Raw genomic sequence first — 220968 nt, forward strand, 5'->3', positions numbered from 1 at the left:
ACATCGGCCATGTGCCGCCGCAGTGGAGCCTGCTCAACGGCGCCTGGGCGACGCTGGAGGTGAAGGGGAGTGCAGGGGTGCTGGAACAGCGGCGGATGCGCTGAAGGGGCCTTGCCGGGGCTTACAGGGCCATCTTGTAGAACACCACCCGCTCGCTTTCGGCGAAACCCAGCGCCAGGTGGGCCGCCTGCGCCGGATGATTGTCCAATTGGGCGTCGGAAGCCAGCTCATCGCAGCCGTGCTGCCTGGCCCAGGCCTTGACGCGGGCCAGCAATAGCCTGGCCACGCCGCGGCGCCGTTCTGCGGGGACCACGTAAATGCCTTCCAGGAAAGCCACCGGGGAACGGGATGTGCCGTTGACGTAGTCGTGGCGCAGCGCGGCCTCGATCAGGCCTATGGGCTGGCCGGCGGCGTCATGGGCGAGGAAGGCGATGTGGCGGGAGGGTTTCGCCAGTTGGGCGGCGATGTCTTCCTGGTGGCGCGGCAAGGGGCAATGAGGCCACAGCTGGCCGCGCAATTGCAGCCAGTGTGCCGCGCTGTGTTCGCTGGCAGGCGCGATGTTCATCTAGATGGACTCGAATTCCGGCTGCGGCAGGTGGCGGCGCAGCACCAGTATCTTGTCCACCCGGGTCTTGTCCATATCCACCACTTCGAAGCTGAAGCCATTCCATTCGAAGCGGTCGGTGACGCTGGGAATGCGGCCCAACTGGTATAGCATCACGCCGGCCAGGGTGTGGATGTTGCCGCCGGCTTCGCCAGGCAGCGGATTGTCCAGCTCGAAGAATTCGCGGAACCGTTGTAGCGACACCATGCCGTCCACCAGCCAGCTGCCGTCTTCGCGCTGCACGATCTCGTCGTCTTCGACGCCGATGGCCGGCATATCGCCGACAATGGCTTCCATCACGTCGTTGATGGATACCAGGCCCTCCAGCTCGCCGTACTCGTCCACCACCAGCGCGCTGTGGCTGCGCGCCTGCTTGAACTGCTCCAGCAGCTGCATCAGCGAGCTGGTGGCCGGCACGTACAGCGGCTGGACCAGGTCGGCGGCGAAGTCGGCCGGCTGGCCGGTGAGCAGCCGGTCCAACAGCTGCTTGGCGTTGAGTATGCCTATCACCTGGTCGCTATCGCCGCGGCACACCGGAAAGTGGCTGAAGTTATGCTGCAGCAGCAGTTCGCGGTTGCGTTCAGGGCCGTCTTCCAGATCCAGCAGCACCACGTCCTTGCGCGGCGTCATCACCGACGCCACCTTGCGGTTGTCCAGCCGGAAGATGTTTTCCACTAGTTCCTGTTCGGCGCGGTCGAACACGCCTTCATCGGCTCCCTGTTCCATCAGCACGCGGATTTCGTCCTCGGTGATGGAAGGCTCGCTGCTTTTTTTGGCGCGCAGCAGCCTGAGCAGGCCATCGGTGGTGCGGCTGAAGATCTGTACCAGCGGGCCGCTGGCGCGCGACAGCAGCAGCATGGGCCGCGCCAGCGCCATCGCCACCCGCTCCGGATTCAGCAGCGCCAGCCGCTTGGGCACCAGCTCGCCCAGGATCAGCGACAGCGTGGTGATGAACATCACCATCAGCGCCACCGACAGCGGCTTGCTGTACGGCGCCAGCAGCGCGACGGCCTGCAGCTTCTGCCGCAGGTGCTCGGACAAGGCCGCTTCGCCGTAGACGCCGGACAGGATGCTGATCGAGGTGATGCCGATCTGGATGGTGGACAGGAAGCGGGTGGGTTCGGCCGCCAGCTTCAGCGCGGCGCGCGCGCCCTTGTGGCCGTCGTCGGCTTTTTGTTGCAGCCGGACTTTGCGCGAGGAGACGATGGCGATCTCGGCCATCGCGAATACGGCGTTCAACAGCACCAGGCCAAGCAGCAGCAGGATTTCCACGATGCAATCAGGGTAAGTTGCGGAGCTACTAGCTTAGGGCAAGCCGTCCGCCGCGCAAAGTGGCGCAGCGGACGGCAGTATCAGAACAGGCTGCTCTGCGGCGCGGCGCCGGCCCAGCGGATGGGATCGCGGCCATGGGCGATCAGCCAGGCGTTGACCTGCGAGAAGTGGCGGCAGCCGTGGAAGCCGCGGCTGGCCGACAGCGGCGACGGATGGGCTGCGGTCAGCGCCAGATGGCGGCTCTGGTCTATGCGCTCGGCCTTGGTCTGCGCCCAGTTGCCCCACAGCAGGAACACGCAGCCGGGGCTTTGCGCGTTGACGGCGTCGATCAGCGCGTCGCTCACCGCCTGCCAACCCAGCTTGCCGTGGCTGCCGGCCTGGTCCTGCTCCACGGTGAACACGCTGTTGAGCAGCAGCACGCCCTGTTGCGCCCAGTGGCTGAGGTCGCCGCTGGCGGGGATGCCCAGGCCCAGGTCGGCCGACAGTTCCTTGTAGATGTTGCGCAGGGACGGCGGCACCCGCACGCCGTCCGGTACCGAGAACGACAGGCCCATTGCTTCGCCGGCGCCGTGGTAGGGATCCTGGCCCAGAATCACCACCTTGACGTCGGCGGGGGCGGTGAAGGTCAGCGCGTTGAACACCTGCGGCGGCGGCGGAAACAGCGTCTTGCCGGCTTGCTGCTGCTGCGCCAGCTGGCGGTCGATGGCGGCCAGCTTGTCGGTGATGGACGGGCTGTTCAATACGGTTTCCCAGTCCGGATGGATGCGGGCCAGGGCGGGGGACAGATAGGACAGTTGTTGCATAGGTTTCTTGAAGTGACGGCGTCGGGGTTGGAGCGGTCGGCGCGGGTATTCGTTCCTGCGCCGCGCCAAGCAAAACACCGCCCGAGGGCGGTGTCGTCTCAGGGCTGGCCCGGGCTCAGTAGCGGGCGACTTTAGGGTCCACTTGGGCGGACCAGGCGTCGATGCCGCCCTTGAGGTTGATCACGTCGTCGAAGCCGGCGTTCTGCAGGAACAGCGCCACCTGGGCGCTGCGCATGCCGTGGTGGCAGATGGCGACGATGGTGGTGTCGTCCGGCAGCTCGCTCATCCGCAGCGGGATCAGGTTCATCGGGATATGGACGCTGCCTTCTATCCTGGCAAGCTGGTATTCCCATTCTTCGCGCACATCGAGCAACAGCGTGGCCGGCGCCTGGGCGTCGGCCAGCCGGGCGGCCAGCTCGGGGGCCTGGATTTCGCGCAGCATCAGAAGCTGAACCGGGCGGGTTCCACCGCCTCGAATTTTTTCAGCCGCTCGATACAGGTTTCGAACAGCGCGGTTTCGCGGAAGCTGGTTTCGGTTTCGCGCTGGATCAGCTTGCAGCTCATCACCGGCAGGTCGCCCACCACCATGATCAGGCGGCCGCCGACGGCCAGCTGGTCTTTCAGTTCCTGCGGCACTACCGGCAGCGAACCGCCGACCACGATCACGTCGAACGGCGCCTGCTCCGGCAGGCCCAGCACGCCGTCGCCTTCCACCAGGCTGACATTGCGGATGCCGGCTTTCTTCAGATTGGCGGCGGCCCGTTCTTTTTGCGCGGCATCGATTTCCACGCTCACCACCTGTTTGCCGAGTTTGGCCAGCAGCGCGGTCAGATAGCCGCTGCCGGTGCCGATTTCCAGGATCTTGTCGGAGGGCTGGATGGCGGCGTCTTGCGCCAGGCGGGCTTCCATCTTGGGCTGCAGCATCTTGCTGCCGTTGGGCAGCGGCAGTTCGGTATCGACAAAGGCCATCTGGCGCTGGTTGTCGGCCACGAAGTCTTCGCGTTTCACGTGAAACAGCAGATCCAGCACGGTCTGATCCAGAACTTCCCACGGCCGAATCTGCTGTTCGACCATGTTGAAACGGGTTTTTTCGAAATCCATCAACTTAAACTCCGGAGGGCTGGGAGTCCGCTCCGCCATTGGAGCCAGGGCTGCGGCGGCAAGGACTCGTGTCATGACGATAACTTGCGATTATCCCATATTTGCCTTACCTTCACAGCATCGCTAGGGGTCCTGCGCCTGGCGTTCGGCGTGATCGGCTACCACAGTGTAGGACATCGGGCTGAAAGATAGGGCGCGGGTGAGAAATACCCTTGGAACCTGACCCGGATAATACCGGCGTAGGGAAGCGTCACCTGTCCGGGATAGCCCACCATCCCGCTGCAGCCGGCACCCAGCCGAACCGCTCCTTGCGCCGCTTCATCGCCTTGGAGACCCGCCCGATGAACGCGCCCGTAAACAAGCAGATGGTGGTGGACGCCGCCGCCATCCAGCCGCTTCCCAATTCCCGCAAAATATATGTAGAGGGCAGCCGCTCCGACTTGCGCGTGCCGATGCGCGAGATCAGCCAGTCCGATACTCCCACCCAGTTCGGCGGCGAGAAAAATCCGCCGATCTACGTCTACGACTGCAGCGGTCCGTACAGCGACCCCCAGGCGGAAATCGACATCCAGAGCGGCCTGGCGCCGTTGCGCGCCGGCTGGATCGCCGAGCGCGGCGACTGCGAGCAGCTTGACGGCCTGTCCAGCGAATACGGCCGCGCCCGTGAAGCCGACCCCAAGCTGGCCGAGCTGCGCTTCAACCTCAAGCGCCAGCCGCGCCGCGCCAAGGCCGGCCGCAACGTCACCCAGATGCATTACGCCCGCCGCGGCGTCATTACGCCGGAGATGGAATTCGTCGCCATCCGCGAAAACCTCAACCGCAACGCTTATGTGGAATCGCTGAAGTCAGCCGGCAATTCCCGGCTGCTGGAACTGATGACGCGCCAGCATGCCGGCCACAGCTTCGGCGCCAATCTGCCGGAAGAGATCACCGCGGAATTCGTGCGCCAGGAAGTGGCCGCCGGCCGCGCCATCATTCCGGCCAACATCAATCACCCGGAATCCGAGCCCATGATCATTGGCCGCAATTTCCTGGTGAAGATAAACGGCAATATCGGCAATAGCGCGGTAACGTCGTCGATATCTGAAGAAGTGGACAAGATGACCTGGGGCATACGCTGGGGCGCCGACACCATCATGGACCTGTCCACCGGCAAGAACATCCACGAAACGCGCGAGTGGATTCTGCGCAACAGTCCGGTGCCTATCGGCACGGTGCCGATCTACCAGGCGCTGGAGAAGGTGAACGGCAAGGCCGAGGACCTGACCTGGGAGATCTTCAAGGACACGCTGATCGAGCAGGCCGAGCAGGGCGTCGACTACTTCACCATCCATGCCGGGGTGCGGCTGCAGTACGTGCCGCTGACCGCCGGCCGCATGACCGGCATCGTGTCCCGCGGCGGCTCCATCATGGCCAAGTGGTGCCTGGCGCATCACCGGGAAAATTTCCTGTACACCCATTTTGAAGAGATCTGCGAAATCATGAAGGCCTACGATGTGGCCTTCAGCCTGGGCGACGGCCTGCGTCCGGGCTCCGCCTGGGACGCCAACGACGCGGCGCAGCTGGGCGAACTGAAAACCCTGGGCGAACTGACCCAGATCGCCTGGCGGCATGATGTCCAGGTGATGATCGAAGGCCCGGGCCACGTGCCGATGCAACTGATCAAGGAAAACATGGACAAGGAGCTGGAGTGGTGCCACGAAGCGCCGTTCTATACCTTGGGGCCGCTGACCACCGACATCGCGCCCGGCTACGACCACATCACCTCCGCCATCGGCGCGGCGCAGATAGGGTGGTACGGCACCGCCATGCTCTGTTACGTCACCCAGAAGGAACATCTGGGCCTGCCCAACAAGAACGACGTCAAGGAAGGCATCATCACCTACAAGCTGGCGGCGCACGCGGCCGACCTGGCCAAGGGACATCCCGGCGCGCAGATCCGCGACAACGCCTTGAGCAAGGCGCGCTTCGAATTCCGCTGGGAAGACCAGTTCAACCTGGGACTGGACCCGGACAAGGCGCGCGACTTCCACGACGAAACGCTGCCGAAGGACAGCGCCAAGGTGGCGCATTTCTGCAGCATGTGCGGCCCGCACTTCTGTTCGATGAAAATCACCCAGGATGTGCGCGAATTCGCCGCCAAGCACGGCGTCAGCGATGAAGAGGCCTTGCGCAAGGGCATGGAAGTGAAGGCGGTGGAGTTTGTGAAGGGCGGCTCCAAGCTGTACGACAAGGTGTAAGGCCGCGTTGGCAGTCCGGCCGGCGGCAAGGCGCCGGCCGGGCGGATGGAAAGAATGCCGTTCACTGGATTTTGCGTGGGCGGCATTTTCTGTTTCGCCGCGGCGGCCGGAATGGAGGTCTGCCGCTCATCGCGGCTGCATTGCCGCGCCCGGGCGGCTAACATGGAGTGGTTGTCAAGCACGGGAGTGAGAGATGGATACCAGCAGCCATTTATTGCCCGGCCTGTTCCGCCAGCTGGGCCTGGCCGACGAGCCGGCCGCCATCCGCGCCTTCATCGCCAGCCATCCGCTGCCGCCGCGCGTTGCGCTCGCCGATGCGCCGTTCTGGAGCGCGTCACAGGCGGCGTTTCTGCGTCAGGCGCTGGAGAGCGACGCCGAGTGGAGCGAGGCGGTGGATGAATTGGCGGTATTGTTGCAGCAGGCGGAGGGCTGAGCGCGGGATTGTGGATAAACGCGCTCCCGGACGGCAGACTGTGGATAGATGGATTTCGCGTGATGGTTTGAGTACTTCGCACAGACAAATGGCAGCCTTGGCGGCTGCCGTTTTGCGTCTTCCCGCCGTAGCGGCGGCCGCCATTTTGCTGCGCTATCTTATCGAAATCTCCAATTTTTCAGTGGTTTATTTATCAAAATGGCATTGAATAGCCGGCAACGGCGATATAGCTTTAATAAGATTCATGACAATGGTAGAAGACGGTATGAAGCAGACCGATCAGACCCTGCTGGAGCAGTTGCGCATCACCGAGTTTGAAATCGACCAGCGCAAACAGCTGTTCGCTTTGGCAACGCGCGATGAGTTGCTGCTACGCGCCGCCGGCGTGCTGATAGAGGCGCAATTGGACGAACTGGTGGAGCGTTTCTACGAATTGCAGACCAGCACGCCGGAAATCGCGCTGCTGATTGGCGACGCCGACACCCTGCAGCGGTTGCGCAGCGCTCAGCGTCGCTACGTGATAGACCTGTTCAGCGGCGTCTACGATCTGGAATACGTCAACAACCGCCTGCGCATCGGCCTGGTGCACAAGCGCATTGGCGTGGAGCCCAAGCTGTACTTGGCCGCCATCCATACCTTGCGCTCGCTGCTGTCCGTCCAATTGAGCAAGCTGATCCCCGACGACGATGTGCGCGTGCAGACCCTGTTGTCTATGGACAAGCTAGTGATGTTCGACATCGCGCTGGTGTTCGAAACCTATATCCGCAGCCTGGTGGCGGAAATCGAAACCTCGCGCAACAAGTCGGAGCAGTATGCGCAGGTGTTGGAGGAAAAAGTGGTGATACGCACCCGCCAGTTGGAGGAGCTGTCGCGCACCGATCCGCTGACCAGCCTGCTCAACCGCCGCTATCTGGACGAAACCCTCACCCGGGTGCTGCGCAGTGCGCAGCGGCGGCATGAGAAGGTTACGATGGTGTACCTGGATGTGGACGACTTCAAGGCGATCAACGATACCGAGGGCCATCAGCACGGCGACGAGATCCTGCGCGTGCTGGGCGAAACCATCAACCGCATCTCGCGGGTGGAGGACGGCTGTTTCCGTTACGGCGGCGACGAGTTCTGCATCGTGCTGCCCAATTGCAGCCGCCGCCTGGCGGAGGAAAACTTTGTCCAGCGGCTGCGGGCCGAGCTGGATATCTCGCTGCCGGGCGTGAAGTTGAGCGTAGGCTGCGTCGAGACCGGGCCGGATGATTTCGTCAGCCCGGAAGCGCTGGTGGGGATGGCCGACCAGCACATGTACACGGTCAAGCAGCAGCACCGGCTGGAGAGTGAAACGGAAAAGTTCGGCAAATGACTATAGCCGGCATACCCGGTTGCGGCCGCTCTGCTTGGCCTGGTAGAGCGCCTGGTCGGCCTTCTGCTGCGCGCTGGCGAAGTCGTGCTGATGGCACTGCCATTCGTACACGCCGGCGGAAAAGCTGCAGCGCTGCTCCGGCTGTTCCGGCAACAGAGCCAGTTCGCTGAATTGCTGGCGCAGTCGGTCGGCCACCGCCATGCCGGCTTCGGCGCCGGTATCCGGCATCACCAGGCAGAACTCCTCGCCGCCATAGCGGATCAACAGATCGTTTTCCCTGACGCCGTTGTTGAGCACACCAGCCAGCGCCTGGATCACCAGGTCGCCCGCCGGGTGGCCGTAGCGGTCGTTGATGGACTTGAAATGGTCGATGTCCAGCATGACCACGCAGACTCGTTCGGTCGACGCTTCCAGCGTGCGTAGCCAGTACTGCAGCGCGCGGCGGTTGCCGGTGGAGGTGAGCGGATCGATGTTGGCGGCGTCCTGCAGCCGGCTGTTCTGCCGCTGCAGCACGATGTTGAGAAAGCCCACCGAGCCGCAGACCTGGGCGGCGGCGGCCACGGTCAGCGCCAACTGGTGGGCCAGCGTGTGTTCATGCGGCAGGTGTGGCAGGCCCTGGTACAGCCGGAGCAAGTCCGGCGCGTCGCGCCAGATGAATAGCAGCGCGCCCAGCAGGAACAGCAGCGCGGTAGGGCTGAAGCGGTTGTCGCAGATCCGCTGCTCCGCGCGCTGGTACAGCCAGCCGGCGCTCAGATAGAGCGCGGGGATTTCCAGGGCGTCCAGCGCGGTCGCGTACAGGGGCTGCGGCACCCATTTGTCCAGAATCGAGTAGGCACCCACCCACAGCCACAGCGTGTCGGGCAGGCGGATACTGCTCAGCCGGGCGATGATCATCAACTGCAGCGTGATGCCGGCATTGCTCATGCCGCTGCCCAGCGACAGCCAGCCAAGGTGGCGTCCCAGCACCTCGCCTTCCAGCAACATGCCGGCGGCCAGCAGCAGCGAAGCCTGCAGCCAGCGGCGGCGCGGCCGCAGCAGATCGGCGCGCACGCTGTGTTGCCAGGTGATCGCGCCTATGCTGGCGACGGAGAGGGAAACCATGACGAGCGGGAAATTGAACATTCAGGCCTTGTCGGGAAGATGGGCGGTAGCGATTTAATCCTAGCAAAGCCGGTTTTCCGCTGTCACCGCCCAATTTCCGCCGACCGGCTTCAGAAGCGGGCCACCACCTTGCGGCGTATGCTGTAGTCGGGGCGCAGGCTGGCTTCGGTATCGAGGAAATAACGGTTGCTGTCCAGCCAGAAGTGCGGGTCGTTGGTGGCTTGCGGATCGGCCCACAGCTGGAATAGCTGGTGCACTTGTTGGGCGTGGTCGCAGCGCGCCAGCGCTTCGCGGAATGGACGCTCGCTGAACATGCGGGCGATGGTGGCCAGCAGTTGCAAGTGCTGCGGATGCGCCTCCTGCGGCAGCAGCAGCAACAGCAGGTTGTGCACCGGCGCGCCGTCGGGCGCGTCGAAGGCCATGCCGCGTTTCAGGCGCAGAAACAGCGCATGGGCTTCAGTCAGGCCGGGAATGCGGGCATGCGGCAAGGCCAGGCCGTGGCCCAGCGCGGTGCTGCCGGTCTGCTCGCGCAGTTGCAGCGCGGTCTGCAGGGTCTGGCTGTTGAGCGCGTGGCGTTGGCCCAGTTGGCGGGCGGCGTGGTCGAACAGCTGGTTTTTGCAGTCTATGTCCACGTCCAGCAGGATGTCGCTGATGCGGCAGATGTCGGGCAAGCTTTCCATGACGGATGTCTCCAGGGGGAATGACAAGACCATGCTAGGTCGCCCAGCCTAAATTCAAGCTAAATAAACCGCAGCCGGACATCAAAATGCCATCAACGCGACTGGCCCCGCTATGGTTTCGGCTGGATGGCGCCCTTGATGTCGGATGCCTGCCGTTTGAGCTTGTCCACCTGCTCTTTCAACTCCGGATTCAGCAAGGTGGCGGCGGCGCCCATTTGTTTGGCCACGCCCAGCGCGGCGCTGGCCTGCTCCTTCAGTTGCCCCAGCGGCGCGCTGGCGGTGTCCACGCCCTGGTGCACGCTGCCGATGGCGGCTGAGGCGGCCTGTTGCAGCTGGGTGGTCTGTTGCGGGTTGCAGCCGGCCAGCGCCAGCGTGGCGCTCAGCAGGAAAATGGGGGTGCGCATGGTTGAGTCCGGTCTGATTATGGTGGTGTGATAGAGAGTTGGCATCGGTGCCGCAAGTTCCATCGCCGGCGGCACCGGGCTGGCATTGCCTATAGTTCAAGCCGGGTTGCCGGCTGCTTGCGGCACGACTTCGGGGAAAGGCAGGTCCGATGAAGCGCTTGCGCCACTTCCGCCGCCTGCTGCGGGCCGGATGGCTGCCGCTGCTGTTGGCTCCCGCGGACGGGATGGCCGCGGAAACGCTGCGGCTGGTCAATTTGTCGCCGCTGGACACGCCGAACATGCTGGCGATGCGCCGGACGCTCGACGCCGCGTTTGCGCATGCGGGGCTGGCGTACACCATAGAATACCAGCCGCCGGAGCGCGCGCTGGCGGCTTTCATGGCCGGAGAGTTCGACGGCGATCCCAATCGCGGGCCGCAGTTCCAGCAGTTCTATCCCGGTGCCATCCGGGTGGAGCCGCATCTGCGCACCTCCTGGTATTACGCGATCAGCGCCTCCACCCAGGTCAGGCCCAAGTCCTGGGCCGACCTGGGCCACTACCACATCGCCTATATGCGCGGACTGCACGGCATCGATCTGATGACCCGCCACGTCGCCAGGCGCGAAACGCCGTATACCCACGACGCCTGCATCAGGATGGCGCTGCTCAGGCGGGTGGATTTATGCATCGTATCCAGCGAAACCGCCGGCCATTGGCCCTTGCAGGAAAAATACGCCAGCCGGGTGCAGGCCACCGCCTTCGAGCATCTGGACATCTATCTATGGCTGGCCCCCGGCGAGCGCGCCGCCGCTGACAAATTGACCCGGGCGATGCAGGGCATGGCCGGCAGCGGCGAGTTGCAGAGGCTGATGGGGCCTTTCCGTTCCAATTGATGCGGACTGGCGACAGCGCATGTCGAAATGACATTGGCAATGTTGCGCCAGGCGGGTAAGTTGATTTCTCCGTCAAGCACAACAGGAGCTCGCCATGATCGCCGTCACCGTTGTCTATCCCAACCGCGCCGCCGCGCGTTTCGACTTTGACTACTATATGCAGCAGCACATGCCCATGGTGCAGCAACTGCTGGGCAGCGCGCTCAAGGGCGTGCAGGTGGAGCGCGGGCTGAGCGGACTGGAGCCGGGCAGCCCGCCGGACAGCCTGGCGCAGGCCCAGCTGGTGTTCGAATCGCCAGAGGCTTTCCAGCGCGCGTTCGCTCCGGTGGCGGCGCGCATCATGGACGACATCGCTAATTACACCGATATCCAGCCGACGATACAGTTCAGCGAGATTCTGCTGCATGAGGAGCGCAAACCCAGCGTCAGCGGCTGGTACGCCTCGGCGGGCTGATCCTTCAGGCCAATATGCGTTCGGCCAGGCCGTCCGGCGCCTGGCTGATGGCCAGTCGCGGCGTGCGGTGCCAGGCGGCCAGTTTGGCCAAGGCGCCGGACAGGTCGTCGGCCAGACGCTGGCTGACGCGCACGCCGGGTTCCAGATGCAGCGACTTCACCTCGAATAGTCCCTGCGCGCGGTGGGCCTTGGCGTCCAGCCGGCCCACCAGCTTGCCGCGGTTGAGGATGGGCAGGGTGAAGTAGCCGTATTTGCGCTTGGGCGCCGGGGTGTAGCACTCGATCTTGTAGTCGAAATCGAACAGCTCCAGCGCGCGCTTGCGGTCCCACACCAGCGGGTCGAACGGCGACAGGATGGCGGTGTTGCCGCTCTTGAGCCGCTCCGCCGCCGCCAGTTCCAGCTCGGCGGCGAGGCTGGCGTGAACGTAGGCCTCGTCGCTCCAGCCTTCCACTTTCACCGCGATCAGTTCGCCCTGATCGGCTAGTTGCGCCAACATCTCGCCGTACGGCGCCCGCTTCAGCCGATAGTAGTCGGCCACCCAGCCGGCCTTGACCAGCCCCAGCGCGCGGCAGCTGTTGCGCACCATCTGCAGCCTGGCTTCTTCCGGCGACGGCAGGTCGCGCGCGTCGTCCCAGCCGGGCAGCACCCGTTCCGCCAGGTCGTAGACGCGCTGGAAGCCGCGCCTTTCCTTCACCATCAGCCGGCCTAGCGTGAACAGTACTTCCAGGTGGCGTTTTTCCGGCTTCCAGTCCCACCAGCCGTTGCCCTTGCCGCCCTTGCGCTCGAAATCGGCGGAGCGCACCGGGCCGCTCTCGCGGATGTGTTCGACGATGTTGTCGATATCGGCGCGGTGTTGCTCCAGCCAGCGCTGCGAATATTTCCAGCCCATGCTTTCGGCGCTCAGCATGCGGTGGCGCAGCAGGCCGTAGTCCTCCACCGGCACGAAGCAGGCCTCGTGCGCCCAATATTCGAACAGCGCGCCTTCGGCCAGCAGCTGTTCCAGCCACTCCTGCGGATAGTCGCCGATGCGGCTGTACAGCACCATATAGGGGCTGCGCGCCACCACGCTGATGGTGTCGATCTGCAACAGCGCCATCCGGCGCACCGCCTCCAGCGCATCGGCCTTGCTTGCCTTGCGGCGTGGCGTGTTCAGCAGGCCCTGGGCAGCCAGTTGCAAGTGGCGGGCTTGTTGCCGCGAGAGGTGGGTGGAGGACATGTTGTGCGCATGAATGGTAGGAGGAAAGACTATAGCAGGGGCGAATGGGGAGTGTCTGCAGGGATGCAAATGGCCAATTCCATGCCATGCCATGGCCGATGGCGGCAGTGTGGACAATTCCAATTCATGCGCATGAAATGGAAAGGATGATCAGCCATCGACGCGGTGATCGCCAATCAGGCGGTGCATGAGCTCCGCCACCAGCGCCATGCGCCGACGCTGCATCGCCAGGTGCGCGAGGTGCTGAAACCGAGCGCGCTCTATCCGATGCGCGATCATTTCGCCGGCGACGGCGGCATGGCCAATGCCGAGCGATACCTGACGGTGGACGAGCAGCGCGCGGCCCGGTTTTGCCGCAGCGGAATTGCCGTTGCGCCAGGGCGGCTTGGCTTTGTTTCGCGCCCGATAACGCTTGTGATATGGCCGCGCCTGTCGTTTAATCCATTGTCATTGCCGCTTGACCGGCATATCAACCCGGACGCCGGATGGCCATCGGCTCCATTTTCTTAGGCGATCTCATGAATACCAGCAAAACCGTGATTCAGCGTTTCAATCGGGAAGTGATAGAAAACGGCGATATGGCGGCCTTTGCCGAACTAGTGGCGCCGGATTTCATCAACCACTCGGCCCCGCCGGGGGTACCCAACGGCCCTGACGGCTTTGCCGGATTCTTCACCGGCATGTTGCACTCGGCCTTGTCCGATATCCGCGTGCTGATACATGAGCAGATCGAAGAGAACGGCAAGGTAGTGACCCGCAAGACCATAGAGGCTACCCACACGGGCGTGTTCTTCGGTCAGGCCGCCAGCGGCAAGCGCATCGCCATTAATGCGATGGACATCGTCGTCGTGCGCGATGGGAAATACGCCGAGCATTGGAGCTGCGCCGATCTGTACGGCGCGATCGCCCAGATCCAGCGCGGCTGAACCCCGCCTGCATGGCGAAGGCCGGATAGCCTCAATTCCCGCTGCGGCGGCTGGCGAAAAACTTCCGTACCAGTTGCTGATAGCTGCCGTCCTGCCGCATTTTTTCCAGCGCCTGGTTGAAGCGCTGCAGCAGCGCCTGCTGGCCGGATTGCTTGTTGACGGCGATGAAGGTCGGTTTGGCCGCCAGGGCCGTCGCTGCGATTGCCAGGCCGGCGCGGCGCTTGGCGGGCAGGGTTTCCATCGCCTCCTGTATGCCCAGCACGGCGTCCAGATAGCCCCTTTCCAGCCGCTGCAGATTCTGCTGGTCGGAGTCTCCGTCGTAGGCGGTGAAGCGGCGTGCGGCGCGGGCATGGTCGAAGTCGTCGCCATAGCTCCATCCGGCCATCACGCCGATGCGCTTGTGGTCGAGGTCGGCCAGGCTGCGGAAGTCCAGCGGCCGCCGCCGCAGGTAAACCACCACGATGCGCTCGGTGAACAAGGGCAGGCTGAAGTCGTAGCGTTTTTCCCGCTCCGCGGTTTTATACAGGCCGCCGACCGCGCTGCTGCTGTTGTCGATCTCGTGCAGAGCCCTGCGCCAGCTCATCGCCTGCACGGTCAGCGGAATGGCGGCTCTGTCGCAAATCTGGCGGATCAGTTCGGGATAGAGCCCTTGCGCGCTGTCACCGCCGCCGGCGTACATGAACGGCGGGTCGCTGGCATCCAGCGCCACCGTCAGGCCATCGGCCGCCAGAATCGGGCTGGGCTGGCCCAGGCAGCCGCAGATCAGCATGGCTTTCAGCCACAGCCGGCATCTCCGGCTGGTCAGCGGGCGCACAGTCATTTCAGGTGGTCTCGCGAGGCCTTGGTCACCTGCTAAGAATAGTCGCAGGACTAGCCGCGAGCCCGGCGGCCGGCAATAAAAAACGGAACCGACGGGTTCCGTTTCGATATGGCGATTTCGGCGGCGCTTACGGATAGACGATGCGCAGCAGGTTGGTCGATCCCGGCGTACCGAAGGGCACGCCGGCGATGATCACCATCGGCTTGCCCTGCTGAGCCAGGCCCAGCTTGGTGGCGCAGAAGGTGGTCTTCACCACCATGTCCTCCAGGTTTTCCGCGTCCGGACCGTGGTAGGCCACCACGCCCCACACCAGCGTCAGGCGTCGGGCGGTGTCCAGGCTGGGCGAGATGCCCAGGATAGGGGTGGATGGGCGTTCGCGCGCCAAGTATAGGCAGCTGGCGCCGCTGGTGGTGAAGGCGACCGAGACGGTGACCGGCAGCAGCGTGGCCACCTTGCGCACACAGGCGGCGATGGCGTCGGTGCGGTCGGGTTCGTCGGCCACGCTGTAGTCCAGCGCCATCACTTTGCGGTAGTCCGGCGCGTTTTCCACCCGGCGGATGATGCGGTCCATGATCTGCACCGCCTGCAGCGGGAACTGGCCGGCGGCGGTTTCGGCCGACAGCATCACCGCGTCGGCGCCTTCGTACACCGCGGTGGCCACGTCGTTGGCTTCGGCGCGCGTCGGCGTCGGCGCGGTGATCATCGATTCCAGCATCTGGGTGGCGACGATCACCGGGCGGCCCAGGTGGCGGCACTGGTGGACGATGCGGCGCTGCACCACCGGCACGTCTTCCGGCGGCAGCTCAACGCCCAGGTCGCCGCGCGCCACCATCACGCCGTCGGCCAGCGTGGCGATGGCTTCCAGATCGTCCACCGCCGAAGGTTTTTCGATCTTGGCGACGATGCCGGCCTGCTTGCCGACGATCTGCCGCAGCTCGGCCACATCCTGCGCGGTCTGCACGAAGGACATCGCGATCCAGTCGGCGCCTTCCTGCAGCGCGAACTCGGCGTCCTTGCGGTCTTTATCGGTGATGGCGGACATCGGCAGCACGGTGTGCGGCAGGTTGAAGCCCTTGTTGCTGGACATTTCGCCGCCGACGGTGACGCGGGTGGCGATGCGGCGCGGTTCCACTTGTTCCACGTGGAACGCCATCTTGCCGTCGTTCACCAGAATGACGTGGCCGGGCTCCAGCGCGGCGAAGGCTTCCGGGTGCGGCAGGCTGGCGCGCTGGGCGTTGCCTTCGACCTCATCCAGCACGAATTCGTAGCGGGCGCCGGTCTGCACGGTCGTGGGCTGTGGAAATTTGCCGATCCGCAGCTTGGGGCCCTGCAGGTCAAACAGCGCGCCTATCGGCCGCTCCAGCGCCTTTTCCGCGGCGCGGATGGCGGCCAGGCGGGCGCGGTGGTCGTCATGGCTGCCGTGGCTCATGTTGAGGCGGAAAATGTTCACCCCGGCGCGGGCCAGTTCCAGGATCTGTTCCGGGGTGCTGGACGAGGGGCCCAGCGTGGCGAGAATTTTGGTGTTGCGAAGCATGACTGTCCTTTGCGGCCTCCGGCCGGTTAGGTTGGAGCTGAAAGCATATTGCCGGAGCCGCGGCCCGGGCTTGCCGCCCGGCATGGGCGGCTGCGCGGCGTTATCAAGGGGACGTTATCCCCGCTTGGCCGCCATGTATCCGATGGTGCCACGCTTGCGCCGCGGCTTCTTTGCGTTGGGTCGAATCCGCGCGTCTTGCGGGGCTGGCGGCGCGCATCGGCTGGGTGTTCGGCATTGTCGTCCATGCTGCCATAACTGCCATGTAGCGGCAGGATTACTTGAAAATCAGGATTTGTGCGTAAAACAACGGTTTATGGTGTTGTTTTTTCTGTATGTGTTATCTGAATGTTCGCTTATTTTCTTATTTTTTCTTTTGTAATAAGCGCCCTGTAATCGACGCAAAGCCTTGTTGCAGTGCGGGATTGCGCGCGGAGGGCGGGATCGGCGCGCAAGCCTTGCTGGGCGGGGAAGCCTGCGGCGACGGTCCGGCGTTTTGGCGCCTGGCGCTGGCGGAATGACAGGGTAAGTGCGCGAATGTAGCGCTGCGCTACATTTTTCAATGTATTGATTTTATTGAAAAATATCATGGATTATTTCATTGCCAGGCTTGGTTGCGCTGCGGAAAATGTATTTTTTTTTACCGGATGATTGACAAGCGTGTGTTCGGGAATAGAATTGTCCGAAAATAAAACGAACGTCATAAGCAAAAAAAGCAACATTAGCGCAACGTTGACACCCCCGCTGTTAACCATGCTGCCTTACCGGCAATCAGGAGAAGACACTCATGAGCGATCAGTACGTACTGGCCTTGGACCAAGGCACCACCAGTTCCCGCGCCATCCTGTTCAACCGCAGCGGCGACATCGTGTCGCTGGCGCAAAAGGAATTCCGCCAGATCTACCCGCAACCGGGCTGGGTGGAACACGATCCGCAGGAAATCTGGGGCGGACAGGTGGGCGTGGCGGCGGAAGCCGTGGCCAAGGCCGGCATCGACGGTCGCAGCATCGCCGCCATCGGCATCACCAACCAGCGCGAAACCACCATCGTCTGGGACCGTGAAACCGGCCAGCCGGTATACAACGCCATCGTCTGGCAGGACCGCCGCACCGCAGGCTTCTGCGACGAACTGAAGGCGCGCGGCCTGGGCGAGCTGATCCGCAGCAAGACCGGGCTGCTGGTGGACGCCTACTTCTCCGGCAGCAAGATCAAGTGGATTCTGGACAATGTGCCGGGAGCCCGCGAACGCGCGATGAGCGGCAAGCTGGCCTTCGGCACTGTCGACAGCTGGCTGATCTGGAACTTCACCCACGGCAAGGTGCACGTCACCGACGTGTCCAACGCCTCGCGCACCATGGTGTACAACATCCACACCCAGCAATGGGACGCCGAGTTGCTGGACATCATGGGCATTCCGGCCAGCATGTTGCCGGAAGTGAAGAGCTCGAGCGAAGTGTACGGCCACACCCACGCCGCCCACCTGGGGGTGGAAATCCCGATCGCCGGCGTGGCCGGCGACCAGCAGGCCGCGCTGTTCGGCCAGCAGTGCACCCAGCCTGGCATGGTGAAGAACACCTATGGCACCGGCTGCTTCATGATGCTGAACACCGGCGACACCCCTATCGAATCCTCCAACAATCTGCTGACCACCATCGCCTGGAAAGTGGACGGCAAGGTGCAGTACGCGCTGGAAGGCTCCATCTTCATCGGCGGCGCGGTGGTGAAATGGCTGCGCGACGGCCTGGGCATCATCCGCCACTCGGCCGACGTCGGCCCGCTGGCGCAGGAGGTGAAGGACAGCGACGGCGTCTACCTGGTGCCGGCCTTCGCCGGCCTGGGCGCGCCGCACTGGAACCCCAACGCCCGCGGCACCATCGTCGGCGCCACGCTGGGCACCAAGGCCGCGCACGTGGCCCGCGCCGCGCTGGACAGCATCGCCTACCAGACCATGGACGTGCTCAAGGCGATGGAGGCCGACGCCAAGATGGGCATCGCCGAACTGCGCGTCGACGGCGGCGCCACCGTCAACGAGCTCTTGATGCAGTTCCAGTCCGACATCCTCGGCGTGGACGTGGTGCGCCCGAAGATCACCGAAACCACCGCGCTGGGCGCCGCCTACCTGGCCGGCCTGGCCGTTGGCTACTGGAAGAACCTGGACGACGTGCAGGGCCAATGGCAACTGGACCGCCGCTTCCAGCCGCGGATGGCGGCCGAAGAGGTGGCCGGCAACGTCAAGGGCTGGCAGCGCGCCGTCAAGGCCGCCACCGTCTGGGCAGACGACCAGTCCTGATTTCCGGCTGAACATGCGATGACCCGCCGCGCAAACAGCGGCGGGCGGGCGACCCCTTTTCTGAAAGACAAAATCATGAATCCTCTGATTGGCGAATTCATCGGCACCGCCTTGCTGGTGCTGCTGGGCAATGGCGTGGTGGCCAATGTATTGCTGAAAAACACCAAAGGCCACAACAGCGGCCTGATCGTGGTGGCCTTCGGCTGGGCGATGGCGGTGTTCGTCGGCGTGTTCAGCGTGGCGGCGATCAGCGGCGCCCACCTGAACCCGGCGGTGTCGGTGGCGCTGGCGGTGGCCGGCAAGTTCGCGTGGAACAAGGTGCCGGGCTATGTGGCGGCGCAGATGCTGGGCGGCATGGCCGGCGCCGGCCTGATGTGGCTGATCTATCGCAAGCACTATGAAACCACCGACTGCGCCGACACCAAGCTGGCCACTTTCTGCACCGGTCCGGCCATCCGCAGCCTGCCGGGCAACCTGGTGTCCGAGATCGTGGCCACCTTCGTGCTGGTTTTCGCCATCCTGTCGATGGTGGCGCCCAAGGTGTCGCTGGGCGCGATCGACGCGTTGCCGGTGGCCCTGTTGGTGCTGGGCATCGGCGTGTCGCTGGGCGGCACCACCGGCTACGCGATGAGCCCGGCGCGCGATCTGGCGCCGCGCATCATGCACGCGATCCTGCCGATTCCGGGCAAGCGCGACAGTGACTGGGGCTATTCCTGGGTGCCGGTGATCGGTTCGCTGATCGGTGGCACGCTGGCGGCGCTGGCCTACACTTTCTAATGGCTGTCGACGGCGCGTTTCCCGGCGCGCCGTTTTCCTTTTTTGTTCGTTTTTCGCGTCGCGCGCATCGGCCTTGCCGCTATTCCCTTCATATCAAAAAGTCTTGTTATACAAGGCTTGCATGTCTGTTTTCCAGCTTGGTTCCGCCATGATTGCTTTGCCTAATTGCCGAACTTTGCGGCGGTAGTGTCGTAAAAGCGAAAAATAACGAAAGAAAAATGTATTATTTGTGTTCCATGTTAGCTATTGTGGATAGAATAAAGGCGGTAGATCAAGCAAGGACGGGGCAATGGACGTATACGATTTGATGGTGATTGGCGGCGGCATCAACGGCGCCGGAATTGCGCGCGACGCGGCCGGCCGCGGCCTGTCAGTGGCGCTGTGCGAGAAGGACGATCTGGCCTCGCACACCTCATCGGCCAGCACCAAGCTGATCCACGGCGGCCTGCGTTACCTGGAGTACTACGAGTTTGGCCTGGTGCGCAAGGCGCTGCAGGAGCGCGAAGTGCTGTTGAAGGCGGCGCCGCACATCATCTGGCCGCTGCGCTTCGTGATGCCGCATGCGCGCGACCAGCGGCCGGAGTGGATGATACGCGCTGGCCTGTTCCTGTACGACCATCTGGCCAAGCGCGAAGTGCTGCCCGGCTCGGAAACCGTCAGTTTCGCCAGGCATCCGTCGGGCGCGCCGCTGAAGGACGCCTTCAAGCGCGGCTTCGTCTATTCCGACGGCTGGGTGCAGGACGCGCGGCTGGTGGTGCTCAACGCGATGGACGCCGCCGAGCACGGCGCCAAGATCCACACCCGCACTGCCTGCGTGGCGGCGCGCCGCGACGACGGCCACTGGCTGTGCACGCTGGAGCGCGAGGACGGCAGCCGCTTCGAGGTGCGCGCCCGCGCGTTGGTCAACGCCGCCGGCCCCTGGGTGCAGAGCCTGATCGAAGACAAGCTGGCGATGCCGGCCAGCAAGTCCATCCGCCTGGTCAAGGGCAGCCACATCGTGGTGAAGAAACTGTTCGACCATCCGTTCGCCTATATTTTCCAGAACCCGGACCAGCGCATCATCTTCGCCATCCCGTACGAGAAGGATTTCACGCTGATCGGCACCACCGACGTCGAATATCACGGCGATCCGGCCCAGGTGGCGATAGACGCGCAGGAAATCGCCTACCTGTGCGAGATGAGCAACCGCTACTTCCACAGCCAGATCGGCCCGCAAGACGTGCTGTCCACCTATTCCGGCGTGCGCCCGCTGCTGGACGACGCCGCCGACAACGCCGCCAGCGTCACCCGCGACTACGCGCTGGAGACCGACCTGGCCGGCGCGCCGCTGCTGTCGGTGTTCGGCGGCAAGATCACCACCTTCCGCAAGCTGGCGGAAGAGGCGGTGGACAAGCTGGCGCCGCTGTTGGGCAACCGCAAAGCCAGTTGGACCGCCGACGCGCCGCTGCCGGGCGGCGACATGCCGGGGGCCGATTTCGGCCGTTTCCTGCAAGGCCTGCGCCAGCGCCATCCCTGGCTGCCGGCCCCGCTGGCCGAACGCTGGGCGCGCGCCTACGGCACCCGCGTCGGCAAGCTGATAGCCAAGGCCAGTTGCCTGGCGGAGCTGGGCGCGGAGATACTGCCTGGTTTGTACGAGGCGGAACTGGAGTATCTGGCGGAGCACGAATGGGCGACGCGCAGCGACGACATCCTGTGGCGCCGTTCCAAACTGAGGCTGCATCTGCCGGCTGACGCCGCCGAGGTGGTGGACCAGTGGCTGGCGCGGCGTCTGGCCGCCAGGCAAGAGGTTTTGAGCGCCTGATTGTTGCGCGTCGTCGATTCAAGCCCGGCTGAAGCCGGGCTTTTTTCTTGGCTTATTCGATGTCGGCCAGCTCCGCCATCCGCGTCGGCGTCGGCTGGGCCGTCGGATCGAGCTTCAGTTCGGTCAGCATGAACGGCGGCTTGTGGCCCTCGGCCAGCAGGAAGGCGGCGACGAAGTCGTCGAAGCGGTTCTTATCCTGAAAGCTGACCATGCCGTAGTTGGGCTCGAAGAAGCTGTACGTTCCGCCGCGACTGGACATGGCCATCGTGTGTTCGGCGGTGCGGAACACCAGCGCGCCGTCGCCGTGCGCGGGCAGGCGCGCGCATAGCTGGCGCTCGGCCGGCGTCGCGCCGGGTTTGAGGATGTCCACGCTGGCATCCATGCCGTTGCGCTTGCCCCAGCCATCGACCGCCTGCAGGTAGTTGCTCATGTCCTGCTTGGGGCTGCCGGTATTGGCGAACTGGCTGAATTGGAAGTCCTGCATCTTCTTCAGCTGGTTGAGCAGCGGGATGCGCGTCTGGCTGAGCGGAGAAGGCGCCCCGTTGCCACGTGGCCCGCGCGCCAAGCTGTCGCTGGCGGCCACCTGGGCTATCCATTCCAGCTTGTTTCCGCCGTTGCCGGTTTTCAGCTGTTCCTCGGCCCAGGCGTAGGAAAGGCCGTTGCACACGCCCTCCTTCATGTCGGTCAGTCCCAGCTTGGCCAAGTCGGCGCGGCAGGGTGTCAGTACCGCCTGCTTCTGGTCGAAAACCAGCTTCTGGTCTGCGCCGCCTTGGGCATTCAGCGTTTTTTCGAAAGGATTGGCTAGCAGCATGCGCATGCGGTCTAGCAGGCCGCCGCCGTGGCGGCTGACCACCGCGGGCTGGAAGCCAGGCACGTCGATCGGCGAGTTGCCCAGCGCGCGAATGCGGGCGGCCAGCGGGGATGCCGGTGCCTGGGCCGCATCCTGGCGCAGGGTTGAGAGGCCGGATGTCTGGACTATGGAGGAATGTACTTGCATGACAAAGCCCTTCGCGGATTGATAGCCGCAGTGTCTGCGCTTGGGTTCCGCCGGTCTTGCAGATTTCGCCGCCCGCTAATGCCCCATTAGCACAAGTCGTTTCCCTGGCGGCCGCGCCTTGTTTAGCATGGTCCCCCCCAGATTCGCCAGGAGCGCCGCATGCAGATATCCCTCACTCCCCGCCTATTGGGCCGCTTGCCGCAGATGCGGGTGGCCGGGCTGATCGCGCTTGATATCGACAGCGCCGCCTTGCCGCCCTTGCTGCCGGCGCTGGTCGACACCGAACGCGACGTCGACGCGCTGCTGCTGCGCTGGAAACAGCTGTATCTGGAGCTGCCGGGGGACAAGAAGGCGCGCTGCTCGCTGGAATACCTGGTGAAGGCGGTGCGGAAAGACAAGCTGCGCAGCATCCTGCCCTTGGTGGATTTGTACAACCAGGCGTCGCTGATTAGCTTGGCCCCGTTCGGCGGCGAGGACATCCGTGCGTTGGGCGGAGAATTGGCGCTGGACCTGGCCTTGGGCGACGAACCCTTCCTGCCGCTGGGCAGGGACGAGGCGGAAAACCCGCAGCCGGGCGAGGCGGTCTGGCTGGGCGGCGGGCGCCAGGTGGTGTGCCGCTGTCTGAACTGGCTGGAGTCCGACCGCTTCAAGCTGACGGAGCGAAGCCGCGACGCGGTGTTCGTCAGCGAACGGCCGGATGCGGACTTCCCGGACGGCGAGGCGGGCATGGACTGGCTGGAGGCGCGGCTGCGGCCGCACGCCGGCCGGCTGCAGCGCTTCCGCCTGGATGCGCGGCAGCCGCTGTTCCGGCTATAGCCGGAACTTGCCGACCATGGTTTGCATGCGCTCGGCCAGCGAGCTCAGGCTGACCACGGTGCCGCGCAGTTCGATGGCGGACTGCGAATTGTCCGCCACCATCTGCGCCACGGTTTCAAAGCGCTGGGCGATGCTGTTGCAGACGGCCTTCTGCTCGGCGATGGCGTCGCGGATCTGGACGACGCCGCCGTTGGCTTCATGCACGCTGTCGTTGGCGGCCTGCAGATTGCCCATCACCACTTCCATGGTGCCGCGGCTCTGCCGGGTGGCGGAAATGCCGTTCTGCACCGTGTTGCCGACCGATTGCGCGCCCTGGTTCAGCTGTTCGGTCACATTCTTGATCTCGCTGGCGGCCTTGGCCGAGTTTTCCGCCAGCTTGCGCACCTCGTCGGCCACCACCGCGAAGCCGCGGCCCTGTTCGCCGGCGCGCGCCGCTTCTATCGCCGCGTTCAGCGCCAGCAGATTGGTCTGTTCGGCGATGTCCTTGATCTGATTGGTCAGTTGGCCGATGGACTGGGTGCTGTGCTGGAAGGCCTGCGAAGCGTCGTCCACCTGGCCCATCACCTTGTCTATCACCTCGGCCTGCTGGTGCAGCCGGGTGACTTCGTCCAGGCCGTCGCGGGTCTTTTGCGCGCTGGTGTCCGAGTCCTGGCTGATGCGCGCGGTCTGGTCGGCGATGGTGTCTATGCTGGTGGCCATCTGCTCCAGCGAAGCCGCGTTGCTGGAGATGGCGTCGTTCTGCGTTTCCGCGCCATGGGCGAGCGTGTGCGCGGCGCGGCTCAGTTCCTGGCTGGTGTCGCTGACCTCCCTGGCGGCGTTGATCAGCTCGCGGATCAGCGCGCCCAGGTTGACGCGCACGGTTTCGCTGCAGGCGGCGATCTGGCCGATCTCATCCATCCGTCCGCTGACGCAGGGGCGGGTGAAATTGCCCTGCGCCAGCAAGGTCAGGTCCTCCACCAGCCGCTGCGCGCGCGCGATGATGGTGCGGTTGACGTAGTACAGGAAAAAGGCGATGCCCAGCACCGTGCCCAGCGCCATGGCGATGGCCACCCGCCACAGCGCGCCGTTCGCGCGCTCCACGGCGTTGGCCGCGGTGGCCTGGGCGCGTTTGCTCAGCAAGTCGCTGGCCTGGGTCAGCAGCTCGGTGGGCGGGCGGTCCATGCCGGCAACCTGCTTGTCGCCCACCTTGGCGTCGCCTGCCGCCTGTTTGAACGCGTCCAGGCCCTTGCGGTAGTCGTCGCCCATCTTCTGGTGGGCGGCGACGAATTGCTGCAGCAGCTGCTGCGCCTGCGGGTCGGAGACCGAGGCCGCCAGTCTGTTGCCTTCGTCGCGAACCTGCTGCTCGCGCTGCTGGAAATTGTTCCAGTATTTGGCCAGTTTGGCCGGGTCCTGGCCGCGCAGCAGCGTGTCTTTCCATTCCTGCACCTGCTTCTTGAAGTCCACCTGCATGGTCAGCACCTGCTGCATGCTGCGCTGGTCGGCGCCCACCTGGTCGCGGAACTCGCGGATGCCTCCCCATAATTGGAACAGGGAGAAAACCGAGGTGGCCAGCAGGATGCCGATCACCAGGGCAACGATCAGTGCCAGTTGCCGAGCTAGCGAGGTTTGGCGATTCATTGCGACGCTCCGTACAAAACATCCTGCTCTAGTTGTAGGGCAGTTGCCGGTCGGTTACGAAGAAATACTTAATCATTTCAATTATTTCCCGATGACGACCGTCCGGGCATGGACGCGGCGGAGGCGGTTTGATGAAGCGGAACTCGGCGGGCGCGGTGTGGACGGAGGCGGTGTGGATAAGTTCAGCGTTCGACGCCGGTTGTGGATAAGAGCGGGGCGCGGCCCCGCCCTGAGGTTTACAAGGCCAGGGCCGGTTCGGCCTGCTGGGTAAGGTCCAGCCGCGGCAGCGCCCGGCCCTTCTGGTCGAACACTTGGCAGTGGCGCGGATCCAGCGCCAGGTGGCGGCGGCTGCCCAGCGCCGGTTCGGCCTCGTGGCCGGGCAGCTTCACCGCGATCGGCTCGCCGACCCCTTCACACAGCGCGTAGACGATCTGCTGGTCGCCCAGGTGCTCTACCAACTGCACCGTCACCGGCAGGCCGGATTCGGCGAAGAACAGATGCTCGGCGCGCACGCCCAGCGTCGCCGCGCCGTCGCCGCCGTCGCCGTCGCCGTCGCCGAAGGGCAGCGCCAGCCGGTAGCCGCCGGGCAGTTCCAGCTCCAGGCCGGCGGCCTGTTGCTGCAGCGCGCGCGCCGGGATGAAGTTCATTCTGGGGGAGCCCAGGAAGCCGGCGACGAAGCGGTTGGCCGGGCGGTTGTACAGCTCCAGCGGCGTGCCCACCTGTTCGATGCGGCCGGCGTTGAATACCGCGATGCGGTCGCCCATGGTCATCGCTTCCACCTGGTCGTGGGTGACATAAATCATGGTGCTGCCCAGCTCCTTGTGCAGCCGCGCCAACTCTATCCGCATCTGCACCCTGAGCGCGGCGTCCAGATTGGACAGCGGCTCGTCGAACAGGAACACGCCGGGTTTCCTGACGATGGCGCGGCCGATGGCGACGCGCTGGCGCTGGCCGCCGGACAGCGCCTTGGGCTTGCGCTCCAGCAGGTGTTCGATCTGCAGCGTCCGCGCGGCGCGGCTCACCGCGGCGTCGATCTCGGCCTTGCTCTTGCCGGCCAGTTTCAGGCTGAAGGCCATATTGCCGCGCACCGTCATGTGCGGGTACAGCGCGTAGCTCTGGAACACCATCGCCACGCCGCGTTTGGCTGGCTCGATGTCGTTGGCCAGCTTGTCGTCTATCCGCAACTCGCCGGCGCTGATCTCCTCCAGCCCGGCGATCATGCGCATCATCGTCGATTTGCCGCAGCCGGATGGACCGACGAACACCATGAACTCGCCATCGCGGATGTCCAGGCTGACATCGTGGATCACCGCGTTGCCGTCGTCGTAGGCTTTGTGGATGTTTTTCAGTGACAGTCGGGACATCTTCATTGCTCCTGATAGGGGGCGCCAAGCTGCACCGGCAGCCGGCCGGCGGCGATGGCGTCGCCGGCCAGGCAGCGGCTGGCCGCGTCGAGCGCGGCGTCGGCGAAGCCGTAGCTGATCAGCGCCGGCGCGGCGATGTCGGCGGCGGCGTACGGGTTCCATAATGCCATATGCAAGTCCGGTTTCCAGCTTTGCCGCTCGCGCGCGCCGTAGCGCTCACGCGTGGTGGAGGCCAGCACGGTGTACAGGCCGTCCTGGGGCAGCGTGTCCCAGTGCAGCGCTTCGCGTCGCTCGAAGCGCACCACCTCCAGCGCGTGGCGCCGCGATAGCGCGGCGATCAGCCGGTCCGCCGCCAGGCCTTCTTCCGACACGCCGTCGGACGGCGCCTGGTCCTGCACCACCAGCCGCAGCCGCCGGCCTGCCGGCAACGTTGGCAGCGGGCCGTGGGCGGTGAGCGCGCGCTGCCAGGCTTCGGCGAACAGCGCTTCGTCGGCGGCGCGCTGTTCGGCGCGGTAGGGCGCGTCGGCGCGGCTGGGGAAGCGGCGGATCAGCGCGTCCACCCGCTCGCTGGCTTCGATCAGCCTAGCGGTTGCCAGCTCGCCGCTTGCCAGCGCCGCCGCCACCGCGTCGGCACTGTGTTGCATTTCGTCGGCGAATTGCAGCACCAGCGCCAGGTCGGCGCCGGCTTTCAGCGTTTGTACCGCACCGAAGGCCTGGCCCCAGCGCTCGCGTATCGCCTTCATGTTCAGCGCGTCGGTGATGGCGACGCCGCGGTAGCCCAGCTCGCGGCGCAGCAGGCCGGTGAGGATGGCCGGCGACAGCGTGGCCGGCCACTCGGTATCCAGGGCGGGGAAGCGGATGTGGGCGCTCATCAGCGCCGGCGCGTGGCCGGCCAGCGCCTTGAACGGCGCCAGTTCGTAGTCGCGCAGCTCGGCCTGCGGCTTGTCCACCACCGGCAGGTCGAGGTGGGAGTCGGTATGGGTGTCGCCGTGGCCGGGGAAGTGCTTGACGCAGCAGGCCACGCCCTCGGCCAGGTGGCCATCCATCCAGGCGCGCGCCAGCAGGGCGGCGCGCGCCGGATCGGCGCCGAAGGAGCGTTCGCCTATCACCGGATTGGCCGGGTTGTTGTTGAGATCCAGCACCGGCGCGAAGTTCCAGTTGACGCCCAGGCTCTTCAGCCCGCGCGCCACCGCCGCGCCGACCTCGCGGCTCAGCGCCGCATCGTCCGCCGCCGCCAGCGCCATCGCTGACGGCGCCTGTGGCAGGAACTGCGTGCGCATCACCGCGCCGCCTTCCTGATCCAGGCCGATCAGGATGTCGTCGCCCAGCGCGGATTTGAGGTCAGCCACCAATTGGCGGGCGCGGGCGGCGTCCGGCACGTTGCGGCGGAACAGGCAGACGGCGCGTACCTGCAGCTTTTGCAGCCGGGCGGCGTCCTCGCGGGACAATTCCGGGCCGGGCAGGTCCACCATCAGGCAGCGGCCGGTCAGTTGTTGCGGGGGCAGGCTCATTTGACGGCTCCATCGAAACCGCGCAGGAAATAGCGCTGGGTGAACAGGAAGACGATCAGGATGGGCAGCACGGTCAGCACCGCGCCGGCCGCCACCACCCGGGTCTTGAAGCTGAAGGCGCCGGCGAGGTAGAGCACGCCCACCGACAGCGGAAACTTGTCCGGGCTGGACATCACGATGGACGGCCAGATGTATTGGTTCCACGCCGACACCGTGGTGAGGATGGTCAGCGCCGCCAGCGCCGGGCGCGACAGCGGCAGCATGATCTTCCAGAAGATCTGCCATTCGCCGGCGCCGTCCACCCGCGCCGCGTCTATCAGGTCCTGCGGCACCGCTTCGAACGCCTGCTTCATCAGGAAGATGCCCACCGCGCCGGCCAGCGTCGGCAGTACCACCCCGCTGTAGCTGTCGGTGAGCTGCAGCTTGGACACGGTGATGAAGTTGACCAGGAAATTGACCTCGCTGGGCAGGATCATGGTGGCCAGGATGGCGCCGAACACCAGCTTGCGGCCGGGAAAGCGCATCCTGGCCAGCGGATAGGCGGCCAGCGCGCTCACCAGCAGCGTGCCGGCCACGCTCAGCGCGGTGATGGCGATAGAGTTGCGGTAGAAGGCCAGCAGATCGATGCTGTCCGCCGCTTCGCGGAAATTGGCCAGCGACGGCGCGGTGGGCAGTAGCGCCGGCGGAAAGCTGAACACGTCGCCGTCGCTGGACAGCGCGGTGATCAGCGTCCACCAGAACGGGTAGACAGTGATCAGGGCTATCGCGGCCAGCGCCAGGTAGTGCAGCGCGCGGTTGGCCAGCTGGTTCAGCCGCGGGACGGCGCGGCGGGCTGCGGGCAGGGTGATGGCGGTCATGGCGTCTCCTCAGCGCTCGCGCGGTTGCAGATAACGGAAGTTGAGCCAAGCCAGCAGAATGCAAAACAGCGACATCACCAGGCTGGCGGCGAGCGCGCGGCCGAAGTTCAGCGACTTGATGCCGAACTCGTAGGCATAGAACAGCGCGGTGTAGGTGGACTGCATCGGCCCGCCCTTGGTCAGGATCTGCACTTCTTCAAACGCCTTCACCGCCGCCAGCACCGACATCACCGAGCACAGCAGGATGGTGGGGGCCAGCAAGGGCACGGTGATGCGCCAGAAGCGCTGCCAGCGGCCTGCGCCGTCCAGTTGCGCGGCCTCGTGCAGATCGGCGGGAATGGCTTGCAGGCCGGCCAGGTACAGCACCATATACCAGCCTATGCCGCGCCAGACGGTGATGAACATCACCGCGAACAGCGCGATGTGGTCGTCGCTGAGCCAGCCCACCGGGCTGTTGATCAGATGCAGCCACCGCAGCGCGGCGTTGAGCACGCCGTCCTCGGTGTACATGAAGTTCCAGATGATGCCTATCGCCGACACCGAGGTGACCACCGGCAGGTAGTAGGCGGCGCGGAACAGCTTGATGCCGGGCAGCTTGTTGTTGACCAGCACCGCCAGCAGCATGGCCAGCACCTGGATCGCCGGCACCACCAGCAGGTACAGCGCCGAATTCTTCAAGGCAACTATGAATAGCTCGTCGGCGAACAGCTCGCGGAAATTGTCCCAGCCCACCCATTGCGGCGCGTCTATCAGGTTGTAGCGGGTGAAGGCCAGCACCGAGCCGAAGCCCACCGGCCAGAACGAGAACAGCAGCATCAGCGCGAGCGCCGGCGCCAGGAACAGATAGGCTTGCAGCGTGGTTTTGCGTGGTTTGCGCATGGCGGGCTCCATCGGGCGGATTGATGACTGCCCGCCGCCATTGCCGGCGGCGGGCGCGAGTCGCGCTTACAGCTTGCCGTTCCAGTAGGCGGCGGCCTCGTCCAGCGCCTGCTTGGCGTCCTGCCGTCCGGTCACCGCTTTTTCCACCGCCGCCGCGAGTCGGGCCGACAGCACGTCGGCGTTCTTCACCGACAGGAACAGGGTGCGGGTCTTGTCCAGGTTGGCGGCGGCGATGCCCACCGCGCGCTCGGCCGCGCCGGCGTTGCCGGCCACCTGCTGGAAGTGCGGGTCTTGCGCCGCCTTGCGGGCGGTGGGCAGGGTGCCGGCCAGCTTGGCGAAGGCCAGCTGGTTGTCGGCGTTGGTCAGGTAATTGCCGAACTTGCCGATTTCCGGCAGCAGCGCCTTGTCCACATTGCGCGCCACCGCGAAGTTGAACATCCAGCCGCCGGCGGCGATGCCGGTGGGGCCCAGCGGCGCGGCGGCGACGCGGGTGTCGCGGTACAGCTTGGGCGCTTCGTCGCGCACCCGGGTCAGCGTGGTCGGCGTCGATTCCAGCATCGCCAGCCGGCCGCCGTTGTAGGCGGCCATCGCCACCTGGAAGTTGTCCTGGGCGAACAGGTTGTCTTTCAACAGCGCGCCGGATTTGTAGGCGTCGGCCAGCTTCTTGACGAAGGCGACGTGGGCCGGGCTGGTGAAGGCCGGTTTGCCGTCCTTCACCACTTCCAGGCCATTCTGCATCAGCAGCGCCTCGATCTTGGTGGGGCCCAGCGTCGGCGCGAAGCCGGCGACGCCGGTCCTGGCCTTGATGGTTTTGGCGTAGGCCAGTTCTTCGTCGAAGGACTTGGGGGGCTTGTTGGGATCGAGCCCGGCTTTCTTGAACAGCGCGGCGTTGTAGGCGATGACGTTGGCGCCGTTGTAGTGCGGGAAGGCGTAGACCTTGCCGTTGAAGGTGATGTCCTTCAGCGCGCCGGCGACGTACTGGCCCTTGTCTATCAGGCCGTCCAGCGGCTGGATCAGGCCCTCCTGCTGGTAGTCGTAAGCCCAGGGCACATTGAGGTTGACCAGCGCCGGAGGCTTGCCGGCGCCCACCGCGGCGGTGAACTTGGCCTGGATCACATCCCACGGGTAGTCGGTCCACTTCACTTCCACATCGGGATGCTGGGCGTTGTATCTGGCGATCATGTTCTTGAAATAGCCGTCGAACTTGGGCGACAGGCTCATGGTCCAGACTTCCAGCACCGGCTTGTCGGCGGCGAGGGCGGCCAGCGGCGCGGACAGGCCGGCAAAGATCAGCAGGGACAGGCTCAGGGTCTTCAGTTTCATCGTGCGGTTTCTCCTTTTCGGCTTCGCTTATCGGAACCGATGGGTGAAGCGGCCGGCACTGGCAGACCGGCTACTTGGTGGATCAGAAGGTTTTGCTGTAAGAAGCGATCACTTTCACGTCGTTGCGGTCGCCTTTGCCGTAACCGGCCTGTAAGAATCCTCCGCTTCTGAACCATCCAGGGTAAACGCCAATGCTGAATCCCTTGAGCGCGCCGTTTTGGACGCTGTAGCCCACGCTGGCATCGATTTCCTTGACGGTATAGGTGCGGTTGGTGTTCGGATTGAATGCGCCGTTGGAGTAGTTGCCGCTGACGCCCATGGTCAGACCGGGAACTCCGGCTTTAGCGAAGTCATAGCTGACGCCCAATTTGATGACCTTCATGCCATCCCAGACGAAGTCGTCGTCCTGGCCCCAGGTCTGGATGAAGTTGCGGTTGTCGCTGTTGCCGTATGGCGTCATGCGGAAGTTGACTTCGCCGCCGTCCGGGTTGTGGCTCTTGCCTACGCCGCCCTGCAGCGTGAGGCCGCCAGTGGTGTAGGCCAGGCTGGCGCTGCCGTGCCAGGCGGTTTGCGAGTTGGGCAGGCCCAGCGGCGCCTCGTCCTTACCTTGGAAGTAGTAGGCTACGCCGGTCAGGCTGTCGCCGCCCTGCAGCTTCCAGGTGTAGGAGCCGGCAATCTGCGCGGTGCGGCGGTAGTCCTTGCCTTCGCCGAAGCCGATGTCGACGAAGGCGTTTTCCGGCGCATAGCGCAGGCCGACGCTGTTGACGTAGTCCACCTTGCCCGGGTTGCTGCCGCTGCTGCGGCCCTGCTCCCAGGAGTTGGTCATGTCGCGGAAGCGGTTGTCCCATTCGTTGCGGAACTGGTCGGCCCAGCCGTAGCCGATTTCGAAGTCGCCAAGCTTGTATTTGCCCTCAAAGCCGCGGTAGGAGTGGGATTGCAGACCGCCGGAGGTGCCCAGGGTGCCGATGCTGATCGGGGTGTAGCCAGCGCGGGCGGAGAAGCCCTGGCCGTCCGGCGACTGGCGGAATTTCACCGCCGCCTGGCTCAGAACCGCGTCGCTCTTGTCCTGGCCGCCGCCGCCTTCCGCCGAATTGCTCATGTCCTTGTAGTCGTGGTAGAGCACTTCGGAAAAACCGATGCCTTTGGTCAGGCGGATGGAGCTATGGGCGGCGGCGTCGAAGCCCAGCCTGTCCCAGGCGTAACCGGAGCGGAAGTTCAGTCCCAGGTTCAGCGCGTTGACGCGGATATCGCCGCCGTTGCTGTTGTTGGGCTGTTTTTCCTGCCTATCGCGTCCGTAATACAGCGCGCTGAAGGTGGTTTCCGATTTGGTCAACAGGTCGTAGACATCGCTCTCGGGAATGGCCTGGTTGGTGCCTTTCAGCGGCGGGCCATCGCTGGACGGCGGGACGGAAGGTTCTTCCTCCGCCAGGGCCAGGCCGGAAAGGGCGGCCAGGACGGCCAAGAGTAAGACGCGCTGCTTGTGCATTTTTTAGCTCCAGGTCCAGTTGCGGAATCCATGCGTGGAAGTCCTGGAGGCAAGTTAGCTGGTCTTATAGTGGTCTTCAAATGGTATGAGACTATTCGGGTTGAAATTGATTGTCATGGCGTTGTAATGTTGCCATGCAGGATAAATAATCAAAAAAAGTATAAAAATAACGCTGAATTGAACAGATTTATTTTAAATAAAACCAAAATTTGGAATTTAGTTTTTATTTTGTGCGCAAGATGCCACTGGTGTTGATCAGGAGCGAAACCAATTCCAATTAAAGACCATTTTTATTTTCATAAAGGAAAATAAATCGGCGCAAGGCAAATGCTGCGTTGCAATATCTGACGGGGAGCCGATCTGGCTGGAGGCGGGGAGGCAGGTGTCCGCGCGGACAGCCCTGCCGCCGGATGGGACGCCGGCGGCAGGGCAAGGTCAGGCGCGCAGCGCGGTGGCGGAGGGGATGGCCGGCAGCGATGTATCGACCGAATGCGCCTGCCCGCCCGCCGGCAGCTTGAAGTGGCTGATGGCCACTTGCAGCGCGCCGGCCATCTGTTCCACCTGGCTGGCGGCCTCGGCGGTCTGTACCGCGGCGGCGCTGGTTTCCTCCGACATCTGCGCCACCTGCTCGACATTGGCGGCGATGCCGGTGCCGGCCTGCTGCTGTTCATTCAGCGAGATCGAGATGGTGGACAGCGACTGTTTCACCCTCTCCACATTGCCGCTGATGCCGGCAATGGCTTCGCGGGCGCGGGTAGCCTGGTTCAGGCCCACTTCCATCTGGTCCACCGTGTTGTGGATGTTTTCCACCACGTGCTGGCTGCTGTCCAGCATGTCGCGGATGCTGCCGCTGATTTCGGTGGTGGACTGCGCGGTACGCTCCGACAGCTTGCGCACCTCGTCGGCCACCACGGCGAAACCGCGGCCCTGTTCTCCGGCGCGCGCCGCTTCTATCGCCGCGTTCAGCGCCAGCAGATTGGTTTGCTCCGCCACGTCGCGTATCACTTGGATCACGTTGGCGATGTCCTGCGAGCGGCTGCCCATCAGGTCGGCCTGCTGCTGCGAGGCGCGCGCCTGTTCCGCCACGTGGTTGATGGTGCTCAGCGTTTCGCCGATGATGGCCTCGCCGCGGTGCGCCAGCTCGCCGCTGGACACCGAATCCTTGGCGACGTCGCTGGTGTGGTCGTTGACCGAGCAGATGCTGACCGACAGCTGCTCCACCGAGGCGGACATCGACGACGCGGCGCGGGTCTGCTCCTCGGCGCTGGTGGCCACCTGCTCCGAGGCGGCGGCCAATTCCGTCGCGCTGTTGGACAGCCTGAGGGTGATGGCCTGCATATTGCGCACCAACTGGATCAGCGCGCTCTGCATCCGCGCCATCGAGGCGACGATGCTGTGCTGGTCGCCCGGCTTCACCAGCAGCTTCTGTCCCAGGTCGCCTTCGGCGATGCGTTCGGCCAGCGCCACCACGTCGCGCGGCTCGCCGCCCAGCTCGGAGAGCAGGCCGCGCACGATGGCCAGCGCCAGGAGAAAGCCTATCGCCACACCGGCGACGATCAGCCCGATATTGGCGGCATGGCTGAACGAGGCGCGCTGCTGCGACTGGGCGAATTCCTCCGCCGCCACCCGCAGTTGCAGGTCGACCAGCGCCGAGATGCGCTGCGCCACCGGGTCCAGCGCCGGGTACATTTCCTGGTCGACATAGGCTTGCAGGGCCGCCGCGTCGCCGGTCTGCACCAGCTGGCGCAGCTTGTCCACGCTGCGGTTGGCGGTGGCCATCGCCGCTTCCGCCTGGTCGGCCAGTTGTTTTTCCTCCGGCGTCAGATAGGTGGCGCGGTAGTCGCTCCACTGCTGCTTCACGTCGGCTTGCGCCTTTTGCAGATTGTTGAAGAAGCTGGCCGGCGTCTGGCTACGGTTGCGCAGCTTCTGCGCGTTGTCGACTATGCCGACCGCGTAGCCGTCGCCGACTATCTTCAGCTGTTTCAGGCACACCACCCGGTCGTTGTAGGTGGTGGCGAAGTCGCCGAGTATGCCCTCCTGGGTGCGCAGGCCGTACAGGCCCACCAGGATGGGGATGGTGAGCAGGGCGACGACCATGATGGCCAGACGCTGGCTGATGGTGAGTTGGCTGAACATGACAGGCTCAATGTGGTGGAGGGCGAGGCCTCCGATATTCTTTGGGTAGCAGCCGTCATAAAGCTAAGCAATTGGATTAAGCGGTTTTAGGTAGAGGCACCTAGGACTATTACGGACTCGAGCCGGCTATCTATAAGCCGATGATTCCGTTATACTTTCGCGCCCGCCATCGCCGGCGGCGATAACCCTTACTCCAGCCCGGAATTGCCATGAGCCTGTTGCCGCATCAAGTCGAACTGCTGTCACCCGCCAAAACCGCCGAAATCGGCCGCGAAGCCATCCTGCACGGCGCCGACGCGGTGTATATCGGCGGGCCGTCGTTCGGCGCGCGGCACAACGCCTGCAACAGCATCGAGGACATCGCCTCCCTGGTGAAGTTTGCCCACCGCTACCACGCGCGCATCTTCACCACGCTCAACACCATCCTGCACGACGCCGAGCTGGACGCCGCGCGCGCGCTGATCTGGCAGCTGTACGACGCCGGTGTGGACGCGCTGATCGTGCAGGACATGGGCATCCTGCAGATGGACCTGCCGCCGATCCAGCTGCACGCCTCCACCCAGTGCGATATCCGCGACGCCGACAAGGCGCGCTTCCTGTCCGACGCCGGCTTCTCGCAGGTGGTGCTGGCGCGCGAGCTGACCATCCCGCAGATCAAAAAGATCGCCGACCGGGTGGCCGATTCCGCCACCATCGAATACTTCATCCACGGCGCGCTGTGCGTGGCCTTCTCCGGCCAGTGCTTCATCAGCCACGCCGACACCGGCCGCAGCGCCAATCGCGGCGACTGCTCGCAGGCCTGTAGGCTGCCGTACACGCTGACCGACGAAAAGGGCGGGGTGGTGGCCTTCGACAAGCATCTGCTGTCGATGAAGGACAACAACCAGAGCGCCAACCTGGAAGCGCTGCTGGACGCCGGCGTGCGTTCGCTGAAGATCGAGGGCCGCTACAAGGACGTGCCCTATGTGAAGAACATCACCAGCCACTACCGCTTGCTGCTGGACGAAATCTTCGAGCGCCGCCCGGAACTGGCCCCGGCCGCCAGCGGCACCAGCGAGATCTTCTTCACTCCCAACCCGGACAAGACCTTCCACCGCGGCGCCACCGACTATTTCGCCACCGGCCGCAAGCAGGACATCGGGGCATTTGATTCGCCCAAGTTCGTCGGCCTCAGCCTGGGCGTCGTGCACAAGGTGGGGGATGTCTGGCTGGAAATCGCCACCACCGAGCAGATGTCCAACGGCGACGGCATCAACTTCATGAAGAAGCGCGAAGTGGTGGGCATGCAGCTGAACACCGTCAAGCAGGTGGGCAAGGCCGAGGGCGGCCTCTTGGTTTGGCGCTGCGAACCCAACGACCCGGCCGCGCTGGCCGGCCTGAAACCGGGCGCCGACATCAGCCGCAACCGCGACCACGCCTGGGAGCTGGCTTTGCTGAAGAAATCGGCGGAGCGCCGCGTCGGCGTATGGGCCACGCTGTCGGAAACCGCCGACGGCCTGGCGCTGACCTACACCGACGCCGACGGCTGTTCCGCCACCGCCTGCGCGCAACTGGCGCTTGAACCGGCCAAGGACGCGGCCCGCGCCGAGCAAAGCCTGCGCGACAGCCTGGCCAAGCTGGGCAACACCATGTTCCAGGCGCACGACGCGGCGCTCAATCTAAGCCAGCCGTGGTTCGTGCCGGCATCGGCGATCAACGGCCTGCGCCGCGAGGCGGTGGAAAAGCTGGAAGCCGCCCGCCTGGCCGCCTGGCCGCGCCAGCCGCGCAAGGCGGCGGTGGAGCCGCCGGTGCGGTTTCCGCAGACCGAGCTGAGCTACCTGGCCAACGTCTACAACGCGCTGGCCTGGGACTTCTACAAGAAGCACGGCGTCGAGGTGATCGAGCCGGCCTACGAGGCGCATCAGGAGGAGGGCGAGGTTTCGCTGATGATCACCAAGCACTGCCTGCGCTTCTCCTACAATCTGTGCCCCAAGCAGGCCAAGGGCGTGAAGGGGGTGATGGGCCAGGTGCGCGCCGACCCTATGGTGTTGAAGTCCGGCAGCGAAACCTACACGCTGAAATTCGAATGCCGTCCCTGCGAGATGCATGTGATGGGCAAGATGAAGAAGCACATCCTGAAGTCGCCGCCGCCGAGCGAAATCCCGGCCTCCGCGCCGATTACTTTCTTCAAGCAGCGGCCGCAGTGATTGGCTAGGGTGCGGTCCCCCATAGGAGCGACGCACCGATACGTGCGGCTGTTACGAAAAGGGCAAGCCTTCGAAGGCTTGCCCTTTTTGATTGTTTAGAGCATTGGACTGTTAATTCACTTGCCATTCGCTGAGTGTTTCGCTCAAGTGCAATGACATTTAAATTTCACTTTGTGTTGTGATTAATGTGTCGAGAGTTGGCGAGCGCATGGAAATCCGTTTGATCAAGGCAGGACTGGACGATGCCGTCGCGCTACACCGGATGCAGGTGGAGGCGTTTACGCCTTTGCTGCGGAAATATCAGGATCATGCTTTCAGTCCTGCGACCGAGTCCTTGGACAGGCTGATAGAGAAATTAAAACAACCGAATTCCGATTTCTATCTGATCCGGCGCGGCGATGAGTCTGTTGGCGCAATCCGTGTGGTGAGTCTGAATGGCGGCGAGCAAGGCCGGATCAGCCCCGTTTTCATCCTTCCCGCTTTCCAGAGCCAGGGCCTGGCCCAGCAAGCCATACGGTTGGTGGAGCAGTTATATCAACCCAGCCATGGCTGGTGCCTGGATACCATTCTGGAGGAGGAGGGCAATTGCCATCTGTATGAGAAACTGGGTTTTGTCCGTTTCGGCGCAGCCAAATTGGCGCGGCCGGGCATGCATCTGGTTTCCTACCGGAAAGCGGCGGTGGGTTAGCGCCAGCTATCCGGTAGCGACTGGTAAAGATTTATGCTGCCAGCTTAATTGGGTCCCGCCATTACGCCGCCATCCACATCCAGCACCGTGCCGGTGATCCAGCCTGCCTTGTCCGACAACAGAAATTCGATGGCGTTGGCCACGTCATCGGCGCTGCCGATGCGCCCCAGCGGGTGGAAGTTGTTGAAGCCGGCCAGGGCGGAGGGAATGTCTTCCGCCGCGATGAAGGACTGGTAGATGCTGGATAGCACCACCGCCGGGGCCACCGCGTTGACGCGGATGTCGTCGCCGGCCAGCTCCATCGCCAGGTGCTGGGTGAGGGCGTGCAGGGCGGCTTTTTGCATGGAGTAAGCCGACGATGGCGTGGCTTTCACCGCCTGATGCGCCCACATGGAGCCGATGTTGACGATGGCCCCGCCGCCATGGCGGCGCATATTGCGCGCCACCGCCTGGGTGATGAAGAAGAAGGCCTTGTTGATGTCCAGCTGGCGGTCGTAGTCCTGCTCGCTGTGTTCCAGGAAGCTGACCGGCTGAAAGAAGCCGGCGGCGTTGACCAATTGTCCGATGGGGCGGCTTTCCGCGTCCAGGCGGGCGATGAAGGCGCGCACCTGTTCCGGCTGGTACAGGTCGACCACGGCGGTTTCCACCTGGCCGCCGCTATCGGCTTCCAGCTCTTCCTTGGCGGCGGCCAGCTTGTCGGCGTCGCGCGCCACCAGCAGGGCGATCTGGCCTTGGCGCAGCAGGCGGCGCGCGCTTTCCTTGCCCATGCCGCTGGAGCCGCCAACAATCAGGGCGATAGAATGGGAATGTGTCACGCTTGTTCTCCGTATGGTGAGGGGATGGGCGCAGCTTAAAAGCGCGCCAAACCCTTGAACAGCAGGCACAAATCGGTAAGCCACTTACTTTTTGGTGCATCTTGATGAAGGCGCAGGAAAAAAAATTTCCCCGGAAGTCGCCGCCGGAACGCAGCGCGCGCATGGTGGAGAGCATTTACGGCTGCAAATGGTCGTTGACGGTTTACCAGTTGCTGGCCTGCGGCATCAATCGTCCCGGCGAAATGGTGCGCCAGGTGGAGGGTTTGAGCACCAAGGTGCTGAATGAGTGCCTGCGCCGCAATATGGAGTTCGGGATTTTGGAGCGGGTGGCCTACGACGAGTCGCCGCCCCGGGTGGAATACCGGGTCACGCCGTTTGGCGGCAAGTTTGTGCGAGTGCTGGATGAGCTGGAAAAACTGCAGCAGGAGCTGGAGCGAGGTGACGCGCCGCCGGGCTAGTCTTCCCCTAGGCCGTCCGGCCGCAGAATGCGCGCTTTCCGGCCAAGGGAAAACTTTTCGCAAGGCAGGAGCACGATATCAAGGCGCTATCGCTATGGGCCGATTCTTTTGCGGCGCCGGCTATTCGGTGATCCAATAGTCATATCCACAGAATAGGGGCCGACGATGATCTACCCGATGTTCGCGCTGGTGTTGCTGACTTTCTTTGTGGGCATCCGTCTGGGAAGCGCCCGTTTCGCCAATGCCCGCTCCGGGCGGGTGAAGCGCAGCTATTACCGGCTGATGCAGGGCGATGCGCCGCCCGAGGGCGAACTGAAGCTGGCGCGCAATTTCTCCAATCTGTTCGAAGCGCCGATGTTGTTCTACGTGGCCGGCGCCATCGTCATCGCCAGAAATCTGGCCACGCCGGCCATGCTGGCGCTGGCTTGGGGCTATGTCGCGCTGCGGGTGGTCCATACCGCCATCCACCTTGGCTACAATCACCCGCTCCACCGTTTTCTGGCTTTCCTGGCGTCCTGCGTGCTGTTGCTGGCGCTGTGGGGCCGGCTGGCATTCTCTTGGTGAACGCCGGCGCAAAGGGCGAACCGCGGCTTTATCCGGGCAATGAGGAGCGGCCCGGCAGCGTCAACGGGCAATTCCAGCCGCTGGCCAAGGCGCTGTTCCGAGCATGGCGGTATCATGGACGGGTTGTCCGGTTATGGGAGCGACGATGCAAGCCGCTGATCTGCAAGCTTATCTGTACCAGCATATTCCGCTGTCCCGCGCGATGGAGGTGGCCGTGGCCGCCGTCGCGCCGAACGGCGTGACGCTGACCGCGCCGCTGGCGCCCAATATCAACCACCGCGCCACGGTGTTCGGCGGCAGCGCGTCGGCGCTGGCCATCCTGGCCGCCTGGTCCTTGCTGCATACCCGCTTGCGGGCCGAAGGGTGGACCGCCACGCTGGTGATCCAGCGCAACAGCATGGAATACCAGCAAGCCATCGCCGGCGCGTTTTCCGCGCATGCGGTCCTGGCGGACGCCGATGGCTGGGAGCGCTTCATCAAAACCTTGTCGCGCCGCGGCAAGGCGCGCATCGAGGTGGCGGCGGTGTTGGAGTGCGATGGCGCGGAGGCGGGCCGGCTATGCGGCGAGTTCGTGGCCTTGGCCGGCCAGCGGGCCCCGGCAATGCGGCTTGCCCAACCGGGATAGCCGCCATGTCCAATCTGCCATCCCGCTACCCCGGCTCGGCCTGGCCCGACTACCGCGGCGGCAGCCTGCTCAACCTGATGCAGACGCTGAGCGTGGAGCTGGGCGGGCCGGATCTTGGCCACGCGCCGCTGCGTTCCGGCGCGCTGGCCGGCATAGGCCGCCACCGCCATGTCTGCCTGCTGCTGATAGACGGCCTGGGCGACGCGCAGCTGGCCAGGCTGGGGCCGGACAGCCGCTTGCGTGAGCTGCGGCGCGAGGCGCTCAGCAGCGTGTTCCCGCCCACCACCGCCGCCGCGGTCACCACGGTGCTCACCGGCCAGCCGCCGGCGGCGCATGGCCTGATAGGCTGGCATCTGCTGCTGGACGAGGAAATCATCGCGCCGCTGCCGCTGTATGTGCGCCATCCCGGCGCCAGCGCCAGCGCGCCGCAGGCATTGGCCGACGCGTTGTACCGCGCGCCGCCGCTGTTCGACCGCCTGGCGCGGCCGGCGGCCTGTCTGTTGCCGGACTTCATCGCCGATTCGCCGTGCAGCCGCTTTCACGCCGGCGGCGCGCAGCGGCTCGCCTACCATGGCCTGGAGGATGCGTTCGCCCGGCTGGCGGCGCGGCTGGCGTCGCCGGAACCGGCCTTCCATTACCTGTACCTGCCTCAGTTGGACACGCTGATGCATGAGCTGGGCCCGCACGCGGATGCGGCGCGCCTGTTGCTGGACCGGATCGATGCCGGCTTTGCCGGATTGTCGCAGGCGGCCGCGCGCAACGACGCGGCGCTGGTGGCGATAGCCGATCACGGCTTCGTCGCCGCGCCGGCGGCGCAATGGCTGGATCTGGACGCCGACGCCGAGCTGTACGGCATGCTGGCGCGGCCCTTGTCCGGCGAGACAAGGCTGGCCTATTGCCATCTCAGGCCAGGCTGCGCGGAGCGCTTCATCGAACTGGCCAGGCAGAGAATAGGCCATGCTTGTTGGGTGGCGCCCGGCGCCGAGCTGCTGGCCGCCGGCGTGTTCGGCCCCGGGCCGGCGCACCCGGAGCTAGAGCGCCGCTGCGGCGAGGCGGTGCTGATCGCCAGGCCCGGCTGGAATATCCGCGACACGCTGGCGCACGAGCAGCCGCTGCGGCTGGCTGGCGTGCATGCCGGCGTCCAGCCCGACGAGATGAGCATTCCGCTGATCGTGTTCCGGCCGTGAAGCCGGGCGGGCTTGCCACTGCTGCTATGCTGGCATGGTTTTCATCGCTTCAAGGCAGGGCTTTGCATGTACAACAATGACGACCTGGACGCCGCGGCGGCGGCCGGGATTTTCAGTCAGCAGGCGATAGACGACTTCCGCGCGCTGGCGGCGCGGCGGCGCCATACCCAGATGGCGGACGAGGAGCATTTCCGCTTGCTGTCCGGCTTCAACGACATTTTCGTGGTGATCGCCAGCGTGCTGCTGCTGGTTTCGGTCGGCTGGGTGGCCGGCGCGCTGTCCAAGCCGCTGGCGCCGTGGCTGGCGGCGGCGGTGTCCTGGCCGCTGGCGGAATATTTCGTCCGGCGCCGACGCATGGCCTTGCCGGCCATCCTGCTATTGGGCAGCTTCGTGCTGTGCAGCGGCGGCGGGATGCTGGCGCTGTGCCTGGAATGGTTTCCCGGCGATGGCGGGGCGGCCAGGCCGTTGGCGCTGCTGGCGTCCGGCCTGACGGCGGCGCTGGCCGCCTGGCTGCATTGGCGGCGCTTTAGGGTGTCGGTCACCGTCGCCATGGGCGTAGGCGCGTGGGTGGCGATGGCCGCGCTGGCCATCGAGGGGCTGCTGCCGCAGTGGCAGGGCCTGTCCAATGGGGTGTTGGCGGCGGGCGGCGTGTTGGCCTTTTTATTGGGCGTCCACTGGGACCGGCAGGACCCGGCGCGGCAGAAGCGGCAGTCCGACGTGGCGTTCTGGCTGCATCTGCTGGCGGCGCCGCTGCTGGTGCATCCGCTGTTCTCGATGCTGGGCATCATGGACGGCAACACCGGCATGGCGATGCTGCTGGCGGTGATCGCGCTGTACGCGGTGTTCGGCCTGGTGTCGCTGGTGATAGACCGCCGCGCGTTGATGGTGTCGGCGCTGGCCTATGTGCTGTACGCTTTCAACCAGTTGCTGCAGCATGCGGGTTTGCAGAGCGCCGGCTTTGGCGTGGCCGGCCTGTGCATCGCTTCCGGCCTGCTGCTGCTGTCGGCGTTCTGGCAGCCTTGCCGCAGCGCGGTGCTGCGGCGCCTGCCGTCCAAGCTGCGGGCGTGGCTGCCGCCGTTGAAATAGATGTGCCGTGATGGTCCGCAAGATGGCGCGGCGGCGTCTGGCGCGGGCTTCCCGGTACAGGCTGGTGCCCAATGCTGGCCTGCGGCGGATGGAGTTTTACTGACACAGGACGCGCCGACGGCGCGCCAAGAAGAGGGACGCAGATGGAAACCGCTTATGCTGGCAGCGAGTCCGACAAGCACGACATCGACCGCCTGATCGCGGATTTTTTTGCATTGTTCGATAATCGGGACGGCGCCCAGCCCGATCTGGAGCGTATTTTCGTCATGTTCACCGCCAATGGGCGGATCACCAAGGTCGAGGGGACGCAGGCGCAGGAATGGTCGGTGGAGGCGTTCCTCGCGCCGCGCCGCATTTTGTTGTCCGGCGGCGAGTTGCGCGATTTCTGCGAGCGGGAAACCAGCGAGCAGACCTGGATAGGCGGCGACATCGCCAGCCGGATCAGCCGCTACCGCAAGTCCGGTCGGCTGCGCGGCGAGCCGTATGCCGGCGGCGGCGTCAAGCTGTTCCAGCTGATCCGCGGCGCCGACGGCTGGCGCATCGCCGCGCTATGCTGGCAGGACCAGCCATGAGCGCTGCACGCCGTTTGGGGTCGCGGCGGCGCGGCTCTGATCGTACCATTCCCTACCCAGGCTTCGCCTCACCATGCAAGGATCGCCATGTTTCCGCTGATCGTCATCCTTGAAGTCACGCTGCCAGAAGAGGTGCCGCTGGTGGCCGACGCGCTGGAGCGGATGCGTCCGCTGTGCCTGGCCGAGCCGGGCTGCCTGCTGTGGCAGGCCTACCATTCCCAGGCGCATCCGCAGCGTTTCGTGCTGGTCGAGCACTGGGAAAGCCAGGCGGATTGGGAGGCGCACGGCAAGCTGGCCGCCATCCAGGACATCTACCTGCCGGAAGTGCTGCCGCGCGCCAGCCGGGCGGCGCACCCATCGCTGCTGCTGGGCGATGGCGGCTGAATGCCTGCCCGAGCATGCAGAATTGCCGCCAGCGTTCGCCGCGGCTTGCCGGGATGAGCGCTGGGCCGTAGAATGCGCGCTCTCCCGTGACGGGAAAATATCGCGTATTCAATGTGTTAAGGACGTCCCGTGGCCGATATCAACCGCCTGGAAACCTGGATCAAGTACAAGAACGGCCTGTGCGGCGACTGCATGGCGTCCTGTTGCACCATGCCGGTGGAGGTGAGGCTGCCGGATTTGATCCGCATCGGCGTGGTGGACCAATTCGAGCTGGAAGAGCCGATCAAGAACATCGCCAAACGGCTGGAAAAGCAGCGGGTGATCCAGCATTTCAACTTCAAGAACAGCTTGTTCACGCTGGCGCAGCGCGCCAACGGCGATTGCCTGTACCTGGACGCCAACACCCGGCGCTGCACCATCTACGAGCGGCGGCCCAATACCTGCCGCAACCATCCCAAGGTCGGCTCCAAGCCGGGCTTCTGCGCCTATACCCGCAAGCCGGACCAGCCCAGATAGATTCAATTATCATGCCGGCTCCTGGTTTTGATCGGGAGCGGTGATGTCGAAACAACTGATTGAACGGTATTGGCGCTGCTGCGACGCGCGCGACTGGGACGGCTTCGCGTCAACCCTGCATCCGGATGTCGAATACCGGGTGTCGCAAACGCGCGGGCGGGTGTGCGGCGTGGAGTGCTGCGTCGCCTTCGACGCCACTGACCCTGGCCTGGACGCTGGAAATCATCCGGCTGCTTGCCGACGCCAATACGGTGGCCAGCGAGATCGCGTTCCACGTGGAACAACCGGTCCAGACCGGCATCTGTTTTTCACGGTGCAAGACGGCCTGATCTGGCGCACAGACGACGGATGGTCGGAAGACTACGCGCCGCCGGCGCGCGCGGTGGCGATGGAGCGTTACTGAGGGGCTTTCGGCGACAGCGGCTTCGGTCGCCGAGCCGGCATTGCCCGGCCGGGGGACCGGCCGGGCGCTTGGACGCCTATTGCGCGGCGGGAGGCTGCGCCGGCGCGGTTTGAGCGGCGGGCGCGTCTATCATGGTCATGTCGTGCAGCGACAGCGGCACGCTGGGCTGCACCCGGGAGGTGTCGAACGGGCGGGAATTGGCATCCTGGGCGCTGGCAATGCCGGTTGCCAGGAACAGGCAGGCCATCAACGGCGCGTACAGTCTGGTCATGACGAAGTCCTTTGCTGGTGGATGAATGGATGGCCCGCGGTGTTGTCATTGCCGTCAGCGGCGGCGAAACGCCGGTGGGCGTGTTTCCAGTATTGTCAGCGTTTTGACGAAAGGCATTGCCGGAAATTCCCTTTTTGTTTCAATATGTTAATTGAGTTAAAAAAGACGGCGTAGCGACTGTTTGGCATGGCTTGCGCCGTGGCGAAAAGCCATGCCGGGCGGGTTTACAGCCGCGGCGGCGGCAGATAGGCCGGGGCCATGCGCTGGCCGGGCAACTGGTTGCCCTTGGCGTACATGCATTGCTGGTAGGCGATGTTGTAGCGGGTTTGCGCGTCGTAGCCGGCGTAAGCGGCGTTGGAGCCGCCTGCCGCGGTGCCGGCCAAGAGGCCGACCCCGGCGCCGACCCCCGCGCCCTGATGATTGCCGCCTATCAGCGCGCCGGCCGCGGCGCCCACCACCGTGCCCAGCGCCATATTGGTGGCCAGGTTGGTATTGGCCGCCTCGTTGTTGCTGACGCCGCTGCTGCCGGCGGCGTAGGCGCGGCATTGCTGCTCTTCCTGGGCGAAGATTTCAAACGGCTTGCCCGGCGCCGGCATCACCGCCACGGTGGGGCCGGTGGGCAAAGTGGTGCAAGCGGTCATCAGCGGCAGCAGCAGCGCGTAATAGCGTTTTCTCATGAGGGTTCTCCCTGGCTATTGCGGCTTGGCCGGAACGGTTTTCCAGCCTCCCGGGCATTCGCTGACATAGGGGTAGTACTGTTTCACCGCCTTGCAGTAATACCAGACCTGGGCCGGCGCCGGCGGGGCGGCGGCGATGGGCGGCGCAGGCGGCTCCATCGGCACGGCGGGCGCCATCGGCGCAACCACTACCGGCGGCGCGTACAGGCTGGGGTAGGGATAGATGGGCGCGGTGTAGAAGTACCAAGCGCCGCCGACCACCCACCACCAGCCGTTGCGGCCGTGATAGTAGCCGTGGTTCCAATATCCTCCGCGCCAGACGTCTATGCTGATGCGCGGCGGTCCGCCGTGGTGGTAGTACGCCTCGGCCGGTGCGACGGCGGCCACTGCCAGCGTGGCCGCCAGGATTACGCCGCTCAAGCGGATGTAGCCTTTCATGATGAGCCTCTTTCTGCCGGGTTCACCGGTCCCGCCAACCCGCCGTCAACGGGCTGGCCGCATATGTGAAGGTAACGCTCAGCCATTGGCCGGCGCGGAAGCGCCGTGCTTGTCGTGGTGCTGCCACTTGCCGTGCGGACGATGCAGATGGTCCATGATCTTCTGTTGTTCCGGCGTCAACTGGGCGTAGAAGGTTTTCAGCGCGTCCAGGTGTTTCTGCATTTCGGCCTGGCGGTGCTGCATCATGCGTTCCATTTTTTCCGGCGCGGTGGCGTTGTCGTCCATTGGCTTGGCCATTTTCTCGTGCTTCATCGACGCGGTGAAGGTTTGCCAGGCGGCTTCCTGCTGCGGCTGGATCTTCAGCTTGTCGTGCAGCATCTGCAGATGCTTGGCCATCATCGCCTCCCGCTTGGACGGGTCCATATGCCAGCCTTTGGCTGCGGAGTCGGCGCCGGCATCCTGGGCGTAGACGGCGCCGCTGCCGACGATCAGCAATCCGGCGAGCAGCAGGGGCTTGAGCAGCTTGGTCATGGTATTTTCCTTCCATTGTCGGGTCTAGGTGATTGCAGTATTGGATGCAATTGTCTGGCGAGTTTTTCGCTGAAAATCGCATGTGTTTAAGACTGTTAATCCGCAATACCTTGTTGATATCTATCTTGAGCGGAGGTGAAGCCCGGCAGGCTGGGCTAGAGTGAAGACTGATGACATCGGGGAGAGCGCAATGGCCAAGGCGGACAAGGCGGGGTGGTGGTCGTGGGGTCAGCACTGGACGGATTACTGGACCGACGCCGCCCAGCGCGGCCTGTTGTTCTGCGATGCGCTGCGCGAGCGGGGCGATACCTATCTGGAGCACGCGGCCTCCGGCAATCCGCCGGTGCTGGTGTTCGACTTCGACATCATCGTCGACGGGCGCGAGCTGCCGCAGCCGGTCAACTACGCGCTGGCGGCGATCCGCCCGCCGGACGGCTGCCCGGCCACCGATGCCGGTAAGCGGCCCTTCGTGGTGATAGATCCGCGCGCCGGCCACGGCCCGGGCATCGGCGGCTTCAAGATGGACAGCGAGATCGGCATCGCGATGCGCCAGGGCCATCCCTGCTATTTCGTGATGTTTTTTCCGGTGCCGGTGCCGGGCCAAACCATAGAATGCGTGTGGCGGGCGGAGAAGGTGTTCCTGCAGAGGGTCAACCAGCTGCATCCGTGCGGCAGCGCCGGCAAGCCTTTCGTCATCGGCAACTGCCAGGGCGGCTGGGCGCTGGCGATGTTGGCGGCGTCGGCGCCGGAACTGGTGGGGCCGATCCTGCTGGCGGGCTCGCCCTTGTCGTATTGGGCCGGGGTGGCTGGCAAGAATCCGATGCGCTATCAGGGCGGACTGATGGGCGGCACCTGGCTGGCCTCGCTGGCCGGCGACCTGGGCAACGGCCAGTTCGACGGCGCGCAGCTGGTGGGCAATTTCGAGCAATTGGACCCGGCCAACACCTATTGGAAGAAGGCCTATCACCTGTACGCCAATATCGACGGCGAGCGCGGCCGCTTCCTGGAGTTCGAGCGCTGGTGGGGCGGCCATTACCTGCTGAACAAGCAGGAGATGGAGTGGATCAGCCAGAACCTGTTCGTCGGCAACCGCCTCAGCCGCGGCGAGGTCTACCTGGAGGATGGCGAGCAGCGGATAGACCTGCGCCAGATCCGCTCGCCCATCATTGTGTTCGCCTCCTGGGGCGACAACATCACGCCGCCGCAGCAGGCGTTGTTCTGGATCGCCGACCTCTACCGCAATGTGGAGGACATCCGCAGCAACGAGCAGACCATAGTCTATTGCCTGCACGAGCAGGTGGGCCATCTTGGCATCTTCGTCTCCGCCGGCGTCGCCAACAAGGAGCACAGCGAACTAGCCAGCGCGCTGGACCTGATCGATGTGTTGCCGCCCGGCCTCTACGAGGCGGTGATCACCGACACCCACCCGGAAACCCCAGGCCTGCAATACCTGCAGGGCCGCTACATCATCCGCTTCGAGCCGCGCGAGGTGTCCGACATCCTGGCGCTGGGCGACGGCCGCGACGGCGAGCGCGCCTTCCAGGTGGTGAAGCGGGTGGCGGAGATCAACCAGCAGCTGTACGACTGCTTCGTCTCGCCCTGGCTGCAGGCCTTCAGCTCGCCGCAGTCGGCGCACTGGCTGCGCGAGACGCACTCGTCGCGGCTGGAGCGGCGCTGGTTCTCCAGCGGCAATCCGCTGTTGGGCAGCCTGCCGGACTGGGCCGCCAAGGTGCGGGAAGCGCGGCGGCCGCTGAGCAAGGACAACCCGTTCTGGCAATGGCAGGAGACCGTGTCCAACTGGAGCGCCAGCGTGCTGGACGGCTGGCGCGACCAGCGCGACACCTTCAAGGAAATGGCTTTCCGCATGGTTTACGACGCGCCGCTGACCGCCGCGCTGGTGGGGCTGGATCCCAAGCGCGAATACAGCGTGCGCCGCCAGCAGGGCGGCTGGGAACGCGGCGAAATGCTGCGGCTGAAACGGCGCGAGCTGGAGGAGTACTATTCGCAGGGCGGCGCGGTGGATGGCTTCCTGCGCTTGCTGATTTATGTCGCCATCGGCACCGGCGTGGTGGACGTGCGGCCGTTCAACGCCATCCGCCGCGTGATGCAGGACACCGGGCTGGGCGAGGAGCTGACGCTGGAGGAATTCAAGCAGGCGGTGCGGCGCCAGACCTGGCTGGTGCGCAACGACGAGAAGCGCGCGCTGGAAACCATAGGCGACCTGCTGCCGGACGAGCAGCAGCGGCAGATGGCGCTGGAGCTGGTGATGCTGCTGCTGGCCGCCGCCGGCCCGATCAGCGTGGAGAAGCAGCAAAGGCTGGGCCGGGTGGCGCTGGCGATGGGGGTGGATGGCGGCGGGGCCAGGATGGCCGATCCCGGCAACTTGTATCCGCCGGAGGATGCCGCGCCGGCTAAGGCGCGCGCCAAGCGTAGCCGGCGCAAGGCGGGGCCCGCCAACTAGCTTTGCCAGCGGGCGGGAGCGGCCTTACACTCGGCGCTTTCACACATTACGCAGGATATGCACCGGATGAGCGCACCGCAGGCCAACAACCCCACCCACGGCGTCACGCTGGAGAAGATGCTGACCGAGCTGTTGGCGCATTACGGCTGGGACGGACTGGGACAAAGGGTCAATATCCGCTGTTTCCAGCAGGACCCCAGCATCAAGTCCAGCCTCACCTTCCTGCGGCGCACGCCCTGGGCGCGCGCCGAAGTGGAATCTTTGTACCTGCAGTTCAAAAATCGTCCCGCCGCGCCGGCGGATGCCCGCCCCCGGCTGTTTGGCAAGAAGCCGGGCGGATAACACTTTTGTCCGCCAGCTGCGTTATGCAGGATGGAAGCCCGGACTGCCGTCGCCAGGCAGACATTCAAGCAGATATTTAAGGAGAAGCGGCATGGAAGTGGAAATCAGCGTGGAGGCGGAAAAGAAGCGCCTGAACAGCCTGGTGGCGCTGACGGTGGTCTTGCTGTCGGTGCTGATGGGGCTGGGCAAGCTGAAGGACGACAATATCGTCCAGGCGCGCCAGTTGCTGAAGGCCGACGCGCTGGATAGCTGGTCGGAATACCAGTCGAAGAAGATCAAGCTGCATCTGACCGAAGCCAGCCTGCGCCAGGCGCAGATGCTGGCGCTGGCCAATCCGGCCAGCGCGGCCGCTCTCGAACCGCAACAGCGGCAACTGCGGGGCGAGATCAAGCGCTACCAGGCCGAGGGGGGCGCGCTGCAGCGCAAGGCCGAGGGCCAGGAGACGGGTTTCGAGGCGCTGAACCAGCGCCACGATCTGTTCGACATCAGCGACGCCGCCTTGTCGATCGCGGTGGCCAGCGCGGCGGTGGCGGCGCTGTCGGCCAACCTGTTGCCGTTGTTCAGCTCCTGGGCTTTCGGCGCGCTGGGGTTGCTGTTCTGGCTGGCCGGATTCGGCGGCTGGAATCTGCGCATCGAGTGGCTGGTCAGCCTGCTGGGCTGAGCCGCACAACCCTGTCGGGCGGGGGGTTGCAATCGGCATGGTTTTGGATCAGTCTGAGACCCGATTGCGGTTTGTCCCCTTCCTTCAATGCACAGGAGAGTTGTGATGAAACTGTATTTTTCCCCCGGTGCCTGCTCGCTGGCTTCGCATATCGTCCTGTTCGCCAGCGGTTTGCCTTTCGGCAGCGAAAAAGTCGATCTGCGCGCGCAGCCGCATGTCACCGCCGAAGGCGTGAACTTCTCCACCATCAATCCAAAAGGCTATGTGCCGGCCTTGCAGCTGGACAACGGCGAGCTGTTGACCGAGGGCGTGGCCATCCTGCAATACATCGCCGACCAGGCGCCGGACAAGCAGCTGGCGCCGGCCAACGGCACGCTGCCGCGCTACCGGCTGCAGGAGTGGCTGAACTATATCTCCACCGAAGTGCATAAGAACTTCACTCCCATCTTCTTCGGCAAGACCGAAGAAGTGAAGGACGACGCCTGGGCGCGGCTGCAGCCCCGGCTGGCGCTGCTGCAGCGGCAGCTGGAGAAAACGCCGTATCTGCAAGGCGGACAGTTCAGCGTGGCCGATGCCTACCTGTTCACCTGCCTGTCCTGGGCGCAGTACGTGCAGCGCTCGCTGGCCGATTTCCCGGCCCTGCTCGATTACCTGAAGCGCGTGGCGGCGCTGCCGGCGACGCAGCAGGCGCTGCAGGCGGAAGGCCTGGGGCAGTAAGCGCCTGTCCGGCGTGTCCCTCGACAATGCCCGGCGCTGCCGGGCGTTGTCGTTTCCGGCCGGCGGCTTGGCGCCATCCGGCGAGCGTGATTGCCGCGGCCCCGGCGGTGGGCGGTACAATGCGGCAGGCACGTTTGCCCGATGTTTCACGTGGAACCGCAACGCTATGACTGAAAACAGTTTGATCGACGCCAGCCGCCTCACCGCCGCGCTGCAGCGCTTCGCCGACGAGCGCGACTGGAATCGCTACCATTCGCCGCGCAATCTGGTGCTGGCGCTGATGGGGGAGGTGGGCGAATTGGCGGAGATCTTCCAGTGGCTGGACGACGACGCCGCGGCGCGGCTGGGGGACGATCCGGCGCGCTTCACCCATCTGCAGGAGGAAATTGCCGACGTGCTGCTATACCTGACCCGGCTGGCGATGGTGACCGGGGTGGACCTGGACGCGGCGGTGCGCGACAAGCTGGCCAAGAACGCGATCAAATACCCGGCCATCTGACCCTTACGCTATAGTGGACCGAAGCAAGTCCGGCGGTAAGGAAGTCCAGATGAATGTTTCCCCCCAGCAGCAACTGCAGCAATTGATCGACGGCGCCCGCCGCATCGCGGTGCTGACCGGCGCCGGCATGAGTACCGAATCCGGCATTCCCGACTTCCGTTCCGCCAACGGCCTGTGGTCGCAGGACATGAGTCTGGCCGAGGCGGTGTCGGTGGAGTATTTCCGCCGTGCGCCCTCGGCGTTCTGGCAGGCCTTCCGCGACATCTTCCGCATCAAGCTGGTGGGCGATTACCAGCCCAACGACGGCCACCACTTCCTCGCCGCGCTGGAAGCGTCGGGCAGGGAAGTGACCATCCTCACCCAGAACATCGACGGCCTGCACGGCCGCGCCGGCAACCGCCGCGTGCTGGAGATGCACGGCACCCTGCTGTCCGCCAGCTGTCCCGATTGCCATATGCCGCACCCGCTGGACTATGTGCAGCAGCACGAGGTGCCGGCCTGCCGCCGCTGCCGGGCGGTGCTCAAGCCCGACGTGGTGCTGTACGGCGAGGCGGTGCCGCTGATAGACGTGGCCTTCGAGGCGGCGCTCAACGCCGATCTACTGCTGGTGATGGGCTCGTCGCTGGAGGTGTCGCCGGTCAATCTGATCCCGGTGGAAGCCGCGCGCGCCGGCATACCCTGCGCGCTGATCAATTACACGCCCACCCGTTTCGACACCCTGTTCGACCTGTGCGTCCACGCCGGCATCGGCGACACCTGCCGCCAGCTGAGCTGCTGATCCGTTTGGCATTGCCGCGGCCGCCGCCTATCTTGAGAAAGCCGTTATCCGGCTTTTCAGACAAGGGGTTGTCAGATGGAAAACATCAATTGGAATCACTGGCTGGACCTGGCGGTCGGTTTCGCCGGCAATATCGTCTCCGCCATCCTGCTGTGGCTGATCGGTCGCTGGCTGATCGCGCTGTCCGCCCGGCTGCTGGATGAACAACTAGCCACGCGCCACCTGGATCCCACCTTGCGCCGCTACGCGCATTCCTTCCTGTCGGTCACGCTGACCATCGTGCTGGTGATCGGCATCCTCGGCTTCTTCGGCGTGCAGACCGCTACCTTCGCCGCGGTGATCGCCACTGCCGGCATCGCCATCGGCATGGCCTGGAGCGGCCTGCTGGCCAATTTCGCCGCCGGCGTGTTCCTGGTGGTGCTCAGGCCGTTCAAGGTGGGCGACGTGGTGTCGGTGGCCGGCCTCACCGGCACGGTGCGCGAGATCGGCCTGTTCGCCACCACGCTGGACACGCCGGACGGGGTGCAGACGCTGGTGGGCAACAACAAGATCTTCTCCGACACCATTCAGAACTACAGCGCCAACGCGGTACGGCGAGTGGACCTGAAGGCGCAGTTGGCCAACAGCGCCGATCACGTCGAGGCGATCCGCCTGCTGAGCGCGGCGTTGACGCGCATTCCCAATGTGCTGGCCGCGCCGGCGCCGGACGTGGGCCTGCTGGAGTTCACCGCGCTGGGGCCGGTGTTGGCGCTGCGGCCCTATTGCGCGCCTGAGCATTACTGGCAGGTGTATTTCGACAGCAACCGCGCGATACGTGAAACGCTGGGCGCGGCCGGCTTCCCGGCGCCGGAGCAGGCGATGGTGGTGCGGCAGGGGTGAGAGGGGGAAAACGGGACGGTTCGCCCCGTTTCTCATTGGCGTATGAGCCATTTTTACAAGCCGGCCGCCACGGCCTGTTTTTCAATGAGGGCTCTGGGTGCCGCGCAACTGGCGCGGCGCGGGCAGCATGGAGAGCAGGATGAAGATAGACATGTTGGGCGGCGCCGGTGTGCGCCAATGGCTGGCCGGCGTCGGCGATCGCATGGCTGGCGTCGGGCGCGGTCTGGCCGGCCGCTTGCGCCAGGCGGGAAACGCGGCGCGTCCGCTTGCGCCGCGGCTGGAGACCGCGGCGCGGGCCGGCAGCTGGCAACGTTTTGCGGCGAAGTTTCAAGGCGGAGGGCTGGCCGCTCAGCGCCCGAGCACGCTTTCGCGTGGCGGCTTGCTGCGCGCGCCGGTCAGTCCCGGCGAGGTCAAGGCGATGATGCGCAGGCAGGCCGACGAGTTGGGCAAGACTATGGCCGGCGACGCGGTCTTTCGCCGGCAGGCGCTGGAGTCGACCTATGCGGCGATCTATAGCGAGGCGAAGAATGCCTTTCATCGCGCCAATGGCAACGTCATGCCGGATGGCTATCTGCGCGCGCTGGGCGAGGTGGCGCGCGAGGCCGGCCTGCCGGGCCAGGAAAAGCATGGCGCTTTTCTCCCGGCGGGAGACGGCGCCAGCCCTTTCGTCACCAGCCTGCTCAGCCCGGTGCAGAAGCAATTCAGCCAGCGCGTGCGCAATCCGGCGCAGCAGAGCCTGTATCGGGAATTCGCCAAGCAGTTGGCCATCCAGCTGGTGGCGCCGCATGCGCAGCCGCATGGCTGGGAGCCGCCGGCCGCTTTCCAGGCCAGGCTGGAGGCAGTGGGGCGGCCATGGCTGGAGCAGTCGTGACCGGGGCCGCTCCACTGCGGTGACAAAGCCTGTAGGCCGGGCAGGCATTGCTGAGCCCGGGCACGGTGCTGCGCGGCTGCCAGGCGCGGTTCAGCAGCGCCGCACCGTTTGCGTGTGGCGCCGCGTTGACTGGGCCCGGCAGTTTGGACTCCCGCCCGACGCGGGGATGCGGCTTGTATGTCCTGCCGCGGCGCGATGCGGCCGTTGCGCCCGCCGGCGGCCACCGCCACTGCATCCGGTCGCGGAGGCGGGTACGTCTTCGATGATGTCCTGCTCGTTCTCGATATCGACGCCACCGCCGCGGCTGAACGGCTTGCCTGTTGCGAGCCGCAGAGCAGGCAGCCGGGTAGGCTGGTTGGCCGGGCAAGGGGCGGTTGACGCTTACATCGCCGGCGGAAAGGCGCCTTCGTCCTGGCAGTTTTCCACCTGGATATCGTCCGGGCTGGTGTTGGGCACATACACCTGATTGACCGGGGACGGCGGAAAATCGGGATCGGGCGCGCAGTTGGCGCTCTGGCCGGTGCCCACCGCCACCTGGACGCCGGCTTTCAGCTGGCAGCGCACCATGCTATTGAGCCGGCTCCAGGCCGGGCAGATGGCGTTGTCAGCCTGGTACTTGGCCAGCGGGCCCTGCGGCTTGCTGAACGACCACCAGCGTCCCAGGCGGGAGTTGGGCTTGCCGCTGTCCCAGACGCGGTAGACGATGGTGCCGGGAGCCGCGGCGTTCTGCTGATAGACCACGCCCTCGCACAGGCCGCCATTGCCGGGGGCGCCGATGGCGTTGGCGAGCAGGGTGTCGTGCTGTACTGGGCCCATGCCGGTGGGGGCTTGCATTACCTGGCCGACGCAGCCGCCTGCGGTTTGGGAAATCTGGCTGGGCGGGGTGGCGCAGGCGATCAGGATCAGGCTGAGCGAGGCGACTAGGGTTCGGCGTAGCAATGCTGACATGAGCGGTCTCCGGGTGGGTGAATCCATCTGCATGAATGACAGGATAGTAAATTCATTCATCATTTTCAGTGTGAATTGGGGAAGAAAAAAGGGCGCCGACACAGGTCGACGCCCAAAGCTGCGGAAACAATCGTTGATCAGGCCACGTTGCGCGATGTCTTGCCGGCCGTCGCGCCGCCGCTGAGCAGTTGCTGCTGGCGGCTACGGGCCTGTTGGTAGTTCTTCAGCTTGATGTGGCCGAAGCCGCGCACGCCTTCCCAGCTCTTCACCGCTTCGGCCGCCTGCGGCAGCGTCTCCAGCGTCAGGCCGGCCAGGATGCCGGCCAGCTGCTGTTCGAACTCCGCTATCATGCGGCGCTCCAGCTTGCGGTCTTCCTGCCAGGCGAACGGGTCGAGCGCGCTGCCGCGCAGGAAGCGCAGTTTGGCCAGGACCTTCATCGCCGGCATCAGCCATGGGCCGATGGCGAGCTTGCGCGGCTGGCCGCGGGTCAGCCAGGCCACGCCGATGTGGAAGCGCAGCTTGTAGTCGCCGTCGAACTGGCTGGCCAGATCGCGCTGGAACTCGCCGTCGCTGTACAGCCGCGCCACTTCGTACTCGTCCTTGTAGGCCAGCAGATGGTGGTAGGCGCGCGCCACCGCCAGCGTCAACGCGGTGCTGGCCGGGTTCAGCGCCTCTTCCGCCTGTTTGGTCTTCAGCACCAGCGCCTTGTAGCGTTCCGCCAGCGCCTCGTTCTGGTAGGCGGCGAGCAGGTTGGCGCGATGGTGCAGCACCGCGTCGGGGGTTTCGCGCGGAACGAAAGCGACCACCGCGGTGGGGCTGACCAACGCTTCCACCCGCGCCGGATCGTGGGCGGCGTGGCGGCCCCAGCTGAAGGCGTCCTGGTTGAACTTCACCGCGGCGCCGTTCAGCCGCACCGCTTCCAAGATGGCCTCCAGCGATACCGGCACCAGGCCCTTTTGCCAGGCATAGCCCAGCATGAACATATTGGCGGCGATGGCGTCGCCCATCAGCGAGGTGGCGAGGCGGGTGGCGTTGACTTCGTTGTAGCGGCCCTGGCCCACCGATTCTATGATGGCTTCCTTCATCGCCTTGGCCGGGAAGCGCAGGTCGGGGTTTTTCAGGAAGCCGCTGGTCGGCGATTCGTAGTTGTTGACGATGGCGTGGCTGAAGCCTTCGCGCATCTTGGCCAGCGCCTCTTCCGCCGCCGTCACCACCAGATCGCAGCCCAGCACCAGGTTGGCGTCGCCGGCGGCGATGCGCACCGCGTGCAGCTGTTCCTGATGCTCGGCGATGCGCACGTGCGACCACACCGAGCCGCCTTTCTGCGCCAGGCCGGCCATGTCCAGCACCGTCACGCCTTTGTTGTCCAGGTAGGCCGCCATGCCCAGCACTTGGCCGATGGTGACCACGCCGGTGCCGCCGACGCCGGTGACCATGATGCCGAATGGCTCGTGCAGCGTCGGAATCTTGGGCTCCGGCAGCGCCGGCAGCTTGGCCAGATCGGCGCTGGCGCCGGCCGGCTTCTTCAGCTTGCCGCCTTCCACGGTGACGAAGCTGGGGCAGAAGCCCTCGACACAGGAGTAGTCCTTGTTGCAGCTGCTTTGGTCTATCTTGCGCTTGCGCCCCAGCGGCGTTTCCACCGGCAGCACCGACAGGCAGCCGGACTTCTGGCTGCAGTCGCCGCAACCTTCGCATACCTTCTCATTGATGAAGGCGCGCTTGGCCGGGTCCGGGTATTCGTTGCGCTTGCGGCGGCGGCGCTTCTCGGCGGCGCAGGTCTGGTCGTGGATCAGGATGGTGACGCCTTCGGTTTCGCGCAGCTCGCGCTGCACGCGGTCCAGCTCGCGGCGGTGGAACACGTCTATGCCGGGGGCCAGGCCCTGCGCGTTCTGGTACTTGTCCGGATCGTCGCTGGTGATGACGATGCGCGCCACGCCTTCGGCCGCCAACTGGCGGGTCATCATCGGCACGTCCAGATAGCCGTCCACATGCTGGCCGCCGGTCATCGCCACCGCGTCGTTGTAGAGGATCTTGTAGGTGATGTTGACCTTGCCGGCCACCGCGGCGCGGATCGCCAGGATGCCGGAGTGGAAGTAGGTGCCGTCGCCCAGATTGGTGAAGATGTGGCGGGTGGTGGTGAACGGCGCCTGGCCCAGCCAGGTGATGCCTTCGCCGCCCATCTGGGTGAAGGTCTTGGTGTTTTCCGGGCTGATCCAGTGCGCCATGTAGTGGCAGCCGATGCCGGCCACCGCGCGGCTGCCTTCCGGCAGCTTGGTCGAGGTGTTGTGCGGGCAGCCGGAGCAGTAGTGCGGCACGCGGGCGATGGATTCGCGCGGCTTGACCAGCTGGGCTTCTTTGTCGTCGTAGAACTTCAGGCGGTCGTGGATCACTGGGCTGTCGAAGATCAGCGCCAGCCGGCTGGCGATGGCGCGGGCTATCATCGCCGGGGTCAATTCGCCGGCGGCCGGCAAGAGCCAGTCGCCGTGCGGCAGCGCCCATTCGCCTTTTTCGGCGAACTTGCCCACCACGCGCGGGCGCACGTCGTCGCGCCAGTTGTACAGTTGTTCCTTCAGCTGGTATTCGATGATCTGGCGCTTCTCTTCCACCACCAGGATTTCTTCCAGCCCCTCGGCGAACTGGCGCACGCCTTCCGGCTCCAGCGGCCAGACCATGCCCACCTTGAAGATGCGCAGACCGATATCGGCCGCCTGCGCCTCGCTGATGCCCAGGTCGTCCAGCGCCTGCATCACGTCCAGATAGCTTTTGCCGCAGGTGATGATGCCCAGGCGCGCCTTGGGAGAATCCAGCGTGATGTGGTTGAGCTTGTTTTCGCGGGCATAGGCCAGCGCCGCGTACAGGCGGTGGTGCAGCACGCGCTTTTCCTGCGCCAGCGGGGTGTCCGGCCAGCGGATGTTGAGGCCGCCTTCGGGAATCGGGAAGTTTTCGGGGATCTTGAACTGCAGCCGCTCGGGGCTGATGTCGACGATGGCCGAGCTTTCTATGGTGTCGGTGATCGCCTTGATCGATACCCAGCAGCCGGAATAGCGGCTCATCGCCCAGCCGTGCAGGCCGAAGTCCAGCACTTCCTGCACGCCGGACGGGCTCAATACCGGGATCATGCTGGCGGCCAGGATGTGGTCGGACTGGTGCGGGAAGGTGGAGGACTTGGCGGCGTGGTCGTCGCCGCATACCAAGAGCACCCCGCCCAGCGGGCTGGTGCCGGCCACGTTGCCGTGCTTGAGCACGTCGCCGGAGCGGTCCACGCCCGGGCCCTTGCCGTACCACATCGCGTAGACGCCGTCGTATTTGGCGCCTTCGAAGATGTTCACCTGCTGGGTGCCCCATACCGCGGTGGCGGCCAGATCCTCGTTGAGGCCGGGGTGGAACACCACGTTGTGGGCGTCCAGGTGTTTCTTGGCCTTCATCATGGTCTGGTCGACGTTGCCCAGGGGCGAGCCGCGGTAGCCGGTGACATAGCCGGCGGTGTTGCGGCCGGCGGCGCGGTCCAGTTCTTGCTGCAGCATCGGCAGGCGCACCAGCGCCTGGATGCCAGTCATCAGTACCTGGCCGGTGGGGGCGGTGTATTTCTCTTCCAGGTCTGCATGGCGGATTGACATGGTTTCTCCTCCTGTCGTGCTCGCTTGTGGCGATCAGCCCGCGGCGGCCTTGTGGGCATCCTGTGTCGGGCGGCTGCTGCGATGGCGGCCATCTGTGTGTGACACCTTATTTATTTTTATACCGTGGCTCCGGCGCGTGTGCGGCTGTCGCAGCTTAGAGTGTTAACCCTAATGTCGCCAGACTATAGTTTACGTTTACGTCAACGTCAAAGGGATTGCAGCATCCGCCATCACGGTGCGGTTTATGTGCCAGTGCAGCAAAAACCTTAGCGGTTAAGTGTTTGTAAACGGACTGTATAGAAGACAATGGTTATTGTCGGCGGGCAAAGCGGTTAAGCTGTGCGCTGGAATATTCCGTCTTGCCGAGTTCTACATGTCCGCTCCCTCTTCCGCCGGCGATAGCCGCGGCGTGTTGTATACCCTGGGCGCCTTCATCTGCTGGGGCCTGTTTCCTTTGTATTGGAAACCGCTGCACTCGGTGCCTGCCTTGCAAATTCTGTGCCACCGCATCGTGTGGTCGGCCTTGTTCGTCGCCCTGGTGCTGACTTTCCTGCGCCAGTGGGGCGATCTGCGCGCCGCCTTGCGCCAGCCGCGCCAGTTAGCGATCTTCGGCCTGTCGTCGACGGTGCTGTCGCTGAACTGGCTGATCTACATCTGGGCGGTGAACGCCGGCCACGTGGTGGAGGCCAGTCTGGGCTACTTCATCAATCCGCTGGTCAATGTGTTGCTGGGACGGCTGTTCCTGGCCGAGCGGCTGAGCCGGCCGCAGACGCTGGCGGTGGCGCTGGCCGGAGCCGGCGTGGCCTGGCTGACCGTCAGCGCTGGTTCGCTGCCGTGGATCGCGCTGTCGCTGGCGGCCACTTTCGGCATCTATGGCCTGCTGCGCAAGAAAGCGCCGCTGGCGTCGCTGCCGGGTCTGGCGCTGGAGACTTTCCTGCTGTCGCCGCTTGCGCTGGCCGCATTGCTATGGTTTGGCTGGCAGGGACAGGGCGCCTTCGGCCAGGTGGGCGTCGGGCGCGACCTGCTGCTGATGGGGGCCGGCGTGGTGACGGCGGTGCCGCTGCTGATGTTCGCCGCCGGCGCGCGCCGGCTGAAGCTGGCCACGGTGGGGGTGATCCAGTACGTCGGCCCCAGCATCCAGCTGGCGCTGGGCGTGATCTTGTACGACGAACCGTTCGGCAGCGACCGCGCACTGGGCTTCGCCCTGATTTGGAGCGCGCTGTTGCTGTATTCCGCGGTCGGCCTGCGCGCCTTGTGGCGAGAAAGACGCATTGCCGGCGCCTGACGCCGATGCTTTTTTGATCGCGGCCCCGCTTCTGGCGGGGCTTTGTCATTTTTTAGGACTGACCGATTGGAACTGGCCAAATGGACAGTGAGGCTGGCTATAACGGTATTAGGAGCGGGCGGGCAAGGAGCCGGCTTCATTTTCCGATGATACGGGCGACCGCGAGCAGGCATTCCGGTTCGGTCGCCGACGTTTTTGTGGAGCCCTGCCATGGCCTTGTACCTGCTCAGTCTGGTGTTCTTCCTTACCGATATCGGCGCGCGCCTGGCGTTGCGCACCCAGTCGTGGCGCACGGTCGAGCTGACCTTGCTGACCGGCCTGCTGCTGGCCTGGCTGCTGTACCCGCACCTGAGCGGCTGGGCGGTGCCGTTGATGCCGGTGGGGCAGGGCATGCTGTTGTACGCGGTGCTGGTCGGCCTGCAACTGGGCCTGATGGATGCCGCGCTGCGCACCAGCCTGGAGCGTTGGTGGACGCAGCGGCAGCCGGTGCGCCAAACGCGCCGGCGCCATGATTGACGGGTTTCCCGATTTCCCGCGCATGAAAAATAGGCTTGACGGCTAATGACGGCGGTAGCAGACTGCGCGCTTCCGCCGCATCGCCATGCCGATTGGCCGGCGGGAACATAACCGGAGAGGCCGCCGCCTTGGCGCAACGCTCTCCCCTGATCTTTATCGTTCTTTACAGGTACCGCCGTCATGGCATCGATCTTTATCCTGTCGCGCCACTTGCTGCGCGATGTGCTCGGCGACGAGCGCGTTCATTTTTCATCCGACACCCCCACCATCCCGTATTGCCGACCGCAGGACGCGGCCGACGACATGCGCCGCCAGCGGCTGGAGTCGCGCCTGCAGCAGCTGCGGCTGGAGAAGGGCCATCTATGCTGATCCTGCCGCTGGTTTCGCCGCGCCTGCTGCTGCGCGATTTCAGCGCCGCCGACCTGCCGCGCTATCAGCAGCTGCGCGGCGGTTCGCGTTGCGGCCCGCATGATTCGGCGCTGGAAGCCAGTCCGGCGTTTTCCGCGCAATTGCTGGAACGTTTCGTCGACCAGCAGCGGCAGCAGCCGCGCCGCGCCTGGCAGTTGGCGCTGATCCGCCGCGACGACAATCAACTGATCGGCTCGGTCGGCCTGCGCTTGAGCTTGTCGCCCGGCATTGCCGGCTTCGGCGTCGAGCTTGCCGAAGCCGCCTGGGGCCAGGGCTATGCTGCGGAGGCGGGCCGGCTGCTGCTGGACGCCGGCTTCAACCAACTCGGCCTGAGCCGGGTGGAGGCGGATACCGCCGAAGGCAACCTGGCGGCGCGCAAGCTGGCCGCCAGGCTGGGCTTCGTTCCCGCGCCATCGCGCAATGGCCGGGTGAGCCTGGCGCTGAGTCTGGGCATGCTGGGCGCCGAAACCGAATGGCGGCTGCTGGGGGAAGCGGGGCGGCTGCAACGCCTGGACTATGGCTGGCGCCTGTCCGCCGATGCCGCAAGCTTCCCGGATGGGGATGCGTTGTGGCTAGACCATGCGCCGCAGGCGCAGCAGCGGCAACGCTGGGAGCAGCGGTTTGCCGACGCTTTCCCCGACCGGTTGCCGGGCCATTGCAGGCTGCGCTGGCAGGCGCGGGCTGAAGATGGGCCGGACGCGTATGCCGACTGGACCGCCGCCGGCTACCGCTACCGCCAGGCTGAAGCATGGCTGCTGGGCGAGGGCATGTTGCGGCCGGCGGCGCTCAGCCCGATGCTGACGATGCGGCCGTTGTCCAGCCAGGGCGACTGGCGGCAATGGCGGCAACTGTTGCGGGATGCCTGCCGCGAGGAGGGCCAGGGCGGGGCGCAGCTGGAGCGGCGCGCCGAGCGCTATCGCCGGCTGGAGGCGGCCGGCCATGGCCATGTCTGGGGCGTGTTCGACGGCCAGGCGCTGCTCGCTTGCGCCGGGCTGTTCGTCTGGCAGGGGCTGGGCCGTTTCCAGCAAGTGGCCACCGCGCCGCAGGTGCGGCGGCTGGGCATCGCCAGCCAGCTGCTCAGCCATCTGGCCGCATGGGGTTTGCGGCGTTCGCCGCGGCTGCTGGCGATGGTGGCGGCGCGGGAAGCGGCTGTCGGCCTATACCGGCAACTCGGCTTTACTCATGTTAGCGGTGAATGCTTCTTAAGCCGAAACTGCTGATTAGCTTGACCTTGTCCGGCATTGCGCATGAAACTCACTCATGCATGCTTTCGGGATACCGACCGATGGCGCCGGATGCCGCCGTTCGAGCGGCACCGCTACCCTGGAGAAATGGCAATGACCACACTGGCCGCGCTGCGCCAAGATTTCGACGCGCTCAACCACGACTACCTGGCGATACACAAGGCCAAGGAAGACCTGTTCTGGGACACTTATATGGCGGTGTCCGACGACCACGCCGGCTTCGCCCAGGCCGAGGCCGCGTTCAAGGACTTCATTTCCAGCCCCGAGCGCCTCTCGGCGGTGCAGCGGGCGCTGGCGCAACTGGACGCGCTGCCGGACAGCGAGGAGAAGCAGGGCTTGGCGCATGGCTACCGCGGCTGGCTGGCGCTGTTCCAGAGCAATATCATCGAAAGCGACGAGGCGCGCCGGCTGATGACCGGGCTGATCGAGCTGGAGGCGGAATTGTTCGCCAAGCGCCGCGACTACAAGATGCAGCACGTCAACGACAACGGAGTGCGCGAGGACGCCACCCTCAGCATGCTGTCGACCAATATGGGCACCAACCGCGACGAGGCGGCGCGCAAGAGTTCGCACGACGCGCTGCTGGGCCTGGAGCGCTGGGCGCTGGACAACGGCTTCATCGATATCGTCAGGCAGCGCAACGCGCTGGCGCGCAGCCTGGGCTACGCCGACTATTTCGAATACAAGGTGAAGAAGAACGAGCAGATGACGCCGGACGAGCTGTTCGCCATCCTCGATGATTTCGAAGCCCGCACCCGCGACGCCAACCAGCGCGCGCTGGACGATCTGAAAGCCAGGCACGGCGCGGATGCGTTGAAGGCGCACAATCTGCGCTTCCACATGAGCGGCGACGTCACCCGCCAGATCGACCCCTACCTGCCGTTCGCCAAGGCGGTGGAGCGTTGGGTGCTGAGCTTTCGCCGCCTGGGCGTCCAGTACCGCGGCGCCACCATGCAGCTGGACCTGGTGGAGCGCGAGGGCAAGTATCAGAACGGCTTCTGCCACGGTCCGATTCCCGCCTTCCAGGATGGCGCGAACTGGGTGGCCGGCCAGATCAATTTCACCGCCGACGCCAAACCGGACCAAGTGGGCAGCGGCGCGCGCGCGATCAACACCCTATTCCACGAAGGGGGCCATGCCGCCCACTTCGCCAATGTCGCGCAGAATTCGCCGTGCTTCTCGCAGGAGTTCGCGCCGACCTCGATGGCTTACGCCGAAACCCAGAGTATGTTCTGCGACAGCCTGCTGGACGATGCCGACTGGTTGAAGCGCTACGCCAAAAACAGCCGCGGCGAAGCGATTCCGGACGCGTTGATCCGCGCCCGCATCGAAACCAGCCAGCCGTTCGCCGCCTACGCCGAACGCTCGATCGCGGTGGTGGCGTATTTCGAGCGCGCGCTGTACGCGCTGCCGGAGGCCGAACTGACGGCCGGCCGCATTCTGGAGCTGGCGCGCGCCTGCGAGCAGCGCATATTGGGCATCGCGGTCAGCCCGCGCCCGCTGCTGGCGATCCCGCACCTGCTCAATCAGGAATCCGCCGCCGCCTATCACGGCTATCTGCTGGCTAATATGGCGGTGCACCAGACCCGCGCCTATTTCCTGCGCGAATACGGCTACCTCACCGACAATCCGGCCATCGGCCCCCTGCTTGCCCAGCATTACTGGGCGCCGGGCAACAGCATCAACCACAACGCCACTCTGGTCAGCCTGACCGGCGAGCCATTCAACGCCCGCTATCTGGCCGAATCCTGCACCCAGAGCGTGGCACAAGCCTGGGCCGACGCCGAGCAACTGATCGCGGAATCCGCTGCGCGCAGCTATCCGCGGCAGTACCCGGACCGGCTGGACGCCCATATCCGCCTGGTGCACGGCGCCGAGCTGATCGCCGACAACGCCGACGGCGAGGAGGCGATGTTCCAGCGTTTCGAAGCCTGGGTGGCGCAGCGCTATCCGGCCAGCGTGCACTGAGGCGGGTCCGCGCTGCGACAAAGAGAACGGCCGGGATGCCCCGGCCGTTTTGCATTGCCGGCTGGGCGCCTACAGCGCCAGCCCGGCGGTTGGTCGACGGCCCGGCTGCGGCGACAACGGCTTGGCTTCGGCGTGGGGGCCGGGCGCATCCGGCGCCTGGGCCAGCGCCAGCAGCGATTGCGCGGCGGGCTTGAGCGCGGCAGCGGCAAGCTCCAGCGTGGCCGGCTTGCCATCCGGATGCAGCAGGCTGACCCGGCTCTGGCCGTCGTGCAGCATCGCGAACCCGGCTTTGGCCAGCCCCTGCTTCCAGCCTGCCTGGCTCAGCGCCGCGCTGATGTTTTCGCGCTGATCGGCGTTGAACGGCAGTTTGTCGCGTTGGCACATCTGCTCCACCGCGCCGCGCGCCTGTTGCAGCAGCGCCTGCTTGGCGGGGCTGAGCGCGGCAGCGGCCGCCTGGGGAAAGGCCACCCGGCTGGTGGCGCCCGCGAAATAATCGTGGATCGTCATCACGCCTTGCGGGCCGCCGGGGCCTTGGCTTTGCTGCAGCTGCACCAGCTTGCCGGCGAAGTCGTTGAAGCGGGTGGTGGTGACGCCGTTGGCGCTGGTCACTTCGGCCTGGCGCGCCACTTGGTCGGTGCGGCGCGCCACCCGGTCCTGATCGTAGCTGCCGTAGGTGGTCCAGATGGTCTGGCCGTACTGGTTGACGCCCTCGTCGTGCACCAGCGCCGGCTGGCGCGGATCGAAGCCGCGCTGCGGCGGCACCGGGGCGATGGCGAGTCCGGCCTTTTGCAGGAAAGCGGTGCCGGCCTGCAGTGCCAGCGCGCCCAGGCCATTGTCGTAGCCGCCGCCGACGTCGCAATGGTTGCCGGGCAGGCTGAAATTGACTGCGCCTTTTTGCGCGGAAAAATCGGCGGCCTGGAATTCGCTGCGGTACTCATGCTCGGCGCGCAGGATCAGCAGGTTGCGGCTGTTGGGCGGGAAGGCCATGTTGCCGGACATGCCGGTCATCACCGGATCGTACAGCGCCGCGGCCGACAGGCCCAGCTGGCCGGGCGGCACCAGCATCCTGTTGCTGGCTGGGTCGGTCAGGCCGCGCTCGTACAGCAGCTGGGCGAATACCGAGGCGGCGTCGTTGCCGCGGCTGAAGGCGGCGGCGGCCACGGCGACGCTGCCGCCGGGGTGGGTTTTCAGCCAGGATGACGCCTGTTGCTGAAAGTCGTCGTAGGCGAGATTGGCGGTGCGCACCGCCTCGGCGGTGACCGCCGGCGGCAGGAAGGACGAGCCGGGCAGGGTGCCGGAGGTTCCGGGGCCGGCGAAGTAGCGCGCCGTCAGGTTGGAATTGTGGCTGGCCGTCTGGGCGGCCTGCTGGTAGAGCTGGGCGGCATTGGTGCTTTGCATGCCGCGCGGCAATTTGTCTTTATTGTTGCTGGTGCCATCAAAGGCGGCGAAATAGACGAATTGCCCGGCGGCGATGTCGGGCTTGGCGGCTTTGGCGATGGCGGCGGCCTGGTCCTGTGCCGCCTTCAGCTGCTCCGCGCTCAGTTGTCCGGCGATTCTGGTCATGTCGGTTCCAGTTCAGCCGTTCATTGCTGCCGCGACAGCGGATAGATCACGTAGCGCTGGAAGCCTTGCTGGCCGTCGGCTTGCAGGCTGCCGAACAGGTATAGCGGGGCGGCGCCGGCCGGAATGCCGGACAGCGAGCAGGCCAGCATGTAGCCGGCCTGCGGCGCGTTCAGGTCCCAGCATTGCCGGATGGCCGGCTTGGCGGCCAGCGCCGGCTTGAGCCTGGCCATCGCCTCCGCCAGGTCGGGCGGCAAGGCCGAGTCATCCTGATGCCGGATGGCGAATTGCAGCGCCGCGGTTGCTTCGCCGCTGTCCTGCAGCAACCGCACCTGATCCAGCTGCTGGCGGTAAGGCTGGGCCGGCGCGCCGGGGGCGGAGAAGACGGTGGTGAGCATGCAGTGGCTGTCGTCGCGGCAGGCCAGTTGCAATTGCAGCTGGTTGCCGGCCTGGCCGATGCTGGCAGTGAAGTCGCCAGCCAGACCGGCGGCGGGCGCGCTTTGGGCCGGCAGGCTGGCCAGCGCGCAGGGCAGGGACAATAGTAGGATCGTCAGGGGTTTGCGCATGTTTTTCCTTGGCTGTGCGTTTCCGGCCGGGCCGGCCTGGGGGCGTCGCCGCAAGGGCGGTGGAAAAAGCATACGCGGAGCGCCGCGGCACGCACAAATGACCGGACTCCTCCGGGATGGGCCGTCAGACCGGCGCCGAATCCGCCTCCGCCCGCAGCGCCTGGCGGACCGCGTCGCGGCCGTCCACCCGCGCGTGAAAAGCGCGCAAGCGCCGCCAGCCGGCCAGGTCGATGGCAAAGCGCGGCAGCCAGCCCAGCACCGTGTACAGATAGGCGTCGGCCACGGAAAAAGCGTCGCCCAGCAGGTAGTCGCGCTCCCGCAATACACGGTCCAGCCAGTCCAGGCGCTTGCCCAGCCTGGCCTGGAACATCGCGCGCGCCGCTTCCGGCAGGTCGGACTGGAACAAGGGGGCGCTGCCGGCGTGGAGCTCGGCGCTGATGAAGTTGAGCATTTCCTGCAGGCGCAGCCGCTGCCAGCTGCCGTTGGCCGGGGCGAGTCCCGCCTGCGGCCTGAGGTCGGCCAGGTATTGCAGGATCGCCGGGCCTTCGGTCAGCACCTCGCCGTTTTCCAGCCGCAGCGCGGCGACGTAGCCCTTGGGGTTGATGTCGCGGAAGTCGCCGCCCTCGGCGGTGCGTTTGCTGTGGTTGTCGACGCGGATCAGTTCGAACGGCAACCGCAGCTCGCGCAATACGATGTGGGGCGCCAGCGAGCAGGCGTGGGGAGCGAAATACAGTTTCATCGGGTTTTCCTGTGCGGGGCCGCTGCCGGAGCACAGCGGATCATGGTCATGCTGCCGGCTGCGGCAGGGGCAGTAAAACGGCTTTTTCAGCCGATTGCCATCAGCTGCGCTTATGGCAGAATGCCAGGGGTATTTTGGCGAATGCATGGACGGGAGACGGCGATGATGAATCTGATGCACTGGCGCTTGTTGCTGGCGGTGGCGGATTGCGGCACCGTGACGCAGGCGGCGAGCCGGCACGGCATCAGCCAGTCCGGCGCCAGCCAGGCGATACGCCAGTTGGAGCAGGCGCTGGGCATGGAGCTATTTGTCCGCGACCGCCGCGAGACCAGGCCGACCGCGCTGGGCGAGCAGGTGCTGCAACGGGCGCGCGCGATGCTGGCCGAACTGGACGGCATCCGCCGCCTGGCCGACGAGGCGCGCGGTCTGGCGGCGGGGCGGTTGACGGTGGCGGGCTTTCCCTCGCTGTTCGCGCGCGGCCTGGCGCGCAGCCTGGACCGCTTCCGCCTGCTGCATCCGGGGCTGGAGCTGTTGTGGCTGGAAGGCAGCGACGAGGAGATCGAGCAGTGGCTGGCGGAGGACAGGATAGATCTGGGCGTGGTGCTCAATCCGCAGGCCGACGGCGCGGCGCAGTTGCTGGGAGAGGACGCCTGGATGGCGGTGCTGCCTGGCAGTCACCCGTTGGCCGGACGCGCCAGCAGCCTGGGGCTGGCGCCGGAGACGCTGGCCGGGCAGCCCTTCATCGCCGCCACTGGCGGCTGCCGGTTGGATGGAGAGAGTGTGCTGGCCGGCCTGGGCGTGGCGCTGGCGGATGTTAGGATGAGGCTGCGCGACTGGGGCAGCGCGCTGGCGATGGTCCGTGGAGGCCTGGGCGTGGCGGTGGTGCCGGAGTCGGTATTGCCGGAAGGGCGGCGCGGCCTGCGGGCCTATCCGCTGCTGGGAGCGCCGCCGCGGCGTTTCGCGCTGGCGGCGTCGGCGCGCGGGGTGGCGTCGCCGCAGGCCCGGGCGCTGCTGGCCTGGCTCGCGAGCGAGCCAGTGTGAGCGCTTATTGCTGGCGGTAGATCAGCCGGCCTTCGAACAGCAGCTCGTTGGGCGTTAGCGACAGGCTGTTGCCGGGCGCGGCGCGGTCGAAGACGAAGCGTTGGCCCTGGTACTCGATCCAGGCGCTGATCGGCTCGCCCTGGAAGCGGCCCAGAATCTCTTCGGAGCGCACCACCTCGGCGTCGGCCGGCAGGGTCAGCCCCTGCGGCGTTTCCGGCTCCACCTCCCAGTTGTCGCGGTTTTCCGGTTGCGGGTCGTGGCGGGTGGCGGAGTTCAGCCAGATGCGGAACATCCACAAGGGCAGCAGCACGCGGTGCACGCGCTTGTCGTTGGTGATGACGCAGGCCACCGGGAAGCGCTGGTGGCATTGCGGACAGCAGGCTTCTGCGGACAGGAAGATCTTGCTTTGCTTGAGGCTGGCGATGCCTTCCATGTGTTCCGCGCCCACCATGGCGCGGCACTGCGGGCAGTGCTTGCCGAAACGGCGCACGCTGTTGCCGTTGGCGAAGGTGAGCGGGAGGAAGCGGGAGATCTTGTCGGGTCGTGCCATTGCTGCGTTATCCGGGTATGGGCGCCGCCGTTATTTGGCTGCGGCGGCAAGCCCTTGATTATAACGCCTAGTCGGCGCGAGAGAAATGCAGCCGGCAACTTAGCGTGTGGCCGGCGCCGGGCGCCAGCGTGCGGGCGTCATCGCCGGCGTTGGCGGTTTCGACGCAGATGAAGCATCGCCAGTCTTCGTCCGGCAGATCGGCGAAGCGCTGCGCCTTGGCCGGCGCCGGGTTCCACAGCACGGTGCTGGCGGAGCCGGCGCTGGCGATGACGAGGCGGCGGCACCAGCCGCTGTCGTCCAGCGTCACGGGGTGAGCGGAGTACGCCACTAGGTCCACTTCGCCGGCGAAGCGGAACGGCTCGGCCGGCAGCAGGGTGCGGGCGTCGCCCACCTTGTCGTGAGCCGGCGCGCCTTCCAGGCCGCTCAGCGAGACGTTCGCAATGTCGGACACCGCGAAATAGCTGTGCAGCGCGGCGCTGACGGTTTGCGGCTGCGCGCCGTGGTTGCGGCTGTGCAGGGCGATCTCTACGCCGTCGGGGCCGATGCGGTATTCCAGGTTGGCCGACAGCTCGCCATGGCGCGGTCCGGCCAGTTTCACGTGGAACACCTCGCCGTCGCGGCCTGCGTCGGCCAGCGTCCACAGCTGCTGGCGCGCCACGCCGTGCGCCGGCTGGCCGCTGCCCGCGGGATGCGGGCCGAACCACGGCCAGCACACCGGCACGCCGCCGCGTATCGCCTTGCCTGCTTGATAGGTGGCTTGCGGCGACAGGTAGAACAACGGCGCTTCGCCGTCGCGGCGGTAATCCAGCAACTGGCCGCCCAGCAGCGACAGCCGCGCGGAGAAGCCGTCGCCGGTCAGCTCGATCTGATTGACGCCGGGCGACAGTTCTCCGAGCGTGAGTCCTTGTGGATGAGACATGCTGCGCTCCATCGGATGCGGGGAAGCGCCGATGATAACGCGGACGGCGTGACAGGGCGACGACGCCGCTCAATCGTTGCGCAGCAGGCCCAGCCGCCGCCACAGCGCGCGCAGCGTCCATAGCGGGCCGATCAGCAGAAACTGCAGGTCCTGCGCGAACGACGGTTTCCGCCCTTCGCGCGCATGGCCGGCGAACTGGCCGGCCCAGGCCAGCGCGAACACCAGCAGCGAGGCGTAGCCCAGCGGCAGCCCCTGGCTCTGCGCGATGGTGAGCAGCAGCAGCGCCAGGCTGCACAGCACCGCCATCACCAGCGCCACCGGGCGCGACAGCCGCCAGTACCAGAGCACGGCGCCCAGCCACAGCAGCCAGGCCCAGGGCAGCGGGCCGGGCAGCGCGATCAGCATGCCCAGCAGCGACAGCACGATCAGCGGCACGCACAGCTTGTGGATGGCGATGTTGAACGGATGGCGGTGGCTTTCGTCGTAGGCGGCCAGCCATTGCGGCAATGTCATCATGGCGACGTCTCCTGCTGCGGTGGAAGGGTTCCGGCATTTTCTGCGCTGGATCAGGCGGCAAGGCGGCGGCCCGCGTTACAATCCGCCATCCCCGCTCACTCTGGAACCACGGTGTCAGACTCCCCGCTACCGCGTTATCAGCGCATCAAAGACTATATCCTGTCCGGCATACGCGACCGCCATTTTCTGCCCGGCTGCAAGATTCCGCCTGAACTGGAACTGGCGCGCCAGTTCGGCGTGTCGCGGATGACGGTCAACAAGGCGGTGCGCGATCTGGCCGAGGCCGGCATCCTGCTGCGCTTCGCCGGCGACGGCACCTATGTGGCCGAGCGCAAGGCGGAGTCGCCCTTGCTGGACATCAACAATATCGCCGCCGAGATCGAAGCGCGCGGCCACCGCCACACCGCCCAGGTGATCGTGCTGGAAGCGCTGCCGGCCAGCGAGGAGGTGGCGCTGCGGCTGGGGATGAAGGCCGGCGGCCGGGTGTTCCATTCTTTGATAGTCCATTGCGAGGACGATGTGGCGATCCAGCTGGAAGACCGCTACATCAACCCGGCCTTCGCGCCGGACTACCTGGCGCAGGACTTCAGCCAGCGCACCCCCAACGACTACCTGATGCACAGTTGCCCGCTGACCGACATCGAGCACAGCGTGGAGGCGGTGCTGCCCGGCGTGGGGGAGCAGGCGCTGCTGGGCATCGCCGCCGGCGAACCCTGCCTGTTGGTGCTGCGCCGCACCTGGTCGCACAAGAAGCTGGTCAGCTTCGCCCGGCTGACCCATCCCGGGCTGCGCTACAAGCTGCGCTCGCAGACCCGGGTGAAGAAGTGAACGGTATATACAATTAGGCCGCAGAGGCCATCCAGACAGGCCGCCCGCGGGGCGGCCTTTTTTATTGCCCCGCAACATCAAAAGCTTGCTCGGACCGGGATGGCGGCGCGCTTGCGCATCAGGCTTGACAGGGCGTGCCGTCTGGATAATTGTATATACAAATATAGACGGACATGACGCCATGACCCCATCTTCCGCTTCCCGTCCCAGCCTGTGGCTCAACGCCAGGCTGGCCAGCATGGACCCGGCCCATCCGGCGCCTTACGGCGTGCTGGAAAACCACGCGCTGCTGTTGCGCGGCGGCAACATCGAGGCGGTGCTGCCGCAGGCCGGCGTCGATCCCGCCGCTTTCGACGGCGACGTCCACGACCTGCAGGGCCGCTGGATCACGCCCGGCTTCATCGATTGCCACACCCACCTGGTCTATGGCGGCAGCCGCGCCGCCGAATGGGAAAAGCGCCTGAACGGCGTGCCCTACCAGCAGATCGCGGCGGAAGGCGGCGGTATCGTCTCCACCGTGCGCGCCACCCGCTGGCTGGACGAGGAGGAGCTGGCGCTGGAGAGCCTGCCCCGGCTGAAGGCGCTGATGGCCGAGGGCGTCACCACGGTGGAGATCAAGTCCGGCTACGGCCTGACCCAGGCGGATGAAATCAAGCAGCTGTCGGCCGCGCGCCGGCTGCAGGACTCGCTGCCGGTGGAAGTGGCCGCCACGCTGCTGGCCGCGCACGCGGTGCCGCCGGAATACGCCGGCGACGCCGACGGCTACATCGCCTACGTGGTGGACAGCATCCTGCCGCTGGCGGCCAGGGCCGGGCTCGCCGAAGCGGTGGACGTGTTCTGCGAGAGCGTCGGCTTCACCCCGGCGCAGACCCGGCGCGTGTTCGAAGCGGCGCGCGCCCACGGCCTGAAGGTGAAGGGCCATGTCGAGCAGCTGTCCAATCTGCACGGCGCCGAGCTGGTGGCGGAGTTCGGCGGCCTGTCGGCCGACCACATCGAATACCTGGACGCCGCCGGCGTGGCGGCGCTGAAGGCCGCCGGCACCGTGGCGGTGCTGCTGCCCGGCGCCTTCTATTTCCTGCGCGAAACGCAGAAGCCGCCGGTAGCGCTGCTGCGCGCCGCCGGCGTGCCGATGGCGGTATCCACCGACCTCAATCCCGGCACCAGCCCCTTCGCCTCCATCCGGCTGGCGATGAACCAGGCCTGCGTCTTGTTCGGCCTGAGCCCGGAAGAGGCGCTGGCCGGCGTCACCCGCCACGCCGCCCGGGCGCTGGGGCGCGGCGCCACCCATGGCCGTCTGGCCGCCGGCTGCGTGGCGGACCTGCTGGTGTGGGACATCGATCATCCCGCCGAGCTGGCCTACAGCGTCGGCGTGCCGCAGCTGAAGCAGCGAGTATTCCGCGGCGCTGCGCAAAACCTCGAATGAAGCGAGAGCGAACATGAGCATAGACATGAGCGGCTGGAGCGGCCGCATAGACAAGGGCGAGGGCGACGGCGCCAGGCGCTGGCACCAGCTGGTGCAGCCGCTGGCCGAAGGCTCGGCCCCCGGCATCGCCATCATCGGCTTCGCCTGCGACGAGGGCGTGCGCCGCAACCAGGGCCGTGTCGGCGCCGCCGGCGGCCCGCGCGCCTTGCGCAAGGCGCTGGCTAACCTGGCCTGGCATCCGACGCTGCCGCTGTACGACGCCGGCGACGTGGTGTGCGACGCCAGCAATCTGGACGCCGCGCAGCGCAAGCTGGCGCTGAAAGTGCAGCAGGTGGTGGAAGCCGGCCATCTGCCGCTGGTGCTGGGCGGCGGCCATGAAACCGCCTACGGCCACTGGCTGGGCCTGGCCGACTCCCACCCCGGCAAGCGCATCGGCATCGTCAATTTCGACGCCCACTTCGACCTGCGCCACGCCGATGAGGCCACCAGTGGCACGCCGTTCGCGCAGATCGCCGCCGACTGCGCCGCGCGCGGCCAGCATTTCCGCTACCTGTGCCTGGGCGTGGCCGAAACCGCCAACACCCAGGCGCTGTTCGACAACGCCCGCGCGCTGGGGGCCGAGTGGCGGCTGGACACCGAGATGACCGGCTGGCAACTGGCCGACATCCGCGGCCAGCTAGCCGAATTCCTGGACAGCGTGGACGCCGTCTACCTCACCATCGACCTGGACGTGCTGCCGGCGGCGCAGATGCCGGCGGTGTCGGCCCCGGCCGGCTACGGCGTCGACATCGCGGTGATCGAGACGCTGGTGGGCCGGCTGGCCAAGAGCGGCAAGCTGATCGGCGCCGACCTGGTGGAATTCAATCCCGAATACGACATCGACAGTCACGGCGCGAAAGCGGCGGCGCGGCTGGCATGGAGCCTGACCCGTCATTTACGCCGTTGATTGCGCAACATCCAGAGGAGAGACAGAGATGACCGACCCCCGCCACGATCCGTCGCGCGTGATCCGCGCTCCGCGCGGCAAGCAGCTAACGTGTAAAAGCTGGCTGACCGAAGCCGCCTACCGCATGATCCAGAACAATCTGGACGCCGAGGTGGCCGAGCACCCGCAAAGCCTGGTGGTCTACGGCGGCATCGGCCGCGCCGCCCGCAACTGGGAGTGCTACGACAAGATCCTGGAAACGCTCGCGCGCCTGGAAGACGACGAGACGCTGCTGGTGCAGTCCGGCAAGCCGGTGGGCGTGTTCAAGACCCACGAGAACGCGCCGCGGGTGTTGATCGCCAACTCCAACCTGGTGCCGCACTGGGCCAACTGGGAGCACTTCAACGAGCTGGATAAGAAGGGCCTGATGATGTACGGCCAGATGACCGCCGGCAGCTGGATCTACATCGGCAGCCAGGGCATCGTGCAGGGCACCTACGAGACTTTCTACGCGGTGGCCAACCAGCATTTCGGCGGCAAGCCGCAAGGCCGCTGGATTCTGACCGGCGGCCTGGGCGGCATGGGCGGCGCGCAGCCCTTGGCGGCGACGATGGCGGGATTTTCGATGATCGCCGTCGAATGTGACGAAACCCGCATCGATTTCCGGTTGAAAACCCGTTACGTGGACCGCAAGGCCACCACGCTGGACGAGGCGCTGGCGATTGTGCAGGACGCCAAGCAGAACGGCCGCGCGGTGTCGGTGGGCTTGCTCGGCAACGCCGCCGACGTGTTCGCCGAACTGGTGGCGCGCGGCATCACGCCGGACGTGGTCACCGACCAGACCTCCGCCCACGATCCGGTGCACGGCTATCTGCCGCAGGGCTGGAACGTGGCCGAATGGCGCGACAAGCAGAAGACCGACGCCGTCGCCGTCAGCGCCGCCGCCAAAAAGTCCATGGCCATCCAGGTGCGCGCGATGCTGGCGCTGCAGGAACGCGGCGCCGCCACGCTGGACTACGGCAACAATATCCGCCAGGTGGCGCTGGAGGAGGGCGTGGCCAACGCCTTCAACTTCCCCGGCTTCGTGCCCGCCTATGTGCGCCCGCTGTTCTGCGAGGGCATAGGCCCGTTCCGCTGGGTGGCGCTGTCCGGCGATCCGGAAGACATCTACAAGACCGACCAGAAGGTGAAGGAGCTGATCCCGGACGATCCGCACCTGCACAACTGGCTGGACATGGCGCGCGAGCGCATCGCCTTCCAGGGCCTGCCGGCGCGTATCTGCTGGGTGGGCCTGAAGGACCGCGTGCGCCTGGGCCTGGCTTTCAACGAGATGGTGAAGAACGGCGAACTGCAGGCGCCCATCGTCATCGGCCGCGACCATCTGGATTCCGGCTCGGTGGCCTCTCCCAACCGCGAAACCGAAGCCATGAAGGACGGCTCCGACGCGGTTTCCGACTGGCCGCTGCTCAACGCCCTGCTGAATACCGCGGGTGGCGCCACCTGGGTGTCGCTGCATCACGGCGGCGGCGTCGGCATGGGTTTTTCCCAGCATGCCGGCGTGGTGATCGTCTGCGACGGCACCGATGCGGCAACCGAGCGTCTCTCCCGCGTGCTGCGCAACGACCCGGGCACCGGCGTGATGCGCCATGCCGACGCCGGCTACGACATCGCGGTGAACTGCGCCAAGCAGCAGGGACTGGACCTGCCGATGCTGAAGTAAGCGCGGCAACGCGGAGGCTCCTGGCGGGGCCCCCGCCAAGCGGCGCGTTGCAGGATAAGCAAAGCGTAAACAGCAGAATAGAGAAGCAAGAGAGACCGAAGCCATGAGCATCCTCAACATCGTACCCGGCCAGCTCACCCTGGCCGACCTGCGCCGTGTTTCACGTGAAACCGGCCTGCAACTGCAACTGGACGCGTCCGCCCACGCTGGCATCGACGCCTCCGCCGCCACCGTGGCACGCGTGCTGGCCGAAGGCCGCACCGTCTACGGCATCAACACCGGCTTTGGCCTGCTGGCCAGCACCAAGATCGCCACCGACGAGCTGGAGCTGCTGCAGCGCTCCATCGTGCTGTCGCACGCCGCCGGCATCGGCGCGCCGATGGAAGACAGCACGGTGCGGCTGGTGATGGCGTTGAAGATCAACTCGCTGTCGCGCGGCTTTTCCGGCATCCGCCGGCTGGTCATCGACGCGCTGATCACGCTGTTCAACCGCGGCATCTACCCGGTGATTCCGCAAAAAGGCTCGGTCGGCGCGTCCGGCGACCTGGCGCCCTTGTCGCACATGAGCGCGGTGCTGATCGGCGAGGGCGAAGCCTTTGTCGACGGCGTGCGGGTGCCCGGCGCGGTGGCGATGCGCTCCGCCGGCCTCACGCCGATCACGCTGGCGCCGAAGGAAGGCCTGGCGCTGCTCAACGGCACTCAGGCGTCCACCGCCTTCGCGCTGGAAGGCCTGTTCGCGGCGGAAGACTTGTTCGCCGCCGCCACCGTGGCCGGCAGCCTGTCGGTGGAGGCCGCGCTGGGCAGCCGCACCCCGTTCGACGCGCGCATCCACGAAGTGCGCGGTCACCAGGGCCAGATCGACGCCGCACGCGCCTACCGCGAGCTGCTGGACCACAGCGAGATCGAGCGCTCGCATGAAAACTGCGGCAAGGTGCAGGACCCGTACAGCCTGCGCTGCCAGCCGCAGGTGATGGGCGCTTGCCTGACCCAGATCCGCAATGCCGCCGAAGTGCTGCGCGTGGAGGCCAACGCGGTGTCGGACAACCCGCTGGTGTTCGCAGGCGACAACGACATCCTGTCCGGCGGCAATTTCCATGCCGAGCCGGTGGCTTTCGCCGCCGACAACCTGGCGCTGGCCATCGCCGAGATCGGCTCGCTGTCGGAGCGCCGCATGGCGCTGCTGATAGACAGCAATCTGTCCAAGCTGCCGCCCTTCCTGGTCAACAACGGCGGAGTGAACTCCGGCTTCATGATCGCGCAGGTGACCTCCGCGGCGCTGGCCAGCGAAAACAAGTCGCTGGCGCACCCGGCCTCGGTGGACAGCCTGCCCACCAGCGCCAACCAGGAAGACCATGTGTCGATGGCCACTTTCGCCGGCCGCCGCCTGAGGGAGATGGCGTCCAACACCGCCGGCATTCTGGCGGTGGAGCTGCTGGCGGCGTGCCAGGGCATCGATTTCCGCGCGCCCAACAAGTCCAGCGAAAAATTGGAAGCCGCCAAGGCGATGTTGCGCGAGAAGGTGTCGTTTTACGACAAGGACCGTTATTTCGCGCCGGATATCGAGCAGGCGGCGGTATTGGTGGCGAGCGGTCGCTACAACGCGCTGTTGGCTGGCGGCTTGTTGCCGTCGGTGTAATCCGGTTTTTCCAGGCGGTCAGCGATGGACCGCGTGGGCTATAAAGAAAAGGGCAAGCCGTGGCGCTTGTCCTTTTTTCATTTCTTGGGCTGGTGAAATCATGGGTGCCAAGGCGGCATGCTTCGTTTTGATTCAAGTAGCGCGAAGTCGGTAATTTTTTCAGTGGGTCAGGCGCCTGGAGTCCTGAGTAGCGTTCCGATATCCGGGCGGTGCAGATGCTATTTTCGGGATTGAAAAGGAGATGGCGATGTCTTTTTTGAAAAAGCTGCAAATCAATATAAACAAGGTGGCGGAAGGGTATTTTGCCAACTGGACGCCTGAAATGCCTGTTTCTGTCGGAGACTATGGCGATATCAATGGATACCGGTTCACCCGAGATGGAAACATCTCTCGATACCGACTCAATCTAAAGATAGAGAGAATCCGCAAGGAAACCGCCAGCTTTGAGAAGAAGGATGGACTCATCGTCAAGACGCAGGCCTCTGCCGAGAGCGGCCTAGGCAGTGGGAATGTGAAGCTGGATTTGCAATTTGGCGAGGCGGGGTCGTTTTTATACCACCTCAGGGATATCACCAATATTCAGTTTCAGGAGCGGCGCGACGCATTCGAAAAGATCGGGCAATTGCTATTGTCGGGCAGGATAAAATGGAAAGACGATTACGTCTTGGTTGTTGAGGTCAAGCAGGCGGGAAAGGCTTTCATCCTGGTGGCCGAAGGCGATAATGTCAGCCTGCAGCTAGAATGCAACAGCGATATCGTCGGCAACCTTAACCTTGCCGATGTCGCCGGGCGAGTGGGCTATGTGAGGGACAGCGATAGCGTGATCAGGTATGAGGTAAGCGAGGCGATCTCTCCATTGTATCGGGTGGTCAGCTTTGCGGAAAGTCCGCCGGATGGCGGTGGAAAGCTTCCGCTGGGCGGGCTGGTGGAAAAGATACGCATGTGGTTTTCCGATAAAATGCCATTGCCTGAAACCATCTATCTGACCGAGTATTTCGATCGGGGTCATTCCGTGGCGGGAACTTTCACCCTGCCAAATGGCGAGACAGTCGGTTTGTGCCAAACCGTGGAAGACGCGGCTGGCTTTATATCAAAAAGCGAAAATGGCGACTTGGCCACATTGGGCATAGCGGAGTTGGAGGTGGTTTCCGTTTTGCTCAATGCGGGGCAAATGTATGATGAATGACAAGCGGCCCACTTGATCGGGCATATTGACTCTGTTCCTGCGGTGGCGATGTGCAATCGCATCCTACCCGCCCGCCGGGCTGCAAGTCCGCCAGCGCGATTGCCTGCGCTGGCGGATAGGATTTGCGGCCAGTCCGCTGTGCAGGTCTGATATTGCGGGAGTCGAACCCGCGGCCTTTCCGCACTTGCTCTGCCGCAGAACTTCCTCGCCATGGCCGCGGTCTATGCCGATCGACCCGGCGCGGCGTGATGATTTGGCCTGCTTGTCGCCGGCCTTCATCCCGTACAACCGCTTATTTGGCAGATCCCATGTCACATCCGATTCCGCGCCGCTTGTTCCTGCTTTCCGCCGCCATGCTGCCCCTGGCCAGCCTGGCCTACCCTCCCACCAACCGTCGCGACGCCGCCGCTGCCGGCGCGCGGCTGGCCCGCTTGGAAAAAGACTTCGGCGGCCGGCTGGGGGTGTTCGCCATCGACACCGCCGACGGCGCCACGCTGGGCCACCGCGCCGGCGAGCGCTTTCCGTTCTGCAGCACTTTCAAGGCGATGCTGGCCGGAGCGATCCTGGCGCGCAGCGAGCGCCAGCCGCAGCTGCTGGCGCAGCGCATTCATTATCAGAAGAGCGGACTGGTCGAGTATTCGCCTGTCACCGAGCGGCATCTGGAGGATGGCATGACGGTGGCGGAGCTGTGCGCAGCCACGGTGCAGTACAGCGACAACAGCGCCGCCAATTTATTGCTCCAGCTATTGGGCGGCCCGGCGGAGCTCACCGCCTATATGCGTTCCATCGGCGACGGCAGCTTCCGGCTGGAGCGCTGGGAACCCGAACTCAACGGCGCGATTCCGGGCGAGGAGCGCGACACCACCACGCCGCAGGCGATGGCGCAAAGCCTGCGGCAGCTGGCGCTGGGGGATGGCCTGGCGTCGCCGCAGCGCCGGCAGCTGGTCGACTGGCTGTGCGGCAACACCACCGGCGCGGAGAAGATCAAGGCTGGCGTGCCAGCCGATTGGTTGGTCGGCGACAAGACCGGCGCCGGCCGCTACGGCAGCAGCAACGACATTGCCGTGCTGTGGCCGCAGGGCCGTCCGCCCATCGTGCTGGCGGTGTACACCACCCAGCCGCGGCGGGACGCCAAGCCGCGCCACGACGTGGTGGCGTCGGCCGCGCGCATCGTGGCGGACTGGCTGGCCTGAGCGCCTGGCGACGCGTTGTCGGGCAAGGGCGGGAATGTCCCGCCTTTTTTCATCGGCATTGCCGTGGGCTATCGTCGCCATCTTGAAATCCAATTGGCATTGGATGCGTCGCGGGAGCAAAGTGAGGCGATATGGCGGTTCAATGGAGATGCGCAATGATGCAAGACCTTTTGTCCCCGCTGCTGGCTTATTCCGGCAGCTATCGAGGCGGTTTGTCCAATCACCTGCCGATGGAATTGCAGGCGCTGGCGGAGCTGGGCGCGGACGAGGGGCAATTGCGTCGGCACGCTGCGCGTCACGGCCATCTCGAGTTCTTGCAGGACGATGGCCGCGACATCGCCGACACCTGCGGCTGGCTTGGCGATGAGGCCAGCGAGGCGGCATGGAGGCGGCGCTTCGCCTGGGAGAGGCGGCAGGGGGAATGGCTGCGCCATTGGGCTGGCCGTTTGCGGCTGGTGCAGGCCGCGCCGGCCGGCGCGTCGTTCCATGGCCTGATCCGGCTGGCGTATGCGTTGCGGGGCGGCGTGGATGGCGAGATCGACGCCGCGCTGGCCTATGCCTTGTCACACTGGAAACTGCTGGATCTGCCGGGCCAGTCGCCGTCGGCGCAGACGCTGCCCGACCTGCTGGCTGATTGGCGACGCTCGCCGATCCTGCTGCCACCGCAGGGCGGCCTGATCCTGGACGACATCGAGCGGGCGCTGGCATTGGCGGAGTTGTCCGCCCGCCTGCCGCCCGGCTTGCTGGGCAGCGCGAGGGAGCAGCGCCGCTATTGCCGCCTGCTGTTTCTGGCCACGCGTGATCTGGATGCGCTGCATCTGATCACCGCCTGGGAGGCGGCGCTGAGCCTGGCGCGCGCCCAGGGGCTGGCCGAGGTGGCCGACAGCACGGCGTTGCAGATGCAAGCGGCGCTGATCGGGGTGTTCATCTATTGCGGCTGTCCGGCGCTGGATGTGGCGGTGCCGCAGATGCGGCGGGATGCCGCGGCCATCCGCCGCATGGTGCTGCGATTGCAGGACGCGCACAGCATCAAGCTGGCGCTCAGTTGCCTGTGGCTGGCCGGAATGGAGGGCGATGCAGCCTGGCTGGCGCTGGCAGAGCAAACGGCGCAACAAGGCTGGAAAGCCATTGCGCTTGCTTAGTGCGCCAGCGGACAGGAGCCGCGCGGGAAAAGTAAAACGGCAGCGTGACGGCTGCCGTTTTTCTATTTGGCCGGGCGGCTCAGACGGATGGCGCGGCGTTGCCGCCGCTGGAGAAAATGTCCAGCCAGGCCATGTACAGCGAGATGTAGATGACCGGAATCAGCACCAGCAGCGCCAGGCCCAGCGTGAAGATGCTGAGGATGGCCAGCAGCAGGATGGCCAGGAAGTAGACCAGCAGCGGGCCCCAGTTCTTTTGCACGGCGCTGATGCTCAGCCGCAGCGCCGGCCACAGCGTGGCCTGGTGGAGGCTGATCAGCGGCACGACGAACATGCAGGCGATGCTGAACAGCCACAGCAGCACTTCGCCGAAAATCAGCAGCTGGTGCCGCGCGCCGCTGGTTTCAACCACATGCTGGGCGATGTAGCCGTTCAAGATGGCAATCGGCAGCAGCAGCAGGCAGTAGCCGGCCATGGGTTTGAGGCGCAGCCGCCAGCCCAGGAACAGGTCCGTCATGCTGACCGTTTCGCCCTGGCGCTGTTTGCTGGCGGCCAGCAGGTAGCCGGCGGTGAACAGCGGGGCGGAGAGGCCGAGCAGCGCTTGGCCGAGCAAGGACAACCGCGACAGCAGCAGCGTGATGGCCAGATAGACAATGCCCATCAGCACCCATGTCATTTTTTGCTGGCGGAATAACTGGTAGCCGTCGACGATCCAGCGCCAGCCCTGTTTGGCTTCGACTGCGCGTGCCTGTATTGCGGATTCCATGCATTGCTCCCAACGGGTGTCGCGGGCCGGGAGGGGGAGTCCGGGCGCGTAAGTTTACGAGAGGGTATTCTATACGAATCAAGATGCGGGCAGCAGCCACGCCATGGTGATGGCGGGAGAGGAAGACGGGCCGCCGTCCGGAGAGGCGGCCCGTGGAAGCGGTGTTACTGCACCTTGGCGAAAGCCTCGGCGACGTAGGGCGCGTTGGCGGTGTTGAGGCCGGCCACGCACATGCGGCCGCTCCCCACCAGATAGACGCCGAACTGTTCGCGCAGCTTGTCCACCTGGCCCTGGCTGAAGCCAGTGTAGCTGAACATGCCGCGCTGGTTCACCAGATAGCCGAAGTCGCGGCCCGGTAGCGACTCCTTCAATACCTTCACCAGCACGCCGCGCATCGCCTGGATGCGTTCGCGCATCTCGTTGACTTCCGACACCCACAACGCCTTCAGTTCAGGATCGTTCAGCACGGTGGCGATCACCCGCGCGCCGTGCGTCGGCGGGCTGGAGTAGTTGCGGCGCACGGTGGCTTTCAGTTGGCCGGCCACCAGCGCCGCCTCGGCGGCGTCGTCGCACACCACCGACAGGCCGCCGCAGCGTTCGCCGTACAGCGAGAAAATCTTGGAGAAGGAATTGCTGACCAGGCAGGCCACGCTGGCGTCGGCCATCGCGCGGATGGCGTAGGCGTCCTGCTCCAGGCCGGCGCCGAAACCCTGGTAGGCGATGTCGAGGAAGGGAATCAGCTGGCGGGCCTTGGCCACCGCCACCACCTGGTCCCATTGCGCGTCGGTGAGGTCGGCTCCGGTGGGGTTGTGACAGCAGGGGTGCAGCAGCACGACGCTCTTGGCCGGCAGCGTTTGCAGCTTGGCCAGCATGGCGGCGAAATCGACGGCGCGGGTGGCGGGGTCAAAATACGGATAGCGCTCCACCGTGAAGCCGGCGCCTTCGAAGATGGCGACGTGGTTGTCCCAAGTGGGATCGCTGACCCACACGCCGGAGGCGGGGAAGTAGCGCTTGAGGAAGTCGGCGCCCACTTTCAGCGCGCCGGAACCGCCCAGCGTCTGCAGCGTGGCGATGCGGCCGCTTTGCACCGCCGGGTGGCCGGCGCCGAACAGCAGCGTCTGGATGGCGTTGCGGTAGGCGGCCAGGCCGTCCATCGGCAGGTAGGTGCAGGGTTGGGCCGGCTGCTTGGCCAGCAGCGCTTCGGCCTGTTCCACCGCCTTCAACCGCGGAATGCGGCCGGCTTGGTCGTAATACAGGCCGATGCTGAGATTGACCTTGTCGGCGCGCGGATCTTTGCCGAAGGCTTCCACCAGCGACAGGATGGGGTCGCCGGCATAGGCGTCTACATGTTGGAACACGAGTCTTCTCCTCTTGGTTGTTTGCGCCCGCGCTGTGGTCCGGCGGGTCGTCGGGTGGTGTCAGGCCAGGTCGTCGCGCTTCAGGGCCAGGCCCATCGCCACGATCCAGGGCAGGATCAGCCAGCCGCCCAGCAGGTTGAGCAGCACGATCCTCTTCAGCCGCGGACTCTTCACCAGCGCCGCGGTCACCGTCGGCAGCAGGTAGGCGCCGGCCATCACCAGCGCGTCGCCCAGATACAGGGCGATGTCCACCAGCTGCGGCTGCTGGCGCCAGTTGCCGTAGCACCATAGCGCAATTGCCAGCAACAGCAGCGCGAACAGCAGGTTTCTCAGCAAGGGCAGTGGTTTCATGGCGGCGGGGGCAAGAAATGGCAAACCGATATCCTGCGAGTTTTTGCTCTGGCTGGCAACGGCTAGTTGCAAACCAAGCAGCAATTAAATGCCATAAAATCAGGATGATTAAGCATCTTGAATCTGTTAGCATGCCAAATGCTTGTTTGGCTCCGGCCATTTGTTTAGGCTGTGACTTTACGCAAGAGAGTAAGGCGATGGCGCTTGAAGTGGATACCCGGCCCGAACGGCTGGACCGCGACATGGTTTACCGTTATCTGTCGCAGGAGTCCTATTGGGCGCGCGGCTTGCCGCGCGAGGTGTTCGAACGCTCGCTGGCCAATGCGCTGTGTTTCGGCGGCTATGCCGAAGATGGCAGCCAGATCGCCTTCGCCCGGGTGATCACCGACCGCGCCACCTTCGCCTACCTGGCCGATGTGTTCGTGTTGGCGGCCTGGCAGGGGCGGGGCATGGGCAAGCAGCTATTGCGGACCATTCTGGCGCATCCGGATTTGCAGGATTTGCGGCGGATGATGCTGGCCACCGCCGACGCGCACGGCCTGTACGCGCCATTCGGTTTCAACGAGTTGTCCAAACCGGAGCGGCTGATGGAGCGGCTGGACCAGGATGTCTATCAGCGGCTGGCGGTTGCGCGATGACCCGCAAGCAGTTCTGGAATGATCCCTACCAGACCGAGCTGACCACCCGAATCAATCGGGTGGACGGCGAGCGGATATGGTTGGAGGCGACTATCTTCTATGCTTTCTCCGGCGGCCAGGAGAGCGACAGCGGCAGCATAGGCGGCCATCCGGTGCGGCTGGCGGAGAAGCAGGGGGCTGACATCGTCTACACGCTGGACGCGGACCATGGGCTCAAGGCTGGCGACGCGGTGGAAGTGAAGATAGACTGGCCGCGCCGCTACCGGCTGATGCGGCTGCACTTCGCCGCCGAGCTGGTGCTGGAGGTGATCTGCCGCGACGTCGCCGGGGCGGAGAAAATAGGCGCGCACATCGCGGCGGACAAGGCGCGGATAGACTTCGCGCTGGACGCGCCGATCACACCCTTGCTGCCTGCCATCGCCGCCCGCGCGCAAGCCATCGTCGACTCCAACCTGCCGATAGCCAGCGAATATTCCGATGAAACCAGTCAGCGCCGCTATTGGCAGCTGCCCGGCTTCGCCCGGGTGCCCTGCGGCGGCACCCACTTGAAGCGCAGCGGCGAGGTGGGGCGGCTGCGGCTCAAGCGCCGCAACCTCGGCCAGGGCAAGGAGCGGGTGGAGATCTACCTGATGGATGAATGATGCTGTATGACCTCGCCGCGGTCGGCGCCGCCGGCTGCTGGGCCTTGGGCAGCCTCTTGGGCGCCGCGCCTTCGCGCCATTTCGGCCCGTTCGCCTTCACCCGTTTGCGCCTGACCCTGCTCACCGTGCTGTTGGGCCGCTACAGCTTGCTGTCCGGCGGCTGGCACAGCGTCAGCGCCGCCAGTCTCTGGCCGGCGCTGCTGTCCGGGCTGACCGGGATATTCCTCGGCGACACCGTGATGTTCGCTTCGATGAACCGGCTGGGGCCGCGCCGCACTGGATTGTTGTTCGCCACCCATTCGGTGTTTTCGGTGCTGCTGGGCGTGTTGTTTCTGTCAGAACGCTTGAGCGCGGGCGCGTTGCTGGGCTGCCTGCTGGTGTTCGGCGGCGTGCTGCTGGCGGTGGCCTTTGGCCGGCGCGAGGTGGACGCCCACGTTTGGGAGCGCAACGACAAGCTGATGGCCGGGGTTGCGCTGGGCCTGGCCGCCGCCTTGTGCCAGGCTTTGGGCACCTTTTTCGCCAAGCCGGCGATGGCGGCCGGGCTGGAACCGGTGACCGCCTCGGCGCTGCGGATGGGCATCAGCTGCGGCGCGCACTATCTGTTGTGGCTCAGCGGCTGGAAACTGGCGCAAAGCCGCGGCGGCTATACCCCGCGGATGCTGGGCCAGACCGCGCTGAACGGCATCGTCGCGCTCGGCTTGGGCATGACGCTGATCATGCTGGCCTTGCAGCGCGCCGATGTCGCCACGGTGGGGATCTTGTCGGCGCTGAGCCCGGTGCTGATCCTGCCGATGCTGTGGGTGGCGCTGAAACGGCCGCCGCCGCCGCTGGCCTGGCTGGGCGCGGCGGTCAGCTGCGCCGGCACCGCGCTGGTGGTGCTGCGCTGAGCAATGAAAAACCGCGCCAGGCGGCGCGGTTTCACGTGGAACATCGCGGGGGGGACTTCAGCACTTGATGCAGGCGAGCAGGGCGACGTTGCGGGGGCGGGTGGTGAACGCGCCATTATCCCCGGAACCGCTGGTGGCCGCGGCATTGGCCACATAAAAGATGGAGTTGTTCAGATCGGTAGGTGTTTTATTGCCTTCTACTGCCATAGCAACGTTGTTCCAGTCAGCATCTATATTCCATGCGCCGATGGCTGATGTCCCATTGGTATAGGTAGGGCCGCTGAGCTTGTCGATCAGTACGCGGATGGCCGTGGCATTTTGTTGAGAACCGATGCTGCGTCCACTATCCACTCCGCGACCGCAATCCCAACCCCGAATAAATTCGCCGCAGAGGTTGGGCAGTCCGAAGGTCGTCGAACCATCGCCATTTCCATAGAGGCTGCCGATGGCAGCGAATAGTGCGGGATAGTCCTTGCGCGCAACCACCCCCCCATTGGCAACCAACCAGCCGGCAGGCGCGTCTTTCATCGCGAAGTAAGCCACCATGCCGGCAGGCGCCGCTGCGTTGACCTGGGTCGATGTGGCGCCATCGGCGATGCCATAGCCGGCCAGCGTGGCGGCCTTGTCGGCCTTGCCGGCAAGCAGCTTGGCGATGCTGGCGGCGAAATTCTGGTCGTTGCCCAAAGCCGCCGCCAGTTCCTGCAGGGTATTGAGCGCGCCAGGCGCGCCGGCTACCACGTCATCGATCGCGGTTTTAAGATCGGTCTTGCTGGCGCCGTCGGAGATGCCGTAGCCGGCCAGCGTGGTGGGTTTTTGCGCGCCGCCCCAGGCGATGTTCTGCACCGCCTGCAAGAGCTGGTTGCTGCGGCTGGGGTCGGCGCTTTGGCCGCTGTTCTTGATGACGGCGAGCAATTCCTGCTGGGTGGACTGGATGGCGGATTGGGCGCTGTTCAGCCAGTCGGCGCTGACCACGGTGCCGAGGGCGCCTGTGGCGGGGTTGCCGTCGTGGAACAGATTGTCGTCGTTGCTTATCGGCTTGAGAATGTCTTGCAAGGCATGGTCTCCTGCTGGGCAAAAAAGGAAATCGGCCGAGGCCGATGACAGATGTCGTGGAATTGGCGACGATTGTGCAGGAGGCGCGAAAGAAGGATCAGCGGACGCACGTCAGTACTGACGTCCATCCGCGCAATGAAAAACCGCGCCGGCAGGCGCGGTGGCTGGTGGGGCGGCCCGGCATGGCCTGGGGGAGCGCGAGACCGGGCTTGCGCAGATGTTCAAGCCCGGTTCGTGTCACGGCTTGCGCAAGGCGGCGAGGATGCTGGGCATCAGCGCCTGGTACTCGGTCAGGCCTTTTACTTGATAACCTTGCGCCGTGGGATGCACGCCATCGGATAGCAGCGCTTTCCAGTTCGGCAAGGCGGTCCATATCTTGTAGTGCTGGATGATCTGGATTTTGCGCTGCTCGGCTACCAGATTCATGGCATCAACGTAGGCGGCCAAGTCTTTCCGGTCGGGGCTGGTCGAGGGCGTGGGCTCGATCAATATCGGCACTTTCCCCGCGGCAATGGTGATATCCACCAAGCTGCGAAGATCATCTGCAAATTGAATTGTGGATCGATGGCAGACGAAATGGTCATTCAAGCCAAAACCAAAAGTGATGATGTCCGCTTTTGTACGCTTTACCCTGTCGCGCCAGGCCGGCGTCTTACCTTCTCCATGCAATAGCTGGATGGCGCAGGAGTTGGAAACTCCCTTGTTGGCGATGGATGCGGCCGGACCAAACCGCTTGTTTATGTTGAGGTAGATGATATCAACGCTAGATCGTTTAGCCTGTTGCAGTCGCCCACTGTAAAAAGAAAGTCCGGTTGTGGTCGAGTCGCCATATTGTTCAATGCTGATTCCCGCATAGGCCTGCATGGCAAACAGGAGCAGGGCTGGAATAGTTGGTAAAAGCTTCATTTCCCCATTCCTTTGATAAATTTCTTGCCGGGTTTTTCAATGTAATTGAATGACAGTCTGGATATGGTCAATACCATGCCAGTCATGATAAGAAATTGGATTGGGCTTTTAAGGTTCACATTCAATCCCCACGCATATTTCATGAAATATTCTACAAAGATCAACATAATCCAGTGCGTCATGCATATGGCGTAGGAGCACTCCCTAGCCATTCCAGCGCGCCGCTCATGGAAGCATTTTTGTAGACGCCCTCGAGCAAGGCCAATGAGATGACGGCAGCAGCACTTATGGGAACGATCAGAAATTCTGCATGCTCAAAGTGTGGCCACCCAGCGATAAGGCAGAACTGAAATACGATAGATAGCAAGGCTAGGAGGATGATTGAAATTCTGGATCGCTTCCCAATGGCAGGGAGGATTTTCTGATATGCAGCATAGCAGAGCACCCCTGCAGTCATGCCTGCTATCCCACGGAGCATTCCGGTATTGATAAAACCGATATTTTTATAAAAATCGCCAAGGCTGCCAATGCTGAAGAAGAGAGTGGAGTATGCAAGCATAAAGGCAGTAATGCAAAATGCGAGTAAGTATTTGCGCATTTTCAGCGCGATGCCGGCAAGCAGAATGTTAATCCAGAACTCGACTGAGATGGACCATGCAGGGGCATTCCAGGAGGGGCCACCAGGAGTCAGTCCAATATTATTCAGCAATAGTAAATGTAAAGATAATGTATATGTTCTTCCATCTTGATACGACCAGCCTTGTTCCAGCCATTGTCCCTTGGTGATTTCCACAAACCAGATATTCAGGAACATCAGGATAAAGAGTGTGGCAAGGTGTAATGGATAGAGGCGGGCTACCCGGTCGCGGATGAAGCTGCGAAGGAAGTTGGAGTTGGATAGTTTATCTTTGTAAGCATGGGTTAAAACAAATCCGGAGAGTATGAAGAAATAATCTACAGCGAGCTGGAATTTCTCCATGGCGAAAAGCGTCTTGGCATGACCAAAAAAACTATCATGGCAAATGCAAAGCGCAAAAAATCTAAATAAACAAAACGAACAGGTGATTGGGGTATGATTTCAACTTGTTTTTGATGAATATTGGCTTGCTTTTATGTTAACTCAAATTGCCATTCGGCAGCTCAGTATTCTCAGGGAAATCAATGCAGGTTGTCCAGAGCGCGACATCATATTTTTGGTTAGGCGTCAGTATGTTACAAGCTTGATCACTATTCAATAGCAGGCAACGGCGGGCCATGAAAAACCGGCACAGAGCAAGGCGTCTGCGCCGGTATGGGTTATGTTTTTTTAAGGTGTAATTTTCTGGTAAACATATGCGCCACTGTTGCCTGGCGTATTGGGCGCCGGGTCGTACAGTTGTGTGCAACCATAAGACCCGGCTTGGGTTCCGGATGCATCCAGCCATGCCAAACCATCAGCGCAGTAGCCAACTTTTTTGCTGTTTCGGCTCCAACCGTTGGCGGCATATATGGCCCCACTGTATACGGCATAGAAACCGCAGTTGCAATTATCAGCGGTTGCCATATACGCGTAGATAGTGCCGCCCCGACCGGCGAGATAACCGATGTCAGCGTTGCTGGCTTTGCCGCGGCGGCCATTCGGCACGGCGGGGCTAGGATTGGCGCCACTATTCCAAATCAGGCCCCCCCATTCCGCCTGGAAGGCATTGGTGGCCTGGTCGACGGCGGTGCCATCCGCCCAGAGATAGGAGTTGCTTGCGCTTACGCAGCCTTGGAAGACATTGGAAATGCTGCTGACGCTCAACCAGGCCTTGCTGCCCTCTACGCATTGCAGGCCGGAGGACATGAGGCTGGGCATATCGGGGTTGACAAATGCGGGCGTGGTGGTGGAGACATTTATTCCCAGGCCGGTGATCGCGCAATTGTGCAGGATGGCATGGGCGCCGCCGATGATGGATGCCGCCCAGCCCTTGATTCCGGAAATGCGGATTTTTACGAAATTGCCGCTGGCATTCTGATCCACTTCCAAACCGGCGGCTGCGCCTTCCAGCACGATGGTGCCGGGGTCGGAGTAGACCACCGCGGCTTCCTCCACCCGCAGGCAACGGTAGCTCCAGTGATTGGCGCTGGCTTCGCCGACGATGTGGAAGCCGGAGAAGTTGACGCCGGACACCCGGCTGAATACGACGCCGTTGCTGAGTTTGTTGGCGTCCGGGGTCAGCACGATCTTGCAGGCTGACGGATTGGCGGTGTTGCCCTGGATCCGGATGCGGCTGGCGAAGGGCTGATTATTGAGCCAGATGCCGGAGGTGGCGTACTGGCCGTCGGCCACCTGGATCAGCACGTCGGCCTGCAGCACCTTGCCGATCAGGCTGTTCCAGGCATCCTGGATGCTGGCGAAGGCTTTGCCGGGGCCGACTTGCAGCGTGGTGTAGCCTTGCACGCCCCAGTCGCTGGCTTTCATTGCGTCGACAATGCCGTAGCCGGCCAGGGTGGAGGCTTTGTCGGCTTTGCCGGATAACAACTTTGTGACCGATGCCGCGTAGTTGGAGTCATTACCCAAGGCCGCCGCCAGCTCCTGCAGGGTATTGAGCGCGCCGGGCGCGCCGGCCACCACGCCGTCGATGGCGGTTTTCAGGTCGGTCTTGCTGGCGCCGTCGGCGATGCCGTAGCCGGCCAGCGTGGATGGCCGTTGCGCACTGCCCCAGGCGATGTTCTGCACCGCTTGCAGCAACTGGTCTTTGCGTGTCGGGTCGGCGTTCTGCCCGTTGTTCTTGATGACGGTCAGCACCTCTTGCTGGGTGGACTGGATGGCGGCCTGGGCATTGTTGAGCCAGTCGGCGCTTACCACGGTGCCAGGAGTGCCGCTGGCGGGATTGCCGTCATGGAACAGGCTGTCGTCGGTGAGTACGGGCTTGAGGGTATCTTGCATGCGGGATCTCCGGGAGGGAAGGCGAGGGAGGCGTTGGCGGCTGCCAGCGCCGGGGATGGAGCGGGGGATTACGGCTGGTAGGCGAAGTAGACGAAGGTGTGCGCGGGCTTGAGGTCGTTGAACAGCTCTTCCAGCCTGGGGTCGCCGAAAGTGGTGAGGCGTTCGCCGGCCAGCGATTGCCCGGCGCGGAACTGGTAGGGGCGGACCTTGCTGCCGTATGCGGTGACCTGCCACACCCAGGGGATGTCGGCGCTCCACAGCGGCTGGCCGGCGCGGTTGACGCCGGCGCGGAACGGCTGCGGCTCGTCGATCCGGATCTGGTAGCCCATGCCGGCGGCCAGCCGGGTGAAGTAAGAGATGGACAGGCCGCCGGTTTCCGCCAGCTTGGCCAGCACCGCCTGCTGGCGTTGCTGGTAGGGCGCGTCGGCGGCCGGCATCAGCCCGCATACCCGTTCCCAGTCCGGCAGCAGCGCCTCGGCGGCCAGCGGGGTGACCGCGCCGGCTAGCTGGCGGGCGCTGTTCTGCGCCCGGTCCAGCGCCGCGCCCTCGCTGGCCAGCTCGGCCTGCAGCCGCGGGCCATCGGGGCTGTAGCTGGCCGGCGGCAACAGCCGGGTCAGCAAGTCCTGGTAGGGAGGCTGCGGCATCATGGCATGGCCCTCAGCGTCAGTTTGCCCAGCCGCAGCCATTCCACCTTGCCGGCGTCGGAAACCGGCGCGACATTGCCGGCGGGGGCGTTGAGTTGGCGGTCCTGCACGCCGGGCAGGTCGGAGATCAGCGCCTCGATCCGGCTCCTGACCAGGCGCTCGCCCGGGGCGAGGCCGGCGAAGTAGGCCTGCAGCGTTTGCTGCAGCTGCGGCGTGAAAACGTCCAGACTGATGCCGCCCAGATTGAGCGCGAGGTCGATGTCGACCGCGCGCGGGGTCGGCGCCAGCACCAGGCAGCTCTTGGCGGTGACCGGCCGCAGATCTTCAATATGGTCTTGGACCTTGGCTAGCGTGGCGGTGGAGGGCAGGCCGCCGTTGGCGGTGATGACCACGTCCACGGTGCCCAAGCCGCGGCGCAACGGGTAGACATAGGCAGCGCTTACGCCGTCTATTTCCATCGCCCAGCGCCGGTAGTCGTGCTGGTTGCCGCCGGCGGGGGGGCGGCGGATCAGTTCCAGCAGCCGGCCCAGCAGCGCCTGGTCGTCTTCCGTGTCGGTTGCGCCCTTCATTGTCATCAGCACGGCCTTGCTGGCCACGCCAGGCGGCGCCTGCATCAGCTCCACCTGCAGATTGTCAGGCTGGTTGCCGCTGCTGCCTGGCAGATTGGCCAGGATGGGCAGATTGGCCTGGCCGTTCGCATCCAGCCGGTCCGGCGCGGGGTTGCCTTGCGTATCGAAGGCCTGCGAGGCGTATAACTGATCGCCTATCCGCAATTGCAGCCCACCTGCTGCCAGGGCGCCGGGCGTGCCGCTGATCTGCAACCAGCCTGCGGCCGCGGTGGCCGCCTTGCGCACGATGCCGCGCAGGCGGGCGTGCTGTTCCAGGTATTCGCGGTCGGCGGTGTCGGGGAAGATCTGGCGGGCGACCCAGCTTTGGTGCTGGTACAGTCCCTCCACCGCGCTGGCCACCGAGCTGGCGCGGACGAAGTAGTCGCTGTCCGGGCCGGTGTCGGCGTCGGCGCGCAGATTTTGCAGGTCGCGCAGCAGCGTATCGCGGATGCTGGCGAAATCGGGGGTGGACAGGGGCATCAGGCTATCCTCACTTGGTGTTGGAAATGTCGGGTGTGGCCGCCAGTCTCGGCGGCTTCTATCTGCAGCAGCAGCCGGCCAGGGCCCTGCCGTTGCGAAGACACCTGGATCCGGCTGGCGCGGCCGTCTTGCTGCAAGGGCTGCAGCGCTTGTTCTGCGTATTGGCAGGCCAACAGGTCGATGCGGCTGCTGTCCTTGCTGCGGGTGAGCTCATGCAGGCGCGAACCCAGCGCGGGGTCTGCCCACCAGCCGCCCAGCGGCGTCATCAGGCGCAGATAGACGGCGTTGGCGAGGGTGTCGGTGGCGGGGCCGGCGTAGTCGCCGGTGGCGGGGTCCAAGAGTGGGTCCATGGCTATTGTCCTGGGATGGGGGATGGGGCGGCAGGGGACGCCGGTCAGTGGCGCGGCTTATTTCGGCGGGCTGGTGGGGCCGTTCGGCGCGTCGTGGGTGTGGGAAACCAGGCTTTTGCCGCCGGCCTTCACGTCGCCGCTGGCGGTCATCGCGCCGTTCAGCTTGATGTCTCCGGTGACGCTGGCACCGCCGCCGCCCTGGATGGCCAGGCCGCCGTTGCCGCTGATCTGGCCTTGGGCCACCAACTGTTGGCTGGTCTGCAGCGTGGGGGTGGTGAAGCCGGCCTGTTGGCTGGCGTCCACCTGCATGCTCTGGCATTTCAGCGCGACGCTGTCGCTGGCGTTGACCTGCATGGTCTTGCAGTTCAGCACGAAGCTGTCGCAGGTGGCTTCGATGATTTTGCCGCGTTTGAGCACGACCTTGCTGCCTTCGTCGCTGTACAGCGCCACTTCTCCCGGTTGCAGCGATTGCAGCCGGTAGCTGCCGTGCTCGGTGGCCAGCACCACGCTGTGGCTGGTGCGGCCGCCCAGCGGCAGCACCATTGCCATGCTGCCCGGCGGCGGGTTGGAGGTGTAGCCATAGTGCTGGAACAGTTCGGCGTCTTGCAGCTGTTCGCCGGCCAGGCCTTCGGCCTGCACCGTCTGCACGCCGCCGCCGCTGTCCACATGGGTGAGCGCGGCGCGGAAGCCCTGGCGCACATTGCTGAAGGCGCGGCGGATGCGGTGGTCTACTTCATGCCACATGGCGTGTGTCCTTTCATTTGTTGCCGGCGCGCATCGCCGGAATCCAGCACTTGTCTTCCTTCAGCGTCAGCCGGGTGGTGCTGCCCTGGCCGCGGCCGCCCTCGAAGGTGCGCGCCATCAGGAAATAACTGCCATTGACGCCGTGCGGCTCGCTTTCCACTTCGATGCGCTGGCCCGGCGTCCACAGCTGGCCGCGGCTGTCGCGGTGTCCGGCCACGGTGGCGGACAGGGTGTAGCCGGCCAGGCGGGCGTCGGCCAGCATCTTGTCGGCGCGCGCGGCCAGCTCAGCCTGGCTGGCGGCGTCCGGCTCCACCTGGATGCGCGGCTTGTGGTAGCAAACGTCGGAGTCGTAGGACTGGTGCTGCAGGCGGTGGCGGCCCGGCGTCAGCGCCTGGCCGTGGCCTTGGCCCAGTAGGGTCAGCTCGGAGTAGCGCTGCGCGTGGGAGCGGGTTTCGGACAGGCTGATCACGTTATTGCCCTTGCCGTCGCGGCGCAGTATCAGCCGCGCGCTGGCCGGTTGGCTGTAGTCCGGGCCGCCCACCACCAGGGTGCCGTCCGGGTCGAACCAGGCGGTGAGGCCGTTGGCCTGGGCGGCGCGGCTGAGCACGTCCCAGGCGCTGTTGCCGGGGTCCACGCTGATTTTCTCGATCTGGCCCCGGCCCTTGGCGTCCACCCGGACTTTGCTGATGCCCAGCGGCCTCACCACATTGTCCAGCACGTCCTGCAGCGTCATGTTCTTGGCGGTGAGCAGCGGCGCGCTGCAATCGAGCAGCATGCCGGCCAGGTCGCGGCCGGACAGCGACAGCTGATGGCTGTCGGAAGCCACGCTGTGACTGATGTCGTCCACCCGGCCCATCAGTACGGTTTCCTCTCCCACCATCACCTTGATCATCGCGCCCGGCTCCACCTCGGGCGGGAAGACGCCGCCGGGCAGGCCCAGCGCCACTTGCCAGCCGTCTGCGGGGACGGTCAGGTCGGAATCGATGGAGTAGTGGGTCCAGTCGCTGTGCTGGCGGCTGGCGATCTGCAGGCTGAGGGTGTTGTCTGGCGCGGCGGGTTTAGTGGGCGTAGCCATGGATCACGGTTCCCGGGGTCAGGTGGTTGGGATAGGCCAGCTGCGGGTTCAGCCGCAACAGCTCGGCGGCGCGCTCGCTGTCGCCGTACCACAGGTGGGCCAGCTGGCGCAGGTTGGCGCTGGCTTCCACCTTGCGCGTGATCAGCGGCGGCTTGGCGGCGATCAGGCTGGCCGCGCCCTGCTGCACCTGCAGGCCCAGTTCGCGCAGGCTGTCCACCACCTGGTAGGCGGCGTCGGACGGCATGCTGGCGCGCCATTGGTCTATGGTGGTCTGCAAGGCGCCGCGCACGTCGCCGGCGATCTGCTCCAGCGCCGGCGGCGTCAGCGTGGCCTGGCGGGCCTCGCTGCCGAAGATGCCGGCGGCGGCGCTGGCCAGCTTGGTGGAGACGTTCAACTGCAGCAGCGCGTCTATCCGTTGCTGGTCGCTGCTCCACACGGTGAGGGCGGCGCCGGCGCTAAGCGGCGCGGTGCCCTGGCGTATCTTGTCCGGCAGGCCGTCCAACCGGCGGCGCAGCGCGTTCCAGTCGGTCAGGGTGGCGGCGGGCAGGCTGGCGGCGGTTTTCAGCGCCGGCAGCGGGCCAAGGTCCACCGCGATGTCGAATTTCCAGTCGGCCACCTGGTCCACCAGCGCGCTCACCTGGCTGACGAAGGCCTGCGGATAGGCCAGCAAATCGTTGACCTGGGCCACCGCCTGGTTGGCCATCCCGGCCAGCGCCTTGACGGTGCTGGTCAGCTGCTGGCGCAACGCGCCCAGCCGCGCTAGCGCGCCCTTGGCGGTGGCGACCAGCGCTTGCGCCTTGGCGTAAGCCTCGCCTGCCATGCCGCGCAGCTTGTCCACCTGGGCGTTGATGGCCTCGCTTTGCTGCCGCGGCTTGTTCTGCGTGAAGAAGGGATTGCCCGGTGTGGCTTCCAGCCAGTTGACGTCCACGGTGCAGGAGTCCGGCGTGTCGGCGTCGTGGCTGATCTGGTAATCCACCACCTGCGCCTGCGGCATGCTGCCGAATACCGGGTGCACCAGCTCGCCGGGGCCGGCGGCGTCCAGCGCGGCGATGAATTGCCGCAGCCGGTGCTGGTAGTCCTTGCCCCAGAACATCACGCTGAGCGATACCTTGCGCGCCTTGCGGCCCAGGTCCTCGACGTCGGCGCCGTCCAGGTAAGGGTATTCGTGCACCGCCTGGTCGCGCTGCGCGCTGTCCTGGCTTCTCAGGCAATCGAAGCGTACGCCGCGGAAGCTGGCGTCCACCAGAGGGCCGGCGGACAGGCCGGCGAACACATTGAGGCTGAACATCAGCTCCTCCTTTGTTGTTGGCTGTTGGCGGCGTTGACGGCGGCGACGATGTTGCCGTGCTGGACGTCGACGACTACGCGGAGGGGTTGGTGGAGCTGGGCGACGGCGGCAGCGAACTGGTTGACCAGGACCTGGAGCTGGGGCAGCAAGGATGCTGCGGCGCTGTCGCCCTTGCCCTTCGGCTGCGGCTGGGGAGGCTTGGCCGCAGTGGTCTGCGGCGCGCCTGGTCTCGCAGTCGCTGGCGCGTTCGCGCCGGCAGGAATGCTTGGCCGGGTTCCGGCTTTCTGAGCCGAGGCCGCCGGAGACGACGCCGGTGTGCCGGGAGCCTGACGATGGTCTATCTTATTGCCCAGCATCGCCCCTGCCTTGTCTCCCAGCGTTTCTCCCAGCCAGCCCCCCACGGCGCGTCCGGCCATGGCGCCCAACGCCGCGCCGGCGGGGCCGCCCAGCATGCCGATCGCTCCGCCCACCACGCCGCCGATCGCGGAGCCGCCGAAACCGCCCAGCTGTCCGCCGACGGCGCGTATCTTGTTGCCGACGGTTGAGTTGGGGTTGGACAGCACCTGGTAGGCGCCAATGGCCCCGGTGGCGAGCCCCACGATACCGGAAGCCTTGCCGGCAATGCGCAGGCCGCCTTTCAGGAACCCGCCCAGTATGCCGCCGCTCTGCCTCAGTGAGTGGCCGCCGGATCCGGCCATGCTGCGCAGCTTGGCGGGAAGCCCTGTGCCGGATTGGGCGGTTTTTTGCAGCATGCCCTTGGTTTTTGTGGCCAGTTGGCTGAATATGCCGGTACTTTTCTCCGATGCGCCGGCACGGGTGGGCCCGGAGGAGCGGGACGAGGAGGGAGTGGCTTGGGGCCCTTGGAGCTTTTTAGAGGCCGAACCGGATTTTTGCGGAGCGGTTTTACTCTTGGATGATCGATTTCCGCTTGCGTTCTTGCCCTGTTTGCCTCCGGGTTTGGAGGGCAGGGACGGCGTGGATCCATCGGCGCCTTTGGCGATCTTGCCGACGATGGCGACCACCCCGGCCAGCGCCGAGCCGAACGTCAGCAGGGCTGCGGCGCAGTCCAGCAATGGCGAGACGATTTCGCTGTAGTTGGCTTTTTGGTCTCCGAGAATCTGACTGGCTCGCTTGTTCTGTTCGCTGTTCGCCAGCGCGCTTTGCTGGCTTTGATCCTTGAATTGGGCGCTTTCCCGCATCATTTGGACATTGTTGTCGTAACGGGTCAGGTTTTCTTGGCTGACGCCATTCTTCCCGACTTTTTTCAGTAGATCCGGCAGCCATTTGTCGGCTTCGTCCGGATGGTAGTCGGCCGGTTTTGCGGCGGCTTCGGCCAAGGCAAAACGCAGGTTTTGGTTGATCTTGTCGGCGTCGGGCGGCGATTTCGCTTGATCCTTGACATCCTTTTTGTCCTCCCCTTGTCCGACGGCGGCCTCGGCAAGCTTCTGCGCGCTGACCCCCAGAGCCTGTCCGCCGTTGACCAACTGCGGCAATAGTTTTTCGGCATCATTGAGTTTCACACCGTTCTGCAACAGCGTGGTCAGCGCCGCCGCCGCGTCATCTCTGCCGCCGCCGGCGGCAACGACGATCTTGTCCAACTGGGCCATGCCCTGTTTTCGTCCCGACATATCGCGTTCGGGAAAAGCAAGATTGGCGAGCTGGCGCAGCTGGTGATCGGCGGCATCGGCTTTGCGCGCCATGTTGACCATGCTGTCGCCGGCTTTCTTAACATTTTCCGGCAGCTTGCCGAGCTGCTCCGCCGCGTCTTTGCTTGTTTCCCAGGCGCTTCCCTGTTCTTTTCCTGGCATCTCGTCTTCCTTTCAATCATGAAAAACAGGCGTCCCCGTCACCCCATCGAGGAGACGAGGGACGCCTGCAACCGGCTGGCGGCCTGCAGATAACCATCCAGTTCAGACTCGGTCAGCTGTCTGATCCGGGGTTCGCTCAGTCCGTAGCGGCCGAGGAGGAGGACGGCTTCACGGTAGTCAGCGAGGCGCTTTTCGCGTTGATCCGCTTTTTTTTAAGCGCGTTGCGCATGTCGATCAGCAGTTCGAAGTCATCGTCCACCAGATTGGCCGACAGGAAATCGGTGGTGATGGCTTCCGCCGGCATGCCGCCCAGCTTGGTCAGGCAGCGCGCGGTGAGCGCCAGGTTAAATAGCAGGTTGGAGTCGGCGCCGACTTCGTCGATGGCCGCGATGCTGTCGGCGACCATGGGCAGGCGCAAGTCGACGTCGTAATGCATTTCGCCTTGGTATTCCACGCCGTAGCGCAGTCGTGCTTGTATGATGGCCATCACTCCACCACCTTCCGCAACGACATCAGCTTGATATCGCGGCGCGCCTCGTTTTCCACGCCGTACTTCTCGCCCACCTCCAGCGTGAAGCAGTCCAGATAGCTGGTGCGCTTGCCGCCGGCGAGCGGGAACTCGGTCAGCTTGGCGCCTTCCACCGCCTCCCAGTCCAGGTCGCCGGTCAGCGGGATGGATACGGTGACGGACAGGTCGTACTCGGTGATGCCGCGGGCGAAGCCGCGGGCTCTGCCGCTGGAGTTCATTGTCTTCACCAGTTTGCGGCCGGTCTTGCTGCTGACGTTGAGGTCGATCACGTCGATTTCCTGGCCGTTCACTTCCAGGACGATCGAGCCTGCGTATTCTTTCAAAGCCATGGGATGTTCCTTTTCGATTCAGGGAGGGGCCAGCCGGGAGCGCCGGCCGGCGTCAAGCAGGGTTAGGGAGGGTTTACAGCAAGAGGTCGATGCGGCCGGCGAACACGTGCAGGCCGTTGACCACGTCCACCGGAATTTTGGCGTCCAGGCGGTTGGCGTCCTGTAGGTCGCGCTCGACGATCAGGCCGTCCTTGTTGGCGTCGACCTGTTCGATGATTTCCAGCTCCTCCAGCTTGTACAGCACGTCAAGCAGCTCGGAGCGCACCTTGGACGGCGTGCGGTCGGACAGCTTCTCGCGCGGGAAGCGCAGCGCGATGCGCTCGCGGCAGGCCTGGCGCACGTAGTCCAGCGTGCGGATGGTGGTGATGTCCAGCAGCGACACGTCGTCCACGCCTTGCGCGTCCTTGGTGTAGGTGCTGATGGCGCGCACGATCTGCACGCGGTTGCCGGCGGCCACTTCCAGCGGGGTGACGCCGCTGTACAGCGCGCTTTCCTGCTCGGTGCGGCTGGTGCGGGAAGCTAGCTCCACCACGTCCAGGCCGTTCAGTGCCAGAGTGTTGAGCGGACGGGCCGGATCTTCCTCGCTGGCGATTACCGCGGCGTAGGCGGCGGCCACGTCGCCCGGCAGCTTGGCCGAGCCGCGGTACCAGGCGGCGGTGATGCGGCCGCTGTCCAGCTTGGCCGACAGGGCGGCAGCGTCGGCCAGCGCGCCGGTGGTGGCGATCACGCCGATGGCGCCGCGCTGTTCCATCGGACCGGAGACGAAGTCCAGGTGCGCGCGCAGCGCGGTCAGGGCGGCGTCGGTGTTGAACGGGTTGACCACGATCTGGTGGCCGCCGCTGACCACCGCCGCCAGCGCCGGGGCGATGTCCGGGTCGCCGGCGCCGCCCTTCATCGGGGCGACGGCGACGCCGAGGCCGGCGATCTGTTCCTGCGCTTTCAGCGCGATGCCGTTGCCGATGCTGCCCTTGTGGCGGGCGGTGATGGTCAGCACTTCCTTGGCGGCGCTCGCGACTACCGGTAGGTCGGTGAGTTTGGCGATGGCGGCCAGGGCGTTGGCCGAGATCTTGGGCGCGTCGTCGCCGGCGGCGACGGGGACGTCGACGCGCACGCTGCCGATGTAGAGGCTCATCACGCCGGAGGCGGCGGCCGGGCCGCTGAAGGTGAAGGTGCCGGAAGCCGGGGTGCCGGCGGCGGCGTCGTCCACCGCGATCATGGTCAGCTGCAGGTAGGGATTGGCGTTGATGGCGGCGCGCGCCATCAGGTGGGCGTAGGAGCCGCGGCCGAAGGCCAGGGCGGCCTGCTCGTCGCTGAACACGTCCAGCGCGGCCAGCGCCGGCTGGGCGGCGTTCTTGCCGGGATTGGCCGGATCGTCGGCCATGCGCTGGCCTATCATCAGCACGCGCTGCGGGTTGCCCGGCAAGGTGCGGACCGCCAGCTTGGTGTTGAACTCAAAGTACTTGCCCGGTTTGCGGATGGATGCCGGGATCTGGTCGAAGCTGATGTTGGGGCTGGCCATAAGAGATGGACTCCTGATGCTGCGGTTGGGTGAGAGTGCCGCGCCGACTGGCGCGGCGACGGGAAAACAAGGAAGGCTTGCGGGGGCTTATTTGGGCGCCGGCTGGCTGACCACGTCCTGCGCCTTGACGTCGGGTTTGCCAGCCAGGCTGAAGTTGAGCTGGGTGCTTTGCCAGTTCTTGGACGGATCGTCCAGGCGGCCGCCGAAGCGGGAGAACAGCGCGTCGGCGTCGCTATCCTTCAACGGCGCCGGCCAGTGGCCGTTGTCCAGCGCCTCGTCCAGCCAGTAGGTGCTGAAGTCGCAGGCCACCAGGCTCCACGGCTGGCCGTCGCGCGGCGACTGGCCCAGCGGGCGGACTTTTTCCGGCACCAGCGGGTTGACCGCCAGGCCGAAATCCTGCGAGGCCAGCAGGCGGCGCACCGCGTAGACCAGTTGCCAGACGCCGGCGCCGCTGTAGCTGGCGTCGGCCTGCAAACGGTCGCCGACGATGACGGTGAACAGCGCGTTGGCCTTGTAGCGCTGGCGCTGGCTGGCGGACGGCTGGCTGGCGGTGATGCCGCCGGCCACGGTCCACACCGCCGGCAGCCGGGCCAGCGCCTGGGGATTGATGGCGGGGCTGGACTGGCCGGGGGTGAGCCGGCTGGCGTAGTCGCCGTGGGCCAGCTGCAGGCCGCACAGGGCGGTTTCGTCTAGGTCCGCCGCCACTTCGCGCACCATGTGCCCCAGGCCCTGGTGCAGGCGGTCGGCGATGGCGGTTTGCAGTGAAATCAGCATGGACATGGGGCATTCCTTGAGGAGCGTCGGAGGATGAGGCGGATTGTGGCGCGGGACGGCGCCGGGACTTAGTTGAGCGGTGTCAGTGCAGCACGCGCTTGAGGAGTTCGCCGGCCAGGGTGACCAGCAGCGCGGACAATGCGCCGGACAGCGCGCCGCTCTTGGCGGCCTGCACTTCCACATCGCGCAGGCGGGTGTCCAGTTCTTCCAGTTTCTTGTCTTGTTTGGCGAGGTGGGCGACGATCATGTCAAGCTTGCCCTCTATGCGGCCCAAGGCCAGCAGATTGTCGTGTTCCACGTGAAACCTCCTCAGCGCTCAGCCAGTTGCTGGCAGATCACGCAGCGGGTGCAACTGGGCAGCGCGGCGCGGCGCGGTTGCGGAATCGGGTCGCCGCAATCCTCGCAGTGGCTGTAGCCGCTTTGCTGCAGTTGCTGGAAGTGGCGCGCCAGCGCCTGTTCGCGGAATTCGGTCTCCAGTTCGCTGGCGCGGTCGAAGAAGTCGGTCATGGCTGAGGGTCCTGTTGATTGAAGAGTTGTTTCAGGGCGACGAGGCGTTGTTCCAGTTGCTGGCACCAGGCGCCGTAATCGGCGGCGTGGGCGAGGAGGTCTGGCGCCGGTAGCCCGCCGTCGGCGCCGGCGGCCGCGCCGGCAGCGTCAGCAGATAGGGGCTGGGCGCCGGGCAGCTCGGCGGGATAGCCGAGGAGCTGGCGGTAGAGGCGCAGGCTGTCAGGACCAAGGCCGGTAAAGTTGGAACCATCTTTGCGAGTGACATCGTCAATCCTTTGCGCTTGCTGGCGTTGCTGGTTCTGCAAGGCCAGCTGTTGTCGCAGCAGCCGGCCTTCCAATTGATCTATGCGTTGCCGCCACTGCTGCTGCAGCGCCAGCGCGGCGGCCTCTTGCTGTTGCAGCGCGAGGCTCCGGCTGGCGTCCATCTCGGCCACGCGTACCTGCAGCTGGGCTTGCCAGTAATGGCTGCTGCGCGAGCTGCCCATGGCGTAGCCGCCAATGCCCGCGGCCGCCGGTAACAGCAGACAGGCGCTCAGGCGCAGGGTGGCCAGGCTGATCATGCAGCGCTCCGGTCGCGATAGGCGGCGATCATCCGCAACGAGGCGGAATAGCCGCCCACCACGCCCAGGTAGATCAGCCACAGATCCGGGGTGAGGGTGCCGCGCCAACCGCCGACGATGAACATGGCGGTGGCGGCGGCGCAGGCGATGTTGGCCCATAGCCGGCTGTGGCTCAGGCGGCGGCTGTGCGGACTGCAGAACAGATCGGCGATGCGCATGGTCAGAACTCCTGGGAGAGTTGAAAGTGGGGGTATTCCTGAAAGGGGGCATCGGGCTGGCCGTACCAGTTCAAACCCAGCGCCTGGCCGATTTGCCCCATCAGGTGCCAGTGCGGGTGTTCGGCATCCCATACCGGTTTGCCGGCCACCAGCGGCACCACGTCGAAGGCGCGGGCGGCTGGGCTGCCGTACAGCATGGCGTTGTGGGCGGATTGGCCGGCGCGTGCCTGGGTGACGATGGCGCCGGGCTTGCTGCGGCCCTGCTGATACAGCGCGTCCTGCTCGGCGGCGGAGCGCCAGGTGCAGGTGAGCAGAGGATCCAGGCCCTGGTCGCGGCAGCGGCGCAGGAAGATTTCGGCCAGAGGTTGCAGTTGCGGGTGCAGATCGGAAATGGCGCGGCTGGCCATGCGGGGTCTCCTTGCTGGTGAATCAGTGCACCTCGTGTGGCGCCGGCGGGGTTTTCAGCACGCGCCAGATCATGCGGTCGCTGAGGTGGTAGCGCATCGCCAGCACGCCGACGGCTTCGTTGGCGCCCAGGCCTTCTATCAGCAATGCGTCGAAGTCGCGGATCAGCTGCTGGTTGCGCGCTTGGCGCAAGGCTTGGCTGCAGCGCGGGATATAAAGAATGTCGCCGCCGAAGTGGTGGGTGAGTTGTTCAGCCGCATTCTGGCCGATCACCTCGACCAGCGCGGCGAAGCGCAGTTGCCCGGCGCGACTCTGGTTTTTGGAAAAAGGCAGGGTGGTGCCGCCCAGCGCCTGTACCAACTGCAAGGTGCGCGGCATGCCAATCAGCTTTGCGACCAGTTGCATGGTGGCGGGAAGGGCGGGAAATTGCGCAGTGGTGTTCATCACGGATACTCCTGGGGTCGCCAAATAGCCTTGGCAGACGTGAAGTTCTAAATGAGTTATAATTTTCATCGTGTACTGATGTGTGCAGGCGGTCTGTTTTTGCCGCGCTCTATTTAGAACCACATCAATTCGGCGATGAATTTTATTGCTAAATTACGTATATTCACTAGGCAGTAGAACTACTTATGCAGTTCGATTGCCATTCTAAACTGGTGTTTTGAACTGAGCAAGCTGTTGAATGTCACTACTCATGTCAGTCACATGTGATGGAATGACAATAAAATAGTACTCTGGAGGGGAGTTCCAGTCGTACTTGATTACTGATGGAGTTCTAAATGGAAAATTCCCTGCAGCAGTCCGACTTTCGGCAGCGTCTGGAGCTGCTGATCGGCGCAGAAAAACCCTATGCTTGGGCAGCCCGCATGGGCATCAACAAAGGGTCCTTCACCAATATGTGGTACAAGGGCGGCGTGCCGCGGACGGCGACGGCGGAAAAGATAGCCTGCAGCAGCGGCTGCCGGCTGGAATGGCTGTTGTACGGCGAAGGCCTCATGCAGGAGGAGGGGGGCGTCGCGGCCGAGATGGCCGAGCCGCCTGCGCGCGAAGCGGCCGAACATCCGCCCGAGCCCTTGCGCTTGGCGGGCGACGAGCATTTCGTACCCGAGGGCGTGCACGAGGAGTTCTGTTTCATTCCGCGGTATAACCTGAGAGCGTCGGCGGGATTTGGAACCAGTGCCGCGGGCGAGCAGCCGATGTTCTATATGGCCTTCCGTCGCTACTGGGTGAAGAACTATTTGAACGCGTCGCCCAGGGACTTGGCGGTGATCAGCGTCAAGGGCGACAGCATGAGCGGCGTGTTGGAGGATAGGGACACCATCCTGATCAATACTGTCGAACGCAATCCCGGCGAAGGCCTGTTCGTGATCCGCATCGGCGACGACATCTTCGTCAAGCAGCTGCAGCGGCTGCCCGGGGGCGCGCTGCAAGTGAAGAGCGCCAATCCCCTATATGAGACTTTTACTGTGGATCTGGCGCGGACATCGGGCGAGTTCGAGGTGATAGGCCGGGTGGTGTGGTTTGGCCGGCAGATCGCCTGAGCGCCGCCGCGCCAGCCGATGAAGTAAACTGACATGCTGACAATGGAGACTGCACCCGAGATGAAATCACATATCCACGCCAGCCTGAGCGAGGCCAAGACGGCGCTCGACAACCTGCTGGCCAATCCCGATGCCCTGGGCAGCATAGAAGCCGCGGGCGCAACCATCATCGCCGCGCTTGAGGCCGGCGGACGGGTGTTTTCCTGCGGCAACGGCGGTTCGATGTGCGACGCGATGCACTTCGCCGAGGAATTGACCGGCCGCTACCGCAATAACCGCCGCGGCATGGCCGCCATCGCCATCAGCGACCCCAGTCACATCAGCTGCGTCGGCAACGACTACGGCTACGACGAGATCTTCGCCCGCTATCTGGAAAGCCATGCCCGCGCCGGCGATGTGCTGCTGGGCCTGAGCACCAGCGGCAATAGCCGCAATATCATCCGCGCCGCGGAAACCGCGCGCGAACTGGGCGTGAAAGTGATCATTCTCACCGGTCGCGCCGGCAGCAAGCTGGAGCCGCTGGCGGATGTCTACGTCAACACCCCGGGCGGGCAATACGCCGACCGCGTGCAGGAGCTGCACATCAAGGTGTTGCACATCCTGATCGAACTGACCGAGCGCCACTTCTTCCCTGAGAACTATTGAGGCGATGATGCCCGGCCCCGCGCGGCGGCATGAAGCTGACGCGCGTCACAGCCGCCGGCTCAGCCGGCGTTGAGGAAGTCGGCGATGCGGCGGTAGGCCAGCGCGCAGACTTCCGGCACCAGCGCTTCCATGTTCAGGAAGGCGTGCGTCTGATCGTCCAGTTGCAGCTGCTCCACCGCCACGCCGGCGGCCGACAGGCGCTCGGCGTACAGGCGGCCTTCGTCGCGCAAGGGGTCCAGGCCGGCGGTGATCACCAGCGTCGGCGGCAGCCGCGCGCTGAATCCCCAATACAGCGGCGACGCCTGGCGGCGGTCTTCCGCGTGCTGGAAATACTGGTCGAAATACCAGGCCGCCCGGCTTCTGGTCAGGAAATAGCCATCGCCGTTTTGCGCCACCGACGGTTGGGTCAGCGTGTAATCGACGCAGGGGTAGATCAACACCTGGCGCTCTATCGACAGCGAAGCGTCGGATTGCGCCCAACCGCTGAGGCTGGCGCATAGCGCCCCGCCGGCGGAGTCGCCGGCCAGCGCCAGGCGCCTGGCATAGGGCAGCCGGCGCGCATCCAGCACTTCCCATATTCTTTTGGCCGCGTTCGCGGCATCGTTCAGGCCGGCCGGATAGGGATTTTCCGGCGCCAGCCGGTATTCCACCGCCACCACGATGTGCCGGCTGGCGGCGGCCAGCCGGCGGCTGATCGGATCGTAGACGCTTACGCTGCCGGCCATATGGCCGCCGCCGTGCAGGAACAGCAGCACCGGCAGCGCTTGCTGCGGTTCGGGGTGATAGATGCGCACCGGCACGGCGTAGTCGCCGCCGGGGACCAGATCGTCGTTGACCCAGGCGATGTCAGGGGCGGTCGGCAACATCTGGCGGGTGAACTCGGCCAGCGCCTCGCGCGCGCCGATGGCAGTGGCCTTGTAGCCGGCGTCGAGCTTCTGCTGGGCGATGCGGTTGAAATCGGCCAACCAGGGCCGCAGGCTGGGATGGAGTCGGTTCATGGTCTGCCTCTGCTGATGCAGCCGCGTAGCGGGATACTTTCAATCTATACCATCGACATCGTTACGGCAAATATCATGACCTGAATCGGGAGGCCGCTCAGCCGAACAACAGGTCCAGCAAGCCGGGCTTGCTGCGGCCGCGCAACTGCCGGCTGTCTTGCAGCAGATGATCGATCAGGCCGCTGTCGGCGTGCGGTTGTTTGGCTTTGACCGGATCGCTGCGGCCGGTGGGCGTCAGCGACAGCTGGCCGCCGGCGCGGCGCAGCCGGTAGCCGCCGGCGCAGCTGGGGCAGAAGATCTCGTCGCCGTCCGCCGCGCTGCCCGGCACCGCGATGATGGGGCCGCAGGCGGCGCAGCTCTGCATCGGGACGCCGGGCTCGCTGTGGCCCAGCACGTGATCCAGCCGGCCGCTGCGGCCAAGCTGGACGAAGCGGCTGCCCAGCTCCTGGTCGAACTGGCTGCCCAGCCTGTCCTGCAGTATCGCCAGCGCCTGCTCCGCCGGCATGCCCTTGCGGTAGGGGCGGCTGCTGGTCATCGCGTCGAAGGCGTCGGTGATGCCGACGATGCGCGCCGCCAGCGGGATGGCCTTGCCGGCCAGCCGCTGCGGATAGCCGGTGCCGTCCGGAGTTTCATGGTGGCTGAGCACGGCGTCGATCACCAGTTCCGCCAGCGGATGGCCTTGCAGCAGCTCGGCGCCCACCCGGGGGTGGGTCTTGATCACTGCGTACTCTTCGTCGCTGAGCTTGTCCGGCTTGTTCAGCACCGCGTCAGGCACGCCTATCTTGCCCAGGTCGTGCAGGAAACCGCCCAGCGCGATGCGTTCCACTTCCGGCCGCGGCAGCTGCAGGTCTTCGGCCAGCAGATAGCTGTAGCGCGAGACGCGCCACAGGTGGCCGCCGGTGTAAGCGTCGCGGGCCTCGACCAGCATGGCCATGGTGTAAAGGGTTTTCAGCAGTTCGCGGCTGGGTTGCATGGCGTCCTCGCAGGCGGGTGGCGGGTGGGCTGCCTTTTCAATATGGCATATGCAAGACAAAGCGCGCGCCGGGCGGAGCCGGCGTGCTGCGCTGGCGACAACGCGACAATAAATCGAGCGTTTAATCTAATTTTTACCGCAAAGTCATGATTTGCCATATACAAATTTCATATTCTTTTCCTAATGTTGGCCTTGCGTGTCATTAGTCGGACGCGCGGCGGTTCCATTACACACATCAGGAGGAGAACACATGAAATCATGGTTGCTGCTGGGATTGACCCTGTCCTCGCTGGCCCTGGCCGGCACTGAAACCGATCAGCCGGACCCGCGCTACGGCCATATCCTGTCGCCGGCCGGCCCCTTGAGCCGGGCGCAATTGCTGAAGCAGGGCCTGCCCAAGACCGCGAACAGCGCCGCCCGCCTCAGCGCCGCCGCCACGCCGGGACCTGCCACCTACACTTATCTGCGCTGCTATTACCGCACCGGCAGTGGCAATACCCAGCCGACCACCGACTACGCCTGGGCGCTGGATCCGTCCAGCGGCGACTACTACCGCCTGAACGGCCACTGGTGGTCCAGCAGCATTCTGGACTGGAAGAACATGTTCTACAGCGACGTCAGCCAGGACGCGCTGCGCGCCATCTGCCAGAGCACGCTGACCGGCAAGGGCATCAACCAGGCGCCGGCGATGGTGTTCGCCGCCGACAACGCCATGTCGTTCAACTACACGGTGTGGAGCAACGACGCCGCCGGGCAGGGCAGCGGCATCAACAAGATCATCGCCTTCGGCGACAGCCTGTCCGACAACCAGAACGTCTACAACGCCTCGCAGTGGACGCTGCCCAACCGCAACAGCTGGTATATCGGCCATTTCAGCAATGGTCCGGTGTGGGTGGAATACCTGGCGTCGCGGCTGCAGCTGCCCTTGTACAACTGGGCGATAGGCGGCGCCGGCGTCAGCACGCAGAAGCTGGTGATTCCGGGCGTGGTGCAGCAGGTGCAGTCCTGGCAGCAGTACATGCAGCAGGCGCCCAACTACAATCCGGCCACCACGCTGTTCACGGTGCTGATAGGCGGCAACGACCTGGTCAACTACGGCAGCACCCCGAACCAGGTGATCGCAGGCGAGCAGCAGGCGCTGACCAGCCTGATCAACGCCGGCGCCCGCAACATCCTGCTGCTGAAGCTGCCTGACGTGTCGCACGCGCCGGTGTACCAGATCAAGGGAGGGGCGGCGACGGTGGCGGCCCAGGTGGTGGATTACAACCAGCAGCTGGATGCGCTGGCGGCCTCGCTGCAGCAACAGTACGGGGTGAACATCCGCGTGTTCGACAGCTACGCGCTGTTCAACGATCTGCTGACCAATCCGGCCAAGTACCAGGTGAGCAATACCACCCAGTCCTGCCTCAACATCAACACCGATTCTGCGCTCAACTACATGCAGAGCCAGTCGCCGCGCAGCAATTGCGGCAACGCCGACAGCTTCGTGTTCTGGGACACGCTGCACCCGACCACCCATACCCATCAGCTGCTGGGCAATGCGGTGGCCGACTTCCTGAACGCGTCCGGCAGCGCGCTGCCGGCCTTGAAGAAGCGGCGCTGAGGCAGTGACGCGGGGCGGCGCGCTTGGTGCGCCGCCCCGCAGGGCTTACAATCCGGTTTTTACCGGCCGCGCGCGTGTCCCGCGGCCCGGCCTGGAACCGAACCGAAAGTCCCCATGTCCACCCTGACCGAACTCCTCAGCCGCGCCAGCGCGGCGCGCACCGAATTGCTAGAGCGCCTGGCCGCCGAAGACACCAACTGCTACCGGCTGTTTCACGGCAGCGTGGAAGGCGTGTCCGGCCTCACCATAGACCGTTACGGCGAACAGATCCTGGTGCAGAGCTTCCACAAGCCGCTGAGCGAGGAAGAGCTGGCGGAAGTCCGCGCCTACTATCGGGAGACGCTGCCGGAGCTGGCGTTGATCTACAACGACCGCAGCGAAGCCAATTCGCGCGTGCGCAACGCGCTGCCGCTGGCCGAGCAGGCGCTGGCCGAGCAGGATGTCACCATCCGCGAAAACGGCGTGGCCTTCCTCTACCAGGCGCGCCACAAGGGGCAGGACCCCTGGCTGTTCCTCGACCTGCGCGCCGCGCGCCGCCGCGTGATGCAGCTGGCCGCCGGCAAGAGCGTGCTCAATCTGTTTTCCTATACCTGCGGCGTCGGCGTGGCGGCGGCCAAGGCCGGCGCCAGCTTCGTGCTGAACGTCGACTTCGCCGAGTCCAGCCTCAGCGTGGGCCGCGCCAACGCCAAGCTTAATCTGGTGACCACCCGCCCGCGCTGCCTGCACAGCGATGTGTTCGCCGCGGTGCGCCAGCTGTCCGGCATCGGCCAGGCGGAGCGGGTGCGCGGCAAGAAGATGCCGCCCTTCCCCAAGCTGGAGGCGCGCCAGTTCGATCTGGTGTTCCTCGACCCGCCGCGCTACTCCAAGAGCCCGTTCGGCGTGGTGGACCTGGTCAACGACTACCAGGCGCTGTTCAAGCCGGCCTTGCTGACCACCGCGGTCGGCGGTATGCTGGTTTGTTGCAATAATGTTGCAGAAGTGGATGCCGAAGCCTGGCTGGATTCGCTGAAGCGCAGCGCCGCCAAAGCCGGCCGCGAAGTGAGGTCCGCAGAGTGGATCGTGCCCGATGCCGACTTCCCCAGCGCCGACGGCAAACACCCGCTGAAGATAGCGCTGCTGCACGTTTGAGTCTCATTCTCATTAGCAAAAACCGCTGCCGCCGCAGCGGTTTTTTTTATGGGGCGGGCGCGGGCGGCTACAGGAGGGGCGGGGAGGTTTGTTTAAAATTTACAATTCATTTTAAATATATTTGCTTGGTATGCTGATTGGCAAGCACTCCGAGCCATGCGCGGCGTTTGTCATTGCATGGCGATAGAGAGTGTCGGACGAATAACAATCAAGGTATCGGGTGAACGCATGAAAACGACCATAGTTTTGTCCCTGCTGGCCGGGCTGCTGGCCGCAGGCCAGGCTCAGGCGCAGACCGAACAAGCTCCCAGCGACGAGCTGGACGGGGTGCTGTCGGCCGGCAAACCGCTTTCCGACAGCGAGGCGCGCGCCGCCGCCGGCCAGGCCAAGCCGCAGCCGGGCAGCGCCACCTACACCTACCTGCGCTGCTACTACCGGCAGAGTCCGGCGGCCAACCAGCCGCAGACCAGCTATGTCTGGGCTACCGACTCCGGCAGCGGCGACTACTACCGCGTCAACGGCTACTGGTGGTCGGGCAGCTTCGTCGCGTTGAAGAACATGTTCTACAGCGATGTCAGCCAGGATGCGCTGCGCGCGGCGTGCCAGCAGACGCTGGCCAAGCAGGGCGTCAACCGGCCGCTGGCGCTGTTCGCCGCCGCCAACAACGCCATGTCGTACAACCACACTATCTGGACGCTGGACGGCGCCAGCCAGGGCAATGGCATCAATAGGCTGATCGTGTTCGGCGACAGCCTGTCCGACACCCAGAACATGTACGGCGCCACGCAATGGAAGCTGCCCACCGCCAAGAGCTGGTATCTCGGCCGCTTCAGCAACGGTCCGGTATGGGTGGAGTATCTGGCCCAGCAGCTCAGGCTGCCGCTCTATAACTGGGCGATAGGCGGCTCTGCCGCCGATCAGCATCTGGTGGTGCCGGGCCTGTTGCAGCAGGTGGAGTCGTGGCGGCAGTACATGCAGAAGGCGTCAGGCTACCGGCCGGAGAACACGCTGTTCACCATGCTGATCGGCGGCAACGACCTGCTGAACTACGGCCGCAGCGTGGAGCAGGTGATCGCCGATCAGGGCAAGGCGCTGGAGCAGGTGATAGCCAACGGCGGGCGCAATATCGTGGTGCTGAACCTGCCCGACTTGTCGCGCACGCCGTCCGGCGGCGCCGGCGGCAAGACGGCGCAACTGGCGCAGCAGGTGAAGGCTTACAACGCCAAGCTGGCGCTGCTGGTGTCGTCCCTGCAGCAGAAGCACGGCGCCAGCCTCAAGCTCAAGCTGTTCGACGCCTACTCGATGTTCAACGACCTGCTGGGCAATCCGGCCAAGTACCAGGTGGGCAATGCCACGCTGCCATGCCTGAACGTGGCGGCCAACGCCAGCCTGCCTTACATCTCGGTGCAGACGCCGCGGGCGGAGTGCGCCAACGCCGACGCTTTCGTGTTCTGGGACAATCTGCACCCGACCAGCCACACTCATCTGCTGCTGGGACAGTTCGTCGCCGATTTCGTCCGCGGCCAGGGCTACGCCCTGCCGGCGATGGCGCGCAAACGCTAAGTGCCGGGTGGGCGGCATGGCCGCAGTCGGTCAATGGAATGGGGCCAGAATGGGCCCCGTTCCTTTTTGCCAAGCCGCCATGGCCGGGTTTATTGGTTGGCGCGCACCCAGCGGTGCCACTGGCCGAACAGCTCCGGGGTGATGGCCGCGATCACCGAGCGCTTCCACACCACGTCGCTCCAGTAGTCGTCGCTGTTCAGGCTGGCGATGCGGCCGCCGGCCTCTTCCAGGATCACCGCGCCGGCGGCGTAGTCCCACAGGCGCTGGCCGCCGTGCAGGTAGAGGTCGTAGCGGCCGGCGGCGAGGAAGCACCAGTCCAGGGTGCTGGAGCCCATATTGCGCTGGCTGCCGCACGGCGCCAGGCTGCCCAGGCGGGCGGCCAGCTTGCCGGAGCGCAGGTATTTCACCTCGACGCTGGCGATGGCGTCGCCTATGCAGTTGTGTATGGTCTTCAGTGGCAGGCGGCGGCCGTTCATCCAGGCGCCCAGTCCGCGGCGGGCGTAGAACATTTCGTCCGACACCGGGTTGTAGATCACGCCCAGCTCGCTCTTGCCATCCACCATCAATCCCACCGAAATGGCGAAATACGGCAGGCCGTTGACGAAGTTGGTGGTGCCGTCTATCGGGTCCACCACCCACAGGCCGCCGGCGTTGGCCGACCACAGCGCGTCCTGCTCTTCGCGGTCCATTTCCTCGCCTAGCACCGGGTGCGGCAGGATTTCCGGCAGGCTGCGCTGCAGCGCCTGCTGGCAGGCGAGGTCGGCCTCGGTGAACAGGGTGCCGTCTTCCTTGCGGCTTTTGCCGACGTGCAAAAAGCGCGGCATCACCTCGCGGGCGGCCACTTCGCGCACCAGCTGCATAACCTGTTCGAGCACCTGCATCCTGTTTCTCCTGCGGGTTTGCGTCGTCGCGACGCAAAAGCGGTTTGCCGAATGGAGCAAACCTAGCAAAATACCGGTATCAACAGCGACTTTCAATATCCGATGCCAAGGTTTTATTTAGATGCCGATCTCCAGGTCGGCCAGCAACTGTCCCTACCCGATGCTGTGGTGCGTCATGTCCAAGTATTGCGGCTGAATGCCGGCGACGCCATCACCTTGTTCAACGGCAAGGGCGGCGAGTACCAGGCCACCCTCAACTCGGTGCAGAAGCGCGACGCCCAGTGTCTGATCGAGCACTGCGACCAGGTTTCACGTGAAACGCCGTTGTGGCTGGGGCTGGCCCAGGGGATTTCCAGCGGCGACAAGATGGAGTTCACGCTGCAGAAAGGCGTGGAGATGGGCGTCAGCCAATTCCAGCCGCTGGCCGCCGGCCGTTCGGTGGTGAAGCTGTCCGGCGAGCGCGCCGACAAGCGGGTGGCGCGCTGGCAGGAGATCGTCATCTCCGCCTGCGAGCAGAGCGGGCGCAACACCATTCCGCAGGTGTTGCCCATTCTGACGCTGAATGAGTGGCTGGCGCAGCCGCAGCAGGTCGACATCCGGCTGATCCTGTCGCCGCGCGGCGACCGGAGTCTGGCCGAATTGTCGGCGAAGCCGGTCCGCAGCTGGCTGATGGTGGGCCCGGAGGGCGGTTTTTCCGGCCTGGAGGAGGATGCTGCGTTGGCTGCCGGCTGGACGCCGCTGAGGTTGGGGCCGCGCATCCTGCGCACCGAAACCGCCGCGCTGGCGGCGGTGGCGGCGATGCAGGCGGTATGGGGGGACTACCGGTAGGGCGTCGCACCACGTCTTACAGAAAGCGCAGCGGGTCGATCTTCCATTTCTCCGGCACCTCGTGTTTGACGATCTTGTCGCCGCCGCCATGCCCCATCCGCCGCGACAGATCGACCACCTCGGGCGGAATGTAGCTATTGCTCTTGATGCTGAAGAACACCTTCACCTTGGGCGCGATCAGATTGTTCTCGTTCTGCTCGATCACCACGCCCAGCCGGCCGCTTTCCAGCCGCACCAGGGTGCCGATCGGATAGATGCCGATGGCGCGCATGAAGGCCTGCACCAGTTCGGGGTTGAAGTGGAATTTCGACCACTCGTAGATCTTGCGCAGCGCGTCGGTGGGAGGCATGCCTTTGTGATAGCAGCGGTTGGAGGTGAGGGCGTCGTAGACGTCGACGATGGCGGCCATCTGTCCCAGTTGCGAGATTTCCTCGCCCTTCAGGCCGGCGGGGTAGCCGCTGCCGTCGTGGCGCTCGTGGTGCTGCGCCGCCACCAGCACCGCGGTTTCCGAGATGCCCTGGGTGGCCAGTAATATCTGCTTGCTTTCCACCACATGGCATTTCATCACCGCGAATTCCTGCTCGGTCAGCTTGCCCGGCTTGTTGAGGATGGTGTCCGGCACCTTCATCTTGCCGATGTCGTGCAGCATGCCGCCGATGCCGGCATGGTGTATCACTTCCTTGCTCATGCCCATCGCGTTGCAGAAGCTGACCATCAGCGCGCCGACGCTGACCGAGTGCTGGAAGGTGTAGTTGTCCTTGTCCTTGATCCGGCACAGCGACAGCAGCGCGCCGCCGTTGCGCAGGATCGAGCCGGTGAGCTTTTCCACCTGCGGCTCCACCTGATCCAGCACCATCTGCTTGCCCAGTCGCACATCCTGCAGGATGTCGCGCACGATCTGGTTGGCCTCGCTGTGGATCAGCTGGGCGCGGCCGAATTCCTCGCCGGCTTCCACCTGGCGCGGGGCGATGGTTTTCCGGCTGGCGATTTCGCGCAGTTCGTTTTCAAGCTGCTTGCGCACCTCGCCTTCGGTGGGGGCCGATGGCAGGTCCAGCCCCTTGCGGGTATCGATGTAGACTTCGTGGATGCCGGCGTCGACTATCTTCTCTATTTCGCCTTCGTTGCCGACCAGAAACCGGTTCACCAGAAAAGGATGGGACATCCAGTCGCAATTGAGGTCGTGGATGTACATGCCGACCTTGAGGTCGCTGACGTCTATGCACTTGATCATTACGCTAATTCAGGAAAGCCCGGCAGTGAAACCAGCCAGCCGGCGGATAGGCAGCTTGGCGGCATTCAGGCCGAAGAGGATTGCGGTGGAACAACGCCTGGTTTTCTACAAGCATCAGCCGCAGCCGGGGGATTTTCAAGGAACGATCGCCGGGGGCGGCCAATCCGCCGCGCCGGTCCGGCCGATCCGGACAGGCGGATATTTTCGCAAAGCATGCGCCGGCCATCTTGCCCTGCAGGGGCGGATCGGGATATATTCCCGCAGTTTTGTTCGGAACACGGTAATGAACCAGGCAGCACGACAGCGCGACGGCAACAGCGGCACCCGCAGGGGTGGCGTGGCGGCGTTGCCGTTCGGAGCCGCCGTTCCCGAAGATCCCGTATTCCAGAAAAAAAGCCCCTGACGCCAGGGGCTTTTTTTTCGTCCGTCACCAGCCTGCCAATATGAGGAAAGCGACCATGGCCAATCCACTGTACCGGAAACACATCATCTCCATCCCTGACTTCAGCCGCGAAGAACTGGAACTGGTGGTGGATACCGCCAGTCGCCTGAAACAGAACCCGCGCAACGACCTGCTGCAGGGCCGGCTGGTGGCCAGCTGCTTCTTCGAGCCCTCCACCCGCACCCGGCTGTCGTTCGAGACCGCGGTGCAGCGCCTGGGCGGCAATATCATCGGCTTCGCCGACGGCGGCAATACCAGCGCCAAGAAGGGCGAGACGCTGGCCGATTCGATCAAGATCATCAGCTCTTACACCGACGCGGTGGTGATGCGCCATCCCAAGGAGGGCGCGGCGCGGCTGGCCAGCGAATTCTCGGCGGTGCCGGTGATCAACGGCGGCGACGGCTCCAACCAGCATCCCACCCAGACCCTGCTCGACCTGTTCACCATTCGCGAGACCCAAGGCCGGCTGCAGGGCCTGTCGGTGGCCTTCGCCGGCGACCTCAAGTACGGGCGCACCGTGCACTCGCTGGCGCAGGCCTTGTCGCTGTTCGGCGCGCGCTTCTACTTCGTGGCGCCGGAGGCGCTGGCGATGCCGGACTACATCTGCGAGGAGCTGGACGAAAAGGGCGTCGAATACACGGTGGTGGACAGCCTGGAGGCGGTGATCCCGGAAGTGGACATCCTGTACATGACCCGCGTGCAGCGCGAGCGCTTCGACGAGGCCGAGTTCAAGAAGATCCAGGGCAAGTTCGCGTTGCGCGCCGAGATGCTGAAGAATGCCCGCCCCGGCATGAAAGTGTTGCACCCGCTGCCGCGGGTGGACGAGATCGCGGTGGACGTCGACGCCACGCGGCACGCCTATTATTTCGAGCAGGCCAAGAACGGCGTGTTCGCGCGCCAGGCGCTGTTGTCGCTGGTACTGAACGAAACCGTCTAATCAGGCAAGGAAGGACAAGATCATGCAATACACCCGCACCGTAGAAGCGCTGAAGCAAGGCACCGTGATCGACCACATTCCGGCCGGGCAGGGCGTGAAGATTCTGCGCCTGTTCAAGCTCACCGAAACCGGCGAGCGCGTCACTGTCGGCCTCAACCTGGTCAGCCGCCACATGGGCAGCAAGGACATCATCAAGGTGGAGAACGTGGCGCTGACCGAGGAGCAGGCCAACGAGCTGGCGCTATTCGCACCAAAGGCGACAGTGAACGTCATCGACAACTTCGAAGTGGTAAAAAAGCATAAATTGACACTGCCGGACGCAGTGGAAGGCATTTTCTCCTGCCCTAATTCCAATTGCATTTCGCATAATGAGCCAGTGACGAGCTTTTTCTACGTCAAAACCCTGGCGCATGACACAAAAATGAAGTGCAAGTATTGCGAAAAGGTGTTCAGTAGGGATATTGTTGCAGAGGTGCGCTGAGTCGTACAAAGGGTGAGAATAGAGATATATCAAGAAAAACACTGCGTTCGACAGTGGCAGTAAAACGGAGAGGCGCCGCAGGCAACTGCGGCGCTTTTCATTTGCTGCGACGCCCGGCTCTGCTAGGCTTGTTTACCTAGGCTGCCGCGACAGCGCAGAAGACCATCCACACCATGCACTCCTTGCCCAAGCGCCATCCCCATGTCCTCAATCTACTGCTGGCCGCCGCCTGCGGCATGCTGGGCGCATTGCTGGTGCTGTGCTTCCAGAGCGCGCTGCACGGCATCGAGCATCTGCTGACCGGACACAGCGGCAGCCTGGTCGGCATCGCACGCCAGTTGCCGCCCTGGCAGCGGGCGCTGGCGCCGGTGGTGGGTGGCCTGCTGGCCGGCGCGGGGTTGGAGCAGGGGCGGCATCTGCTGCGCGGCTCGGCCAGCGGCGACTACCTGGAGGCAGTGCGGGTGGGCGACGGTCATCTGGCCTTGCGCCGCACGCTGGTCAACAGCCTGTCTTCGCTGGCCACCGTGGCCTCCGGCGGCTCCATCGGTCGCGAAGGCGCGATGGTGGCGCTGTCGGCCCAGGGCGGCTCGCTGCTGAGCCGTTTCGTGCCGATGACGCTCCCCGCCCGGCGCTTGCTGGTGGCCTGCGGCATCGCCGCCGGCTGGGCGGCGGCCTACCATGCGCCGTTGTCGGCGGTGGTGTTCGTCTGCGAGGTGGTGTGGCGGCGGCTGGACTGGCGCGCGTTGCCGGCGCTGCTGCTGGCAGCGTTGACCGCCAGTCTCACGGTAGACCACCTGTTCGGCCTGCAACCCCTGTACCGCCCCGCGTCCTTGCCGGCGGCGGATCATCTGGCGCTGGCCGGTTACTGCCTGCTGGCGCTGGCCCTGGGCGCCTGCTCGCCCTTGTTCCTGAAATGGATGGAGTTGGGCCGCGCGGCCTTCGCCCGGCTGCCGCTGCGCCTGCCGCTCAGGATGGCGCTGGGCGGCGCGGTGGTGGGAGGCCTGGCCTGGTTCTGGCCGCAGATGTGGGGCAACGGCTACAGCACGGTGTCCTGGCTGCTGCAGGCCGAGCCGGCCTGGCAACTGGTGCTGATCCTGCTGCTGTGCAAGCTGTGCGCCACCGCTGCCACCAGCGGTTCCGGCGCGGTTGGCGGCATTTTCACGCCGATGCTGTTCGCCGGCGCGGCCGGCGGCGCGCTGGCCGGGCAACTGCTGAACTTGCTGCTGCCCGGCTGGCTGCCGCTGGGCGGGGCGGTAATGGTGGGGATGGCGGCTTTTCTGGCTGCGACCGCGCAGGCGCCCCTGCTGGCCATCCTGATGCTGATGGAACTGACCGCTGCCTGGCATATGCTGCCGCCGGTGGCTTTGGCGGCGTTGTTGGCGGCGCGCATCGGCCGCCGTCTGGGCGGCCGCGCGCTATACCAGGACGAGGCTGCGCTCAGGCGCCGCTAGCGGGGCCGCTGCTGGCGTCGCCGTCGATGAAGCGCTGCAGGTAGACCAGATCCAGCCAGCGACCGAACTTGAATCCCACCTGGGGCAGCCTGCCCACCTGCGCGAAGCCCAGTTTCTCATGAAAGCGGATAGAGCCCTCATTGTCCGCATCCACCGCGCCCAGCATGGTGTGCTTGCCCAGCGCTTGGGCGCGCGGAAACAGCGCCTGCACCAGCGCGGTGCCTATGCCCTTGCCGCGGGCATCGGCCGCCAGGTGCACGCTGTGCTCCACGGTGAAGCGGTAGCCGGGACGCGGGCGGAAGTCGCTGAAACTGGAAAAGCCCAGCACGCGGCCGTTTTCCTCGGCCAGCAGCACCGGGCAGCCGGCGGCGGTGCGGTCCTGGAACCATACCGCGAACTCGCCGGCCGACAGCGGATCGTCGTTGTAGACGGCAGTGGTGGTGGCGATCACTTCGTTGTAAATATCGAGGATCGCGGCCAGGTCTTCCAAATTGGCATCACGAATCTGCATGATCTGTCCTTGCATCGGGTCGTTGGGCCTAGGGTCAAGGCCGAAGCAAATACCGTACCAGCTTCAGCCGGCGGGCGTCGCCTTCTTGCGCGGGCTGCGCTTCTTGCGCAGCGGCGCGGGCGGCGGCTCTTCTGCCGGCGGCGCCGCTTCCGGCGCGGGCGCGGCGATCTCCTGTTGGGCGTGGTCCGCCTCGTGTTTCAGGCGGATCTCGCTGTGCAGCTTGGAGCCGTTGCGGTTTTCCTGCACCGACAGGAAATCCAGCTTCTTCACCATTTGCGACAGCCGGCTGTGGCCCCAGTTGCGCGGGTCGAACGAGGGATCGTTCTTGGCCAGGTAGGAGCCCACCGCCGACAGCTCGGCCCAGCCGCTGTCGCGCGACACGGCCTCTATCGCCGAGGTGAACATGTCCTGCAGCGGATGGCGCTCGCGCTGCGGCGGAACCTTGGCGCGGGAGCGGCTGGCGCGGGCCTTGGGCCGGTCGGACGGCGCTTCCGGCTTGGCCTTGGCGGGCTGGGCCGGACGCAGGATCTCGGTGAAGACGAATTTGTCGCAGGCGGCGATGAAGGGGCGCGGAGTCTTGGACTGCTCGCCCAGGCCGATCACCATCAGGCCGGCCTCGCGCAGCCGGGTGGCCAGGCGGGTGAAGTCGCTGTCGGAGGACACCAGGCAGAAACCGTCGAAATTGCCGGTGTACAGCAGGTCCATCGCGTCGATGATCAGCGCCGAGTCGGTGGAATTCTTGCCCTTGGTGTAGGCGAACTGCTGGATCGGCGAGATGGCGTACTGGTGCAGCACTTCCTTCCAGCCCTTGAGCTGGGTGGTGGTCCAGTCGCCGTAGGCGCGCTTGACGACCGCGGTGCCGTATTTGGCTACTTCGGCCAACAACTCGGCGATCAGCGCCGACTGGGCATTGTCGGCATCTATCAATACCGCCAGTTTGCGGTTTTCCATTGCGTCTTTCGTGGTAGGCGACAGCACATGCTAAGCCGGGCTTTCCAGCGCTGTCAAAAAGAGGGCGGCACCGCTTGCGTGCGGGCGGCGTCCAGCGCGCGGTTGAGGATGCGGTCTATCTGGCCGTTGCGCTTCATTTCGCCCAGCACCTGGTTGAGCTGCCTGACGAAATCCTGCTTGTAGGGAAAGCGGCCCTGGTCGCGGTCGGTGAAGCCGACATAGCCCTGCTCCTCCGACACGCCGACCGCCTCCTGCAGGGCGCCTGGGATGTAGAGGCGCTGCTGCTGCAGCCGCGCCAGCTCCAGCTGGATTGCCAGCTTGTCGTTGAGGTAGCAGTCCAGATGGCCGCGGATGAGCTTGAGCAGGTTGGTGCGGGCGTCGGCGGCCTCCTCCAGGTTGATTTGTCCCTGGCCGATCAGGGCCCAGAACGCGTCGCCGCCGGGGCGGAAGCCGGAGTTGTTGCCGAAGCGCAGGCCGCGGTAGTCGTCCGGCCAGCGTTTCCGCGGCGTTTGCAGGACTTCCGCCCGGCAGTAGACCACCACCTGCTCGTTCAGCATCGGCACAGAATACGGCTGCATATAGGGCCGTTCGCGTGGACGGTAGTAGGGCGGCGACAGCGCCAGCGCGCGGCCATTCTCCACTTCGGCTAGACCGCGCTTCCACGGCACCGGCTTCAGTTCGATCTGGTAGCCGCGCAGCCGGCTGGCCGCGGCGCGCAGGATGTCGTTGTAAATGCCTTGCGCCTGGCCGCCGGCCTCGTAGGAATAAGGCGGGTAGCCGTTGTCGGTCAGGATGGTGACGGTCTGGACATCGGCCGCCGCCCAGGCCGGCAGCAGGAGGAAGAGGATGTGGCAAGCATCGGACAACCGCATGGCATCAGGCTGGTGAGGAGACGATATACCCGTTATAGCCGCTGGCTGATCCGGCGGATGGCACGGCTTTTGCGTAATGGGGGATAAATCGACCGGCCAGGGGAAAGTCATGAAAACGCAAGCGATGGCGCCAGCGAAAACCAGCGAGATGGTGGTATTCAATTATCGTCGGCCGGTGCGGGCGCGGCGGGTCGAGCTGCAGGGCGGCAGCGGCTTGTGGCTGGTGGAGATGCTGGACCGGCAGTGCCAGGTCTGGGTGTGGCAGGACGAGTGGGCCGGGGCCGACGCCGCGCTGGAGCGCGCGCGCCGGCTCAGCCTGATGCTGGATTAGCTTATTTCTTGGCGATGGTCTTGCCGTAGGTTTCGGCCGCGGCCTCCATCTTGGGCAACAGGGTCTTTTCGGCGTTCTTCAGCGTCTCGCCGGCAATGGCGTCGCCGATTTGCGGCTGCTGTTTCAGCAGCTTCTGGCCGGCCGGGGTCTTGTAGAAGGCGTTGATCTGCTTCAGCTCGTCGGCGCTGAACTGGGCGCTGATATTTTTCGTCACGGTTTGCTCGAACTGCTGCTTGACGGCGGCCGAGCCGAAGTAGTCGGCAGCCAGCTTGTGGATACCGTCCATATAGCCCTTCAGGCCGGCCTGGGCTTTTTTCTGCTGGGCGGCATTGAGCTGGATCTTGTTCTTGCCGATGTAGTTCTGCAGCAGCAGCGGGCCGCTGGCGGTAGTCCGTTCGACCAGCGCGGGCAGCATGTTGTTGATGTTGAGCGTGGCGGCCAGTTCCTTGGCTCCGGCATCCTGGGCGGCGTCGGCATGCGCCAGCAGCGGCAGGGTGAGCAGCAGGGCGGCGAGGCTGGCCTTGAGCGGGCGGGAAGCAAACATGGCAAATCCTTTGATCTGGTGAAAGATATCGGATCGGCAGTGTGACACCCCATACCGCTCAGGTCAAAGCGGAAACTTCGGTTTTTCAGCGTTTTCCGGGTGAAATCTGACGGCTTTGCCAGCCTTGGTAGCTGGACAGGTTGGCGCGGGAGACCAGGACGACCGGCACCGTCACCAGGCGTTTGCCGATGTCGCCCTGCCGCAGCCGCTGGCCCAGCAGCACGGCTTCGCGGCCGATCAGATAGGGCGACTGGCTGGCCGAGGCGACGATCTGGCCCGGTTGCCGCAACGCGTGCTCGATATCGGGCGAGCCGTCCACCGCGCCGATGATGGTCCGGCGGCGCCCGCCGGCGCGCAGCGCCTTTTCGGCGCCCAGCGCTTGGCGGTCGTTGGTGGCGAACACCGCGTCGATGCGCGGGTAGCGTTTTAGATCCTGCTGCATCACGCGTTGGCCGCCCAGGCTGGAGCCCATGGCATTGGATTGGTCGTTCAGCACGCGGATGCCGGGATAGGCGGCCAGGGCGGCCAGGCAGCCGGCGATGCGGTCGCTGACCGAGGTGACCGGCGGCCCGCCCTGAATCAGCAGCGCGCCTTTGCCCCCCAGTTGCTGAGCCAGGTAGCGGCAGGCGATCTCGCCGGCCTGGCGGTTGTCCGATTTCACCGTGCCGTCCACCTCCGGCGCGTCCACATCCACAGCGACCACCGTGATGCCGGCGGCGCGCGCTTGCCGCACCTGCGGGGCGATGGCCCGGCTGTCCACCGCGCCCAGCAGGATCAGGTCGACTTTCTGCGCGATCAGCTGGCGCATCTGCTGTTGCTGCCGCGACAGCGTGAAGTTGGCGGACAGCGAGCTGACCTGCACGGTGGGATTCAGGCTGTGGGCGGCCTGTATCGCGCCGCGCGCCAGCGCCTGGTAGAAGGGATTGTCCAGCGCGCCGACCAAGATGCCCATGCTGGCGGGGCCGGCCGCCAGACCGGATGGGCTGCATAGCAGCAGGGAGCCGTAGAGAAGCGTGTTGAGGGCGGCGCGCATGGCATACCGGTAGCGGCGGAAATGCTTCAGTCTAGACCATCGTCGGCGCGGCGGCGGCCGACTCCAGCCGGCTGAGCGCCCGGCCGGCCAGTTGGCGCAGCAGTGGCCAGCCTTCCTCCCACTGGCTGTGGCCGGAGTCGACATTGATATGGCCGGCGTGCTGCAGCCAGGTGATGGGCGTTTGCCAGTAGCCGGCCAGCCGCGCCGCGCGCGGGGTTTTGCAGAAGGGGTCGTTGCTGCTGGCGATGATTCTGGCCGGGAAGGACAGCGGCCGGCGCGGCACCGGCGCGAAGTTCATCAGTTCGGCCGGCGCGAATGGCCGTTCGACATCGGCGGGCGCCACCAGCAGCGCTCCAGCGATGCGCTCGGGATGACGCTGGGCATAGTGCGCCACCGTGACGCAACCCAGGCTGTGGGCGATCACCAGCGCTGGCCGGCGGCAGCGCGACAGGGCGTCATCCAGGCCGTCCAGCCAGTCTTCCAGCTGCGGTTGCGTCCAATCGGCGTTGTCCACCCGGCGCGCGCCCAGCCGTCGCTGCCAGTGGCTTTGCCAATGTCCGGGGCCGGAATTGTTCCAGCCGGGCTGGATGATGAGGTCGAAGGGCTGCAGCGAGGCGAACATGTCGGGCTTCCGCTAGGGGGATGGCCTGAACTGTAGCGCGGGGATAATAGTATTAAAAATAATATGGAATTGTTTTGTTATTCTTTTGGATAATAAAAGCGCGGGGATTCAAGCTGTTTCCAGCTCGCGCCAGCTCAGCCACAGCCGCAGGTCGAATTCCAGCTGGTGGTAGTCGGGCAGCATGTGGCAGCACAGTTGGTAGAAGGCCTTGTCGTGGTCGCGCTCCTTCAGGTGCGCCAGTTCGTGCACCACGATCATCTGCAGGAAGGGCAGCGGCAGCTCGCGGAACAGCGCGGCGATGCGGATTTCGCTTTTGCTCTTGAGCTTGCCGCCCTGCACCCGCGAGACCAGGGTGTTGGTGCCCAGCGTGCCTTTCAGCGGATGTTGCTGGTTGTCGTACAGCACCTTGGCCGGCAGCGGGGCGTTCTTCAGGTAGCGTTGCTTGATGGCCGCGACAAACTGGTACAGCGCCTTGTCGGTCTGCACTTCGTTGGCGTCGGGATACTTGCGCCGCAGCCACGGGCCCAACTGGCCGGCGTCCAGCAGCGCCTGGGCCTGTTGCACCAGGGCCGGCGGGTAGTGCAGCAGGTATTTGAGTGTGGACATGGGTGTATTGTAATGCGGCGGCGCGGATCAGAGTTGTCGCCGAGCAAGCAGGTTTCAGAGCAGGCGGGCCGGGTCGCGCCATGCCATGCGTTGTGCACCGTCATGGCCCAGGAGCAGGCCGGCGTGTCGGTTTCCATGTTTTCAATCTGCACGCCGCCCAGCGCTTGGTAGAGGCGGCAGGCGGCAGTGTTCTGTTGATACACTCACGATAAAGCGGCCTGCCCGGCGCGGCGCGCTTCGGCGGCGGCTGCCGCCATCAAGCAGACGAAGCCGACCGGATGGTCCTGCCAGCAGGCCAGCCACACCCAGCACGTTTGCGGCGCGGCGAAGCGCCGCCGCCACAGCGCCAGTCTTTCCGCCGGAGCCAGGCGGTCCTGTTAGTCGTCCGGAAAAATGCCGCGGTAGCTGCTCTGCCAACTGGCGGCATGGATGGCGGCCAGGCATCGCCGGCCTGCGCGATTCTCAAGCTCAATGGCTGCTGCATGGTCCGTTTGCATCCTGCTGCCAGGGTGGCGGCGCTTACTTCAGCCGCTGCGGTTCGAGCAGCACGGTGTGCTGCTCGTCGGCCAGCCACATCTGGCCGTCCTGGATGGTGATGTTCAGCTGCATGCTGCGCTGGGCCAGGCCGGTCAGCTGCTGCAGCGCTTCGCTGTCGATGCGGAACACTTCCAGCTTGTCCAGCCGCGACAGCTTGTTCTCGATCTGGCTCCACCACACTTCGCTGGCGCGGCCGCCATAGCTGTACAGGATCACCTTGTCGGAACGGCTGCAGGCCTTCTTCAGCCGCTTCTCGTCCGGCTCGCCCAGCTCCAGCCATAGTTCGATCTCGTCGGAATAGTTCTTTTGCCACAGCTCCGGTTCGTCGTCGGCGCTGAGGCCGCGGGTGAAGCTCAGCGTTTCGCTGGCGTTGAGCGCGAAAGCGGCGACGCGCAGCATCATCCGCTCCAGCGTCTCCGAGGGATGCTGCGCCAGGGTCAGCTGATGGCTGGCGTAATAGCCGCGGTCCATGTCGGACAGCGTCAGGGAGGCTTTGTAAATGGTGGCGGTCAGGGCCATGGCAGGATCTTCGTGAAGTCGGTCGGCCCGGCGCGGGGATGCGGCGCGGGCGACCGATTCTAACCGCAGGCGCGCTCAGGCGCCATGTTTCACGGCGTGGGCTGGCTGGTGCACTCCAGCGATTCGCCGCGCCAGTTGACGCTGGCGTCGCGGCCCTTGATCCAGAACTCCACGCCCTGGCCGACATAGCGCGCGCCGCTGCCGCTCAGGCCCTGGTGCACGATGACCAGGGTGTTGCCGCGCTCCAGTTTGGCGGTGGCCGGATGAGTGCGGTAGAAGGTGGCCAGGATGGTGGACGAGGGCTGGCCGCGGCATAGGTAGCGCAGCGGCGTCAGCGAAGGCGCCAGGCTCCAGGCCGCCTGCAGTTGCGAAATGCGCAGGATGTAGGCGTCGCCCAGGCACATGTGCGGGTCTTCGTTCTTCAGGCAGTCCTTCAGACTTTTTACCCAGCGTTTCTGTTCGCCGACCAGCTTGGCCTGGGCGCCGTTGCGGTTTTGTTCCGCCTGGCCCATCGCCTGGGTGTAGACTTTCTCCAGGCGGTTGTCGAGCCGGGTCAGGCCGTCGTCCTGGCAAACCATGCTTTCCACCATATTGGCGGGTTTGTCGCAATGGAAGTCGGTGGCCACCGGCGGCGGCGCGTCGCCATTTTCATCAACGGGTTTGCCTGTATCCGTCTGGACGCGGCCTGAGCCGGCCGCGTGCGACCGGTCGTTCCTGCCGGCCAGCGCCAGCGCGGGAAGCAGCAGCAGCAAGCCTATCAGCCTGAATGAGGCTATGGGCATATTCAATCCTCAAAAACGACAACATGGAGCGCGCCGGTGGGTGCGCCGGCTCTTTGGCGCGGGGCGGGGCGATGAGTTCCCATCCCCGGCGAATGCCTGTACACTGCGACGCTTCGTGCGAGTACCAGTCCCGCACGCCTTTCTCATCATCGAGTCCAACTTCTTTTTCCCGTCAGCCTGGATTGGTCGCAGTTCTGCGATAGGCCGTCGCAGGAGCATATTATGTCCGATCTTACCTTTGCCGACCTAGGCCTGGCAGACCCTTTGTTGCGCGCGGTCGCCGATACCGGTTATACCACGCCCACGCCCATCCAGGCTCAGGCCATTCCGCAAGTGCTGCAAGGCGGCGATCTGCTGGCCGCGGCCCAGACCGGCACCGGCAAGACCGCCGGTTTCACCCTGCCGCTGTTGCAGCTCTTGATGCGCTCGCCCAGCCACAAGGCCGGCCGTCCGCGCGCGCTGGTGCTGACCCCCACCCGCGAGCTGGCCGCCCAGGTGGAAGAGTCGGTACGTACTTATAGCAAATACCTGCCGCTGAAGTCGTTGGTGATGTTCGGCGGCGTCAACATCAATCCGCAGATCAAGGCGTTGCGCTCGTCGGTGGACATCTTGGTGGCGACGCCGGGCCGCCTGCTGGACCACGCCGGCCAGAAGACCATCGATTTGTCCGGCGTGGAAATCCTGGTGCTGGACGAAGCCGACCGCATGCTGGACATGGGCTTCATCCACGATATCAAGAAGGTGCTGGCGATGCTACCGGCCAAGCGGCAGAATCTGCTGTTCTCCGCCACTTTCTCCGACGAGATCAAGTCGCTGGCCGACCGCTTGCTGGACAACCCCAAGCTGGTGGAAGTGGCGCGCCGCAACACCACCAACGAGCTGGTGACCCAGAAGGTGCACCTGGTCGACCGCGATAAGAAGACCGACCTGTTGATCCATCTCATCCGCGAGCACAATTGGTTCCAGGTGCTGGTGTTCACCCGCACCAAACACGGCGCCAACCGCCTGGCGGAAAAGCTGGACAAGATCGGCATCTCGGCCGCCGCCATCCACGGCAACAAGAGCCAGAACGCCCGCACTCGCGCGCTGGCCGACTTCAAGAGCGGCGAGTTGCAGGTGCTGGTGGCCACCGACATCGCCGCGCGCGGCCTGGACATCGACCAGCTGCCGCACGTGGTCAACTTCGAATTGCCCAATGTGGCGGAAGACTATGTGCACCGCATCGGCCGCACCGGCCGCGCCGGCACGCCGGGCGAAGCGTTGTCGCTGGTGTGCGTGGACGAGTTCAGCTTCCTGCGCGACATCGAGAAGATGATCAAGATGTCGATCGAGCGTTTCACCGTGCCCGGCTTCGAGGCCGACCTCAACGTCAAGCCGGAGCCGATCCCGATGGGCGGCGGCGCCCGTGGCCGCGGCCAGGGGCAAGGCCAGGGCCGTGGTGGCCAGGGTCGCAGCCAGCAGCCGCGCAACCCGGCTTCCAAGCCGCGCCACCAGACCGAAAGCAAGCCGGCCGGCCACGGCCACCGCGGCGCCGCCCAGGGCCAAGGCCAGGCGCGCCAGGAAGGCGCGCGTTCGCCCAAATCCTCGGCGCCGCGCGCCGCGCTGTTCAGCCCGCCTAAAAGCCGTTAAGCCAACGGTTTAAACGCAATGGGCCCGGTGTGAATTCCACCGGGCCCATTCGCATTGAAGCCTATCGCATTGCCGGTTATGCTCAGCGGAAAGACTGTCTGCAGCATATAAAACAACGGACGGCTTGCTGACTTTTGCAAGAATCGGGAAAACAATGCGATACCACGGCTATCTGCTGGGTATCCTGAGCTGGGCCGTGCTGCAGGCGGCTCCGGTTGAGGCTGCCCCGCGCCTCAAGATCACCCTGTCCAATCAGGAATGGCCGCCGTACATGGGCCAGGAGTTGCCGTACGACGGCATTCTGTCGCGGCTGGTGAAGGAAGCCTTCGCCCGCGGCGGCGTCGACGTCACCTACCGCTATTATCCCAACAACCGCACGCTGCAGTCGGCGCGCAACGGCCAGGTGGACGGCAGCTTCGGCTGGGCGCCCACCGCCGAGCGCAAGCGCGACCTCCTGTATACGCTGCCGGTGTTGTCGGCGCGTATGGTGTTTTTCCAGCGCAAGGAGCACCGGCTGGACTGGAGCCGCTGGGCCGACCTCAAGGGGGTCAGGGTGGGTGTCACGGTGGGCAATTTCTATTCCGACGACTTCGATGCCCAGGTCAAGAACGGGATGCTGACGGTGGACAGCGCGCCGGACGACCTGATCAACCTGCGCAAGTTGTTGGCCGGCCGCATCGATCTGTTCCCCATCGATCTGGAAGTGGGCAAATACCTGATCGCCCATCATTTCCCGCCGGCGCAGGCCAGCCTGCTGGACGCGCAGAACAAATCGTTCTGGTCAGCGCCGCTGCACGTGGTGATCTGGCGCAAGCACGCGCGCGGCAAGGAACTGGTGGAGCGCTTCAATCATGGGTTGAAGGCCTTGCAGGACAGCGGCGATTTCGAGCGCCTGCTGCAGGAAACCCGCGAAGCCTGTCTGATGCCCAGAAGCTTCTCGCCGTGACGGCGCGGGCCTAGCCGTCCAGCAGCGCCGCGCGCGCCTCGTCAAGTATCCGCTGCGACAGTCCGCTGTCGCTGACCGTCCGCGCCAGCAACAGCGCTCCCACCATCAATGCCAGGCCGACCAGCGGCGCCGGGCCGGTGCCGTCGCGCCGCCTGGCCTCATCCAAGGTGTCCAGCATCGGCTGCAAGCCGTCGGTGAAGCGCTGCCGCACTTCGGGACCCTGGCGCGCCAGTTCGCCGGCCAGCGCCGCCGTCAGGCAGCCGGAGTCGCAGAAGTCGCGGTGGGCGGGGCTCAGGTATTGGCCGGCCAGCGCCGCCAGGCAGCCGCCGTCGCGGCTGTCCGCCAGTTGCTGGCGCCAGTGGCGGTTCATTTGCTCCAGCGCCTCGCCGCAGGCGGCGGCGATCAGCGCCTCCTTGCTGGCGAAATGGGCGTAGAAGCCGCCATGGGTCAGGCCGAGATCCGCCATCAGATTGGCGATGCCGACCTGGGCCAGTCCTTCGGCGCGGAAGCGCAGCGAGGCCATGGCGACGATGCGGCGTCGGGTCTGGAGCTTGTGCGAAGCGGGATAACGCATGCGTCCTCCTGATCGGGCCATTTTGCATGATCACTATAATATAAACATTGTCTAAATGAATCATCGGGATAGCGCCTGGGGCGGCATCCCGCCGCCTCCATCCGGAAATAATCGTTCACATCATGCCATGGCGATTACATGGATTTGCCCGCCGGCGCCAGCTAATCTGAAATGCATAATAAATGGGTGGAGTCGGCCCGCCCTTTCAGGATGGAACCGAGATGTCGCCAAGCGATGCTTCATTGCGCAATCTGGGAGACGCCGTGCTTCGCCAGGGCGGGACGGGTTTGGCCTATGCGGCGTTCGCGATGCTGCTGGCGCGGCTGCTGCCGCCGCCGCTGGCCGGCTTGCTGCAGCCGGAACTGCCGTTGGCGGTGGTGTTGCTGCTGCGGCTGGGCAAGCGAGTCTGGCCGGCGCTGGCGCTGGCCGCGCTGTGGCTGGCATGGCGGGAGCCAGGGGCGCAGGCGGGCGACGCGCTGCTGCGGGCCGCCAGCAGCATGGGGGCGGCGCTGCTGGGCGCCGGTCTGCTGCGGCAGCGGCGCTTGCCGTTTTTCCAGTTGGCGGATGTGCTGGTGTTCCTGTTCGGCGTCGCCGCGTTGGGCGGCTTGCTGGCCGCGCTGGGCCAGGTGTTCGCGTTGCTGCCCGGCCATGCGCACCGCCTGCCGGCACTGGGGCTGGCCGGTCTGCAGGCCTGGCTGGGCGACATGGTGCTGAGCCTGACCCTGGTGCCCATCCTGCTGCTGCTCAGCCAGCCGGACGTCGGCCGGCCGAGCGCCGCAGCGGCGCGCTGGCGCGAGAGCGCGATGGTGGCGCTGCCCACGCTGGCGCTGGCGCTGCTGGTGTGCTGCGGGCTGGATGGCCGTGGCGGCTACTACGCCATGCTTCCTTATCTGTTCATCATGCCGCTGTTGTGGTTGGCGTTTCGCGGCCAGCCGCTGCTGGCGCATCTGCTGGCGCTGGCGGTGGCCGCGGCGGCGCTGGCCGGCGTGCGGCTGGGCCATGGCGCGCTGGCGATAGACGGCGGCGGCCATTCGCTGCTGAACGTGGCCTTGCTGGCGCTGGCGCAGTCGGTAACCCTGTTGGTGTTCGGCGCGCTGCTGGAGGAGAGGCGGCTGGTGGAAAGCCGCCTGCTGCAAGCCAACCAGTCGCTGGAGGCCAAGGTGGGGGAACGCACCAGCCAGCTGGCGGAGAGCGAGGCCAGGCTCAGGCTGATGGCCGACGCGGCGCCGTTTCCACTGGCGATGAACCGCCTGTCCGGCGGCGAGTTGATCTACGCCAACACCCGCGCCGAGGAGTTGTTCGGCGCCCGGCTGCGACCCGAGCTGGCGCTGCGGGTGCAGGATTTCTACGTCGATCCGGCGGAGCGCGAGCAGGTGTCCCAGGCGCTGCGCGTCGGCGGCAAGGTGCTGGACCGCGAGGTGAAGCTCAAGGACGCGCAGGGGCGGGAATTCTGGGCGCTGATCTCCTGTTCGATGGTGAGGAGCGACAAGGTCTGGTATGTGATCAACGGCATCAACGACATCAGCGAACGCAAGCGGCTGGAGCAGAGCCTGCAAGACGCCAACGCCGCGCTGCGCCGCCATGTCGGCGAAATCGAAGTGCTGCAGCAGGGGCTGCGCGAACAGGCGCTGCGCGACCCGCTGACCGGCCTGTTCAACCGCCGCCATCTGGACGAGATCCTGCCGCGGGTGCTGGCCCACATGCTGGCGCTGCACCGCGACGTGGCGGTGCTGATGGTGGACGCGGACCACTTCAAGCGGGTCAACGACACCTACGGCCACCGCTGCGGCGACCTGGTGCTGACCGCGCTGGGCGCCTACCTGAGCGACCATTTCCGCTGCGGCGACATCGTCTGCCGCTACGGCGGCGAGGAGTTTTTCGTGTTGCTGCCCGGCGCGTCGCTGGAGGCCGCGCACGCCAAGGCGCAGCAGCTGTGCGAGACGGTGCGGCGCATGCCGATCGAAGCGCTGGGCCACACGCTGTCGCTGACCTTGTCGATCGGCCTGGCGCTCAGCCCGCTGCATGGCGAGGACGCCGAGAGTGTGGTGCTCGCCGCCGACGAGGCGCTGTACCAGGCCAAGCAGCAGGGCCGCGACCGGGTATGCATCGCGTCGCCGCTTCAGTCGCTGCTGTCCTGAGCGCGCGGCAGCGGCCGGCGCTGGCGCAGGAACCAGGCCAGCGCGCCGAGCAGCATCGCGGCGATCAGGGTGTCGGCGACTCTTTCCAGCATGCCGTGCGCCAATTGAGTCGGCGGCAGCAGCGACAGCACTAGCGCGGTGAGCATGGCGATGAAGACGCGGAAGCTGTGGCGGATGGTGATCAGCAGCAGCATCTGCAGCAGGCACAGCGCCAGCACATGCCATACCGGCGCCAGGCTCAGCCACAGCAGCGTCCAGTACAGCAGGCCGCTGAGCAGCGTGCCGGCCAGGGTGCCGATGGCCCTCTCCCGCGCCAGCCACAGCATCCGCTCCGGCGACGGATCGGGGATGGCCACCACCGCGAGCGGCAGCCACCAGGCGTGGGCGCCGTGCATCCAGTTGCCGGCCAGCCAGGCCAGCATGCCCCACGGCAGCAGATGCCAGGCGTAACGCCGCGCATCGGCCGCCGCCGCGCCGGGCAGCGCCTGGAACCAGTCCGCCAGGCCGATCCGCGCCAGCGCGCCGCCATAGCTGGCGCCCAGCAGCATCCAGCCGGCCTCCTGCCATGGCGCGATCGCCGCCGTCGGGGTCATATTGCCCAGCAGCAACGCAAACACCCAAAACTGCATGCCCTTGTGCAGCCCGCGGCGCGCGCTGGCGGCCAGCAGCGCCAGGCAGGCACTCAGCAGCAGCGCCATCGCCAGCGGCTGGCCGACGCACAGCCGGCCCGCCAGGTATAGCGCCGGAATGGCTGGCACCGACCAGGGCTGCAGCCGGCGCGCCAGGATCATGCACAGCACGCTATAGTTGGCGGCCAGCGCGAACAGGAAGACCGCGGCGGCGTGGCCGGCCAGAGCCAATCCCACCGCCGGAGCGAACAGCAGCGCGCTGATCTGGCCGGCGCGCAGGATGCGGCGGCGCTGGTAGCGCAACCAGCCCAGGCTGTGCAGGGCGAGCTTGCGATGCGGCATGCGGGTTTCCCATTGCGGCGGTTGCCGGTGAATTGACTATGGCTGCGGGAGTCGGGCCAGGCAAGCCGCGCGCCGGGCCAGGGCGCGTGCTAACATCGCGGGATGGAACTCTATCGACTGTTGCAACAACAAGGCTTCGGCGGCCGCAAGGAATGCCGCCAGCTGATCGAATACGGCCTGGTGGAAGTGAATGGCGAGGTGGTGGACAACTACCGCGCCCAGTTCGAGCCGACGGACATCTCCAGCCTGGTGGTGGACGACGAGCCGTGGCCGCTGGTGATCGGCCCGCTATACCTCTTGCTACACAAGCCGGCCAATTACGAAACTTCGCACAAGCCGCAGTGCCATCCCAGCATCTACCGGCTGCTGCCGGACCAGTTCTCCAACCTGGACCTGTCGGCGGTCGGCCGGCTGGACGTGGACACCACCGGACTGATCCTGCTGTCCAACAACGGCCAGTTCATCCACGCGCTCAGTTCGCCGAAGAAGCTGGTGGCCAAGGTCTACCGCGTTACCCTCAAGCACGAGGCCACGCCGGAGCTGATCTCCCAGCTGCAGAGCGGCGTCTACCTCAACGACGAGGCGCGCGAATTCGCCGCCGACAGCGTGGAGCAGCTGGACGCGCACACCATCCGGTTGACCATCACCGAAGGCAAGTATCATCAGGTGAAGCGCATGGTGGCGGCTGCCAGCAACCGCGTCGAGGCGTTGCACCGCGAAAGCCTGGGCTCCATTGCGCTGGGAGATTTACCGGCAGGCAAGTGGCGCCATCTTTCCGCGGAGGAGTTGGCGGCGTTCGGGTTCTGAGCCGGCTGCTCGGTAAGCAACGCGCCGCGGTCTTGCGACCCGGCGTTTTTCTTGGCGTATCGCGGCGGCCGCATTGGGCTGGGGACAAAATGAAACGGCGGGGAGGCGGCCTCCCCGCCGTTTTTCACTGCGCTGGCGCTTCTGCCTGGATCTGGCGCGGCGCGTAGCCGCGGGGAGCGTCGACGTGCGCCCGCAGGCCGGTTTGCCCGGGGGCGACCTGCAGCGCCAGTTGATGACCGTCGGGATAGTCTCCGCCGTTCTGGCGCCGGAACGGTATCGGCGTTTCGTCGAACAGGCCGGCCAGCCTGCGCCGCCAGATGCCCAACTGCTGTTTCACCGCTTCGCGGCTCAGATGGTTGACGCCGTACACCGCATGCGTGGGCAGCACGTCCATACCGGGATAGAACAGGCAGCCATGAGTCACCGGGAACAGCAGCTCCGGCAAGGCCCATTGATGCCGCGCGGCCCGTAATCCCGCTCGCCGCCGCCCACCATGGTCGCCAGCATCGCCCGCTTGCCTTTGAGCATGCCGTCGCCGAAGCGCAGCCGGTTGCCTGCGCCGCGGTAGCCATAGCCGAAGCCATAAGCGTAAACCCGCTCGAACCAGCCCTTGAGGATGGCGGGGATGCCATACCACCACAAGGGAAACAGCAGAATCACCGCGTCGGCGGCCAGCAGCTTGCGCTGTTCCTCCGCGACGTCGGCCGCTTGCGCGCCGCTGGTGTAGGCATGGCCGGACTCCGTTATGAAGCACAAGCGTTCAGGATCGGCGCGGTCCGGGAAGTCATCGGCATCCAGCACCGCTTTCCAGCGCATGCCATACAGGTCGGATTGCAGAACTCGATGGCCCTGCCGCGCCCGGCATCCAGGTGGCGGTGCGGCATCTGGAGCCGGCCCGTCTGCAGGGGCAGGCCGAGCGTGGCGAAGTCGATCTGGCCTTGATCAGTCCCGATTGCGTGCCGCCCAGCCTTCATTCCAGGCCGCTGTTCGATGACCGCTATGTGCTGATCGGACGCCGGAATCATCCGGCTATGCAAGGCGAAATCACGCCGCAGCGGTACCTGGCGCTGGAGCATGTGGTGGTTTCGCTCGCCGGCGGCGATTTTTCCACTGCCGTGGACACGGTGTTGGCCGAGCAAGGATGGTCGCGGCATGTCGCCTTGTCGGCCGCGTCATTTTTATTTGTGCCGGATATGGTGGCGCAGACCGATTTCGTTTCCTTGATGCCGGAGAAGCTGATGTCGGCATGGCGCGGCCGATTGACGGTGCGGGAATGCCCGTTTCCGCTGCGCGCATTTGGCGTGGCACGAGCGCAATCATGGCCATCCCGGCCAGCGCTGGATACGCCGGACCTTGGCCGGGCTGATGGGCGAGGCGGTTTAGGCTTGCGGCTTGGGCGTGCGGGCCCGCGCAAGCTCAGTCTTTGGCCTTGCCCAGCCGCCGGTACAGCGTGGAGCGGCTGATCCCCAGCGCGCGCGCCGCGGCGCTGGCGTTGCCGCCGCAGCGGCGCAGCAGTTCCGCGATGGCGTCGCTGGCCACCGCGTGGCCCTGGCGGCGCATGTCTTCGCGCAAGGTCTGCGGCATCTGCTCCGGCGTCAGCGCCGCGCCGTCGTCGGCCAGCGCCAGCAAGGTGGCCAGCAGATTGGACAACTCCCTGAGATTGCCGGGCCAGCGGTAGCCGCGCAACGCCCGAGCCAGTTGCGGCGAGATCGATATGCCGCGGCGGCCGGCGCCCATCTGGTCGAGCAGGCGCTGCGCCAGCGCGGCGACGTCGCCGCGTTCGCGCAACGGCGGCAGCGTCAGCGGGTAATGGCACAGCCGATAGTAGAGGTCGGCGCGGAAGGTGCCGTCGTCCACCCGCGCGCGCAGCTCATGGTGGGTGGCGCAGATCAGGCGGAAATCCAGCTTCTGCGCCGCGCCGCCGCCCAGCGGCGTCACCTCCCGCTCCTGCAGCACCCTGAGCAGCCGCGCCTGCAGCGACAGCGGCATGTCGCCTATCTCGTCCAGGAACAGTACGCCGCCTTCGGCCTCGCGCAGCCTGCCCTTGCTGCCCTGGCGGCTGGCGCCGGTATAGGCGCCCGGCTGGTAGCCGAATAGCTCCGCTTCTATCAAGCCTTCCGGTATCGCCGCGCAGTTCACCGCCACGAACGGCGCGGCGCGGCGGCTGCCGGCCAGATGCAGCGCGCGCGCCAGCCTGTCCTTGCCGGTGCCGGTTTCGCCCAGGATCAGCACCGGAATGTCGGCCTCCAGCAGCTTGAGCGCGGTGGCGAACAGGTTTGGCGGCAGGCCGTCCAGTACGGGGGGCGGACATGGCGCGGATGCCGGAGCGCCGGCCGCCGGCTTGGCCATGCCGACGGCGCTGGCAGCAAGGCGCGGGGCGGGCGGCCGCAGCCGGGCGGAGAAGCGCTGCGCGCCGGCTTCCAGCGCGCCTATCGCCTGGCCATGCCTGTGCAGCCAGTGTTCCAGGCTCTGGCCGAACAAGGCGGCGAAGTGGCGCGGCCGCCAGTTGCCCGGTTCCAGGCCGCACAAGGTTAGGCCGGCGCGGTTGGCGGCCAGTAGGCGGCCGTCCTCGTCGAAGGCCAGCTGGCAGGCGGCCGGGCTGTCCAACAGGCGCGGATCGTGGTGCAGGCTCAGCCGCCAGCCATGGCGGGCGGCGTCGGCGAACAACTGGGCCTCGATCTGGCAGCGCGCCGCCCGCACCGCCAGCTGCTGCGCCTGGCCCAGCTTGCGGCTGGCGCCGCTGACGTCCAGCGCGCCCAGCATGCGGCCTTGCGGGTCCAGCAGCGGACTGGCGGCGCAGGCCAGGCCGCGGTTGCGTTCCAGATAGTGTTCGGCGCCGCGCACCAGCACGCTGTCCGCCGCTGCCAGCGCGGTGCCGATGGCGTTGGTGCCGCGCGCGGCCTCGCTCCAGTCCATGCCCGGCAGCAGCGCCAGCCGCTGCGCCTTGTCGAGAAAACCGGCTTCGCCGCTTTCGTCCAGGATCATGCCGTCGCGGTCGGCCACCACCAGCACCAGGCCGTTGGGGCCAACCTGTTCGAACAGCCCCGCCAGCGCCGGCCGCGCCGGCTCCAGCCAGCCGGCATTCGCCTCGCGCCGCTCGCGCAGCTGCGCTTCCTCCAGCCGTTCGCCTCCGCCGCCGCCGCCGGCCGGCAGCCCCAGGCCGCGGCAGCGTTGCCAGGAATGCAGGATGGGCGCCGGCAAGGCCTGGCCGGGCAACGGCTGATCGGCGAAGAAGCGGCGGCGGATTTCGTTCAGCGGCAGGCGGGAAGCTTGGCTCATGCGCGACTCCGGCAGGCTGCGCCGGCGTAGCGCGACAGCTGTGTCAGCCTGCGACAGTTGGGGTGGAATATCGGGTCGATTATCGGCGGATTCGGCCGTCTGGCAAGCCGTTGGTCTGGCGCGATCCTGCTGCGCTGCGGCAGGAAAAAAACATGCGCCTTGCCGCAGCGGGGCGGGCACCGTGCTGCCATGCAATATGACACGAGGCTGGCATGCCGCTTGCAGTGTTGCGCTATCCACAACATGGATAGCCAACCAGCAGAGGAGACTGCGATGCAATTGCTGCCCGGATTCGAACTGAAAGCGCGCTACGCCAACTATATCGGCGGGCGCTGGGTGCCGCCGGTGAACGGCCGCTATTTCGAGAATGTCACCCCGATTACCGGCAAGACGCTATGCGAGATCGCGCGCTCCGACGAGCAGGACGTGGAGCAGGCGCTGGACGCCGCCCATGCCGCCCGCCGCGCCTGGGGCCACACCCCGATGACCGAGCGCGCCCTGGCGCTCAACCGCATCGCCGACCGGATGGAGCAGAATCTGGAACTGCTGGCCACGGTGGAAACCTGGGACAACGGCAAGCCCATCCGCGAAACCCGCGCCGCCGACATCCCGCTGGCGATAGACCATTTCCGCTATTTCGCCGCCTGCGTGCGCGCGCAGGAAGGCAGTCTGGGCGAGATCGACGCCAATACCGTGTCCTACCATTTCCACGAGCCGCTGGGCGTGGTGGGCCAGATCATCCCGTGGAACTTCCCCATCCTAATGGCGGCCTGGAAGCTGGCGCCGGCGTTGGCCGCCGGCAACTGCGTGGTGCTCAAGCCGGCCGAGCAGACGCCGTTGTCCATCCTGGTGCTGATGGAGCTGGTGGGCGATCTATTGCCGCCTGGCGTGCTCAATGTGGTGAACGGCTTCGGTGTCGAGGCAGGCAAGCCGTTGGCGAGCTCCAAGCGCATCGCCAAGATCGCCTTCACCGGCGAAACCGGCACCGGCCGGCTGATCATGCAGTACGCCAGCCAGAACCTGATTCCAGTGACGCTGGAACTGGGAGGCAAGTCGCCCAACATCTTCTTCGACGATGTTGCCGCCAAGGACGACGCTTTCTTCGACAAGGCGATAGAAGGCTTCGTGATGTTCGCGCTCAACCAGGGCGAAGTCTGCACCTGCCCCAGCCGCGCGCTGATCCAGGAGTCTATCTACCCGCGTTTCATGGAAAAGGCCCTCAAGCGCGTGGCCGCCATCCGGCAGGGCAATCCGCTGGATCCGGCCACTATGATAGGCGCGCAGGCGTCGCAGGAGCAGATGGACAAGATCCAGAGCTATCTCGCCATCGGCCGCGACGAAGGCGCCAAGGTGCTGGCCGGTGGCGCGCGCGCGCAACTGGCCGGCGATCTGGCCGGCGGCTTCTACATTCAGCCGACGGTGTTCGAAGGCAACAACAAGATGCGCATTTTCCAGGAGGAGATTTTCGGGCCAGTGGTGTCAGTCACTACCTTCAAGGACCGCGACGAGGCGCTGGCCATCGCCAACGACACCCTGTACGGCCTGGGCGCCGGGGTGTGGTCGCGTAATATCAACACCGCCTTCTTCATGGGCCGCCATATCGAGGCCGGCCGGGTCTGGACCAACTGCTACCACGCTTATCCGGCGCATGCGGCGTTTGGCGGCTACAAGCAGTCCGGCATTGGCCGCGAAACCCACAAGATGATGCTGGACCATTATCAGCAGACCAAGAACCTGCTGGTCAGCTACGGTGAGGACAAGCTGGGCTTCTTCTAGGCGGCAGCGGCATCCGCATGGCGGTGCGCGGAGCACCGCTTGGCCGCGCATCTGGACAGCCGCCCTTTGCCGGGCGGTTTTTTTATGGTTACGGGGGCGAGGCCTGCGAAAAGACAGAACAGTTGACTGATTTTATCAGCGCCTTTTGGCGAGGAGTTTATGATTTTTGCCTAGAGCAAATATCTAATTATTATTTTTGTAATGAAATACATTATTTATTTACGTAATTTTTTCAAATTGCAGCGTGTTTGCATGATGTTATGCTATTGAGGTTGCAAATCGCGAGAAGCTCCATGGAGAACACAATGCAGTCGGATGGGGAAATGAAGACCTACTACGCCGAGCGCGCCGAGTATTACGACGCGGTGTACGATATGCCGGAGCGCGCGCTGGATCTGGCCTGGCTGCGGCGCTATTTGCCGCAGCGGCTTGCCGGCCGCAAGGTATTGGAAGTGGCGTGCGGCACTGGTTACTGGACGCAATACCTGGCGCCGCAGGCGCAGCGTTATCTGGCGATAGACGCGGTTGCGGAGCCGCTGGCGCTGGCGCGGCAACGCCAGGGGGTGGACAAGGTGGAGTTTCGTCAGGCGGACGCGTACGCGCTGCCGGCCGAGGCCGCGGGCTTCGACGCCGCATTCGCCGGCTTGTGGTTCTCGCATGTGCCCAAGCAGCGGCGTGACGACTTCCTGGCTGGCCTGCATGGCTGCCTGCAGACGGGCGCCGAGGTGGTGTTCATCGACAACAGCGAGATGCAGTGCCGCGAGCACTCGGTGGTGGAGTACGACGAGGCTGGAAATGGCTACCAGATGCGGCCGCTGCGAGACGGCAGCCGGCATCGGGTATTAAAGAACTTTCCCAGCGAAACCGAATTGCGCATCCTGCTGGGGCGGCACGGCGTCAGCGACATGGTTTTCCTGCGGCGCGAGCATTTCTGGCTGCTGCAATACCGGCTGCCGGATCGCCACTGATCCCGGCCTTTCCCGTCGTCCGGGCGTGAAAAAGCCGGGCATAGGCCCGGCTTGGGGAGTGCCTGCGGCGATCAGACGGCGGACAACTGGTCCAGCCCCTGCTGCAGTTTCTGGCTGGCCTGTTCCATCGCCTGCATCCGCGCGACGATGCCGGCCTCATCCAGCTGGCCGCTCTGGCTGGCGGCGGCCAGCGCCGCGCCGACCTGCTGCTGCAGCTGCGACAGCGGCTGGCGCAAGGCCTGGGTGGAGTCGGTGCCGAACAGGCTGGCGCCGCCGCCGTCTATCCATTGTTCCAGCTCTACCGCCGGCGCCTGCGCTTCGGCTTCCTCTATCGCATGGTAGGCGCTCTGCTTGTAGATCACATGCGCCACTTTCTGCAATGAGGTCTGCGACTTCTGCTGCACCTCGCTCACCTGCTTGAGCACCAGGTCGGATTGCTCCGCCAGGCTGGCGAAGCGCTGGCGAAACGACTCCACCGAGGTTTGCACATTGCCGGCCACGCTGCCGGCGTCGCTGGCCTGGGCTTGCATGTCGGCAATGCGGGTGGACAGCGATTCCAGCACGTTCTGCACCTGGTGGGCGGTGCTCTTGCTGCGCTCGGCCAATTTGCGCACCTCGTCCGCCACCACCGCGAAGCCGCGGCCGGTTTCGCCGGCGCGGGCGGCCTCGATGGCGGCGTTCAGCGCCAGCAGATTGGTCTGGTCGGCGATGGCCGAGATGTCGGCCAGCGAGCTTTCTATGCCTTGCCACTCCTGCGCCAGCAACTGGCTGGCCTGATCCATGCTGTTGACGCTGCCGGCGATGGTGTCCAGATGGCCGGACAATTCCGCCGCGCTGTCCAAGCTTTCGCGGGCGCCGGCGGCGTTGTCGCGGGTGATGTCGGCCACCGCGTCCATCGCCTGGCTGATGGCGGTGAGATCATGCTGGCTGCCGGACAGGTCGTGGCGCAGGTTGGGGTTGTTCAGCGCCGCCAGTTGCGACGACAGCCGGTTGCGGCGCACGAAGCCGTCGTTGTCGGCCATGGTCTGGATGGTCTTGTTGACGTTCTCCAGCGAGCTGGCCAGGATGCCGGGCAGGCCCTGGTTGAGCGGCCGGCGCGAGAAGTTGCCTTGGCTGATCTCCTGGAAGCAGGTGTTGATTTCCTTGAAATAGGTTTCCACCAGGTCGAGGAAGTCGTTCAGCTGCCAGGCCACCAGGCCGACTTCGCCCATCTCGCGGGTGCCGGTGCTGCGGTGGTGCAGCTCGCCGCTGCAGGCCAGACCCAACTGGCGGGTGAGGGCGTTGAGCAGCAGAAAGATGCGGCTGCCTTTTTGCCACAGCCACCAGGACAGCGCGAGGGTGGCGATCAGCAGCAGGGCGCTGACCGCCAGTTGGGCGCCCGCCGGCAGCAGATAGTCGTCGACGATGGACAACAGCACCAGCAGGTTGAAGCCCGCCAGCACCCAGACCAGATGCGAGCGCAGGAAGGGGGTGGCTTTGCGGGGTGAACTCATCCGGCGACTCCTTTGGCTTTCAGTACGTCGGCGTTCAGCCCCAGGATGAAGTCCTGGTAGCTGCAGCCTTTTTCCGCCAGCAGCGCCAGCAGCCAGTCGCGCGAGGCGTCCGGCGCGCTGGCCTTGCCCTGGCCGGCTTCTATCTTGCGCATTTCCGCGTAGATCGGTTCGATGGCGGCGATGGCGCCGCGGCTGGGCGGGCGGCGCACCGAGTAATAGCCTTGCAGCCGGCCCTGCGGGTCGTAGTCCGGTGTGACGTTGGCCAGCACCCAGTAGTAGTTGCCATCCACGGTGGCGTTTTTCACCAGCGCGAAGAATTCATGGCCGGCCTGCAGCGTCTGCCACATCAGCCGGTAGGCGCCGCGCGGCATGTCGGGGTGGCGGATCAGATTGTGCGGCTTGCCCAGCAGCTGATGTTCGGCATAGCCCGCCACGCGCATGAACACGCGGTTGGCGTAGGTGATGTGGCCGCTGGGATCGGTCTTGGTGACGATCAATTCGTGCGGGGCCAGTTGCACTTCGCGGCCGGCGCCCCTGCCCATTGCTGTCTGTTCCATTGTCTGCGTCTCTTTGACCTGTTCTTTGTAGTATTGCCGGCAAATTGGCATTGTCATGTTCTGCGCATGACAGGGCAAGGATTTATTGCAATGTTGTTTAAATTGATATTGTTCTATTTAAATCATATTCTTGGCGCCGGCAAAAAGGGGATGCCTTTGGACATCCCCTTGTGCGCGGCGCAGGTCTGCGGCGATTACAGCTTCAGTATCTGCCGAACCTCGGTCGAGCAGGCGCGCGCCTGGCGGTTGAGCGCGGCGAATTCCGGGCTGACGATGTCGTTGTGGCTCAACCAGCGCACCTTGCGTGTCAGCCGATACTGGTAGCGGATGCCGGCGGCGGTGGCGCTCTGCCGCAGATCCAGGTCGAACCAGGGGGAGCGCGCCTGGCAGCTGAAGGCGGGTTGGATGGCCTGGGCGCCTTGCAATTCCACCGTGCGTTCGATGATTTCCGGATCGCCAAGATAGACGTCGGCCTGATTGCCGTTGTCGCGGTAGTTGTCGAAATCGTTCCAGCGGCTTTCCAGGCGCGGGTCGTACAGGTAGAGGCCGGAAATCTTCTCCAGCGCGCGCACATCGTCGCCGCCGACGCGAATGGCGTAGCGCTCCGGAATCAGGAAACCGGTTGGCGCGCGTTCCACCTTGCAGTTTTGCGCCTGGTTGCCCAGGCCGTGGCAGACGCTCTGCTCAGTGCTGCTGCTGCCTTGATAGCGGTCCTGCATCGTCATTTCAATCAGCGGCCAGCCGGACAACTGGCTCTGGCTGACGATGCGCGCGCTGCTGTCTCGCTTCAGCGTCTCAGTGCGGTTGACGGTGCTGCTCAAGGTTGGCGCCTGCAGCGGAATGAAGTCCTGCCGCACTTTGCCGTCGCGGCCCATCAGGTAGCTGACGCGCTCCTGCAGGTCCGGCATGATGCGGCTGGCGGCGAAGAAGGGATTGGTGGCGTCTAGCCATTCGGTTTTGCCGTCGATTTCCGCGCGCACGATCATGTGGTTGACGGTGCCCAGGCCCGGGAGCAGCGGCGGCTGCGCGTAGTTGCCGCGGAAGACCAGCGCCGGTTCGGCCTCGATGCCGGCGCGGCGCAGCATCGCCGTCAGCAGCGTGGCCAGGTCCTTGCAGTCGCCGTAGCCGTGCTGTTCGATCTCGGCCAGCGTGAACGGCACCAGGCCGCGCTCTGCCAGCCGCTGGTCGTTGAGGTAGCGGTAATGGCTGTTGATGTGCTGCATGAAGGCGGCCACCTGCTGCGCGGCCGGCTTGCCTTGCTGTTCTGCCACCACCGCGGCGGCGCCCGGCGGCAGCGCCGCGGCCAGGATACTGTTGTAGCGCTCGGCGTAGACGCCGAAGTGCTGCTGCGGCGCGTCGCTGGTGGCGATGCTCAGCCGCGGCCAGCCGCGCAGCGCGCTGTTGTTCCATTCATTGGTGAAGTTCAGGTAGCGGCTGCCTTGCTGATCGACGGTGATCCGCTTGTTGTCGGCGCTGACGGCGGTCTTGAAACCGTCCATCAGCTCGCTGCGCGATAGCAGCGGCCGCGGCGAGCTCAGCTCGAAGTGGTAGCTGTCGTAGCGCACCGGCTCTGGATCGAAGTCCAGCCGGTACAGCATTTCGCGGCTGAGCGGCGGCGCGGCGATATGGTGTTTCACCTGGTAGGAGACCACGCTGCCCACCGCCAGCTCGGGGAAGGCGAGCCAGGTCTGCTTGTCGCGGCTGACGCCGGCGTACGGGTTCGGCGCGGCGCGGGTTTCCACCTGCGATTTTTCCAGTTTCACCACTTTGCCGCCTTGCTGGCGCACCTCGCCGTCCACCACTTCCAGCGTGTCGGTGTCGGGATAGGTGAAGTCTATGCGCGACAGAAAGTCCTTGCCGGCCGGCTTCAGGATGGTGAACTGGTTGCGGGTGGTGCAGTCCAGGCTGTTGTCGGCGTTGTGCCGGCAGTTGATGCTGGTGTTCAGCGCCAGCGGCGCTTCTGCCGCCGGCTGGCGCGCCGCCAGGATGGCGGGGCTGGCCAGGACCAGCGTGGTGGTCAACAGGGAAGCGGGAAAACGCATCGAAGGAACCATTCTCTATGGCGCGCCATGGCGGCGCGCGGGGTGGATCGATAGGCAAGTGGCAATGATCTTGCCATGAGCGGGCGGCGCGGGCTAGGGCGGGTTTTCAAATGCCATGCGGCTCGCGAAGCTGAAGCGGCGGATAGGACTTAGTGCGCGCGCCGCGGCGACAGTTCAATGTGCGCGGAGCGCCCGGCCTCCTGGTGGAGGGCGGGCTGGGGCTGATGGAAGGGAGTCAGGGCGCGGTGGTGACGAAGCCGATCTTGCCGACGCCGTTGCTCTGGGCGGCGGCCAGGGTCTTGGCCACGGTTTCGTAGCGCACGGCCTTGTCGGCCGACAGGTGCAGCTCCACCTCGGGATTGACGTTGGCGGCGGCGGCGAAGCGCGCCGGCAGCTCGGCCTCCGCCACCGGCTGGTCGTTCCAGAACAGCTTGCCCACCGCGTCCACCGCCAGGCGGATCTGCTCCGGCTTGTCCTGGTTCTGGGCGGCCTGCGCGCGCGGCAGATCCACCTTGACCGCGTTGGTCAGCAGCGGAGTGGTGATGATGAATACCACCAACAGCACCAGCATCACGTCCACCAGCGGGGTGGTGTTGGGTTCGGCCATCGGCGCGGCCGGACCCTGGTTGAAACTACCGAACGCCATCTTGCTCTCCGGATTGGGTTAGCAGTTGGGCGTGCAGGTCATGGGCGAAATAGTCCAGTTCCTGCGCCATCACGCGCTGGGCGCGAGTCAGGGCGTTGTAGGCCAGCACCGCCGGGATGGCGGCGGCCAGGCCGGCCGCAGTGGCGATCAGCGCTTCGCCTATCGGCCCCGCCACCGCGCCTATGCTCATCTGGCCAGCCTGGCCGATATTGACCAGCGCGTGGTAGATGCCCCACACGGTGCCGAACAGGCCGATGAAGGGGGCGGTGGAGCCTATTGAGGCCAGCACGGTTAGGCCGGCTTCCTGGCGGGCGTTTTCCTGCGCCAGCACCTTGCGGATGGCGCGGGTGACGAACTCGTCCACGCCGCAGGCCTGGCCCAGCGCGCGGCTTGCCTGGCTCTGATGCAGGCGCAGCGCGGCGAGGCCGGCGCGCGCCAGGTTGGCGACCTGCCCCTGGCTGTGCGCCAGGCCGTTTTCCGCCTGCTGCCAGTCGGGCGCGCTCCATAGCGCGCTCTCCGTGCTGCGGTTGGCGCGGCGGGCTTGCAAGGTTTGCGCGCCGCGGACGATGATCAGGTACCAGGTGAGCACCGACATCAGGATCAAAATCATGAACACCGAAATCAGTACGGCGTCCCCTTGCTGGAATACGGTCAGAACATTCATGTTGTTTGGGCAGACTTGAGTGAGAATTCAACGGGAACGATATAGGTGTAAGCGATCGGTTCGGCGCCGCGTTTGGCCGGGATGAAGCGCCAGCGCTTGACCGAGGCCAACGCGGCGCGGTCCAGCCGGGTGAAGCCGCTACTGCTTTGCACCGACACTTCGAGCGGCAGACCCTGGGCGCTGACATGCACGCGCAGCTTCACGGTGCCGGTTTCGCCTTCCTCTTTGGAGATCGCCGGGTAGGCCGGCTGTGGATTGTTCAGATAGCCGCCGTACGCCAGCGGCTCGGAAATCGGCTGCTGGCGGCTGTCGCCGTCGGGCTTGCCGCCGGTCTCGGCTTTGGCGGGCGCCGGAGCGGGGGGCGGCGCGGCAGGCGCCGCCGTCGCCACATTGATCGCCTTGGCGGGAGCCGGCGGCGGCGTATTGGTTTGCGGCTTTACCACCGGCAACTGCGGCGTCTTCGGCGCCGGCTTGTTGGGAGCGGCCTTGGCCTGGACCTGCGGTTTCTGCGGCTTGGCGACCGACGGCGCGGCGGCCTTGGGCGGGGCCGGCTGCGACGGCGCCAGCATCGTCATCGTCATCGTTGTCTGCAGTCGCGGCGGCGCTACCGGCAGCTCCCGACTAGCCGGGTGACTCAGCAACAGCAGCGCCAGCGCGTGCACGCCCAGGACGGCGGCAATGGCAGAAAATTGCAGGGTCGGCAGGGGTTTCATGGGTTAAATGATAATACAAATAATTCTCATTATACAACATGGACCACCCCGCCCGCTGCAAAAGCGGCTTGTAATCGCTGCGATTGCCTGCATATTCTGAGCTAGGCCGGCGCCGCGCCGGCATTCTTGATATCTATTGGAATACCGAACATGCAGCAGTTTGACGGAACCACCATTGTTTCCGTCCGTCGTGGCGAGCGCGTGGCGCTGGGCGGCGACGGTCAGGTGACGCTGGGCAATATCGTGATCAAATCCACCGCGCGCAAGATTCGCAAGCTGCACGACGGCAAGGTGCTGGCGGGCTTCGCCGGCGGCACAGCCGACGCCTTCACCCTGATCGAGCGTTTCGAGGCCAAGCTGCAGAAGCACCAAGGCAATCTGCTGGTGTCGGCGGTGGAGCTGGCCAAGGATTGGCGCACCGACCGCATGCTGCGCCGGCTGGAGGCGATGCTGATCGTCGCCGACAAGAGCAGCACGCTGATCATCACCGGCAACGGCGACGTGCTGGAGCCGGAGCAGGGCATCGCCGCCATCGGCTCAGGCGGCGCCTATGCGCAGTCGGCGGCGCGCGCGCTGTTCGAAAACACCGACCTGGCGCCGGAGGTGGTGGTGAAAAAATCGCTGGAGATCGCCGGCGACATCTGCATCTACACCAATCAAAACCATCTGATCGAAACCCTGGGTCCGGAAGAGGCCTGAGGCTGCCCCGAATGAATGGCCCGGCGCTGTCCGCCGGGCGGAGAACGTCATGACGCAAATGACCCCGCAGGAAATCGTCCACGAACTGGATCAGCACATCATCGGCCAGCACGCCGCCAAGCGCGCGGTGGCCATCGCCTTGCGCAACCGCTGGCGCCGCCAGCAGGTGGCCGAGCCGCTGCGCAGCGAGATCACTCCAAAGAACATCCTGATGATAGGCCCCACCGGCGTCGGCAAGACCGAAATCGCCCGCCGGCTGGCCAAGCTGTCCGGCGCGCCCTTCATCAAGGTGGAGGCCACCAAGTTCACCGAGGTGGGCTATGTCGGCCGCGACGTCGACACCATTATCCGCGACCTGGTGGAGGTGGCGATCAAGGACACCCGCGACGCCGCCATCAAGCGCAACCGCACCCGCGCCGAGGACGCCGCCGAGGAACGCGTCCTCGACGTGCTGCTGCCGCCGGCGCGCAAGCCGTCCGGTTTTTTCAGCGAAGAGCCGGTGCAGGAGGAAAAGCACGAAGACGGCGCCACCCGGCAGAAATTCCGCAAGATGCTGCGCGAAGGCAAGTTCGACGATAAAGAGATTGAAATCGAAATCGCCGCGCCCATCGCCCAGATGAACGTGATGGCGCCGCCAGGCATGGAAGACTTCGCCAGCCAGCTGCAGGGCATGTTCCAGGGCCTGGGCGCCGGCAAGAAGCAGGCCGCCAAGATGAAGGTGGCCGATGCCTTCAAGCAGCTGGTGGACGAAGAGGCCGCCAAGCTGGTCAACGACGAGGAGTTGAAGGCGGAGGCGCTGAAGAGCGTCGAGCAGAACGGCATCGTGTTCCTCGACGAGATCGACAAGGTCACCAGCCGCGGCGAAGGCCAGGGCGCCGATGTGTCGCGCGCCGGGGTGCAGCGCGACCTGCTGCCGCTGGTGGAGGGCACCACCGTGTCCACCAAGTACGGCATGGTCAAGACCGATCACATCCTGTTCATCGCCTCCGGCGCCTTCCAGCTGTCCAAGCCGTCCGACCTGATTCCGGAGCTGCAGGGCCGGCTGCCTATCCGGGTGGAGTTGTCGTCGTTGTCGGTTGACGACTTCAAGGCCATTCTGACCAGCACCAACGCCTGCCTGACTCGCCAGTATCAGGCATTGCTGGCTACCGAGGGAGTGGAGCTGGAATTCGTCGAATCCGGCATCCAGCGCTTGGCCGAGATCGCCTGGCAGGTCAACGAGAAGACCGAGAATATCGGCGCTCGCCGCCTGTACACGGTGATGGAGAAGTTGCTGGAGGAGGTGGCGTTCGACGCCAAGTCCGGTCCGTGCCGGATCGATGGCGTCTACGTCGACGGCAAGCTGGAGAAGGTGGCCGAGCGCGAGGATCTGGCGCGCTACGTGCTTTGATCGGCCTCTATACCTTATATATGTAAAAAACGGCGACTGCCACAGTCGCCGTTTTCTTTTGCCGCTTGCGGCCGATGGCTCACACCGGCTGTTTCAGTTTGGCGTCCGCCACCACGATGGGTTCGAACGCTTCCGGGTACTGATGCCGATACCAATCCTTCACTTCTTGATGATTGAGGTTGAGGAAGGCGTTCACCCCGGGCAGACGCAGCATGGGCGGCACGCTCAGCAGATGAAAGACGGCGAAGAACAGATACACGGCGTCCAGCGACCAGCTGTGCAGCAAGATGCCGGCCAGCGCCGGTCCCAGCATGCTGCCCAGTTTGGCCACCAGCACATTGATGGCGGAGACGCGGGCGCGGTAGGGCTCCGGCACCGCCAGCGTGCGGTGGGTTTGGCCGATCAGCATGGTGATGGATAGCAGCACGCCTTCTATGCCGAACATCGTGAGCATCAGATACGGGTTGTCGGTCAAGGCCACCACTACGAATACGGCGGCCAGCGACCACATCGCCAGCGCGCGGGCGCGCGGCCGGCTGCAACGTCGCAGCAGACGGTGGGCCAGCCATAGCGAGCCGATCAGCAAGCCGCCGCTGGCGGCCGCTTCGCAGATGCCCAGCCAGAAGGCGGGCAGGCCCAACTGGTGCAGCTTGATCGGCAGCAGCGTCACCACCATAGGAAAGTAGGCGGTCATCGCCAGCAGCCCCCAACATGCCCAGCTGCGCTCCAGCGGAATGCGCCAGCGAATGCGCAAGCCGCTGCGGATCTGGGCGACGAAGCTTTCCGCTTGCAACTGCTCGCGGTCGCGCGGCGGAATGCGGATGCGCAGCGCGCCGCCGGCGGCGATCAGCAGCAGCAGGCCGTAGCTGCCCAGCGCCAGCCAGGCCGGCGCGAACGCCATCAGGCTGCCGCCCAGCACCGGGCCGAACAGATTGCCGACGGCCTGCGAGCTTTTCTGCAGCGACAGCGCGTCGGTTAGCCGCTCGGCCGGCACCAGTTCAGAGGCGATGCTGAGCATGGACGGGATGACCAGCGCCCAGGCCAGCATCGCCAGCGACTCGCTGGCGATCACCCAGCGCAGTCGATAGCAGTCGAACCAGGCCATTGTCGCCAAGGCGAAGCCGGACAGCATCGCCAGCAGGATGCCGGCAGCGATGATGCGGTTCTTGGGAAAGCGGTCGCCCAAGGGAGCGGTCAGCGGCAGCGCTGCCAGCATCACCAGCGCGGTACAGGAGCTGAACCAGGCCATGTCGTTGGCGCCGCCTTTGCTGACCACCCACCAGCTGATGCTGACGTAGCCGGCGCCCATCGCCAAGCCGCTGAGCACATCGCTGAGCATCAATAGATGGAAACCGGGAGGCAGGCCGCGTAATCGTTGTCGTAGAGAGGTATGCACGGTGCGCTCCTTGGCGATGAGGCATTTCATCCTATCACGAAATGACATTGTCACGAGATGGCGGCGAGAAAGTAGGCGGTTTTGCCATGGAAGACAAAAACCAGAGGTTTTTTGCGCGTTTTTCAAAGTTATCTAGTGAGGTAACCGGCGGGAAATGAGCTTTTCTACTGTGTTTCCGGCATTTTCAATAAATATGTAAAGTCATTGATTTTAATAAAATCAATTAGTTATGGATTTCATCGTGAAAAACGTGCGTTTTTCTCAAAAAAGCAGTTGACCGAGGGTGAGGGCGCAGGTATAGTTCGTCTCCTCAGCTGACGCAGCGAACGAAACAAGCCGAACGAAACAGGTTCCGGCGGTGTTCGAAGCGGCCGGCACTGCTCTTTAACAGAACGAATAACCGATAGGTGTAAGTGCTTGGCGAAAGCCAAAAACTTGCACTGCAAGAGACAAGAAATACTTGTTTTATTTCTTTGAACTTGCGTGCCAGAAAATTTGCTATGAGATTGAACTGAAGAGTTTGATCCTGGCTCAGATTGAACGCTGGCGGCATGCTTTACACATGCAAGTCGAACGGTAACAGGGAGCTTGCTCCGCTGACGAGTGGCGAACGGGTGAGTAACGCATCGGAATGTACCGTGTAATGGGGGATAGCTCGGCGAAAGCCGGATTAATACCGCATACGCCCTGAGGGGGAAAGTGGGGGACCGTAAGGCCTCACGTTATACGAGCAGCCGATGTCTGATTAGCTAGTTGGTGAGGTAAGAGCTCACCAAGGCGACGATCAGTAGCGGGTCTGAGAGGATGATCCGCCACACTGGGACTGAGACACGGCCCAGACTCCTACGGGAGGCAGCAGTGGGGAATTTTGGACAATGGGCGCAAGCCTGATCCAGCCATGCCGCGTGTCTGAAGAAGGCCTTCGGGTTGTAAAGGACTTTTGTTCGGGAGGAAATCCCGCTGGTTAATACCTGGCGGGGATGACAGTACCGGAAGAATAAGCACCGGCTAACTACGTGCCAGCAGCCGCGGTAATACGTAGGGTGCAAGCGTTAATCGGAATTACTGGGCGTAAAGCGTGCGCAGGCGGTTTTGCAAGTCTGATGTGAAAGCCCCGGGCTCAACCTGGGAACGGCATTGGAGACTGCAAGACTAGAGTGCGTCAGAGGGGGGTAGAATTCCGCGTGTAGCAGTGAAATGCGTAGAGATGCGGAGGAATACCGATGGCGAAGGCAGCCCCCTGGGATGACACTGACGCTCATGCACGAAAGCGTGGGGAGCAAACAGGATTAGATACCCTGGTAGTCCACGCCCTAAACGATGTCAATTAGCTGTTGGGGGTTTGAATCCTTGGTAGCGTAGCTAACGCGTGAAATTGACCGCCTGGGGAGTACGGCCGCAAGGTTAAAACTCAAAGGAATTGACGGGGACCCGCACAAGCGGTGGATGATGTGGATTAATTCGATGCAACGCGAAAAACCTTACCTGCTCTTGACATGTACGGAACTTGCCAGAGATGGCTTGGTGCCCGAAAGGGAGCCGTAACACAGGTGCTGCATGGCTGTCGTCAGCTCGTGTCGTGAGATGTTGGGTTAAGTCCCGCAACGAGCGCAACCCTTGTCATTAGTTGCCATCATTAAGTTGGGCACTCTAATGAGACTGCCGGTGACAAACCGGAGGAAGGTGGGGATGACGTCAAGTCCTCATGGCCCTTATGAGCAGGGCTTCACACGTCATACAATGGTCGGTACAGAGGGTCGCTAAGCCGCGAGGTGGTGCCAATCTCATAAAACCGATCGTAGTCCGGATCGCACTCTGCAACTCGAGTGCGTGAAGTCGGAATCGCTAGTAATCGCAGATCAGCATGCTGCGGTGAATACGTTCCCGGGTCTTGTACACACCGCCCGTCACACCATGGGAGTGAGTTTCACCAGAAGTGGGTAGGCTAACCGTAAGGAGGCCGCTTACCACGGTGGGATTCATGACTGGGGTGAAGTCGTAACAAGGTAGCCGTAGGGGAACCTGCGGCTGGATCACCTCCTTTCTAGAGAAGGCGATCGTCAAGTACTTACAGCCTATCGGTTATTCTGTTAAGGGCAGCCAGCTCCTTGTGGGGCTGGCGTAGAAGTTTACTGGGTTTGTAGCTCAGCTGGTTAGAGCACTGTGTTGATAACGCAGGGGTCGTAGGTTCGAGTCCTACCAGACCCACCAGTTGGGGGATTAGCTCAGTTGGGAGAGCACCTGCTTTGCAAGCAGGGGGTCGTCGGTTCGATCCCGTCATCCTCCACCACAACTCAAACACAAGCGAACTCGGAAGAGTTTGGTTCTGTTTGCGTTGTAATTTTAACGCCCGATCTTTAACAAACTGAAGAAGCCGAATATATAAGACGGCGAAATGAAAGCGTAGAGTTAATTCTGTACGCGGACAAATCGTCATCTTGGGTATTTGATTGTATCTAAGGCTGCGTCGCCATATCAAAAGGGGCGGTGCAGTCGTCGCACAAACACGCTCTGTCATGAAGTGACGTAGGTTACTGAAATGATAGGGTCAAGCGACTAAGTGCATCTGGTGGATGCCTTGGCGATCACAGGCGATGAAGGACGTGTAAGCCTGCGAAAAGCGTGGGGGAGCTGGCAATAGAGCTTTGATCCCACGATATCCGAATGGGGAAACCCGGCCCTTAGGGGTCATCCCGTGCTGAATACATAGGCACGAGGAAGCGAACTCAGCGAACTGAAACATCTAAGTAGCTGAAGGAAAAGAAATCAACCGAGATTCCGTAAGTAGTGGCGAGCGAACGCGGAACAGCCTGTATGTGATAGAGATTGCGTTAGTGGAAGGTTCATGGAAAGGACCGCCATAGTGGGTGATAGCCCCGTACACGAAAACGCATTCTTGGTACTAAGCATACGAAAAGTAGGGCGGGACACGCGAAATCCTGTTTGAAGATGGGGGGACCATCCTCCAAGGCTAAATACTCGTGATCGACCGATAGTGAACCAGTACCGTGAGGGAAAGGCGAAAAGAACCCCGGGAGGGGAGTGAAATAGAACCTGAAACCGGATGCATACAAACAGTGGGAGCGGACTTGTTCCGTGACTGCGTACCTTTTGTATAATGGGTCAGCGACTTACATTCAGTGGCAAGCTTAACCGAATAGGGGAGGCGTAGGGAAACCGAGTCCGAATAGGGCGAATCAGTCGCTGGGTGTAGACCCGAAACCGAGTGATCTATCCATGGCCAGGATGAAGGTGCGGTAACACGCACTGGAGGTCCGAACCCACTAGTGTTGCAAAACTAGGGGATGAGCTGTGGATAGGGGTGAAAGGCTAAACAAACTCGGAGATAGCTGGTTCTCCCCGAAAACTATTTAGGTAGTGCCTCATGTATCACTTCCGGGGGTAAAGCACTGTTATGGCTAGGGGGTCATTGCGATTTACCAAACCATGGCAAACTCTGAATACCGGAAAGTGCCAGCATGGGAGACAGACAGTGGGTGCTAACGTCCATTGTCAAGAGGGAAACAACCCAGACCGCCAGCTAAGGTCCCAAATGATCAGTTAAGTGGTAAACGAAGTGGGAAGGCATAGACAGCCAGGATGTTGGCTTAGAAGCAGCCATCATTTAAAGAAAGCGTAATAGCTCACTGGTCGAGTCGTCCTGCGCGGAAGATGTAACGGGGCTCAAACTGATAACCGAAGCTGCGGATGGGCACAGTCAAATGTGTCCGTGGTAGGGGAGCGTTCTGTAGGTCTGTGAAGGTGTGTCGAGAGGCATGCTGGAGATATCAGAAGTGCGAATGCTGACATGAGTAGCGATAAAGCGGGTGAAAAGCCCGCTCGCCGAAAGCCCAAGGTTTCCTACGCAACGTTCATCGGCGTAGGGTGAGTCGGCCCCTAAGGCGAGGCTGAAAAGCGTAGTCGATGGGAAACGGGTTAAAATTCCCGTACTTTTGTGTAGTGCGATGTGGGGACGGAGAAGGTTAGGTCAGCAGACTGTTGGAATAGTCTGTTCAAGCCGGTAGGTGTGAAGAGTAGGCAAATCCGCTCTTCTTTAACACCGAGACGTGATAACGAGGGTCTACGGACCTGAAGTGACTGATACCACGCTTCCAGGAAAAGCCACTAAGCTTCAGCTACACAAGAACCGTACCGCAAACCGACACAGGTGGGCAGGATGAGAATTCTAAGGCGCTTGAGAGAACTCAGGAGAAGGAACTCGGCAAATTGATACCGTAACTTCGGGAGAAGGTATGCCTGTTGTGGTGTAAGACTTCGCGTCTGAAGCTATGACAGGTCGCAGAGAATCGGTGGCTGCGACTGTTTAACAAAAACACAGCACTGTGCCAACACGAAAGTGGACGTATACGGTGTGACGCCTGCCCGGTGCCGGAAGGTTAAGTGATGGGGTGCAAGCTCTTGATCGAAGCCCCGGTAAACGGCGGCCGTAACTATAACGGTCCTAAGGTAGCGAAATTCCTTGTCGGGTAAGTTCCGACCCGCACGAATGGCGTAACGATGGCCACACTGTCTCCTCCTGAGACTCAGCGAAGTTGAAGTGTTTGTGAAGATGCAATCTACCCGCTGCTAGACGGAAAGACCCCGTGAACCTTTACTGTAGCTTTGCATTGGACTTTGAAGTGGTTTGTGTAGGATAGGTGGGAGGCTATGAAGCCTGGACGCTAGTTCAGGTGGAGCCAACCTTGAAATACCACCCTGACCCCTTTGAGGTTCTAACCTTGGTCCGTGATCCGGATTGGGGACAGTGCATGGTAGGCAGTTTGACTGGGGCGGTCTCCTCCCAAAGTGTAACGGAGGAGTTCGAAGGTTACCTAGGTACGGTCGGAAATCGTGCTGATAGTGCAATGGCAAAAGGTAGCTTAACTGCGAGACCGACAAGTCGAGCAGGTGCGAAAGCAGGACATAGTGATCCGGTGGTTCTGTATGGAAGGGCCATCGCTCAACGGATAAAAGGTACTCCGGGGATAACAGGCTGATACCGCCCAAGAGTTCACATCGACGGCGGTGTTTGGCACCTCGATGTCGGCTCATCACATCCTGGGGCTGTAGCCGGTCCCAAGGGTATGGCTGTTCGCCATTTAAAGTGGTACGTGAGCTGGGTTCAAAACGTCGTGAGACAGTTTGGTCCCTATCTGCAGTGGGCGTTGGAAGTTTGACGGGGGCTGCTCCTAGTACGAGAGGACCGGAGTGGACGAACCTCTGGTGTACCGGTTGTCACGCCAGTGGCATCGCCGGGTAGCTAAGTTCGGAAGAGATAACCGCTGAAAGCATCTAAGCGGGAAACTCGCCTGAAGATGAGACTTCCCTGGAGGCTAGACCTCCCTGAAGAGTCGTTCGAGACCAGGACGTTGATAGGTCGGGTGTGGAAGCGCTGTGAGGCGTGAAGCTAACCGATACTAATTGCTCGTGAGGCTTGATCCTATCATTTGAGTGGCTTGGGAAACTGAGTGACGAAGATGGAGTGTGAGTGCGACACAATTGAGTACCCGAAAAAATATTCAGAACGCGTTGAGAGACGAGTTCAGGCTTCTTGAGTTTGTACCAGTTTATGTCTGGTGGCCATAGCGAGGTGGTCCCACGCCTTCCCATCCCGAACAGGACCGTGAAACGCCTTAGCGCCGATGATAGTGTGGCATTCGCCATGTGAAAGTAGGACACCGCCAGACGCCCGATAGCGGAACCCCAGCTCAATGAGCTGGGGTTTTTGCGTTTGGCGCACGCCAGACCGATGTCCTGATACCTGACCAAAACCCCCGCCAGGCAAACTGGCGGGGGTTTTATTTGCCGCGGGCCGGGCGCGCTTACAAGCCTATCCACTTTCCTTGTTTCAGCTGGTACAGCGACACCGTCGCTTGCTGAATATCGCCCTTGCCGTCGAACTTCACCGGTCCGGTGACGCCCTGATAGTCGGTTTTGGCGACTTCGGGCAGATACTTGGCCGGGTCGGCCGAGCCGGCGCGTTTCATCGCCGCGATCAGCACCTTGGCGGCATCGTAGTTGTACGGCGCATAAGCCTGGATTTCGGCCTGGAACTGCTGCTTGAATTTCTGGTTGAAGTCGGCGTAGCCGGGCAGCTTTTCCTTGGGCTGGCCGGCGCTGGAGGCATAAGTGCCTTCGGCGCTGCCGCCGCCCAGCTTGGCGAACTCCGGCGTATTGACGCCGTCGGCACCCATGAAGGCCGCCTTGAGGCCGAGCTTGCCCATCTGCTTGACCATCGGACCGGCTTGGGCGTCCATGCCGCCGTAGAACAGCAGGTCGGGCTTTTCGCCCTTGATCGAGGTGAGCACCGCCATGAAGTCGGTGGCGCTGTTGGTGGTGAACTCGCGCTTCACCACTTTGCCGCCGGCCTGCTCCACCGCCTTGGCGAAGTCGTCCGCTAGTCCCTGGCCGTAGGTGGTGCGGTCGTCTATCACCGCCACGCGCTTGGCGCCCAGCTTGCCCACTGCGTATTTGGCCAGCGCCTCGCCTTGCTGCTGGTCATTGGCGATCAGGCGGAAGGTGTTGCGGTAGCCTTGTTGAGTGAAGGAGGGGCTGGTGACCGAGCCGGAAATCATCGGAATGCCGGCGTCGGCATAGATGCGCGAGGCGGGAATGGCGGCGCCTGATGTCAGGTGGCCGACGATGCCGGCGACCTTGGCGTCTACCATGCGTTGCGCGACCTGGGTGGCGACCTTGGGATCAGCCTGGTCGTCTTCCGACACCACTTCGAAGTTGACCGGCTTGCCATCCAGCACCAGCTTTTCCGCATTGGCTTCCTCTACCGCCAGCTTGACGCCGTTGTCGGCGTCGCGGCCCCAGTGGGCGAACGGACCGGTGAGCGGGTTGGCGGTGCCGATCTTGACCACGGTTTTGTCCGCGGCGGTCTTGTCGTTGGATTGGGTCTGGCCGGCTGGCTTGTTGCAGGCGGCGACGCCTGCCATCAGCGCGCACAGCAGCAGGCTGTGTCGGGTTTGCATGATGAATCTCTCCTGATGCTCTTTGTTTATTTTGATAGTGTCGCCAATGCTATGGCGTGAGCTTACTGTGTCGATTGGCCATGCGTTTGTCAATCGGCGCGGCGGCAGGTTCTGCCGCGCAAACGGGCGCAGTCGTTGCGGAATGCGCGTTTTGGCGCGATTTTGACGATTTTGTAAATCCGCAGCCATGAAAAAAAGCCCGCCTTGGATCAGGCGGGCTTTTACCGTGCGGGATGGGCGAGGCTTATTGCGGCTTGGGCGCTTCCCAGCCGCCGCCGAGCGCCTTGTACACGCTGATGGTGGTGTTGAGGCGGTCCAGCTTGGCGCTCACCAGGTTCAGCTCGGCCTGGAAGCTGTTGCGCTGCGCGTCCAGCACGTCCAGATAGCTGGAGTAGCCGTTGTCGTAGCGCAGGCCGGCCAGTTTCAGCGTACGGTTGAGCGCGGTGAGCTGGGTGGTCTGCGCCTGCACGATGTCGCGCGCGGCGCTGTTGGCGGCCAGCGAGTCCAGCGCGTCCTTGAACGCCGACTGCACCGACTTCTGGTACAGCGCCAGCGCCTGCTTCTGGCCGGCGCTGGCGGCATCCACGCCGTAGCCGGTGGCGCCGAAGTTGAAGATGGGCGCGGCCAGGTTGGCGGCGAAGCCCCAGGTGCGGGCCGGGCTGGTGAACAGGCTGTCCAGCGACAGGCTTTGCGAACCCAGCGCGCCGGTGAGGTTGATGCTGGGGAAGTAGGCGGCGCGCGCCACGCCGATATTGGCGTTGGCGGCGATCAGTTGCTGTTCGCTGGAGGCCACGTCGGGGCGGCGCTCCAGCAGGCTGGCCGGCAGGTTGGCCGGCACGTCCGGCGGGCTGGCCAGGCTGTTGATGTCCTTGCCGCGGTTGAGGTTGCCGGCCACCAGCTGTTTCGGGCTGTGGCCCAGCAGCACGCCCAGCGCGGTTTCGGTCTGTTCCAGCGAGCGGGCGATCTGCGGCACCGCGGCGCGGGCGGCGGCGGCCTCGGCTTCGGCCTGGCGCTGGTCCAGCTCCGAGATCAGGCCGCCGTGGAAGCGCTTGGTCTGCAGCTGCAGCGACTCTTCCCGGCTTTGCAGCGTGCGCTTGGCTATATCCAGCTGGGCGTCGAAGGCGCGCAGCTGGAAGTAGGTTTGCGCCACCTGGGCCGATAGCGCCAGCTGGGCGGCGTCGCGGTCGTAGCGGCTGGCCTGGTAGCTGGCGCGCGCAGCCTCGTTGCCGCGGCGCAGCTTGCCCCACAGGTCCAGCTCCCAGGCGGCGGTCAGGTTGGCGGTGCGCAGGTCGGCCACCAGCGGGGTGCCGGGGGCGGTGGTCAGCGCCGAGGTGCGGCCGCTCTGGTAGCTGCCGCTGGCGCCCAAGGACGGCAGCAGCGCCGCGCGGGCGATGCCGGCCTGGGCGGCCGCCTGCTCGACGCGGGCGGCGGAAGCCTGCAGGTCCAGGTTGCTTTTCACCGCCTCTTCTATCAGCTGGTTGAGCACCGGGTCGTCAAACTGTTTCCACCAGTCGGCGCTCACCGTCGGCTGCGCTTGGCCGGCCTGCGCCTCGGGCAGCTCGACCTTGGGGCGGCTGTAGTCGGGGCCCACCGCGCACGCGGATACGGCCAGCGCGACGGCGACGGGGATCAGGGCACGCTTAAGCATCTGCGTTTTCTCCTGCCTCAACGCTCGGTTGAGGTTTTTTCTTGCCTATCTTCATGATCATGATGAAGAACAGCGGGATGAAGAAGGTGGCGATGAAGGTGGCGGCCAGCATGCCGCCTATCACGCCGGTACCGATGGAGTGGCGGCTGGCGGAGCCGGCGCCGCTGGAAATGGCCAGCGGCACGCAACCCAGCACGAAGGCGAGAGACGTCATCACGATGGGGCGGAAGCGCAGGCGGGCGGCCTGCAGCGCGGCGGTCACCGCGTCCATGCCCTCGTCCAACTGCTGCACCGCGAATTCCACGATCAGGATGGCGTTCTTGGCCGACAGGCCGATCAGCGTCACCAGCGCCACCTGGAAGTAGACGTCGTTGGCCAGGCCGCGCAGCCAGTTGGCCATCAGCGCGCCGAACACCGCGAACGGCACCGCCATCAGCACCGAGATCGGCAGGCTCCAGCGTTCGTACTGCGCCGCCAGGATCAGGAACACCATGATGATGGCGAAGCCGAATACCAGGGTGGAGGAGCCGCTGGTGGACTTCTCCTGGAAGGCGGAGCCGGTCCAGGCCAGCGCGTAGCCTTCCGGCAGCGTTTCCTGGGCTACCTGTTCCATCGCCGCCAGCGCCTCGCCGGAGCTGTAGCCCGGCGCCGGGCCGCCCACCACCTTGGCCGCCGGGAACACGTTGAAGCGTTCCAGCGTTTCCGGGCCGGTGGTCTGCTGGATGGTCACCAGCGCGGTCAGCGGGATCATCTGGCCGGTTTGCGAACGCACGTAGACGTTGCGCAGGTCGTCCACCTTGGTGCGGAACGGCGCTTCGGACTGCAGTTGCACGCGGAAGGTGCGGCCGAACTTGTTGAAGTCGTTGACGTACAGCGCGCCGAAGGTGCTCTGCATGGTGTCGAACACGCTGTTCACCGGCACCCCCAGCGCCTTGGCCTTGTCGCGGTCCAGCTTGACGAAGACTTGCGGCACGCTGGCGGAGAAGGTGGTCTGCACGCCCTTCAGCTCCGGGTGCTTGGCGGCGGCCGCCACCAATTTCTTGGTGACCTCGCCCAGCGCCAGCGAAGTGCCGCCTGCGCGGTCCTGCACATAGGCTTCGAAGCCGCCGGTGTTGGACATGCCGGAGATCGGCGGCGGGTTGAAGGCCAGGATGATGCCGTCGGTGACGCCCATCATGCCCTTGCCGAAGATGTCCTTCACCACCGCCATCGACGACAGCTCGGGCGACTTGCGCTCGCTCCACGGCTTGAGGGTGATGAAGGATACGCCGGCGTTGGTCTTGTTGCCGCCGGACAGGATGTCGAAGCCGGCGAAGCTCATGCGGTCCTTCACCGCCGGATTGCTGGCCATCATCGCGTCCAGCTTGTCCATGCTGGCGGCGGTGCGTTGCAGCGACGCGCCGTCCGGCAGGAAGGCCGCGGCCAGTACATAGCCCTGGTCCTCGTCCGGCGCCAGGCTGGACGGGATGATGCGGAACAGGCCGGCAGAAACCGCGATCAGGGCGCCGAACAGCACCACCGCCAGCAGGCTGCGCTTGATGATGAAGGCCACGCCGCTGGTGTAGCGCTCGGTCAGGCGGTCGAACCAGCCGTTGAACCATTCAAAGAAGCGGTTCTGGTGCTGGTGTTCCGACTTGAGCAGCAGCGCGCACAAGGCCGGGGTCAGCGTCAGCGCCACGATGCCGGAAATCACCACCGACACCGCGATGGTCATCGCGAACTGCTTGTACATCTGGCCGGCAATGCCGCCGAGGAAGGCCACAGGGATGAACACCGAGCACAGCACCAGCACGATGGCCACCAGCGCGCCGGACACTTCCTTCATCGCCTTCAGGCTGGCCTCGGTCGGCGACAGCCCTTCCTGGGTCATCAGCCGTTCGACGTTTTCCAGCACCACGATGGCGTCGTCCACCACGATGCCGATGGCCAGCACCAGGCCGAACAGCGTCAGCGTGTTGATGGTGAAGCCGAAGGCGTACATGCCGGCGAAGGCCCCGACGATGGACACCGGCACCGCCAGGCACGGTATCAGCGTGGCGCGCCAGTTCTGCAGGAACAGGAACACCACCAGGAATACCAGCACCATGGCCTCGGCCAGCGTGTGGTACACCTCCTCGATCGACACTTCGACGAACTTGGTGGTGTCGTACGGAATGCCGTAGGACATGCCGTTGGGGAAGGCCTTGGACAGCCGCTGCATTTCCACTTCCACCGCCTGGGCGGTGGCCAGCTGGTTGGCGCCCGGCGCCAGGAAGATGCCGATCGGGATGGTGGCCTTGCCGTTGTGCTTGCCGTGGAAGTCGTAGGACAGCGCGCCCAGCTCGACGCGGGCCACGTCCTTCAGCTTCACCGCCGAGCCGTCCGGATTGGCGCGCAGGATGATGTTCTCGAACTCCTCCGGCTCGGACAGGCGGCCCTGGGTGGTGACGGTGTAGGTGAAGTCCAGCTTCTGCGGCGTCGGCTCGGCGCCCAGCTTGCCGGCGGCGAACTGCGAGTTCTGCTCGCGGATGGCGGCGGCCACGTCGCTGGGGGTCAGCTTCAGCTGCGCCAGCTTGTCCGGCTTCAGCCAGATCCGCATCGAGTAGTCCTGGCCGGCGAAGTTGATCACGTCGCCCACGCCCGGCACCCGCTTGAGCTCATCGACTACGTTGAGCAGCGCGTAGTTGCTGATGAACAGCGTGTCTCGGCTGTTGTCCGGGGAGAACAGCGAGATCACCTGCAGAATGGTGGCGGACTTCTTGCGCACGTTGACGCCCTGGCGCCGCACCTCTTCCGGCAGCTGCGACAGCACCGACTGCACGCGGTTGTTGACGTTGATGGTGGCCTGGTCCGGGTTGGTGCCGATCTTGAACGACACGCTCATCGACAGCGTGCCGTTGCTGGCGCTGCCGGATTGCACGTAAAGCATGTCGTCGACGCCGTTGATCGCCTGTTCCAGCGGCGCGGCCACGGTGTTGGCGATCACTTCGGCGGAAGCGCCCGGATAGCTGGCGGTGACGTTCACCACCGGCGGCACGATTTCAGGGTACTGCTCGATCGGCAGCGCCTTGATGGCGGCCAGGCCCGCCAGCATGATCACGATGGAGATCACACTGGCGAAGATAGGCCGCCGGATGAAGAAAGCGGAAAACATAAATCAGATTCCCCCTGGGATTACGGCTTGGCTGCGGCGGCGGGCGCGCTGGCGTCGGCCTGGAACGGATGCGGCTTGAGGTCGGCGCCCGGACGCAGCTTGATGATGTTGTCGACCACCACCTGGTCGCCGGCTTTCAGGCCCTGCTCGACCAGCACGTCCAGGCCAACTTCCTGCGACACGGAGATCGGACGCGGCTGCGCCTTGCCGTCCGGGCCCACCACCCACACCATCTTGCCCTGCTGCGAGGTGAGCACCGCGCGCTGCGGCACGGTGATGGCGTGGGTGCGCACCGCGCCGTTCAGCTGCACGCGGACGAACTGGCCGGGCAGGATGCCGCCTTGCGGATTGGCGAAGCTGGCGCGCGAACGGATGGTGCCGGTATTGGTGTCCACCAGGCTGTCGGTGAAGTTGAGGTGGCCGGTCTTGCCGTAGATGCTGCCGTCGGGCAGCTTCAGCTGCACTTCGAAGCCGCCGCCGTTGGCCAGCTTCAGCTTGCCGGTGTGCTGCATCTTGCGCAGCGACAACATGTCGCCGTCGGACATGCTGAAGTTGACGTAGATCGGGTCCAGCTGCGAGATCTTGGTCAGCAGGCTGGCGTCGGCGCTGGTGGCCACCAGGCTGCCTTCGGAGCGCGCTTCCTGGCTGGTGATGCCGGAAATCGGCGCGGTGACGCGGGTGTAGCCTAGGTTGATCTGCGCCTGCTCCAGCTGCGCCTGGGCCGAGGCCACCTGCGCCTTGGCGGCATTGTAGGCGGCCACCGCGTCGTCGCGGTCTTTCTGGCTGACGGCGTTTTCCTTGAACAGCGGCAGCACGCGTTCGTAGTCCTGCTTGGTGCGCAGCAACTGCGCCTGCTGCACTTGCAGGTTGCCGCGGGCCTGGTCCAGCGCCGCCTTGAACGGCTCTGGGTCGATCTGGAACAGCAGGTCGCCCGCCTTCACCGGCTTGCCTTCGGCGTAGGCGCGCTTTTGCAGGATGCCGCCGACGCGGGCGCGCACTTCCACTTCGCGCGAGCCGGCCGCCTGGCCGACGAACTCATACGACACCGGCACGTCGGCCGGCTCAACCTTGATCACGGCCACCGGCACCGGCGGCATCGCGCCGGCCTTGGCGTCGGGTTTTTGGCCGCAGGCCGCCAGGCTGGCCGCCAGTATGCCCAGCAGCAGGCCGCGCGCGGCGCGCGGGAGGGGTGCAGTTCCTTGCATGGTATCGAATCCTCGAAAGCAAAATCGGGAAGGGTGTAAGTAATGACTAGGGCTTCAGAGGATGGTTGTCTGGATTGTCATAACCTGAAGCTTCGGCATTTTACATACATACGCGTCTGTATGTAAAATGCTATAATGTCGTGGATATGTAAAAAAGCAGCGGTTTGCGCAACAAAGAACCGTTAAAATTCATACTAGTACTAAGTGCGAAGAATGATGGATGGTACGGAAAACACGTGAAGAAGCGGAGCAGACCCGCCAGCAGCTGCTGGACGCTGCCGAGCAGTTGTTCAGCGAGCACGGCGTATCGCGCACCTCGCTGGCGGAAATCGCCACCGCGGCCGGGCTGACGCGCGGCGCGGTGTATTGGCATTTCCAGAACAAGCTGGATCTGTACCGGGCGATGATGGATAGAGTGTCGGCGCCCTTCGACGAGTTGCGCGAGCAGTTGCTGCAGTCCGCCGGCGCCGACCCGGCGCGGGCCTTGTGGGACCACAGCCATAAACTGCTGGTGCTGGTGGCGGAAAACGCCCAGGTGAGGCGCATTCTGCTGATCCTGTTCATGCGCAGCGAGCACGTCGGCGAACTGGCGCCCATCCACGATGAGTGCGTGGCGCACATGCACGAGGCGCGCGGCCTGCTGGGCCAGGTGGTGATGGCGGCGATGGATCGGGGACAGGCGCTGCCCGGCATCGATCCGGACGATGTCGCGGTGGTGCTGCAATCGCTGCACGAAGGCCTGATGAGCCGCCTGCTGGTGGAGAGTCCCTGTCCGGAAGCCACCGATGCGGTCAGTCGACTGTTGCAATATCTGTACCGCGGTATTTTTCTGCCGCAAGTGATGGAACAACTTACCACTTGCCGTTGAGCCGGCGCTATAATTGCGCTTTTTTCTCAAGCCACTAGCGCAGCCCTATTGATTCGGCATCGCTTTGGTGGCGTCATGGTTTTCATGTCCCACGCAATCGAAATTGAGGCCGTCAGCAAACGCTACGGCCAGCTGCAGGCGCTGGATAAGGTCAGCTTCAATGTGGAGCCGGGCGAGTTCTTCGCGCTGCTGGGCCCCAACGGCGCCGGCAAGACCACGCTGATCTCCGCGTTGGCGGGCCTGGCGCGCCCGGACAGCGGCAGCATCCGGGTGATGGGCCACGATGTGGTGCGCGATTTCAAGCAGGCCCGGCGCGCGCTGGGCGTGGTGCCGCAGGAGCTGGTGTTCGATCCCTTCCTGTCGGTGCGCGAAACGCTGCGCTTCCAGTCGGGCTACTTCGGCCTGGCCCGCAACGATGCCTGGATCGACGAGCTGCTGTTCAAGCTGGGCCTGGCCGACAAGGCTGACAGCAATATGCGCGCCCTGTCCGGCGGCATGAAGCGGCGGGTGATGGTGGCGCAGGCGCTGGTGCACCGTCCGCCGGTGATCGTGCTGGACGAGCCCACCGCCGGCGTGGATGTGGAGCTGCGCCAGAGCCTGTGGCTGTTCGTGCAGGAGCTGAACCGCGCCGGCCACGCCATCGTGCTGACCACCCACTATCTGGAAGAAGCCGAAACCCTGTGCTCGCGCATCGCCATGCTGAAAAAAGGCAGGCTGCTGGCGCTGGAGAACAAGGACAAGCTGCTGGCGCATAGCGCGCGCCGCGAAGTGGCGGTGAAGCTGTCCGCCGCGCTGCCCGACAGCCTGCTGCCGCGCAAGCTGCGCGATGAGGACGGCCGGGTGGTGCTGCAGCTGGCGGAACTGGCTGAACTGGAAACGGTGCTGGCCACGCTGCGCGAAGCCGGCGTGGAGGTGCGCGAACTGAATGTGGTGGAGGCGGATCTGGAAAGCGTGTTCGTCAAGATGATGAACGGGGGGGCGGCATGATAGGTTTCCTCACCCTGTTCAAGAAGGAGCTGGTGCGCTTCTGGAAAGTGGCCTTCCAGACCGTGGCGGCGCCGGTGCTCACCGCGCTGATGTACCAGTTGATCTTCGCCCACGTGCTGTCCAAGCATGTCGAGGCCTATCCCGGCGTCGGCTACACCGCCTTCCTGATTCCGGGCCTGGCGATGATGTCGATGGCGCAGAACGCCTTCGCCAACAGTTCAAGCAGCCTGATCCAGTCCAAGATCACCGGCAACATCGTGTTCCTGATGCTGCCGCCCTTGACCGCGCTGGAATTCTTTTCCGCCTATCTGCTGGCGTCGGTGGTGCGCGGGCTGGCGGTGGGGGCCGGCGTGCTGCTGGTCACCGCCTGGTTCGGCCTGCCGCTGCCGGCGCAGCCGCTATGGGCGGTCCTGTTCGCGGTGCTGGGGTGCGGCGTGCTGGGCACGCTGGGCGTGATCGCCGGCATCTGGGCGGAGAAATTCGACCAGCTGGCCGCCTTCCAGAATTTCCTGATCATGCCGCTGACCTTCCTGTCCGGCGTGTTTTACTCCATCAACAGCCTGCCATCGTTCTGGTACGCCGTGTCGCACGCCAACCCGGTGTTCTACATGATAGACGGCTTCCGCTACGGCTTTTTCGGCCAGGCCGACGTCAGCCCCTGGCTGTCGGCCGGCGTGGTGGCGGGCAGCTTCGCTGCGCTGGTGTCTTTGGCCCTGTGGTTGATCCACTCCGGCTACAAGATGCGCCACTGAATATTATTCGCTCTGGATGTCCCCAATGATGACCGAACAGCAAGTCAAGCAATACATCGAGGCCGGCCTCGAATGCACCTATCTGAACGTGGAAGGCGACGGCCACCACTTCTACGCCACCGTGGTCTCGGCCGCCTTCGAGGGCAAGCGCCTGATCGACCGCCACCGCCTGGTGAAGGAAGTGATCGCCGCCCGCCTGGCCAGCAATGAAATCCACGCGCTGTCCATCGTCAAGGCGGCCACGCCGGACGAGTGGGCCAAACTGCAAGCTTGAAAGCCACACCATGGATAAACTGAAAATCATCGGCAACGGCCCGCTCAACGGCGAGATCCGCGTCTCCGGCGCCAAGAACGCCGCGCTGCCCATTTTGTGCGCCAGCCTGTTGACCGGCGACACCATGCGTTTCACCAACGTGCCGATGCTGCGCGACATCGCCACCACTCAGAAGCTGCTGCAGGGCATGGGCGTGCGGGTGATGACCGACAATGTGCACGAGATGGAGATCACTGCCGGGCAACTGGACAGTCTGGTGGCGCCATACGATCTGGTGAAGACCATGCGCGCCTCCATTCTGGTGTTGGGCCCGACGCTGGCGCGCTTCGGCGAAGCCACCGTGTCGCTGCCCGGCGGCTGCGCTATCGGCAGCCGGCCGGTGGACCAGCACATCAAGGGCCTGGTGGCGATGGGCGCCGAAGTCAGCATCGAGCACGGCTACGTCAAGGCGCGCGCCAAGCGCCTGCGCGGCGCCCGCGTGGTGATGGACATGGTCACCGTCGGCGGCACCGAGAACCTGCTGATGGCCGCCACCCTGGCCGAAGGCACCACCGTGCTGGAAAACGCCGCGCGCGAGCCGGAAGTGACCGATCTGGCCAACTGCCTGGTGGCGATGGGCGCCAAGATCTCCGGCATCGGCAGCGACCGCCTGGTGATCGAGGGCGTGGACCGGCTGCATGGCGCCGACTACGCGGTGATGCCGGACCGCATCGAGGCCGGCACCTTCCTGGTGGCCGGCGCGATGACCCGCGGCCACGTGGTGCTGAAGAACGCCGCGCCCAAGAGCATGGAGGCGGTGCTGGACAAACTGGCCGAAACCGGCGCGCTGATCGAATGCGGCGACGACTGGATCTCGCTGGACATGAAGCAGCGCCCCAAGGCGGTCAATTTCCGCACCCTGCCGTATCCGGCTTTCCCCACCGACATGCAGGCGCAGCTGATGACGCTGAACTGTGTGGCCGAGGGCGCCGGCGTGGTGACCGAGACCATCTTCGAAAACCGTTTCATGCACGTGCCCGAGCTCAACCGCATGGGCGCCAACATCGAAGTGGAAGGCAACACCGCCATCATCAAGGGCGTGGACAAGCTGTCCGGCGCCACGGTGATGGCCACCGATCTGCGCGCTTCCGCCAGCCTGGTGATCGCCGGCCTGGTGGCCGAGGGCGAGACCATTGTCGACCGCATCTACCACCTGGACCGCGGCTACGAGCATATCGAGAGGAAGCTGGGCGCCGTCGGCGCCTTGATCGAACGCGTCAGCTGATCCGCTCCGCTCCGCGCCTGCCGCGCAGCCACGCCACGCCCCTTTGGGGACGTGGCGTTTTTGTTTCCTGGGCGGCGATTAAAGATATCGCCGCCGTTGCCGCTGGCATTGCGATGCTTTTATCATGTCAATCCAGCCAAGGACGACATCATGGACGAAGCAACATCTTGCTACCGCATCCTGTCGATAGACGGAGGCGGCTTGCGCGGCATCATTCCGCTGGTGATTCTCGACCGGCTGGATCAGGCCGTGCCGGGATGGCGGGCCGGCGTCAATATGTACGCCGGCACCTCCACCGGCGGGATGATCGCGCTGGGCCTGGCCAAGGGTATGGCGCCGCGCGAAATCCTGCAGGTTTATCTACAGCAGGGTGCGAAGATTTTCTCCCGCAGTTGGTGGTGGCGGCTGAAAACGCTGAATGGACTGACCGGCCCCAAGTACGATAGCCAGGTCAAGGAGCGGATTTGCCGCGGCCTGCTGGGGGACGGCAAGCTGAGCTCGCTGTTGAGCGATGACGGCCGGCGCGGCCATGTGCTGGTGCCGGCTTTCAATCTGGATGGCTATGCCAGGTTGCCGGAAGGGCTGCGGTATTGGCGGCCCAAGGTGTACCACAATCTGCCCACCGTCGATGGCAGCGACGACGGGACTCAACAGCTGTACCGGGTGGCGATGGAGACCTCGGCCGCGCCGGCCTATTTCGCTTCGTATGCCGGCTTTGCCGATGGCGGAGTGTTCGCCAACAATCCGGCGATGTGCGCGCTGGCGCAAACCCGCGATGCGCGGCTGAGTCTGGCGATCGCGCCGGACGCGGTGGCGATGTTGTCGTTGGGCACCGGCTACAGTCCCTTCCATCTGAACGGGGGCGAGAGCTGGGGACTGGCGCAGTGGGGTCCCAAGATGGCGGATCTGTTGATGGACGGCATCAACGAGGTGGCGGATTTTCAGGTGCGGCAGATGCTGGGCGGCGGGCGTTATCTGCGCGTTTCGCCACTGTTGCCGCGGCAGGTGGCGCTGGACGATGCCGCCAGCCTGACATTGTTGCAAGGCCTCGGCCGCCAGGCGGATCTGCAGCCTGCGGAGGCGTTCATCCGCTCGCGGTTTCAGACTGCCGGCGCCTAGCGCGGCGGTGGGCTTGCGCCCGCCGGATCGGGCTCGATCGTTTCTTGAGCGCCGAGCCATGCTCGGCCAGATAGCCATCAAGGCCCTGGCCTAAGCGCAGCAAACCCGGATGCGCGGCGGGCGGTGCCAGGCGCTGTACGCACAGCCCGCCGCGTCGGATGGGCGAAGGCCGGTCAGGCCTTCTTGACGAATTCCGACTTCAGGCCCATTGCGCCGATGCCGTCTATCTTGCAGTCGATGTCGTGGTCGCCGTCGACCAGGCGGATGTTCTTCACCTTGGTGCCGACCTTGACCACCAGCGACGATCCTTTCACCTTCAGATCTTTGATCACGGTGACGCTGTCGCCGTCCTGCAGCAGGTTGCCGACGGCGTCGCGCACCACGCGGGTCTCCTCCTCGACGGCGGCGGCCGAGCCGGACCATTCGTGCGCGCATTCCGGGCAGACCAGCATTTCGCCGTCTTGATAGGTGTATTCCGATCCGCATTGCGGACAGGGGGGAAACTGGCTCATGGCGATTCCTGATAGATAAAAAAGAAAGGCTGCCGTCCATCCGGACGGCAGCGATTGGGTTCCGCCCGCGCCGCAGGCTTTACTGCGGGGTGGAGGCCGGCTTGTCCGCCTGGGCGGCGGCGGGCGCCGAACTGTCGCGGCTGCGGGCCGCCGGCGCGGAGCTGTCGCTCTTGCCGCCTGGTCCCGGCGAATCCATCAGTTCGTCCAGATTGAGGCTGTCGGCCGGCTGGGTCGGGTCTGGCTGGCCCAGCTGCTTGGCGCGCAGCTGCATGTAGACATCGCGGGTGTAGCTGTAGCGATCCACCGCGGCGGTGTCCAGCAGGTTGTCCACGCCAAGGTACTTGGCGCGGGTGTTGACGCCGTACAGGGTGTAGAAGGCGATGGCTTCGTTGCCGTTGTGGTAGATCAGCCGCTCGGGACCGGGGCCAGCCAGCGAGGCGGCCAGACCGGTGCTGTCGCGCACGGTGGACGGGCCGAAGAAGGGCAGCACGAAATAGTTGCTGCTATTCCAACCCCAGGTGGCCAGGGTGTCGCCCAGCGTGGTCTTGTTGTTCTTCAGGCCCGCCTGGTCGGCGATGTCGATCAGGCCGAACAGGCCGAAACCGGTGTTGATCGCCACGCGCATGAAGTCGTTGGCGGCTTTTTCCGGCTCGGCGCGCAGCAGGTTGAAGGCAAAGCTGTAGACGTCCTTCAGGTTGTCGAAGAAGTTGCCGACGCCGGTGCGCACCGGCGAGGGCACTACTTTCTGGTAGCCCTTGGCCAACGGCTGCAGCACCCATTGGTCGGCGGTGTCGTTGACTTTGAACACCGTGCGGTTGTAAGGCTCGTACGGATCGTACGGGGCGGCCGGGTTGCTGGCGCAGCCAGCCAGCAGCAGGATGGCGACTAGAGGCAGGATGCGGCGCATTTCACTCTCCGGCGGATAGCAGGGGGGCCAGATTGTACAGGCCGGCCAGGGTGGCGAGGTCCGCCGGCATGCCGGCGAAGGTCAGCGGATGGCCGGCCGCGGCCGCGGCGCGGCGCGCCTGCAGCAGCAGCGCCAGCGCCGAGGAGTCGGCCGACGCGATGCCGGACAGTTCCAGCCGCAGCGGCCCGCGCGCGGCCAGCTCGGCGAGCGGCCGCGCCAGCGCGGCGCTGCTGGCCATGTCGATGCGCCCGCTGAGGCTGGCCTCGCCGGGGGCGGTGGTTTTCAGCATCAGCCCTTGCCCTTGCCGGCCGGCGCTGCGGCGACCGGCGCCGCGTTCTTGTCCTGCAGCAGCTTGATCAGGCCGTCCACGCCGGTTTTCTGGATTTCTTCGTTGAAGCTGTTGCGGTAGACGGTGACCAAGCTGGCGCCTTCGACGCTGACGTTGTAAATCTTCCAGCCCTTGTCGCCCTTGTACATCACGTAGTCGACCGATACCGGATTGGTGTTGCCCGGCAGGGTGACGCTGGACTTGACGGTGGCGTCGCGGCCATTGGCGGCGACCACCGGGTTGGGCTTCACGTCGACCTGGGCGGTTTTGAAGCGGGTCATGGTGGTGGAGTAGGTGCGCACCAGCAAGGTTTGGAATTGCTGGGTCAGCTGACTGCGCTGCTCCGGGGTGGCCTGGCGCCAGCCCAGGCCGACCGCCAGCGCGGTCATGCGCGGGAAGTCGAACAGCGGCACCGCCGCGGCTTCCGCCTGCTGGCGGACCTGCCGGGTATTCTTGCCGTTGTCCTGCTTCAGGATGTCCAGCACCTGGCGCGAACCGTCCTTGACGATTTCAACCGGGGAATCGCCGGCGGCGATGGCCTGGGCGGACGACAGGCCGACAATGAGACAGAACAGGGTAAACAGTTTTTTCATTTTCGATATTCCATGTTTCACAGTTCATGCGGCACCCAGCGGCGGCAGGCGCCTGCCGTTGAGTATCCGCGTTGAGGGTTGCCCTTTTGCGACGCTATTTGCTTGCGTCTTTGCCGGAAAATCCGGTCATGAATTTGCCGATCAATTGTTCCAGCACCATGGCCGACGAGGTGATGGTGATGGTGCCGCCGGCCGCCAGCGTGGTTTCCGAACCGCCCTGCTGCAGGCCGATGTATTGCTCGCCCAAGAGGCCGGAGGTCAGGATCGAGGCGCTGGTGTCGTCGGACAGCTGGTAGGCCTTGTCGACGCTCAGCGTCACACGGGCGCGGAAGGTCTTGGGGTCCAGCCGGATGTCGGTGACGCGGCCGACCAGCACGCCGGCCTCTTTCACCGGCGCTTTCACCTTCAGGCCGCCGACGTTGTCGAAATCGGCGTACAGCACATAGCTTTGCGCGGCGCTTTGCGGCGTCAGGTTGGCCACCTTCAGCGACAGGAAGGTGACGGCGGCGATGCCCAGCGCGACAAAAATGCCGACCCACAAATCAATGGTAGAGCGTTTCATTCGGTTTTTTTCCTAGAACATTAAGGCGGTCAACACGAAGTCCAGCGCCAGGATCACCAGCGCCGAGGTAACCACGGTGCGGGTGGTGGCCGCGGACACGCCGGCGGCAGTCGGCGTGGCGTCGTAGCCTTCGAATACGGCGATCAGGGTGACGGCCACGCCGAAGCACAGGCTCTTGATCAGGCCGTTGACCACGTCGTAATGTAGATCGACGTTGCCCTGCATCTGCGACCAGAAGGTGCCGGCGTCCAGGCCTATCATCACCACTCCCACCAGATAGCCGCCGAAAATGCCGACGACGTTGAATAGCGCGGCCAGGATGGGCATGGAGATCACGCCGGCCCAGAAGCGCGGCGCGATCACGCGGGCCATCGGATTGACCGCCATCACGCTCATCGCGTCCAGCTGCTCGGTGGTTTTCATCAGGCCGATCTCGGCGGTCATCGCGCTGCCGGCGCGGCTGGCGAACAATAGCGCCGCCAGCACCGGGCCCAGCTCGCGCAGCAGCGACAGCGCCACCATCGCGCCCAGCGCGTCGGCCGAGCCGAACTTGGCCAGCGTGGTGTAGCCCTGCAGGCCCAGCACCATGCCGACGAACAGGCCGGACACCACGATGATGATCAGCGACATCACGCCGGCGAAGTAGATCTCGCGTATGGTCAGCTGCAGCCTGAGCAGGCTCTGGCCGCTATTGAGCAGGATGGCCACCAGGAAGCGGCTGGCGAAACCCAGCCGCCACACCGCGTTGATGGTGACGTGGCCCAGGCGGCGCAGCGGCGAAGTGAGGAAATCAAGCATGCGCGCCTCCTTGCAGCCCCAGGTCGGCGGCCAGCGTGCTGGCGGCCGGGAAATTGAAATGCACCGGGCCGTCGGCCTCGCCGTTGACGAACTGCCGCACCCACGGCGAATCCGAGCCGCGCACCTCGTCCGGGGTGCCCTGGGCGATGATCTGGCCGCCGGCGACAAATAGCACGTGGTCGACGATCTCCAGCGACTTGTGCACGTCGTGGGTCACCATCACCGCGGTGGTGCCCAGCGCGTCGTTGAGCTTCTTGATCAGCAGCGCGATCACGCCCAGCGAGATCGGGTCCAGGCCGGTGAAGGGCTCGTCGTACAGCATCAGCTGCGGGTCGAGCGCGATGGCGCGCGCCAGCGCCACCCGCCGCGCCATGCCGCCGGACAGCTCGGCCGGCATCAGCTTCTGGGTGCCGCGCAGTCCCACCGCCTCCAGTTTCATGGTGACGAGGTCCTTTACCATGCTGTCGGGCAGCTTGGTGTGTTCGCGCAGCGGGAAGGCGACGTTGTCCTCGACGTTGAGGTCGGTGAACAGCGCGCCGAACTGGAACAGCATGCCCATGCGGCGGCGGTGCTGGTACAGCTCGGCATGGCTCATCCTGGCGATGTCGCGGCCGTCTATCAGCACCGCGCCCGACTGCGGGCGGATCTGGCCGGAAATCAGCCGCAGCAGCGTGGTCTTGCCGCTGCCGCTGCCGCCCATGATGGCCACCAGCTTGCCGCGCGGCACGCTGAGGCTGAGGTCTTTCAGAATAGGCCGGTCGCCGTAGGCGAAGCTGACGTTCCTGAATTCTATGAAATGGTCTGAGGACACGAAAGTTCCAAACTGCTTGCAAGAGGAGTTCTGTTGAGACTCCGGTGAGACGGCGAAATTCACGCGAGCTTCACTGCCGCGGCAGAGCGGGGCCGCCGCATGGGTGAGGAAGGGCCGCCACTCTGCGGTGCCGGGCAGGCAGCTTGCCGGTGGCGTGCTATCCAGTCTCGAATAGCTGGATTTTATAGCGTTGCGGCCGCGCCGCCAAATCTGGCTATGTTACTGAGTGCAAATTTGCCGCATTGAAATGCTTTTGTCTTGACTTGTGAAGTCAAGAGGCTTGTCGCAAAAGCTGCGCCGGCGGGGCCCGGCGCAGCCCGCCGGGTGCTTACACGCCGCGCAGCAACTCGTTGATGCTGGTCTTGCTGCGGGTTTGCGCGTCGACTTTCTTGACGATCACCGCGCAGTACAGGCTGTGGCTGCCGTCCTTGGACGGCAGATTGCCGGACACCACCACCGAGCCCGGCGGGATGCGGCCGTAGCTGACTTCGCCGGTTTCGCGGTCGTAGATCTTGGTGGACTGGCCGATGTAGACGCCCATCGAGATCACCGAGCCTTCGCCGACGATCACGCCTTCCACCACTTCCGAGCGCGCGCCGATGAAGCAGTTGTCCTCGATGATGGTCGGGTTGGCTTGCAGCGGCTCCAGCACGCCGCCGATGCCGACGCCGCCGGACAGATGCACGTTCTTGCCGATCTGGGCGCAGGAGCCGACAGTGGCCCAGGTGTCCACCATGGTGCCTTCGTCGACATAGGCGCCGATGTTGACGTAGGACGGCATCAGCACGGTGTTCTTGGCGATGAAGCTGCCCTTGCGCGCCACCGCGCCCGGCACCACGCGGAAGCCCGCTTCCTGGAAGCGAGCCTGGTTCCAGTCGGCGAACTTGGTGTCCACCTTGTCGAAGTAGCGGTTGACGCCGTCGTCCTGCACCGCGTTGTCGCGGATGCGGAAGGACAGCAGCACCGCCTTCTTCACCCACTGGTTCACCACCCAGTCGGCGCCCTGCTTCTCGGCGACGCGCAGGTGGCCGTTGTCCAGCTCGGCGACGACCTGGTCGATGGCGGCCTTCAGCTCCGGCGATACGGTGGCGGGAGTGATTTCGGCGCGGTTTTCGAATGCCTGTTCGATCAGGCTTTGGATCGGATGCATCTGGTTCAGTCCTTTGGCAAGGTGTATCGGGGTATTCATTTATCTCTGTCTGCGGATGTTAAGCGTTTATGCCAGCGTGGCGGCAGGATGGGTCTGGCAGAATTCTACAATCCTTTGCGTGGCGGCCGCGCATTCCTCTTGTCCGGCCACCAGCGCGATGCGCACATAGCCCCGGCCCGGATTGCCGCCGTGGGCATCGCGGGCCAGGAAGCTGCCCGGCAGCACCGTTACGTGCTGCTGGGCGAACAGCGCTCGGGCGAAGGCGACGTCGTCGCCGCCAGGCACTTGCGTCCACAGGTAGAAGCCGGCGTCGGGCCGCGCCACCTTCAGCGCCGGCGACAGCAGCGGCAGCGCTGCGTCGAACTTGGCGGCATAGGCTGCCCGGTTGGATTCGACATGGGCCTCGTCGTTCCAGGCGGCGATGCTGGCGGCCTGCACCGTCAAACTCATCGCGCTGCCGTGGTAGGTGCGGTAGAGCAGGAATTTTTCCAGGATGGCGGCGTCGCCGGCGACGAAGCCGGAACGCATGCCTGGCACGTTGGAGCGCTTGGACAGGCTGGTCAGCATCACCAGCCGCGCGAGGCTCCGGCCCAGCTGGCGCGCGGCGGACAAGCCGCCCAGCGGGGGCTCGCCGAAATGGATTTCCGAATAGCACTCGTCGCTGGCGATGACGAAGCCGTATTGATCGGACAGCGCGAACAGCTTTTTCCAGTCGGCCAGGTTCATCACCGCGCCGGTGGGATTGCCGGGGCTGCAGACGATCACCAGTTGGGTTCGGCGCCAGACGGACTCCGGCACGCTGTCCCAGTCGGGCTGGAAGCGGCGCGCCGCGTCGCAGTTCAGGTAGTAGGGCTCGGCGCCGGCCAGCAGTGCCGCGCCCTCGTAAATCTGGTAAAACGGATTGGGGGAGATCACTACCGGCGGCTCGATGCCGCTGGCGTCCACCAGGCACTGTGTCAGCGCAAACAGCGCCTCGCGGCTGCCGTTGACCGGCAGCACCTCGCGCGCCGGATCGAGCTTCACGCCGTAGCGGCGCTCGGCCCAGCCGGCGCAGGCCTGGCGCAGCGCCGGCGAGCCCTGCGTCGCCGGGTAGCCGGACAGGCCGTCCAGGCTGGCGCACAGCGCGTCCTTTACCAGCTGCGGCGCCGGATGTTTGGGCTCTCCCATCGCCAGGCTGATGTGGGGCAGGCCGGCGGGCGGCGCGGCGTCGGCCAGCAAGGCGGCTAGGCGTTGGAACGGGTAGGGGTGCAACTGGGCCAGGCGTGGGTTCACCGGACATCTCCAAAAATCGGCACGGGCAATCGACCATCTTAAGAACAGCCATGACACCTGTAAAACAAAAATTTGTCGCCACTTCCGGCATCCTCACCACCGCGCTGGTGTGGGGGCTGATGTGGTATCCATTCCGCAGCCTCAACAACCAGGGCGTCAGCGTGGCGATGGCCTCGCTGGCCAGCTATCTGGTCACAATCGCGCTGGGCCTGACAGTGTTCTTCAAGCTCTATCGCCGCCAGTTCCGTTTCGAGCCGGTGCTGGTGCTGCTGACGCTGGTGTTCGGCTGGTGCAATTTCAGCTATACGTTGGCGGTGGCGGAGGGGCAGGTGATGCGGGTGTTGCTGCTGTTCTACCTGTCGCCGCTGTGGACGGTGCTGCTGTCGCGGCTGATGCTGAACGAGCGGCTGACCCGCAGCGGCTGGCTGGTGGTGGGGCTGTCGCTGCTGGGCTGCTTCATCTTCATATACCATCCGGGGCTGTTCGCCGGCGAACTGCCGTTGAGCCACCGCTACGAATGGCTGGCCTTGTCCGGCGGCATGGCCTTCGCCTTCGGCAATGTGGTCAGCCGCAAGGCGCACGCGATACCGGTGCCGGTGAAGTCGGCGTCGATCTGGTTCGGCGTGGCGCTGATCGGCGCGGTCAGCCTGCTGCACAGCGGCGAGATGGGCAAGATGCTGACCATTCCGCTGGACAGCTGGCTGGTGCTGGCCATCCTGGGGGTGGTGCTGATGTGCACCAGCGTGGTATCGCAGCATGGCCTGTCCATCCTGCCGGCCACCCAGGCGATGACGCTGATGCTGATGGAGCTGGTGTTCGCCGCTGTGTCCGCCTACCTGTTGGCCGGCGAGGCAATGACGCTGCGCGAATGGCTGGGCGGGGCGCTGATCGCCAGCGCCAGTCTGCTGTCCGGCCAGATGACGCAGCCGGCGAGCAAGCCGCAGCCGACGCCGTAACCATCGTTTTCTCGAGGCGCGCTCGCCGCGCCGCCAAACCATCAGGAAGCAAGATGCAGATCAGAGCGATGCAGCCGCAGGATTTCGCGGCGTTCTGGCCGGTGTTCCACGCGATTGTCGCCGCGCGGGAAACCTATGCCTACGAGCCGGACCTCAGCCTGGAGCAGGCGCGGCGGCTGTGGTGCGAGGTGCCGCTGGAAACCTGGGTGGCGGAGGAGCAGGGACAGTTGCTGGGCAGCTATTTCCTGAAAGCCAACGCCGCCGGCCCCGGCGGCCATGTCGGCAACTGCGGCTATATGGTGGCGCCGGCGGCGCGCGGCAAGGGCGTGGCGCGGCTGATGTGCGAGCACTCGCAACAGCGGGCGCGGGCGCGCGGCTTTCTGGCGCTGCAGTTCAACAGCGTGGTGGCGAGCAACGCGGCGGCGGTGGCCTTGTGGCAGAAGCTGGGCTTCGACATCGTCGGCCGCCTGCCGCGCGCCTACCTCCACGCGTCGCTAGGCCTAGTGGACTGCCTGGTGATGTACAAATGGCTGGGAGAGTCGGCCAGGCCTGAGAGGGCGTAGTGGATGCGGCGGGATGGCGCGCAAGAATATTGAGGCGCAGGTGTCGCGGTGCAAGCCGTGGACCAGTCGAGTGAAGAGGCCGACATGGTTGTAACCCTTGGCCAGACCGGTAGCCGGAGTACGTCGGTCAAACTTAAGGCCGGTATCAAGGCGCTGGCCTATCGGGAAAACAGTGTCGCATCATGGCAGGGCGTGGCGTTATCCCCAAGGCTTGTCGGGCAAAGGCAAGGCGTGGTGCTGTGGGGCCGGGTTCGTCCGGCGCAATGGCATTGGCAGCGGGCTTTTGCCTATGATGGCGATTTCGAGATCCGGATAGGTTGACGCTTGATAACGGTGTCAGCTTGCATCTGACGCGTGTGCGATAGGTGTTTCGCTTGCGCTGCTCATCGGGGGAGCGGGCTGAGAGGTCGCTCAGCCGCGGTCGCCAAGTTGCGGCCGGATGACGCGGGCGAAGCCCCGCGGCGGGGTGGCGGCCATCCTCAGTAGTGCGGCGGAATCTCGTCGCGCAGTCCGGCGCCGTCGTCCGGCTGGTTGCTGCGCAATTGCTGGTACAGCAGCCGCATCTGCTGCTGCAACAGCTCCATTTCCTTTTGCTGCCGCGCCACGGTGGCGTTCAGCGCGTCCAGCAGCTCGTCCTGGAAGGCCAGCTTCACTTCCAGTTCGGCCAGGCGGGTGTCGATTTCGGTATTCATGCGCCTATTCTACAACACCATCGCCGCAATCCAGCCGGCGGCCATCAAGGGCAGGTTGAAATGCAGGAAGGTGGGAATCACCGTGTCGCGGATATGGTCGTGCTGGCCGTCCAGGTTCAACCCGGAAGTCGGCCCCATGGTGGAGTCGGACGCCGGCGAGCCGGCGTCGCCCAAGGCGCCCGCGGTGCCGATGATGGACACCGTCGCCAGCGGCGAGAAGCCCAGGTGCGCGCATAGCGGCACGTAGATGGCGGTGAGGATGGGCACGGTGGAGAACGACGAGCCTATGCCCAACGTCACCGTCATGCCTATCGCCAGCATCGCCAGCGCGGCCAGCGGCCGCTGGCCTTCGAACAGCGCCGCGCCGGTCTGGACCAAGGGCGCGATCTGGCCGGTGGCGCGCAGCACTTCGGCAAAGCCTTGCGAAGTGATCATGGTGAAGCCCACCATCGCCATCATCTTCATGCCCTCGTTGAACACGCCGTCGGCGTCCCTCCATTTCACCACGCCGGTGGCGAGGAACAGCAGGAAGCCGGCCAGCGCGCCCATGATCATCGATCCGGTGTACAACTGCACCGAGAACGCCGCGACGATGGCGGCCAGCGCGGTGGCCAGCGACTTGGGGCTGACGCGGGCGCGGGTGCGTTCGGCGTTTTCTATCTTGCCCAGCGAATACTGGCGCGGCTTGCGGTAGCTCGCCAGCACCGCGCACAGCAGCCCCGCCAGCATGCCCAGCGCCGGAATCGCCATCGCATGCATCACGTTGACGCCGCGAATGTCCATGCCGGCCTTAGCGGCATTGCCCAGCAGGATCTGTTTCAGGTAGATGTCGCCAAAACCCACCGGGAACACCATATACGGCGTCACCAGGCCGAAGGTGATCACGCAGGCCACCAGCCGGCGGTCCAGCTTCAGCCGCGCCATCACATACAACAGCGGCGGAATCAGCATCGGGATGAAGGCGATGTGGATCGGCACCAGGTTCTGGCTGGCGACGCTTACGCCGCCCAGCAGCAGGATCAGCGTCCACTTCAGCCGGCCGTGGCCGCTGCTGTGCTCCAGCCGCTTGACGGCGATGTCGGCCATCGCGTGCGGCAGGCCGGATTTGGCTATGGCGACGGCGAAGGCGCCCAATAGCGCGTAGGACAGCGCCACCGCGGCGCCGCCGGTGATGCCGTTGTTGAAGGCGGCCAGGGTGGCGGACAGCGATAGGCCGCCGGCGAGGCCGCCGATCAGGGCGCCCAGCAGCAGGCTGATGACGACGTGGGTGCGCAACAGCGCCAGGGTGAGCATGGCGCCCACGGCAAGGACAACGGCATTCATTTGTATAGACAAATCAGTAACTTATGCGCGGCGGCGCGGGGCGGCAGGGTAACGGGTTTTGTCCGCGCTGTCGAGTTCGGCGGGAAAGAGGCGGTCTTTATATATCAAAAAGAGATAGTATTAAAATTTCATATTACTAGAGGAAATTAGAAGCCGGCTTTACAGTCAAGTCATCACCTGAATCCGTGTGACACGGCAAGGAGGCAAGATGGAGGCGCTGCTGGTAGGAGCTGACAGTCTGGGCAATATTCCGCAAGTGCTGCAACAGTACAACATCCGCATCGGCCGCCATATCTGCGGCCGCAACGTCGCGCACCAACGCAAGACGCCGCTGCCGGGGAGGCCGGACGTGCTGATCCTCTTGACCGACTTTCTCGGCCACAACGTGATGCGGCATTACCGCGACAGCGCCGCGGCGCTCGGGATTCCGGTGTTGGCCTGCCGCCGCTCCGCCACCGCGGTGGAGCAGCGGCTGCGGCACCATGGCTGGAGCCGAAACGCATGATCTTTTCCGGCAATGAAAACTGGCTGGCCTGGCAGCTGAAGCAGACGCCGCAGCAGGCGCTGCCGCGGGTGGAGTGGCTGAAGGTCAATCATAGTCCCGAGCCGGCCAAACCGCCGGCGCCTCCGGCCCGCTGATTCACGCTTGCCGCGCGCGCGTCTTCCCGGCGCGCCAGCTGGCCCATCGCCCGCCATTCTGCGAAAATCCCCGCCGCTTTACTCGTCCAAATAACCGCCGTCCGCCGTGGACGGCGGTTTCTTTCCCTCACCAGCACAGGATGCGTCAGATGTCGGTTTTTTCCGTTGAATTCAAGGTGCGCGATTACGAATGCGATATGCAGGGCATCGTCAACAACGGCGTGTACTTCAATTATCTGGAGCATGCCCGCCACGAGTTTTTGCTGGCAAAGGGCGTCGATTTCGCCCAGTTGGCGCGCGATGGCGTCAATCTGGTGGTGGTGCGCTCGGAGATGGACTACAAGGCTTCGCTGACCAGCGGCGACCGCTTCGTCGTCACCGTGGCGTTCGAGGCGGTATCGCGGGTGCGCTTCGGCTTCCGCCAGCGGGTGGTCCGCCTGGCGGACGACAAGGTGGTGCTGGAGGGGCTGGTGATCGGCACCGCCATCAACGAACGCGGGCGGCCGGCGATTCCGGACACCTTCGTCGAGCGGCTGGCCGGCTGAGTCAGCCGGCGATATCCTGCGGCCGCAAGCCCCATTGCCGCCGCAAAAAATCATAGCCGGCCGGGCTGACGCGCAGCGCGCGGCCATTCTGGCGCCGCTCCACCCAGCCGCGCTGCAGGAAGGCGCGGCATAGCGCGGCGCCCAGCTGCCCGGCCAGGTGGGGCCGGCGCTCGCTCCAGTCCAGGCAGGCGCGCACCAGCGGTCGCCGCGATCCGCCGGACTCCGCCGCCTCCACGCCAAGTTCCCCGGCGAACCATTGCCGCCCGCGCGCGGTCAGCTCGAATTCCCTTTGTTCATTCAGCAGCAGCAGCGCGTCCGCCTGCATCGCGTCGGCCATGGCGATCCCCAGCCGGCCCGCCAGGTGGTCATAGCAGGTGCGCGCCAGCCGCAATTCCGGCGCCACCCGGCTGGCGATCGCCGGCCGCGCCAGGTCGTGGCCATGGGCGGCGGCGCTCAGCGCCTCTATCGCCTGGGCGATGGCGGAGTCCGCCAGCAGGTAGTAGCGGTGGCGGCCATGCTGCTCCACCTTGACCATGCCGCCGTGCAACAGCTTGGCCAGATGGTTGCTGGCGGCCTGCGGCGACAGGCCGGCGTGTTGCGCCAGCTCGGAGGCCGGGAAGCTTCTGCCGTCCAGCATCAGCAGCAGCATGCGGGCGCGGCCGGGATCGGCCAGCAGGCTGGCCAGGCGGCTGATGTCGGGCAGGGCGGAATGGTCGGCGGTCATGATTCACTCCAGCGTGAAACATCGAGGAGGATGGCTGGCTACGATAACGGCATCTTCAGGACAAGCCAAGGAGTTTTGCCATGCGGACCTATCTGCACACCGATTTGCTGAGCGAGTCTCAGCTGCCGTTCCGCCGCGGTCTGGCGCCGGAGCGGCGCCAGTCTTGGGGAGGCGCGGCATGAGCGCCTGGCCCCAACACGCGCTGGCCGCCGCCAGCCATCCCGATCCTTATCCTTATTATCGCGATCTGGCGCGGCGGGGCTGGTGTTACGACGCGGAGCGGCGGATGTGGCTGGCGGCATCGTCCGACGCCGCCCAGGCGGTGCTGTCCAGTCCGGCCTGCCGGGTGCGGCCGCCTGAGGCGCCGGTGCCGCCGGCATTGGCAGATAGCGGGCTGGGAGAGGTATTCGGCCGCTGGCTGAGAATGTGCGAGGCGCCGGCCCATCCGTCCTTGCGCGCCGCTGTGCAGGCGAGCCTGACGGGTTTGCCGCTGAATGGCGTGCGCGACCGCGCCTTTTCCTTGGCCGGCCGCTATCAGGCGGGGAGGCCGGTCGACGGCGCGGCGCTGGATGGCCTGACGGCGTATCTGCCGGTGGCGACGTTGGCGGCGCTGCTTGGCTGGCCTGGCGGGCAGCTGCAAGCGCTTGCGGCGCGGATCGGTATGCTGGCGCGGGCGCTGGCCGCCGATGCCGGCGGCGACGCCTTGCGGAACGGCGAGGCGGCTTGCGCAGATGTGCTGGACGGGCTGCGGGCTTTGCCCGCGCCGGACGGCAGCTGGCTGCGGCAATGGCGGCGGCAGTTCGCCGAATTGGACGAGGCGGCGTTGCAAGCCAATCTGCTGGGCGTGCTGTTCCAGAGCCTGGATGCGACCGCCGGCTTGTTGTCCGCCGGCATTGCCTGGCGTTGTCAGGAACGGTGGGATTGGCGCGACGACGCGCAATGGCGGCGGCGCTTGCAGCGCGATCCGGTGCTGCACAATACCCGTCGTTTCGTCGAGGCGGATGTGGTGCTGGCCGGCCAGGAACTGCGGGCCGGCGATCAGGTGCTGGTTTTGCTGGCCGCCGCCGCGCAGGACCCGGCGGGGCCGGGCGAGGCGATGGACTTCGGCTGCGGCCGGCATGCCTGTCCCGGCGAGGCGCTGGCTTTGGCCATCGCCAGGGGCGCGCTGGACGCGTTGGAGGAGAGTCGTCCGGATTGGCGTAGCCTGGGCGGCGGCATCACGTTTCGCAGCCTGCCCAATGTCAGAGTGCGCCGCTTCGGCGCGGGAGAGAGAACATGATCGCAGTGATTTTCGAGGCTACGCCGGCGGCAGACGGCCGCGATGGCTATCTGCAATGGGCGGCGCGCCTGGGGGAACAGCTGGCGCAGATGGATGGTTTTGTCTCCATTGAGCGTTTCCAGAGCCTGGCCCGGCCCGATACGTTGCTGTCCTTGTCGTTCTGGCGCGATGAGGAGGCGGTGGCGGCCTGGCGCAATCTGGAATCGCACCGCATGGCGCAGGCCGCGGGACGGGAGAGGCTGTTCGCCGGCTACCGGCTGCGGGTGGCGGCGGTGTTGCGCGACTATGGCATGAACGAGCGGGAGCAAGCGCCGGCCGACAGTGGCGCCGCGCACTCAGCCTGAGGCCAGCGCCTTGATCACGTAGAGGTCGAAGCGGGTGGACTTGCCGTCCAGCACCGCCGACGGCTTGACGCCGGCGATGGCCGCGCCCAGGCGCGGCCGCTTCACCACCACCCTTACCTTGGCGGCGGCGATGGCCGCCGTCAGCAGTTCGGAACTGTCCATATCGTCGCCGATGACATGCTGGAAAGCCTGCATGTCCTTCTTGGCCGCTGCGGATTTCTTGTCGGTGTCCGGGAACATCGGGTCGACAAACACCACGTCCGGCCGCTCGGCTTCCGCCAGCGAGCCCAGCCAGGCGATGGAGCTGGCATGCACCAGCGTCATCCGCGCGGCGATGTCGCGGGTGGCGTCGTCGCGCAGGGCGCGTTCCAGCGCGTCGGCCAGCAGTGCCGCCGCCGCTGGCGAGCGCTCCACCATCGTCACCCGGCAGCCCAGCGTGGCTAGCACGAAGCTATCGCGGCCGAGTCCGGCGGTGGCGTCGACCACCGAGGGCAGGTCCTTGGCGCCCTTCAGGCCCACCGCCTTGGCCACTGGTTGGCCGCGGCCGCCGCCCTGTTCGCGGCGGTGGCGCGCCGCGCCCTCGACGAATTCCGCATATACCGCGCCGTGCTTGCCGGTGGTGACCAGCTCCAGCCGCTCCGGCCCCAGTTCCAGCCAGTAGCCAGTGGCCGGACGCTGGCGGATCAGGAGGAGGTCGAAGCGCTCGGCCAGACGGCGGGCGGCATCGATGCGGGCGGGTTCGGCGCAGTACAGCGGGGTGGCGGTCATCGGCATTCCTTGAAAACTGTTGCGCACGATACGGGATGAGCCTGTTTGCCGCAAGCCGGCGCCGATTTTGCCGCGGTCCTTGCAGACTAAGTAGATTTATCTAAAACCTATTTACTCAATCAACATTTTTTATATGGGCAACTAGTCTATCTATTTAAGTAGGTGTTCTTTATTTATGCCTTTGGCGGTATCGCCGGGGGTGGTCAGGAGAATCAGCATGGCATGGTGGAAATCGGCAGGCCGGCAGCAGGCGGCCAAACAGGCGGACCGTCCGGCCAATCGCTTGCTGTTGCAGGCGCTGGAGCCCCGGATGATGTTTGACGGCGCAGTGGCTGCCACCGCCAACCATGTCGCGCAGCATGTCGGCGTGATGCACGACCCGCAGGACGCCGGCGCGCAGCAGCATCACGGCGAGGCTAGGCCGGCCGCCGCCGCGGCGCCGTCGGCCGCAGAAGCGCCGCGCGCGGTCGGAGCGCGGGACGGCGCGGCCAACGTGCCGCAAGTGGTGTTCGTCGAAAACGACGTCGCCAACCTGCAAAGCCTGGTGTCGCAGTTGCCGTCCAATTACCAGGTGGTGATTCTGGACAGCAGCAAGGACGGCCTGGCGCAGATCGCGCAGTGGGCGCAAACCCACAGCGGCTACGGCGCCATCCACATCATTTCGCACGGCCAGGAAAACGATCTGCAGCTGGGCACGACGCAGCTGACGACGGCCAATGTCGCCAGCTATCAGGCGGAATTGGCCACGATAGGACAGGCCTTGCGCCCCGGCGGCGACATCCTGCTGTACGGCTGCGATGTGGCCGAAGGCAGCGACGGCGCGGCGCTGGTCAATGCGATCGCGCAGGAAAGCGGCCGCGTGACAGCTGGCTCTACCGACCTTACCGGCGCCGCCAGCCTGGGCGGCGACTGGACGCTGGAATACGCCACCGGCAAGCTGCACGTGGCGACGCTGGACCTGTCGGGCTATGACGGCCTGCTGACGCAACCCACTTCCGGCACCACCAGTTTCGATTCGCTGGATGGTTCCACCACCGTGGTGCCCACCGGCAACGCCACGCTGACGGTAAGCAATTACCTTGGCTGGAATTTCACCATGAACATGAACTCGAACAGCGACGGCCAGAACGAGATGATCATCGTCGAGAAAGATGGTTCGAGCACCACGGAAACGGTGGACGCGCTGAGCGACGGTGTCAAGCAGATCAACTACTTATCGGTCAAGCCCAACGACAGCAGCCTGTTCACGCTGAACTCCATCACCGTGGTGATCAACGGCTACGACTCCACCTTCAACGGCGGCACCATGCAGCTGGTGGGCTATCTGAACGGTTCCGCCGTCGCCGGCGCCACCTTGAGCCAGAGCGTCAGCGACATCGACAACAGCGGCTCGCCGGTCACCTTCAATGTGTCCAGCAACAGCAATTTCGTCGGCATCGACTCCTTCCGCGTGATCGCGGCCAATGGCCACAACGTCACCGGCCTGGTGGGCATCGGCGCCATCAACGCCACCACCTTCCATTTCCCGGGGCCGACGCTGACCGCCAGCGGCGGCAGCAGCGCCTACAGCTCCGGTAGCGGCAACGCGGTGACGGTGGACAGCGGCATCACGCTCAGCGATACCGCGGCCTCGACCCAAACCAGCGCCACGGTATCGATTACCGGCAACTTCCACAGCGGCGAGGACGTGCTGGCATTCACCAATAACGGCAGCACCATGGGTAATATCAGCGGCAGCTACAACAGCGGCACCGGTGTGCTGACGCTGACCTCCAGCGGTTCCACCGCCACCAATGCGCAGTGGCAGGCGGCGCTGGAGGCGGTGACTTACCGGGACAGCTCGCTGTCGCCGAATACCAGCACCCGCACCCTCAGCTTCGCCATCACCGACGCCAGCAGCAACACCAGTTCCACGGTGACCAAGACCGTCACCGTGGCGGCGGACAGCGCGCCGGTGATCAGCAACCTGAACGGCGACAGCAATACCTACTACGCCGGCAGCGGCGCGGTGAGCCTGGACACCGGCACCGCGGCCACGGTCAGCGATAGCGATACTTCGAATTTCAACGGCGGCAATCTGACGGTGCACATCTCCGCCAACGGCCACAGCGGCGAGGACGTGCTGGGCATCAGCACCGCCGGCACGGTCACGCTCAGCAACGGCACCAACTCCGGCAGCACGGTGTCGGTAGGCGGCGTAGCGGTCGGCACCATAGACAGCAGCGGGGTGGGCAGCGGCGGGCAGGATTTGATCGTCGACTTCAACAGCAACGCCACTGCCTCCAGGGTGGGCACGCTGGTCAACGCGCTGACCTTCAACGACACCGCCGGCACGCCCAATACCTCCACCCGCACCGTGCAGGTGACGGTCAACGACGGCCGCGGCGGCACCAGCTCGGCGTCTAGCGTGACGATGGCGATCAGCGACGCGCCGCTGCTGAGCACTAGCGGCGGCAGTTCGGCCTTCACCGCCGGCGACAACGCCACCTCCACGCCGGTGGCGGTGGACGGCAGCGTCAGCGTCACCGACAACGCCAGCAGCACGCTGGCCAGCGGCACCGTGTCGATCACCGGCAACTTCCACAGCGGGGAGGACGTGCTGGCGTTCACCAATGACGGCAGCACCATGGGCAACATCAGCGCCAGCTACAACAGCGGCACCGGTGTGCTGACGCTGACCTCCAGCGGCGCCACCGCCACCATCGCGCAATGGCAGGCCGCATTGCGGGCGGTGACGTATACCGACAGCGCGGTGACGCCGAACAGCGCCACCCGCACCATCAGCTTCCAGGTCCAGGACGGCGGCAGCAATACCAGCACGGCGGTGACCAAGACGGTGACGGTGGCGGATACCGACCAGACGCCTATCGCCTCCGCCAGCGGCGGCAGCACGGCCTTCACCGCCGGCGACAACGCCACCTCCACGCCGGTGGCGGTGGACAGCGGCATCACGGTGTCCGACCTCGACAACACCACGCTGGCCAGCGGCACGGTGTCGATCACCGGCAACTTCCATAGCGGCGAAGACTCGCTCAGCTTCACCAATACCAGCGCCGTCACTTACGGCAACATCGTCGGCAGCTACAACAGCGGCACCGGGGTGCTGACGCTGACTTCCAGCGGCCCGACGGCGACGGTGGCGCAATGGCAGGCGGCCATGCGCGCGGTCAAATACACCGACAGCGCGGTGACGCCCAACAACGCCACGCGCACCATCAGCTTCGTGGTCAACGACGGTTCCAAGAACAGCGCCGCTACCACCAAAACGGTGACGGTGACGGATACCGACCAGACGCCGCTGCTCACCGCCAGCGGCGGCAGCGCCGCGTTCACCGCCGGCAACAACGTCACCTCCACTCCGGTGGCGGTGGATAGCGGCGTCACGGTGTCCGACCTGGACAACACCACGCTGGCCAGCGCGACGGTGTCGATCACCGGCAACTTCCATAGCGGCGAGGATGTGCTGGCCTTCAGCAATACCAGCTCCGCCACCTTCGGCAATATCAGCGCCAGCTACAGCAGCGGCAGCGGCGTGCTGACGCTGACGTCCAGCGGCGCCACCGCCACGGTGGCGCAATGGCAGGCGGCATTGCGCGCGGTGACGTACACCGATAGCGCCATCACGCCGAACAACAGCACCCGCACCATCAGCTTCACGGTGAACGACGGAACCAACAACAGCACCGCGGCCACCCGTAGCGTGACGGTGGCGGACACCGACCAGACGCCGGTCACCACCGCCAGCAGCGGCAACAACTCCTATATCATCAGCGCCACGCCCACCCCGGTGGTGGTGGACTCCGGCGTCACGGTGTCCGACCGCGACAACGCCACGCTGTCCAGCGCCACGGTGTCCATCACCGGCAACTTCCAGAGCGGCGAGGATGTGCTGGCTTTCAGCAATACCAGCTCTGCCACCTTCGGCAATATCAGCGCCAGCTACAACAGCGGCACCGGTGTGCTGACGCTGACGTCCAGCGGCGCCACCGCCACCGTGGCGCAATGGCAAGCGGCGCTGCAGGCGGTTACCTACAACGACACCTCGGGCACGCCCAATACCGCCACCCGCACCATCAGCTTCGTGGTGAACGACGGTCAAGTGAACAGCGCCGCCGTCACCCGCAGCATCGCCATCCAGCTGCCGACGCCGACGGTGAGCGGGCTGACCGCCGGCACCGACACCGGTAGCAGCAGTTCCGACGGCATCACCAGCGACACCACGCCGACAGTGACCGGCAGCGCCGAAGCTAACAGCACCGTCACCGTTTATCTTGATGGCGTCAGTGTTGGCACCACCACCGCCAATGGTTCCGGTGCCTGGAGCTATGCCTTCGGCACGGCGATCAGCAGCGGCTCGCACACCATCACCGCGATGGCGACCAGCGGCAGCGTAAACAGCAGCGTATCCAGCGGCTATGCGGTGACGATCGATACCACCGCGCCGGCCGCCCCCAGCGGCCTGGCCTTGAGCGCGGCGACGGACACCGGCAGCAGCCACACGGATGGCATCACTGACAACAACCAGCCAACCATTACCGGCAACGCGGCAGCGAATAGCACGGTGACGGTATACGTGGACGGCACGGCGGTGGGCAGCGCCACCGCCAATGGCAGCGGGGCGTGGAGCTACAACCTCGCCAGCAGCCTGGCCGACGGCAACCACGCGATCCGCGCCACGGCGACCGACGCCGCCGGCAATGTCAGCGCGCAATCGACGGCGGATACCATCACCATCGACACCGCGACGCCGGCAGCGCCGAGCGGCATTGCCTTGAGCGCCGCCACCGACACCGGCAGCAGCCATAGCGACGGCATCACCGACAACAACCAGCCCACCATCACCGGCAGCGCGGAAGCCAACAGCACGGTGACGGTGTACGTGGACGGCACGGCGGTGGGCAGCGCCACCGCCAATGGCAGCGGGGCGTGGAGCTACAACCTCGCCAGCAGCCTGGCCGACGGCAACCACGCGATCCGCGCCACGGCGACCGACGCCGCCGGCAATGTCAGCGCGCAATCGACGGCCTACAACATCACGGTGGACACCGCGACGCCGGCAGCGCCGAGCGGCATTGCCTTGAGCGCCGCCACCGACACCGGCAGCAGCCATAGCGACGGCATCACCGACAACAACCAGCCCACCATCACCGGCAGCGCGGAAGCCAACAGCACGGTGACGGTGTACGTGGACGGCACGGCGGTGGGCAGCGCCACCGCCAATGGCAGCGGGGCGTGGAGCTACAACCTCGCCAGCAGCCTGGCCGACGGCAACCACGCGATCCGCGCCACGGCGACCGACGCCGCCGGCAATGTCAGCGCGCAATCGACGGCCTACAACATCACGGTGGACACCGCGACGCCGGCAGCGCCAAGCGGCATTGCCTTGAGCGCCGCCACCGACACCGGCAGCAGCCATAGCGACGGCATCACCGACAACAACCAGCCCACCATCACCGGCAGCGCGACGGCGGGCAGCACGGTGACGGTGTATGTGGACGGCACGGCGGTGGGCAGCGCCACCGCCAATGGCGGCGGGGCGTGGAGCTACAACCTCGCCAGCAGCCTGGCCGACGGCAACCACGCGATCCGCGCCACGGCGACCGACGCCGCCGGCAATGTCAGCGCGCAATCAACGGCCTACAACATCACGGTGGACACCGCGACGCCGGCAGCGCCAAGCGGCATTGCCTTGAGCGCCGCCACCGACACCGGCAGCAGCCATAGCGACGGCATCACCGACAACAACCAGCCCACCATCACCGGCAGCGCGACGGCGGGCAGCACGGTGACGGTGTATGTGGACGGCACGGCGGTGGGCAGCGCCACCGCCAATGGCGGCGGGGCGTGGAGCTACAACCTCGCCAGCAGCCTGGCCGACGGCAACCACGCGATCCGCGCCACGGCGACCGACGCCGCCGGCAATGTCAGCGCGCAATCAACGGCCTACAACATCACGGTGGACACCGCGACGCCGGCAGCGCCAAGCGGCATTGCCTTGAGCGCCGCCACCGACACCGGCAGCAGCCATAGCGACGGCATCACCGACAACAACCAGCCCACCATCACCGGCAGCGCGACGGCGGGCAGCACGGTGACGGTGTATGTGGACGGCACGGCGGTGGGCAGCGCCACCGCCAATGGCGGCGGGGCGTGGAGCTACAACCTCGCCAGCAGCCTGGCCGACGGCAACCACGCGATCCGCGCCACGGCGACCGACGCCGCCGGCAATGTCAGCGCGCAATCAACGGCCTACAACATCACGGTGGACACCGCGCCACCGCAGGTGCAAAGCTTCACCACGGTCGGCGCTGTCGACACCTTGGACAGCACGCTGTCCTACCAGGTGGTTTTCTCCAAGCCGGTGACCGGCTTCACCGCCGACGATCTGACGGTGGTCAGCAGCGGCAGCGCGCATGGCACGGTCGGCAGCGTGACTCAGATCAGCGCCACCACCTATGTGATCGGGCTGACCGGCGTGGGAGGCAGCGGCTCGCTGTCGGTGGCGATCAAGGCCGGCACGGTCAGCGATGCCGCAGGCAATCCGCTGTCCGGCAATGCCACTGCGCCGGCTTATCAGGTTTCGGCGCAGATGGTGGTCGTGAATCCGGTCGCGCCGACGTCCATTCTGCCGTCTGAGGTGGTCTCGACAAATATCCAGTTGCCGGCGATCACACCGAATATCGTGCTGACTGCGGTCAGCAATGCGGCGGCCAATGCGCCCCTGGTCCAGGGGGATGCCACGGTTGCCACCACTACGACTACCGAGCGTTCCGCCTTGTCTCCTGCGTCTTTCGGCACCACCAGCGTCGATAACGTCAACGGCAATGCGGCCACCTACATCAGCAATACCAACAGCAATCTGACTACGTCGCTGCAGGTGAATCCAGATCTGGGCGCGCGGCCGTTGATCGCCGGGCAGTCGTTCAGCATCGTGTTGCCGCCGGCTACCATCATCACCCGCGACGCGACCGCCAGCCTGAGCATCCAGGTGCGGCAGAGCAATGGCCAGCCCTTGCCCTCCTGGCTCAAGTTCGACCCGGTGACCGGGCGCTTCTCCGGCCAGGCGCCGGCGGGCTGGAACAAGCCCATCTCGATAGAAATGCGGGTGCAGGACAGGTCCGGCCATCATGGCAACAGCCATCTGCAGCTGAATTTCGGTCAGAAGCAGCCGGCCACGCAGTCGACGCGCAACGCCGCGCCGCAAGGCAAGCAGGCGTTGAACGAGCAGTTCGCACGACATGGGCACCAGGCACTCGCGCAGCAGTTGCAGGCTCTGCTGGGAGACGATGCGCAAGCGTAGTGGCAGGCGAGGCCGGGCGCAGAGCAATGTAGGGAACAACCCTGACAACCTTCAAAGCTTAAGGGGCAGCAGCATGCAATCGAGCAATCAGGCAGCACCAGCGGACCTTGTTCATGCACCGGCTAGCCGGCTCCGTTTGTTGCCGCTGGTTCTGGTCATGGCGATGGCGGGCTGCGCGGTGACGCCGCAGCCGCTCAGCCTGTCCGATCGGCGGGCGACGCTGGCTGCCGACCGGCAAGCGATGTTCGGCAGCCAGGAGGCGCTTTCCGGGCCGGTCACCTTGCAGGAGGCGATGGCGCGCGCGCTGAAGTACAACTTGGACTACCGGGTGAAGCTGATGGAGGAGGCGATGGCGCAACGCCAGCTGGACCTGTCCAGCCTGGACATGCTGCCCAAGCTGGCGCTGGCGGCGGGTTATACCTCGCGCAGCAAGGACAATGCGTCGTCCTCGCAGAATATCGCCACCGGCGAGCAGTCGCTGGTGCCGTCCATCTCCACCGAAAAGCGCGATCACACCGGCGATCTGAACCTGAGCTGGAACGTGCTGGATTTCGGCGTCAGCTATTATTCGGCCCAGCAGCAGGCCGACCGGGTGCTGATCCTGCAGCAGCGCAAGCGCAAGGTGGCGCAGCAGCTGATGCAGCAGGTGCGCGAGGCCTGGTGGCAGGCGGCCGGGGCGCAGCAGCTGCAGGGACGGATAGACGCTTTGCTCAAGGAGGCGGAATCCGCGCTGGAGGACGCCCGCCAAGTGGAGCGGCAGAAGCTGCGCGCGCCGCTGGACGCGCTCAACTACCGGCGCCAGCTGCTTGACGTGGAGCGGCAGATGTCAGCGGTGCGCAATGCGTTGTCGCAGGCCAAGCCCAGGCTGGCAGCCATTATGAACGTGACGCCTGGCCAGGACTTCCAGATCGCGGTGCCTGCCGACATGCCGGTGCCGGGGTTGGGCATGGAGCTGGACAAGATGGAGGAAATGGCCCTGCTCAACCGGCCCGAGGTGGTGGAGGCGCACTACAACCAGCGCATAGGCGCGCTGGAAACCCGCAAGGCGATCGCCAAGCTGCTGCCGGGGCTGGAATTCAGCGTCGGCCAGCATTACGACAGCAACAAATTCCTGGTCAACAACGCCTGGAGCGACGCCGGCCTGCGCATCAGCTGGAACCTGCTCAACCTGTTCAGCGCCGGGCCCATCACCCGCGCGGCGGATGCCCAGGTGGCGGTGGACCAGGCGCAGCGGCTGGCGCTGAACATGGCGGTGCTGACCCAGGTGCACGTCGCCTATCTCGACTATCGGGGCCGCGCGCGTCAGTTCGAGCTGGAGCATGAGCTCAACGGCGTGGATCAGGCCATCTACGAGCAAACCCGCAACGCGGTGGACAGCGGCGCCACCGCGCGGCTGCAGGGCATTCTGGCCGACGCCAACGCGGTGTTCTCATCGCTGCGGCTGTTCCAAACTTACGGCGACTTGCAGAATGCCTACGGCCAGATGGGCGCCAGCCTGGGGCTGGACCCGCTGCCCGCGACAACCAGCGGCTACGATCTGGCTTCGCTCAGCGCCGCGTTCCGCGGCTCCGAAACCAAATGGCAGGGCACGGTGGCGGGAGGCGCGGCCAAATGAGAACGCGCTGGCTCACTCTCGCCGCCATCGGGCTGGCCGGCGTCGCCGGCGCGGCCACGCCGCCGGCCTCGACGCTCAACGCCGCCGACGGCCGCATCCGCGTGCAGCTGATGTCGCGCCACGCGGTGACCCTGTCCAGCGAAATCCCCGCCAAGATCTCCGCGCTGCCGGTGGTGGAAGGCGGAAGCTTCCATCGCGGCCAGCTGCTGGTGGAGTTCGATTGCAGCAGCTACCGGGCGCAGCTGCGCAAGGCGCAGGCCTCGCTTGAGGCGGCCAGCCAGCTGTTGAAGGTCAACAATCAGCTGGCCAAATACAACTCGGTCGGCACGCTGGAGCTGACCCAGGCGCAGGGCAAGGCCAAGGAGGCCGCCGCCGATGCCAGCTACGCGCAGACGCTGGTGTCGAAGTGCAGCATCGCGGCGCCGTTCGACGGCCGGGTGGCCAAGCGCAGCGCGGCGGTGCACCAGTATGTCAGCCCGGGCAACCCCATTCTGGACATCGTCGATTCCGATTCGCTGGAATTGCGCATGTTGGTGCCGTCGAAGTGGCTGGCCACGCTGAAGCCTGGCAGCCGTTTCACGATCTCGGTCGACGAGCTGGGCGCCAGCTTCCCGGCCCGGATAGAGCGGCTGGGCGCGCAGATCGACCCGGTGAGCCAGTCCATCCTGGCGATAGGCGTGATAGACGGCAAGGCTGGCAACCTGCTGCCCGGCATGAGCGGCTGGGCCAGTTTCAAATAAGGCCATGGGACACGCCGACAAAAGCCTGGAACTGGCCACCCTGCTGCAGCTGCAGCGCCATGCCCGGGAGGCCGACAGCGCGGCGCAGCTGGGCTTCGTGATGGTCAACGAAAGCCTGCAGCTGCTGCCCTACCGCCAGGCCGCCTTCTGGCGGGAGGGGCTGCACCGCCATGTGGCCTCCCTGTCCGGCCTGGCCGAACCCGATCCCACCGCGCCTTACCTGCAATGGCTGAGCGCCGTGTTCCGCCATCTGCGACGCGAATCCGGAGAGGCGGCCAGCCGTTGTTGCACCGCCGCCGATCTGCCCGAGGCCCTAGCCGAGGAGTGGCGGCAATGGCTGCCGGAGCATGGCCTGTGGCTACCGCTGGGCGAGCATGGCGCCTTGCTGTTGGCGCGCGATCAACTTTGGAGCGACTACGAGCTCAAGCTGGCGGAAGAGCTGGCGCACGCCTACGCCCATGCCTTGCGGCATTTCGCGCCGCGCCGCAACTGGCGGGCGCTGTTGCGGGAGGGCCTGAGCGCCGGGCCGCGGCGGCGGCGCGCGTTGTTGGCAGCCCTGCTGGTGGCCTGTTTTCCCATTCGCCAAAGCGTGCTGGCGCGCGCCGAAGTGGTGCCCAGCGACCCGATGCTGTTGCGGGCGCCGGTGGCGGGGGTGATAGACCGCGTCGAAGTGTTGCCCAACCAGCCGGTGAAGCGTGGCGCGCCCTTGTTCGATCTGGACGCCACCTTGTTGTCCGGCCAGTTTGAGCTGGCCAAGGAAGAAAGGCGGGCGGCTGAGGAAAGCTTCCGCGCTAGCGCGCAATTGGCGGTCACCGACGACAAGGGCAAGCTGGCGATGGCGCAGGACAAGGCCAGGCTGGAGGAGAAGGACATCAGCGCCGATTTCGCCGGCCGCGAGCTCAAGCGCCTGCATGTCACCGCTCCGGCCGACGGCGTGGTGGTGTTTTCCGACCGCAACGACTGGCAGGGCAAGGCGGTGGCCCAGGGCGAAAAGGTGATGACGCTGGCGGACCCGGCCAAAGTGGAGCTGACCGCCTGGCTGCCGGCGGCCGAAGCGATCGCCATCCAGCCCGGCAGCCAGGTCACGCTGTATCCCAACGCCTCGCCATTCCGCTCCTACGATGCCACTTTGCTGCGCGTGGCCTACAAGGCCGAAGTCAGCGAGGGCAATCTGCTGGCCTACCGTCTGCAGGCGAGCTTCGTCGCCGGCCAGCGTCTGCCGCAATTGGGCCAGATGGGCACCGCGCGGGTGTATGGCGACTGGGTGCCTTTGTCCTATTACGCGCTGCGGCGGCCGTTGACGGCGGCGCGGCAATGGCTGGGCTGGTGATGGGCTCCGCGGCGCTGCCGCCGCTGCGGCAGGAGTTGACGCTGCACGCCGGCCCGGCGCAGGCGGACGGCTCGCCCAGCTGGATGCTGCACGATCCGGGAGCCAACCGTTTCTACCAGCTGGGTTGGGCCAGTTTCGAGATGCTGTCGCGCTGGCCGCTTGGCGACGCCGCGGCGGTATTGGCGGCGGTGAATGCCGAAACCACGCTCGAACTGGGCGAAGACGATCTGCTGCAGCTGCTGCTGTTTTTACGGCAGCACCAATTGCTGCAACCGCTTGCCCCCGCCGATTGCGAACGGGTCTGGCGCCAGTACCAGGCCGGCAAGCCCGGGCATGCGATGTGGCTGTTGAAGAACTACCTGTTCTTCCGCATTCCGCTGGTGCGGCCGGAGCCGGTGTTGAACCGGCTGCTGCCCTGGCTGACGGCGGTGTTTCGGCCGGCGTTCTGGTGGCTGATGGCGGCGTTGGCTGCGCTGGCGCTGGCGCTGGCGTCCCGGCGCTGGGATGAGTTCACTCATACCTTCTCCGGTTACGGCGGCTGGAGCGCCGCATTGGGCATCGCGGCGTCGCTTAGCTTGGCCAAGATATTGCACGAGCTGGGCCATGCGTTGACGGCCCGGCATTTCGGCTGCCGGGTGCCGGCGATGGGAGTGGCCTTCCTGGTGATGGTGCCGGTGCTGTACACCGATACCAGCGACGCCTGGAAACTGCCGTCGCGGCGGCAGCGGATGCTGATCGGCGCCTCCGGCATGCTGGCGGAGCTGACGCTGGCGGCCTGGGCCACGCTGGCCTGGTGCTTCCTGCCGGACGGTCCGCTGCGGGCGGGGGTGTTTCTGCTGGCCACCACCACCTGGCTGGCGACGCTGGCGATCAACTCCAGCCCCTTCATGCGCTTCGACGGCTATTTTCTGCTGGCCGACTGGCTGGGCATTCCCAATCTGCACGCCCGCGCCTTCGCGCTGGCGCGCTGGAAGATGCGGCAGTGGCTGTTGGGGCTGGACGACCCGGTTCCGGAATTCTTCCTGCCCGCCCGGCGCCGCGCGCTGATCCTGTTCTCCTGGGCCACCTGGCTGTACCGGCTGGTGCTGTTCCTCTCCATCGCCTTCCTGGTTTACCACCTGTTTTTCAAGACTTTGGGCCTGCTGTTGCTGGGCGTCGAACTGGGCTGGTTCATCGCGCGGCCCATCGTCGCCGAGCTGCGTTGCTGGTGGGCGCGGCGGGCGGATTTGCGCTGGCAGCTGGAAACCGCGCGCAGCGCCGCTTTGTTGGCGTTGATCACCCTGTTTCTGTTGCTGCCGTGGCAGCGCGATGTCTCCAGCCCGGCGGTGCTGGCCGCCGCGCAATCGCAAGGCTTGTACGCGCCGGATGCGGCGGAGGTGGTCGAGGTCAAGGCGCGGGATGGCCAGCAGGTGCGGGCGGGCCAGGTGCTGGCCAGGTTGTACTCGCCGGAATTGGCCCGGCAAATGGCGCAGGCCCAGGTGGTGGAGCGCCACCTGGCCTGGCAGGCGTCGCAGCAGCCGTTCAACAGCGAGTTGCAGCAGCAGGGGCCGGCCTTGCAGAAACAATGGCTGGCCGCGCAGCAGCAGGTAGCCAGCCTATCCCGGCAATTGGCCAGACTGGTGCTGACGGCGCCGTTCGCCGGCCGGGTGGCGGACAGCAGCGAGGCGTTGCGGCCGGGCACCGTGGTGGCGGAGGGCGAGCATCTGCTGGATCTGGTTGGGCCGGACGGGTCGCGGGGGGAGGCGTTCGTCGACGAGGACAGCCTGATCGGGCTGCGGCGCGGCGGCCGGGCCAGCTTTGTGCCAGACAGCGGCGAGGGCTGGGCGGTGTCTTGCCGGCTGGGACCGATAGACAGCCTGAATCTGGCCACGCTGGACCAGCCGCTGCTGGCTTCCACTTTCGGCGGGCCGATCGCCACCGAAGCGCGCGACCATGGCCTGGTGCCATTGAGCGCGGTGTTCCGGGTCCGGCTGGAGGACTGCGACCGCCAGGTCGCGCCGCTGCGCGAAACCGCGGGTTGGGCGAAGTTGCGCGGCGAGCGCTACAGCCTGTTGCAGCTGGGTTGGCGGCATCTTCTGGCCGTTGTCGAGCGCGAGGCCGGGTTGTAGCCGTTACGCGCCGTCCGATCGAGACGGCGCTGGTTTTCCCATCATTCACCGTGTCAATTCCAAGGAGAGAGCATGGCCGCCGAACTCAATTTCGCCTCACTGGCCCAGGGCCTGACCCTGAGGCCGGCGCAGTCCGCCGACGCGCCTTTCATCGACAGGGTCTACCGCAGCGCGCGGCCGGACCTGCAATGGATACAAGGGGAGCGCGAACTGATCGACACGGTGCAGCGCCAGCAGTTGCAGGCGCTGTTGCAGGGCGCTGGGCAGAATCATCCGAACGCGATGCATTTCGTGGTGGAGCAGACCGGCGCCGCCATCGGCGTGGTGATGGTGGATTTCGGCCATAACGAGGTGCGGGTCATTTTCCTGGCCATGCTGCCGGAGACGCGCGGGCGCGGCTATGGCAAGCAGGTGCTGCAGGGCTTGCAGCAGGCGGCGCGCCAGGTGCGTTGCCCGCTGGCGGTGGTGGTGTGGCATGGCAACGAGCAGGCGAGGCGTCTGTATCAGTCGCTGGGTTTCGTGCTGGAAGAGGCGGGCGCGGTGGCCGACAAGCTGGTGTGGTATCCGGACGGCCGTTCCATCATGGTCGGCGCGGTTTGAAGTCGCCAGCCGCTGGCGGCTGGCGTTGGCTGCGTTAATTGAACGGCAACTGGAAATAGCAGTACTGGCGGTCGCGGCCCATGGCGCCGGTGCGGCTGATCCAGACGTTTTCCAGCCGCCGCTCGGGCAGGCCGTCTGCCGCCGGCAGGCTCAGGGTGCCGACGGCGTCCACCAGTTCGGTGGCGTGGGCGGCGACCAACTCGACCACGAAAGGCGTGCGCTGCGTGTCCTCCCGGCCAGGCACTTGAGCCAGCGGCTTCTGGCGGACGGTCTGGATTCGCAATTCCAGTTCGGGCTGCTGCTCCACGCTGAACAGACAGCTCTGCCCCAGCAAGGGAGCGAAATCTTCGCTACGGAGTTCGGCCAGCATCGGGTTCTCCTCGGCGGCGCGGCCGGGCCGCCGCCGCCTGCAGTGGCGTTATTGTCTGGTGGGGAAGATGCCTTGCACGGCGATGCAGAAATTCAGCGCCAGGTAGGGGTTGAGCACGCTGACCGGGGCGGTGCCGCCGGCGGTGTCGGTATTGCCGCTCAGTCCCAGCCCTTTGACGGTGACCGGGCTCTCCAGTTGCTGGCTCCAGATGGTGGCGAGGCCGGTGCCGCCGCCAGAGGCGCCCAGATAGGGGTTGCTGGTGCTGGGCGCGCTGGCCGGCGTCGTCGGGTTCGGGACGGTGGAGGCCTGGAAGCTGACGTTGACAGCCGAAGTGCCGTGGTTGTGTAGCGGCATGTTGGAGGTCAGCAGGTTGACGGTCTGTTGGCCGCCGAAGTTGCCTATCGCGTAGGACGGCAGGTTGTAGGTGGGTTGCGCCGGCCCGATGCTGATGGGCATCCGGCCACACAAATTGGGCAACTGGAATACGGTGCTGCCATTGCCGCCGTAAAAACTGCCGATGGTGGCGAAAAGCGCCTGGTTCTGGGAGACCTGCAGGGTTTGGCCCTGGCATTGCGCCCAGTCTATCGGGGGAAAGTCGAAGCCAAAGGCGAGAATGGTGCCGATATATGCGTCCACGTTTGCTCCTTCGTCAGTGATCCCGCTGGCGGGATGCCGGCAGGGCTGTAACTTCCGCGATTGCCATAGGTTCAGCTTATACAGAATTGCATTTAATCCACATTGTCATTTGCCATGATGGTATTTCCACTTAATCGGCGGCCGGGCAGAGGCGAAATGCCGGATGGCCGCGAACGGCGCGCCAGGGCCGCCCCCGGCATGGCGGCGTTGATTGCCTGGGTCGTCGGGGTGGGGTGCTGCGCCTTCCTGCCGGCTTTGCCGGACCTGCGCGGGTATGCGCTGCTGCCGGCGGCGCTGGCCGCTTGCGCCTGGCGCTCGGGCTTGCCGCTCCGCCGATGGCTGCTGGTATTGCTGGCGCTGTCCCTGGGTCTTGGCTATGCCACGGCGCGCGCGCAGTGGCGGCTGCAGCATGAGCTGCCGGTGGCCTGGCAGCAGAAGCCGATTGCGTTCGTCGCGGTGGTGCGCGGCCTGCCAGATCCCGGCGAGTACGGCGTCCGGCTGGTGCTGGAGGTGGAGCGGGCGCTGACGCCGGGCGCGGCGCTGCCGGAGAGGGTACAGCTGCACGACTATCTGAAGCGGGACTGGCCGCCGGGCAGCCGCTGGCAATTGAGCGCGCGATTCAAGCCCATGCGCGGCAGCGCCAACGCGTTCGGCTTCGACGCCGAGCAGTGGCTGTGGTCGGAGGGGCTGCTGGCCAGCGGCTCGGCCGGCAAGGAGCGGCGGAGGCTGGCCGATGGCCAGGGCCTGATGGCCTGGGTGGACGGCTGGCGCGCGCGCCAAGTGGCGCGCATCGAACGGGCGCTGGGCGCCGGCAGGGAGTCGGCGTTGGTGGCCGCGCTGACGGTGGGCGCGCAGCAACGGGTGGCGAGGGAGGATTGGCAATTGTTCGCCGCCACCGGCCTGACCCACATCGTGTCCATCTCTGGTTTGCATATCACGATGTTGGCGGGATTGGCGGGCTGGGCATGCGCCAGCCTGCTGCGCCGCTGGCCGGTGGCGCGCGCGCCGCGCTTGCTGGTCGCCGGCGCCGCCCTGTCGGCGGCCACCGTCTATGCGCTGTTGGCCGGCTTCACGGTGCCGACCCAGCGCACCCTGTTCATGTTGGTGGCCGGCTGGGGCTGTTTGCAGCTGCGCCGCCAACTGTCGCCGTTCCAGGTGTGGTGGCTGGCGCTGTCGCTGACCTTGCTGCTGGACCCGTTCGCGGTGCTGGCGCCTGGCCTGTGGCTGTCGTTCGGCCTGGTGGCGACGCTGATGTTTTGTTCGCTGGCGCGACGGCGACCGCCGCCGCACTGGCGCGCCGCGCTGGATGGGCAATGGGCTGCCGGCGTGGCCAGCCTGGTGCCGCTGGCGGCGCTGTTCGGCGGTTTTCCGCTGTTGTCGCCGTTGGCCAACGCTCTGGCCATACCCTTCGTCTCAATGCTGCTGACGCCGTTGTCGCTGCTGGCGGTGGCGCTGCCGTGGGACGGCCTGTTGCCCATGGTCGGGTGGCTGGCTCGAGTGTTCTATTCCGGCGTGGCGTGGTTGGCGCAGGGGCCGGCCTGGCATGTGGCCGGCTCTCCCTGGCCGCTGCTGGCATTGGCGAGCCTGGGCACGCTGTGGCTGATTGCGCCGCGCGGCGTGCCGGGCAAGCCGTTGGCGGGTCTGTTGCTGTTGCCTGTGCTGGTGTATCGGCCGCCGGGACCCGCGCCGGGAGAGTTCCGCGCCACGGTGCTGGACGTGGGCCAGGGCTTGTCCATGCTGGTGCAGACGGCGGAGCATGCCTTGCTGTTCGACACCGGCGCCGGCGAGGCCGGCCGGGTGGTGTTGCCGCAGCTGCGCGGCCTGGGCGTGGAGCGGCTGGATATGCTGATATTGTCGCATCACGACAGCGATCACGATGGCGCGGCCGCCGGCGTATTGGCAGCGCTGCCGGTGGCCCGCGTGCTGGCCGGCCAGCCGCAGGCCCTGCCGCAAGCGCGGGCCCGGCCGTGCCGCCAGGGACAGAGCTGGGAGTGGGATGGCATACGTTTCGATGTGCTGGCGCCGGGACCAAGCCCGGCGGCCGGCGAGGACAACGCCTACAGCTGCATCCTGCGGATCGCGGCCAGCCGGCATGCGTTGCTGGTCAGCGGCGACGCCCCGCAGCAGGTGGAGGAGGCGCTGGTGGCGCAGCCGGGCGTCCGGCTGGCCAGCAGCGTGCTGATCGCCGGCCATCATGGCAGCCGCACTGCCAGCGGCGAGGCGTGGCTGGCGGCGGCGCGGCCGCAACTGGCGGTGATCAGCGCCGGCTTCCTCAACCGCTACCGCCATCCCCATCCGCAGGTGCTGCAGCGCCTGCGGCAGCATGAGGTCGGCGTATTGCGCACCGATCTGGACGGCGCCATCACGCTGGACTTTGCCGCCGAGGTGCGATGGCAATGCCTGCGACAGCAGCAGCCGCGCTACTGGCGCGCCCGCGGCGCGTGCGCCGCACCCGGCCTCAGTCCAGGTTGACGCAGGCGATCACCCGGTTGCCTGGGCCTTCGTAGTGCAGGCTGTCGAAGGACAGCTTGCGGGCGATCAGGATGCCGCGGCCGTGGCTGGTCATCAGCGAGGCGGGTTCGGCGTTCTGGTAGTACTCCCAGTCGAATCCCGAACCCATGTCCTCTACGATGAACTGCAACTGGCGGCCGTTCAGACTGAACTCCACCGAGACTTCGCGTTCGCGGTACTCCGGCGCCTGCAGCCGGCTTTCCAGCTCCTTTTCCCAATCGCCGCTGGCGAGCAGCTGGCTTTTCTGCTCGTAGCTGATGTCCAGGTTGCCGTGTTCGATGGCGTTGACCAGCAGTTCGAACAAGCCAGTGGCCACCCGTTCCGGCTGGGAGCTGGTCTTGGCCAGCAGCGCGGTGACGGCCTGGGCTTCGCGGTGGGTACGGCAGCGGAAGCAGGCGCTTTGCAGGTGGCGCAGCGCGTCGACATGCAGGTTGGCCAGCTCGCGGAAATGGACGTAGCGGTCCCAGTGGCCGACGGCGGCGCCGACAATGGCCAGCAGCATGTCGCGCGAGAACGGTTTGGTAAGATAGTAGAAGGCGCCGGCCGCCAAGCCCTCCTGCACGCTGGATGCGGCGCCCATCGCGGTCTGCATGATGACCGGCAGAAACTCCAGCCGCGGTTCGGCCTTGATGCGCTTGAGCACGTCGAAGCCGCTGATGCCCGGCATCATCTTGTCCAGCAGGATGGTGGAGAAGTGTTCGCCCTCGCGTTCCAGTATCTGCCAGGCGGCTTCGCCGTTTTCGGCCAGCTGGGTTTCGTAGCCGGCGTCCTCCAGCAGTTCGGACATCAATTCCAGATTGAACGGCTCGTCGTCAACGAGCAAGAGTTTGTGAGGCATCCGGCGTTCCCTCCTCTAGGTTACGCTGAAAATGGCGGGGAATCGAAAAGGCGAAGATGGCGCCGCCCGCCGGCAGGTTGTCGGCGCTGATCCGGCCATGATGGGCGTGGATGATTTCGCGGCTGATGGCCAGGCCCAGGCCGGTACCGCCAGCGCCGGTCTTGGTCGTGCTGCTCTGGATGAACTTGTCGAAGATGGTTTCCAGCTCTTTCTCGGGGATGCCCGGGCCGGCGTCGGCGACGCTGACGTGCACCCACTCCTGGCCGTCCTGTTCCGCCAGTTGCGCCTGCACCCGGATTTCCGCGCCGTTGGGGCTGAACTTGACGGCGTTGGACAGCAGGTTGCGGATCACCTGGCCGATGCGGAAGGGGTCGATGTCGGCCGCCAGCATCTCCGGCGAGCATTCCAGATCGATGCGGATCTGGTTGAGCGAGGCCAGCGGCGTCATTTCGTCGCAGGCTTCGCGCAGGCACTGGGTGAGGTTGCCGCGGCTGATGGTGTAGTCCATCCGGCCGACTTCCATCTTGGCCATGTCCAGCAGGTCGTTGAGCAGGGTCAACAGGCGGCTACCGCTGGTGTTGATGCGGGTGAAGTACTGCTCCAGCTTGACTTCGCCCAGGCTGTGCGCGCGCAGCTGACCCATTTCGGTAAAGCCGAGGATGGCGTGCAGCGGCGTGCGCAACTCATGCGACATATTGGCCAGGAATTCGGTCTTGGCGCGGCTGGTTTCCTCGGCCAGGATCTTGGCGTGGCGCAAGGTCTCCTCCACCGAGCGTTGCGCCGAGATGTCCTGATACACCCAGATGGTGCCCAGCTTGGGCACCGAGGGATTGACCGCCTTGCCGTGCAGCCGGCACCAGAACAGCTTGTTCTTGCCGGTGCGCAATTGCAGTTCGGTCTGCACCACCTTGCCGTCGTTGAGCAGACTGTACAGGGCCCTGCCGGTGCGCTCCCATTGTTCGCGGCTTTCGAAATAAGGCATGGTGGAGTGGCCGATCACGTTGCGGCCCTGTTGCTGGAACAGCTCGAGGAAGGCGTGGTTCACCTGTCGCAGGTTGCGGTCGACGATGTAGGCCATCGCCAGCGGGCTGGCATCCAGCAGCGCCGCCAGCTGCCGGCTTTGCACTTCCACCTGCTCGGCCAGACTGTTCTTCAGCCGGATCAGCGCCTCTTCCTGTTCTTTGCGCAAGGAGATGTCGCGGCAGACGGTGACGTAGAACCAGTCGTCCGGCATCACCACCCGGCTCAGCGACAGCTCAACCGGCAACTGCAGTTCGTCGCTGCGCAGCAGGCTGGTTTCGAATGGGCGGCCTTCGTGCTGGCGCGCGATCTGTTCGAACACGCTGTTGGGGTCAGGGTTGTACAGCTCGGGGAACAGCACGCCGACCGGCAGGTTTTCCAGCGATTGCGCGCTTTGCTCCACCAGCCTGGCGGCGGCGGGGTTGGCCTGCATGATGTGGCCGCTGCGGGCGATCAGGATGATGGCGTCGGAGCTGGCCTGCAGGATGGCGCGCTGGCGAGCCTCGCTTTGCGCCAGCGCCTGTTCCGACATTTCCCGGTCGCCGATCTGTTCGCGCAGCGTGCGGTTGTTCTGCTCCAATTGCTGCTGTTGCAGCTGGAGTTGCTTGCGCAGCCGGCGATTGGCCTGCAACTGGCGCTGCTGCAGCAACAGCAGCAGCGCCAGCGTCCAGGTCGAGGCGATCAGCAGCGTCCAGGCCATGCTGCTGAGCAGCGGCCGCACCGGTTGCAGCGAATAGGCGCCCAGCAGCAGCTCATTGCCGCCGACCTTGCTGCGGCGCGAGAACATCGGCGGCTCGGTGGGGATGGGACGGCCCGGCGACGAATCCAGCAGTGGGATGTCCGGCTGGCTCTTGCTCCAGATCAGCAGCCGGACATGGTGCAGCGGATTGTCGGTGATCAGTTCGTTGCCTATCGGCTGCATCAGCTTGTCCTGGCGCAGATTGAGCAATAGCAGCGTATGGTCGTCTCCCAGCCGGGTGATGATGTCGAGCCGGGTACTGCCCGGGCCGGACGGCTGGCTGGGCAGCAGCATCGGCTGGTCGCTGCGGCGCGCCAGGTCCAGCAGCCATTTGGAATCGCCCTGGTGGCTGAGGTCCAGCCCCTGCGGCAGGGCATTGGCGTCGTCTGGCAGGTAGCTGGCCACCGGGTAGTATTGCAGCTGCGCCGGGCTGAGTTGCAGGTGCTGGTTTTTCAGGAAACGTATGCTGGTGGCGATGCGGTTTTCGAAGGCGTCGCGCTGGTTCTGCTCGACCAGCGCCACGGTGCCGATGCCGGCGAACAGGCTGTCGTCGCGAACCACGCGGCGGGCCAGCTCCGACAGGCCGTGCGCCTGGCTGTTGCCGGCCAGCTGTTGCGCCATGATCCGGGTATGCTCCAGAGCGTCTTCCAGTTGCAGCACCACCAGGCCGGTGCCCAGCGCGCCCCAGTGCTGCTGTTCCTGCAGCCGTTCGGCGCGATCATGCTCCAGCAGCAGCCAATATTCGGTGAGCAGCAAGCCGGCGCCCAGCAGGCAGCCCAGCAATAGCGAGGTGAGTCGGTTCAACCTCGGCATCTGTTTCCTCGTCAGCGCTCGCTCAATTCTTGATACAGGGCCTCGAATTCACGGGACAGCTTGTGGCGCGGGTCCAGGTACACCATCGGGCAGGCGGCCTGATGCGATTCGCGTATCTTGACCGACGCCGATAGCGGCGAGGCCAGCACTGGCAGCCCCTCGGCCTTCAGTTCCTCCACCAGCCGCACCGGCAGGCTGGCGCGCGGTTGGAACTGGTTGACCACGATGCCTTCTATGTACAAGCCGGGGTTGTGGTCGGAGCGGATCTCGTCGGCGCTTTCTTTCAGGTTATAGAGGGCGTGCCGGGAGAATGCATCGCAATCGAAGGGGATCAGGCAGCGGTCGGCGGCGATCAGCGCCGAGCGGGTGTAGAAGTTCAGAGCCGGCGGGGTATCGATCCAAATTTCATCGTAGTGCGGCGCCAGCTGGTCCAGCGCCTCCTTCAGCTTGAACATCTTGTAGCGCGATTCCAGCTTGGCCATCAGCTCGGCCAGTTCCGGCTGCGAGGCCAGCAGCGACAGGCCGTCTATGCCGGTGGCGCGGACGAAGTCGCGCGGCTCCTTGCCGAACAGCGAGATGTTGAGCATCTGCTGGAACAGGTCGGCCACGCTGGGGCCGGCCTGTTTCCATGCCTCGCCCAGCAGGTAGTGGCTGGCATTGCCTTGCGGGTCCAGGTCGATCACCAGCACGCGCCTGCCGCGGCTGGCCGCCACGGCCGCCAGGTTGACGGTGATTGTGGATTTGCCCACCCCGCCTTTCTGATTGAATACCACGCGTCGGATAGTCATGGGGGATCCCTGTTGATTGGCGGTGCGGTGGGCGATTTCAGAAGCCGGGCTGTCCTTTGCAGACCAGCAGCATCTGCTGGTAGCTGGCCGAGTTCTGCACGACGGGCATGGCTTTTATTTGACTGTCATTATAGGAGAAGCTGGCGATCTGGCGGCCGTTTTCATCGAACAGCACCATGTCCAGCAAGCGGAACGTATGCTGGGAACAGTCGATCCGCCAGCTATTGAGCGACACCTTGTGGCGCGGCGTGGAGAGGAAGTTTTCCTGCTTCAGGTTGAAGATGGTCTTGCGGTCGCGGAATGTGACCAGCGGGCCCTGGCGCTTGATAGACAACTGGTCCAGTTCATTGAGGATGTTGCCATTGGGCGAGACGCCCAGATTCTGCCAGTCGGCGCTTGCCGGGGCGGCGGAGGGTTCCGCCGGTTTGACGGTGGCCGGGGTGGTGGCTGGCTGCGGCGTGGTGGCACAGCCGGCAAGCAGTAGCAGGACGAGCAGGGGGGCGGAACGAATGCGCATGATGATCTCCAGAATATCCCGCCAGTGTCGCATAGCCGTCCGCAAGGGGAAACCGGCCGGAAGGTTGCGGCACGAATTTGCGAAAAGCGCGGAACTTTATCGCGGCGAGGCCGGTCTGTCACAGTGCGAGAGCATTTTTCCTCTTCGTTTCACATTGTCTCCATCCAACTTGTGGCCGCCATGACCTGGCGGCTTCTTTTTTGTCCCGTCGCATCCACCGCTGCCGCTTGCCGTACAATGGCGTTTTTTCCCGCAGATCGCTTCCGGCATGCACGACGCAGTCTCCATCCTCAATCATATTTTCGGCTATCCCGAATTCCGCGGACAGCAGCAGGAGATCGTCGAGCAGGTGGCGCACGGCGGCCACGCGCTGGTGCTGATGCCTACCGGTGGCGGCAAGAGCCTGTGCTTCCAGATTCCGGCGCTGCTGCGCGACGGCGTGGCCATTGTGGTGTCGCCGCTGATCGCGCTGATGCAGGACCAGGTGGCTACCTTGCAGGAACTGGGCGTGGCGGCGGCCTGCCTCAACTCCGCCACCTCGCCAGATGATGCGCGCGACATCGCCCGCCAGGCGCGCGCCGGCACGCTGGATCTGTTGTACGTGGCGCCGGAGCGCTTGCTGACGCCGCGCTTCCTGGAGTTTCTTTCCAGCCTGAACATCGCGCTGTTCGCCATCGACGAGGCGCATTGCGTCAGTCACTGGGGCCACGACTTCCGGCCGGAATACCAGCAGCTGGGACTGCTGGCCGAACGCTTCCCGCAGGTGCCGCGTATCGCGCTCACCGCCACCGCCGACGAACAGACCCGGCTCGACATCATCCACTATCTGCAACTGGCCGAGGCGCGGGTATTCCTGTCCAGCTTCGACCGCCCCAACCTGTTCTACCAGGTGGTGGAAAAGCACAACGCCAAGAAGCAGCTGCTGGACTTCATCCGCCAGGAGCACGCCGGCGCCACCGGCATCGTCTACTGCCTGTCGCGCAAGCGGGTGGAGGACACCGCGCAGTGGCTATGCGACAACGGCATCGAAGCCTTGCCCTATCACGCCGGTCTTAGCCACGCCCAGCGCGAGGCGCATCAGCGCAGCTTCCTGCGCGAGGACGGCATTGTGATGGTGGCCACCGTCGCCTTCGGTATGGGGATCGACAAGCCGGACGTGCGCTTCGTCGCCCATATCGACATGCCCAAGAGCCCGGAAAACTTCTATCAGGAATCCGGCCGCGCCGGCCGCGACGGCCTGCCCGCTGCCAGCTGGCTGTGTTACGGCCTCAACGACGTGGTGCAGCTGCGGCAGATGATAGAAGGCGGCGAGATGGCTGAACTGCAGAAGCAGGTTGAGCTGTCCAAGCTGGATGCGATGCTGGCTTTCTGCGAGGCCGCCAGCTGCCGCCGTCAGCACATTTTGGCCCATTTCGGCGAAGACAGCCGGCCCTGCGGCCATTGCGACAACTGCCTGCATCCGCCCATCACCTTCGACGCCACCGTGCCGGTGCGCAAGCTTTTGTCCTGCATCTATAGGGTCGGGCAGCGCTTTCCCACCGGGCATGTGATAGACGTGCTGCTGGGCCGGCAGAACCAGAGCGTCAGCCATCACGGCCACGACCAGCTCACCACCTATGGCATCGGCAAGGAGCTCAACCAGCGCGGCTGGCGTTCCATCGTGCGCCAGCTGGTGGCCCGCCAACTGGTACAGGTGGACATCGCCCGCGGCCAGTCGCTGGTACTGACCGACGCCTGCCGCTCGCTGCTCAAGGGCGAGGAGAGCATCCATCTGCGGCCGCTGGCCGACGAGAAGAAACCGCGCGGCAGCGCCGCGACCGAGCGCTGGCTGCGCACCGAGCGCGAAGAGCGGCTGTGGCAGGCTTTGCGCCGCTGGCGCCGCCAGGTGGCCGACGAGCACAATGTGCCGGCCTACGCGGTGTTCTCCGACCGCACCTTGCGGGATTTGGTGGAAAAGCGCCCGGACAGCCAGGCTGGCCTGCGGCATATCTACGGTCTGGGCGAGCTCAAGCTTGCCCGCTATGGTGATGCGTTGTTGCAATGCCTGCGCCAGGCGCAGGAATAAGCCATCTCACGCCATGGCTGACCAAATTCTTATATAATTAGTCGCATATTTGTAAGTTATGGAGAGTTGCATGGCTGTGAATCTGAATCCGCCGCAGGCTGATCTGCTGCCGCCGCTTGCCGGCGTTGAATTGCTGGTGGCGGAAGCTGGCATCAAGACCCCGGGACGCAAGGATGTATTGGTGGTGCGTCTGGACAAGGGCAACACCGTCGCCGGCGTGTTCACCCGCAACCGTTTCTGCGCGGCGCCGGTGCAGCTGTGCCAGGAGCATTTGGCCGCCGGCGTGCAGATTCGCGCGCTGGTGGTGAACACCGGCAACGCCAACGCCGGTACCGGCGTCGACGGCCGCCAGCGCGCGCTGAGGGTGTGCCAGGCGGTCGCCGCGCAGAGCGGCTTAGAGACCGAGCAGGTGCTGCCGTTCTCTACCGGGGTGATTCTGGAGCCGTTGCCGGCCGACAAGATTATCACCGCGCTGCCGACGCTGCGCTCTGCCAGCTGGGCCGATGCCGCCCAAGCGATCATGACGACCGACACCATCGCCAAGGCGGCCAGCCGCACGCTGCTGCTGGATGGCCAGCCGGTTACCGTCACCGGCATCGCCAAGGGCTCGGGCATGATCCATCCCAATATGGCCACCATGCTGGGATTCGTCGCCACCGACGCGGCCATTACCCGCCCGCTGCTGAACCAGTTGCTGCGCGAGGTGGCCGACCTCTCCTTTAATAGTATTACGGTGGATGGCGACACCTCCACCAACGACAGCTTCATCCTGATCTCCACCGGCAAGAGCCAGGCGGGGCTGATCGACTCGGTGGAGCAGCCGGCCTACCAGCAATTGCGCCAGGCGCTGCTGGAAGTGTCGATTGAGCTGGCGCAGGCTATCGTCCGCGACGGTGAGGGCGCCACCAAGTTCATCACCGTTGAAGTCAACGGTGGCCGCTCGGTGGCCGAGTGTAAGGACGTGGCCTACGCCATCGCCCGTTCGCCGCTGGTGAAAACCGCCTTCTTCGCGTCCGATCCCAATCTGGGTCGCCTCCTGGCCGCCATCGGTTATGCCGGTGTTGCTGATCTGGATGTCGACCGCCTGTCCTTATATCTGGATGACGTGTTGGTGGCCTGCAATGGCGGCCGCAGTCCGGACTACCGCGAAGAGCAGGGACAGGCGGTGATGAACCAGAGCGAGATCACGGTCAGGGTGGAACTGGGGCGCGGTGCCGCCAGTGCCCGGGTCTGGACCTGCGACTTCTCCTATGAGTATGTGCGCATCAACGCCGACTACCGCAGCTGATCCCCTTATATAGATAAGTTGCAAAACCGGCTATCTGTGCAAAAAGCTCCCTTCCGAGGGGGCTTTTTTCATTTCAAGCCATGAGTACGCCCGGTCTGCCGGCCATTTCGTTGGATGGTTCTGGTGGGAAATAAAAAATTTCATATTCATATATTGTTGCTTATCAGTAATTTGCGCTGCATCTCGTGAAAAACGTGCGTTTTTCTCAAAAAAGCAGTTGACCGAGGGTGAGGGCGCAGGTATAGTTCGTCTCCTCAGCTGACGCAGCGAACGAAACAAGCCGAACGAAACAGGTTCCGGCGGTGTTCGAAGCGGCCGGCACTGCTCTTTAACAGAACGAATAACCGATAGGTGTAAGTGCTTGGCGAAAGCCAAAAACTTGCACTGCAAGAGACAAGAAATACTTGTTTTATTTCTTTGAACTTGCGTGCCAGAAAATTTGCTATGAGATTGAACTGAAGAGTTTGATCCTGGCTCAGATTGAACGCTGGCGGCATGCTTTACACATGCAAGTCGAACGGTAACAGGGAGCTTGCTCCGCTGACGAGTGGCGAACGGGTGAGTAACGCATCGGAATGTACCGTGTAATGGGGGATAGCTCGGCGAAAGCCGGATTAATACCGCATACGCCCTGAGGGGGAAAGTGGGGGACCGTAAGGCCTCACGTTATACGAGCAGCCGATGTCTGATTAGCTAGTTGGTGAGGTAAGAGCTCACCAAGGCGACGATCAGTAGCGGGTCTGAGAGGATGATCCGCCACACTGGGACTGAGACACGGCCCAGACTCCTACGGGAGGCAGCAGTGGGGAATTTTGGACAATGGGCGCAAGCCTGATCCAGCCATGCCGCGTGTCTGAAGAAGGCCTTCGGGTTGTAAAGGACTTTTGTTCGGGAGGAAATCCCGCTGGTTAATACCTGGCGGGGATGACAGTACCGGAAGAATAAGCACCGGCTAACTACGTGCCAGCAGCCGCGGTAATACGTAGGGTGCAAGCGTTAATCGGAATTACTGGGCGTAAAGCGTGCGCAGGCGGTTTTGCAAGTCTGATGTGAAAGCCCCGGGCTCAACCTGGGAACGGCATTGGAGACTGCAAGACTAGAGTGCGTCAGAGGGGGGTAGAATTCCGCGTGTAGCAGTGAAATGCGTAGAGATGCGGAGGAATACCGATGGCGAAGGCAGCCCCCTGGGATGACACTGACGCTCATGCACGAAAGCGTGGGGAGCAAACAGGATTAGATACCCTGGTAGTCCACGCCCTAAACGATGTCAATTAGCTGTTGGGGGTTTGAATCCTTGGTAGCGTAGCTAACGCGTGAAATTGACCGCCTGGGGAGTACGGCCGCAAGGTTAAAACTCAAAGGAATTGACGGGGACCCGCACAAGCGGTGGATGATGTGGATTAATTCGATGCAACGCGAAAAACCTTACCTGCTCTTGACATGTACGGAACTTGCCAGAGATGGCTTGGTGCCCGAAAGGGAGCCGTAACACAGGTGCTGCATGGCTGTCGTCAGCTCGTGTCGTGAGATGTTGGGTTAAGTCCCGCAACGAGCGCAACCCTTGTCATTAGTTGCCATCATTAAGTTGGGCACTCTAATGAGACTGCCGGTGACAAACCGGAGGAAGGTGGGGATGACGTCAAGTCCTCATGGCCCTTATGAGCAGGGCTTCACACGTCATACAATGGTCGGTACAGAGGGTCGCTAAGCCGCGAGGTGGTGCCAATCTCATAAAACCGATCGTAGTCCGGATCGCACTCTGCAACTCGAGTGCGTGAAGTCGGAATCGCTAGTAATCGCAGATCAGCATGCTGCGGTGAATACGTTCCCGGGTCTTGTACACACCGCCCGTCACACCATGGGAGTGAGTTTCACCAGAAGTGGGTAGGCTAACCGTAAGGAGGCCGCTTACCACGGTGGGATTCATGACTGGGGTGAAGTCGTAACAAGGTAGCCGTAGGGGAACCTGCGGCTGGATCACCTCCTTTCTAGAGAAGGCGATCGTCAAGTACTTACAGCCTATCGGTTATTCTGTTAAGGGCAGCCAGCTCCTTGTGGGGCTGGCGTAGAAGTTTACTGGGTTTGTAGCTCAGCTGGTTAGAGCACTGTGTTGATAACGCAGGGGTCGTAGGTTCGAGTCCTACCAGACCCACCAGTTGGGGGATTAGCTCAGTTGGGAGAGCACCTGCTTTGCAAGCAGGGGGTCGTCGGTTCGATCCCGTCATCCTCCACCACAACTCAAACACAAGCGAACTCGGAAGAGTTTGGTTCTGTTTGCGTTGTAATTTTAACGCCCGATCTTTAACAAACTGAAGAAGCCGAATATATAAGACGGCGAAATGAAAGCGTAGAGTTAATTCTGTACGCGGACAAATCGTCATCTTGGGTATTTGATTGTATCTAAGGCTGCGTCGCCATATCAAAAGGGGCGGTGCAGTCGTCGCACAAACACGCTCTGTCATGAAGTGACGTAGGTTACTGAAATGATAGGGTCAAGCGACTAAGTGCATCTGGTGGATGCCTTGGCGATCACAGGCGATGAAGGACGTGTAAGCCTGCGAAAAGCGTGGGGGAGCTGGCAATAGAGCTTTGATCCCACGATATCCGAATGGGGAAACCCGGCCCTTAGGGGTCATCCCGTGCTGAATACATAGGCACGAGGAAGCGAACTCAGCGAACTGAAACATCTAAGTAGCTGAAGGAAAAGAAATCAACCGAGATTCCGTAAGTAGTGGCGAGCGAACGCGGAACAGCCTGTATGTGATAGAGATTGCGTTAGTGGAAGGTTCATGGAAAGGACCGCCATAGTGGGTGATAGCCCCGTACACGAAAACGCATTCTTGGTACTAAGCATACGAAAAGTAGGGCGGGACACGCGAAATCCTGTTTGAAGATGGGGGGACCATCCTCCAAGGCTAAATACTCGTGATCGACCGATAGTGAACCAGTACCGTGAGGGAAAGGCGAAAAGAACCCCGGGAGGGGAGTGAAATAGAACCTGAAACCGGATGCATACAAACAGTGGGAGCGGACTTGTTCCGTGACTGCGTACCTTTTGTATAATGGGTCAGCGACTTACATTCAGTGGCAAGCTTAACCGAATAGGGGAGGCGTAGGGAAACCGAGTCCGAATAGGGCGAATCAGTCGCTGGGTGTAGACCCGAAACCGAGTGATCTATCCATGGCCAGGATGAAGGTGCGGTAACACGCACTGGAGGTCCGAACCCACTAGTGTTGCAAAACTAGGGGATGAGCTGTGGATAGGGGTGAAAGGCTAAACAAACTCGGAGATAGCTGGTTCTCCCCGAAAACTATTTAGGTAGTGCCTCATGTATCACTTCCGGGGGTAAAGCACTGTTATGGCTAGGGGGTCATTGCGATTTACCAAACCATGGCAAACTCTGAATACCGGAAAGTGCCAGCATGGGAGACAGACAGTGGGTGCTAACGTCCATTGTCAAGAGGGAAACAACCCAGACCGCCAGCTAAGGTCCCAAATGATCAGTTAAGTGGTAAACGAAGTGGGAAGGCATAGACAGCCAGGATGTTGGCTTAGAAGCAGCCATCATTTAAAGAAAGCGTAATAGCTCACTGGTCGAGTCGTCCTGCGCGGAAGATGTAACGGGGCTCAAACTGATAACCGAAGCTGCGGATGGGCACAGTCAAATGTGTCCGTGGTAGGGGAGCGTTCTGTAGGTCTGTGAAGGTGTGTCGAGAGGCATGCTGGAGATATCAGAAGTGCGAATGCTGACATGAGTAGCGATAAAGCGGGTGAAAAGCCCGCTCGCCGAAAGCCCAAGGTTTCCTACGCAACGTTCATCGGCGTAGGGTGAGTCGGCCCCTAAGGCGAGGCTGAAAAGCGTAGTCGATGGGAAACGGGTTAAAATTCCCGTACTTTTGTGTAGTGCGATGTGGGGACGGAGAAGGTTAGGTCAGCAGACTGTTGGAATAGTCTGTTCAAGCCGGTAGGTGTGAAGAGTAGGCAAATCCGCTCTTCTTTAACACCGAGACGTGATAACGAGGGTCTACGGACCTGAAGTGACTGATACCACGCTTCCAGGAAAAGCCACTAAGCTTCAGCTACACAAGAACCGTACCGCAAACCGACACAGGTGGGCAGGATGAGAATTCTAAGGCGCTTGAGAGAACTCAGGAGAAGGAACTCGGCAAATTGATACCGTAACTTCGGGAGAAGGTATGCCTGTTGTGGTGTAAGACTTCGCGTCTGAAGCTATGACAGGTCGCAGAGAATCGGTGGCTGCGACTGTTTAACAAAAACACAGCACTGTGCCAACACGAAAGTGGACGTATACGGTGTGACGCCTGCCCGGTGCCGGAAGGTTAAGTGATGGGGTGCAAGCTCTTGATCGAAGCCCCGGTAAACGGCGGCCGTAACTATAACGGTCCTAAGGTAGCGAAATTCCTTGTCGGGTAAGTTCCGACCCGCACGAATGGCGTAACGATGGCCACACTGTCTCCTCCTGAGACTCAGCGAAGTTGAAGTGTTTGTGAAGATGCAATCTACCCGCTGCTAGACGGAAAGACCCCGTGAACCTTTACTGTAGCTTTGCATTGGACTTTGAAGTGGTTTGTGTAGGATAGGTGGGAGGCTATGAAGCCTGGACGCTAGTTCAGGTGGAGCCAACCTTGAAATACCACCCTGACCCCTTTGAGGTTCTAACCTTGGTCCGTGATCCGGATTGGGGACAGTGCATGGTAGGCAGTTTGACTGGGGCGGTCTCCTCCCAAAGTGTAACGGAGGAGTTCGAAGGTTACCTAGGTACGGTCGGAAATCGTGCTGATAGTGCAATGGCAAAAGGTAGCTTAACTGCGAGACCGACAAGTCGAGCAGGTGCGAAAGCAGGACATAGTGATCCGGTGGTTCTGTATGGAAGGGCCATCGCTCAACGGATAAAAGGTACTCCGGGGATAACAGGCTGATACCGCCCAAGAGTTCACATCGACGGCGGTGTTTGGCACCTCGATGTCGGCTCATCACATCCTGGGGCTGTAGCCGGTCCCAAGGGTATGGCTGTTCGCCATTTAAAGTGGTACGTGAGCTGGGTTCAAAACGTCGTGAGACAGTTTGGTCCCTATCTGCAGTGGGCGTTGGAAGTTTGACGGGGGCTGCTCCTAGTACGAGAGGACCGGAGTGGACGAACCTCTGGTGTACCGGTTGTCACGCCAGTGGCATCGCCGGGTAGCTAAGTTCGGAAGAGATAACCGCTGAAAGCATCTAAGCGGGAAACTCGCCTGAAGATGAGACTTCCCTGGAGGCTAGACCTCCCTGAAGAGTCGTTCGAGACCAGGACGTTGATAGGTCGGGTGTGGAAGCGCTGTGAGGCGTGAAGCTAACCGATACTAATTGCTCGTGAGGCTTGATCCTATCATTTGAGTGGCTTGGGAAACTGAGTGACGAAGATGGAGTGTGAGTGCGACACAATTGAGTACCCGAAAAAATATTCAGAACGCGTTGAGAGACGAGTTCAGGCTTCTTGAGTTTGTACCAGTTTATGTCTGGTGGCCATAGCGAGGTGGTCCCACGCCTTCCCATCCCGAACAGGACCGTGAAACGCCTTAGCGCCGATGATAGTGTGGCATTCGCCATGTGAAAGTAGGACACCGCCAGACGCCCGATAGCGGAACCCCAGCTCAATGAGCTGGGGTTTTTGCGTTTGGCGCGCCGGATGAATTTGTTGAAACCCCATGGACCGATTCCATGGGGTTTCTGCGTTTGGGGCTGATCGCCCGCCCGCGCCCGTCGTGCCGGCTTCTCCCCAAGACTGTCAGGATTCTCGCCGGGCTATGCCGTTTCTGCGGTCTCAATTGCGCTCGCCATGGGCAGGCAAACTGTTGTGGCCGGGCTAGCGGATGCCGTTTGCTAGGCTTGCGACCGCTTGTCGCGATTGTCAGTACTTTCGTCGGGGCGGCTTGCCGAGGCGGATGGCGTTTCTTCTATGCTTACATGAATGCTGGATGGATGGCGGCGCGACTTGAGCGGGAGGCCGGGCGATGACGTGTTGGCGGCGGCGGGCGGAAACGGGCTTTACCATGTTGGAGGTTCTGATCGCCCTTTTGGTGCTGGCCATGGGGGTGTTGGCGGCGATTGCGGTGATGCTCAACGCCGAGCGCGCCAGCGGTTCCAGCTATCTGCGCCAGATGGCGAATCAGTACGCCTACGATATGGTCGACCGGATGCGGGCCAACTCCGCGCAGGTTAGCGCCGGCTCCTACGATGTCGCCTCCGGCGTCAGCGCATCCACTTTCCAAAGCAACTGCGTGGCCACGGTCTGTACGGCGTCGGCGATGGCCACCTTCGACAAGTACCAGTGGCTGACCGATCTGCAGAATAATCTGCCGAACGGCACCGGCAGCATCTACCAGCCGGCCAGCGGCGCGACCACCGAGCGGGTAGTTCAGGTTTGGTGGACCGATGGCAATGCGGCGAGCGGCGGAGCGGTCCTCACCCAAAGCGTGAGGACCATCATGTGAGACAAATACGCGGGCAGCTTGGGTTTTCGCTGGTTGAGCTGATGGTGGCGGTCACCATCGGCCTGCTGTTGCTGACGGCGCTGGTCGGCGTGATGGTGGCGGGACGCAAGGATTATTCGACCGACTCGGGCCAAGGGGAGCTGCAGAATGCCGGCGCCACCGTTTCCGGCCTGTTGTCGCAGACCGCGAGGGGAGCCGGTTTCTTCGGCTGCTCCGGCGCCACCACCACCAATGCGCTGGTGGCGGCCAACGGCTTGCTGGGAAATTTCAGTTCCCCGGTTACCGGGTACGACGCAGTGATCGCCTCTTCCACGCTGACGCTGAGCAGCCTGAACGGCAGCAACGACAGTTCTTTGACGGACTGGAGCCCGGCGCTGGACAGCAGTCTGCAAGGCAAGGTGCAGCCAGGCAGCGATGTGCTGGTTTTCAGCGGCCAGACCAATGGCACGGTGCCGGTATGGGTCAGCGTCTACGCTTCGGCGGGCTCCACCTCGCTGCAGGCCTTGTCGGCATCCGGGGTGGCGGCAAGCAACCTGTTGTCGGTCTCCAATTGCGGCCACTCTTCGATCATGCAGGTCGGCAGCGTCGGCAGCGCCAGCGGCGGGAGCCTGATCAATCTCAACCAGGCGCTGGACAGCGATTATCCGGTCGGATCGGTGGTGGCGCTGTTGTCGCAAACGGCGTATTTCGTCGGCCAGGCTTCCGGAGCGCAGAGCGCCTTATATCAGGCGGTATATAACGGCACGGGCAGCGGCTGGCAGGTGACGCCTATCGTCCCCGGAGTGGACATTATGCAGGTGTGGTATGGCATAGGCAGCGCGCCGGGTTTGACCACCGAGTATCTGCCGGCGAACCAGGTGAGCAACTGGAGCCAGGTCAACAGCCTGCGCATAGCGGTGCTGCTGGAGGGGCCGCAGGGTACGGCGCCGATCAGCAAGACAGGGGGGAGCTGCGCCAACCAGACGCAGTGGACGGTGCTGGGCAATACCGTCAACGTGCCTTGCGATACCCGTCTGCGCCACGTCTATACCATGACCGTATCCTTGAGGAACGCAGGGCTATGAATCCGCTACGACAACGAAGCCGGGAGCGCGGGGTGGTGCTGATCGTCGCGCTGATCTTCATGCTGGTGATCATGATCCTGGGGCTGGCCGGCAGTTCGCAATCACTGAGCCAGCTGCACATGGCCAGCAACAATGTGCAGTACCAGAGCAATCTGGAGCTGGCGGAGGGGACCTTGCGCCAGGCCTACTCCTCGATGCTGCAGGGGGTGTTCGCCAGCCAGACCTTCACCGTGGCCGGCAGCAACGGTTATTACCAGTTCAATGCCAGCGCGGTGCCGGCCTGGCAGCAGAACCTGAACACCTCGTCGTTCTGGACCAGCACTTCGACGTCTATCCCCGGCTATACCGGCACGCCGCCGATTTCCGGTGTGACCAGCAGCTATGTGGTGGAAAGCATGCCGGCCTCCTGTCGGGCGGGAACCAGTTGCGGCAATCGCGGGATCTATGGCCAGACGGCCGGCGGCAACAATTACCGCGTGACGGCCCGGGTGGTGACTTCCAGCGGGGCCAGCCCGGTGGTGGTGCAGGCAATCTTCACGCAGTGAGGCGGATATGACTGACTGGAAACCGGCAGTAGGCATCGCGGCCCGCATTCTGTTGCTGGCGGGGCTGGTGCTAGCCGCTTATTGGGTGAAGGGCGGCGGGTCGACCGCCACGCTGGCGATCTCTCAAGTGCCGCTGACCATCACCACGCCGGCGCGGCCGCAGGTGGTGATCGCCGTCACCAATTCCGAATCGATGGACGGCAGCACCATCACCTATTGCAATGGCACGGGCAATAGCGCCGCCAACTGCAGTAACGGCTTCTCCACCACCTACACCGGCCGCGGCGGCGCCTTGATGACCGGTTCGGGGGCGGTGGGCGGTTTGAGCGGCTCGTCCTCGCCAGTCAACTATCCGGTGCCGTCCGGCTTCACTCCGCCGGTCAGCGGAGGGGCGACCGGCAGTTCGCAGCCTTATACCTCGACCTCGGGTTTCCAATTGGTCGACAACAGCCCGTCCCGGCTGAACGTCGCCAAAGCCGGCGTCCTGTCCATCCTCAACACCTACCTGGCGACGACGGACTTCGCCCTGCTGTCCTACCAGATGAGCAATACCAGGATGTATACCACCTGGGTGTACTACATGTCGCCTGCCGGCGGCTTCACCTTCACTAACACGCCCACCGCCACCAGCGGCACTGATACGGTCTACAACCCCTGTTACAACTATCTCACCTCGTCCTCAATGACGGTGGCGAGTAACTGCGGTTCAATCGCGTTGGCGCAGGGTCTTAGCGGATTGTCGGTCAACGGTAGCCAGTACATGACGGTGGCGGCGACCAGCGACGATGCCAATATCAACGATGTGTTGTATTCCTCCTCGCTCAACCCGGTGTTTATGACCTATGGTACGGTCAGTCCCAGCAATCCCTACACTTATTACTCGTTGAGCAGCTACAAGTCCGGTTCGGTGTCTGTGTCCTACAGCACGATGGCGCCGGGCGGGAGGACCAATTGGGGTACTAGCCCGACCAACGCCGGCTACGTGCCTTACGCGCCGCAGGTGATGTATGTGCAGCGCGGCTGGGGCTATGGCGGTTCGCAGTCGTATTCTGCCGCCAGCGCCAACGTGGCGATGACCAGCCTGAGCAGTCCGTCATCCTCGCAGCTGACCAGCGCTTACAACACCTTTACCCCCTATTTGCAGCCGGAGACCAACTCCACCAGCAGCTCCGAGATCAAGGCGGCAGCCGGCCAGTCGCCGATCTATGCCTTGCTGAAGACGGCGCAAACCTCGTTCAACAGCTCCAGCTCGTCCAGCAGCGGCTGCACCTCGCAGAAATACGTGGTTCTGGTAACCGATGGCCTGCCCACTCAGGACAAGAGCGGTTACTTCTGGCCGCCGGCCGGGTCCGCCGCGGCCAGCGGCTACGGCGTGACCGCCAGCTTCAATGCCGACGGTTCGCTGAACATGACCAGCGGAACCAACGACCAGGCGCTGATCGACGCCGTTACCCAGATTCAGACGCTGGCGAGCAGCGGCATCAAGACCTATGTGATTGGCCTGGGGGCCGGGGTGGCGCCGGCGGAGAACCCGACCGCGGCGCAGGTGCTGACGGCGATGGCGGTGGCCGGCGGCACCGGCTCCTACTATCCGGCGGTGAATGCGGCGGCATTCTCCAGCGCCTTGAGCAGCATCCTGGTGCAAATCCAGAAGGGCAGCTACGACCAGGCCTCGGTGGCGTTGAACAGCACCACGCTGAGCACCAATTCGCAGGCTTTTCTCGCCAGCTTCAATCCCAGCGACAGTCCGTACAACGACTGGACCGGCAATCTGGCCGCCTATTCGCTCTCCACCAGCAGCGGCCTGAATGTCGGCACCAGCGCCAACTGGCAGGCGCAGACCCAGGTGGACACCTTCTCCAGCAGCAACGCCTGGCAGAATACCCGGCTGATCGCCACCTGGGACGGCATCAACAACAAGGGCGTGCCTTTTGAATGGCCGGCCACCGGGGTGACGGGCATCAACGCCACCCAGCAGCTGCAATTGCAACCGTCCGATCTGAAAGGCAGCCTGCGGCTCAATTACCTGCGGGGCGACAAATCGCAGGAGGCGCAGAACGGCGGGGGCTTCCGCAACCGCAGCCACCTGCTGGGCGACATCATAGACAGCGGTCCGGTCTATGTCGCCAAGCCGGACGGGCCTTATAGCGACGCCAGCTATCTGAGCTTCATCAGCGCCAACGCCAGCCGCACGCCGCTGCTTTACGTCGGCGGCAACGACGGCATGCTGCATGCGTTCAACGCCAGCACCGGGAACGAGGCTTTCGCCTTCATTCCCAACGGCGTGTTCGCCAACCTGTATCAGCTGACCAGCACGTCGTACAACAACAACCATATCTATTTTGTCGATGGCTCGCCGCAGGCCGGCGATGTGATGTTCTCCAACGGCTCCTGGCATTCCATACTGGTCGGCGGCCTGGGCGGCGGCGGCTCGACCGTCTACGGGCTGGATGTCACCACGCCGTCCAATTTCACCACCGAGACGGCGCTGGCCAGCTCCGTGCTGTGGGAGTTCAGCGATAGCGGCCTGGGTTACACCTACGGCCGGCCGACCATCGCTCGCGTCAACGCTTCATCCTCGTCCTTTGCGGTATTCTTCGGCAATGGCTATGCCAGCAGTCTCAACCACGCGATCCTGTACGCGCTGAATCCGCAGACCGGCGCGACCCTGGCCAAGATAGACCTGTGCAGCTCGGTGCCGTCGGCCTGCAGCAGCAGCGCGCCGCAGGGGCTGTCGGCAGTGGTGGCGATCAACAGCAGCGGCAACGCCGGCGCGGCAGTGGACATGGTCTACGCCGGCGATCTGCAGGGCAATCTCTGGGCGATCAATGTTAGCAGCGCCAATCCGGCCAGTTGGACCGTTCGCCTGCTGTTCTCCGCAACCGACAGCAGCGGCAACCGCCAGCCCATCACCGCCGCGCCGGCGGTCACCTTGAACCCCAACTTCCCCAAGCAGAAGGGCACGATGGTCTACTTTGGCACCGGCCAGCTGCTGGCCCAGGCCGATCTGACCAACACCAACACCCAGGCCTTCTATGGCGTATACGACAATCTGAGCATTTCCGGCCTGACGCCGTCCAACCTGGTGCAGCAGACCGAGTCGCTGGTTACCACCGCCCAGTCCGGTTTCTCCAACGTCGCGGTGACGTCCACCACCTATAACTGGCAGAGCCCGAATCCGCCGCTCAGCTGTGTGGTGGGGCGCACCTGCCCGACGCTGTATGGCTGGTATTACAACTTGAACTTCGCCGGCAGCGGCACGCGGATGCTGACCGATCCGCAGGTTTTCTCCGGCAATGTGGTGTACACCACCTTCGCGCCGTCCTCCACGCCTTGCACCAGCGGCGGGCTGTCGTTCCTGATGGCATCCAGCTACATCACCGGGGGGCCGCCGGCCCAGCCCTTCCTCGACGCCAGCGGCAACGGGGTGGTCAACGGCCAGGACGTCTACAACCAGTTGCCGGTGTCGGGGGTGCAGCTGGGCAGCTTCTTCGCCTCCACGCCGGCCTTCGTCACCTCCAACCAGGGCGGGTACAGCGCCAGCGTCCTGGTGGGCGGGGGCAATGGCAACAGCACCAGCAATTGCGCCAATGGCAAGCTAAGCTGCACCAGCAGCAGCCCGTCGCAGCAGTACTACTCCTGGAGCGGCTGGTGGCAGATACAGTGAGCGGGCTGGGCGGACGGAATGAGTACCGGACAAGGAGGATGGCGGATATGCGCGGCATGACCCTGGTTGAGCTGATGGTGACATTGGCGATCGTCGCCATTCTGGCGGCGATCGCCTATCCCTTGTACACCAACTATCTGCAGCAGTCGCGGCGCGGCGACGCCTGGCAGGCGCTGACGACGGCGCAGTCGCAGATAGAGCAGTGCTATGCCCAGTATTTCGCTTACAACAATGCGGCCTGCACCGTGACCGCCAGTTCGCCCAATGGCTATTATCAGGTGCAGATCGCCTCCGCCACCACGTCCAGCGGCTATGTGCTGACTGCCACGCCGGTCGCCAGCGGCCTGCAGGCGACGGACAGCACCTGCAGCAGCTTCAATGTCAGCAACAGCGGCCTCCGCAGCGCGGCGAACGCGCAGGGCGCCGATACCAGCAGCACTTGTTGGCCGCATTGATGCGAGGGGATGACATGGGCGGAAAGAGCCGGGGATTCTCGCTGCTGGAGCTGATGGTCACCATTGCGGTGCTGGTGATCCTGCTGACCGTGGCGATGCCGGCCTGGCAGACTTTCGTGCAGAACCAGCGGCTCATCACCACCCGCGACAACCTGATCAATGCGATGAGCCAGGCCCGGGCGACGGCGATCAACGACGACGATGTGGCCACCATCTGCCCATACAGCGCGTCGTCCAGCAGCAGCTGCGGCAGCAGCTGGAGCGCCGGCTGGGTAATCAGCGAGCAACTGGCGAGCGGCACGGTGCTGTTGAAATCGCAGCCGCTGGTCTCCGGCTCCTCCCCGACCATAGGCACCCTGGCGGCGGGAACCTCCAGCGGCACCATTGCCAGCGTCAGCTTCAATCCGCGGCCGCCGTATGTGGCGGTGGCGCAGACCGGCGATTTCCGCATCTGCGACAGCCGCGGCGCCAGCTTCGCCCTGTCTTTCAATCTGCAGAGCACCGGCTATGTCCAGTCGGCCGCGAGCGCCGGCGCAACGTTGAGCGGCGCCGCGCTGAGCTGTCCCTGAGCGGCGGGAGTTGGGCAGGCGCGGGCGACGGTGGTATGCTTCGCGACTCGTCCCATTTGCGGGCGCGCCCGCGGTTGCAGCCTTGTCTCCCGCCCGCGCCGGCATGATTCGCGCAAGGAACAGCATGACTTACCCGATGCCGTCGTTTGAAGACAAGATCTGTCCGCCGGAACAGCTGGCCGAGCGTCTGGCAGCGCTGCCGCGTCCGCTGGTGTTCACCAACGGCTGCTTCGACATCCTGCATCGCGGCCATGTTACCTACCTGGCGCAGGCCAGGGCGCTGGGCGCCAGCCTGGTGCTGGGCTTGAATACCGACGCCTCGGTCAAGCGCCTGGGCAAGGGCGACGACCGGCCGATCAACAACGAGTTGAACCGCGCGGCGGTGCTGGCGGCGCTGGCAAGCGTCAGCCTGGTCACCTGGTTCGACGCCGACACCCCGGCCGAGCTGATTGAGCAGATCCAGCCCGACGTGCTGGTGAAGGGCGGCGACTGGACGGTGGCCAACATCATCGGCAGCGCCGAAACGCTAGCCCGCGGCGGCCAGGTGCATTCCATTCCCTTCCTGTTCGACACCTCCACCACCCAGACGCTGAACAAGATCCGCGCCGGCGAGGGCAGGACGTGAGCGAGCACGCGTTCGCGGTGCTACACCACCTGTCAGACGGCCGCTTCCACTCCGGCGAAGACATCGCCCAGGCGCTGGGCTGTTCCCGGACCCTGGTGTGGCAGGCGGTGCGCGCGATCGAGGCCGATCTCGGCCTGACCGTGTTCAGCGTGCGCGGCCAGGGCTACAAGCTGGCGCAGCCGTTTTCCTGGCTGGACGTCGCCAGCGTGCGCGCCGGGCTGTCCGATGCGGCCGCCGACACCTATACCCTGGCGGTGGCCGAGCGCACCGATTCCACCAATAGCCAGTTGATGGCGCGCGCCGGCAACGGCGGGCTGCACGGGCTGGTGCTGGCCTGCGAGCAGCAGACAGCTGGCCGTGGCCGCCTGGGCCGGCGCTGGCAGGCGCGGTTGGGCTCCGGCCTGACCTTCTCGCTGCTGTGGCGCTTCGAGCGCGGTATGGCCGAACTGGCAGGACTGTCGCTGGCGGTGGGGGTGGCGCTGGCGCGGGCCTTGCGCGGGCTGGGCGCGCCGGTGCGCTTGAAATGGCCGAACGACGTGCTGCTGGACGGCAAGAAGCTGGCCGGCATCCTGATCGAGCTGTCCGGCGACGCGCTGGGGCCGGCGGCGGTGGTGATCGGCATAGGGCTGAACGTAGACGACCCGGGCGTGGTCGACCAGCCGGTGGCCACGCTGCGGCAAGGCGGGGTGGCGTTGGAGCGCAACCGCATCCTGGCGGCGCTGCTCAATGAATTGCAGCCGGTGCTGTCGGCGTTCGACCGCGACGGCTTCGCCCCCCTGCGCGATGAATGGTGCGCGCTGTCCGCGCATCAGCAGGCGCCGGTGCGGCTCAGCTTCTCCCATGGCCAGCCGGTGGATGGCATCGCTTGCGGCGTCGCCGACAACGGCGCCTTGCGCGTAGAGACTGAACAGGGGACGCGGACCTTCCATGTCGGAGAGGTCAGCCTCAGGGAACGCCAATGAAGTTATTGATAGATGCAGGCAACAGCCGGGTGAAGTGGGCGGCGTATCGCGGCGCGGAGTGCGTGGCGAAGGGCGCGGCCGAGCATGGCGAATTGGCCGGTTTAGCCGAGGTTTGGGGCAAGCTGCCCCTGCAGGGCGCCTGGATGTCGTCGGTGGCGCGCCAGGAGGTGGCCGACGCGTTGGCGGCGGCGCTGAGCTGTCCGCTGCACCGCATTCATGCCCAGAGCCAGTTGGGCGAGGTGTGTAACCATTATCGCAACACCGCCGAACAGGGCGCCGACCGCTGGCTGGCGATATTGGCCGCGCGCGAGCTGTGCCGCGGCGACGTGATCGTCGCCTGCGCCGGCACCGCGCTGACGGTGGAAACGTTGACCGCCGAGGGCGATTACCTGGGCGGGTTGATCCTGCCCGGCCACGGCCTGATGCTGCAAAGCCTGGCGCAGGGCACCGCCAATCTCGACCGCCAGGCCGGCGAGGTGGTGGATTTCCCGCGCGGCACCGAGGATGCGCTGGCCAGCGGCGTGATGGCGGCGCTGGTGGGAGCCATCGAAGGGCAGCGGCGCAAGTTGGCGGAACAGACCGGCCGCGAACCGGCGACGGTGATCCTGACCGGCGGCGACGCCGGCCGCATCGCGCCTTGGCTCGCCGCTCCGCTTGAGATCGTGGATAATCTGGTGCTGATGGGTTTACTCAAGGTGGCGAACGCGTGATCAAGTGGTTTGTGGCGCTGGTGGTGGTGCTGAATCTGGTGGTGGCCATGTATGGCTCCTTCAAGCAGCGGCCGCCTATGGATGTGCATGCGCAGGAGGTGAGTCCCGGCCAGGTGAAACTGTTGCCGACGGGCTGGACGCCGGACGCGTCGGCCGCGCAGGCCAGCGCGCCGCATGCGGCGGCGAGCGCGCCCGCGGCGCTGGCGAAAGCGGCATCGGCTCCGCATGAGGCGGTGAAAGCCGCAGGCAAGGCGGCGGCCAAGCCTGTCGCCAGCGCGCCCAAGGCGCTAGCCAAACCGGCGAAGCCGGAGCTCAAGCCTGCGGCCAAGCCCGAAGCCTCCGGGGCGGTGGCAGTCAAGGCCGCGGAGGCCAAGCCGCTGGCCTGCTATCGTTGGGCCGGCCTCAACGACAGCCTGCTGGCCCGGGTGAAGGGCGGCGTGCCGTCGCTGAAGCTGAAGTCCGGCCAACTGCAGCAGGACAGCAAGGAAGAAAACAAGGGTTCGGGCCGCTTCTGGGTGTATTACCCGCCGCTGGCCACCCAGTCCGAGACCAAGACCCTGTCCGCGGAATTGAAAGACAAGGGCTTTGACAACTACATCGTCAGCGGCGACGAGTTCAAGGGCAACCTGTCGCTGGGCCTGTTCGGCAAGGAGGACGCCGCGCGCACGCTGGTGGCGCGGCTGAAGGCCGCCGGCTACGACAAGGCGGTGGTCAAGTCGAAGGACCAGCCGGTCAAGCAGACCACGCTGTCCTTCAAGGATCTGGACGCGGCGCAGGCCGAGCATCTGAAGGCGCTGCAGAAGCGGCTGACGCCGGGCATCGCGCTGAAGGGCTGCTGATTCCCGCCGCGATGTGAGGCAAGTTTGATCCGGCGGCTTGCCTCTCGGCATGTTGCGGCGCAGTATCGGAAACGGCGACAAATTGTCGCCGTTTTCCTCGTCTACTGCATATGGCGCGATACTTCCACATTACCAGGCTGCTGGACCGCGGCCGCTTCAACGACAGGGTGCTGCGCCAGCTGGGCTGGTCGATGGCCTTCATCGCCGGCGCCATCAACGCCGGCGGCTTCCTGGCGGTGCACCGCTATACCTCCCACGTTTCCGGCGTCGTCTCCGGCATGGCCGACGCCTGGGCGATGGGAGAGGTGCGGCTGGCGCTGTCTCTGCTGGTGATGCTGTGCTGCTTCATCGGCGGCGCGATGCACAGCACCTGGCTGATCCTGTGGGCGCGGCGGCAGCGGCTGCGCGGCGGTTACGGCGTGTCGATGATGGAGGAGGCGGCGCTGCTGTTGCTGTTCGGACTGCTGGGCGCCGGCTTGTCGCTGCACAAGGGCCTGTTCACGCCGCCGACGGTGATGCTGCTGTGCTTCATCATGGGCATGCACAACACCATCGTCACCAAGCTGTCCGGCGGGCTTCTGCGCAGCACCCACATGACCGGCATCGCCACCGACATCGGCATCGAGCTGGCCAAGATGAGCTACTACAACCGCCAACAGGGGCCGCGGGTCCAGGCGGTGCGCGCCAATCGGAGCAAATTCCGCGTCTACAGCCTGATCTTGCTGTCCTTCTTCGCCGGCGGGGTGGTGGGCGCATTGGGCTTCAAACACCTGGGTTTCGGCTTCACGCTGCCTTTGGCGCTGCTGCTGTTCCTGCTTGGCCTCAGGCCGGCCTGGTACGACGTCAAGCTGCGCTGGCGCTGGTGGCGGATCCGGCTCGCGGCGGCCAAGGCGCAGTCCGGCGCTTTGCGCCGGACTTGAACTACGTCCCTCATCCCGGCACACTGCGGGTTTCCGCGCCACGGGGCGCGGCAGCCTCAAGCCGTCGGCTGTGAAAGATGGACGGCAATCGCCGCAATTGTCATGAAAAATCATGGTTTTGAATGATTTCGGCGTACTCTCGCCTGGAGAGTGGAATGAGTGAAGAAATGATCTACGGCGACGGCGCCATCCGCCGTCAGGGCCTGTACGGCTCGTCCATCGAAAACACCTATGCCGGCGTGCTGTCCTTCATGCGCCGCAACTACAGCCGCAATCTGGAAGGCGCCGACGTGGTGGTGTCCGGCATCCCGCTGGACCTGTCGGTGACCTTCCGTTCCGGCGCGCGCATGGGCCCGCAGGCCATCCGCGCCGCCAGCGTGCAACTGGCCGAGCTCAAGCCCTACCCGTGGGGCTTCGATCCGTTTGAAGACCTGGCGGTGATCGACTATGGCGACTGCTGGTTCGACGCGCACAATCCGCTCACCATCAAGCCGTCCATCATCGAGCACGCCCGCACCATCCTGGCCTCCGGCGCCAAGATGCTGACCTTCGGCGGCGACCACTTCGTCACCTACCCGCTGTTGATCGCGCACGCCGAGAAATACGGCAAGCCGCTGGCGCTGCTGCACTTCGACGCCCACTGCGACACCTGGCCGGACGACAGCCCGGACAGCCTGAACCATGGCACCATGTTCTACAAGGCGGTGAAGGAAGGCCTGATCGATCCGAAGAAATCGGTGCAGGTGGGCATCCGCACCTGGAACGACGACTTCATGGGCCTGAACGTGCTGGGAGCGCCGTGGGTGCACGACAACGGCGTCGACGCCACCATCGCCGAGATCAAGAAGACCATAGGCGACGCGCCGGTCTACGTGACCTTCGACATCGACTGTCTCGACCCGTCGTTCGCGCCGGGTACCGGCACTCCGGTGCCGGGCGGCCTGACCACCGCGCAGGCGCTGAAGATCATCCGCAATCTGGGCGATCTGAACATCGTCGGCATGGATGTGGTGGAAGTGGCTCCCAGCTACGACCAGAGCGAAATCACCGCGCTGGCCGCCGCCCACATCGCCTGTGACATGCTGTGCCTGATGCGCAACAAGAAGGTGGCGGGCACGTTGTAAGCGGATTGCCGCAGCCGGAATCAGCCGACCATCCCGCGGGGTGGTTTTTTCATGGCGCGCCAAAAGAGGGCTATGTTGAATGGTAGGCGGAAGAAATGACAGGGGATTGATTGCCGGGACCGGTAGCCGCGACGCAGGCAAGCTGCCGCAGCGATGGGAGCGGAGGTGAGAATAGCGTGGACCATACACTTGAGACTGGCGTTGTTGGCGGGGGCGATGGCCCTGCTGCTGTCGATGCTGTCGGTCTGGTGGGGGTATCTGGATAGTTGCCGGGCGTCGCAGGCTGATGGCGAGCGCGCGGTGCTGCAGCTGATGGCGGTATTGCGCAGGCCGGCGGCGGCGGCTGCTGCCAGCGGCAACCGGCCGCTCGCCGCGGAGGTGGTGGCTAGCCTGACGAGCAGCGACTTGGTGCGCTATGCCCGCCTCACCGGTCGCAATGGGCTGGATGTCCGCGCCGGTCTGAGCCGGCATCAACTG

At 64.8% G+C, this 220968-nt stretch carries 209 protein-coding genes, 4 tRNA genes, 6 rRNA genes, 1 pseudogene and 1 riboswitch (2 of these 221 running past the window's edge); of the genes and pseudogenes, 114 read left to right on the forward strand and 106 right to left on the reverse strand.

What is annotated here, in order from left to right; genetic code table 11:
• Nucleotides 1–104, forward strand: partial view of a S66 family peptidase gene (locus tag BI347_RS00820; RefSeq protein WP_071115102.1) — the end only. It extends 889 nt beyond the left edge of the window; the window shows 104 of its 993 coding nt (coding positions 890–993); its start codon lies off the left edge, out of view; it ends in the stop codon at nt 102–104.
• A 17-nt stretch (nt 105–121) separates the two neighbouring features.
• On the opposite strand, the gene aac(6') is transcribed toward BI347_RS00820, so the two are convergent.
• The 5 genes from aac(6') to BI347_RS00845 form a co-directional block, all read right to left on the reverse strand.
• On the reverse strand, nt 122–565 hold the full coding sequence (gene aac(6'), locus BI347_RS00825) for an aminoglycoside 6'-N-acetyltransferase (protein ID WP_071111667.1): 444 nt from the start codon (nt 563–565) through the stop codon (nt 122–124).
• Nucleotides 566–1876, reverse strand: coding sequence for a hemolysin family protein (locus BI347_RS00830; protein WP_083338608.1), 1311 nt, complete (start codon nt 1874–1876; stop codon nt 566–568).
• 80 nt (nt 1877–1956) lie between these two features.
• Nucleotides 1957–2679 carry a uracil-DNA glycosylase gene (locus BI347_RS00835; RefSeq protein WP_071115104.1) on the reverse strand — a complete coding sequence of 241 codons (723 nt, stop codon included), beginning with the start codon at nt 2677–2679 and terminating at the stop codon, nt 1957–1959.
• Between the two features lie 115 nt (nt 2680–2794).
• On the reverse strand, nt 2795–3121 hold the full coding sequence (locus BI347_RS00840) for a rhodanese-like domain-containing protein (RefSeq protein ID WP_193430953.1): 327 nt from the start codon (nt 3119–3121) through the stop codon (nt 2795–2797).
• The gene (locus BI347_RS00845; RefSeq protein ID WP_071115105.1) at nt 3121–3780 is read right to left on the reverse strand and encodes a protein-L-isoaspartate O-methyltransferase family protein; all 660 of its coding nucleotides are present in this window, start codon (nt 3778–3780) and stop codon (nt 3121–3123) included. The genes BI347_RS00840 and BI347_RS00845 overlap by 1 nt, the downstream gene beginning before the upstream one ends.
• A gap of 115 nt (nt 3781–3895) precedes the next feature.
• A riboswitch (TPP riboswitch) is annotated at nt 3896–4043 on the forward strand.
• 78 nt (nt 4044–4121) lie between these two features.
• On the opposite strand from BI347_RS00845, the gene thiC reads away from it, so the two are divergent.
• The 3 genes from thiC (at nt 4122) to BI347_RS00860 (ending at nt 7807) form a co-directional block, all read left to right on the forward strand.
• Entirely contained in the window at nt 4122–6020 is a 1899-nt protein-coding gene (thiC, locus tag BI347_RS00850; RefSeq protein WP_071115106.1) for a phosphomethylpyrimidine synthase ThiC, read from the forward strand.
• Between the two features lie 193 nt (nt 6021–6213).
• Complete coding sequence (locus BI347_RS00855) at nt 6214–6453, forward strand: DUF2789 domain-containing protein (RefSeq protein WP_071115107.1); 240 nt, start codon at nt 6214–6216, stop codon at nt 6451–6453.
• 265 nt (nt 6454–6718) lie between these two features.
• A complete protein-coding gene (locus tag BI347_RS00860; protein ID WP_071111661.1) occupies nt 6719–7807 on the forward strand; it encodes a GGDEF domain-containing protein in 1089 nt (362 codons plus the stop codon).
• Here BI347_RS00860 and BI347_RS00865 read toward each other — a convergent pair whose 3' ends face one another.
• The 3 genes from BI347_RS00865 to BI347_RS00875 form a co-directional block, all read right to left on the reverse strand.
• Nucleotides 7808–8929 carry a GGDEF domain-containing protein gene (locus BI347_RS00865; RefSeq protein ID WP_071111660.1) on the reverse strand — a complete coding sequence of 374 codons (1122 nt, stop codon included), beginning with the start codon at nt 8927–8929 and terminating at the stop codon, nt 7808–7810.
• An 89-nt stretch (nt 8930–9018) separates the two neighbouring features.
• Nucleotides 9019–9588, reverse strand: a complete 570-nt coding sequence (locus tag BI347_RS00870; protein ID WP_071115108.1) for a PTS sugar transporter subunit IIA — start codon at nt 9586–9588, stop codon at nt 9019–9021.
• 110 nt (nt 9589–9698) lie between these two features.
• Entirely contained in the window at nt 9699–9992 is a 294-nt protein-coding gene (locus BI347_RS00875) for a lipoprotein (protein ID WP_071111658.1), read from the reverse strand.
• Nucleotides 9993–10141: 149 nt separating this feature from the next.
• Between BI347_RS00875 and BI347_RS00880 the strand changes: the two genes are divergently transcribed.
• Nucleotides 10142–10864, forward strand: coding sequence for a substrate-binding periplasmic protein (locus BI347_RS00880; protein WP_071111657.1), 723 nt, complete (start codon nt 10142–10144; stop codon nt 10862–10864).
• Nucleotides 10865–10958: 94 nt separating this feature from the next.
• On the forward strand, nt 10959–11318 hold the full coding sequence (locus BI347_RS00885) for an EthD family reductase (RefSeq protein WP_071115109.1): 360 nt from the start codon (nt 10959–10961) through the stop codon (nt 11316–11318).
• Between the two features lie 4 nt (nt 11319–11322).
• Here BI347_RS00885 and BI347_RS00890 read toward each other — a convergent pair whose 3' ends face one another.
• Entirely contained in the window at nt 11323–12534 is a 1212-nt protein-coding gene (locus BI347_RS00890; protein ID WP_071115110.1) for a winged helix-turn-helix domain-containing protein, read from the reverse strand.
• Nucleotides 12535–12699: 165 nt separating this feature from the next.
• On the opposite strand from BI347_RS00890, the gene BI347_RS00895 reads away from it, so the two are divergent.
• Complete coding sequence (locus BI347_RS00895; RefSeq protein ID WP_071115111.1) at nt 12700–13044, forward strand: hypothetical protein; 345 nt, start codon at nt 12700–12702, stop codon at nt 13042–13044.
• An 8-nt stretch (nt 13045–13052) separates the two neighbouring features.
• Nucleotides 13053–13460: an ester cyclase gene (locus BI347_RS00900; protein WP_095210774.1), complete on the forward strand. Its 408-nt coding sequence runs from the start codon at nt 13053–13055 to the stop codon at nt 13458–13460.
• A gap of 31 nt (nt 13461–13491) precedes the next feature.
• On the opposite strand, the gene BI347_RS00905 is transcribed toward BI347_RS00900, so the two are convergent.
• The 3 genes from BI347_RS00905 to BI347_RS23365 all read right to left on the reverse strand — a co-directional run bounded on the left by BI347_RS00905 (nt 13492) and on the right by BI347_RS23365 (nt 16401).
• Complete coding sequence (locus BI347_RS00905) at nt 13492–14280, reverse strand: substrate-binding periplasmic protein (RefSeq protein WP_083338610.1); 789 nt, start codon at nt 14278–14280, stop codon at nt 13492–13494.
• A 127-nt stretch (nt 14281–14407) separates the two neighbouring features.
• Nucleotides 14408–15814 (reverse strand): pyruvate kinase, encoded by a 1407-nt coding sequence (pyk, locus tag BI347_RS00910; RefSeq protein WP_071111651.1) that lies wholly within the window; start codon nt 15812–15814, stop codon nt 14408–14410.
• 353 nt (nt 15815–16167) lie between these two features.
• Nucleotides 16168–16401, reverse strand: a complete 234-nt coding sequence (locus BI347_RS23365) for a hypothetical protein (protein ID WP_139167156.1) — start codon at nt 16399–16401, stop codon at nt 16168–16170.
• Nucleotides 16402–16598: 197 nt separating this feature from the next.
• On the opposite strand from BI347_RS23365, the gene glpK reads away from it, so the two are divergent.
• The 3 genes from glpK to glpD all read left to right on the forward strand — a co-directional run bounded on the left by glpK (nt 16599) and on the right by glpD (nt 20679).
• The gene (gene glpK / locus BI347_RS00915) at nt 16599–18101 is read left to right on the forward strand and encodes a glycerol kinase GlpK (protein ID WP_071115113.1); all 1503 of its coding nucleotides are present in this window, start codon (nt 16599–16601) and stop codon (nt 18099–18101) included.
• Nucleotides 18102–18176: 75 nt separating this feature from the next.
• On the forward strand, nt 18177–18878 hold the full coding sequence (locus BI347_RS00920) for an MIP/aquaporin family protein (protein ID WP_071112062.1): 702 nt from the start codon (nt 18177–18179) through the stop codon (nt 18876–18878).
• Nucleotides 18879–19167: 289 nt separating this feature from the next.
• A complete protein-coding gene (gene glpD / locus BI347_RS00925) occupies nt 19168–20679 on the forward strand; it encodes a glycerol-3-phosphate dehydrogenase (protein WP_071111649.1) in 1512 nt (503 codons plus the stop codon).
• A gap of 52 nt (nt 20680–20731) precedes the next feature.
• Here glpD and BI347_RS00930 read toward each other — a convergent pair whose 3' ends face one another.
• The gene (locus BI347_RS00930; RefSeq protein WP_071115114.1) at nt 20732–21676 is read right to left on the reverse strand and encodes a YopT-type cysteine protease domain-containing protein; all 945 of its coding nucleotides are present in this window, start codon (nt 21674–21676) and stop codon (nt 20732–20734) included.
• 159 nt (nt 21677–21835) lie between these two features.
• On the opposite strand from BI347_RS00930, the gene BI347_RS00935 reads away from it, so the two are divergent.
• A complete protein-coding gene (locus BI347_RS00935) occupies nt 21836–22492 on the forward strand; it encodes a B3/B4 domain-containing protein (protein ID WP_083338611.1) in 657 nt (218 codons plus the stop codon).
• Here the strand turns inward: BI347_RS00935 and BI347_RS00940 are convergent.
• From BI347_RS00940 to BI347_RS00975, 8 genes are all read right to left on the reverse strand, one after another.
• A complete protein-coding gene (locus BI347_RS00940; protein WP_071115115.1) occupies nt 22487–24109 on the reverse strand; it encodes a methyl-accepting chemotaxis protein in 1623 nt (540 codons plus the stop codon). The genes BI347_RS00935 and BI347_RS00940 overlap by 6 nt on opposite strands.
• Nucleotides 24110–24345: 236 nt before the next feature.
• Nucleotides 24346–25473 carry an ABC transporter ATP-binding protein gene (locus BI347_RS00945; protein ID WP_071116308.1) on the reverse strand — a complete coding sequence of 376 codons (1128 nt, stop codon included), beginning with the start codon at nt 25471–25473 and terminating at the stop codon, nt 24346–24348.
• A gap of 2 nt (nt 25474–25475) precedes the next feature.
• Entirely contained in the window at nt 25476–26984 is a 1509-nt protein-coding gene (gene nagZ, locus BI347_RS00950; RefSeq protein ID WP_071115116.1) for a beta-N-acetylhexosaminidase, read from the reverse strand.
• Nucleotides 26981–27841, reverse strand: coding sequence for a carbohydrate ABC transporter permease (locus tag BI347_RS00955; protein ID WP_071115117.1), 861 nt, complete (start codon nt 27839–27841; stop codon nt 26981–26983). The genes nagZ and BI347_RS00955 overlap by 4 nt, the downstream gene beginning before the upstream one ends.
• 9 nt (nt 27842–27850) lie before the next feature.
• Entirely contained in the window at nt 27851–28720 is an 870-nt protein-coding gene (locus tag BI347_RS00960; protein ID WP_071116309.1) for a carbohydrate ABC transporter permease, read from the reverse strand.
• A gap of 66 nt (nt 28721–28786) precedes the next feature.
• Entirely contained in the window at nt 28787–30043 is a 1257-nt protein-coding gene (locus BI347_RS00965) for an extracellular solute-binding protein (protein ID WP_071111642.1), read from the reverse strand.
• Nucleotides 30044–30125: 82 nt separating this feature from the next.
• Nucleotides 30126–31529 carry an OprD family outer membrane porin gene (locus tag BI347_RS00970; protein WP_071115118.1) on the reverse strand — a complete coding sequence of 468 codons (1404 nt, stop codon included), beginning with the start codon at nt 31527–31529 and terminating at the stop codon, nt 30126–30128.
• Nucleotides 31530–31964: 435 nt separating this feature from the next.
• Nucleotides 31965–33665: a methyl-accepting chemotaxis protein gene (locus tag BI347_RS00975; protein ID WP_071111640.1), complete on the reverse strand. Its 1701-nt coding sequence runs from the start codon at nt 33663–33665 to the stop codon at nt 31965–31967.
• A 209-nt stretch (nt 33666–33874) separates the two neighbouring features.
• On the opposite strand from BI347_RS00975, the gene BI347_RS00980 reads away from it, so the two are divergent.
• Nucleotides 33875–35851, forward strand: a complete 1977-nt coding sequence (locus BI347_RS00980) for a peptidase U32 family protein (RefSeq protein WP_071115119.1) — start codon at nt 33875–33877, stop codon at nt 35849–35851.
• Between the two features lie 208 nt (nt 35852–36059).
• On the forward strand, nt 36060–36539 hold the full coding sequence (locus tag BI347_RS00985; RefSeq protein WP_071115120.1) for a GNAT family N-acetyltransferase: 480 nt from the start codon (nt 36060–36062) through the stop codon (nt 36537–36539).
• Between the two features lie 44 nt (nt 36540–36583).
• On the opposite strand, the gene BI347_RS00990 is transcribed toward BI347_RS00985, so the two are convergent.
• Nucleotides 36584–37354: an SDR family NAD(P)-dependent oxidoreductase gene (locus tag BI347_RS00990; protein WP_083338612.1), complete on the reverse strand. Its 771-nt coding sequence runs from the start codon at nt 37352–37354 to the stop codon at nt 36584–36586.
• Nucleotides 37355–37515: 161 nt separating this feature from the next.
• Between BI347_RS00990 and BI347_RS00995 the strand changes: the two genes are divergently transcribed.
• The 9 genes from BI347_RS00995 (at nt 37516) to BI347_RS22415 (ending at nt 43149) form a co-directional block, all read left to right on the forward strand.
• Entirely contained in the window at nt 37516–37812 is a 297-nt protein-coding gene (locus BI347_RS00995) for a winged helix-turn-helix transcriptional regulator (protein ID WP_204377985.1), read from the forward strand.
• Between the two features lie 165 nt (nt 37813–37977).
• On the forward strand, nt 37978–38376 hold the full coding sequence (locus BI347_RS01000) for an MAPEG family protein (RefSeq protein ID WP_071115122.1): 399 nt from the start codon (nt 37978–37980) through the stop codon (nt 38374–38376).
• Between the two features lie 145 nt (nt 38377–38521).
• Entirely contained in the window at nt 38522–39001 is a 480-nt protein-coding gene (locus tag BI347_RS01005) for a YiiD C-terminal domain-containing protein (protein ID WP_071115123.1), read from the forward strand.
• 5 nt (nt 39002–39006) lie between these two features.
• The gene (locus tag BI347_RS01010) at nt 39007–40188 is read left to right on the forward strand and encodes an alkaline phosphatase family protein (protein WP_071115124.1); all 1182 of its coding nucleotides are present in this window, start codon (nt 39007–39009) and stop codon (nt 40186–40188) included.
• Between the two features lie 66 nt (nt 40189–40254).
• Entirely contained in the window at nt 40255–41274 is a 1020-nt protein-coding gene (locus tag BI347_RS01015) for a hypothetical protein (protein ID WP_071115125.1), read from the forward strand.
• A 143-nt stretch (nt 41275–41417) separates the two neighbouring features.
• A complete protein-coding gene (locus tag BI347_RS01020) occupies nt 41418–41846 on the forward strand; it encodes a hypothetical protein (RefSeq protein WP_071111631.1) in 429 nt (142 codons plus the stop codon).
• A gap of 87 nt (nt 41847–41933) precedes the next feature.
• Nucleotides 41934–42230, forward strand: coding sequence for a putative quinol monooxygenase (locus BI347_RS01025; protein ID WP_071115126.1), 297 nt, complete (start codon nt 41934–41936; stop codon nt 42228–42230).
• Nucleotides 42231–42359: 129 nt separating this feature from the next.
• Nucleotides 42360–42746, forward strand: coding sequence for a YkgJ family cysteine cluster protein (locus BI347_RS01030; protein ID WP_071111629.1), 387 nt, complete (start codon nt 42360–42362; stop codon nt 42744–42746).
• A 43-nt stretch (nt 42747–42789) separates the two neighbouring features.
• Nucleotides 42790–43149, forward strand: a complete 360-nt coding sequence (locus tag BI347_RS22415; RefSeq protein WP_204377986.1) for a nuclear transport factor 2 family protein — start codon at nt 42790–42792, stop codon at nt 43147–43149.
• Between the two features lie 76 nt (nt 43150–43225).
• Here BI347_RS22415 and BI347_RS01040 read toward each other — a convergent pair whose 3' ends face one another.
• The 4 genes from BI347_RS01040 to BI347_RS01055 form a co-directional block, all read right to left on the reverse strand.
• A complete protein-coding gene (locus BI347_RS01040) occupies nt 43226–43420 on the reverse strand; it encodes a hypothetical protein (protein WP_071111628.1) in 195 nt (64 codons plus the stop codon).
• A 224-nt stretch (nt 43421–43644) separates the two neighbouring features.
• Nucleotides 43645–44097, reverse strand: coding sequence for a YMGG-like glycine zipper-containing protein (locus tag BI347_RS01045; protein WP_071111627.1), 453 nt, complete (start codon nt 44095–44097; stop codon nt 43645–43647).
• A gap of 15 nt (nt 44098–44112) precedes the next feature.
• On the reverse strand, nt 44113–44535 hold the full coding sequence (locus tag BI347_RS01050; protein ID WP_071115128.1) for a hypothetical protein: 423 nt from the start codon (nt 44533–44535) through the stop codon (nt 44113–44115).
• A gap of 78 nt (nt 44536–44613) precedes the next feature.
• Nucleotides 44614–45066, reverse strand: coding sequence for a Spy/CpxP family protein refolding chaperone (locus tag BI347_RS01055; protein ID WP_071111625.1), 453 nt, complete (start codon nt 45064–45066; stop codon nt 44614–44616).
• Nucleotides 45067–45256: 190 nt separating this feature from the next.
• Between BI347_RS01055 and BI347_RS01060 the strand changes: the two genes are divergently transcribed.
• The 8 genes from BI347_RS01060 (at nt 45257) to BI347_RS01095 (ending at nt 52274) form a co-directional block, all read left to right on the forward strand.
• A complete protein-coding gene (locus tag BI347_RS01060) occupies nt 45257–47527 on the forward strand; it encodes a TerB family tellurite resistance protein (protein ID WP_083338613.1) in 2271 nt (756 codons plus the stop codon).
• Between the two features lie 66 nt (nt 47528–47593).
• Entirely contained in the window at nt 47594–47869 is a 276-nt protein-coding gene (locus BI347_RS01065) for a VF530 family protein (protein ID WP_071111624.1), read from the forward strand.
• A 91-nt stretch (nt 47870–47960) separates the two neighbouring features.
• A complete protein-coding gene (locus BI347_RS01070) occupies nt 47961–48530 on the forward strand; it encodes a DUF4337 domain-containing protein (protein ID WP_071115129.1) in 570 nt (189 codons plus the stop codon).
• A gap of 105 nt (nt 48531–48635) precedes the next feature.
• Complete coding sequence (gene gstA, locus BI347_RS01075) at nt 48636–49247, forward strand: glutathione transferase GstA (protein ID WP_071111622.1); 612 nt, start codon at nt 48636–48638, stop codon at nt 49245–49247.
• Nucleotides 49248–49413: 166 nt separating this feature from the next.
• Nucleotides 49414–49746, forward strand: a complete 333-nt coding sequence (locus tag BI347_RS01080) for a nucleotide pyrophosphohydrolase (RefSeq protein ID WP_071111621.1) — start codon at nt 49414–49416, stop codon at nt 49744–49746.
• 49 nt (nt 49747–49795) lie between these two features.
• Entirely contained in the window at nt 49796–50524 is a 729-nt protein-coding gene (locus BI347_RS01085; protein ID WP_071111620.1) for an NAD-dependent protein deacylase, read from the forward strand.
• Between the two features lie 75 nt (nt 50525–50599).
• Nucleotides 50600–51403, forward strand: a complete 804-nt coding sequence (locus BI347_RS01090; RefSeq protein ID WP_071111619.1) for a mechanosensitive ion channel family protein — start codon at nt 50600–50602, stop codon at nt 51401–51403.
• Nucleotides 51404–51542: 139 nt separating this feature from the next.
• Nucleotides 51543–52274: a hypothetical protein gene (locus tag BI347_RS01095; RefSeq protein WP_158020688.1), complete on the forward strand. Its 732-nt coding sequence runs from the start codon at nt 51543–51545 to the stop codon at nt 52272–52274.
• Nucleotides 52275–52655: 381 nt separating this feature from the next.
• Here BI347_RS01095 and BI347_RS01100 read toward each other — a convergent pair whose 3' ends face one another.
• Both BI347_RS01100 and BI347_RS01105 read right to left on the reverse strand, forming a co-directional pair.
• On the reverse strand, nt 52656–53222 hold the full coding sequence (locus BI347_RS01100) for a hypothetical protein (protein WP_071115130.1): 567 nt from the start codon (nt 53220–53222) through the stop codon (nt 52656–52658).
• Between the two features lie 137 nt (nt 53223–53359).
• Entirely contained in the window at nt 53360–56839 is a 3480-nt protein-coding gene (locus tag BI347_RS01105) for an indolepyruvate ferredoxin oxidoreductase family protein (protein ID WP_071111616.1), read from the reverse strand.
• Nucleotides 56840–57212: 373 nt separating this feature from the next.
• On the opposite strand from BI347_RS01105, the gene rarD reads away from it, so the two are divergent.
• From rarD to BI347_RS01130, 5 genes are all read left to right on the forward strand, one after another.
• On the forward strand, nt 57213–58124 hold the full coding sequence (gene rarD / locus BI347_RS01110; protein WP_071115131.1) for an EamA family transporter RarD: 912 nt from the start codon (nt 57213–57215) through the stop codon (nt 58122–58124).
• Nucleotides 58125–58334: 210 nt separating this feature from the next.
• The gene (locus tag BI347_RS01115; RefSeq protein ID WP_071115132.1) at nt 58335–58640 is read left to right on the forward strand and encodes a hypothetical protein; all 306 of its coding nucleotides are present in this window, start codon (nt 58335–58337) and stop codon (nt 58638–58640) included.
• A 180-nt stretch (nt 58641–58820) separates the two neighbouring features.
• Nucleotides 58821–59009 carry a hypothetical protein gene (locus tag BI347_RS01120; RefSeq protein WP_071111613.1) on the forward strand — a complete coding sequence of 63 codons (189 nt, stop codon included), beginning with the start codon at nt 58821–58823 and terminating at the stop codon, nt 59007–59009.
• Nucleotides 59003–60268 carry a GNAT family N-acetyltransferase gene (locus BI347_RS01125; protein ID WP_071115133.1) on the forward strand — a complete coding sequence of 422 codons (1266 nt, stop codon included), beginning with the start codon at nt 59003–59005 and terminating at the stop codon, nt 60266–60268. Before BI347_RS01120 ends, BI347_RS01125 begins: the two co-directional genes overlap by 7 nt.
• Nucleotides 60269–60385: 117 nt before the next feature.
• The gene (locus tag BI347_RS01130; protein ID WP_071111611.1) at nt 60386–62260 is read left to right on the forward strand and encodes a M3 family metallopeptidase; all 1875 of its coding nucleotides are present in this window, start codon (nt 60386–60388) and stop codon (nt 62258–62260) included.
• 69 nt (nt 62261–62329) lie between these two features.
• Here BI347_RS01130 and BI347_RS01135 read toward each other — a convergent pair whose 3' ends face one another.
• From BI347_RS01135 to gstA (BI347_RS01145), 3 genes are all read right to left on the reverse strand, one after another.
• Entirely contained in the window at nt 62330–63823 is a 1494-nt protein-coding gene (locus tag BI347_RS01135) for a DUF2235 domain-containing protein (protein WP_071115134.1), read from the reverse strand.
• A 20-nt stretch (nt 63824–63843) separates the two neighbouring features.
• Nucleotides 63844–64386: a hypothetical protein gene (locus tag BI347_RS01140; RefSeq protein WP_139167157.1), complete on the reverse strand. Its 543-nt coding sequence runs from the start codon at nt 64384–64386 to the stop codon at nt 63844–63846.
• A 124-nt stretch (nt 64387–64510) separates the two neighbouring features.
• Complete coding sequence (gstA, locus tag BI347_RS01145; protein WP_071115136.1) at nt 64511–65125, reverse strand: glutathione transferase GstA; 615 nt, start codon at nt 65123–65125, stop codon at nt 64511–64513.
• Nucleotides 65126–65287: 162 nt separating this feature from the next.
• Here gstA (BI347_RS01145) and BI347_RS01150 point away from each other — a divergent pair, with 162 nt between their 5' ends.
• Nucleotides 65288–66166, forward strand: coding sequence for a LysR family transcriptional regulator (locus tag BI347_RS01150; protein ID WP_071111607.1), 879 nt, complete (start codon nt 65288–65290; stop codon nt 66164–66166).
• A 4-nt stretch (nt 66167–66170) separates the two neighbouring features.
• Here BI347_RS01150 and BI347_RS01155 read toward each other — a convergent pair whose 3' ends face one another.
• The 3 genes from BI347_RS01155 to BI347_RS01165 all read right to left on the reverse strand — a co-directional run bounded on the left by BI347_RS01155 (nt 66171) and on the right by BI347_RS01165 (nt 68151).
• Nucleotides 66171–66716: a hypothetical protein gene (locus BI347_RS01155; protein WP_071115137.1), complete on the reverse strand. Its 546-nt coding sequence runs from the start codon at nt 66714–66716 to the stop codon at nt 66171–66173.
• 67 nt (nt 66717–66783) lie between these two features.
• The gene (locus BI347_RS01160; protein WP_083338614.1) at nt 66784–67635 is read right to left on the reverse strand and encodes a D-hexose-6-phosphate mutarotase; all 852 of its coding nucleotides are present in this window, start codon (nt 67633–67635) and stop codon (nt 66784–66786) included.
• Between the two features lie 69 nt (nt 67636–67704).
• Entirely contained in the window at nt 67705–68151 is a 447-nt protein-coding gene (locus BI347_RS01165) for an Mpo1 family 2-hydroxy fatty acid dioxygenase (RefSeq protein ID WP_071111604.1), read from the reverse strand.
• Between the two features lie 111 nt (nt 68152–68262).
• Between BI347_RS01165 and hutC the strand changes: the two genes are divergently transcribed.
• The 8 genes from hutC to BI347_RS01205 all read left to right on the forward strand — a co-directional run bounded on the left by hutC (nt 68263) and on the right by BI347_RS01205 (nt 78204).
• Nucleotides 68263–68979 (forward strand): histidine utilization repressor, encoded by a 717-nt coding sequence (gene hutC, locus BI347_RS01170; RefSeq protein ID WP_071111603.1) that lies wholly within the window; start codon nt 68263–68265, stop codon nt 68977–68979.
• Nucleotides 68980–69160: 181 nt separating this feature from the next.
• Nucleotides 69161–70402, forward strand: coding sequence for an imidazolonepropionase (hutI, locus tag BI347_RS01175; RefSeq protein ID WP_071115139.1), 1242 nt, complete (start codon nt 69161–69163; stop codon nt 70400–70402).
• A gap of 13 nt (nt 70403–70415) precedes the next feature.
• Entirely contained in the window at nt 70416–71348 is a 933-nt protein-coding gene (gene hutG / locus BI347_RS01180; RefSeq protein WP_071115140.1) for a formimidoylglutamase, read from the forward strand.
• Nucleotides 71349–71376: 28 nt separating this feature from the next.
• Complete coding sequence (gene hutU / locus BI347_RS01185; RefSeq protein WP_071115141.1) at nt 71377–73047, forward strand: urocanate hydratase; 1671 nt, start codon at nt 71377–71379, stop codon at nt 73045–73047.
• 103 nt (nt 73048–73150) lie between these two features.
• Nucleotides 73151–74683 carry a histidine ammonia-lyase gene (hutH, locus tag BI347_RS01190; protein WP_071115142.1) on the forward strand — a complete coding sequence of 511 codons (1533 nt, stop codon included), beginning with the start codon at nt 73151–73153 and terminating at the stop codon, nt 74681–74683.
• 247 nt (nt 74684–74930) lie between these two features.
• Entirely contained in the window at nt 74931–75869 is a 939-nt protein-coding gene (locus BI347_RS01195) for a hypothetical protein (protein WP_139166875.1), read from the forward strand.
• A 308-nt stretch (nt 75870–76177) separates the two neighbouring features.
• The gene (bla, locus tag BI347_RS01200) at nt 76178–77062 is read left to right on the forward strand and encodes a class A beta-lactamase (RefSeq protein ID WP_071111597.1); all 885 of its coding nucleotides are present in this window, start codon (nt 76178–76180) and stop codon (nt 77060–77062) included.
• Between the two features lie 155 nt (nt 77063–77217).
• Nucleotides 77218–78204, forward strand: a complete 987-nt coding sequence (locus BI347_RS01205; RefSeq protein WP_071111596.1) for a questin oxidase family protein — start codon at nt 77218–77220, stop codon at nt 78202–78204.
• A 79-nt stretch (nt 78205–78283) separates the two neighbouring features.
• Here BI347_RS01205 and BI347_RS01210 read toward each other — a convergent pair whose 3' ends face one another.
• From BI347_RS01210 to BI347_RS01220, 3 genes are all read right to left on the reverse strand, one after another.
• Nucleotides 78284–78967: a BPSS1780 family membrane protein gene (locus BI347_RS01210; RefSeq protein WP_071115143.1), complete on the reverse strand. Its 684-nt coding sequence runs from the start codon at nt 78965–78967 to the stop codon at nt 78284–78286.
• A 164-nt stretch (nt 78968–79131) separates the two neighbouring features.
• Entirely contained in the window at nt 79132–80325 is a 1194-nt protein-coding gene (locus BI347_RS01215; RefSeq protein WP_071111594.1) for an amino acid aminotransferase, read from the reverse strand.
• 60 nt (nt 80326–80385) lie between these two features.
• Nucleotides 80386–80700: a superinfection immunity protein gene (locus tag BI347_RS01220; RefSeq protein WP_139166874.1), complete on the reverse strand. Its 315-nt coding sequence runs from the start codon at nt 80698–80700 to the stop codon at nt 80386–80388.
• Between the two features lie 173 nt (nt 80701–80873).
• Here BI347_RS01220 and BI347_RS01225 point away from each other — a divergent pair, with 173 nt between their 5' ends.
• Genes BI347_RS01225 through BI347_RS01235 form a run of 3 tightly spaced genes read left to right on the forward strand, consistent with a single transcriptional unit; the run spans nt 80874 to nt 82842 of the window.
• Nucleotides 80874–81314 carry a GNAT family N-acetyltransferase gene (locus BI347_RS01225; protein ID WP_071111592.1) on the forward strand — a complete coding sequence of 147 codons (441 nt, stop codon included), beginning with the start codon at nt 80874–80876 and terminating at the stop codon, nt 81312–81314.
• Entirely contained in the window at nt 81311–81955 is a 645-nt protein-coding gene (locus BI347_RS01230; RefSeq protein WP_071111591.1) for an alanyl-tRNA editing protein, read from the forward strand. The genes BI347_RS01225 and BI347_RS01230 overlap by 4 nt, the downstream gene beginning before the upstream one ends.
• Nucleotides 81952–82842: a DMT family transporter gene (locus BI347_RS01235; protein WP_083338618.1), complete on the forward strand. Its 891-nt coding sequence runs from the start codon at nt 81952–81954 to the stop codon at nt 82840–82842. Before BI347_RS01230 ends, BI347_RS01235 begins: the two co-directional genes overlap by 4 nt.
• A gap of 57 nt (nt 82843–82899) precedes the next feature.
• Here BI347_RS01235 and BI347_RS24455 read toward each other — a convergent pair whose 3' ends face one another.
• The 21 genes from BI347_RS24455 to BI347_RS01345 all read right to left on the reverse strand — a co-directional run bounded on the left by BI347_RS24455 (nt 82900) and on the right by BI347_RS01345 (nt 99994).
• Nucleotides 82900–83814: a tail fiber protein gene (locus BI347_RS24455; RefSeq protein ID WP_239690798.1), complete on the reverse strand. Its 915-nt coding sequence runs from the start codon at nt 83812–83814 to the stop codon at nt 82900–82902.
• 318 nt (nt 83815–84132) lie between these two features.
• Complete coding sequence (locus tag BI347_RS01245) at nt 84133–84801, reverse strand: SGNH/GDSL hydrolase family protein (protein ID WP_071115145.1); 669 nt, start codon at nt 84799–84801, stop codon at nt 84133–84135.
• A 178-nt stretch (nt 84802–84979) separates the two neighbouring features.
• Nucleotides 84980–85780, reverse strand: a complete 801-nt coding sequence (locus BI347_RS01255) for an acyltransferase family protein (protein WP_071115146.1) — start codon at nt 85778–85780, stop codon at nt 84980–84982.
• Nucleotides 85781–86107: 327 nt separating this feature from the next.
• Complete coding sequence (locus tag BI347_RS01260) at nt 86108–87712, reverse strand: hypothetical protein (protein ID WP_071115147.1); 1605 nt, start codon at nt 87710–87712, stop codon at nt 86108–86110.
• A gap of 68 nt (nt 87713–87780) precedes the next feature.
• The gene (locus tag BI347_RS01265; protein WP_071111585.1) at nt 87781–88359 is read right to left on the reverse strand and encodes a YmfQ family protein; all 579 of its coding nucleotides are present in this window, start codon (nt 88357–88359) and stop codon (nt 87781–87783) included.
• On the reverse strand, nt 88356–89444 hold the full coding sequence (locus BI347_RS01270; RefSeq protein WP_071115148.1) for a baseplate J/gp47 family protein: 1089 nt from the start codon (nt 89442–89444) through the stop codon (nt 88356–88358). The genes BI347_RS01265 and BI347_RS01270 overlap by 4 nt, the downstream gene beginning before the upstream one ends.
• Nucleotides 89444–89794: a phage GP46 family protein gene (locus BI347_RS01275; RefSeq protein WP_071111583.1), complete on the reverse strand. Its 351-nt coding sequence runs from the start codon at nt 89792–89794 to the stop codon at nt 89444–89446. The genes BI347_RS01270 and BI347_RS01275 overlap by 1 nt, the downstream gene beginning before the upstream one ends.
• Nucleotides 89795–89851: 57 nt before the next feature.
• Nucleotides 89852–90538, reverse strand: a complete 687-nt coding sequence (locus BI347_RS01280; RefSeq protein WP_071111582.1) for a phage baseplate assembly protein V — start codon at nt 90536–90538, stop codon at nt 89852–89854.
• Nucleotides 90539–90551: 13 nt separating this feature from the next.
• Nucleotides 90552–91613 carry a phage baseplate assembly protein gene (locus BI347_RS01285; protein WP_071115149.1) on the reverse strand — a complete coding sequence of 354 codons (1062 nt, stop codon included), beginning with the start codon at nt 91611–91613 and terminating at the stop codon, nt 90552–90554.
• Nucleotides 91597–92901, reverse strand: coding sequence for a DNA circularization protein (locus BI347_RS01290; RefSeq protein ID WP_083338619.1), 1305 nt, complete (start codon nt 92899–92901; stop codon nt 91597–91599). The genes BI347_RS01285 and BI347_RS01290 overlap by 17 nt, the downstream gene beginning before the upstream one ends.
• Nucleotides 92901–94601 carry a hypothetical protein gene (locus BI347_RS24095; protein WP_167359397.1) on the reverse strand — a complete coding sequence of 567 codons (1701 nt, stop codon included), beginning with the start codon at nt 94599–94601 and terminating at the stop codon, nt 92901–92903. The genes BI347_RS01290 and BI347_RS24095 overlap by 1 nt, the downstream gene beginning before the upstream one ends.
• A gap of 244 nt (nt 94602–94845) precedes the next feature.
• Nucleotides 94846–95196: a hypothetical protein gene (locus BI347_RS01300; RefSeq protein ID WP_071111579.1), complete on the reverse strand. Its 351-nt coding sequence runs from the start codon at nt 95194–95196 to the stop codon at nt 94846–94848.
• Nucleotides 95196–95567, reverse strand: a complete 372-nt coding sequence (locus BI347_RS01305; RefSeq protein ID WP_071111578.1) for a phage tail protein — start codon at nt 95565–95567, stop codon at nt 95196–95198. Before BI347_RS01305 ends, BI347_RS01300 begins: the two co-directional genes overlap by 1 nt.
• Nucleotides 95568–95640: 73 nt before the next feature.
• Nucleotides 95641–97086: a phage tail sheath C-terminal domain-containing protein gene (locus BI347_RS01310; protein ID WP_071115151.1), complete on the reverse strand. Its 1446-nt coding sequence runs from the start codon at nt 97084–97086 to the stop codon at nt 95641–95643.
• A gap of 87 nt (nt 97087–97173) precedes the next feature.
• A complete protein-coding gene (locus BI347_RS01315; RefSeq protein WP_071115152.1) occupies nt 97174–97866 on the reverse strand; it encodes a DUF1834 family protein in 693 nt (230 codons plus the stop codon).
• A gap of 76 nt (nt 97867–97942) precedes the next feature.
• Nucleotides 97943–98158: a hypothetical protein gene (locus BI347_RS01320; protein ID WP_071111575.1), complete on the reverse strand. Its 216-nt coding sequence runs from the start codon at nt 98156–98158 to the stop codon at nt 97943–97945.
• A gap of 11 nt (nt 98159–98169) precedes the next feature.
• Nucleotides 98170–98367 carry a TraR/DksA family transcriptional regulator gene (locus BI347_RS01325; protein WP_071111574.1) on the reverse strand — a complete coding sequence of 66 codons (198 nt, stop codon included), beginning with the start codon at nt 98365–98367 and terminating at the stop codon, nt 98170–98172.
• On the reverse strand, nt 98364–98927 hold the full coding sequence (locus tag BI347_RS01330; protein WP_071115153.1) for a hypothetical protein: 564 nt from the start codon (nt 98925–98927) through the stop codon (nt 98364–98366). Before BI347_RS01330 ends, BI347_RS01325 begins: the two co-directional genes overlap by 4 nt.
• The gene (locus BI347_RS01335) at nt 98924–99145 is read right to left on the reverse strand and encodes a hypothetical protein (protein ID WP_071111572.1); all 222 of its coding nucleotides are present in this window, start codon (nt 99143–99145) and stop codon (nt 98924–98926) included. The genes BI347_RS01330 and BI347_RS01335 overlap by 4 nt, the downstream gene beginning before the upstream one ends.
• Nucleotides 99146–99147: 2 nt before the next feature.
• Nucleotides 99148–99552 (reverse strand): M15 family metallopeptidase, encoded by a 405-nt coding sequence (locus tag BI347_RS01340; protein WP_071111571.1) that lies wholly within the window; start codon nt 99550–99552, stop codon nt 99148–99150.
• A gap of 22 nt (nt 99553–99574) precedes the next feature.
• Nucleotides 99575–99994: a Mor transcription activator family protein gene (locus tag BI347_RS01345; RefSeq protein ID WP_071111570.1), complete on the reverse strand. Its 420-nt coding sequence runs from the start codon at nt 99992–99994 to the stop codon at nt 99575–99577.
• A gap of 335 nt (nt 99995–100329) precedes the next feature.
• Between BI347_RS01345 and BI347_RS01350 the strand changes: the two genes are divergently transcribed.
• Nucleotides 100330–101091, forward strand: coding sequence for a LexA family transcriptional regulator (locus tag BI347_RS01350; RefSeq protein ID WP_071111569.1), 762 nt, complete (start codon nt 100330–100332; stop codon nt 101089–101091).
• Nucleotides 101092–101151: 60 nt separating this feature from the next.
• Complete coding sequence (gene gmhA / locus BI347_RS01355; protein WP_071115154.1) at nt 101152–101736, forward strand: D-sedoheptulose 7-phosphate isomerase; 585 nt, start codon at nt 101152–101154, stop codon at nt 101734–101736.
• Nucleotides 101737–101795: 59 nt separating this feature from the next.
• Here the strand turns inward: gmhA and BI347_RS01360 are convergent, their stop codons facing one another.
• Nucleotides 101796–102734, reverse strand: a complete 939-nt coding sequence (locus BI347_RS01360; RefSeq protein ID WP_071115155.1) for an alpha/beta hydrolase — start codon at nt 102732–102734, stop codon at nt 101796–101798.
• 97 nt (nt 102735–102831) lie between these two features.
• Nucleotides 102832–103707, reverse strand: a complete 876-nt coding sequence (locus tag BI347_RS01365) for an HD domain-containing phosphohydrolase (RefSeq protein WP_071115156.1) — start codon at nt 103705–103707, stop codon at nt 102832–102834.
• Nucleotides 103708–103957: 250 nt separating this feature from the next.
• Here BI347_RS01365 and BI347_RS01370 point away from each other — a divergent pair, with 250 nt between their 5' ends.
• The 3 genes from BI347_RS01370 to BI347_RS01380 all read left to right on the forward strand — a co-directional run bounded on the left by BI347_RS01370 (nt 103958) and on the right by BI347_RS01380 (nt 108001).
• Entirely contained in the window at nt 103958–105310 is a 1353-nt protein-coding gene (locus tag BI347_RS01370) for an SGNH/GDSL hydrolase family protein (protein WP_239690799.1), read from the forward strand.
• Between the two features lie 114 nt (nt 105311–105424).
• A complete protein-coding gene (locus tag BI347_RS01375; RefSeq protein ID WP_071115157.1) occupies nt 105425–106438 on the forward strand; it encodes a class I SAM-dependent rRNA methyltransferase in 1014 nt (337 codons plus the stop codon).
• A 228-nt stretch (nt 106439–106666) separates the two neighbouring features.
• The gene (locus BI347_RS01380) at nt 106667–108001 is read left to right on the forward strand and encodes an SGNH/GDSL hydrolase family protein (RefSeq protein WP_083338621.1); all 1335 of its coding nucleotides are present in this window, start codon (nt 106667–106669) and stop codon (nt 107999–108001) included.
• An 89-nt stretch (nt 108002–108090) separates the two neighbouring features.
• Here the strand turns inward: BI347_RS01380 and BI347_RS01385 are convergent, their stop codons facing one another.
• Nucleotides 108091–108882 (reverse strand): inositol monophosphatase family protein, encoded by a 792-nt coding sequence (locus BI347_RS01385; RefSeq protein WP_071111565.1) that lies wholly within the window; start codon nt 108880–108882, stop codon nt 108091–108093.
• A 102-nt stretch (nt 108883–108984) separates the two neighbouring features.
• On the opposite strand from BI347_RS01385, the gene BI347_RS01390 reads away from it, so the two are divergent.
• Nucleotides 108985–109710, forward strand: a complete 726-nt coding sequence (locus BI347_RS01390) for a 16S rRNA (uracil(1498)-N(3))-methyltransferase (protein WP_071111564.1) — start codon at nt 108985–108987, stop codon at nt 109708–109710.
• A 16-nt stretch (nt 109711–109726) separates the two neighbouring features.
• Here BI347_RS01390 and BI347_RS01395 read toward each other — a convergent pair whose 3' ends face one another.
• A complete protein-coding gene (locus BI347_RS01395) occupies nt 109727–110941 on the reverse strand; it encodes an HD-GYP domain-containing protein (RefSeq protein WP_071111563.1) in 1215 nt (404 codons plus the stop codon).
• 25 nt (nt 110942–110966) lie between these two features.
• Here BI347_RS01395 and BI347_RS01400 point away from each other — a divergent pair, with 25 nt between their 5' ends.
• From BI347_RS01400 to BI347_RS01415, 4 genes are all read left to right on the forward strand, one after another.
• Nucleotides 110967–111344: a hypothetical protein gene (locus BI347_RS01400; protein WP_139167158.1), complete on the forward strand. Its 378-nt coding sequence runs from the start codon at nt 110967–110969 to the stop codon at nt 111342–111344.
• 55 nt (nt 111345–111399) lie between these two features.
• A complete protein-coding gene (pyrB, locus tag BI347_RS01405; RefSeq protein WP_071111561.1) occupies nt 111400–112320 on the forward strand; it encodes an aspartate carbamoyltransferase in 921 nt (306 codons plus the stop codon).
• Nucleotides 112321–112342: 22 nt separating this feature from the next.
• Nucleotides 112343–112801 (forward strand): aspartate carbamoyltransferase regulatory subunit, encoded by a 459-nt coding sequence (pyrI, locus tag BI347_RS01410; RefSeq protein ID WP_043575102.1) that lies wholly within the window; start codon nt 112343–112345, stop codon nt 112799–112801.
• A gap of 173 nt (nt 112802–112974) precedes the next feature.
• A complete protein-coding gene (locus BI347_RS01415) occupies nt 112975–114252 on the forward strand; it encodes a chloride channel protein (protein WP_071115159.1) in 1278 nt (425 codons plus the stop codon).
• Here the strand turns inward: BI347_RS01415 and BI347_RS01420 are convergent.
• From BI347_RS01420 to BI347_RS01430, 3 genes are all read right to left on the reverse strand, one after another.
• Nucleotides 114239–114763, reverse strand: coding sequence for a GNAT family N-acetyltransferase (locus BI347_RS01420; RefSeq protein WP_071111559.1), 525 nt, complete (start codon nt 114761–114763; stop codon nt 114239–114241). The two genes, BI347_RS01415 and BI347_RS01420, sit on opposite strands and share 14 nt — an antisense overlap.
• Nucleotides 114764–114826: 63 nt before the next feature.
• Nucleotides 114827–115714, reverse strand: a complete 888-nt coding sequence (locus BI347_RS01425) for an NYN domain-containing protein (protein ID WP_071115160.1) — start codon at nt 115712–115714, stop codon at nt 114827–114829.
• 53 nt (nt 115715–115767) lie between these two features.
• Complete coding sequence (locus BI347_RS01430; RefSeq protein WP_071115161.1) at nt 115768–116586, reverse strand: substrate-binding periplasmic protein; 819 nt, start codon at nt 116584–116586, stop codon at nt 115768–115770.
• Nucleotides 116587–116695: 109 nt separating this feature from the next.
• Between BI347_RS01430 and BI347_RS01435 the strand changes: the two genes are divergently transcribed.
• Nucleotides 116696–116917, forward strand: a complete 222-nt coding sequence (locus BI347_RS01435; protein ID WP_071111556.1) for a hypothetical protein — start codon at nt 116696–116698, stop codon at nt 116915–116917.
• A 1-nt stretch (nt 116918) separates the two neighbouring features.
• Here the strand turns inward: BI347_RS01435 and BI347_RS01440 are convergent, their stop codons facing one another.
• From BI347_RS01440 to BI347_RS01465, 6 genes are all read right to left on the reverse strand, one after another.
• The gene (locus BI347_RS01440) at nt 116919–117461 is read right to left on the reverse strand and encodes a DUF2059 domain-containing protein (RefSeq protein ID WP_071111555.1); all 543 of its coding nucleotides are present in this window, start codon (nt 117459–117461) and stop codon (nt 116919–116921) included.
• Between the two features lie 85 nt (nt 117462–117546).
• Entirely contained in the window at nt 117547–118494 is a 948-nt protein-coding gene (locus tag BI347_RS01445; RefSeq protein ID WP_071115162.1) for a substrate-binding domain-containing protein, read from the reverse strand.
• A gap of 31 nt (nt 118495–118525) precedes the next feature.
• Nucleotides 118526–119116, reverse strand: coding sequence for an alpha/beta hydrolase (locus BI347_RS01450; RefSeq protein ID WP_071115163.1), 591 nt, complete (start codon nt 119114–119116; stop codon nt 118526–118528).
• Nucleotides 119117–119224: 108 nt separating this feature from the next.
• Nucleotides 119225–119722 carry a YgjP-like metallopeptidase domain-containing protein gene (locus BI347_RS01455; RefSeq protein ID WP_071111552.1) on the reverse strand — a complete coding sequence of 166 codons (498 nt, stop codon included), beginning with the start codon at nt 119720–119722 and terminating at the stop codon, nt 119225–119227.
• Between the two features lie 519 nt (nt 119723–120241).
• On the reverse strand, nt 120242–120778 hold the full coding sequence (locus BI347_RS01460) for a YaeQ family protein (RefSeq protein WP_071111551.1): 537 nt from the start codon (nt 120776–120778) through the stop codon (nt 120242–120244).
• 89 nt (nt 120779–120867) lie between these two features.
• Complete coding sequence (locus BI347_RS01465) at nt 120868–121560, reverse strand: MliC family protein (RefSeq protein ID WP_071111550.1); 693 nt, start codon at nt 121558–121560, stop codon at nt 120868–120870.
• Nucleotides 121561–121782: 222 nt separating this feature from the next.
• Here BI347_RS01465 and BI347_RS01470 point away from each other — a divergent pair, with 222 nt between their 5' ends.
• Both BI347_RS01470 and BI347_RS01475 read left to right on the forward strand, forming a co-directional pair.
• The gene (locus BI347_RS01470; RefSeq protein ID WP_071111549.1) at nt 121783–123189 is read left to right on the forward strand and encodes a DEAD/DEAH box helicase; all 1407 of its coding nucleotides are present in this window, start codon (nt 121783–121785) and stop codon (nt 123187–123189) included.
• A gap of 154 nt (nt 123190–123343) precedes the next feature.
• Complete coding sequence (locus BI347_RS01475) at nt 123344–124135, forward strand: substrate-binding periplasmic protein (RefSeq protein WP_083338624.1); 792 nt, start codon at nt 123344–123346, stop codon at nt 124133–124135.
• Between the two features lie 10 nt (nt 124136–124145).
• Here the strand turns inward: BI347_RS01475 and BI347_RS01480 are convergent, their stop codons facing one another.
• Nucleotides 124146–124709 carry a TetR/AcrR family transcriptional regulator gene (locus BI347_RS01480; RefSeq protein WP_071111548.1) on the reverse strand — a complete coding sequence of 188 codons (564 nt, stop codon included), beginning with the start codon at nt 124707–124709 and terminating at the stop codon, nt 124146–124148.
• A 221-nt stretch (nt 124710–124930) separates the two neighbouring features.
• Here BI347_RS01480 and BI347_RS01485 point away from each other — a divergent pair, with 221 nt between their 5' ends.
• Nucleotides 124931–126847: a sensor domain-containing diguanylate cyclase gene (locus BI347_RS01485; protein ID WP_071115164.1), complete on the forward strand. Its 1917-nt coding sequence runs from the start codon at nt 124931–124933 to the stop codon at nt 126845–126847.
• Here the strand turns inward: BI347_RS01485 and BI347_RS01490 are convergent.
• Nucleotides 126829–127818, reverse strand: coding sequence for an FUSC family protein (locus BI347_RS01490; RefSeq protein WP_071115165.1), 990 nt, complete (start codon nt 127816–127818; stop codon nt 126829–126831). The genes BI347_RS01485 and BI347_RS01490 overlap by 19 nt on opposite strands.
• A 102-nt stretch (nt 127819–127920) precedes the next feature.
• On the opposite strand from BI347_RS01490, the gene BI347_RS01495 reads away from it, so the two are divergent.
• Complete coding sequence (locus tag BI347_RS01495; RefSeq protein WP_071111545.1) at nt 127921–128625, forward strand: pseudouridine synthase; 705 nt, start codon at nt 127921–127923, stop codon at nt 128623–128625.
• A gap of 124 nt (nt 128626–128749) precedes the next feature.
• Here the strand turns inward: BI347_RS01495 and BI347_RS24310 are convergent, their stop codons facing one another.
• Nucleotides 128750–129070, reverse strand: coding sequence for a hypothetical protein (locus tag BI347_RS24310; protein ID WP_071111544.1), 321 nt, complete (start codon nt 129068–129070; stop codon nt 128750–128752).
• A pseudogene (locus BI347_RS24315) lies at nt 129046–129465 on the reverse strand (NAD(P)H-dependent oxidoreductase); the annotation flags it as partial. The pseudogene BI347_RS24315 and the gene BI347_RS24310, both read right to left, overlap by 25 nt.
• Before the next feature lie 23 nt (nt 129466–129488).
• On the opposite strand from BI347_RS24315, the gene BI347_RS01510 reads away from it, so the two are divergent.
• Nucleotides 129489–130088 carry a LysR substrate-binding domain-containing protein gene (locus BI347_RS01510; RefSeq protein ID WP_275638210.1) on the forward strand — a complete coding sequence of 200 codons (600 nt, stop codon included), beginning with the start codon at nt 129489–129491 and terminating at the stop codon, nt 130086–130088.
• On the opposite strand, the gene BI347_RS01515 is transcribed toward BI347_RS01510, so the two are convergent.
• Nucleotides 130042–131904, reverse strand: a complete 1863-nt coding sequence (locus BI347_RS01515) for a sigma-54-dependent Fis family transcriptional regulator (RefSeq protein ID WP_239690800.1) — start codon at nt 131902–131904, stop codon at nt 130042–130044. The two genes, BI347_RS01510 and BI347_RS01515, sit on opposite strands and share 47 nt — an antisense overlap.
• Nucleotides 131905–132177: 273 nt before the next feature.
• Between BI347_RS01515 and adh the strand changes: the two genes are divergently transcribed.
• Both adh and BI347_RS01525 read left to right on the forward strand, forming a co-directional pair.
• Nucleotides 132178–133680: an aldehyde dehydrogenase gene (gene adh / locus BI347_RS01520; protein WP_071115166.1), complete on the forward strand. Its 1503-nt coding sequence runs from the start codon at nt 132178–132180 to the stop codon at nt 133678–133680.
• A 305-nt stretch (nt 133681–133985) separates the two neighbouring features.
• Nucleotides 133986–134648, forward strand: a complete 663-nt coding sequence (locus tag BI347_RS01525; RefSeq protein ID WP_158020692.1) for a class I SAM-dependent DNA methyltransferase — start codon at nt 133986–133988, stop codon at nt 134646–134648.
• A 71-nt stretch (nt 134649–134719) separates the two neighbouring features.
• Here BI347_RS01525 and BI347_RS01530 read toward each other — a convergent pair whose 3' ends face one another.
• From BI347_RS01530 to BI347_RS23905, 6 genes are all read right to left on the reverse strand, one after another.
• Nucleotides 134720–136141, reverse strand: coding sequence for a methyl-accepting chemotaxis protein (locus BI347_RS01530; RefSeq protein ID WP_071115167.1), 1422 nt, complete (start codon nt 136139–136141; stop codon nt 134720–134722).
• Nucleotides 136138–136698, reverse strand: a complete 561-nt coding sequence (locus BI347_RS01535) for a PAS domain-containing protein (protein ID WP_071115168.1) — start codon at nt 136696–136698, stop codon at nt 136138–136140. The genes BI347_RS01530 and BI347_RS01535 overlap by 4 nt, the downstream gene beginning before the upstream one ends.
• Before the next feature lie 194 nt (nt 136699–136892).
• Complete coding sequence (locus BI347_RS01540; RefSeq protein ID WP_071115169.1) at nt 136893–138740, reverse strand: DUF3857 domain-containing transglutaminase family protein; 1848 nt, start codon at nt 138738–138740, stop codon at nt 136893–136895.
• 235 nt (nt 138741–138975) lie between these two features.
• Nucleotides 138976–139386 (reverse strand): ExbD/TolR family protein, encoded by a 411-nt coding sequence (locus tag BI347_RS01545; RefSeq protein WP_071115170.1) that lies wholly within the window; start codon nt 139384–139386, stop codon nt 138976–138978.
• Nucleotides 139373–140050 carry a MotA/TolQ/ExbB proton channel family protein gene (locus BI347_RS01550; protein ID WP_071111536.1) on the reverse strand — a complete coding sequence of 226 codons (678 nt, stop codon included), beginning with the start codon at nt 140048–140050 and terminating at the stop codon, nt 139373–139375. Before BI347_RS01550 ends, BI347_RS01545 begins: the two co-directional genes overlap by 14 nt.
• The gene (locus tag BI347_RS23905; RefSeq protein ID WP_071111535.1) at nt 140047–140763 is read right to left on the reverse strand and encodes an energy transducer TonB; all 717 of its coding nucleotides are present in this window, start codon (nt 140761–140763) and stop codon (nt 140047–140049) included. Before BI347_RS23905 ends, BI347_RS01550 begins: the two co-directional genes overlap by 4 nt.
• 150 nt (nt 140764–140913) lie before the next feature.
• On the opposite strand from BI347_RS23905, the gene hslV reads away from it, so the two are divergent.
• Both hslV and hslU read left to right on the forward strand, forming a co-directional pair.
• Nucleotides 140914–141462, forward strand: coding sequence for an ATP-dependent protease subunit HslV (gene hslV, locus BI347_RS01560; protein WP_071111534.1), 549 nt, complete (start codon nt 140914–140916; stop codon nt 141460–141462).
• A gap of 49 nt (nt 141463–141511) precedes the next feature.
• On the forward strand, nt 141512–142852 hold the full coding sequence (gene hslU / locus BI347_RS01565) for an ATP-dependent protease ATPase subunit HslU (RefSeq protein ID WP_071111533.1): 1341 nt from the start codon (nt 141512–141514) through the stop codon (nt 142850–142852).
• Nucleotides 142853–142931: 79 nt separating this feature from the next.
• Here hslU and BI347_RS01570 read toward each other — a convergent pair whose 3' ends face one another.
• Nucleotides 142932–144248, reverse strand: coding sequence for an MFS transporter (locus BI347_RS01570; RefSeq protein WP_158020694.1), 1317 nt, complete (start codon nt 144246–144248; stop codon nt 142932–142934).
• 508 nt (nt 144249–144756) lie between these two features.
• On the opposite strand from BI347_RS01570, the gene BI347_RS01575 reads away from it, so the two are divergent.
• From BI347_RS01575 to rrf (BI347_RS01595), 5 genes are all read left to right on the forward strand, one after another.
• Nucleotides 144757–146292, forward strand: a 16S ribosomal RNA gene (locus BI347_RS01575).
• 90 nt (nt 146293–146382) lie between these two features.
• A tRNA-Ile gene (locus tag BI347_RS01580) sits at nt 146383–146459 on the forward strand.
• Nucleotides 146460–146462: 3 nt separating this feature from the next.
• Nucleotides 146463–146538, forward strand: a tRNA-Ala gene (locus BI347_RS01585).
• A 256-nt stretch (nt 146539–146794) separates the two neighbouring features.
• Nucleotides 146795–149690 (forward strand): 23S ribosomal RNA (locus BI347_RS01590).
• A 130-nt stretch (nt 149691–149820) separates the two neighbouring features.
• Nucleotides 149821–149935 (forward strand): 5S ribosomal RNA (rrf, locus tag BI347_RS01595).
• Together the 16S, 23S and 5S rRNA genes with 2 tRNA genes alongside form the textbook arrangement of a ribosomal RNA operon.
• 135 nt (nt 149936–150070) lie before the next feature.
• Here rrf (BI347_RS01595) and BI347_RS01600 read toward each other — a convergent pair.
• The 4 genes from BI347_RS01600 to BI347_RS01615 form a co-directional block, all read right to left on the reverse strand.
• Nucleotides 150071–151225, reverse strand: coding sequence for a branched-chain amino acid ABC transporter substrate-binding protein (locus BI347_RS01600; RefSeq protein WP_071115172.1), 1155 nt, complete (start codon nt 151223–151225; stop codon nt 150071–150073).
• Between the two features lie 244 nt (nt 151226–151469).
• Nucleotides 151470–152873, reverse strand: a complete 1404-nt coding sequence (locus tag BI347_RS01605) for an efflux transporter outer membrane subunit (protein WP_071111530.1) — start codon at nt 152871–152873, stop codon at nt 151470–151472.
• The gene (locus BI347_RS01610; RefSeq protein ID WP_071115173.1) at nt 152866–156006 is read right to left on the reverse strand and encodes an efflux RND transporter permease subunit; all 3141 of its coding nucleotides are present in this window, start codon (nt 156004–156006) and stop codon (nt 152866–152868) included. Before BI347_RS01610 ends, BI347_RS01605 begins: the two co-directional genes overlap by 8 nt.
• 20 nt (nt 156007–156026) lie before the next feature.
• Nucleotides 156027–157211 (reverse strand): efflux RND transporter periplasmic adaptor subunit, encoded by a 1185-nt coding sequence (locus tag BI347_RS01615; RefSeq protein ID WP_071111528.1) that lies wholly within the window; start codon nt 157209–157211, stop codon nt 156027–156029.
• 220 nt (nt 157212–157431) lie between these two features.
• On the opposite strand from BI347_RS01615, the gene BI347_RS01620 reads away from it, so the two are divergent.
• The 6 genes from BI347_RS01620 to BI347_RS01645 all read left to right on the forward strand — a co-directional run bounded on the left by BI347_RS01620 (nt 157432) and on the right by BI347_RS01645 (nt 162475).
• Nucleotides 157432–158079, forward strand: coding sequence for a TetR family transcriptional regulator (locus BI347_RS01620; RefSeq protein ID WP_071111527.1), 648 nt, complete (start codon nt 157432–157434; stop codon nt 158077–158079).
• A gap of 84 nt (nt 158080–158163) precedes the next feature.
• Complete coding sequence (locus BI347_RS01625; RefSeq protein WP_071112052.1) at nt 158164–159066, forward strand: ABC transporter ATP-binding protein; 903 nt, start codon at nt 158164–158166, stop codon at nt 159064–159066.
• A complete protein-coding gene (locus tag BI347_RS01630; protein WP_071115174.1) occupies nt 159063–159818 on the forward strand; it encodes an ABC transporter permease in 756 nt (251 codons plus the stop codon). The genes BI347_RS01625 and BI347_RS01630 overlap by 4 nt, the downstream gene beginning before the upstream one ends.
• 25 nt (nt 159819–159843) lie before the next feature.
• On the forward strand, nt 159844–160092 hold the full coding sequence (locus BI347_RS01635; RefSeq protein ID WP_071111525.1) for a BolA family protein: 249 nt from the start codon (nt 159844–159846) through the stop codon (nt 160090–160092).
• Between the two features lie 10 nt (nt 160093–160102).
• Nucleotides 160103–161356 (forward strand): UDP-N-acetylglucosamine 1-carboxyvinyltransferase, encoded by a 1254-nt coding sequence (gene murA / locus BI347_RS01640; RefSeq protein ID WP_071111524.1) that lies wholly within the window; start codon nt 160103–160105, stop codon nt 161354–161356.
• Between the two features lie 150 nt (nt 161357–161506).
• A complete protein-coding gene (locus tag BI347_RS01645; protein ID WP_071116316.1) occupies nt 161507–162475 on the forward strand; it encodes a patatin-like phospholipase family protein in 969 nt (322 codons plus the stop codon).
• Nucleotides 162476–162648: 173 nt separating this feature from the next.
• On the opposite strand, the gene BI347_RS01650 is transcribed toward BI347_RS01645, so the two are convergent.
• The 9 genes from BI347_RS01650 to dapC form a co-directional block, all read right to left on the reverse strand.
• Nucleotides 162649–162987 (reverse strand): zinc ribbon domain-containing protein YjdM, encoded by a 339-nt coding sequence (locus tag BI347_RS01650; RefSeq protein ID WP_071111523.1) that lies wholly within the window; start codon nt 162985–162987, stop codon nt 162649–162651.
• 79 nt (nt 162988–163066) lie between these two features.
• On the reverse strand, nt 163067–163894 hold the full coding sequence (locus BI347_RS01655; RefSeq protein ID WP_071115175.1) for an MlaA family lipoprotein: 828 nt from the start codon (nt 163892–163894) through the stop codon (nt 163067–163069).
• A 1-nt stretch (nt 163895) separates the two neighbouring features.
• Nucleotides 163896–164183: an STAS domain-containing protein gene (locus BI347_RS01660; protein ID WP_071111521.1), complete on the reverse strand. Its 288-nt coding sequence runs from the start codon at nt 164181–164183 to the stop codon at nt 163896–163898.
• Nucleotides 164183–164815 carry an MlaC/ttg2D family ABC transporter substrate-binding protein gene (locus BI347_RS01665; RefSeq protein WP_071111520.1) on the reverse strand — a complete coding sequence of 211 codons (633 nt, stop codon included), beginning with the start codon at nt 164813–164815 and terminating at the stop codon, nt 164183–164185. Before BI347_RS01665 ends, BI347_RS01660 begins: the two co-directional genes overlap by 1 nt.
• 94 nt (nt 164816–164909) lie before the next feature.
• On the reverse strand, nt 164910–165377 hold the full coding sequence (gene mlaD, locus BI347_RS01670; protein WP_071111519.1) for an outer membrane lipid asymmetry maintenance protein MlaD: 468 nt from the start codon (nt 165375–165377) through the stop codon (nt 164910–164912).
• Nucleotides 165378–165389: 12 nt separating this feature from the next.
• Nucleotides 165390–166175: a lipid asymmetry maintenance ABC transporter permease subunit MlaE gene (gene mlaE / locus BI347_RS01675; protein ID WP_071111518.1), complete on the reverse strand. Its 786-nt coding sequence runs from the start codon at nt 166173–166175 to the stop codon at nt 165390–165392.
• Nucleotides 166168–166986 (reverse strand): ABC transporter ATP-binding protein, encoded by an 819-nt coding sequence (locus BI347_RS01680; RefSeq protein WP_071111517.1) that lies wholly within the window; start codon nt 166984–166986, stop codon nt 166168–166170. The genes mlaE and BI347_RS01680 overlap by 8 nt, the downstream gene beginning before the upstream one ends.
• 328 nt (nt 166987–167314) lie before the next feature.
• On the reverse strand, nt 167315–168136 hold the full coding sequence (gene dapD, locus BI347_RS01685; RefSeq protein ID WP_071111516.1) for a 2,3,4,5-tetrahydropyridine-2,6-dicarboxylate N-succinyltransferase: 822 nt from the start codon (nt 168134–168136) through the stop codon (nt 167315–167317).
• Nucleotides 168137–168202: 66 nt separating this feature from the next.
• Nucleotides 168203–169408: a succinyldiaminopimelate transaminase gene (gene dapC / locus BI347_RS01690; protein ID WP_071111515.1), complete on the reverse strand. Its 1206-nt coding sequence runs from the start codon at nt 169406–169408 to the stop codon at nt 168203–168205.
• A 50-nt stretch (nt 169409–169458) separates the two neighbouring features.
• Here dapC and BI347_RS01695 point away from each other — a divergent pair, with 50 nt between their 5' ends.
• The 3 genes from BI347_RS01695 to BI347_RS01705 all read left to right on the forward strand — a co-directional run bounded on the left by BI347_RS01695 (nt 169459) and on the right by BI347_RS01705 (nt 171248).
• Complete coding sequence (locus tag BI347_RS01695) at nt 169459–170364, forward strand: DMT family transporter (RefSeq protein ID WP_071111514.1); 906 nt, start codon at nt 169459–169461, stop codon at nt 170362–170364.
• Nucleotides 170365–170417: 53 nt separating this feature from the next.
• Complete coding sequence (locus BI347_RS01700) at nt 170418–170927, forward strand: GNAT family N-acetyltransferase (protein ID WP_071111513.1); 510 nt, start codon at nt 170418–170420, stop codon at nt 170925–170927.
• An 84-nt stretch (nt 170928–171011) separates the two neighbouring features.
• A complete protein-coding gene (locus BI347_RS01705) occupies nt 171012–171248 on the forward strand; it encodes a hypothetical protein (RefSeq protein WP_139166868.1) in 237 nt (78 codons plus the stop codon).
• A gap of 158 nt (nt 171249–171406) precedes the next feature.
• Here the strand turns inward: BI347_RS01705 and BI347_RS01710 are convergent, their stop codons facing one another.
• Together BI347_RS01710 and BI347_RS01715 are read right to left on the reverse strand one after the other, a co-directional pair.
• Nucleotides 171407–171619 (reverse strand): SlyX family protein, encoded by a 213-nt coding sequence (locus BI347_RS01710; protein ID WP_083338630.1) that lies wholly within the window; start codon nt 171617–171619, stop codon nt 171407–171409.
• Nucleotides 171620–171628: 9 nt separating this feature from the next.
• The gene (locus BI347_RS01715; RefSeq protein ID WP_071111511.1) at nt 171629–172942 is read right to left on the reverse strand and encodes a Na+/H+ antiporter family protein; all 1314 of its coding nucleotides are present in this window, start codon (nt 172940–172942) and stop codon (nt 171629–171631) included.
• Between the two features lie 208 nt (nt 172943–173150).
• On the opposite strand from BI347_RS01715, the gene BI347_RS01720 reads away from it, so the two are divergent.
• The 3 genes from BI347_RS01720 to BI347_RS01725 all read left to right on the forward strand — a co-directional run bounded on the left by BI347_RS01720 (nt 173151) and on the right by BI347_RS01725 (nt 174126).
• Nucleotides 173151–173447: a DUF2325 domain-containing protein gene (locus BI347_RS01720; protein WP_071111510.1), complete on the forward strand. Its 297-nt coding sequence runs from the start codon at nt 173151–173153 to the stop codon at nt 173445–173447.
• The gene (locus BI347_RS23910; protein ID WP_158020696.1) at nt 173444–173581 is read left to right on the forward strand and encodes a hypothetical protein; all 138 of its coding nucleotides are present in this window, start codon (nt 173444–173446) and stop codon (nt 173579–173581) included. The genes BI347_RS01720 and BI347_RS23910 overlap by 4 nt, the downstream gene beginning before the upstream one ends.
• Before the next feature lie 149 nt (nt 173582–173730).
• On the forward strand, nt 173731–174126 hold the full coding sequence (locus BI347_RS01725) for an acyl-CoA thioesterase (RefSeq protein ID WP_071111509.1): 396 nt from the start codon (nt 173731–173733) through the stop codon (nt 174124–174126).
• A gap of 1 nt (nt 174127) precedes the next feature.
• On the opposite strand, the gene BI347_RS01730 is transcribed toward BI347_RS01725, so the two are convergent.
• Nucleotides 174128–174850 (reverse strand): ArsR/SmtB family transcription factor, encoded by a 723-nt coding sequence (locus tag BI347_RS01730; protein ID WP_193430950.1) that lies wholly within the window; start codon nt 174848–174850, stop codon nt 174128–174130.
• A gap of 178 nt (nt 174851–175028) precedes the next feature.
• Here BI347_RS01730 and BI347_RS01735 point away from each other — a divergent pair, with 178 nt between their 5' ends.
• Nucleotides 175029–176129 carry a cytochrome P450 gene (locus BI347_RS01735; protein WP_071115176.1) on the forward strand — a complete coding sequence of 367 codons (1101 nt, stop codon included), beginning with the start codon at nt 175029–175031 and terminating at the stop codon, nt 176127–176129.
• The gene (locus BI347_RS01740; protein WP_071111507.1) at nt 176126–176473 is read left to right on the forward strand and encodes an antibiotic biosynthesis monooxygenase family protein; all 348 of its coding nucleotides are present in this window, start codon (nt 176126–176128) and stop codon (nt 176471–176473) included. The genes BI347_RS01735 and BI347_RS01740 overlap by 4 nt, the downstream gene beginning before the upstream one ends.
• Here the strand turns inward: BI347_RS01740 and BI347_RS01745 are convergent.
• Nucleotides 176465–177241 (reverse strand): class I SAM-dependent methyltransferase, encoded by a 777-nt coding sequence (locus tag BI347_RS01745; protein WP_071111506.1) that lies wholly within the window; start codon nt 177239–177241, stop codon nt 176465–176467. The two genes, BI347_RS01740 and BI347_RS01745, sit on opposite strands and share 9 nt — an antisense overlap.
• Nucleotides 177242–177458: 217 nt before the next feature.
• Between BI347_RS01745 and BI347_RS01750 the strand changes: the two genes are divergently transcribed.
• The 6 genes from BI347_RS01750 to BI347_RS01775 all read left to right on the forward strand — a co-directional run bounded on the left by BI347_RS01750 (nt 177459) and on the right by BI347_RS01775 (nt 190934).
• Complete coding sequence (locus BI347_RS01750; protein WP_071115177.1) at nt 177459–184541, forward strand: Ig-like domain-containing protein; 7083 nt, start codon at nt 177459–177461, stop codon at nt 184539–184541.
• Between the two features lie 139 nt (nt 184542–184680).
• A complete protein-coding gene (locus BI347_RS01755; RefSeq protein ID WP_239690801.1) occupies nt 184681–186156 on the forward strand; it encodes a TolC family protein in 1476 nt (491 codons plus the stop codon).
• Complete coding sequence (locus BI347_RS01760; RefSeq protein ID WP_095210772.1) at nt 186153–186896, forward strand: efflux RND transporter periplasmic adaptor subunit; 744 nt, start codon at nt 186153–186155, stop codon at nt 186894–186896. Before BI347_RS01755 ends, BI347_RS01760 begins: the two co-directional genes overlap by 4 nt.
• Nucleotides 186897–186900: 4 nt before the next feature.
• Nucleotides 186901–188226, forward strand: coding sequence for an efflux RND transporter periplasmic adaptor subunit (locus BI347_RS01765; protein ID WP_071115179.1), 1326 nt, complete (start codon nt 186901–186903; stop codon nt 188224–188226).
• Complete coding sequence (locus BI347_RS24735) at nt 188211–190334, forward strand: site-2 protease family protein (protein ID WP_275636630.1); 2124 nt, start codon at nt 188211–188213, stop codon at nt 190332–190334. Before BI347_RS01765 ends, BI347_RS24735 begins: the two co-directional genes overlap by 16 nt.
• A gap of 72 nt (nt 190335–190406) precedes the next feature.
• Nucleotides 190407–190934, forward strand: a complete 528-nt coding sequence (locus tag BI347_RS01775) for a GNAT family N-acetyltransferase (RefSeq protein ID WP_071111502.1) — start codon at nt 190407–190409, stop codon at nt 190932–190934.
• Between the two features lie 34 nt (nt 190935–190968).
• Here the strand turns inward: BI347_RS01775 and BI347_RS01780 are convergent, their stop codons facing one another.
• Nucleotides 190969–191304, reverse strand: coding sequence for a hypothetical protein (locus BI347_RS01780; protein WP_043579667.1), 336 nt, complete (start codon nt 191302–191304; stop codon nt 190969–190971).
• Between the two features lie 48 nt (nt 191305–191352).
• Nucleotides 191353–191940 carry a phage tail protein gene (locus tag BI347_RS01785; protein ID WP_071111500.1) on the reverse strand — a complete coding sequence of 196 codons (588 nt, stop codon included), beginning with the start codon at nt 191938–191940 and terminating at the stop codon, nt 191353–191355.
• Nucleotides 191941–192096: 156 nt separating this feature from the next.
• On the opposite strand from BI347_RS01785, the gene BI347_RS01790 reads away from it, so the two are divergent.
• On the forward strand, nt 192097–194412 hold the full coding sequence (locus BI347_RS01790) for a DNA internalization-related competence protein ComEC/Rec2 (protein WP_239690802.1): 2316 nt from the start codon (nt 192097–192099) through the stop codon (nt 194410–194412).
• Here BI347_RS01790 and BI347_RS01795 read toward each other — a convergent pair.
• Genes BI347_RS01795 through BI347_RS01810 form a run of 4 tightly spaced genes read right to left on the reverse strand, consistent with a single transcriptional unit; the run spans nt 194399 to nt 199166 of the window.
• On the reverse strand, nt 194399–195289 hold the full coding sequence (locus BI347_RS01795) for an ATP-binding response regulator (RefSeq protein WP_071111499.1): 891 nt from the start codon (nt 195287–195289) through the stop codon (nt 194399–194401). The genes BI347_RS01790 and BI347_RS01795 overlap by 14 nt on opposite strands.
• Complete coding sequence (locus BI347_RS01800; protein WP_071111498.1) at nt 195264–197861, reverse strand: ATP-binding protein; 2598 nt, start codon at nt 197859–197861, stop codon at nt 195264–195266. The genes BI347_RS01795 and BI347_RS01800 overlap by 26 nt, the downstream gene beginning before the upstream one ends.
• An 11-nt stretch (nt 197862–197872) precedes the next feature.
• Nucleotides 197873–198649, reverse strand: coding sequence for a ParA family protein (locus BI347_RS01805; protein ID WP_083338632.1), 777 nt, complete (start codon nt 198647–198649; stop codon nt 197873–197875).
• Nucleotides 198650–198686: 37 nt separating this feature from the next.
• Entirely contained in the window at nt 198687–199166 is a 480-nt protein-coding gene (locus BI347_RS01810) for a surface-adhesin E family protein (RefSeq protein ID WP_071112044.1), read from the reverse strand.
• 268 nt (nt 199167–199434) lie between these two features.
• Here BI347_RS01810 and recQ point away from each other — a divergent pair, with 268 nt between their 5' ends.
• The 20 genes from recQ to BI347_RS01910 form a co-directional block, all read left to right on the forward strand.
• Entirely contained in the window at nt 199435–201231 is a 1797-nt protein-coding gene (gene recQ, locus BI347_RS01815) for a DNA helicase RecQ (protein ID WP_071111497.1), read from the forward strand.
• A 70-nt stretch (nt 201232–201301) separates the two neighbouring features.
• Nucleotides 201302–202519, forward strand: a complete 1218-nt coding sequence (gene argJ / locus BI347_RS01820) for a bifunctional glutamate N-acetyltransferase/amino-acid acetyltransferase ArgJ (protein ID WP_071115180.1) — start codon at nt 201302–201304, stop codon at nt 202517–202519.
• Between the two features lie 452 nt (nt 202520–202971).
• Nucleotides 202972–204507, forward strand: a 16S ribosomal RNA gene (locus BI347_RS01825).
• Nucleotides 204508–204597: 90 nt separating this feature from the next.
• Nucleotides 204598–204674: transfer RNA gene (locus BI347_RS01830), tRNA-Ile, on the forward strand.
• A 3-nt stretch (nt 204675–204677) separates the two neighbouring features.
• A tRNA-Ala gene (locus BI347_RS01835) sits at nt 204678–204753 on the forward strand.
• A 256-nt stretch (nt 204754–205009) separates the two neighbouring features.
• A 23S ribosomal RNA gene (locus BI347_RS01840) occupies nt 205010–207905 on the forward strand.
• A 130-nt stretch (nt 207906–208035) separates the two neighbouring features.
• Nucleotides 208036–208150 (forward strand): 5S ribosomal RNA (gene rrf / locus BI347_RS01845).
• 381 nt (nt 208151–208531) lie between these two features.
• The gene (gene pilV / locus BI347_RS01850; RefSeq protein WP_083338633.1) at nt 208532–209011 is read left to right on the forward strand and encodes a type IV pilus modification protein PilV; all 480 of its coding nucleotides are present in this window, start codon (nt 208532–208534) and stop codon (nt 209009–209011) included.
• Nucleotides 209008–210075 (forward strand): PilW family protein, encoded by a 1068-nt coding sequence (locus BI347_RS01855; RefSeq protein ID WP_158020698.1) that lies wholly within the window; start codon nt 209008–209010, stop codon nt 210073–210075. The genes pilV and BI347_RS01855 overlap by 4 nt, the downstream gene beginning before the upstream one ends.
• Nucleotides 210072–210620, forward strand: coding sequence for a pilus assembly PilX family protein (locus tag BI347_RS01860; RefSeq protein WP_139166867.1), 549 nt, complete (start codon nt 210072–210074; stop codon nt 210618–210620). Before BI347_RS01855 ends, BI347_RS01860 begins: the two co-directional genes overlap by 4 nt.
• Nucleotides 210621–210627: 7 nt before the next feature.
• A complete protein-coding gene (locus BI347_RS01865; RefSeq protein ID WP_071111492.1) occupies nt 210628–214287 on the forward strand; it encodes a pilus assembly protein in 3660 nt (1219 codons plus the stop codon).
• Nucleotides 214288–214334: 47 nt separating this feature from the next.
• Entirely contained in the window at nt 214335–214742 is a 408-nt protein-coding gene (locus tag BI347_RS01870; RefSeq protein WP_275636649.1) for a type IV pilin protein, read from the forward strand.
• Between the two features lie 14 nt (nt 214743–214756).
• The gene (locus tag BI347_RS01875; protein ID WP_071115182.1) at nt 214757–215311 is read left to right on the forward strand and encodes a pilus assembly FimT family protein; all 555 of its coding nucleotides are present in this window, start codon (nt 214757–214759) and stop codon (nt 215309–215311) included.
• Nucleotides 215312–215435: 124 nt separating this feature from the next.
• A complete protein-coding gene (gene rfaE2 / locus BI347_RS01880) occupies nt 215436–215936 on the forward strand; it encodes a D-glycero-beta-D-manno-heptose 1-phosphate adenylyltransferase (protein WP_071111489.1) in 501 nt (166 codons plus the stop codon).
• A complete protein-coding gene (locus BI347_RS01885; RefSeq protein ID WP_071111488.1) occupies nt 215933–216898 on the forward strand; it encodes a biotin--[acetyl-CoA-carboxylase] ligase in 966 nt (321 codons plus the stop codon). The genes rfaE2 and BI347_RS01885 overlap by 4 nt, the downstream gene beginning before the upstream one ends.
• A complete protein-coding gene (locus tag BI347_RS01890) occupies nt 216895–217608 on the forward strand; it encodes a type III pantothenate kinase (protein WP_071111487.1) in 714 nt (237 codons plus the stop codon). The genes BI347_RS01885 and BI347_RS01890 overlap by 4 nt, the downstream gene beginning before the upstream one ends.
• Nucleotides 217605–218447, forward strand: coding sequence for an SPOR domain-containing protein (locus BI347_RS24740; RefSeq protein WP_275636655.1), 843 nt, complete (start codon nt 217605–217607; stop codon nt 218445–218447). The genes BI347_RS01890 and BI347_RS24740 overlap by 4 nt, the downstream gene beginning before the upstream one ends.
• Nucleotides 218448–218557: 110 nt before the next feature.
• Nucleotides 218558–219367: a YoaK family protein gene (locus tag BI347_RS01900; RefSeq protein ID WP_083338634.1), complete on the forward strand. Its 810-nt coding sequence runs from the start codon at nt 218558–218560 to the stop codon at nt 219365–219367.
• Between the two features lie 155 nt (nt 219368–219522).
• Nucleotides 219523–220491 carry an agmatinase gene (gene speB / locus BI347_RS01905; RefSeq protein ID WP_071111486.1) on the forward strand — a complete coding sequence of 323 codons (969 nt, stop codon included), beginning with the start codon at nt 219523–219525 and terminating at the stop codon, nt 220489–220491.
• 165 nt (nt 220492–220656) lie between these two features.
• On the forward strand, nt 220657–220968 hold the 5' portion of the coding sequence (locus tag BI347_RS01910) for a diguanylate cyclase domain-containing protein (protein WP_158020700.1). Its footprint extends 1272 nt past the window's final position; only the first 312 of its 1584 coding nucleotides appear in the window; the start codon lies at nt 220657–220659; its stop codon lies off the right edge, out of view.

This window comes from Chromobacterium sphagni, from assembly GCF_001855575.1.
In the GTDB taxonomy this organism is placed as follows: Bacteria; Pseudomonadota; Gammaproteobacteria; order Burkholderiales; family Chromobacteriaceae; genus Chromobacterium; species Chromobacterium sphagni.

What these genes read in the sequence shown, in the direction of transcription:
- thiC (WP_071115106.1), top strand. Translation starts at nt 4,122, where the DNA reads ATGAACGCGCCCGTAAACAAGCAGATGGTGGTGGACGCCGCCGCCATC.
- BI347_RS24735 (WP_275636630.1), top strand. Translation starts at nt 188,211, where the DNA reads ATGGCTGGGCTGGTGATGGGCTCCGCGGCGCTGCCGCCGCTGCGGCAG.
- BI347_RS01245 (WP_071115145.1), bottom strand. Translation starts at nt 84,801, where the DNA reads ATGAAGCTTTTACCAACTATTCCAGCCCTGCTCCTGTTTGCCATGCAG.
- BI347_RS01695 (WP_071111514.1), top strand. Translation starts at nt 169,459, where the DNA reads ATGACACCTGTAAAACAAAAATTTGTCGCCACTTCCGGCATCCTCACC.
- BI347_RS01700 (WP_071111513.1), top strand. Translation starts at nt 170,418, where the DNA reads ATGCAGATCAGAGCGATGCAGCCGCAGGATTTCGCGGCGTTCTGGCCG.
- BI347_RS01645 (WP_071116316.1), top strand. Translation starts at nt 161,507, where the DNA reads ATGGACGAAGCAACATCTTGCTACCGCATCCTGTCGATAGACGGAGGC.
- BI347_RS01725 (WP_071111509.1), top strand. Translation starts at nt 173,731, where the DNA reads ATGTCGGTTTTTTCCGTTGAATTCAAGGTGCGCGATTACGAATGCGAT.
- BI347_RS01775 (WP_071111502.1), top strand. Translation starts at nt 190,407, where the DNA reads ATGGCCGCCGAACTCAATTTCGCCTCACTGGCCCAGGGCCTGACCCTG.
- BI347_RS01460 (WP_071111551.1), bottom strand. Translation starts at nt 120,778, where the DNA reads ATGGCCCTGACCGCCACCATTTACAAAGCCTCCCTGACGCTGTCCGAC.
- murA (WP_071111524.1), top strand. Translation starts at nt 160,103, where the DNA reads ATGGATAAACTGAAAATCATCGGCAACGGCCCGCTCAACGGCGAGATC.
- BI347_RS01195 (WP_139166875.1), top strand. Translation starts at nt 74,931, where the DNA reads ATGTCTTTTTTGAAAAAGCTGCAAATCAATATAAACAAGGTGGCGGAA.
- BI347_RS01290 (WP_083338619.1), bottom strand. Translation starts at nt 92,901, where the DNA reads ATGTTCAGCCTCAATGTGTTCGCCGGCCTGTCCGCCGGCCCTCTGGTG.
- BI347_RS01795 (WP_071111499.1), bottom strand. Translation starts at nt 195,289, where the DNA reads ATGCCTCACAAACTCTTGCTCGTTGACGACGAGCCGTTCAATCTGGAA.
- BI347_RS01660 (WP_071111521.1), bottom strand. Translation starts at nt 164,183, where the DNA reads ATGCTGAAAACCACCGCCCCCGGCGAGGCCAGCCTCAGCGGGCGCATC.
- BI347_RS01160 (WP_083338614.1), bottom strand. Translation starts at nt 67,635, where the DNA reads ATGTCTCATCCACAAGGACTCACGCTCGGAGAACTGTCGCCCGGCGTC.
- BI347_RS01105 (WP_071111616.1), bottom strand. Translation starts at nt 56,839, where the DNA reads ATGTCAATCCGCCATGCAGACCTGGAAGAGAAATACACCGCCCCCACC.
- BI347_RS01000 (WP_071115122.1), top strand. Translation starts at nt 37,978, where the DNA reads ATGATCTACCCGATGTTCGCGCTGGTGTTGCTGACTTTCTTTGTGGGC.
- BI347_RS22415 (WP_204377986.1), top strand. Translation starts at nt 42,790, where the DNA reads ATGTCGAAACAACTGATTGAACGGTATTGGCGCTGCTGCGACGCGCGC.
- BI347_RS00945 (WP_071116308.1), bottom strand. Translation starts at nt 25,473, where the DNA reads ATGTCCCGACTGTCACTGAAAAACATCCACAAAGCCTACGACGACGGC.
- BI347_RS00880 (WP_071111657.1), top strand. Translation starts at nt 10,142, where the DNA reads ATGAAGCGCTTGCGCCACTTCCGCCGCCTGCTGCGGGCCGGATGGCTG.
- BI347_RS00965 (WP_071111642.1), bottom strand. Translation starts at nt 30,043, where the DNA reads ATGAAACTGAAGACCCTGAGCCTGTCCCTGCTGATCTTTGCCGGCCTG.
- BI347_RS01275 (WP_071111583.1), bottom strand. Translation starts at nt 89,794, where the DNA reads ATGGACCCACTCTTGGACCCCGCCACCGGCGACTACGCCGGCCCCGCC.
- BI347_RS01470 (WP_071111549.1), top strand. Translation starts at nt 121,783, where the DNA reads ATGTCCGATCTTACCTTTGCCGACCTAGGCCTGGCAGACCCTTTGTTG.
- BI347_RS01065 (WP_071111624.1), top strand. Translation starts at nt 47,594, where the DNA reads ATGAGCGCACCGCAGGCCAACAACCCCACCCACGGCGTCACGCTGGAG.
- gstA (WP_071115136.1), bottom strand. Translation starts at nt 65,125, where the DNA reads ATGAAACTGTATTTCGCTCCCCACGCCTGCTCGCTGGCGCCCCACATC.
- BI347_RS01600 (WP_071115172.1), bottom strand. Translation starts at nt 151,225, where the DNA reads ATGCAAACCCGACACAGCCTGCTGCTGTGCGCGCTGATGGCAGGCGTC.
- BI347_RS01890 (WP_071111487.1), top strand. Translation starts at nt 216,895, where the DNA reads ATGAAGTTATTGATAGATGCAGGCAACAGCCGGGTGAAGTGGGCGGCG.
- BI347_RS00875 (WP_071111658.1), bottom strand. Translation starts at nt 9,992, where the DNA reads ATGCGCACCCCCATTTTCCTGCTGAGCGCCACGCTGGCGCTGGCCGGC.
- BI347_RS00930 (WP_071115114.1), bottom strand. Translation starts at nt 21,676, where the DNA reads ATGCAAGTACATTCCTCCATAGTCCAGACATCCGGCCTCTCAACCCTG.
- BI347_RS01025 (WP_071115126.1), top strand. Translation starts at nt 41,934, where the DNA reads ATGTTTCCGCTGATCGTCATCCTTGAAGTCACGCTGCCAGAAGAGGTG.
- BI347_RS01745 (WP_071111506.1), bottom strand. Translation starts at nt 177,241, where the DNA reads ATGACCGCCACCCCGCTGTACTGCGCCGAACCCGCCCGCATCGATGCC.
- BI347_RS01430 (WP_071115161.1), bottom strand. Translation starts at nt 116,586, where the DNA reads ATGCGGTTGTCCGATGCTTGCCACATCCTCTTCCTCCTGCTGCCGGCC.
- BI347_RS01490 (WP_071115165.1), bottom strand. Translation starts at nt 127,818, where the DNA reads ATGCCGCATCGCAAGCTCGCCCTGCACAGCCTGGGCTGGTTGCGCTAC.
- BI347_RS00940 (WP_071115115.1), bottom strand. Translation starts at nt 24,109, where the DNA reads ATGAATCGCCAAACCTCGCTAGCTCGGCAACTGGCACTGATCGTTGCC.
- BI347_RS24095 (WP_167359397.1), bottom strand. Translation starts at nt 94,601, where the DNA reads ATGGCGCGCAAAGCCGATGCCGCCGATCACCAGCTGCGCCAGCTCGCC.
- argJ (WP_071115180.1), top strand. Translation starts at nt 201,302, where the DNA reads ATGGCTGTGAATCTGAATCCGCCGCAGGCTGATCTGCTGCCGCCGCTT.
- BI347_RS01045 (WP_071111627.1), bottom strand. Translation starts at nt 44,097, where the DNA reads ATGAGAAAACGCTATTACGCGCTGCTGCTGCCGCTGATGACCGCTTGC.
- BI347_RS01480 (WP_071111548.1), bottom strand. Translation starts at nt 124,709, where the DNA reads ATGCGTTATCCCGCTTCGCACAAGCTCCAGACCCGACGCCGCATCGTC.
- BI347_RS01130 (WP_071111611.1), top strand. Translation starts at nt 60,386, where the DNA reads ATGACCACACTGGCCGCGCTGCGCCAAGATTTCGACGCGCTCAACCAC.
- BI347_RS01310 (WP_071115151.1), bottom strand. Translation starts at nt 97,086, where the DNA reads ATGGCCAGCCCCAACATCAGCTTCGACCAGATCCCGGCATCCATCCGC.
- BI347_RS01040 (WP_071111628.1), bottom strand. Translation starts at nt 43,420, where the DNA reads ATGACCAGACTGTACGCGCCGTTGATGGCCTGCCTGTTCCTGGCAACC.
- BI347_RS00985 (WP_071115120.1), top strand. Translation starts at nt 36,060, where the DNA reads ATGGAAATCCGTTTGATCAAGGCAGGACTGGACGATGCCGTCGCGCTA.
- BI347_RS01720 (WP_071111510.1), top strand. Translation starts at nt 173,151, where the DNA reads ATGGAGGCGCTGCTGGTAGGAGCTGACAGTCTGGGCAATATTCCGCAA.
- BI347_RS01625 (WP_071112052.1), top strand. Translation starts at nt 158,164, where the DNA reads ATGTCCCACGCAATCGAAATTGAGGCCGTCAGCAAACGCTACGGCCAG.
- BI347_RS01385 (WP_071111565.1), bottom strand. Translation starts at nt 108,882, where the DNA reads ATGCAGGTGCTCGAACAGGTTATGCAGCTGGTGCGCGAAGTGGCCGCC.
- adh (WP_071115166.1), top strand. Translation starts at nt 132,178, where the DNA reads ATGCAATTGCTGCCCGGATTCGAACTGAAAGCGCGCTACGCCAACTAT.
- BI347_RS01270 (WP_071115148.1), bottom strand. Translation starts at nt 89,444, where the DNA reads ATGCCCCTGTCCACCCCCGATTTCGCCAGCATCCGCGATACGCTGCTG.
- BI347_RS00890 (WP_071115110.1), bottom strand. Translation starts at nt 12,534, where the DNA reads ATGTCCTCCACCCACCTCTCGCGGCAACAAGCCCGCCACTTGCAACTG.
- BI347_RS01265 (WP_071111585.1), bottom strand. Translation starts at nt 88,359, where the DNA reads ATGATGCCGCAGCCTCCCTACCAGGACTTGCTGACCCGGCTGTTGCCG.
- hslU (WP_071111533.1), top strand. Translation starts at nt 141,512, where the DNA reads ATGACGCAAATGACCCCGCAGGAAATCGTCCACGAACTGGATCAGCAC.
- BI347_RS01515 (WP_239690800.1), bottom strand. Translation starts at nt 131,904, where the DNA reads ATGAGCCAAGCTTCCCGCCTGCCGCTGAACGAAATCCGCCGCCGCTTC.
- BI347_RS01260 (WP_071115147.1), bottom strand. Translation starts at nt 87,712, where the DNA reads ATGCAAGATACCCTCAAGCCCGTACTCACCGACGACAGCCTGTTCCAT.
- BI347_RS01740 (WP_071111507.1), top strand. Translation starts at nt 176,126, where the DNA reads ATGATCGCAGTGATTTTCGAGGCTACGCCGGCGGCAGACGGCCGCGAT.
- BI347_RS01010 (WP_071115124.1), top strand. Translation starts at nt 39,007, where the DNA reads ATGTCCAATCTGCCATCCCGCTACCCCGGCTCGGCCTGGCCCGACTAC.
- BI347_RS00960 (WP_071116309.1), bottom strand. Translation starts at nt 28,720, where the DNA reads ATGCGCAAACCACGCAAAACCACGCTGCAAGCCTATCTGTTCCTGGCG.
- gmhA (WP_071115154.1), top strand. Translation starts at nt 101,152, where the DNA reads ATGAAATCACATATCCACGCCAGCCTGAGCGAGGCCAAGACGGCGCTC.
- recQ (WP_071111497.1), top strand. Translation starts at nt 199,435, where the DNA reads ATGCACGACGCAGTCTCCATCCTCAATCATATTTTCGGCTATCCCGAA.
- BI347_RS01760 (WP_095210772.1), top strand. Translation starts at nt 186,153, where the DNA reads ATGAGAACGCGCTGGCTCACTCTCGCCGCCATCGGGCTGGCCGGCGTC.
- BI347_RS01525 (WP_158020692.1), top strand. Translation starts at nt 133,986, where the DNA reads ATGCAGTCGGATGGGGAAATGAAGACCTACTACGCCGAGCGCGCCGAG.
- BI347_RS00980 (WP_071115119.1), top strand. Translation starts at nt 33,875, where the DNA reads ATGAGCCTGTTGCCGCATCAAGTCGAACTGCTGTCACCCGCCAAAACC.
- BI347_RS01140 (WP_139167157.1), bottom strand. Translation starts at nt 64,386, where the DNA reads ATGCGCAAACCCCTGACGATCCTACTATTGTCCCTGCCCTGCGCGCTG.
- glpD (WP_071111649.1), top strand. Translation starts at nt 19,168, where the DNA reads ATGGACGTATACGATTTGATGGTGATTGGCGGCGGCATCAACGGCGCC.
- BI347_RS01225 (WP_071111592.1), top strand. Translation starts at nt 80,874, where the DNA reads ATGGCGCTTGAAGTGGATACCCGGCCCGAACGGCTGGACCGCGACATG.
- BI347_RS01060 (WP_083338613.1), top strand. Translation starts at nt 45,257, where the DNA reads ATGGCCAAGGCGGACAAGGCGGGGTGGTGGTCGTGGGGTCAGCACTGG.
- BI347_RS00835 (WP_071115104.1), bottom strand. Translation starts at nt 2,679, where the DNA reads ATGCAACAACTGTCCTATCTGTCCCCCGCCCTGGCCCGCATCCATCCG.
- BI347_RS01285 (WP_071115149.1), bottom strand. Translation starts at nt 91,613, where the DNA reads ATGGCTACGCCCACTAAACCCGCCGCGCCAGACAACACCCTCAGCCTG.
- BI347_RS01315 (WP_071115152.1), bottom strand. Translation starts at nt 97,866, where the DNA reads ATGTCCATGCTGATTTCACTGCAAACCGCCATCGCCGACCGCCTGCAC.
- BI347_RS01650 (WP_071111523.1), bottom strand. Translation starts at nt 162,987, where the DNA reads ATGAGCCAGTTTCCCCCCTGTCCGCAATGCGGATCGGAATACACCTAT.
- BI347_RS01610 (WP_071115173.1), bottom strand. Translation starts at nt 156,006, where the DNA reads ATGTTTTCCGCTTTCTTCATCCGGCGGCCTATCTTCGCCAGTGTGATC.
- BI347_RS01005 (WP_071115123.1), top strand. Translation starts at nt 38,522, where the DNA reads ATGCAAGCCGCTGATCTGCAAGCTTATCTGTACCAGCATATTCCGCTG.
- BI347_RS00885 (WP_071115109.1), top strand. Translation starts at nt 10,959, where the DNA reads ATGATCGCCGTCACCGTTGTCTATCCCAACCGCGCCGCCGCGCGTTTC.
- BI347_RS01435 (WP_071111556.1), top strand. Translation starts at nt 116,696, where the DNA reads ATGAAAACGCAAGCGATGGCGCCAGCGAAAACCAGCGAGATGGTGGTA.
- BI347_RS01280 (WP_071111582.1), bottom strand. Translation starts at nt 90,538, where the DNA reads ATGTGGCATGAAGTAGACCACCGCATCCGCCGCGCCTTCAGCAATGTG.
- BI347_RS01095 (WP_158020688.1), top strand. Translation starts at nt 51,543, where the DNA reads ATGAAGATAGACATGTTGGGCGGCGCCGGTGTGCGCCAATGGCTGGCC.
- BI347_RS01710 (WP_083338630.1), bottom strand. Translation starts at nt 171,619, where the DNA reads ATGAATACCGAAATCGACACCCGCCTGGCCGAACTGGAAGTGAAGCTG.
- BI347_RS01750 (WP_071115177.1), top strand. Translation starts at nt 177,459, where the DNA reads ATGGCATGGTGGAAATCGGCAGGCCGGCAGCAGGCGGCCAAACAGGCG.
- nagZ (WP_071115116.1), bottom strand. Translation starts at nt 26,984, where the DNA reads ATGAGCCTGCCCCCGCAACAACTGACCGGCCGCTGCCTGATGGTGGAC.
- BI347_RS01080 (WP_071111621.1), top strand. Translation starts at nt 49,414, where the DNA reads ATGACTGAAAACAGTTTGATCGACGCCAGCCGCCTCACCGCCGCGCTG.
- BI347_RS01070 (WP_071115129.1), top strand. Translation starts at nt 47,961, where the DNA reads ATGGAAGTGGAAATCAGCGTGGAGGCGGAAAAGAAGCGCCTGAACAGC.
- mlaE (WP_071111518.1), bottom strand. Translation starts at nt 166,175, where the DNA reads ATGCTTGATTTCCTCACTTCGCCGCTGCGCCGCCTGGGCCACGTCACC.
- BI347_RS01150 (WP_071111607.1), top strand. Translation starts at nt 65,288, where the DNA reads ATGATGAATCTGATGCACTGGCGCTTGTTGCTGGCGGTGGCGGATTGC.
- BI347_RS01870 (WP_275636649.1), top strand. Translation starts at nt 214,335, where the DNA reads ATGCGCGGCATGACCCTGGTTGAGCTGATGGTGACATTGGCGATCGTC.
- BI347_RS01860 (WP_139166867.1), top strand. Translation starts at nt 210,072, where the DNA reads ATGAATCCGCTACGACAACGAAGCCGGGAGCGCGGGGTGGTGCTGATC.
- pyk (WP_071111651.1), bottom strand. Translation starts at nt 15,814, where the DNA reads ATGCTTCGCAACACCAAAATTCTCGCCACGCTGGGCCCCTCGTCCAGC.
- glpK (WP_071115113.1), top strand. Translation starts at nt 16,599, where the DNA reads ATGAGCGATCAGTACGTACTGGCCTTGGACCAAGGCACCACCAGTTCC.
- BI347_RS01340 (WP_071111571.1), bottom strand. Translation starts at nt 99,552, where the DNA reads ATGGCCAGCCGCGCCATTTCCGATCTGCACCCGCAACTGCAACCTCTG.
- BI347_RS00860 (WP_071111661.1), top strand. Translation starts at nt 6,719, where the DNA reads ATGAAGCAGACCGATCAGACCCTGCTGGAGCAGTTGCGCATCACCGAG.
- BI347_RS01475 (WP_083338624.1), top strand. Translation starts at nt 123,344, where the DNA reads ATGCGATACCACGGCTATCTGCTGGGTATCCTGAGCTGGGCCGTGCTG.
- BI347_RS01050 (WP_071115128.1), bottom strand. Translation starts at nt 44,535, where the DNA reads ATGAAAGGCTACATCCGCTTGAGCGGCGTAATCCTGGCGGCCACGCTG.
- BI347_RS01875 (WP_071115182.1), top strand. Translation starts at nt 214,757, where the DNA reads ATGGGCGGAAAGAGCCGGGGATTCTCGCTGCTGGAGCTGATGGTCACC.
- BI347_RS01805 (WP_083338632.1), bottom strand. Translation starts at nt 198,649, where the DNA reads ATGACTATCCGACGCGTGGTATTCAATCAGAAAGGCGGGGTGGGCAAA.
- BI347_RS01300 (WP_071111579.1), bottom strand. Translation starts at nt 95,196, where the DNA reads ATGGCCATCATACAAGCACGACTGCGCTACGGCGTGGAATACCAAGGC.
- hslV (WP_071111534.1), top strand. Translation starts at nt 140,914, where the DNA reads ATGCAGCAGTTTGACGGAACCACCATTGTTTCCGTCCGTCGTGGCGAG.
- BI347_RS01665 (WP_071111520.1), bottom strand. Translation starts at nt 164,815, where the DNA reads ATGAAAAAACTGTTTACCCTGTTCTGTCTCATTGTCGGCCTGTCGTCC.
- speB (WP_071111486.1), top strand. Translation starts at nt 219,523, where the DNA reads ATGAGTGAAGAAATGATCTACGGCGACGGCGCCATCCGCCGTCAGGGC.
- BI347_RS00970 (WP_071115118.1), bottom strand. Translation starts at nt 31,529, where the DNA reads ATGCACAAGCAGCGCGTCTTACTCTTGGCCGTCCTGGCCGCCCTTTCC.
- hutU (WP_071115141.1), top strand. Translation starts at nt 71,377, where the DNA reads ATGACCGACCCCCGCCACGATCCGTCGCGCGTGATCCGCGCTCCGCGC.
- BI347_RS01335 (WP_071111572.1), bottom strand. Translation starts at nt 99,145, where the DNA reads ATGCGCATCGCCGATCTGTTCTGCAGTCCGCACAGCCGCCGCCTGAGC.
- BI347_RS01735 (WP_071115176.1), top strand. Translation starts at nt 175,029, where the DNA reads ATGAGCGCCTGGCCCCAACACGCGCTGGCCGCCGCCAGCCATCCCGAT.
- BI347_RS01255 (WP_071115146.1), bottom strand. Translation starts at nt 85,780, where the DNA reads ATGGAGAAATTCCAGCTCGCTGTAGATTATTTCTTCATACTCTCCGGA.
- BI347_RS01380 (WP_083338621.1), top strand. Translation starts at nt 106,667, where the DNA reads ATGAAAACGACCATAGTTTTGTCCCTGCTGGCCGGGCTGCTGGCCGCA.
- BI347_RS00900 (WP_095210774.1), top strand. Translation starts at nt 13,053, where the DNA reads ATGAATACCAGCAAAACCGTGATTCAGCGTTTCAATCGGGAAGTGATA.
- BI347_RS01705 (WP_139166868.1), top strand. Translation starts at nt 171,012, where the DNA reads ATGGTTGTAACCCTTGGCCAGACCGGTAGCCGGAGTACGTCGGTCAAA.
- BI347_RS01620 (WP_071111527.1), top strand. Translation starts at nt 157,432, where the DNA reads ATGGTACGGAAAACACGTGAAGAAGCGGAGCAGACCCGCCAGCAGCTG.
- BI347_RS23910 (WP_158020696.1), top strand. Translation starts at nt 173,444, where the DNA reads ATGATCTTTTCCGGCAATGAAAACTGGCTGGCCTGGCAGCTGAAGCAG.
- gstA (WP_071111622.1), top strand. Translation starts at nt 48,636, where the DNA reads ATGAAACTGTATTTTTCCCCCGGTGCCTGCTCGCTGGCTTCGCATATC.
- BI347_RS01305 (WP_071111578.1), bottom strand. Translation starts at nt 95,567, where the DNA reads ATGGCTTTGAAAGAATACGCAGGCTCGATCGTCCTGGAAGTGAACGGC.
- BI347_RS01360 (WP_071115155.1), bottom strand. Translation starts at nt 102,734, where the DNA reads ATGAACCGACTCCATCCCAGCCTGCGGCCCTGGTTGGCCGATTTCAAC.
- BI347_RS01090 (WP_071111619.1), top strand. Translation starts at nt 50,600, where the DNA reads ATGGAAAACATCAATTGGAATCACTGGCTGGACCTGGCGGTCGGTTTC.
- BI347_RS01345 (WP_071111570.1), bottom strand. Translation starts at nt 99,994, where the DNA reads ATGAACACCACTGCGCAATTTCCCGCCCTTCCCGCCACCATGCAACTG.
- BI347_RS01330 (WP_071115153.1), bottom strand. Translation starts at nt 98,927, where the DNA reads ATGATCAGCCTGGCCACCCTGCGCCTGAGCGCCTGTCTGCTGTTACCG.
- BI347_RS01865 (WP_071111492.1), top strand. Translation starts at nt 210,628, where the DNA reads ATGACTGACTGGAAACCGGCAGTAGGCATCGCGGCCCGCATTCTGTTG.
- BI347_RS00845 (WP_071115105.1), bottom strand. Translation starts at nt 3,780, where the DNA reads ATGGATTTCGAAAAAACCCGTTTCAACATGGTCGAACAGCAGATTCGG.
- BI347_RS00905 (WP_083338610.1), bottom strand. Translation starts at nt 14,280, where the DNA reads ATGACTGTGCGCCCGCTGACCAGCCGGAGATGCCGGCTGTGGCTGAAA.
- BI347_RS01530 (WP_071115167.1), bottom strand. Translation starts at nt 136,141, where the DNA reads ATGAGTTCACCCCGCAAAGCCACCCCCTTCCTGCGCTCGCATCTGGTC.
- BI347_RS00935 (WP_083338611.1), top strand. Translation starts at nt 21,836, where the DNA reads ATGCAGATATCCCTCACTCCCCGCCTATTGGGCCGCTTGCCGCAGATG.
- BI347_RS01545 (WP_071115170.1), bottom strand. Translation starts at nt 139,386, where the DNA reads ATGGCGTTCGGTAGTTTCAACCAGGGTCCGGCCGCGCCGATGGCCGAA.
- BI347_RS01115 (WP_071115132.1), top strand. Translation starts at nt 58,335, where the DNA reads ATGGCCTTGTACCTGCTCAGTCTGGTGTTCTTCCTTACCGATATCGGC.
- pyrI (WP_043575102.1), top strand. Translation starts at nt 112,343, where the DNA reads ATGCAATACACCCGCACCGTAGAAGCGCTGAAGCAAGGCACCGTGATC.
- BI347_RS00855 (WP_071115107.1), top strand. Translation starts at nt 6,214, where the DNA reads ATGGATACCAGCAGCCATTTATTGCCCGGCCTGTTCCGCCAGCTGGGC.
- BI347_RS00840 (WP_193430953.1), bottom strand. Translation starts at nt 3,121, where the DNA reads ATGCTGCGCGAAATCCAGGCCCCCGAGCTGGCCGCCCGGCTGGCCGAC.
- BI347_RS01535 (WP_071115168.1), bottom strand. Translation starts at nt 136,698, where the DNA reads ATGGAACAGACAGCAATGGGCAGGGGCGCCGGCCGCGAAGTGCAACTG.
- BI347_RS01135 (WP_071115134.1), bottom strand. Translation starts at nt 63,823, where the DNA reads ATGACCAGAATCGCCGGACAACTGAGCGCGGAGCAGCTGAAGGCGGCA.
- BI347_RS01205 (WP_071111596.1), top strand. Translation starts at nt 77,218, where the DNA reads ATGATGCAAGACCTTTTGTCCCCGCTGCTGGCTTATTCCGGCAGCTAT.
- BI347_RS01630 (WP_071115174.1), top strand. Translation starts at nt 159,063, where the DNA reads ATGATAGGTTTCCTCACCCTGTTCAAGAAGGAGCTGGTGCGCTTCTGG.
- BI347_RS01415 (WP_071115159.1), top strand. Translation starts at nt 112,975, where the DNA reads ATGCACTCCTTGCCCAAGCGCCATCCCCATGTCCTCAATCTACTGCTG.
- BI347_RS01605 (WP_071111530.1), bottom strand. Translation starts at nt 152,873, where the DNA reads ATGCTTAAGCGTGCCCTGATCCCCGTCGCCGTCGCGCTGGCCGTATCC.
- BI347_RS01015 (WP_071115125.1), top strand. Translation starts at nt 40,255, where the DNA reads ATGTACAACAATGACGACCTGGACGCCGCGGCGGCGGCCGGGATTTTC.
- bla (WP_071111597.1), top strand. Translation starts at nt 76,178, where the DNA reads ATGTCACATCCGATTCCGCGCCGCTTGTTCCTGCTTTCCGCCGCCATG.
- BI347_RS01550 (WP_071111536.1), bottom strand. Translation starts at nt 140,050, where the DNA reads ATGAATGTTCTGACCGTATTCCAGCAAGGGGACGCCGTACTGATTTCG.
- BI347_RS01900 (WP_083338634.1), top strand. Translation starts at nt 218,558, where the DNA reads ATGGCGCGATACTTCCACATTACCAGGCTGCTGGACCGCGGCCGCTTC.
- BI347_RS01440 (WP_071111555.1), bottom strand. Translation starts at nt 117,461, where the DNA reads ATGTTTGCTTCCCGCCCGCTCAAGGCCAGCCTCGCCGCCCTGCTGCTC.
- BI347_RS00920 (WP_071112062.1), top strand. Translation starts at nt 18,177, where the DNA reads ATGAATCCTCTGATTGGCGAATTCATCGGCACCGCCTTGCTGGTGCTG.
- BI347_RS01390 (WP_071111564.1), top strand. Translation starts at nt 108,985, where the DNA reads ATGCCAAGGTTTTATTTAGATGCCGATCTCCAGGTCGGCCAGCAACTG.
- BI347_RS00975 (WP_071111640.1), bottom strand. Translation starts at nt 33,665, where the DNA reads ATGTTCAGCCAACTCACCATCAGCCAGCGTCTGGCCATCATGGTCGTC.
- BI347_RS01495 (WP_071111545.1), top strand. Translation starts at nt 127,921, where the DNA reads ATGGAACTCTATCGACTGTTGCAACAACAAGGCTTCGGCGGCCGCAAG.
- BI347_RS01655 (WP_071115175.1), bottom strand. Translation starts at nt 163,894, where the DNA reads ATGCGCCGCATCCTGCCTCTAGTCGCCATCCTGCTGCTGGCTGGCTGC.
- hutH (WP_071115142.1), top strand. Translation starts at nt 73,151, where the DNA reads ATGAGCATCCTCAACATCGTACCCGGCCAGCTCACCCTGGCCGACCTG.
- BI347_RS01780 (WP_043579667.1), bottom strand. Translation starts at nt 191,304, where the DNA reads ATGCTGGCCGAACTCCGTAGCGAAGATTTCGCTCCCTTGCTGGGGCAG.
- BI347_RS01455 (WP_071111552.1), bottom strand. Translation starts at nt 119,722, where the DNA reads ATGTCCACACTCAAATACCTGCTGCACTACCCGCCGGCCCTGGTGCAA.
- BI347_RS01165 (WP_071111604.1), bottom strand. Translation starts at nt 68,151, where the DNA reads ATGATGACATTGCCGCAATGGCTGGCCGCCTACGACGAAAGCCACCGC.
- mlaD (WP_071111519.1), bottom strand. Translation starts at nt 165,377, where the DNA reads ATGAAACGCTCTACCATTGATTTGTGGGTCGGCATTTTTGTCGCGCTG.
- BI347_RS01425 (WP_071115160.1), bottom strand. Translation starts at nt 115,714, where the DNA reads ATGGAAAACCGCAAACTGGCGGTATTGATAGATGCCGACAATGCCCAG.
- BI347_RS01120 (WP_071111613.1), top strand. Translation starts at nt 58,821, where the DNA reads ATGGCATCGATCTTTATCCTGTCGCGCCACTTGCTGCGCGATGTGCTC.
- BI347_RS01540 (WP_071115169.1), bottom strand. Translation starts at nt 138,740, where the DNA reads ATGCGTTTTCCCGCTTCCCTGTTGACCACCACGCTGGTCCTGGCCAGC.
- BI347_RS01020 (WP_071111631.1), top strand. Translation starts at nt 41,418, where the DNA reads ATGGAAACCGCTTATGCTGGCAGCGAGTCCGACAAGCACGACATCGAC.
- BI347_RS00865 (WP_071111660.1), bottom strand. Translation starts at nt 8,929, where the DNA reads ATGTTCAATTTCCCGCTCGTCATGGTTTCCCTCTCCGTCGCCAGCATA.
- BI347_RS23365 (WP_139167156.1), bottom strand. Translation starts at nt 16,401, where the DNA reads ATGATATTTTTCAATAAAATCAATACATTGAAAAATGTAGCGCAGCGC.
- BI347_RS01395 (WP_071111563.1), bottom strand. Translation starts at nt 110,941, where the DNA reads ATGATCAAGTGCATAGACGTCAGCGACCTCAAGGTCGGCATGTACATC.
- BI347_RS01055 (WP_071111625.1), bottom strand. Translation starts at nt 45,066, where the DNA reads ATGACCAAGCTGCTCAAGCCCCTGCTGCTCGCCGGATTGCTGATCGTC.
- BI347_RS01485 (WP_071115164.1), top strand. Translation starts at nt 124,931, where the DNA reads ATGTCGCCAAGCGATGCTTCATTGCGCAATCTGGGAGACGCCGTGCTT.
- BI347_RS01465 (WP_071111550.1), bottom strand. Translation starts at nt 121,560, where the DNA reads ATGCCCATAGCCTCATTCAGGCTGATAGGCTTGCTGCTGCTGCTTCCC.
- hutI (WP_071115139.1), top strand. Translation starts at nt 69,161, where the DNA reads ATGACCCCATCTTCCGCTTCCCGTCCCAGCCTGTGGCTCAACGCCAGG.
- BI347_RS01765 (WP_071115179.1), top strand. Translation starts at nt 186,901, where the DNA reads ATGGGACACGCCGACAAAAGCCTGGAACTGGCCACCCTGCTGCAGCTG.
- BI347_RS01365 (WP_071115156.1), bottom strand. Translation starts at nt 103,707, where the DNA reads ATGCAACCCAGCCGCGAACTGCTGAAAACCCTTTACACCATGGCCATG.
- BI347_RS01420 (WP_071111559.1), bottom strand. Translation starts at nt 114,763, where the DNA reads ATGCAGATTCGTGATGCCAATTTGGAAGACCTGGCCGCGATCCTCGAT.
- pyrB (WP_071111561.1), top strand. Translation starts at nt 111,400, where the DNA reads ATGGCCAATCCACTGTACCGGAAACACATCATCTCCATCCCTGACTTC.
- rfaE2 (WP_071111489.1), top strand. Translation starts at nt 215,436, where the DNA reads ATGACTTACCCGATGCCGTCGTTTGAAGACAAGATCTGTCCGCCGGAA.
- BI347_RS00870 (WP_071115108.1), bottom strand. Translation starts at nt 9,588, where the DNA reads ATGGAAAGCTTGCCCGACATCTGCCGCATCAGCGACATCCTGCTGGAC.
- BI347_RS01210 (WP_071115143.1), bottom strand. Translation starts at nt 78,967, where the DNA reads ATGGAATCCGCAATACAGGCACGCGCAGTCGAAGCCAAACAGGGCTGG.
- BI347_RS01810 (WP_071112044.1), bottom strand. Translation starts at nt 199,166, where the DNA reads ATGCGCATTCGTTCCGCCCCCCTGCTCGTCCTGCTACTGCTTGCCGGC.
- BI347_RS23905 (WP_071111535.1), bottom strand. Translation starts at nt 140,763, where the DNA reads ATGAAACCCCTGCCGACCCTGCAATTTTCTGCCATTGCCGCCGTCCTG.
- BI347_RS01235 (WP_083338618.1), top strand. Translation starts at nt 81,952, where the DNA reads ATGATGCTGTATGACCTCGCCGCGGTCGGCGCCGCCGGCTGCTGGGCC.
- BI347_RS01370 (WP_239690799.1), top strand. Translation starts at nt 103,958, where the DNA reads ATGAAATCATGGTTGCTGCTGGGATTGACCCTGTCCTCGCTGGCCCTG.
- BI347_RS01715 (WP_071111511.1), bottom strand. Translation starts at nt 172,942, where the DNA reads ATGAATGCCGTTGTCCTTGCCGTGGGCGCCATGCTCACCCTGGCGCTG.
- hutG (WP_071115140.1), top strand. Translation starts at nt 70,416, where the DNA reads ATGAGCATAGACATGAGCGGCTGGAGCGGCCGCATAGACAAGGGCGAG.
- BI347_RS01635 (WP_071111525.1), top strand. Translation starts at nt 159,844, where the DNA reads ATGATGACCGAACAGCAAGTCAAGCAATACATCGAGGCCGGCCTCGAA.
- BI347_RS01125 (WP_071115133.1), top strand. Translation starts at nt 59,003, where the DNA reads ATGCTGATCCTGCCGCTGGTTTCGCCGCGCCTGCTGCTGCGCGATTTC.
- BI347_RS01085 (WP_071111620.1), top strand. Translation starts at nt 49,796, where the DNA reads ATGAATGTTTCCCCCCAGCAGCAACTGCAGCAATTGATCGACGGCGCC.
- rarD (WP_071115131.1), top strand. Translation starts at nt 57,213, where the DNA reads ATGTCCGCTCCCTCTTCCGCCGGCGATAGCCGCGGCGTGTTGTATACC.
- BI347_RS01100 (WP_071115130.1), bottom strand. Translation starts at nt 53,222, where the DNA reads ATGTCAGCATTGCTACGCCGAACCCTAGTCGCCTCGCTCAGCCTGATC.
- BI347_RS01730 (WP_193430950.1), bottom strand. Translation starts at nt 174,850, where the DNA reads ATGACCGCCGACCATTCCGCCCTGCCCGACATCAGCCGCCTGGCCAGC.
- pilV (WP_083338633.1), top strand. Translation starts at nt 208,532, where the DNA reads ATGACGTGTTGGCGGCGGCGGGCGGAAACGGGCTTTACCATGTTGGAG.
- BI347_RS01350 (WP_071111569.1), top strand. Translation starts at nt 100,330, where the DNA reads ATGGAAAATTCCCTGCAGCAGTCCGACTTTCGGCAGCGTCTGGAGCTG.
- dapD (WP_071111516.1), bottom strand. Translation starts at nt 168,136, where the DNA reads ATGCATCCGATCCAAAGCCTGATCGAACAGGCATTCGAAAACCGCGCC.
- BI347_RS00955 (WP_071115117.1), bottom strand. Translation starts at nt 27,841, where the DNA reads ATGACCGCCATCACCCTGCCCGCAGCCCGCCGCGCCGTCCCGCGGCTG.
- BI347_RS01155 (WP_071115137.1), bottom strand. Translation starts at nt 66,716, where the DNA reads ATGGCACGACCCGACAAGATCTCCCGCTTCCTCCCGCTCACCTTCGCC.
- BI347_RS01450 (WP_071115163.1), bottom strand. Translation starts at nt 119,116, where the DNA reads ATGTTCGCCTCGCTGCAGCCCTTCGACCTCATCATCCAGCCCGGCTGG.
- BI347_RS01790 (WP_239690802.1), top strand. Translation starts at nt 192,097, where the DNA reads ATGCCGGATGGCCGCGAACGGCGCGCCAGGGCCGCCCCCGGCATGGCG.
- BI347_RS01230 (WP_071111591.1), top strand. Translation starts at nt 81,311, where the DNA reads ATGACCCGCAAGCAGTTCTGGAATGATCCCTACCAGACCGAGCTGACC.
- BI347_RS00995 (WP_204377985.1), top strand. Translation starts at nt 37,516, where the DNA reads ATGGTGGAGAGCATTTACGGCTGCAAATGGTCGTTGACGGTTTACCAG.
- BI347_RS01375 (WP_071115157.1), top strand. Translation starts at nt 105,425, where the DNA reads ATGTCCACCCTGACCGAACTCCTCAGCCGCGCCAGCGCGGCGCGCACC.
- BI347_RS01445 (WP_071115162.1), bottom strand. Translation starts at nt 118,494, where the DNA reads ATGCGCGCCGCCCTCAACACGCTTCTCTACGGCTCCCTGCTGCTATGC.
- BI347_RS01615 (WP_071111528.1), bottom strand. Translation starts at nt 157,211, where the DNA reads ATGCAAGGAACTGCACCCCTCCCGCGCGCCGCGCGCGGCCTGCTGCTG.
- BI347_RS01325 (WP_071111574.1), bottom strand. Translation starts at nt 98,367, where the DNA reads ATGACCGACTTCTTCGACCGCGCCAGCGAACTGGAGACCGAATTCCGC.
- BI347_RS01800 (WP_071111498.1), bottom strand. Translation starts at nt 197,861, where the DNA reads ATGCCGAGGTTGAACCGACTCACCTCGCTATTGCTGGGCTGCCTGCTG.